The organism is Enterococcus sp. DIV1758, assembly GCF_051711985.1.
Taxonomy (GTDB): Bacteria; Bacillota; Bacilli; order Lactobacillales; family Enterococcaceae; genus Enterococcus; species Enterococcus faecalis.
This window is the reverse complement of sequence record NZ_JBIOOA010000001.1, coordinates 897,501-1,128,186: the sequence shown is the minus strand read 5'-3', so window position 1 is coordinate 1,128,186 and position 230,686 is coordinate 897,501. Positions and strand designations below refer to the sequence as shown.

214 protein-coding genes, 11 tRNA genes, 2 other RNA genes, 4 pseudogenes, 2 riboswitches and 1 other annotated feature (1 of these 234 running past the window's edge) are annotated in these 230,686 nt (G+C 37.1%); of the genes and pseudogenes, 49 read left to right on the top strand and 182 right to left on the bottom strand.

The window, feature by feature from the left end; all coding sequences use genetic code 11:
* Nucleotides 1-346 precede the first annotated feature (346 nt).
* The 8 genes from rbfA to IGJ52_RS05590 form a co-directional block, all read right to left on the bottom strand.
* Nucleotides 347-697 carry a 30S ribosome-binding factor RbfA gene (gene rbfA, locus IGJ52_RS05625; protein ID WP_002360497.1) on the bottom strand — a complete coding sequence of 117 codons (351 nt, stop codon included), beginning with the start codon at nucleotides 695-697 and terminating at the stop codon, nucleotides 347-349.
* A gap of 24 nt (nucleotides 698-721) precedes the next feature.
* A complete protein-coding gene (gene infB, locus IGJ52_RS05620) occupies nucleotides 722-3,118 on the bottom strand; it encodes a translation initiation factor IF-2 (RefSeq protein WP_192444717.1) in 2,397 nt (798 codons plus the stop codon).
* Nucleotides 3,119-3,130: 12 nt separating this feature from the next.
* Nucleotides 3,131-3,436 (bottom strand): YlxQ-related RNA-binding protein, encoded by a 306-nt coding sequence (locus tag IGJ52_RS05615; protein WP_002357860.1) that lies wholly within the window; start codon nucleotides 3,434-3,436, stop codon nucleotides 3,131-3,133.
* Nucleotides 3,426-3,725 carry an RNase P modulator RnpM gene (gene rnpM / locus IGJ52_RS05610; protein WP_002363794.1) on the bottom strand — a complete coding sequence of 100 codons (300 nt, stop codon included), beginning with the start codon at nucleotides 3,723-3,725 and terminating at the stop codon, nucleotides 3,426-3,428. The genes IGJ52_RS05615 and rnpM overlap by 11 nt, the downstream gene beginning before the upstream one ends.
* Before the next feature lie 20 nt (nucleotides 3,726-3,745).
* Nucleotides 3,746-4,945, bottom strand: a complete 1,200-nt coding sequence (nusA, locus tag IGJ52_RS05605) for a transcription termination factor NusA (protein WP_002360499.1) — start codon at nucleotides 4,943-4,945, stop codon at nucleotides 3,746-3,748.
* Nucleotides 4,946-5,088: 143 nt separating this feature from the next.
* The gene (rimP, locus tag IGJ52_RS05600; RefSeq protein WP_002357863.1) at nucleotides 5,089-5,562 is read right to left on the bottom strand and encodes a ribosome maturation factor RimP; all 474 of its coding nucleotides are present in this window, start codon (nucleotides 5,560-5,562) and stop codon (nucleotides 5,089-5,091) included.
* Nucleotides 5,563-5,767: 205 nt separating this feature from the next.
* Entirely contained in the window at nucleotides 5,768-7,654 is a 1,887-nt protein-coding gene (locus tag IGJ52_RS05595; RefSeq protein ID WP_438791961.1) for an Ig-like domain-containing protein, read from the bottom strand.
* 141 nt (nucleotides 7,655-7,795) lie between these two features.
* Nucleotides 7,796-10,216 (bottom strand): cation-translocating P-type ATPase, encoded by a 2,421-nt coding sequence (locus tag IGJ52_RS05590; protein WP_002419826.1) that lies wholly within the window; start codon nucleotides 10,214-10,216, stop codon nucleotides 7,796-7,798.
* A 218-nt stretch (nucleotides 10,217-10,434) separates the two neighbouring features.
* On the opposite strand from IGJ52_RS05590, the gene rnhC reads away from it, so the two are divergent.
* Nucleotides 10,435-11,352 (top strand): ribonuclease HIII, encoded by a 918-nt coding sequence (rnhC, locus tag IGJ52_RS05585; protein ID WP_010816463.1) that lies wholly within the window; start codon nucleotides 10,435-10,437, stop codon nucleotides 11,350-11,352.
* Nucleotides 11,353-11,418: 66 nt separating this feature from the next.
* Here the strand turns inward: rnhC and IGJ52_RS05580 are convergent, their stop codons facing one another.
* Nucleotides 11,419-12,591 carry a class I SAM-dependent rRNA methyltransferase gene (locus IGJ52_RS05580; RefSeq protein ID WP_438791960.1) on the bottom strand — a complete coding sequence of 391 codons (1,173 nt, stop codon included), beginning with the start codon at nucleotides 12,589-12,591 and terminating at the stop codon, nucleotides 11,419-11,421.
* Between the two features lie 257 nt (nucleotides 12,592-12,848).
* On the opposite strand from IGJ52_RS05580, the gene IGJ52_RS05575 reads away from it, so the two are divergent.
* From IGJ52_RS05575 to IGJ52_RS05565, 3 genes are all read left to right on the top strand, one after another.
* A complete protein-coding gene (locus tag IGJ52_RS05575) occupies nucleotides 12,849-14,957 on the top strand; it encodes an LTA synthase family protein (protein ID WP_438791959.1) in 2,109 nt (702 codons plus the stop codon).
* Nucleotides 14,958-15,062: 105 nt separating this feature from the next.
* Nucleotides 15,063-15,764 (top strand): hypothetical protein, encoded by a 702-nt coding sequence (locus IGJ52_RS05570; protein WP_002357870.1) that lies wholly within the window; start codon nucleotides 15,063-15,065, stop codon nucleotides 15,762-15,764.
* Between the two features lie 14 nt (nucleotides 15,765-15,778).
* Entirely contained in the window at nucleotides 15,779-16,330 is a 552-nt protein-coding gene (locus tag IGJ52_RS05565) for a hypothetical protein (RefSeq protein ID WP_219259527.1), read from the top strand.
* Between the two features lie 38 nt (nucleotides 16,331-16,368).
* Here the strand turns inward: IGJ52_RS05565 and IGJ52_RS05560 are convergent, their stop codons facing one another.
* Nucleotides 16,369-17,826, bottom strand: a complete 1,458-nt coding sequence (locus IGJ52_RS05560) for a sensor histidine kinase (protein WP_219259528.1) — start codon at nucleotides 17,824-17,826, stop codon at nucleotides 16,369-16,371.
* Entirely contained in the window at nucleotides 17,826-18,545 is a 720-nt protein-coding gene (locus tag IGJ52_RS05555) for a response regulator transcription factor (protein WP_002381953.1), read from the bottom strand. Before IGJ52_RS05555 ends, IGJ52_RS05560 begins: the two co-directional genes overlap by 1 nt.
* 213 nt (nucleotides 18,546-18,758) lie before the next feature.
* Here IGJ52_RS05555 and IGJ52_RS05550 point away from each other — a divergent pair, with 213 nt between their 5' ends.
* The gene (locus tag IGJ52_RS05550) at nucleotides 18,759-19,538 is read left to right on the top strand and encodes a Cof-type HAD-IIB family hydrolase (protein WP_010816462.1); all 780 of its coding nucleotides are present in this window, start codon (nucleotides 18,759-18,761) and stop codon (nucleotides 19,536-19,538) included.
* 17 nt (nucleotides 19,539-19,555) lie between these two features.
* Here the strand turns inward: IGJ52_RS05550 and IGJ52_RS05545 are convergent, their stop codons facing one another.
* A complete protein-coding gene (locus tag IGJ52_RS05545) occupies nucleotides 19,556-19,762 on the bottom strand; it encodes a hypothetical protein (RefSeq protein ID WP_002357875.1) in 207 nt (68 codons plus the stop codon).
* A 231-nt stretch (nucleotides 19,763-19,993) separates the two neighbouring features.
* Here IGJ52_RS05545 and IGJ52_RS05540 point away from each other — a divergent pair, with 231 nt between their 5' ends.
* Entirely contained in the window at nucleotides 19,994-20,770 is a 777-nt protein-coding gene (locus IGJ52_RS05540) for a threonine/serine exporter family protein (RefSeq protein ID WP_025189195.1), read from the top strand.
* Between the two features lie 11 nt (nucleotides 20,771-20,781).
* Nucleotides 20,782-21,243 (top strand): threonine/serine exporter family protein, encoded by a 462-nt coding sequence (locus IGJ52_RS05535; protein WP_002357877.1) that lies wholly within the window; start codon nucleotides 20,782-20,784, stop codon nucleotides 21,241-21,243.
* A gap of 74 nt (nucleotides 21,244-21,317) precedes the next feature.
* On the opposite strand, the pseudogene IGJ52_RS05530 reads toward IGJ52_RS05535, so the two are convergent.
* The 5 genes and pseudogenes from IGJ52_RS05530 to IGJ52_RS05510 all read right to left on the bottom strand — a co-directional run bounded on the left by IGJ52_RS05530 (nucleotide 21,318) and on the right by IGJ52_RS05510 (nucleotide 27,156).
* Nucleotides 21,318-22,720, bottom strand: a pseudogene (locus tag IGJ52_RS05530) (IS3 family transposase).
* 70 nt (nucleotides 22,721-22,790) lie between these two features.
* Nucleotides 22,791-23,558 carry an ABC transporter ATP-binding protein gene (locus tag IGJ52_RS05525; protein WP_002357878.1) on the bottom strand — a complete coding sequence of 256 codons (768 nt, stop codon included), beginning with the start codon at nucleotides 23,556-23,558 and terminating at the stop codon, nucleotides 22,791-22,793.
* Nucleotides 23,555-24,442: an ABC transporter permease gene (locus IGJ52_RS05520; RefSeq protein ID WP_002357879.1), complete on the bottom strand. Its 888-nt coding sequence runs from the start codon at nucleotides 24,440-24,442 to the stop codon at nucleotides 23,555-23,557. Before IGJ52_RS05520 ends, IGJ52_RS05525 begins: the two co-directional genes overlap by 4 nt.
* A 24-nt stretch (nucleotides 24,443-24,466) precedes the next feature.
* Entirely contained in the window at nucleotides 24,467-25,456 is a 990-nt protein-coding gene (gene trpX / locus IGJ52_RS05515) for a tryptophan ABC transporter substrate-binding protein (protein WP_010827334.1), read from the bottom strand.
* A 1,040-nt stretch (nucleotides 25,457-26,496) separates the two neighbouring features.
* Nucleotides 26,497-27,156, bottom strand: a complete 660-nt coding sequence (locus IGJ52_RS05510) for a hypothetical protein (protein ID WP_002419831.1) — start codon at nucleotides 27,154-27,156, stop codon at nucleotides 26,497-26,499.
* A gap of 219 nt (nucleotides 27,157-27,375) precedes the next feature.
* Here IGJ52_RS05510 and efbA point away from each other — a divergent pair, with 219 nt between their 5' ends.
* The 3 genes from efbA (at nucleotide 27,376) to IGJ52_RS05495 (ending at nucleotide 29,922) form a co-directional block, all read left to right on the top strand.
* The gene (gene efbA / locus IGJ52_RS05505) at nucleotides 27,376-29,088 is read left to right on the top strand and encodes a fibronectin-binding protein EfbA (protein WP_002416118.1); all 1,713 of its coding nucleotides are present in this window, start codon (nucleotides 27,376-27,378) and stop codon (nucleotides 29,086-29,088) included.
* A gap of 155 nt (nucleotides 29,089-29,243) precedes the next feature.
* On the top strand, nucleotides 29,244-29,507 hold the full coding sequence (locus IGJ52_RS05500; RefSeq protein WP_002381957.1) for a hypothetical protein: 264 nt from the start codon (nucleotides 29,244-29,246) through the stop codon (nucleotides 29,505-29,507).
* Between the two features lie 73 nt (nucleotides 29,508-29,580).
* On the top strand, nucleotides 29,581-29,922 hold the full coding sequence (locus tag IGJ52_RS05495; protein ID WP_002391631.1) for an iron-sulfur cluster biosynthesis family protein: 342 nt from the start codon (nucleotides 29,581-29,583) through the stop codon (nucleotides 29,920-29,922).
* Between the two features lie 38 nt (nucleotides 29,923-29,960).
* On the opposite strand, the gene IGJ52_RS05490 is transcribed toward IGJ52_RS05495, so the two are convergent.
* The 3 genes from IGJ52_RS05490 to IGJ52_RS05480 all read right to left on the bottom strand — a co-directional run bounded on the left by IGJ52_RS05490 (nucleotide 29,961) and on the right by IGJ52_RS05480 (nucleotide 33,400).
* Complete coding sequence (locus IGJ52_RS05490) at nucleotides 29,961-30,419, bottom strand: DUF441 domain-containing protein (RefSeq protein WP_002357887.1); 459 nt, start codon at nucleotides 30,417-30,419, stop codon at nucleotides 29,961-29,963.
* 473 nt (nucleotides 30,420-30,892) lie between these two features.
* Nucleotides 30,893-31,942, bottom strand: coding sequence for an oxidoreductase (locus IGJ52_RS05485; RefSeq protein ID WP_002382206.1), 1,050 nt, complete (start codon nucleotides 31,940-31,942; stop codon nucleotides 30,893-30,895).
* A 24-nt stretch (nucleotides 31,943-31,966) separates the two neighbouring features.
* Nucleotides 31,967-33,400, bottom strand: a complete 1,434-nt coding sequence (locus IGJ52_RS05480) for a glycoside hydrolase family 1 protein (protein ID WP_002375063.1) — start codon at nucleotides 33,398-33,400, stop codon at nucleotides 31,967-31,969.
* 242 nt (nucleotides 33,401-33,642) lie between these two features.
* Between IGJ52_RS05480 and IGJ52_RS05475 the strand changes: the two genes are divergently transcribed.
* Both IGJ52_RS05475 and IGJ52_RS05470 read left to right on the top strand, forming a co-directional pair.
* Nucleotides 33,643-34,356, top strand: coding sequence for a GntR family transcriptional regulator (locus tag IGJ52_RS05475; RefSeq protein ID WP_002366529.1), 714 nt, complete (start codon nucleotides 33,643-33,645; stop codon nucleotides 34,354-34,356).
* Between the two features lie 270 nt (nucleotides 34,357-34,626).
* Entirely contained in the window at nucleotides 34,627-35,157 is a 531-nt protein-coding gene (locus IGJ52_RS05470; RefSeq protein WP_002384665.1) for a DUF5067 domain-containing protein, read from the top strand.
* A gap of 32 nt (nucleotides 35,158-35,189) precedes the next feature.
* Here the strand turns inward: IGJ52_RS05470 and IGJ52_RS05465 are convergent, their stop codons facing one another.
* The 23 genes from IGJ52_RS05465 to IGJ52_RS05355 all read right to left on the bottom strand — a co-directional run bounded on the left by IGJ52_RS05465 (nucleotide 35,190) and on the right by IGJ52_RS05355 (nucleotide 62,892).
* Nucleotides 35,190-36,155, bottom strand: coding sequence for a LacI family DNA-binding transcriptional regulator (locus IGJ52_RS05465; protein ID WP_438791958.1), 966 nt, complete (start codon nucleotides 36,153-36,155; stop codon nucleotides 35,190-35,192).
* Nucleotides 36,156-36,170: 15 nt separating this feature from the next.
* Entirely contained in the window at nucleotides 36,171-39,446 is a 3,276-nt protein-coding gene (locus tag IGJ52_RS05460) for a GH36-type glycosyl hydrolase domain-containing protein (RefSeq protein WP_438791957.1), read from the bottom strand.
* 17 nt (nucleotides 39,447-39,463) lie between these two features.
* A complete protein-coding gene (locus IGJ52_RS05455) occupies nucleotides 39,464-41,614 on the bottom strand; it encodes a glycoside hydrolase family 3 N-terminal domain-containing protein (RefSeq protein ID WP_010715114.1) in 2,151 nt (716 codons plus the stop codon).
* Nucleotides 41,615-41,618: 4 nt separating this feature from the next.
* Nucleotides 41,619-42,383, bottom strand: a complete 765-nt coding sequence (locus IGJ52_RS05450; RefSeq protein WP_173958659.1) for an endonuclease/exonuclease/phosphatase family protein — start codon at nucleotides 42,381-42,383, stop codon at nucleotides 41,619-41,621.
* Complete coding sequence (locus IGJ52_RS05445; protein ID WP_438791956.1) at nucleotides 42,364-43,281, bottom strand: acetylxylan esterase; 918 nt, start codon at nucleotides 43,279-43,281, stop codon at nucleotides 42,364-42,366. The genes IGJ52_RS05450 and IGJ52_RS05445 overlap by 20 nt, the downstream gene beginning before the upstream one ends.
* Nucleotides 43,274-43,867: a DUF624 domain-containing protein gene (locus IGJ52_RS05440; RefSeq protein WP_002371283.1), complete on the bottom strand. Its 594-nt coding sequence runs from the start codon at nucleotides 43,865-43,867 to the stop codon at nucleotides 43,274-43,276. The genes IGJ52_RS05445 and IGJ52_RS05440 overlap by 8 nt, the downstream gene beginning before the upstream one ends.
* Before the next feature lie 56 nt (nucleotides 43,868-43,923).
* Nucleotides 43,924-45,522, bottom strand: a complete 1,599-nt coding sequence (locus IGJ52_RS05435; RefSeq protein ID WP_002357899.1) for an ABC transporter substrate-binding protein — start codon at nucleotides 45,520-45,522, stop codon at nucleotides 43,924-43,926.
* A gap of 17 nt (nucleotides 45,523-45,539) precedes the next feature.
* A complete protein-coding gene (locus IGJ52_RS05430; protein ID WP_002357901.1) occupies nucleotides 45,540-46,421 on the bottom strand; it encodes a carbohydrate ABC transporter permease in 882 nt (293 codons plus the stop codon).
* Between the two features lie 14 nt (nucleotides 46,422-46,435).
* Nucleotides 46,436-47,347, bottom strand: a complete 912-nt coding sequence (locus IGJ52_RS05425; protein ID WP_002382199.1) for an ABC transporter permease — start codon at nucleotides 47,345-47,347, stop codon at nucleotides 46,436-46,438.
* Nucleotides 47,348-47,638: 291 nt separating this feature from the next.
* Complete coding sequence (locus IGJ52_RS05420; protein ID WP_002382198.1) at nucleotides 47,639-48,529, bottom strand: metallophosphoesterase; 891 nt, start codon at nucleotides 48,527-48,529, stop codon at nucleotides 47,639-47,641.
* A 257-nt stretch (nucleotides 48,530-48,786) separates the two neighbouring features.
* Nucleotides 48,787-49,461 carry an AP2 domain-containing protein gene (locus IGJ52_RS05415; RefSeq protein WP_002419159.1) on the bottom strand — a complete coding sequence of 225 codons (675 nt, stop codon included), beginning with the start codon at nucleotides 49,459-49,461 and terminating at the stop codon, nucleotides 48,787-48,789.
* A complete protein-coding gene (locus tag IGJ52_RS05410) occupies nucleotides 49,412-50,902 on the bottom strand; it encodes a helix-turn-helix domain-containing protein (RefSeq protein ID WP_002419160.1) in 1,491 nt (496 codons plus the stop codon). Before IGJ52_RS05410 ends, IGJ52_RS05415 begins: the two co-directional genes overlap by 50 nt.
* Nucleotides 50,903-51,313: 411 nt before the next feature.
* Entirely contained in the window at nucleotides 51,314-52,570 is a 1,257-nt protein-coding gene (locus tag IGJ52_RS05405; protein WP_002360528.1) for an NADPH-dependent oxidoreductase, read from the bottom strand.
* Nucleotides 52,571-52,588: 18 nt separating this feature from the next.
* Nucleotides 52,589-53,197, bottom strand: coding sequence for an NADPH-dependent FMN reductase (locus IGJ52_RS05400; protein WP_002357907.1), 609 nt, complete (start codon nucleotides 53,195-53,197; stop codon nucleotides 52,589-52,591).
* A 26-nt stretch (nucleotides 53,198-53,223) separates the two neighbouring features.
* Nucleotides 53,224-54,159, bottom strand: a complete 936-nt coding sequence (locus IGJ52_RS05395) for an FAD:protein FMN transferase (protein ID WP_033591563.1) — start codon at nucleotides 54,157-54,159, stop codon at nucleotides 53,224-53,226.
* 219 nt (nucleotides 54,160-54,378) lie between these two features.
* On the bottom strand, nucleotides 54,379-55,269 hold the full coding sequence (locus tag IGJ52_RS05390; RefSeq protein ID WP_002382193.1) for a helix-turn-helix domain-containing protein: 891 nt from the start codon (nucleotides 55,267-55,269) through the stop codon (nucleotides 54,379-54,381).
* A 184-nt stretch (nucleotides 55,270-55,453) separates the two neighbouring features.
* Nucleotides 55,454-56,782: an amidohydrolase gene (locus IGJ52_RS05385; RefSeq protein WP_192444707.1), complete on the bottom strand. Its 1,329-nt coding sequence runs from the start codon at nucleotides 56,780-56,782 to the stop codon at nucleotides 55,454-55,456.
* The gene (locus IGJ52_RS05380) at nucleotides 56,766-58,550 is read right to left on the bottom strand and encodes an adenine deaminase (RefSeq protein ID WP_438791955.1); all 1,785 of its coding nucleotides are present in this window, start codon (nucleotides 58,548-58,550) and stop codon (nucleotides 56,766-56,768) included. Before IGJ52_RS05380 ends, IGJ52_RS05385 begins: the two co-directional genes overlap by 17 nt.
* Nucleotides 58,526-59,590, bottom strand: coding sequence for an ABC transporter substrate-binding protein (locus tag IGJ52_RS05375; RefSeq protein WP_002357914.1), 1,065 nt, complete (start codon nucleotides 59,588-59,590; stop codon nucleotides 58,526-58,528). Before IGJ52_RS05375 ends, IGJ52_RS05380 begins: the two co-directional genes overlap by 25 nt.
* 26 nt (nucleotides 59,591-59,616) lie before the next feature.
* Entirely contained in the window at nucleotides 59,617-60,657 is a 1,041-nt protein-coding gene (locus tag IGJ52_RS05370) for an ABC transporter ATP-binding protein (RefSeq protein ID WP_002382190.1), read from the bottom strand.
* Nucleotides 60,658-60,695: 38 nt separating this feature from the next.
* Nucleotides 60,696-61,475: an ABC transporter permease gene (locus tag IGJ52_RS05365; RefSeq protein WP_002357916.1), complete on the bottom strand. Its 780-nt coding sequence runs from the start codon at nucleotides 61,473-61,475 to the stop codon at nucleotides 60,696-60,698.
* Nucleotides 61,468-62,304 carry an ABC transporter permease gene (locus IGJ52_RS05360; RefSeq protein ID WP_002382189.1) on the bottom strand — a complete coding sequence of 279 codons (837 nt, stop codon included), beginning with the start codon at nucleotides 62,302-62,304 and terminating at the stop codon, nucleotides 61,468-61,470. The genes IGJ52_RS05365 and IGJ52_RS05360 overlap by 8 nt, the downstream gene beginning before the upstream one ends.
* Before the next feature lie 207 nt (nucleotides 62,305-62,511).
* Nucleotides 62,512-62,892: a hypothetical protein gene (locus IGJ52_RS05355; RefSeq protein ID WP_002382188.1), complete on the bottom strand. Its 381-nt coding sequence runs from the start codon at nucleotides 62,890-62,892 to the stop codon at nucleotides 62,512-62,514.
* A gap of 230 nt (nucleotides 62,893-63,122) precedes the next feature.
* Here IGJ52_RS05355 and IGJ52_RS05350 point away from each other — a divergent pair, with 230 nt between their 5' ends.
* A complete protein-coding gene (locus tag IGJ52_RS05350) occupies nucleotides 63,123-63,884 on the top strand; it encodes a WxL domain-containing protein (RefSeq protein ID WP_025187497.1) in 762 nt (253 codons plus the stop codon).
* Nucleotides 63,885-63,997: 113 nt separating this feature from the next.
* Here the strand turns inward: IGJ52_RS05350 and IGJ52_RS05345 are convergent, their stop codons facing one another.
* The 3 genes from IGJ52_RS05345 to alsS form a co-directional block, all read right to left on the bottom strand.
* Nucleotides 63,998-65,080, bottom strand: a complete 1,083-nt coding sequence (locus IGJ52_RS05345; RefSeq protein WP_438791954.1) for a PA2928 family protein — start codon at nucleotides 65,078-65,080, stop codon at nucleotides 63,998-64,000.
* Nucleotides 65,081-65,237: 157 nt separating this feature from the next.
* Nucleotides 65,238-65,942 carry an acetolactate decarboxylase gene (gene budA / locus IGJ52_RS05340; RefSeq protein ID WP_438791953.1) on the bottom strand — a complete coding sequence of 235 codons (705 nt, stop codon included), beginning with the start codon at nucleotides 65,940-65,942 and terminating at the stop codon, nucleotides 65,238-65,240.
* 11 nt (nucleotides 65,943-65,953) lie between these two features.
* Nucleotides 65,954-67,606: an acetolactate synthase AlsS gene (gene alsS / locus IGJ52_RS05335; RefSeq protein ID WP_002357923.1), complete on the bottom strand. Its 1,653-nt coding sequence runs from the start codon at nucleotides 67,604-67,606 to the stop codon at nucleotides 65,954-65,956.
* A gap of 277 nt (nucleotides 67,607-67,883) precedes the next feature.
* Here alsS and IGJ52_RS05330 point away from each other — a divergent pair, with 277 nt between their 5' ends.
* Entirely contained in the window at nucleotides 67,884-68,792 is a 909-nt protein-coding gene (locus IGJ52_RS05330) for an LCP family glycopolymer transferase (protein WP_002396082.1), read from the top strand.
* Between the two features lie 72 nt (nucleotides 68,793-68,864).
* On the opposite strand, the gene IGJ52_RS05325 is transcribed toward IGJ52_RS05330, so the two are convergent.
* The 10 genes and pseudogenes from IGJ52_RS05325 to IGJ52_RS05280 form a co-directional block, all read right to left on the bottom strand.
* On the bottom strand, nucleotides 68,865-69,566 hold the full coding sequence (locus IGJ52_RS05325; protein ID WP_016614178.1) for a hypothetical protein: 702 nt from the start codon (nucleotides 69,564-69,566) through the stop codon (nucleotides 68,865-68,867).
* A 3-nt stretch (nucleotides 69,567-69,569) separates the two neighbouring features.
* On the bottom strand, nucleotides 69,570-70,403 hold the full coding sequence (locus tag IGJ52_RS05320; protein ID WP_010816444.1) for an ABC transporter ATP-binding protein: 834 nt from the start codon (nucleotides 70,401-70,403) through the stop codon (nucleotides 69,570-69,572).
* 351 nt (nucleotides 70,404-70,754) lie between these two features.
* A pseudogene (locus IGJ52_RS05315) lies at nucleotides 70,755-72,218 on the bottom strand (helix-turn-helix domain-containing protein).
* 187 nt (nucleotides 72,219-72,405) lie between these two features.
* Nucleotides 72,406-74,517: a MucBP domain-containing protein gene (locus IGJ52_RS05310; protein WP_438791952.1), complete on the bottom strand. Its 2,112-nt coding sequence runs from the start codon at nucleotides 74,515-74,517 to the stop codon at nucleotides 72,406-72,408.
* Nucleotides 74,510-74,854 carry an LPXTG cell wall anchor domain-containing protein gene (locus IGJ52_RS05305; protein WP_002366500.1) on the bottom strand — a complete coding sequence of 115 codons (345 nt, stop codon included), beginning with the start codon at nucleotides 74,852-74,854 and terminating at the stop codon, nucleotides 74,510-74,512. Before IGJ52_RS05305 ends, IGJ52_RS05310 begins: the two co-directional genes overlap by 8 nt.
* A gap of 16 nt (nucleotides 74,855-74,870) precedes the next feature.
* The gene (locus IGJ52_RS05300) at nucleotides 74,871-75,899 is read right to left on the bottom strand and encodes a DUF916 and DUF3324 domain-containing protein (protein WP_002419171.1); all 1,029 of its coding nucleotides are present in this window, start codon (nucleotides 75,897-75,899) and stop codon (nucleotides 74,871-74,873) included.
* Nucleotides 75,886-76,551, bottom strand: coding sequence for a WxL domain-containing protein (locus IGJ52_RS05295; protein ID WP_002419172.1), 666 nt, complete (start codon nucleotides 76,549-76,551; stop codon nucleotides 75,886-75,888). Before IGJ52_RS05295 ends, IGJ52_RS05300 begins: the two co-directional genes overlap by 14 nt.
* 184 nt (nucleotides 76,552-76,735) lie before the next feature.
* Nucleotides 76,736-78,079: an NADH peroxidase gene (locus IGJ52_RS05290; protein ID WP_002357926.1), complete on the bottom strand. Its 1,344-nt coding sequence runs from the start codon at nucleotides 78,077-78,079 to the stop codon at nucleotides 76,736-76,738.
* Between the two features lie 184 nt (nucleotides 78,080-78,263).
* On the bottom strand, nucleotides 78,264-78,956 hold the full coding sequence (locus IGJ52_RS05285; RefSeq protein ID WP_113792476.1) for a response regulator: 693 nt from the start codon (nucleotides 78,954-78,956) through the stop codon (nucleotides 78,264-78,266).
* The gene (locus IGJ52_RS05280) at nucleotides 78,937-80,487 is read right to left on the bottom strand and encodes a Spo0B domain-containing protein (RefSeq protein WP_252654639.1); all 1,551 of its coding nucleotides are present in this window, start codon (nucleotides 80,485-80,487) and stop codon (nucleotides 78,937-78,939) included. Before IGJ52_RS05280 ends, IGJ52_RS05285 begins: the two co-directional genes overlap by 20 nt.
* Nucleotides 80,488-80,634: 147 nt before the next feature.
* Between IGJ52_RS05280 and IGJ52_RS05275 the strand changes: the two genes are divergently transcribed.
* Both IGJ52_RS05275 and IGJ52_RS05270 read left to right on the top strand, forming a co-directional pair.
* On the top strand, nucleotides 80,635-81,960 hold the full coding sequence (locus IGJ52_RS05275) for a 2-hydroxycarboxylate transporter family protein (protein WP_002419175.1): 1,326 nt from the start codon (nucleotides 80,635-80,637) through the stop codon (nucleotides 81,958-81,960).
* A gap of 31 nt (nucleotides 81,961-81,991) precedes the next feature.
* The gene (locus IGJ52_RS05270) at nucleotides 81,992-83,161 is read left to right on the top strand and encodes an NAD(P)-dependent malic enzyme (protein ID WP_002382174.1); all 1,170 of its coding nucleotides are present in this window, start codon (nucleotides 81,992-81,994) and stop codon (nucleotides 83,159-83,161) included.
* Nucleotides 83,162-83,234: 73 nt separating this feature from the next.
* Here IGJ52_RS05270 and IGJ52_RS05265 read toward each other — a convergent pair whose 3' ends face one another.
* The 4 genes from IGJ52_RS05265 to ireB all read right to left on the bottom strand — a co-directional run bounded on the left by IGJ52_RS05265 (nucleotide 83,235) and on the right by ireB (nucleotide 85,614).
* Entirely contained in the window at nucleotides 83,235-84,083 is an 849-nt protein-coding gene (locus tag IGJ52_RS05265; protein ID WP_002382173.1) for a helix-turn-helix domain-containing protein, read from the bottom strand.
* A 499-nt stretch (nucleotides 84,084-84,582) separates the two neighbouring features.
* The gene (locus IGJ52_RS05260) at nucleotides 84,583-84,888 is read right to left on the bottom strand and encodes a DUF1292 domain-containing protein (RefSeq protein WP_002357933.1); all 306 of its coding nucleotides are present in this window, start codon (nucleotides 84,886-84,888) and stop codon (nucleotides 84,583-84,585) included.
* Between the two features lie 37 nt (nucleotides 84,889-84,925).
* Nucleotides 84,926-85,348, bottom strand: a complete 423-nt coding sequence (gene ruvX / locus IGJ52_RS05255) for a Holliday junction resolvase RuvX (RefSeq protein WP_002357936.1) — start codon at nucleotides 85,346-85,348, stop codon at nucleotides 84,926-84,928.
* Nucleotides 85,345-85,614 (bottom strand): regulatory phosphoprotein IreB, encoded by a 270-nt coding sequence (gene ireB, locus IGJ52_RS05250; RefSeq protein WP_002357937.1) that lies wholly within the window; start codon nucleotides 85,612-85,614, stop codon nucleotides 85,345-85,347. Before ireB ends, ruvX begins: the two co-directional genes overlap by 4 nt.
* A 435-nt stretch (nucleotides 85,615-86,049) precedes the next feature.
* On the opposite strand from ireB, the gene IGJ52_RS05245 reads away from it, so the two are divergent.
* Nucleotides 86,050-86,802: a threonine/serine exporter family protein gene (locus IGJ52_RS05245; RefSeq protein WP_002357938.1), complete on the top strand. Its 753-nt coding sequence runs from the start codon at nucleotides 86,050-86,052 to the stop codon at nucleotides 86,800-86,802.
* 5 nt (nucleotides 86,803-86,807) lie between these two features.
* The gene (locus IGJ52_RS05240) at nucleotides 86,808-87,308 is read left to right on the top strand and encodes a threonine/serine exporter family protein (protein WP_002382172.1); all 501 of its coding nucleotides are present in this window, start codon (nucleotides 86,808-86,810) and stop codon (nucleotides 87,306-87,308) included.
* 52 nt (nucleotides 87,309-87,360) lie between these two features.
* Here the strand turns inward: IGJ52_RS05240 and IGJ52_RS05235 are convergent, their stop codons facing one another.
* From IGJ52_RS05235 to IGJ52_RS05155, 17 genes are all read right to left on the bottom strand, one after another.
* Nucleotides 87,361-88,227 (bottom strand): TIGR03943 family putative permease subunit, encoded by an 867-nt coding sequence (locus IGJ52_RS05235; RefSeq protein ID WP_002382171.1) that lies wholly within the window; start codon nucleotides 88,225-88,227, stop codon nucleotides 87,361-87,363.
* Between the two features lie 18 nt (nucleotides 88,228-88,245).
* Entirely contained in the window at nucleotides 88,246-89,160 is a 915-nt protein-coding gene (locus IGJ52_RS05230) for a permease (protein WP_002357942.1), read from the bottom strand.
* Nucleotides 89,161-89,370: 210 nt separating this feature from the next.
* Nucleotides 89,371-90,177: an MBL fold metallo-hydrolase gene (locus IGJ52_RS05225; protein WP_002357943.1), complete on the bottom strand. Its 807-nt coding sequence runs from the start codon at nucleotides 90,175-90,177 to the stop codon at nucleotides 89,371-89,373.
* A 56-nt stretch (nucleotides 90,178-90,233) separates the two neighbouring features.
* Entirely contained in the window at nucleotides 90,234-91,088 is an 855-nt protein-coding gene (locus IGJ52_RS05220) for a two-component system regulatory protein YycI (RefSeq protein ID WP_002365516.1), read from the bottom strand.
* Entirely contained in the window at nucleotides 91,088-92,398 is a 1,311-nt protein-coding gene (locus IGJ52_RS05215; protein ID WP_002385989.1) for a YycH family regulatory protein, read from the bottom strand. The genes IGJ52_RS05220 and IGJ52_RS05215 overlap by 1 nt, the downstream gene beginning before the upstream one ends.
* The gene (walK, locus tag IGJ52_RS05210) at nucleotides 92,395-94,224 is read right to left on the bottom strand and encodes a cell wall metabolism sensor histidine kinase WalK (protein ID WP_194177410.1); all 1,830 of its coding nucleotides are present in this window, start codon (nucleotides 94,222-94,224) and stop codon (nucleotides 92,395-92,397) included. The genes IGJ52_RS05215 and walK overlap by 4 nt, the downstream gene beginning before the upstream one ends.
* Nucleotides 94,225-94,230: 6 nt before the next feature.
* Nucleotides 94,231-94,935: a response regulator YycF gene (yycF, locus tag IGJ52_RS05205; protein ID WP_002357947.1), complete on the bottom strand. Its 705-nt coding sequence runs from the start codon at nucleotides 94,933-94,935 to the stop codon at nucleotides 94,231-94,233.
* A gap of 173 nt (nucleotides 94,936-95,108) precedes the next feature.
* A complete protein-coding gene (locus IGJ52_RS05200; RefSeq protein ID WP_002382168.1) occupies nucleotides 95,109-95,810 on the bottom strand; it encodes an MIP/aquaporin family protein in 702 nt (233 codons plus the stop codon).
* A 117-nt stretch (nucleotides 95,811-95,927) separates the two neighbouring features.
* Nucleotides 95,928-96,788, bottom strand: a complete 861-nt coding sequence (locus tag IGJ52_RS05195) for a DegV family protein (protein WP_002357950.1) — start codon at nucleotides 96,786-96,788, stop codon at nucleotides 95,928-95,930.
* Nucleotides 96,781-97,350, bottom strand: coding sequence for a DUF1836 domain-containing protein (locus IGJ52_RS05190; protein WP_002361647.1), 570 nt, complete (start codon nucleotides 97,348-97,350; stop codon nucleotides 96,781-96,783). Before IGJ52_RS05190 ends, IGJ52_RS05195 begins: the two co-directional genes overlap by 8 nt.
* A gap of 126 nt (nucleotides 97,351-97,476) precedes the next feature.
* Complete coding sequence (locus IGJ52_RS05185) at nucleotides 97,477-98,130, bottom strand: TIGR01906 family membrane protein (RefSeq protein ID WP_002382167.1); 654 nt, start codon at nucleotides 98,128-98,130, stop codon at nucleotides 97,477-97,479.
* A complete protein-coding gene (locus tag IGJ52_RS05180; RefSeq protein WP_002366490.1) occupies nucleotides 98,118-98,888 on the bottom strand; it encodes a TIGR01457 family HAD-type hydrolase in 771 nt (256 codons plus the stop codon). Before IGJ52_RS05180 ends, IGJ52_RS05185 begins: the two co-directional genes overlap by 13 nt.
* A gap of 5 nt (nucleotides 98,889-98,893) precedes the next feature.
* The gene (locus IGJ52_RS05175; protein ID WP_002357954.1) at nucleotides 98,894-99,523 is read right to left on the bottom strand and encodes a YutD family protein; all 630 of its coding nucleotides are present in this window, start codon (nucleotides 99,521-99,523) and stop codon (nucleotides 98,894-98,896) included.
* Nucleotides 99,524-99,557: 34 nt separating this feature from the next.
* The gene (locus IGJ52_RS05170; RefSeq protein WP_002382165.1) at nucleotides 99,558-100,940 is read right to left on the bottom strand and encodes a bifunctional metallophosphatase/5'-nucleotidase; all 1,383 of its coding nucleotides are present in this window, start codon (nucleotides 100,938-100,940) and stop codon (nucleotides 99,558-99,560) included.
* A gap of 124 nt (nucleotides 100,941-101,064) precedes the next feature.
* The gene (locus IGJ52_RS05165; RefSeq protein WP_002357956.1) at nucleotides 101,065-102,753 is read right to left on the bottom strand and encodes a ribonuclease J; all 1,689 of its coding nucleotides are present in this window, start codon (nucleotides 102,751-102,753) and stop codon (nucleotides 101,065-101,067) included.
* Between the two features lie 30 nt (nucleotides 102,754-102,783).
* Nucleotides 102,784-103,656: a 4-hydroxy-tetrahydrodipicolinate synthase gene (gene dapA / locus IGJ52_RS05160; RefSeq protein ID WP_002361644.1), complete on the bottom strand. Its 873-nt coding sequence runs from the start codon at nucleotides 103,654-103,656 to the stop codon at nucleotides 102,784-102,786.
* A gap of 33 nt (nucleotides 103,657-103,689) precedes the next feature.
* Nucleotides 103,690-104,757, bottom strand: coding sequence for an aspartate-semialdehyde dehydrogenase (locus IGJ52_RS05155; protein WP_002382160.1), 1,068 nt, complete (start codon nucleotides 104,755-104,757; stop codon nucleotides 103,690-103,692).
* A gap of 206 nt (nucleotides 104,758-104,963) precedes the next feature.
* Between IGJ52_RS05155 and IGJ52_RS05150 the strand changes: the two genes are divergently transcribed.
* Together IGJ52_RS05150 and nfsA are read left to right on the top strand one after the other, a co-directional pair.
* The gene (locus IGJ52_RS05150; protein ID WP_002357960.1) at nucleotides 104,964-105,422 is read left to right on the top strand and encodes an S-ribosylhomocysteine lyase; all 459 of its coding nucleotides are present in this window, start codon (nucleotides 104,964-104,966) and stop codon (nucleotides 105,420-105,422) included.
* Nucleotides 105,423-105,505: 83 nt separating this feature from the next.
* A complete protein-coding gene (nfsA, locus tag IGJ52_RS05145; protein WP_002382158.1) occupies nucleotides 105,506-106,240 on the top strand; it encodes an oxygen-insensitive NADPH nitroreductase in 735 nt (244 codons plus the stop codon).
* A 57-nt stretch (nucleotides 106,241-106,297) separates the two neighbouring features.
* On the opposite strand, the gene IGJ52_RS05140 is transcribed toward nfsA, so the two are convergent.
* From IGJ52_RS05140 to IGJ52_RS05080, 13 genes are all read right to left on the bottom strand, one after another.
* A complete protein-coding gene (locus IGJ52_RS05140) occupies nucleotides 106,298-106,546 on the bottom strand; it encodes a YtxH domain-containing protein (RefSeq protein WP_002357962.1) in 249 nt (82 codons plus the stop codon).
* Between the two features lie 90 nt (nucleotides 106,547-106,636).
* Complete coding sequence (gene scrK / locus IGJ52_RS05135) at nucleotides 106,637-107,515, bottom strand: fructokinase ScrK (RefSeq protein ID WP_002361643.1); 879 nt, start codon at nucleotides 107,513-107,515, stop codon at nucleotides 106,637-106,639.
* A gap of 226 nt (nucleotides 107,516-107,741) precedes the next feature.
* Nucleotides 107,742-107,954: a hypothetical protein gene (locus IGJ52_RS05130; protein ID WP_241708969.1), complete on the bottom strand. Its 213-nt coding sequence runs from the start codon at nucleotides 107,952-107,954 to the stop codon at nucleotides 107,742-107,744.
* Complete coding sequence (locus IGJ52_RS05125; protein WP_002382154.1) at nucleotides 107,947-109,008, bottom strand: DUF916 and DUF3324 domain-containing protein; 1,062 nt, start codon at nucleotides 109,006-109,008, stop codon at nucleotides 107,947-107,949. The genes IGJ52_RS05130 and IGJ52_RS05125 overlap by 8 nt, the downstream gene beginning before the upstream one ends.
* 140 nt (nucleotides 109,009-109,148) lie before the next feature.
* Nucleotides 109,149-109,559 (bottom strand): glycerol-3-phosphate cytidylyltransferase, encoded by a 411-nt coding sequence (gene tagD, locus IGJ52_RS05120; protein WP_002382153.1) that lies wholly within the window; start codon nucleotides 109,557-109,559, stop codon nucleotides 109,149-109,151.
* Nucleotides 109,560-109,611: 52 nt separating this feature from the next.
* Nucleotides 109,612-110,205, bottom strand: coding sequence for a hypothetical protein (locus IGJ52_RS05115; protein WP_010827308.1), 594 nt, complete (start codon nucleotides 110,203-110,205; stop codon nucleotides 109,612-109,614).
* Nucleotides 110,206-110,952 (bottom strand): WecB/TagA/CpsF family glycosyltransferase, encoded by a 747-nt coding sequence (locus tag IGJ52_RS05110; protein WP_002382151.1) that lies wholly within the window; start codon nucleotides 110,950-110,952, stop codon nucleotides 110,206-110,208.
* A complete protein-coding gene (gene tagB, locus IGJ52_RS05105; protein ID WP_438791951.1) occupies nucleotides 110,942-112,054 on the bottom strand; it encodes a teichoic acid biosynthesis protein TagB in 1,113 nt (370 codons plus the stop codon). Before tagB ends, IGJ52_RS05110 begins: the two co-directional genes overlap by 11 nt.
* Nucleotides 112,055-112,370: 316 nt before the next feature.
* On the bottom strand, nucleotides 112,371-112,640 hold the full coding sequence (locus tag IGJ52_RS05100) for a type B 50S ribosomal protein L31 (RefSeq protein WP_002357967.1): 270 nt from the start codon (nucleotides 112,638-112,640) through the stop codon (nucleotides 112,371-112,373).
* Nucleotides 112,641-112,739: 99 nt separating this feature from the next.
* The gene (gene rho / locus IGJ52_RS05095; RefSeq protein WP_002394198.1) at nucleotides 112,740-114,032 is read right to left on the bottom strand and encodes a transcription termination factor Rho; all 1,293 of its coding nucleotides are present in this window, start codon (nucleotides 114,030-114,032) and stop codon (nucleotides 112,740-112,742) included.
* On the bottom strand, nucleotides 114,029-115,321 hold the full coding sequence (locus tag IGJ52_RS05090; RefSeq protein WP_002357969.1) for a UDP-N-acetylglucosamine 1-carboxyvinyltransferase: 1,293 nt from the start codon (nucleotides 115,319-115,321) through the stop codon (nucleotides 114,029-114,031). Before IGJ52_RS05090 ends, rho begins: the two co-directional genes overlap by 4 nt.
* 173 nt (nucleotides 115,322-115,494) lie before the next feature.
* Nucleotides 115,495-116,364, bottom strand: coding sequence for a class II fructose-bisphosphate aldolase (locus IGJ52_RS05085; RefSeq protein WP_002357972.1), 870 nt, complete (start codon nucleotides 116,362-116,364; stop codon nucleotides 115,495-115,497).
* 202 nt (nucleotides 116,365-116,566) lie between these two features.
* Entirely contained in the window at nucleotides 116,567-117,523 is a 957-nt protein-coding gene (locus IGJ52_RS05080) for a YitT family protein (RefSeq protein WP_002381974.1), read from the bottom strand.
* Nucleotides 117,524-117,755: 232 nt separating this feature from the next.
* Between IGJ52_RS05080 and IGJ52_RS05075 the strand changes: the two genes are divergently transcribed.
* Entirely contained in the window at nucleotides 117,756-118,250 is a 495-nt protein-coding gene (locus IGJ52_RS05075) for a YajQ family cyclic di-GMP-binding protein (RefSeq protein ID WP_002357974.1), read from the top strand.
* Nucleotides 118,251-118,266: 16 nt separating this feature from the next.
* Here IGJ52_RS05075 and IGJ52_RS05070 read toward each other — a convergent pair whose 3' ends face one another.
* The 16 genes from IGJ52_RS05070 to IGJ52_RS04995 form a co-directional block, all read right to left on the bottom strand.
* Nucleotides 118,267-118,950, bottom strand: a complete 684-nt coding sequence (locus IGJ52_RS05070) for an HD domain-containing protein (protein ID WP_010819922.1) — start codon at nucleotides 118,948-118,950, stop codon at nucleotides 118,267-118,269.
* A 21-nt stretch (nucleotides 118,951-118,971) separates the two neighbouring features.
* On the bottom strand, nucleotides 118,972-119,937 hold the full coding sequence (locus IGJ52_RS05065) for an asparaginase (protein WP_002382144.1): 966 nt from the start codon (nucleotides 119,935-119,937) through the stop codon (nucleotides 118,972-118,974).
* On the bottom strand, nucleotides 119,934-122,396 hold the full coding sequence (locus IGJ52_RS05060; protein ID WP_025191250.1) for an ATP-dependent DNA helicase: 2,463 nt from the start codon (nucleotides 122,394-122,396) through the stop codon (nucleotides 119,934-119,936). The genes IGJ52_RS05065 and IGJ52_RS05060 overlap by 4 nt, the downstream gene beginning before the upstream one ends.
* A 36-nt stretch (nucleotides 122,397-122,432) precedes the next feature.
* On the bottom strand, nucleotides 122,433-122,951 hold the full coding sequence (locus IGJ52_RS05055; RefSeq protein WP_002361637.1) for a GrdB-related putative oxidoreductase: 519 nt from the start codon (nucleotides 122,949-122,951) through the stop codon (nucleotides 122,433-122,435).
* Nucleotides 122,952-122,968: 17 nt separating this feature from the next.
* Nucleotides 122,969-124,324, bottom strand: coding sequence for a PTS cellobiose transporter subunit IIC (gene celB, locus IGJ52_RS05050; protein ID WP_002384702.1), 1,356 nt, complete (start codon nucleotides 124,322-124,324; stop codon nucleotides 122,969-122,971).
* An 18-nt stretch (nucleotides 124,325-124,342) separates the two neighbouring features.
* Nucleotides 124,343-124,672, bottom strand: coding sequence for a PTS sugar transporter subunit IIB (locus IGJ52_RS05045; protein WP_002357981.1), 330 nt, complete (start codon nucleotides 124,670-124,672; stop codon nucleotides 124,343-124,345).
* Between the two features lie 19 nt (nucleotides 124,673-124,691).
* Nucleotides 124,692-125,645 (bottom strand): N(4)-(beta-N-acetylglucosaminyl)-L-asparaginase, encoded by a 954-nt coding sequence (locus tag IGJ52_RS05040; RefSeq protein WP_002380170.1) that lies wholly within the window; start codon nucleotides 125,643-125,645, stop codon nucleotides 124,692-124,694.
* A 169-nt stretch (nucleotides 125,646-125,814) separates the two neighbouring features.
* Entirely contained in the window at nucleotides 125,815-127,113 is a 1,299-nt protein-coding gene (locus IGJ52_RS05035; RefSeq protein ID WP_002390091.1) for a Sapep family Mn(2+)-dependent dipeptidase, read from the bottom strand.
* Nucleotides 127,110-127,874: a GntR family transcriptional regulator, LSA1692 subfamily gene (locus IGJ52_RS05030; protein WP_002357984.1), complete on the bottom strand. Its 765-nt coding sequence runs from the start codon at nucleotides 127,872-127,874 to the stop codon at nucleotides 127,110-127,112. The genes IGJ52_RS05035 and IGJ52_RS05030 overlap by 4 nt, the downstream gene beginning before the upstream one ends.
* A gap of 173 nt (nucleotides 127,875-128,047) precedes the next feature.
* The gene (gene nth / locus IGJ52_RS05025; RefSeq protein ID WP_002384704.1) at nucleotides 128,048-128,695 is read right to left on the bottom strand and encodes an endonuclease III; all 648 of its coding nucleotides are present in this window, start codon (nucleotides 128,693-128,695) and stop codon (nucleotides 128,048-128,050) included.
* Nucleotides 128,696-128,709: 14 nt separating this feature from the next.
* Nucleotides 128,710-129,426, bottom strand: a complete 717-nt coding sequence (locus IGJ52_RS05020) for a DnaD domain protein (protein ID WP_002382137.1) — start codon at nucleotides 129,424-129,426, stop codon at nucleotides 128,710-128,712.
* A gap of 32 nt (nucleotides 129,427-129,458) precedes the next feature.
* Nucleotides 129,459-130,955, bottom strand: coding sequence for a carboxypeptidase M32 (locus IGJ52_RS05015; RefSeq protein ID WP_219259576.1), 1,497 nt, complete (start codon nucleotides 130,953-130,955; stop codon nucleotides 129,459-129,461).
* A gap of 17 nt (nucleotides 130,956-130,972) precedes the next feature.
* Nucleotides 130,973-132,136 carry a THUMP domain-containing class I SAM-dependent RNA methyltransferase gene (locus IGJ52_RS05010; protein ID WP_002357989.1) on the bottom strand — a complete coding sequence of 388 codons (1,164 nt, stop codon included), beginning with the start codon at nucleotides 132,134-132,136 and terminating at the stop codon, nucleotides 130,973-130,975.
* A 237-nt stretch (nucleotides 132,137-132,373) separates the two neighbouring features.
* Nucleotides 132,374-132,742, bottom strand: an RNA gene (gene rnpB, locus IGJ52_RS05005) — RNase P RNA component class B.
* A gap of 107 nt (nucleotides 132,743-132,849) precedes the next feature.
* Nucleotides 132,850-133,260 carry a cell division regulator GpsB gene (gene gpsB / locus IGJ52_RS05000; protein ID WP_002382134.1) on the bottom strand — a complete coding sequence of 137 codons (411 nt, stop codon included), beginning with the start codon at nucleotides 133,258-133,260 and terminating at the stop codon, nucleotides 132,850-132,852.
* Nucleotides 133,261-133,353: 93 nt separating this feature from the next.
* On the bottom strand, nucleotides 133,354-133,896 hold the full coding sequence (locus IGJ52_RS04995) for a DUF1273 domain-containing protein (RefSeq protein WP_002360568.1): 543 nt from the start codon (nucleotides 133,894-133,896) through the stop codon (nucleotides 133,354-133,356).
* Between the two features lie 62 nt (nucleotides 133,897-133,958).
* Here IGJ52_RS04995 and recU point away from each other — a divergent pair, with 62 nt between their 5' ends.
* Both recU and IGJ52_RS04985 read left to right on the top strand, forming a co-directional pair.
* Entirely contained in the window at nucleotides 133,959-134,576 is a 618-nt protein-coding gene (gene recU / locus IGJ52_RS04990) for a Holliday junction resolvase RecU (RefSeq protein WP_010816424.1), read from the top strand.
* A 41-nt stretch (nucleotides 134,577-134,617) separates the two neighbouring features.
* A complete protein-coding gene (locus tag IGJ52_RS04985; RefSeq protein WP_002360569.1) occupies nucleotides 134,618-136,954 on the top strand; it encodes a PBP1A family penicillin-binding protein in 2,337 nt (778 codons plus the stop codon).
* Between the two features lie 83 nt (nucleotides 136,955-137,037).
* On the opposite strand, the gene IGJ52_RS04980 is transcribed toward IGJ52_RS04985, so the two are convergent.
* From IGJ52_RS04980 to IGJ52_RS04970, 3 genes are all read right to left on the bottom strand, one after another.
* Nucleotides 137,038-138,648 carry a CTP synthase gene (locus IGJ52_RS04980; protein WP_002357995.1) on the bottom strand — a complete coding sequence of 537 codons (1,611 nt, stop codon included), beginning with the start codon at nucleotides 138,646-138,648 and terminating at the stop codon, nucleotides 137,038-137,040.
* A gap of 307 nt (nucleotides 138,649-138,955) precedes the next feature.
* The gene (gene rpoE / locus IGJ52_RS04975; protein WP_002357996.1) at nucleotides 138,956-139,573 is read right to left on the bottom strand and encodes a DNA-directed RNA polymerase subunit delta; all 618 of its coding nucleotides are present in this window, start codon (nucleotides 139,571-139,573) and stop codon (nucleotides 138,956-138,958) included.
* 76 nt (nucleotides 139,574-139,649) lie between these two features.
* Nucleotides 139,650-140,087 carry a DUF1934 domain-containing protein gene (locus IGJ52_RS04970; protein WP_002382132.1) on the bottom strand — a complete coding sequence of 146 codons (438 nt, stop codon included), beginning with the start codon at nucleotides 140,085-140,087 and terminating at the stop codon, nucleotides 139,650-139,652.
* A 331-nt stretch (nucleotides 140,088-140,418) separates the two neighbouring features.
* Between IGJ52_RS04970 and IGJ52_RS04965 the strand changes: the two genes are divergently transcribed.
* From IGJ52_RS04965 to yidA, 3 genes are read left to right on the top strand one after another with little or no spacing between them, the layout of a single operon-like run.
* Complete coding sequence (locus IGJ52_RS04965) at nucleotides 140,419-141,234, top strand: lipoate--protein ligase family protein (protein WP_438792179.1); 816 nt, start codon at nucleotides 140,419-140,421, stop codon at nucleotides 141,232-141,234.
* Nucleotides 141,231-142,601: a dNTPase gene (locus IGJ52_RS04960; RefSeq protein ID WP_002357999.1), complete on the top strand. Its 1,371-nt coding sequence runs from the start codon at nucleotides 141,231-141,233 to the stop codon at nucleotides 142,599-142,601. Before IGJ52_RS04965 ends, IGJ52_RS04960 begins: the two co-directional genes overlap by 4 nt.
* 18 nt (nucleotides 142,602-142,619) lie before the next feature.
* A complete protein-coding gene (gene yidA / locus IGJ52_RS04955) occupies nucleotides 142,620-143,432 on the top strand; it encodes a sugar-phosphatase (RefSeq protein ID WP_002377829.1) in 813 nt (270 codons plus the stop codon).
* A gap of 63 nt (nucleotides 143,433-143,495) precedes the next feature.
* Here the strand turns inward: yidA and IGJ52_RS04950 are convergent, their stop codons facing one another.
* Nucleotides 143,496-143,942 carry an NUDIX hydrolase gene (locus IGJ52_RS04950; RefSeq protein WP_002363716.1) on the bottom strand — a complete coding sequence of 149 codons (447 nt, stop codon included), beginning with the start codon at nucleotides 143,940-143,942 and terminating at the stop codon, nucleotides 143,496-143,498.
* 148 nt (nucleotides 143,943-144,090) lie between these two features.
* Between IGJ52_RS04950 and gloA the strand changes: the two genes are divergently transcribed.
* Nucleotides 144,091-144,465 carry a lactoylglutathione lyase gene (gloA, locus tag IGJ52_RS04945; protein ID WP_002358003.1) on the top strand — a complete coding sequence of 125 codons (375 nt, stop codon included), beginning with the start codon at nucleotides 144,091-144,093 and terminating at the stop codon, nucleotides 144,463-144,465.
* Nucleotides 144,466-144,607: 142 nt separating this feature from the next.
* Nucleotides 144,608-145,330 carry a gamma-glutamyl-gamma-aminobutyrate hydrolase family protein gene (locus IGJ52_RS04940; protein WP_002358005.1) on the top strand — a complete coding sequence of 241 codons (723 nt, stop codon included), beginning with the start codon at nucleotides 144,608-144,610 and terminating at the stop codon, nucleotides 145,328-145,330.
* Nucleotides 145,331-145,380: 50 nt separating this feature from the next.
* Here the strand turns inward: IGJ52_RS04940 and IGJ52_RS04935 are convergent, their stop codons facing one another.
* Together IGJ52_RS04935 and IGJ52_RS04930 are read right to left on the bottom strand one after the other, a co-directional pair.
* Nucleotides 145,381-146,253, bottom strand: coding sequence for an aldo/keto reductase (locus tag IGJ52_RS04935; protein WP_002393437.1), 873 nt, complete (start codon nucleotides 146,251-146,253; stop codon nucleotides 145,381-145,383).
* Nucleotides 146,254-146,281: 28 nt separating this feature from the next.
* Nucleotides 146,282-146,644, bottom strand: coding sequence for a hypothetical protein (locus tag IGJ52_RS04930; protein ID WP_002358008.1), 363 nt, complete (start codon nucleotides 146,642-146,644; stop codon nucleotides 146,282-146,284).
* A 169-nt stretch (nucleotides 146,645-146,813) separates the two neighbouring features.
* On the opposite strand from IGJ52_RS04930, the gene IGJ52_RS04925 reads away from it, so the two are divergent.
* Nucleotides 146,814-147,734 carry a mechanosensitive ion channel family protein gene (locus tag IGJ52_RS04925; RefSeq protein ID WP_002382128.1) on the top strand — a complete coding sequence of 307 codons (921 nt, stop codon included), beginning with the start codon at nucleotides 146,814-146,816 and terminating at the stop codon, nucleotides 147,732-147,734.
* 44 nt (nucleotides 147,735-147,778) lie between these two features.
* Here IGJ52_RS04925 and IGJ52_RS04920 read toward each other — a convergent pair whose 3' ends face one another.
* The 10 genes from IGJ52_RS04920 to ulaG form a co-directional block, all read right to left on the bottom strand.
* The gene (locus tag IGJ52_RS04920; RefSeq protein ID WP_002386002.1) at nucleotides 147,779-148,948 is read right to left on the bottom strand and encodes an N-acetyldiaminopimelate deacetylase; all 1,170 of its coding nucleotides are present in this window, start codon (nucleotides 148,946-148,948) and stop codon (nucleotides 147,779-147,781) included.
* A gap of 36 nt (nucleotides 148,949-148,984) precedes the next feature.
* Entirely contained in the window at nucleotides 148,985-149,686 is a 702-nt protein-coding gene (dapD, locus tag IGJ52_RS04915) for a 2,3,4,5-tetrahydropyridine-2,6-dicarboxylate N-acetyltransferase (protein ID WP_002358012.1), read from the bottom strand.
* A gap of 80 nt (nucleotides 149,687-149,766) precedes the next feature.
* Nucleotides 149,767-150,255: a cyclic-di-AMP-binding protein CbpB gene (gene cbpB, locus IGJ52_RS04910; protein ID WP_002382126.1), complete on the bottom strand. Its 489-nt coding sequence runs from the start codon at nucleotides 150,253-150,255 to the stop codon at nucleotides 149,767-149,769.
* A 257-nt stretch (nucleotides 150,256-150,512) separates the two neighbouring features.
* A complete protein-coding gene (locus IGJ52_RS04905; RefSeq protein ID WP_010816422.1) occupies nucleotides 150,513-151,223 on the bottom strand; it encodes an L-ribulose-5-phosphate 4-epimerase in 711 nt (236 codons plus the stop codon).
* Nucleotides 151,213-152,073, bottom strand: coding sequence for an L-ribulose-5-phosphate 3-epimerase (locus IGJ52_RS04900; protein ID WP_438791950.1), 861 nt, complete (start codon nucleotides 152,071-152,073; stop codon nucleotides 151,213-151,215). The genes IGJ52_RS04905 and IGJ52_RS04900 overlap by 11 nt, the downstream gene beginning before the upstream one ends.
* Before the next feature lie 4 nt (nucleotides 152,074-152,077).
* Nucleotides 152,078-152,716, bottom strand: a complete 639-nt coding sequence (locus tag IGJ52_RS04895) for a 3-keto-L-gulonate-6-phosphate decarboxylase UlaD (RefSeq protein ID WP_002381985.1) — start codon at nucleotides 152,714-152,716, stop codon at nucleotides 152,078-152,080.
* 13 nt (nucleotides 152,717-152,729) lie between these two features.
* Nucleotides 152,730-153,029 carry a PTS sugar transporter subunit IIB gene (locus IGJ52_RS04890; RefSeq protein WP_002358018.1) on the bottom strand — a complete coding sequence of 100 codons (300 nt, stop codon included), beginning with the start codon at nucleotides 153,027-153,029 and terminating at the stop codon, nucleotides 152,730-152,732.
* A 14-nt stretch (nucleotides 153,030-153,043) separates the two neighbouring features.
* A complete protein-coding gene (locus IGJ52_RS04885) occupies nucleotides 153,044-154,531 on the bottom strand; it encodes a PTS ascorbate transporter subunit IIC (protein WP_002366460.1) in 1,488 nt (495 codons plus the stop codon).
* Between the two features lie 12 nt (nucleotides 154,532-154,543).
* A complete protein-coding gene (locus tag IGJ52_RS04880; RefSeq protein WP_002358021.1) occupies nucleotides 154,544-155,002 on the bottom strand; it encodes a PTS sugar transporter subunit IIA in 459 nt (152 codons plus the stop codon).
* A gap of 17 nt (nucleotides 155,003-155,019) precedes the next feature.
* A complete protein-coding gene (ulaG, locus tag IGJ52_RS04875; RefSeq protein WP_010827300.1) occupies nucleotides 155,020-156,087 on the bottom strand; it encodes an L-ascorbate 6-phosphate lactonase in 1,068 nt (355 codons plus the stop codon).
* Nucleotides 156,088-156,280: 193 nt separating this feature from the next.
* Between ulaG and IGJ52_RS04870 the strand changes: the two genes are divergently transcribed.
* Nucleotides 156,281-157,045 carry a DeoR/GlpR family DNA-binding transcription regulator gene (locus IGJ52_RS04870; protein ID WP_002382117.1) on the top strand — a complete coding sequence of 255 codons (765 nt, stop codon included), beginning with the start codon at nucleotides 156,281-156,283 and terminating at the stop codon, nucleotides 157,043-157,045.
* Nucleotides 157,046-157,138: 93 nt separating this feature from the next.
* Here the strand turns inward: IGJ52_RS04870 and IGJ52_RS04865 are convergent, their stop codons facing one another.
* From IGJ52_RS04865 to racE, 3 genes are read right to left on the bottom strand one after another with little or no spacing between them, the layout of a single operon-like run.
* On the bottom strand, nucleotides 157,139-157,651 hold the full coding sequence (locus IGJ52_RS04865) for a metallophosphoesterase (RefSeq protein WP_002381991.1): 513 nt from the start codon (nucleotides 157,649-157,651) through the stop codon (nucleotides 157,139-157,141).
* Between the two features lie 12 nt (nucleotides 157,652-157,663).
* Nucleotides 157,664-159,019 (bottom strand): ribonuclease PH, encoded by a 1,356-nt coding sequence (rph, locus tag IGJ52_RS04860; protein ID WP_002369622.1) that lies wholly within the window; start codon nucleotides 159,017-159,019, stop codon nucleotides 157,664-157,666.
* Nucleotides 159,012-159,839, bottom strand: coding sequence for a glutamate racemase (racE, locus tag IGJ52_RS04855; RefSeq protein WP_002358027.1), 828 nt, complete (start codon nucleotides 159,837-159,839; stop codon nucleotides 159,012-159,014). Before racE ends, rph begins: the two co-directional genes overlap by 8 nt.
* 264 nt (nucleotides 159,840-160,103) lie before the next feature.
* Here racE and IGJ52_RS04850 point away from each other — a divergent pair, with 264 nt between their 5' ends.
* The 4 genes from IGJ52_RS04850 to IGJ52_RS04835 are packed head-to-tail and all read left to right on the top strand — an operon-like array spanning nucleotide 160,104 to nucleotide 163,133.
* A complete protein-coding gene (locus IGJ52_RS04850) occupies nucleotides 160,104-160,835 on the top strand; it encodes an amino acid ABC transporter ATP-binding protein (RefSeq protein ID WP_438791949.1) in 732 nt (243 codons plus the stop codon).
* 34 nt (nucleotides 160,836-160,869) lie between these two features.
* The gene (locus IGJ52_RS04845) at nucleotides 160,870-161,697 is read left to right on the top strand and encodes a transporter substrate-binding domain-containing protein (RefSeq protein WP_002360586.1); all 828 of its coding nucleotides are present in this window, start codon (nucleotides 160,870-160,872) and stop codon (nucleotides 161,695-161,697) included.
* Nucleotides 161,698-161,742: 45 nt separating this feature from the next.
* Complete coding sequence (locus IGJ52_RS04840; RefSeq protein WP_002366455.1) at nucleotides 161,743-162,456, top strand: amino acid ABC transporter permease; 714 nt, start codon at nucleotides 161,743-161,745, stop codon at nucleotides 162,454-162,456.
* Nucleotides 162,457-162,467: 11 nt separating this feature from the next.
* Nucleotides 162,468-163,133: an amino acid ABC transporter permease gene (locus IGJ52_RS04835; protein ID WP_002384721.1), complete on the top strand. Its 666-nt coding sequence runs from the start codon at nucleotides 162,468-162,470 to the stop codon at nucleotides 163,131-163,133.
* A gap of 197 nt (nucleotides 163,134-163,330) precedes the next feature.
* Here IGJ52_RS04835 and pheT read toward each other — a convergent pair whose 3' ends face one another.
* From pheT to IGJ52_RS04790, 9 genes are all read right to left on the bottom strand, one after another.
* Nucleotides 163,331-165,754, bottom strand: coding sequence for a phenylalanine--tRNA ligase subunit beta (gene pheT, locus IGJ52_RS04830; protein WP_016614195.1), 2,424 nt, complete (start codon nucleotides 165,752-165,754; stop codon nucleotides 163,331-163,333).
* A gap of 7 nt (nucleotides 165,755-165,761) precedes the next feature.
* A complete protein-coding gene (gene pheS, locus IGJ52_RS04825) occupies nucleotides 165,762-166,808 on the bottom strand; it encodes a phenylalanine--tRNA ligase subunit alpha (protein WP_438791948.1) in 1,047 nt (348 codons plus the stop codon).
* Nucleotides 166,809-166,864: 56 nt separating this feature from the next.
* Nucleotides 166,865-167,083 (bottom strand) — a binding site (T-box leader).
* A gap of 43 nt (nucleotides 167,084-167,126) precedes the next feature.
* The gene (locus IGJ52_RS04820) at nucleotides 167,127-167,471 is read right to left on the bottom strand and encodes a winged helix-turn-helix transcriptional regulator (RefSeq protein ID WP_002358035.1); all 345 of its coding nucleotides are present in this window, start codon (nucleotides 167,469-167,471) and stop codon (nucleotides 167,127-167,129) included.
* 69 nt (nucleotides 167,472-167,540) lie between these two features.
* Nucleotides 167,541-171,335 carry a helicase-exonuclease AddAB subunit AddA gene (addA, locus tag IGJ52_RS04815; RefSeq protein ID WP_438791947.1) on the bottom strand — a complete coding sequence of 1,265 codons (3,795 nt, stop codon included), beginning with the start codon at nucleotides 171,333-171,335 and terminating at the stop codon, nucleotides 167,541-167,543.
* Nucleotides 171,328-174,918, bottom strand: a complete 3,591-nt coding sequence (locus IGJ52_RS04810; RefSeq protein WP_016614198.1) for a PD-(D/E)XK nuclease family protein — start codon at nucleotides 174,916-174,918, stop codon at nucleotides 171,328-171,330. Before IGJ52_RS04810 ends, addA begins: the two co-directional genes overlap by 8 nt.
* Before the next feature lie 110 nt (nucleotides 174,919-175,028).
* Complete coding sequence (lepB, locus tag IGJ52_RS04805) at nucleotides 175,029-175,577, bottom strand: signal peptidase I (RefSeq protein WP_025191108.1); 549 nt, start codon at nucleotides 175,575-175,577, stop codon at nucleotides 175,029-175,031.
* 219 nt (nucleotides 175,578-175,796) lie between these two features.
* Nucleotides 175,797-176,516 carry a LutC/YkgG family protein gene (locus tag IGJ52_RS04800; RefSeq protein ID WP_002361597.1) on the bottom strand — a complete coding sequence of 240 codons (720 nt, stop codon included), beginning with the start codon at nucleotides 176,514-176,516 and terminating at the stop codon, nucleotides 175,797-175,799.
* Nucleotides 176,509-177,981: a LutB/LldF family L-lactate oxidation iron-sulfur protein gene (locus IGJ52_RS04795; RefSeq protein WP_438791946.1), complete on the bottom strand. Its 1,473-nt coding sequence runs from the start codon at nucleotides 177,979-177,981 to the stop codon at nucleotides 176,509-176,511. Before IGJ52_RS04795 ends, IGJ52_RS04800 begins: the two co-directional genes overlap by 8 nt.
* Nucleotides 177,982-177,993: 12 nt before the next feature.
* On the bottom strand, nucleotides 177,994-178,755 hold the full coding sequence (locus tag IGJ52_RS04790; protein ID WP_002360596.1) for a (Fe-S)-binding protein: 762 nt from the start codon (nucleotides 178,753-178,755) through the stop codon (nucleotides 177,994-177,996).
* A gap of 369 nt (nucleotides 178,756-179,124) precedes the next feature.
* Between IGJ52_RS04790 and IGJ52_RS04785 the strand changes: the two genes are divergently transcribed.
* The 4 genes from IGJ52_RS04785 (at nucleotide 179,125) to IGJ52_RS04770 (ending at nucleotide 181,811) form a co-directional block, all read left to right on the top strand.
* Entirely contained in the window at nucleotides 179,125-179,412 is a 288-nt protein-coding gene (locus tag IGJ52_RS04785) for a hypothetical protein (protein WP_002416112.1), read from the top strand.
* 180 nt (nucleotides 179,413-179,592) lie between these two features.
* Nucleotides 179,593-179,778 carry a hypothetical protein gene (locus IGJ52_RS04780; protein ID WP_002358046.1) on the top strand — a complete coding sequence of 62 codons (186 nt, stop codon included), beginning with the start codon at nucleotides 179,593-179,595 and terminating at the stop codon, nucleotides 179,776-179,778.
* A 170-nt stretch (nucleotides 179,779-179,948) separates the two neighbouring features.
* Nucleotides 179,949-181,301: an amino acid permease gene (locus IGJ52_RS04775; RefSeq protein ID WP_002419848.1), complete on the top strand. Its 1,353-nt coding sequence runs from the start codon at nucleotides 179,949-179,951 to the stop codon at nucleotides 181,299-181,301.
* 108 nt (nucleotides 181,302-181,409) lie between these two features.
* The gene (locus IGJ52_RS04770) at nucleotides 181,410-181,811 is read left to right on the top strand and encodes a YxeA family protein (protein WP_141439631.1); all 402 of its coding nucleotides are present in this window, start codon (nucleotides 181,410-181,412) and stop codon (nucleotides 181,809-181,811) included.
* On the opposite strand, the gene IGJ52_RS04765 is transcribed toward IGJ52_RS04770, so the two are convergent.
* The 3 genes from IGJ52_RS04765 to IGJ52_RS04755 all read right to left on the bottom strand — a co-directional run bounded on the left by IGJ52_RS04765 (nucleotide 181,808) and on the right by IGJ52_RS04755 (nucleotide 186,215).
* A complete protein-coding gene (locus IGJ52_RS04765) occupies nucleotides 181,808-182,542 on the bottom strand; it encodes a class I SAM-dependent methyltransferase (RefSeq protein WP_016614200.1) in 735 nt (244 codons plus the stop codon). The two genes, IGJ52_RS04770 and IGJ52_RS04765, sit on opposite strands and share 4 nt — an antisense overlap.
* 69 nt (nucleotides 182,543-182,611) lie before the next feature.
* Nucleotides 182,612-184,207 carry an ATP-binding cassette domain-containing protein gene (locus IGJ52_RS04760; protein WP_002382097.1) on the bottom strand — a complete coding sequence of 532 codons (1,596 nt, stop codon included), beginning with the start codon at nucleotides 184,205-184,207 and terminating at the stop codon, nucleotides 182,612-182,614.
* Nucleotides 184,208-184,331: 124 nt separating this feature from the next.
* Nucleotides 184,332-186,215 carry a collagen binding domain-containing protein gene (locus IGJ52_RS04755; protein ID WP_438791945.1) on the bottom strand — a complete coding sequence of 628 codons (1,884 nt, stop codon included), beginning with the start codon at nucleotides 186,213-186,215 and terminating at the stop codon, nucleotides 184,332-184,334.
* A 335-nt stretch (nucleotides 186,216-186,550) separates the two neighbouring features.
* On the opposite strand from IGJ52_RS04755, the gene IGJ52_RS04750 reads away from it, so the two are divergent.
* Complete coding sequence (locus IGJ52_RS04750) at nucleotides 186,551-186,856, top strand: DUF898 family protein (protein ID WP_002360604.1); 306 nt, start codon at nucleotides 186,551-186,553, stop codon at nucleotides 186,854-186,856.
* Nucleotides 186,857-186,995: 139 nt separating this feature from the next.
* Nucleotides 186,996-187,362: a transfer-messenger RNA gene (ssrA, locus tag IGJ52_RS04745) on the top strand.
* Between the two features lie 134 nt (nucleotides 187,363-187,496).
* Here the strand turns inward: ssrA and IGJ52_RS04740 are convergent.
* The 3 genes from IGJ52_RS04740 to IGJ52_RS04730 form a co-directional block, all read right to left on the bottom strand.
* Complete coding sequence (locus IGJ52_RS04740) at nucleotides 187,497-187,682, bottom strand: hypothetical protein (RefSeq protein ID WP_002382094.1); 186 nt, start codon at nucleotides 187,680-187,682, stop codon at nucleotides 187,497-187,499.
* Nucleotides 187,667-188,179 carry an enterococcin EntV gene (gene entV, locus IGJ52_RS04735; RefSeq protein WP_002382093.1) on the bottom strand — a complete coding sequence of 171 codons (513 nt, stop codon included), beginning with the start codon at nucleotides 188,177-188,179 and terminating at the stop codon, nucleotides 187,667-187,669. Before entV ends, IGJ52_RS04740 begins: the two co-directional genes overlap by 16 nt.
* A gap of 358 nt (nucleotides 188,180-188,537) precedes the next feature.
* A complete protein-coding gene (locus IGJ52_RS04730) occupies nucleotides 188,538-188,741 on the bottom strand; it encodes a DUF378 domain-containing protein (protein WP_002381996.1) in 204 nt (67 codons plus the stop codon).
* A 194-nt stretch (nucleotides 188,742-188,935) separates the two neighbouring features.
* Between IGJ52_RS04730 and IGJ52_RS04725 the strand changes: the two genes are divergently transcribed.
* Nucleotides 188,936-189,229 (top strand): hypothetical protein, encoded by a 294-nt coding sequence (locus IGJ52_RS04725; protein WP_438791944.1) that lies wholly within the window; start codon nucleotides 188,936-188,938, stop codon nucleotides 189,227-189,229.
* A 314-nt stretch (nucleotides 189,230-189,543) separates the two neighbouring features.
* Here the strand turns inward: IGJ52_RS04725 and srtC are convergent, their stop codons facing one another.
* The 4 genes from srtC to ebpA form a co-directional block, all read right to left on the bottom strand.
* Nucleotides 189,544-190,401, bottom strand: coding sequence for an Ebp pilus assembly class C sortase (gene srtC, locus IGJ52_RS04720; RefSeq protein ID WP_010816414.1), 858 nt, complete (start codon nucleotides 190,399-190,401; stop codon nucleotides 189,544-189,546).
* Between the two features lie 234 nt (nucleotides 190,402-190,635).
* Entirely contained in the window at nucleotides 190,636-192,519 is a 1,884-nt protein-coding gene (gene ebpC / locus IGJ52_RS04715) for an endocarditis and biofilm-associated pilus major subunit EbpC (protein WP_438791943.1), read from the bottom strand.
* Nucleotides 192,516-193,946: an endocarditis and biofilm-associated pilus minor subunit EbpB gene (gene ebpB / locus IGJ52_RS04710; RefSeq protein WP_033600802.1), complete on the bottom strand. Its 1,431-nt coding sequence runs from the start codon at nucleotides 193,944-193,946 to the stop codon at nucleotides 192,516-192,518. Before ebpB ends, ebpC begins: the two co-directional genes overlap by 4 nt.
* Nucleotides 193,947-193,949: 3 nt before the next feature.
* The gene (ebpA, locus tag IGJ52_RS04705) at nucleotides 193,950-197,414 is read right to left on the bottom strand and encodes an endocarditis and biofilm-associated pilus tip protein EbpA (protein ID WP_438792178.1); all 3,465 of its coding nucleotides are present in this window, start codon (nucleotides 197,412-197,414) and stop codon (nucleotides 193,950-193,952) included.
* A gap of 174 nt (nucleotides 197,415-197,588) precedes the next feature.
* Here ebpA and IGJ52_RS04700 point away from each other — a divergent pair, with 174 nt between their 5' ends.
* A complete protein-coding gene (locus IGJ52_RS04700) occupies nucleotides 197,589-199,010 on the top strand; it encodes a helix-turn-helix domain-containing protein (protein WP_002382000.1) in 1,422 nt (473 codons plus the stop codon).
* A gap of 185 nt (nucleotides 199,011-199,195) precedes the next feature.
* Here IGJ52_RS04700 and IGJ52_RS04695 read toward each other — a convergent pair whose 3' ends face one another.
* The 19 genes and pseudogenes from IGJ52_RS04695 to IGJ52_RS04605 form a co-directional block, all read right to left on the bottom strand.
* Nucleotides 199,196-199,591 carry a DUF805 domain-containing protein gene (locus IGJ52_RS04695; protein ID WP_002358131.1) on the bottom strand — a complete coding sequence of 132 codons (396 nt, stop codon included), beginning with the start codon at nucleotides 199,589-199,591 and terminating at the stop codon, nucleotides 199,196-199,198.
* 70 nt (nucleotides 199,592-199,661) lie between these two features.
* A complete protein-coding gene (locus IGJ52_RS04690) occupies nucleotides 199,662-200,375 on the bottom strand; it encodes a DsbA family oxidoreductase (RefSeq protein ID WP_438791942.1) in 714 nt (237 codons plus the stop codon).
* 139 nt (nucleotides 200,376-200,514) lie between these two features.
* Nucleotides 200,515-200,961, bottom strand: coding sequence for a GNAT family N-acetyltransferase (locus IGJ52_RS04685; RefSeq protein ID WP_002419838.1), 447 nt, complete (start codon nucleotides 200,959-200,961; stop codon nucleotides 200,515-200,517).
* 369 nt (nucleotides 200,962-201,330) lie between these two features.
* Nucleotides 201,331-201,573: a hypothetical protein gene (locus tag IGJ52_RS04680; protein WP_002358134.1), complete on the bottom strand. Its 243-nt coding sequence runs from the start codon at nucleotides 201,571-201,573 to the stop codon at nucleotides 201,331-201,333.
* Between the two features lie 70 nt (nucleotides 201,574-201,643).
* Nucleotides 201,644-202,075, bottom strand: coding sequence for a universal stress protein (locus IGJ52_RS04675; protein ID WP_010715095.1), 432 nt, complete (start codon nucleotides 202,073-202,075; stop codon nucleotides 201,644-201,646).
* A gap of 52 nt (nucleotides 202,076-202,127) precedes the next feature.
* Nucleotides 202,128-202,433, bottom strand: coding sequence for a hypothetical protein (locus IGJ52_RS04670; RefSeq protein WP_002375233.1), 306 nt, complete (start codon nucleotides 202,431-202,433; stop codon nucleotides 202,128-202,130).
* A gap of 17 nt (nucleotides 202,434-202,450) precedes the next feature.
* Nucleotides 202,451-202,648 (bottom strand): hypothetical protein, encoded by a 198-nt coding sequence (locus IGJ52_RS04665; RefSeq protein ID WP_002360617.1) that lies wholly within the window; start codon nucleotides 202,646-202,648, stop codon nucleotides 202,451-202,453.
* 71 nt (nucleotides 202,649-202,719) lie between these two features.
* The gene (locus tag IGJ52_RS04660; RefSeq protein WP_002382082.1) at nucleotides 202,720-203,109 is read right to left on the bottom strand and encodes a hypothetical protein; all 390 of its coding nucleotides are present in this window, start codon (nucleotides 203,107-203,109) and stop codon (nucleotides 202,720-202,722) included.
* Between the two features lie 4 nt (nucleotides 203,110-203,113).
* Nucleotides 203,114-204,436, bottom strand: coding sequence for a Y-family DNA polymerase (locus IGJ52_RS04655; RefSeq protein WP_002382081.1), 1,323 nt, complete (start codon nucleotides 204,434-204,436; stop codon nucleotides 203,114-203,116).
* 764 nt (nucleotides 204,437-205,200) lie between these two features.
* Nucleotides 205,201-206,355 (bottom strand): multidrug efflux MFS transporter EmeA, encoded by a 1,155-nt coding sequence (gene emeA, locus IGJ52_RS04650; protein WP_010715094.1) that lies wholly within the window; start codon nucleotides 206,353-206,355, stop codon nucleotides 205,201-205,203.
* A gap of 192 nt (nucleotides 206,356-206,547) precedes the next feature.
* Nucleotides 206,548-206,988, bottom strand: coding sequence for a GNAT family N-acetyltransferase (locus IGJ52_RS04645; protein ID WP_010715093.1), 441 nt, complete (start codon nucleotides 206,986-206,988; stop codon nucleotides 206,548-206,550).
* 48 nt (nucleotides 206,989-207,036) lie between these two features.
* The gene (locus tag IGJ52_RS04640; RefSeq protein WP_002382078.1) at nucleotides 207,037-207,549 is read right to left on the bottom strand and encodes a GNAT family N-acetyltransferase; all 513 of its coding nucleotides are present in this window, start codon (nucleotides 207,547-207,549) and stop codon (nucleotides 207,037-207,039) included.
* A gap of 56 nt (nucleotides 207,550-207,605) precedes the next feature.
* Entirely contained in the window at nucleotides 207,606-207,914 is a 309-nt protein-coding gene (locus tag IGJ52_RS04635) for a hypothetical protein (protein WP_002382077.1), read from the bottom strand.
* Between the two features lie 27 nt (nucleotides 207,915-207,941).
* Nucleotides 207,942-208,259, bottom strand: a pseudogene (locus IGJ52_RS04630) (hypothetical protein); the annotation flags it as partial.
* Nucleotides 208,260-208,419: 160 nt separating this feature from the next.
* Nucleotides 208,420-208,645 (bottom strand): annotated as a pseudogene (locus tag IGJ52_RS04625) (AAA family ATPase); the annotation flags it as partial.
* A 9-nt stretch (nucleotides 208,646-208,654) separates the two neighbouring features.
* Nucleotides 208,655-209,659, bottom strand: coding sequence for a LacI family DNA-binding transcriptional regulator (locus tag IGJ52_RS04620; RefSeq protein WP_002419835.1), 1,005 nt, complete (start codon nucleotides 209,657-209,659; stop codon nucleotides 208,655-208,657).
* A gap of 6 nt (nucleotides 209,660-209,665) precedes the next feature.
* The gene (galT, locus tag IGJ52_RS04615; protein WP_002419834.1) at nucleotides 209,666-211,156 is read right to left on the bottom strand and encodes a UDP-glucose--hexose-1-phosphate uridylyltransferase; all 1,491 of its coding nucleotides are present in this window, start codon (nucleotides 211,154-211,156) and stop codon (nucleotides 209,666-209,668) included.
* A gap of 14 nt (nucleotides 211,157-211,170) precedes the next feature.
* Nucleotides 211,171-212,160 (bottom strand): UDP-glucose 4-epimerase GalE, encoded by a 990-nt coding sequence (gene galE, locus IGJ52_RS04610; protein ID WP_438791941.1) that lies wholly within the window; start codon nucleotides 212,158-212,160, stop codon nucleotides 211,171-211,173.
* 15 nt (nucleotides 212,161-212,175) lie between these two features.
* Entirely contained in the window at nucleotides 212,176-213,339 is a 1,164-nt protein-coding gene (locus IGJ52_RS04605; RefSeq protein WP_438791940.1) for a galactokinase, read from the bottom strand.
* 198 nt (nucleotides 213,340-213,537) lie between these two features.
* Here IGJ52_RS04605 and galM point away from each other — a divergent pair, with 198 nt between their 5' ends.
* The 3 genes from galM (at nucleotide 213,538) to IGJ52_RS04590 (ending at nucleotide 215,632) form a co-directional block, all read left to right on the top strand.
* Nucleotides 213,538-214,596 carry a galactose-1-epimerase gene (gene galM / locus IGJ52_RS04600; protein WP_317852886.1) on the top strand — a complete coding sequence of 353 codons (1,059 nt, stop codon included), beginning with the start codon at nucleotides 213,538-213,540 and terminating at the stop codon, nucleotides 214,594-214,596.
* 130 nt (nucleotides 214,597-214,726) lie between these two features.
* Nucleotides 214,727-214,873 carry a hypothetical protein gene (locus IGJ52_RS04595; protein ID WP_002384758.1) on the top strand — a complete coding sequence of 49 codons (147 nt, stop codon included), beginning with the start codon at nucleotides 214,727-214,729 and terminating at the stop codon, nucleotides 214,871-214,873.
* 120 nt (nucleotides 214,874-214,993) lie between these two features.
* Nucleotides 214,994-215,632, top strand: coding sequence for a sugar O-acetyltransferase (locus tag IGJ52_RS04590; RefSeq protein ID WP_002379300.1), 639 nt, complete (start codon nucleotides 214,994-214,996; stop codon nucleotides 215,630-215,632).
* Between the two features lie 45 nt (nucleotides 215,633-215,677).
* Here IGJ52_RS04590 and IGJ52_RS04585 read toward each other — a convergent pair whose 3' ends face one another.
* The 5 genes from IGJ52_RS04585 to IGJ52_RS04565 all read right to left on the bottom strand — a co-directional run bounded on the left by IGJ52_RS04585 (nucleotide 215,678) and on the right by IGJ52_RS04565 (nucleotide 221,016).
* The gene (locus tag IGJ52_RS04585) at nucleotides 215,678-216,109 is read right to left on the bottom strand and encodes a VOC family protein (RefSeq protein WP_033600444.1); all 432 of its coding nucleotides are present in this window, start codon (nucleotides 216,107-216,109) and stop codon (nucleotides 215,678-215,680) included.
* Nucleotides 216,110-216,175: 66 nt separating this feature from the next.
* Nucleotides 216,176-216,655, bottom strand: coding sequence for a GAF domain-containing protein (locus IGJ52_RS04580; RefSeq protein ID WP_002360627.1), 480 nt, complete (start codon nucleotides 216,653-216,655; stop codon nucleotides 216,176-216,178).
* Nucleotides 216,656-216,889: 234 nt separating this feature from the next.
* Entirely contained in the window at nucleotides 216,890-218,107 is a 1,218-nt protein-coding gene (locus IGJ52_RS04575; protein ID WP_438791939.1) for an amidohydrolase, read from the bottom strand.
* Nucleotides 218,104-219,354: an amidohydrolase family protein gene (locus IGJ52_RS04570; RefSeq protein WP_002382064.1), complete on the bottom strand. Its 1,251-nt coding sequence runs from the start codon at nucleotides 219,352-219,354 to the stop codon at nucleotides 218,104-218,106. The genes IGJ52_RS04575 and IGJ52_RS04570 overlap by 4 nt, the downstream gene beginning before the upstream one ends.
* Entirely contained in the window at nucleotides 219,355-221,016 is a 1,662-nt protein-coding gene (locus tag IGJ52_RS04565; protein WP_002363656.1) for a peptide ABC transporter substrate-binding protein, read from the bottom strand. It lies immediately after the preceding gene.
* Between the two features lie 380 nt (nucleotides 221,017-221,396).
* Here IGJ52_RS04565 and IGJ52_RS04560 point away from each other — a divergent pair, with 380 nt between their 5' ends.
* A complete protein-coding gene (locus tag IGJ52_RS04560) occupies nucleotides 221,397-223,067 on the top strand; it encodes a PucR family transcriptional regulator (protein WP_002358159.1) in 1,671 nt (556 codons plus the stop codon).
* Nucleotides 223,068-223,121: 54 nt separating this feature from the next.
* Here IGJ52_RS04560 and IGJ52_RS04555 read toward each other — a convergent pair whose 3' ends face one another.
* The 3 genes from IGJ52_RS04555 to IGJ52_RS04545 all read right to left on the bottom strand — a co-directional run bounded on the left by IGJ52_RS04555 (nucleotide 223,122) and on the right by IGJ52_RS04545 (nucleotide 225,929).
* Nucleotides 223,122-223,547 (bottom strand): universal stress protein, encoded by a 426-nt coding sequence (locus tag IGJ52_RS04555; RefSeq protein WP_002358161.1) that lies wholly within the window; start codon nucleotides 223,545-223,547, stop codon nucleotides 223,122-223,124.
* Nucleotides 223,547-225,145: an Nramp family divalent metal transporter gene (locus IGJ52_RS04550; RefSeq protein WP_002382010.1), complete on the bottom strand. Its 1,599-nt coding sequence runs from the start codon at nucleotides 225,143-225,145 to the stop codon at nucleotides 223,547-223,549. The genes IGJ52_RS04555 and IGJ52_RS04550 overlap by 1 nt, the downstream gene beginning before the upstream one ends.
* 268 nt (nucleotides 225,146-225,413) lie before the next feature.
* A complete protein-coding gene (locus tag IGJ52_RS04545; protein WP_002397861.1) occupies nucleotides 225,414-225,929 on the bottom strand; it encodes an AAA family ATPase in 516 nt (171 codons plus the stop codon).
* Between the two features lie 313 nt (nucleotides 225,930-226,242).
* Nucleotides 226,243-226,410, top strand: a riboswitch (M-box (ykoK) riboswitch).
* Nucleotides 226,411-226,454: 44 nt separating this feature from the next.
* Between IGJ52_RS04545 and IGJ52_RS04540 the strand changes: the two genes are divergently transcribed.
* From IGJ52_RS04540 to IGJ52_RS04530, 3 genes are all read left to right on the top strand, one after another.
* The gene (locus IGJ52_RS04540; protein ID WP_002384764.1) at nucleotides 226,455-228,227 is read left to right on the top strand and encodes an ABC transporter permease subunit; all 1,773 of its coding nucleotides are present in this window, start codon (nucleotides 226,455-226,457) and stop codon (nucleotides 228,225-228,227) included.
* A gap of 88 nt (nucleotides 228,228-228,315) precedes the next feature.
* Nucleotides 228,316-229,095, top strand: coding sequence for an ABC transporter ATP-binding protein (locus IGJ52_RS04535; RefSeq protein ID WP_002360638.1), 780 nt, complete (start codon nucleotides 228,316-228,318; stop codon nucleotides 229,093-229,095).
* 62 nt (nucleotides 229,096-229,157) lie between these two features.
* A riboswitch (M-box (ykoK) riboswitch) is annotated at nucleotides 229,158-229,325 on the top strand.
* A 64-nt stretch (nucleotides 229,326-229,389) separates the two neighbouring features.
* Nucleotides 229,390-229,650 (top strand): hypothetical protein, encoded by a 261-nt coding sequence (locus IGJ52_RS04530; RefSeq protein ID WP_002382058.1) that lies wholly within the window; start codon nucleotides 229,390-229,392, stop codon nucleotides 229,648-229,650.
* A gap of 17 nt (nucleotides 229,651-229,667) precedes the next feature.
* Here the strand turns inward: IGJ52_RS04530 and IGJ52_RS04525 are convergent.
* The 11 genes from IGJ52_RS04525 to IGJ52_RS04475 all read right to left on the bottom strand — a co-directional run.
* Nucleotides 229,668-229,751 (bottom strand) — tRNA-Leu (locus tag IGJ52_RS04525).
* A 13-nt stretch (nucleotides 229,752-229,764) separates the two neighbouring features.
* Nucleotides 229,765-229,835: transfer RNA gene (locus IGJ52_RS04520), tRNA-Cys, on the bottom strand.
* Nucleotides 229,836-229,860: 25 nt separating this feature from the next.
* Nucleotides 229,861-229,932, bottom strand: a tRNA-Gln gene (locus tag IGJ52_RS04515).
* Nucleotides 229,933-229,946: 14 nt separating this feature from the next.
* Nucleotides 229,947-230,019: transfer RNA gene (locus IGJ52_RS04510), tRNA-His, on the bottom strand.
* A 36-nt stretch (nucleotides 230,020-230,055) separates the two neighbouring features.
* Nucleotides 230,056-230,129: transfer RNA gene (locus IGJ52_RS04505), tRNA-Trp, on the bottom strand.
* A 4-nt stretch (nucleotides 230,130-230,133) separates the two neighbouring features.
* Nucleotides 230,134-230,214: transfer RNA gene (locus IGJ52_RS04500), tRNA-Tyr, on the bottom strand.
* 5 nt (nucleotides 230,215-230,219) lie between these two features.
* Nucleotides 230,220-230,292 (bottom strand) — tRNA-Phe (locus IGJ52_RS04495).
* Between the two features lie 45 nt (nucleotides 230,293-230,337).
* Nucleotides 230,338-230,413 (bottom strand) — tRNA-Asp (locus tag IGJ52_RS04490).
* A gap of 10 nt (nucleotides 230,414-230,423) precedes the next feature.
* Nucleotides 230,424-230,496: transfer RNA gene (locus IGJ52_RS04485), tRNA-Val, on the bottom strand.
* Between the two features lie 27 nt (nucleotides 230,497-230,523).
* Nucleotides 230,524-230,595, bottom strand: a tRNA-Glu gene (locus tag IGJ52_RS04480).
* Nucleotides 230,596-230,612: 17 nt separating this feature from the next.
* Nucleotides 230,613-230,686 (bottom strand) — tRNA-Ser (locus IGJ52_RS04475); it runs 15 nt beyond the window's last position.

The following is a 230,686-nucleotide window of genomic DNA, read 5'->3' as shown; positions in this document are numbered from 1 at the left end:
TTTTGTTCCATGCTTAAAAGTATTCTGGAAAATTCAAGAGCGGTTTTTGTACCAATGGTTAATATGTCCGACGCCAAGCATAAGATTTGGGACAAGTATGAGGACGAATATAAATGACGGCCAAAATCCGATGAACTGAATAATATGTTCCCGCATACTATGTAGTACAAAGAAGAAAAGAAAAAAGTACAGGGAACTCTTGCCTGAACCCATTTCTTTTAAATAACGATCTCCATTTTTATAGAAAACAACAATTCTTTTCATCTTTGCACCTCCATGACTATTTTATCAAGAAATCATGAAAAGAAAAAGCACACCATTCGTCTGGTGTGCTTTTTCTTTTTAATTATTCACCTTGATTCAACTTACGAATCAACTCATCAATGTGATTTCCGTATTGGACAGATTCGTCTCTTTCAAAAATCAACTCTGGTGTTTTATACAAGGTTAACCGTTGTCCTAATTCTTTACGAATCAGTCCTTTGGCTTTGTCTAAGCCTTGTTGAGCTTTTTGTTGTTCGGAAGCTAAATCAGATAACAAGCTGTAATAAATCGTTGCTTGTTGTAAATCACCGGTCACACGAACATCTGTAATAGTGATGCCTTGGACGCGTGGATCTCTGATGCGTTTGTTCAAGATATCATTCACTTCACGCATGATTTCTTGACCTACACGACGGTCACGATAATTTGCCATAGTGTCTTCCTCCAATTACTAAAATTATTGTTTGATTTCTTCCATAATGAAGCCTTCAATCGCATCATCTACACGTAAATCATTGAAGTTTTCAATCATAGCGCCACATTCAAAACCAAGTTTGACTTCTTTCACGTCATCTTTAAAGCGTTTCAAGCTTGCTAATTTACCTTCATAAATAACAATACCATCACGAATGACACGCACGCCACTATCGCGGCGAATAAAGCCTTCTGTAACATAACAGCCAGCGATTGTGCCAACTTTAGATACTTTGTACAATTCACGAACCGTCATTTGACCCGTAATTTTTTCTTCAAATTCTGGATCTAATAACCCTTTCATCGCTGTTTCGATTTCTTCTAGGGCTTTATAGATAATACGGTGTAAACGAATATCAACTTCTTCTTGTTCTGCTTGTTGTTTCGCTTGTGGTGTTGGGCGAACGTTAAAGCCGATAATAATCGCATTACTTGCTGCGGCTAAAGTTACGTCGCTTTCATTGATGGCCCCAACTGCCGCGTGAACAATTTTCACACGAACGCCTTCTACATCAATTTTTTGTAAACTTGCTGAAACGGCTTCGGCAGATCCTTGTACGTCTGCTTTGACAATGATATTAACTTCTTTTAATTCGCCTTCTTTTAGACTTTCAAATAAGTTATCCAATGTCACACGGCTACTTGCTGAACGTTGTTCAAGTAACGCACGTTTAGCCCGTTCTTCCCCTGCTTGACGTGCTGTTTTTTCATCTTCAAAGACCACAAAACGATCACCCGCTTGAGGAACATCATTTAATCCGGTAATTTCCACAGGAGTTGCTGGTCCTGCTTCTTTATCACGGCGGCCCATGTCATTGGTCATCACACGAACACGTCCATAAGTATTACCAACAACGATTGGATCACCAACATGTAAAGTTCCTTGTTGAACGAGTAATGTCGCAACCGGGCCTTTACCTTTATCTAAGCGCGCTTCAATCACTGTTCCAATTGCTTTTTGCGTTGGATCAGCTTTTAAGTCTTCTACTTCAGCAATCAATAAAATATTTTCCAATAGCTCATCAATGTTTTGATTGAATTTCGCTGAAATATTGACGAAAATCGTATCTCCGCCCCACTCTTCAGGAATTAATTCATGTTCACTTAATTCTTGTTTCACATGATCAGGGTTCGCACCAGGCTTATCAATTTTGTTAACTGCTACAATAATTGGCACTTTTGCCGCTTTGGCATGGTTAATCGCCTCGATTGTTTGTGGCATTACTCCATCGTCCGCTGCAACAACTAAGATGGTAATATCAGTGATGCTGGCACCACGCGCGCGCATACTAGTAAAGGCCGCATGTCCTGGTGTATCTAAGAACGTAATTGGTTTGCCATCAATATCTAACTGATAGGCACCAATATGCTGCGTGATTCCGCCCGCTTCACCTGAAGTCACACGAGAATGGCGCAATGTATCTAATAATGTTGTTTTCCCGTGGTCTACGTGTCCCATGATTGTGACAACAGGGGGACGTGTAGTTAAGTTTTCTTCAACAACTGCTTCCGGTTCGAAGAATTTATCAATGTCCGCAATATCAACTTGGACTTTTTCTTGCGGTTCCATACCATAGTCCACAGCTAATAATTCAATTGTATCTTTATCTAAGGCTTGGTTTTGGTTAACCATGACACCCATCATAAATAATTTTTTGATGATTTCCGCTGGTTCGCGGTGGATTTTTTTCGCAATATCCGCCACGTTCATACCTTCTGTATATTCTAAAACATCTGGTAATTCACGGAATTTACGTGCTGGTACTGCTGGCTTCGCTGATTCTTGTTGATGTTTGCCTTTTTTCCCTTTTTTGTTGAAACGATTGCGGTTTTGGTTATTAAAGTTATTCCGGTTATTACGATTTTGACCGCCACCAAAATTGTTGTTACGGTTTTGGCCGCCACGGTTTTGGTTGTTCCCGCCATTGTTATTTTGGCTTGCCCGATTTTGATTCGTTGTAGAACCGTTATTGTTTTGGGTATTGCGGTTTTGATTGTTTGTATTTGTTTGATTGCTACGGTTTTGTGTGTTGCTTTGGCCGTGACGATTTTGGTTGTTGTTGTTTCTTTGTTGTCCATTCGTTGATTGATTGTTTGGACGATTTTGGTTATTTCTTTGTTCACCAGGTTTATTGTTCATTGGTTTCTTATTGGCTGGTTTATTTTGTGTTGTTTGTTGCTTTTGGTTGTTTGTTGCTTTTGATTGAGTATTTACGGTACTTCCTCCTCCGAATGCTTGACGAAGCTTTGTTTCTTGCTCGGAACTAATTGCGCCCATATGGTTTTTAACATCCATACCTAATTGATGCGCTTTATCGACAACGTCTTTGCTTGCTTTATTCATTTCTTTTGCTAGTTCATAAATTCTTTTTTTTCCCATGCAATCACCTTCCTAACCTTTTAGTAATTCCTTGATTTTGGTGGCAAATCCTGCATCAGTTACTCCGATAACCATTCGTGGTCGCCCAATCGCTTGGCTGAGCTCGAATTGACTGAACAGTTCGCTAACAGGAACATTATAATAAGAACTTTTGTCCTTGATTTTCTTTCTAGTATTCTCACTGGCATCTTGTGCAACAAACACAAATTTCGCTTTGTTTGCACGAATATCTTTAAGGGTTAATTCCTCACCTGTGACTAATTTACCGGCGCGCATTGCTAAACCTAAAAGGTTCAAAATTTTGGTTTTATTTTCCATCGCCAAACAACTCTTTGCGGGCTTTTTGATGTGTTACATAATCCAATAGTTCTTGATAAAATTCATCACTTAATTTTGTTTCTAAGACACGATCAAGAATTTTTTTATCCCAAGCTTTTTGGACTTCCGCAGGATCCAAATCAACGTAAGCGCCACGTCCAGGTAATTTACCAGTTGGATCTAAGGCCACTTCACCTTCTTTGGAGCGAGTAATTCTGACTAATTCTTTTTTCGGTTTCATTTCGCCTGAAACAACCGATTTACGCATTGGAATTTTTCTCTTTTTCATTTTTTCACCCTCCAAAAACGTTATTCTTGTTCAGGTAATTCTTCTGTAATTTCTGCTTCAACAACTGCTTCTTCAGTAGCCAAGTTTTCGTAATCATCTGCCGTCATATCTGAATGGATAATTGCTTCATCCATTTCTTCTGCCACTTCGGCAACTTCTTGATTGGCTTGTTGTTCATAAAATTCAGCCATATCAGATTCTGATTTGATATCAATTTTATGGCCCGTTAATTTAGCAGCTAAGCGCGCATTTTGACCACGTTTACCAATTGCTAATGACAATTGATAATCAGGTACAACGACTGTACATGCTTTGCTATTTTCTGGATCAAAAATAACATCTAATACTTGAGCTGGATTCAAGGCATTACTAATATAAATAGCTGGATCTTCGTTCCATTCCACAATATCCATATTTTCGCCTTTTAATTCATTCACAATCGCTTGGACACGTTGGCCTTTTGGACCGACACAGGTACCCACTGGATCAATATTAGGATCTGTTGAACGAACAGCTACTTTTGAACGATCGCCAGCTTCACGAGCGACACTTACGATTTCAACAATTCCATCATAAACTTCTGGAATTTCTTGTTCAAAAAGACGTTTTAATAAATCTGGGTGACTACGGCTTACAAAAACTTGTGGGCCTTTTGATGTGTTTTCAACACGTGATACGTAAACTTTAATCCGATCATGCGGTTGGTAAAATTCATTTGGCATTTGATCTTGTTTTGATAAGACTGCTTCGATTTTACCCAAGTTTACATAAATATAACGACGATCTTGACGTTCAACAATTCCTTGCATGATGTCATTTTCGTATTCGCTAAATTCATTATAAATAATTGTTCTTTCTGCTTCACGGACACGTTGTAAAATTACTTGCTTTGCTGTTTGGGCAGCAATGCGGCCAAAGTCTTTTGGCGTAACTTCAAAACGAATTTTGTCGCCGATTTCATATGCACCATTTAATGCAACGGCATCTTTTAATGAAACTTCCAATTGTGAATCAAATACTTCTTCTGTTACTTCTTTGACAGCATACACGTGAATATTGCCTTTTTTTGGTTCAAATTCAACTTCGACGTTGCTTGCTTGTCCATAATGTCTTTTATATGCAGAAACTAAAGCTGCTTGTAACGCTTCAATCACCGTATCTTTAGGAATCCCTTTTTCAGCTTCTAATACGTCTAATGCATTTAACATTTCTTTGCTCATTGTTTTTCTTTTCCTCCTATGGATTCGTTAAAGCTGAACGAGTGGTTCTTCTTCCAAGGGAAAAACTTCTCGTTAAAACTTGTCACAGGACCGGCTAAAAGTAAAACTTTTAGTGGACCTTTTTTTACATTCGAGTCTGTTGATTAAAATTGAATGGCTAAACGAGCTTTTGCGATATTTTTACGTTCAAAAGTCATTTCCTTCACTCTGGTTTTAATTTTTACACTTAATGTTAATTGTTCTGAATCAAGATGGACTAAGGTACCCTCAATCTGTTTTTCTCCATCAACTGCTTGATAAAGAGAAATATGAATGTACTTGCCTACCGCTTGTTCATAATCGCTTTCTTTCTTTAACGGACGTTCTGCTCCCGGAGAAGAAACTTCCAGAAAGTACGCTTGCGGAATTGGATCTGGATCCATTGCATCTAGTTTTTCACTTAATTTTTCGCTGACAAAGGCACATTCCTCAATATCAATGCCACCTTCTTTATCGATAAATACTCGTAAAAACCAATTTTTTCCTTCCTTAACAAACTCTACTTCCACAAGTTCAAAATTTTGTTCTTCTAAGATTGGTGTGACTAACTTTGTTACAGTTTCCACAGCACTACTCAAAATTTTCGCCTCCTTCGAGATTGATGTAACGAACCGTGTCCTGATGATTTTTCCATCAAAAAGAGTGAGCAGAAATCCGCTCACTCCCAACTAGTATCATTACGCTAAAGATAGTATAGCACAGAACCACTCCAAACTCAAATGAACAAGCTAAATCTCTCGAAATTTGCACATTTTGTCTCGATTACTGAAACTATCTAAGCGATTATTTTTTCGTTTTAAAATAGATAAATAATCCTTGAATCAAAAGAAGGCTACCTAAGAAAAGAAACGCGTTTTCTTTTGTTTCTCCTGTTTTTGGCAATTCTTTATTACGAATCACCTGTTTTTCAATGGTTATCGAAGTAGTTTCTGTGGTTGAATTCGTGGTAGTATCTGTTGTCCCACTCGTTGGTGGCGTGGTACTTTCTATAGGTTTTTCTGGCGTATAGTGATTAGTAAATACTTGACCTCCATCATACTGAATAGTCGCCACGAGATTTCCTAAAAGTACCTCGACGGTTACTTGAACTTGAAGATTATACGTATCGTAGGAAACACCTGTCTGTTGCGTGTTTACTTCCCGAATGGTGTATTGATAGTTTCCGGGAGTTTCAAAGGTTAATGGTGAAAATTGAATTTTCCCTAAAGTATCGTTACTAACCGTTTCTAGTACTGTGCCTTTCTCATCTAACAATTCAAATTGAAATTCAGCATCCTTCAGTGGTTTTCCTAAAAGAACTTTTTCAGCTAAAAATGAAGCAGCGACTGGTTGATATGAAATCTTATGATTCACAACAGTTTTCAGTGCAACTAAGTTTTTACCAAAGTCTTCAGGTGTTATTGGAATCTTGTTTTGCGAAAGTTGGTAACCAATAGGTGCTTTGGTTTCTACTAAAGTATAGTTATCTTTTAACAAGCCTTTAACAATCGCTGTTCCGTTTTGATCTGTTGTGATTTTGGCCACTGTTTGATTGGTTGAGTTACGAATGAGTTCAAATTCTGCACCTGCTAAACGCTGGCCCGCTTCATCTTCTTTATGAATTTCAACAACATATTGTTCACCATTGGCTTCTCCACCACCCGTTTGTGAGACACGACTCACTTCGACTTCTTCCACCACCGTTTGATTTTCTGTTAATTTTGCATAATTTGTGAAGGTTTCACCTTTTTCGGGAAGATGATCGATTTTGGTTTTATAGGTGATACGATATTCGTTAGTCCCAATATTGCCAAAATGTACCGAAAAATTACGGTCATCAGGACCATACTGGACAGCCAACTGACCAGTTATATCTTCCTCTGGCGTGAACTGCCAAATAGCATTTCCATCCAGTGTCCATTGTCCTCGTTCAATTTTCATAGTGTCTTTCATATAACTTAAACTTTCTGTTTTTAGCACATCTTCCACTTCTAAATCAGTATACGTTTGCCCTGTTGGATTAATCCGTAGTACATTGTAAATTTCGGTTGGATCGTCTTCAATAAACCACGAATACTTGCTAAATTTTTCGTTAACATCATCGCCTTCACCTTGGTAATCAAGATCGCCAGCAAATATTTTTTCCCCTTCAACCGTGACGTAAATAGGAATCTTGGATTCATTTTCAACATTTTCGAAATCAATCAAACTTGTAAAATATAAAGACCCACTAATATTGGCATGGTTTTCTACGTAATCTGTATACGTTAACGTGACCGTTTTATTTGCTACATCGGTCTGTGCAATTGCAACCACAGCACCTGTATCATCTACTACATTAAAGGTCATATTTTTCTCGAGACGTAGCTCTTCGGGTAAAGTAATCACACTCGTATCCCCACTATTAACGGTATTATCCGGTAAGTTGAACTCAATTCGGAGGTAGATGTCTGTATATTGATTAATGGTCCCAAGTGGGTTTCCCTCTTTGTCCGTTAGCTGAATCGCTGTCACAATGTTGCCCACTTGCTTACGCGGTACTATGTTTGGCGTAGCAGAAATTTGATTGGTTTCACTGGTACTAGTTGGTTCCGTTTGCGCATATCCTGTTTCAAGTTTCAGAAAAGGCGTTATCAGCGTCGACAAAAGAATGAAAAACATTCCCCAATAGACAAAACTTCTTTTTTTCATTTTTATTCAATCCTTCCTATCTAAAATAATTGGTTAGGTTTATACTATCAAGGATTAACTAGGTACAAGTGTTTTTATTTTTCCCAACAATAAAAAACAAAAAACACCGAACCAAAATAATTTTGGTTCGGTGTTTTGCTCCTAATGTCTTTTCTTATAAAACCATAATTGAACTTTTTCAGAAATGGTTGATAAATGTTGGAAAGTTGAGTCTGCTGCAAAGAAAAGAATGGCTAAAAGTAACAAGGCTGTTGGCGATACCGAAGTTAACGAGAACAAGTTTTTCATGGAAATACTTGTAAGAACCATTCCGATTAAACAGCCAATCATTACGCGCTTGCGGTAACGATTCATTGGTGAACTAATTTTATAAAGAACCATAAAGCCGACTGAAACTAGCAACAATGTTGCAGTCGTTGAAATGTCCGTTTTTTGAAGTGCAAGAATATCACCACAAATTAGTAAGGCACCGACTACCAACATATCCGTTAACCCACCAGGAATTGCTTTTGATAACACATTGAAAAGAAATTTTCCTTCAATGCGACGATGATTTGGTTCCAAAGCTAGAAATGTCGAAGGAATACCAATTGTAAATAAACTAATCAATGTGACTTGTGTCGGTTGTAAAGGATATGTCACGGCAAAAATCATAGCAAAGACAGACATTAGCAAGGAGAAAATATTTTTTACAAGGAATAAACTTGAAGAGCGTTCAATGTTATTAACTACTTGGCGGCCTTCAAAGACAACCTCCGGCATCGTTGAAAAATCAGAATCCAACAACACAACTTGCGAGGCTTGTGCTGTAGCTTGATTTCCTGAAGCCATGGCAATACTACAATCTGCTTCTTTCATGGCTAAAATATCATTGACTCCATCCCCTGTCATCGCCACTGTATGATCTAATTTTTTCAACAATAGTACAAATTGTTTCTTTTGTTCTGGCGTGACACGACCAAAAACGGTGTATTTTTCTAAAGCTTCTGTCTGGGCTTCCATTGTAGTTAATGTTCGCGCGTCCACATAATTTTCAGCACCAATAATGCCTGCCGCTTGTGCTACATTGGATACTGTTAAAGGATTATCGCCAGAAATGACCTTAATGGCCACATTTTGTTCAGCGAAATATTCAAAAGTTGCTTTGGCTTCTTTACGAATCGGATTCCAAAGAAGAATGTAGCCTAGAGGTTGAACCTCTGCTGCCAACGTTTCCTGAAATTCTCCTAAATACTTTCCAAACACCAATAAGCGATAGCCTTGACTTGTATAATGTTCCACTTCAGATTGATACATTTCATAATTGTCTCTCAAAATCATCTCTGGCGCCCCAAGAATATACGTCGCTTCCGGGAAAGTCACGCTACTAAATTTTTCGACAGACGAAAACGAGGTATAGCTAACGGCTTCCCTCTGATTATTAGTAACAAAAAATTCTTTCATAGCTTTCATCGTATCGTTGTCAGCTGACATTGTTCGACAAAAATCGCCAATTAATTTTTCGACATTGGTTAAGTCTGTACCATCATTTTCGATACTCACCACAGGAACCAACTCTTGGACTTCCATCGTGTTTTCAGTAATTGTTCCTGTTTTATCTACACATAACACATCGACACGTGCTAAGGATTCGATACTTTTCATGTTGTGCAATAAAACGCCGCGCTTCGCTAAGCGCATTGTGCTGGCAGCTAATGCAACGGTTGTTAAAAGGTACAACCCTTCTGGAATCATCCCAATCAAGGCAGCTTCCATGGAGACAATGCTGTCATGAAGCCCTTGATGGTTGATGAAATAACTTTGGAAAAATAGAACACAGCCGATTGGAATAATAATAATCCCTACCCATTTCACCAAACGGTTAATGGAACCGACCATCTCTGATTGTTCCCCTTTTTTAATTGATTTCGCTTCAAGCGTCAATTGATGAACATAGGCCTCAGCGCCAATTTTATCAATTCTTGCATAACAAGAACCTGACACAATAAAGCTACCTGACAAAAGTTGGCTATCTGCTACTTTGGTAATCTCATCAGATTCCCCAGTTAACAAGGATTCATTCACACGGACTTCACCAGATAAGACAATTGCATCCCCAGAAATCTGTTCACCCGATTTAAAGAGCACCACATCATCCAAAACCAGCTCATCTGGCGAAATTTCTTGTTCTTGGCCATCCCTCACAACGGTTACTTTTGTAGCGTTTAGAATATTTAAGCTATCTAATACTTTCTTCGACTTAATTTCTTGGTAAATTCCAATGACCGTATTAATGATTACTACTGGCAAAAAGGTCATATTTTTATAAGATTGTACCAGCATTAATAACACGCCTAGTACCACAAAAATTAAGTTGAAATACGTAAATACGTTATTAATAACAATCTGTTTCGTTGTGATAAACTCTGTATCGACGGCGGCATTGACTAAGCCTTTTCGCTTTCTTTCTTCAACTTGTGCGGCCGTCAAGCCTTGTTTATCTTCTGGATAATAGCGTTCCGCGTTAGCAGTCACTGCTATTGGTTCATTTTCTTGCATTTCTTTTTTTCTTCTCAAACACATCACCCCTTGTTCTAGTCGACTCTTTCATCGTCTCCTTCTCTCCCACAGTATAGCACTGAATAAAAATTTAGATAACAACTAGCGCCCAACTATAGAAAAAAATTATACATTTCCTAAACATTGTCATTTTCAGGAATAAGCTAACGCAAAACCTTTTCATTTACTTGTTTTTCCTTTACTATAGTAAAGAAGAAATATCAAGAAATGAGGAACAATTGATGGCACAGAATCACGTAATTAAAGTTAGTAAAAAAACATTAGCAGAGATGACCACTGTTTATCAACCCAATCGTTTAAATAAAACGGTCCCTTATACTGTCTTTGTGGCCAAGGTTGGCACCACTACTATCACCGCTTATCAATCAGGTAAAGTCATGTTTCAGGGACCTCAAGCTGAAAAAGAGGCCGCTCGTTGGGAAGGAACGAGCACCACACCAAAGAAAAAAGTGTCCCCCCAGACTACAACGCTGCCTGCTGATTTTGGCAACTGGTCTGTGATAGGTTCCGATGAAGTCGGTAATGGTAGCTATTTTGGTCCTGTAACTGTCTGTGCTGCCTATGTTGACAAAAGCATGATTAGCAAACTAAAAGCATTGGGTGTTCGTGATTCCAAAGAATTAACCGACCCACAAATTATTCAATTGTCACATGTCATTAAAGAACTGATTCCTTACAAGTTATTAATCGTTGAACCAAAAAAATACAATGAGATCCAACCAAACTACAATGCTGTACACATGAAAGTCGCTTTGCATAACCAAGCGATTTATCTGTTGCTGCAAGAATTGGCTCCCACAAAGCCAGAAGGGATTTTAATTGACCAATTCACCCCTGAAAATAACTATCGGAAATATGTTCGTAATGAAAAAAATCAAGTCACTGAAAAATTGTTCTTCGTCACTAAAGGAGAGCAGTATCATGTTGCCGTTGCTGCCGCCTCTATTATTAGCCGCGCTGCTTTTTTAGAAGAGTTAGACAAAGAATCTGCAGAATTGGGTTTCTCTGTGCCCTCTGGTGCTGGCAGCAAATCAGACCAAGTAGCCGCCCGTATTTTGAAAAAAGGCGGCCTAGACTTATTAGCGAATTACGCGAAGCTGCATTTTGCAAACACCCAAAAAGCCCAAAAGTTACTATAAAATAAACACCAAGCAAAAGTCCCAATGCCGATTAGCGGCGCTGGGACTTTTGCTTGGTGTAAAAAATTATTTTTCAATTTCGATAAACAGGACTTTTAAGTAATTACCTTCTGGAAAATTAGGATTCACTTGAAAGTCTGCCGGTAATTGATACGTGTCCGTAATCTTGTAACGGACATTTTTCTCTTGCAAGGCAGTAATCACCATTTTTTGATATTTGGCCAAGGATAAATTTGCCGCATTGGTTGAGGCAATAAGCGTTCCCTTATCCGTTAAAATATCAATAGAATCTTTCACTAGCTCCCCATAATTTTTAGCAACGGAAAAAACTTTCTTTTTGTTGCGAGCAAAACTTGGCGGATCCAAAATGATCATGTCATAACTCAAACCTTTACGTGAAGCATATTTAAAGTAGTCAAAAACATCCATGACAATAATCTTTTGCGCGGCAAGATTTAAATGATTGACTTCAAATTGCTCAGTCGTTTTCGGTAAGCTTCGTTTAGCTAAATCCACACTAGTGGTGGCCACGGCACCTCCCATAGCGGCAGCTACTGAAAAAGCACCTGTATAACTAAACATATTTAAGACTGTTTTACCTACTGCAAAACCATCTACTAATCGACCACGAACTTCTTTTTGATCTAAAAAGATGCCTGTCATTAATCCTTCGTTTAAATAGGTAGCAAATTGAACGCCATTTTCGGTGACAAGTAATGGCTCGGGTGCTTGTTCACCATATAAAAACTGTGATTCTGGTAAATTTTTTGTGGAAAAGCGAATCTTTTCGTAGGCACCAATAATGTCAGGGTAAACTGTGCGAAACGCCGTCAAAAGTTCGGCTTTTTTCTGATAAAGGGTTTCATTATACCATGAAAAAACGGCGTAATCTGCATAGCGATCGATGATCACTCCCCCAATGCCATCCCCTTCTCCATTAAATAATCGATAAGCGGTTGTCAGCGAATCCTTTTCAAAAGACGTCCGCTTCTCACGACTTATTTCAAAGAGTTGTTGAAAAAAAGATTGATTAATTGGTCCATGCCATGACAGCAACCAACCAATTCCTTTATTTTGTTCGCCTAAATATCCTTCAGCTAAACGCTGGCCTTTACTATCAATCAAAGTAAGCCAATCTGTTGGTAACGGTGCTGGCACTTGTTGCAAATCTTCTTTCTGAATTAAAGGATATCCTTTTTTAAATTTATGTTCTGCTTTTTTAGTTACTTGAAGTTTCATTCTGTACACCTACTTTTCAAAGTCCTATCTAGTATAGCAAAAAAAGGCCCATCTGTCTTTAAAGGATTCAAGCTTCACGTCATTTAACGAACTAAAAAGTTTAAGGAAATAGTAAGTTTTCTTTAACATCACCATTCCTCACTTCGGTAAGAATTGACATAAAATTTGTGAAAGAGTAAAATTAAAGCGATATTGTAAAATACGAAATTTACCTAATTTTACTTTTATAGAATCATCGTTTAGAAAGGACGTTTATTTTGAAAAAATTATTTAAAACAAATATTTTGAACACGCGACTGGGGTTATTCTCGCTAATCGCCATCTTACTGTGGCTAAAAAACCTCTTTGCGTACGCCGTTGATTTCCATTTACGTTTGGAAAATATTAACGAGTATTTCATACTCTTAATTAATCCAATTGCCACAACGGTCTTTTTATTAGCCATCGCTTTGTATGTTCGCCGTAAAAAAGCTTCTTATATTACAATGATGATTATTTACTTCTTGATGAGTTTACTGCTCTTCTCAAATGTCGTGTATTATCGAGAATTTACTGACTTCATCACAGTTAATACGATGCTTGGTGCTGGCAAAGTAGCTAGCGGTCTTGGCGAAAGTGCCTTACGTCTCTTTAGACCTTATGACGTCATTTATTTCTTAGACTTCATTATTATTGGCGTATTATTATTAACGAAAAAAATTAAAACAGATGCGCGTCCAGTCCGCGCACGTGTAGCAGTCTCTGTCACACTCCTTTCTGTTGTCTTTTTCTTATTCAATCTATTTATGGCTGAAACAGAACGTCCCCAATTATTAGGACGTCAATTCTCTCGTGACTATATCGTGAAATTCTTAGGCTTAAATGCCTTTACCGTGTACGATGGCATTACAACTTACCAAACAAACCAAGTCCGTGCCGAAGCTAGTGCTAACGATATGAAACAAGTTGAAGATTACGTGAAACAACAATATGCGGCACCCGATGATAGTAAGTTTGGTATTGCAAAAGGCAAAAATGTAATTTATATCCATTTAGAAAGTTTCCAACAATTTTTAGTTAATTACAAATTAAAAGATGAAAATGGCGTAGAACACGAAGTCACACCATTTATCAATAGTCTTTACAATAGTAAAAGTACCTTTAGCTTTGATAACTTCTTCCACCAAGTTGGTCAAGGAAAAACAAGTGATGCCGAAACGTTACTTGAAAATTCACTATTTGGTTTAGACCAAGGTTCACTCTTTACACAAGTTGGTGGGAAAAATACGTTTGAAGCAGCACCCGATATTTTAAAACAAACGCAAGGATACACTAGCGCTGCTTTCCACGGAAATGCCGGTAACTTCTGGAATCGAAATGAAACCTATAAACGTTTAGGCTATGACTATTTCTTTGATGCTAGTTATTATGATGTTAATTCAGATAACTCATTCCAATATGGGTTACACGATAAACCATTCTTTAATCAATCCGTTCAATATTTAGAGCATTTACAACAACCGTTCTATTCTAAATTTATTGCTGTATCCAATCATTATCCTTATTCTCAATTTACAAACGATGAAGCAGGATTCCCAATTGCAAAAACCTCTGACGAAACAATTAATGGTTACTTTGCAACAGCGAATTATTTAGATAAAGCGGTCGAAGAATTCTTTAACTACTTGAAATCTTCAGGTCTCTATGAAAACTCAGTCATTGTTCTTTATGGCGATCACTATGGGGTTTCTAATTCAAGAAACCAAAACTTAGCAGAGTTAGTAGGTAAAACCAAAGCAGATTGGAACGATTTTGACAACGCCAATATGCAACGTGTTCCTTATATGATTCACGTTCCTGGTCAAGAAAATGGCGGTGTGAACCATACGTATGGCGGCCAAGTTGATGCCTTACCAACCCTTCTACACTTGCTTGGTGTCGATACGAAAAACTACATTCAGTTAGGCCAAGATTTATTCTCTAAACAACACAATCAAATCGTTGCTTTCCGCAACGGTAATGTTGTAACACCTAAATATACTATTTTAGGTTCTAGCATTTACGATACTAAAACAGGCACTTTAATTACAGAGCCAACCGAAGAAGTTAAGAAAGAAGTCGCTGATTTAAAAGCCAAAGCGACGAAACAATTAGAAACGTCTGACCAAATTACTAACGGTGACTTGCTTCGTTTCTATACCAATAGCGGCTTAAAACCAGTTACCCCAGAAGACTATGATTACAAGAACCAATTGCAACAACTGGAAGCAATTGAAAAAGAAAAAGGTGAAAAATCAACGAGTGTTTACAGTAAAAACAATAATAAATCAACCGTTGATGAATATCACACTGACAGTTATCAAGGCTATCAAAAAACGGGTAAATAAATCTTCAAAAAGCTTGAGCAATTTGCTCAAGCTTTTTTGCTACTTTTTCATAATTAATTCATATTATTTCACTATACTAAAGATAGTTTAGAGAGGTGAAAGTTGATGAGAAGTGTCCGTTACGCTACAGCTAGTAGTTTTTATCATAAAAAAATCACGTTAATCACCGCACTCTTCTTCTTCCTGTTCTCTTTCTTATTGACTGGGCTGTTTAACTTAATTGATTTTGAAAAAGAGTTTTTACGAACGATGCCAGACTTTGTCGATATTGAAAAACAAACTAGTTACCATTACCAACTGATTCAATACTATTGGCACCTCTATCTAGGTAGTGTCATTTTCTTTGGTGTTACTTTTCTTCTGTTGATGTATGTGACATTACGCATAAAAAAGGAAGAAATACATACATGGTATCACATGCACTTTTCAAATATGTATGTCACCAAACAGCTCTTACTAGAGTTGTGTTTACCGGCTCTATTAGGAATTTTCAGTTTTTTACTTTTCACTTTAATGTTTCAAGAAACGTATAATACTGTTCTTTGGGCTGCCCGTGATGCTATTTTACAGTGGTCTCATTTGGAAACTCCAGCATTTTTAGCTAAAAGTACCGACCAGGATGTCACGATTACAAATATCCAGCATTTAGGGATTCAAACGATCCAAGCGTTTTCTTTTGATTTTAAAAGTATGCAGTCGCTTTATACAATCCGTAATTGCTTTGTTAACTGCTTAATCTTGCTTGGCATTCCTCTTGTTTGCGGGACTCCTTTCACATTGATTTATTTACGCACACATCAGAAATAAGGGAGGGATTTTCTATGGATGTCACACCATCATTCAAAAAAACAACCGAAAAAAAATCCTCATTCGACGCGTTAGCTTTGCGAGAAGTTTATGGAATCATTTATTCTGCTCCAGAACAAGAACTCGCATTGGCCGATTTTTTCCAAACAAACCAATTAACCATTACTAGGCTTTCTTCTAGTGAAACCTTTCTGCCCTACTTGCCATTAGAAGAAAATTTATTTATCGCTAGTACGATCAAAGAACGGGATCGAAAAGTAGTTCTAGCCGAAGCTTTCCAGGTGTTCCAATTAGAACCTGCCTTACTTGGTCGTTCCTTTACTTCTTTTACGACTTTTGAAAAAATTAAAATGCGCATAATACAACTTTTGCTTTCAAAAACAAGTACGTTAGTGATTGATGACATCTTTTCTTCATTAACGATTGGACAACGTCAAGAAATTTTACCTCAATTAAAAATAGCAGTTCAAAAAAGAAACAAGCGCTTGCTATTTCTGACAAAGGATCCACAAATTATTGATAGTCCCTATGTGCACCCCCTGTCTCTACATGCGTTATTAAACTAAAGAAAACGTCTGGCACTGATTGTGACCAGACGTTTTCTTTAGTTTTCAGTGATTTCAACATCAGGAAATGAAATAATAAATGTGGTGCCTTTACCAGGTTCGCTCTCAACATTGATTTTTCCTTTATGCAAGCGGACCAATTGTTGAACGATTGGTAAGCCTAATCCTGATTCTCCATATTTAGTATTTTTACGGGATGGATCTACTTTGTAATAACGATCCCAGATATTCAGAATTTGTTCTTCCGTCATGCCAATTCCTGTATCAGAAATACGGACAATGGTTTCTAAATAGCCTTTTTCTAAAGCAATATGAATTTCGCCATTTTCAGTAAATTGGATGGCATTTTGAACAATATTGACAACAACTTGCACGAAACGATCATAATCGGCATACACATCAATTGGTTCGGTGGTGTCTAAATACAATTGATTACCGGCGGCTTCAGCTTTGGCCGTTAGTTGAGTCACAATATTTTCTAAAGCTTCTGTTCCGTTGAACTTCTTCACAACAATTTGAATCTGGTTGGTCCGAATTTTTTCATAATCAAGATTTTCATTGACTAAGCGAATCAAGCGAGCGGTCTCATTTTGCATCAGTTTAATCGCATTCTCTTTTTGATTTTCAGGAATAGCATTATACTGCAATCCCTCTAACAAGCCATTAATAGTTGTTAAAGGCGTCCGCATTTCATGAGAGGCATCCGCCATAAATTGACGACGGCGCTCTTCTTGCCGATTGATTTCTTCTTGTGATTCTTTTAAAGACGCGGCCATTTTATTAAAATCTTCTGCTAGGTCATCAAATTCATCTTTGTCATGAACCGGTAATTGAATATCAAAATTTCCACTAGTAATTTCTTTGGTGGCTTTACGCATCCGATTTATTCGTTTCACTTGGAAAGTCGCAAATAGATAACTTAGTAACAAGGCAATCACACCAGAAAAAATAAAGCCTTTAATCAAGTTTTGTGTCACGGACTGAACACTTCGGTCAACGTTTTTGGCAGGTTGTGTAATAACTATTGCACCAAGCAGATTATTAGTATTTTTATCACGCACAGGCAGCATCACATAAGCTGAAGTATTCTTTTCCCCATAGATATCAATATTTTCTGTTGCATAAACACGATTACCTTTCATGATTTGATCCCAATTTTTATCGATTAAGGAAAAGTCTAATTTTTTTGTGCTATCAACTGGTGGGTACTGCACTATGCGGTCCTTGTTAATAAAGACAAATTGCACATCTTGCTTCTGGAGTACGCGCTCAGTCAACTGAAATGAATAGGATAAAACATCTCGATCTGAAACACCTGCAACATTAATAAAAAAGTCACGTGTTTCTAAAGCCGATTCTGCATAACCATACAGCTGTTCATAGTTATTTTCTTGCATTGTGCGCTTGGTCAATTGTGTGAAAGACGTTCCGACAATGAGAATAATCAGAGCAATCACACCTATAAAAGCAAGTAATTGTTGATACAAATACTTCATTAAGCAACACCTGAATCGTCGAATTTATACCCTACGCCCCAAACCGTTTGGATGACTTGAGGACCCACTTTTTCAATTTTTTGTCGTAATTTTTTGATATGGGCATCAACTGTCCGTTCATCGCCAAAGTATTGATAATCCCAAACCAATTCTAGTAGTTGTTCGCGTGAAAAGACTTGGCGTGGTTTTTTTGCTAAAGTGTATAGCAAATCGAATTCTTTAGGTGTTAAGCCTTCAATTAATTGATTATCTAAATATGTTTCTCGTGTTTTCGTATTCATTTTAAAATGATCCGTAATCACATCAAACGTTTCATCTGTATTCTCAGACGTATCATGCGCAGCCTCTGCCACCTCGGCACGACGATGTAGAGCTTTCATCCGTGCAATCAAAGTTAATGGACTAAATGGTTTTGTCACATAATCATCCGCACCCATTTCAAGGCCAATTACTTGGTCACTTTCAGAATCACGAGCAGTCAACATAATAATGGGAACATTGGCTGAAACTTTGCGAATTTCACGACAAACAGCCATCCCATCCATACTAGGTAAGTTTAAGTCTAACGTAATCATGTCCCATTTTTCTGGCGAAGCAAGAAAAGTCGCCAATCCTTCTTTGCCATCATCTTTAAAGGTAGCTTCCCACCCTTCATTTAAGAAAAACATTTGCATCATTTCTGAGACGGATTCATTGTCTTCAATCATTAATATATTCATTTCATTCACTCCTTATTCACTTTTCATAAAACTGCTCTATTGTAGTATACTCTAAAATTGAATTTGTACCAACCGATTCTATATTTCTTCAAAAATCCTTTACAGAACCATCAAAAATCACTTTTTTCCTGCTCTTTTAAAGAAAACGAAAGGAACCCATTGTCTTTTCAGAAAAGTTTGTTAAAATAACAAGCGTAGAGAGGATGTTAGGGTATGGATAAAATGAAAGCTATTACTTTTTTTGATTTAGATGGAACTTTGTTAGATGGAACCTCGCAAATAACTCCTGAGATTACCACAGCAGTGGCGGCCTTGAAAGACAATCAAATTTTACCTTTAATTGCGACAGGACGGACCTTGTGTGAGATTCAGCCAATTATGAAAGCCAGTGGCATTGATTCTGCGATTGTAATGAACGGGCAATTTATTCATTATGAAGGAAAAACGATTTATTCAGATGAATTTACAACAGAGGAATGTGTTTCACTGCATGAACATGTCAAACAGCGTGGTCATGAATTGGCTTTTTACAATGAGCGCCGTATTTTTTGTACAGGGCATACTGGCACAGTGAAACAAGCCTATGACTATATTCATTCAGCTGTTCCAGAAATTGATCCCACAGGTTATGAGAATGATGCCGTCAACATGATGTTGGTCTTAAGTCAACATGGCGATGATGATGAATATTACTATGAGCGATTTCCTGAATTAACCTTTTATCGCAATGGTCCTTTTTCAATAGATATTGTTCGTAAAGGGGTCTCTAAAGGCTCTGGTGTCAAAAATCTTTTTAACTCCTTGGGATTAAACGGCATTCCCACTTATGCCTTTGGTGATGGCATCAATGATTTGGCGCTGTTTGAGGCCTGTGATTATGGAATTGCCATGGGTAATGCGCGAGAAGAACTAAAAGAAAAAGCCACCTTTATTTCAACTAAAAATACTGAAAATGGCATTGTTAATGGCTTGAAAAAATTTGATTTACTATAAGAGAAAACTACCTTCTTCTATTGATGTACTTTAGAAGAAGGTAGTTCTTTTGTATGTTCATTTTTCTTTTTCTGCTGTGCACAGAGAGCTACTCCCACTACTTGAATCAGCAAAATCGCTCCCAACAAACAACTTAATACGATGTTTCCTGATAGGATTGTTCTTCTGATTAAAATAATTAATACGACACTGCTAATTCCGTAGAGTAACCATTGGTTGTCCATTTTTATTGACCCCTTTGTTTTTCTATGTTTAGGATAGGATGTTTCCTACTAAAATGCAAGGAAAGATCCTAGATTCTTACAACTAACCCATAATTTTTACTAATTCCTTATTTGTTTTCATTTATTCTTAAGATTCGTTTCATTTTTGTAAAAAATCACACTTTTTTTCTATCTCTGTTTTAAATTGCGTACAGTTCTTAAAAAAAATGATACACTAAAAGTGAACTCGAAATGAAAGGAGCCATTCCTTTGGTTAATAGCGAAAAAAGAAAACAATTAATTATTGATACATGCATTTTAGCTGGAAAAATTATGCTGGAAAGCGGATCTGAAGTATATAGAACCGAAGATACAATTACTCGGATTGCTACAAATGCTGGCGAGCCAGAGAGCGTTTGTTACACGACGGCTACAGGGATTTTCGTGGGCTTTCGTTCCAGTAATTATACGCAATTAGAAAACATCCCCCAGCGCTCGATTAATTTGGAAAAAGTTAGCCTTGTCAATCAATTATCAAGAGAATTTGCACAAAAAGAGATTACTCTACCAGAGCTTTATCAGCGCTTAACTCTATTAGAAACAGATACCCCCACTTTTTCAATTTCGTTACGCTTGTTAGCAGCCGGGATTGTTAGTTGTACGTTGATGTACATTTTTGGTGGCACTTGGCAAGATTTTATTGCAACTTTTTTTGTTGGCGTGATTGGGTATACCAGTTATCTTTTTACCCAAAAGTTATTCCAAGTTCCTTACCTCGATTCATTCGCAGCCGCTTTTGTCATTGGTTTGTTGGCCTATTTGGCTGTGCATTTTCACTTAGCGGTCAACATCGATAATATTATTATTGGTGCGGTGATGCCATTAGTTCCAGGTGTGGCGATTACGAACTCTTTTCGCGACATTTTAGCCGGCCACCTCATCAGCGGGACGGCGCGAGGGACAGAAGCTATTTTTATTGCTGGGTCTGTTGGCCTGGGAATTGCCTTGATTTTTAAATTATTTATGTAAGGAGTGTTCAAATGGAACTAATTTTTCATCTTCTCTTTAGTTTTTTAGCGACTGTGACGTTTGGTATTATTACGAACATTCCTCGTAAAGCACTGGTGGCTTGTGGTATTACTGGCATGACAGGCTGGATGATTTATTATGTCTTAACGCAAACTTTTGATGCTAGTCAAACCTTTGCAAACTTTTTAGGAACGGTCGGGTTAGGGATCGCTAGTATCTTTTTTTCTCGTTACAAAAAAATGCCGATGATTATTTTTTATATTCCTAGTTTGGTTCCTTTAGTGCCAGGAGGCCCTGCCTATCAAGCGGTTCGGAGCATTTTGTTAGGAAACATTGATGACGGGTTGCAGTTGATTTTAAAAGTTGTCTTTACTGCTGCAGCCATCGCAGCGGGCTTTATGGTGACATCGCTACTGGAACGAATTGTCAAACGTTTTTTCCCCAAGCGACTCTTCCGATTGGTCAAAAAATAAAAAAACAAGCTCATTTTCTGTAGCGACCCCAAAAAGTTAGACTTTTTATAGAGTGGATTTTTCCACTCTATTTTTTATGCAGTTTTTTGATTGAATTGTCGAAATTCTACTGGGCTTTTCCAGTTAAGTTTTTCTTTGATTCGGTGATGATTGTAATAATAAATGTAGTTCTCAATTGCTTCTCTCAATTCATTTTGACTTTGATAGATTTTTCCATAGTACACTTCTTGTTTTAGGATACTGAAGAAATTCTCCATAGGAGAATTATCTAAACAGGTTCCTTTTCGAGACATACTTTGAAAGATATTATTGTCCTTTAATGTTTGTATATAGACATTCATTTGATAAGCCCAGCCTTGATCAGAGTGAAAGGTGCGCCGATAGGGACAATCATTTGTTTGAGAAATTGCTTCTTTCAGACCTTCCATAACTGTTTTACCATTTGGTTGAGTAGAAAGGCTATAGCTTAGAATTTCACTATTATATATATCCATAAATGGATCTAAGTATAGTTTTTTCTGACGAAAGATGCCTGCGTTATCTGCTTCAAAGTACTTAAATTCAGTTGTATCAGTTGTAATTTTTTGATGAGGAACAGAGGTTTTAAATCGGCGACGAATCAAATTTTTAGCGATTTTACCAACGGTTCCTTTATAGGAATTATATTTTCTGGATTTCTTAGTAAAAGCTTTGACTTGTAACTTTAACTTTTGTATTAATCGCTGGACTTTCTTTTTATTCACTTGAAATCCACGTCGTTTCAATTCTTGGGTCATCCTTCTATAGCCATAATGTTGATGTTTTTTACGAATCGCTTGAATTTCTTCTTCAATGATTTGTGTTGAAGCTGTTCTGTCGAGGCGTTTTTGCCAGTAAATGTAAGTAGATTTTGGAAACCTTAGGGTTTCCAAAATATCTTTTAATCGAAAGTGTCTTCGGAGACTGTGAATGATTCGTGCGATTCGTTCATTTTTTGTTCGTCCTCTAAACGCAGTCTCCTCAATTCTTTTAAATAGGCATTCTCAATTTTTAACATTCTATTTTCTTTTTCTAGTTTCTCTACTTGAGATCGTTCACTTGGTAATGGTTGGCTTTCCTTTTGTTTCTTCTTAGGCATGGTAGGTGGACGTCCTTTCTGTTTAGAGAGTCCCTCTATACCAAACTTCTGATACGTTCTAAGCCAATTCGCAATCAATGATGGATTGTTCATTTTTAGAAGATTAGCTACTTCTTGATAGGACAACTCTGTTGTTAAATATAACTCTATCGCATCTAGCTTAAATTGAACAGAGTAATTCTTATTTTTTTGACTGCGAAGTAGGCCTTCTTCACCAAGTTCTTTATAGGCATTTATCCATTTGCTTATTTGAGAACTATCTTTAAACCCATACTTCTTTGCGAGAAACCTTAGACCTCCTTGACCAGATAAGTAGTCATGAACAAGTTTAAGTTTAAATTCAAAACTGTATTTTGCCATACAAAAAAAACCCCAAAAGTTAGATTTCTAGGTCTAACTTTTGGGGGTCGGCTCATTCTGAGCTTGTTTTTTATTCTACTTCTTCAAAGAACAGCAACAAATCTTGTAGCGTTAATTGTGCTTTTTCAGCAGCGTTTAAATCTTGAACAATTTTACCTTTTTGTAAAACAATTAAACGATTGCCATATCGTAAAGCATCTTCCATTCGATGGGTAATCATCAAACAAGTTAAGTTCCCTTCTTCAATCCGTTGTTCCGTTAAGTGCATCAACTGCTTGGATGTTTTGGGATCTAAGGCAGCAGTATGCTCATCTAAAAGTAATAATTCTGGTTTTGTGATAGTGGCCATTAATAAACTTAAGGCTTGGCGCTGACCGCCAGAAAGGTTACCTGTCGGTGTATCCAGATGATTTTCCAAGCCATTGCCAACTTCTTGACAGATTTTTGTAAACAAGGCGCGTTGCTCATTTATCTTCCGTAATGTTAAGGGACGTTTTTGTCCGCGTTTCATGGCAAGCAATAAATTTTCTGCCACAGTCATTCTTGGTGCTGTCCCCATTTTAGGATCTTGAAAAACACGCGCTAGAGATTTGGCCCGTTTGACTTCAGAAAGATTGGTGCGATTGACTCCTTCAATTAAAAATTGTCCTTCTGTTAGTGTCAAAGTTCCTGCTAAACTATTGAATAGCGTACTCTTGCCTGCGCCATTTCCACCTAAAACAGTAATGAAGTCCCCAGGATAAATGGCTAAGTTCACATGATCCAAAATCACTTTTTTTTCATTCATCCCATTATCAATGATTTTTGTCGCATTTTTTAATTCAACAACTGGTTTCATTTCGTTTCCCCCTTATCAGAAAAGCCGTGTAGTCGTAATGCTTTTTTCAATTGTGGGATCATTAAACAGATTGCTAAAATCACTGCTGAGAAGATTTTCAAATACGTCGTATCAAAGCCTAATTTAATCACTAATAAAATCAATAGTTGATAAATAATACTCCCTACAACAATCGCCATCAACCGTTCACCAAACGTTAATTCTCCAAACAGTACTTCACCAATAATGAGTGAAGCCAAGCCAATCACAATGACGCCGGTTCCTTTACTTACATCCGCATATCCATCATTTTGGGCAATCAAAGCGCCAGATAAGCCAATCAAGCCATTCGATAAAACCAATCCTAAAATTTTCATGCGATCCGTTTGAATGCCAATCGAGCGAGCCATTTCTTCATTGTCACCTGTCGCAATATAGGCTTGTCCTAAACTAGTATTAAAGAAAAATAACAGTAAAATCATTACCACAGCCAAAACACTAATCCCTAAAAAAATAGTATCATAATAATCTGGTAAGGCCATTTTTTGAAAAACATCTTGAATCTTCGGTTGGTTTAATAAAGACTTATTTGGCGATTTCATCACAAATAAAATCACGGAATTTAAACCAGACATCACTAAAATTCCTGCTAAAATAATTGGAATTTTTCCTTTTGTAAATAGTAAACCAGTCACTAAACCGGCAAGCATTCCTGCTCCGACCCCTAAAAGAGTCGCTACAAATGGTGAAACCCCTGTTGTAATGGCAGTTACACAAACCGCCCCCCCTAACGGAAATGAACCTTCTGTGGTCATATCTGGAAAATTTAAAATACGATAAGTCATAAAAATACCTAGTCCTAACAAGGCCCATAACATTCCTTGTCCAATTGCTGAAACAATCATCGCTTCTCCTACTTTCTTTGATAATTAGTTAATCAATTTCGATTTTTTTGCTAGCTCTGCGGGAATCGTAATTCCTAACTTTTGCGCTTGTTTTTCATTGATAATTGCGTCGCCTGTATTAAAGGTATAAATGGGTGTAGTTGCTGGTTGACTTTTTCCAGACAGAACCTCTGCTGCCATTTTGCCGGCTTGTACCCCCAACGCATGTTGATTAATCCCAACAGTTGCTAAACCGCCTTGTTCTACCATTGTATCCACCGAAGGAATAATCGGCGTCTTGGTTCGATTTGCTTCTCCGACTACCGTTTGCATGGCGTTAGCAATCGTATTATCAGTTGGTATATAAATCACATCTGTTTCCTTAGTCATTACTTGAACCGTTTGTGCAATTTCATTACTTGATGGCACAGCATATGTTTTCACTGTCAATCCTTTGTCTTCAGCTGCTTTCTGCGCTTCAGCTACTTGGTATCGAGAGTTTTCTTCTGAGGAAGCATAGAGAATACCTATTTTTTTGGCAGCTGGTACCAATTCTTTTAGTAAATCCATCTGGGCTGACAAAGGTGATTGATCACTAACACCCGTGATGTTACCGCCTGGCTTTTGATTGTCTTTCACCAATCCAGCACTAACAGGGTCCGTAATGGCGCCTAAAATGATTGGGATTTCTTGGGTAGTGTTGGCTAACGCTTGCGCAGCTGGCGTGGCGATACCAATTAAAACGTCTGCCTTTTTTTGTACTAATTGTTGACTCATGATTGCTAACTTACTCTGGTCGGCTTGACCATTTTGAAAAATAATTTCTAAGTTTTTGCCTTTGTCATAGCCATTTTCCTTTAACCCTTCTTCGACACCTTTATAAATTTCGTCCAATGCGGGGTGACTGACAAACTGCAAAACCCCTACAGTAACGGTTTCTTTCTTTGAATTCGTCACTTTTTGATTCACAAAAAAAGCACCAATTAAATAAATAGCTAATAAAGACACGACAAACGTTAAACGTTTATTTTTCATTTTGCATTCTCCTAACTGCCCTTTTGTTTGGCAACTTTTTCTTTTTAATAATAAAACCATTATCTATAGGGCGTTTCTTCCGTTGAAAGTGAAACTGAGATTCGTAATCCTCTACTTAGTCAAAATCCTAGGAACACTTTTTTACAAATGTCAGGATTTAGCTGCGACGAGGATTGCAACTTTGGTGAGAATCGCAGGAGCACTTTTTTTACGATTGTGACAACGTTCTCTTCCCTCACCTTGTACTACTCATCACTCTTGAAGGCCAAACTGCGGCGAGTATACGCAGCCTGCATCTACTCTGTCACTTCGTGCCAATCGTAGTGCTTGTCAGGATTTAACTGCGACGAGGATCGCAACTTTGGTGAGAATCGCAGGAGCACTTTTTTTACGATTGTGACAACGTTCTCTTCGTTCACCTTGTGCTACTCATCATCTACTCTGTCACTTCGTGCCAATCGTAGTGATTCGTAGCAAAAAAACAACGACTTATCCTAAGTGTTTAGGAGTGGTCGTTGTTTTTATGCAAAACAAAAACCACATAGATGGGTCCTCTATGTGGTCGTTTTTTCTTCTTGAATATAACCAGCATAGATACACTTTTTAGAATAAGTCTTCTAAAGTTGTATCTATGAAAGAATCATACATACAACTATCTACGCCAGTTTTGCCATGATTGGTGCATTTCTTTTACGTTAGATAATTGTGTCATGTATTTCCCCTCCTAGTTATGTTGTTAAAGGTAGTCTACACTATATTGATTTTGTTCGTCAAGAAAAAGTTTTTATTTTCTTGCATTTCTTTTACTTCTAAAAAACGAGCCACTCTTATGAGAGGCTCGTTTTTCTTTATTTCAGCATATTTACCACTTAATTGTTTCGGTTTCTTTCAATTTTCACGGGAACTTTAACTGCTTGTTTTTGCGATTGAATCAGCCATAAACTTACTAAAATCGTCATTGAAATTACTAATGCCATCGAAAATCCCCTCTTTCTAATTCCTTAAAACTTTCTACAATCTAAGTTTAACATAGCTAGCTATTATTCACCAGTTTCTGGTACTGTATCAGTGCTTTCTGTCGTCGTTTCAGTAGATTGAGCAACGCCAGTCGTGCTGGTCGTCGTCTGTGTTTCAGCGTTCTTTGCTGCTTCTTTTTCAGCTTCTTGGGCTGCCTTTTGTTGGTCTTTCAAAACGCCAGCCATTGGTAATCGATTTAATTCTGGTATTAATTGTGTTTTTAAATCCATAGATTTTTCGACAACCGTCCGTGTCTTTTCTTTGCCGTTTTCAAAGAAAACAAGCGTAATCTCATCGCCGCTAACATTGTATTGCTCTTGTGCTTTGCCAGCATTATAAATTAACGGATAGATATACAGCGAACGATGAAATTCATTCATTTTATCTGAATTAAACAGCTTCACCATTTGATCGTATTGCTTGCCAGATGGTTTAGCAAACATGACTGACATGGCTCCTGTTTCTTGGATTTTCTTATCTGCTGTTTTGTAATCTAAGACACTGACTTTCTCTGATTTGATGGGTCCTGCGACTAACGATTCAACTTGAGCAGCTCGAATATTTTTCTGCATCGTTGGAATAAAAATGATTGAGCCAATTATTAATACTAATGCTACAATAGCGGTAATCATTAACAGTTTTCTTTGTCTTAATTCATAAAATGCCTCTTTTAGTTCTTCCATAAAATTATTCAACTTCTAATCGCTCCTCGCTTTTAGTTCTTATCTATTATACTAATCATTTTCTTTCTTGCCTACCCTTGCGCTTTAATTACTAAAAAAACCAACAAACTTCCCCAGCTTTCTAAGGAAAACCCAACTCCTTTTTAACAAGCTTCTTTCTTAAATTCAAAAACTCCGCTATAATAAAGCTATTAGTCGGAAAGAAACGAGGGATTTATTATGTCATTTGATGGCGTATTTACTCATAGCATGGTTCATGAGTTGACAGAAACACTCGTAAGTGGCCGGATTTCAAAAATCCATCAGCCTTATGAAAACGAAGTCGTTTTAGTCATTCGTGCGAAAGGTAAAAACCATAAATTATTATTATCAGCACATCCTAGTTATGCGCGCATACAACTATCTACAATTACCTATAGCAATCCAGAAACACCTCCTAATTTTGTGATGATGTTACGAAAATTTCTGGACGGTGCCATTTTAGAAACGATTCAACAAATAGAAAATGATCGCGTGATTCACTTCACCTTTTCAAAAAGAGATGAACTAGGTGACTTACAAAATATTGTTTTGATTGTTGAATTAATGGGACGTCACAGTACAATCGTTTTAGTTAACCAATCTTCTGGAAAAATCTTAGATGCGATAAAACACATTGGAATGAGCCAAAATAGTTATCGTTCGTTGCTTCCTGGAGCAACTTATATTGAACCGCCAAAACCAATGGGACTTAATCCGCTCACGGCTTCAAAAGAAGAAGTCTTTGCGCTTCTTTCTACAGCTCCTGAATTAAACGGACGCTATTTACAACAGCATTTCCAAGGTCTAGGCAAAGATACAGCAGACGAATTAAGTGCCCGTTTACTTGCACAACCAAATGAAAAAATGGCCATCTGGACGGAATTTTGGTCCTCAGTCACTGAAGCTGTTGTACCGACATTAACCGTCACTGAAAAAAAGGAATATTTTACGCCCATTCCTTATCAATCATTAGCTGGTGAACAAACAACGTATCCGACACTCAGTGAATTACTAGATGCCTTTTATTCTGGTAAAGCAGAGAAAGACCGTGTCAAACAACAAGGCGGCGAACTAATTCGCAAAATTGAAAATGAACTAAAAAGAAATCAAAAGAAACTTAAAAAATTACAGCAAACCTTAGCCGATACAGAAAACGCTGAAAATTACCGTCGCGACGGAGAACTATTAACAACTTTCATGGCACAAGTCCCAAAAGGAGCCACCGAGGTGGAATTACCAAATTATTATGAAGAAAATGCACCGTTGCGTATCTCGCTAAATCCTGCACTTTCACCTAATCAAAATGCACAAAAATATTTTCAAAAATATCAAAAATTGAAAAATGCTGTCCGAGTTGTTAAGACACAAATTCAGCAAACACAACAAGAAATTTCTTATTTAGAGTCAGTTGTGGCACAACTTGAAATTGCGACACCAATGGACATTGAAGTGATTCGTGAAGAACTGATTGAACAAGGCTATTTAAAACGTAAAAAAAATAAAAAACAAAAACAGCCGAAAAAAAGCCAACCCGATCTTTTTTATGCCACAGATGGCACACCTATTCTCGTTGGAAAAAACAATTTGCAAAATGATCAATTAACTTTACGAACCGCTAAAAAAACTGATTATTGGCTCCATGCCAAAGATATTCCTGGATCTCATGTAATTATTCGTGACGCACATCCTAGCGAAGAAACCCTTACTGAAGCCGCACTTCTAGCAGCTTATTTTTCAAAATATCGACTTTCTTCACAAGTGCCTGTTGACTATGTCCAAGTAAAACATGTGCATAAACCCAATGGAGCAAAACCAGGTTATGTGATTTATGAAAACCAACGAACGTTATATGTGACGCCAACAGAAGAATCGATCAAAAAAATCCAGCAAAATAAGGATTCTACTTCCTAATTATATTAAACTAAAAAACAACGTACTGCCGATTGATCGTACGTTGTTTTTTTGCATTGGCAAAAACATTTATCAAGTGATAAATAACACAAGTAAGCTCAATTAGTTTACAAACTAGCTATTTCTCTCTATACTGACTGTTGGAGGTGAAATTCATGGTCTTTTTACACATTATTTTTGGGATGTTTGCCTTTATTGGCGCTTTAGGTTTAGGTGTCGCCTTCCGCGATAGCTTTACAGAACTTTCAACACCAAAGAAAGCAGCGATTATTTTATCTTACGTAGGTGCGATTGGTTCAACAGTCCTAGGGTTCACATCAGCAACAAAAAATCCATTTGTTTTAGCTGCAACAGTTGTCTTAGTTGTCGCCTTTTCTATTGCTCTTTTCAAAAAAAGCAGTAAAGAAACAAGCAAATAACAAAACCTTTGAAGAGCGGCATAGCGACAAGCTACCCTCTTCCTTTTACATACTATTTAAAGGAGTGAGGCAAATGTCTCTGACTATTTCTGAAGAAGTAAAACAACGTTTAGCCCCTTTCTTAACTGAAACGAACACCTTCTTGTTGGTAGCAAATGACGGCTCTAATCCTTATTCTTCCGCAGAAGGTTGTTGTATGATTGGCGATCGTTTCATTATCGTTCCTGTTGATCAAGCAGAAGCGCCTTATACCGAAACAATTGCTAATGATTCTTTTCACGTCTATACTTCGACGTATGACCAAATGTTTTTAACAGGGCATTTACAGCTAGTGATTCATCCGAATGCGGGAACCATTACTTTAAAAAATGAAAGTGGCATATTAGATAGTAACGTGGACATTTATCAACACTAAAAAAGCAAACAAAACGTTTACGCGTTTTGTTTGCTTTTTTAGTGTTGAAAGGCTTGAAAGGTAGTAATGATTACGTACATCATGCCCGATGCAATAATCGGACCAGCTGCAATTCCTTTTAAAAAAACGACGCCAAGAATCGTTCCAAAAACTAAGGCCACCGTAATCTCTGGCGATTGATTAATTAAACCTACTCCTTTTGAGGATAAAACAGCCACCAGAATTCCACAAAGTATCCCCAGCCATCCCATCGGTGTTTTGAATGATTGGATTAAATCCTTTAAGCCAATTTGTCCTGTAGCAATCGGGACTAAAATGGTAATTGAAATAATTGTGACGCCTAAATTAATGCCTTTATCTGACAACCACGACATGATTTTCGCACTATTTGGTAAAGCTTTTAAAGCAAGCACAACAACTGACGCAATTAATAAACTTTGATTTTTTGCAACAAACGCAATCAAGGCAATCAGTAGTAAAAAAAGCCAACTTTCCACTGGTTGTCCTCCTTTCTGATTTGGTTCTTTCGTTAACCAAACTTTCTTGTCTTTCCTATTTTAGCAAAGAACCTCTTTAATTACCATTCAGCTTCAGTAATTATTGTCTTTTTCACACGAATCTTGCTTAGAAAAAACGAGTTAAAAATTAATTTTTTCTCATAACAAGCCTTTTTCTCTTTGAAAAATTATTTTATGAAGTATACTAATATTAACTATAAAGTAGTTTACTTGCATTTATACTGGATATTCGATATCCTATTTAAGGCTCTTCAATTGAGCGAGCATCACAAAAGACATTTTAGTAGCAATTCTTGGGGAAGTAGTGCTACTAAGATGTCTTTCCTTTTTTTATTTTCACTAACAATATACGTTTCTTATATTAAAATTCACAACTCTTTATAAATAAAAGCGCCTGCCCCACAGTTGTCTGGACTGTAGGGCAGGCACTTTTCAAGTCATTTAAATACGCTTTAGTTTTCTTTCAAACGATAAACACTTGGACTTGGGTTAAGGAAACCTGCTTCTAAAATTTCGATGTTAGTTAATGCTTGCTCTTTAGTTACTAGTTGCGGTGCACCATTTCTCAACGTTTCATAGACGGCATCATAATAACGACCGTAATCACCTACAGGCGTTTTAATTTGTTTTTTAATCCAGTCGCCATTGCCATTACGGTAGGTCACTTCTCCATAATACATTGGTGAATCTTCTCCAAAGCCTGGTGCATCCGGCATGATTCCGGCTTTTAAATCATTTTCTTGTTGATCTTCGCCATATTTGATGAACGAGCCATTGCTACCATGAACAATAAAACGTGGATACGGACTAGCGACAGAATGATTCGTTTTAACTTTTACTTTTAATTTTGAACCATAATGTAAATCGACGTCAAAATAATTATCGACTGCCTCACTCACTTCATTATTACGAATATCATAAGTGACTTGATCTGGACGCCCGAAAAGAGCAATCATGCGATCCATTAAATGAATGCCTAGTCCGTAAAACGAACCATTTTCTTTAGGTCCTTGTTCCGTGATACTTCCTGGTCGATAATAATCAATATGTGTTTCCACTTCATTGATTTCTCCTAAAAAGCCTTGCTCTACTACTTGCTTCATCGCTAGGTAATCGCCGTCGAAACGTCGATTTTGATAAGGCATCACTACTACCCCTTTTTCTTGACCTAAAGCAAATAATTCCTCTGCATGTTCTAACGTATCACAAAATGGTTTTTCCACAATCACTGATTTACCAGCTAAAATGGCTTGTTTGGCTAAATCATAATGTGTATGCGCAGGCGTACAGATTGTGATCAATTCAATTTCTGGATCCGTCAATAATTCATTAAGGTCAGTGGTAAAATTTACGCCTTTTTCTTTAAAGGGCGCTGCTGCTTTTTCATTAACATGTAAATCGAAAATCGTTTTCACTTCTAGTGTTTCTCGAATCATTACGTAAGGTAAATGGTAACGGTTGGCACTTTTACCAAATCCAATAAACCCCATTTTTACTGTCATATTTTCCACACTCTTTTCTTATAATTAGATAAGTCCATTTGTTTCAATGACTTTTTGATACCAATAATAACTGTCCTTCGGGATTCTTTCTAAGGAACCTTTTTGTGTTTCATCTTGATCCACATAGACAAAACCATAACGCTTTTGATAGCCGTTAAGCCACGACAGTAAATCGGTGTAACTCCATGTACAATAACCAATAACTGAAACGCCATCCGTAATCGCCTCTTGAATCGCTTGGATATGGCTTCGCAAATAATCAATGCGATACGTATCGTGAATTTGTTTATCTTCTGTTAAGGTATCATATTCGCCTAACCCATTTTCAGTAATTAAAATAGGGACTTGATAGCGACTAGCTAATCGTCGTAAGGCAATTCTCAAACCTTGCGGGTCAATGGCCCAATCCCAGTTCGTTCGTTCAACATATGGATTATTTACTTTTTTAAATAAACCCGGTACCCCAGATTCCGTTTCAGAACCCTTTTCACCCGTTGTATTCATCTTCCCTATTCCAACGCCATCTAATGGATTAGCAGCAACCGTATCCGTCCGATAATAATTAATACCTAGAAAATCAGGTTTGGCTGAACGTAGTAACGCTAAATCGCCCTCTTTTATCGTTGGGGCCACACCTTGCTCCTGTAAGTAATTTAATGCGGCAATTGGGTATTCTCCCCAAAGATAGACATCTAACCAAAAATGCGACAGCAAATCTTCTGCATTTTCTGCCGCTAAAACATTGGCAGGGTGCGCATCAACGGCATAAACAGGCGTATAAGCAAAGCTAGGCCCAATTTTGCCAGGCATTTCTAATTCATGAAACGCATTAATCACTGCTGCATTGGCTAAATTAGCAATATGATTGGCTTCATACATCCGTTTATTGTCTGTTACGCCGGGAGGATGCACGGCTAATTGATAACCTAACGAAGTAAACACATTTTGTTCGTTTAAACTAATCCAATAGCGAACTTTGCCACGGAAAGCATCAAATAAAATTTTCGCATAGGCCACAAAATCAGCAATAATTTTTCTTGATTCCCAGCCACCATATTCTTTTTGCAAAACAGCTGGCAAATCCCAATGATATAAAGTTACCATTGGTTCAATTCCTGCCGCTAATAACTCATCAATTAAATCTGAATAAAATTTCAGTCCCGCTTGATTTACTTGACCACGCCCTTCAGGTAAAATTCGTGTCCATGCAATCGAGAAACGATATGCTTTTAAACCTTGTTGTTTCATTAAAGCCACATCTTCTTTGAAACGATGATAATGATCGACGGCTAAATCGCCAGTTGTCTCTTTGAACGTTTTTCCTGGTAGCCGAACAAATTCATCCCAAACAGATGCGCCTTTGCCATCTTCATTCCAAGCACCTTCTACTTGATAAGCGGCCGAAGCAGAGCCCCATAAAAAATCTTGCGGAAATGCTTTTAGTTGGTGATGTTCCATTGTCATTCCTCCCTCTTTTCTGTGCTGCCCTTTTATTGTAAAAGGTTTTCACAAAAAGTACCAATCAGATCAATAAGTTCTTCTGTTTACTTTTAAAACTATATAGTTTTAAAAAGGATAAGTCAACTACTTTTATTTAAGTACTTGATTATTAAATGGTTACGTTAAAAATAAATATATAGTTTTAACATGTTAAATTCATGGTATAATGAAAGAAATACTGGTGATAAAGGAGGACTCTGATGCGGACAAATACACGTTATAAAGAAATTTATGCAGCTATAAAACAGGATATTGAAGCAGGTGTTTATCCCATTAATCAAAAGTTACCCCAAGGTCGTCTTCTTGCAGAAAAATATCAGGTCAGCGAACTAACCATTACAAAAGCCTTACATTTGCTTGTGCAAGAAGGTTATGTTGTCAGACGACGTGGCTCGGGCAGCTTTGTTCAAGACTTTCAAAATCGAACCATTACTAAATTTTCTCCGTTAACCGGCACTTACTCAACCTACGATGGAAAAGTTGAATCCGTGGTTTTAGGCTTTGCAACAGAAGTACCTGAGCCTTGGGTGACTGAAAAATTAAGTATTACAGAAGAAGAGTTAGTCTACAAAATTATTCGTTTACGGATTATCGAAGATGTGCCCTCAATTATTGAATATACTTGGATGCCCGTTGCCCTAATTCCGAACTTGACAATGAAAGAATTGAAAGTCTCCATTTATCAATATATTTCGGAACAATTGCATCAAAAAATTCAAAGTGCGCGGGTCAGCATTTCTGGGATTCGTCCTTCTGCGTTGGAAAAAAAATATTTAAACTTAACCGATAATGATTTCCTGATGCGTGCAGAACAAATTGCTTACCTAGGCAACGGGCATATTTTTGAATACTCAATTGCGAATCATATTCCTAGTGAATTCACTTTTGAAACTGTCTTAATTGCAGAAAAATAGGAAACTTTTATGTTGCCATTTCTCATTTCTAACAAAACGATCTCTTTACTTTGAGCCAATACTTTTTGTTAGAAATGTTTTTCTGCTAGTTAAAAATATTTTTCAAATTATATTTCCAAACATGAATTTTGATAAAAGTATTGCTATTTACTAGAAGTACGATTAAAATATTGCTTGTAGCACTCTTTTTAATACAGATACAAGCAATTTATTTTTTACATAGTCAATCAACCAAAGCGAGGACTTTATATGAGGAAACCCTACATTTTAATGAGCTTACTCGTTCTAAGTACCTTATTAAGTGCTTGTTCAACTGTAAGTGGCAGCCCAGCAAGTCAAAGTGCGCCCGCACCTGATGAAGTGTTGGCGACAAGTATTGGGACGTATGAAAATCGAACATTGTTGGTTCCAGATGGGCGTTTAGCCTTAACTGCCTTGCATAAAGGAAAAGATTATCAAGGCAAACCAATGTTTTATGTCCTGTTTGAATTAACCAATACAACCGAAAAAACACAAAATATTCAGCTAATGATTCAAAGTTTTATGGAAGTTAGTCAAACTGTCCACGGAAAAGCCCAAAATTTACAATATGCAGTCTTAACCGATTCACCTTTCCAAGACAAATTAGATCGTTTAGCAGATGAAATCAATCCTGGTGAAACAATCCAAGGCGCTTACCCGTATGAATTTATTAATGAGAACAAGCCGGTCCATTTTAAATTTAGAGATCGCCTTCTCAGTCTGGATGAACCCATTGCATCAGAAGAAATTACCATTACAGAAAAAAGTTTGGTCCGCTAGCTTACCTAGCATTGGACCAAACTTTTTATTTATTATTCAGATGGAAAAGATTCTTCTTCTATAAAACGTGTGTAAATGTGTTCGCTCTCAGCAGCTTCTCCCCGCATTAAATGAATAATTTTCTCTGCAGCCACCATGCCCCATCGATGTTTAGAATAGGCAATTGTTGCTAATCGCGGTTGCACAAACGCACCTAGTTCAGAATTATCAAAACCAATCATCCGAATATCTTTCCCCATTTGGTAATTTGTTTCTGCAACATATTTATAGACACCTATCGCCATTTCATCATTAAAAGCAAAAACATCGACTGGTTCTGTCTGTGGTTGACTCAAAATTTTTTTAGCAGCAGCATAGCCAGAAGGTTCGGTAAAATCGCCTTGGATAATTTCATAAGGTATCCCAAAACGAGTTAATTCTCGTGTACTAACAGCCAATCTTTCTTGGCTATCATAACCTTTTTCTGGTCCAGAAAGCAGAAGAACCTTTTTTGAACCCACATTGACAAATTGCTCAATTGCCTGCGTGGCACCGCCACGATTATCCAAGAGAACTTGCCGGATATTCCTATGCTCAGTGGTTCGATCAAGGACAACGATCGAATGGCCACGTTCAGCAAACTTTTCAATTTCTTTTGTTGGAAATGTCCAATCTAAAATAATTGCCCCATCCACCATTTTTTCAGGAATGAAAAGATGTGACTTTTTACCGCTGCAGACAATCATCTCATAATCAAACAGTGCTAAGCCTTTCTTAATTCCCTCCAACAATTCACCATAAAAACTACCGCCATAATCGGCCAAATAGACACCAATAATATTAGTTTGACGACGTTTTAATGTGCGAGCGGCCATGTTAGGAACATAGTTTAGCTCTTCAGCAATTGCTTGGATGCGCGTTCGTGTTTCTTCAGTTACCTTTGAACTACCATTCAATGCGTAAGAAACGGTCGAGATTGATACGCCTGCTTTTTTTGCAATATCTTTAATTCCTACCATGGACTACTCTCCTTTCTAATGGTAAATTTCAATAACACTTGCTTCATTTAATAATGAAAGCACCTCGTCTTTTTGAACTTCCATTCCCCCTTCTCGATAAGGGTTTTCTTCAAACTTAAACGGAACTTCTTGACCATCGATAACTATTTTCGCTGACTGATTTGGATAAAATTTATATGTGACAGGTTTATCAAACAATTGGTAAGTTAGTGTTAAACCAGACAATTTTTCTGGTAACATGGGATCAAAAACCACGCTTTGTGCCTTTTGCCGAATCCCTAAAACAGCTGTAATTAATTGATTTAAATAAATTCCCGGCCCGCTTGAATAAATTCGCCAGCCACCTTTTACCCCAATACTTCCATCTTTTAGTTTACCAAAATTTTCTTGTGATTCATACCTTGTTTTAAAATCGCCATCGGAACTACTAAAATAGGCATTGGCTTGACGTAACTCTGCATTGTGAACCACTTCTTTTAATTGAACTGGATTGATTTGCATTAATGCTTGCCAGGTTTTGTCTCGCTGACCAATTTTCGCCATCGCTTCTGTATAGCGAATGTGCGCATGAACATACTGTAAGCCAATTTCGCGACCAAAATTAGCCGCCTGTTCTGCTCGTTTAAAATTAGTGCTCACACCGCCTCGATAGTTCGCTGGTTTGTTCATTAAGCGCACGCCATCAGGAAACGTTAATTCTTTTTCAATAATTTCTAAATGATGACTTACTTGTTCCGGTGTTAATAATTCGGCTAACATACTACGAGTCATTGGCAATAATCGATATTGAATCCCTGTTTTTTGGTCATTTGGGTGAATCATTTGTTCAAAAGTTTCTGGCGTTTCCATATAAATAAACCCTGGAATCGTTTCATCCGCCAACATATATTTTTGAAAATCGTTCTTTATTCCTGCGACTAAAATTGCTAAGTGCTGACTATAAGTAGCATCGATTTCCGTAATTAAAGCCGCAAATTTTTTCAACACTTGATACGTTAAGGCAACGGTCCAACTACTAGCCATTTGCTCTTTAAGACGATTATCGTAAGGTTGTAACGTGTCATCCCAATCGCCGTCACCATAACAGGATAGAAAAGTTTCTGGTAAAAAATGTTGTTCAATATAATTTATTTCTTTTTTCAAATGTTCAAATAAAGATGCTGTTTCTTTTGTTTTGTGATTATCTTTGCGACTTGTATAAGGGATTTCCGTAGCTAAGATTGAATAATCTGCGGTTTGTTCCAAATAATCAGTCACTACTTTCAATGGCCAGACGATAATATCGCCATGGCTTTCACTGGCTTTTTGTTCTTCGTATCGGTCAAACATAAACCATTGCGGCCAGTTGCCATCGTCCTCAAATTGATTTTCAAATAGATGCTGAATAATGGAGGCCACGATCTTAGGCTGTTGCGTCGCAAAGAAAAATTCTGTCGGTCCTTGCGACACATCTCGTGTGCCCCAAGCTGCTCCACCATACTGTTCTAAGCCATGTGGCGACAAATAATGAACGAGCATATTATGAGTATACCAACGAGTTAATTGATTCATTTGCTGCACACTTGAGTCTGTGTGTGTTAACTCAAAATGATGTAACAAGCCATTAATGAATGCCAAATATTGACTTTCTGCTTTTTCAAAATCTAATGGTGTATTGACTAATACTTGGTCCTCTATACTGCCCGTAATAAGTAGTGAAAATTTTTGGGTCTTTTCGATTGCCAAGACTAATAAGTCTGCTTCAGCTCCACCAAATAATGTGCTATCGGTTACTTGAAATGATTTATCAACTGTCAATGCATAGGTTAGTTCTGGGTAATAATTTTCTGTAGCAGAATGATTTCCCGTCACTCGAAGTGTTTTGCCAGCTTGTTCTAATTGATAGGTTGGGACTTCTTCCGGTCCTAATAACAAATGGTTAGAAACAGCCCACATATATGCATCCTTTTGACTGGTCACTTCCAATTGAATCACTCTTGAATCAGGCGAAGTGAAAGTGCGTACACAAATTGTATCCTTTGGCAACTTATAATACCACGTAGCAGAGTTCAACCCCATTTCAAAAGCAGAAGGCATTGTTAGTAAGCGCCATAAGCCATTCTCTAAAATGTAGATTCGTTGACCAGAGCGTTTCATAACGTTTAAAGCGTTTCGGCTATTACTCATTAATTTGTTCATGGTCGTATTTCCTAAAACTACTTGTGAATTGAAAATGCCATACATATACACTGTCGTACTAAGCAAAGGTTCGTCAACCGTTAAGCCTTTACCACTTAATAAAATGTGGCCATGCGCTCTTTCCATGGCAATTTCTTTTTCTTGAAGAACAACGTGATGGTAATTTTCCGTGAAAAAGGAATACGTCTGACCTGCTACTTTTTCAATTTGTGTCTGAATGGGATAAAGTGCGGCCAACTCTTCTTCTGTTAATGGATTTCCTGTGATAGGTTCTCCTAAAAGTTTCGTAGGATAGTCCTGTGTTTCTTCTAATGAATCGAATGTCACAGTTTCATAAATAGCTTGTAAGTCTTCTTTCGATAAAAAAGGTTCAGCTAATGCTTGCGGATGTGTTTCTGTTACCGCACCATAAAAAACAAATTCCTTACTTTCATTCGTTAATTGGACGGCTTCCGTTTGTAAAGCGGTGTAAGCAAATTCATATTGATAGACTTCATTTGCTAAATATCTTTTCCTCAATGCTTCTGGTGTGTTCGTTTGTTTAAATGAACGTCCGAAAAATTGATAGCCGTCCGTTGAGTAGCCTACTAATTTTTGAAAACTCCCTTGAATAAGAGCTGGAAACTTCTCATTTTGCGGTTGATTTTGTCTTGATAAAACAACAAGCTCTTCGCCCTCTTGCCAAATGTGATGATCAAGATACTGCGACACATACGCTTCATTTGACTGAACGGCTCCTTTTGTCGCTAAGCCAATATCTTGACCATAAACAATATCTACTAAGCCAGTTCCAGTGACATTAACCCGCCAGAACCATTGATTGCTTGGCCCCAAACGAAAGTCAACTTGGTAACGAACCGCTTCAAATTCACCCCGCCATGTCAATTGGTTATCTGAAAGATAAAAATCACTTTGACTGTTGGAACCAATCATTGGTCGATAATTAATTGTGTCACCTGTAATTATCCGCAAATAGAGTTGATTCATACTGCCGTCTAAAGGATTGCCTTCTAATTGATTAATCATCATGCCACAGCTGTTCAATTCTTTTAAATCACCTGTCTCTAGAAATGTAGCGACTGTGTCTGCTTGCTTAAGCTTCTTTATCTGCATAACTTATCCTTCCCATCTTATTCATTTAACGTGACTGTTGCGGTTTGTACATCGCGACTATTTCCACCAATCATTACGATAAATTCACCTGCATCACTGGTTACCTGATTATCTGAATGAACATAGCGCACCATATCCTCTGAAAGAAGAAACTGAACTTCTTTTTCTTCCTTTGGTTCCAGCCAAACTTTTTGAAAATCTTTTAACTCTTTAATTGGGCGAACCACTTGTCCCACCAAATCACGTACATAAAATTGCACGGTTTCCTCTCCAGCGATTGGACTGTCATTTCTTACTAAAACAGAGACCGTGATTGGTTGTTCTTTGGTAAATGTTAATGCACTTAGTTGAATTGGTTGATAAGAGAAATGACTATAACTTAAGCCAAATCCAAAGGGATATTTAGCGTAATTAGAGACATCTAAATATTTAGAAACATATTTTTCTTCTGGTGCTGACTCATAAGGACGCCCCGTATTGTCGACATTGTAAAAAATTGGCACTTGACCAACCGTTTCTGGAAACGACATACTTAAACGACCACTTGGATTGTACTGTCCCCACAAAATTTCTGCTAGCGCATTGCCCCCTTCTGTTCCAGGTTGCCAAGCTTGCACAATTCCTTTTGCAACATCTATCCCTTGTAAATCTAAGGGCCGGCCACTGTAGACCGTGACAACAACATTGGGATTTTTCTCAATAATTTGTGCCACTACTGCTAATTGTTTTTCGGGTAGACGAATATCACTGCGACTGGCAGCTTCCCCACTCATCCAATCTGTTTCGCCTAGTGCCACTACTACTTTATCTGCTTGACTAGCTAACGTTAAAGCCTCTTCAATGGCCGCCGCGGTCGGTTCAAAGTAATCAAAGGGTTCTTGGGCAACTAGGAGATTTGTGGTTAATTTTTTGGCCCCAGCCATGAGGGAAATGGCTTCTTCTTTCTTTCCTTGCCATGACCAAGCCCCTAAAATATCTTGTGATTGGGCCCCTGGGCCGACAAGCGCGATTTTTTCTTGCGGTGTAAAAGGCAAAATATTTTCATTTTTTAAAAGAACCATTGATTTTTGAGCAATCTTTTTAGCTATTTCTCGATGTTCTTTGCTTAAAATCACTTCTGCTTCCGCTTGTTCATCCGCACCACGATAGGGATTTTCAAATAAGCCTAGCTCATTTTTTAGTTTTAAAATTCGCATAACCGCTTCATCAATAAGTGTTTCAGCAATCCGGCCTTCTTCAAGTAATTCTTTTAAATAATCTGGATAACACGTGGTCATCATTTCAATATCTACACCAGCTTTGATAGCCAATTCTGCTGCCTGTTTTTCATCTTTGGCAACACCATGAGGAATTAATTCTTTAATCGCTCCCCAGTCTGAAATCACAACTCCTTCAAAGCCAAATTCATTTCGTAATACGTCTCTAAACAGCCATTGGTTGCCTGTAGCAGGAATCCCATCCACTGTATTGAAGGACGTCATGACAAGTTTTGCACCCGCATCTAATCCAGCTTTATAGCCAGGTAAATACATTTCTCTTAGCTGCCGTTCAGACATATCTACCGTATTATAATCCCGACCAGCTAAGGCACCACCATATGCCGCAAAGTGCTTCACGCACGCGGCTACTCGCCAATTGTCCTCTTTTAAATTTTCTCCTTGGTAACCTCTAACCATTGCAGCAGCTAAGCGACTGTTGAGTAATGGATCTTCACCTGTTGACTCCATGACACGTCCCCAACGTGGATCGCGCACTAAATCAACCATTGGTGAAAAGGTTACATGTAATCCTGAAACAGCAGCTTCTTTTGCTGAAATCTCCGCCATTTTTTCAACCGCTGCTTCATCCCAAGTGCTTCCTAAAGCCAAAGGAATCGGAAAGATGGTTCTGAAACCATGAATAATATCCGCCATTAAAAGTGTTGGAATATTTAATCGATGATTTTGCATATATTCTTTTTGAACACGTTTTGCTTCATTTGCACCAGAAACACCCAATGTTGTCCCCGCCGTATCAATCGTTTCTTGACTTAGTCCTAGCTCTGACATAGGGCCGGTCTTTTCTTCTGCTTTATCTGAATAAAACGCTGCTGCTAATTGTAATAATTGATTAATTTTCTCATCAATTGTCATTTCTTCGACTAATTGAATCAGTTGATTTTCTTTCATACTCTCACCTTTCTTCAATACGTACTTCTGCTTCTAAAGGAAAATGGTCGGAAGGAAAACGTCCATCGATGCTATCTGTTAAACTTGCAGTTTTCTGTACTTGCCAACCTTTTACATAAATATAATCAATTTCTTCTAATTCCGCCCAAGGTTTTGTATAAGTAAAATTTTGAAATGTTCCTCTTGGTCCATAATGAGTAGCTAAATTTTTGCTATCTTGAAATTTTTTTTGAACAAGTTGATGAACCTCTTCCCCCGACTCTGCATTAAAATCGCCCATTAATAAAGTTGGATACTGTGCAATTTTGTCATGTAACTCCTCTAAGATAACGGTCATTCCTGCTAAACGAGCATGAGCTGAAATATGATCCAAATGAACATTGATGACTAAAAAAGGCGTATTTTGAGTCGTTTCCTTAAATAGTCCCCACAAAGCAATTCTTGGACAGCCAGCTTCAGGATGGATACTTGGCTGCTGAGGTGTTTCAGATAACCAAAAATACCCTGTATCAATAGCCTGAACTTTTTGTTCGTTATAGAGAATCGCTAGTCCTTCTCCTTGACCATCCCCTTCTCTTTCCGCAGAAAGACAGGTGAATGTTGTATACGCCTTTAAATCCCTGACTTGATTCGGTCGTACTTCTTGAATACAACAAAGGCTCCAATCATGAAAATTGATTAACTGACAAACAGCCTCTTTACGAAAAGACCATTGCCAATCTTGGTCATACTCTGTATCTACCCGGACATTATACGTAGCTATTTTCATTTTTAACCTCCTGCAATAGTTGTTGAATTTGACGCATTTCACGACGAATCTGGGTTGTTTCACCGCCACCATGGCCTTTTTTCCAATATACTCTGACTGCTTTTCTTGCCTTTATCTGATGATAAGAAGGGAAAAAATCTTTCATTGGACATATCGGATCGTGACTCCCAACAGAAGCAAAGACTGGATTTTTAATTTGCGAAACAAAGTGACGACTATCAAAATAAGGAAGAACCGCGGCAATTTTTTCATGCGCTTGAGGATGCTCTTGTAAGTAATGATGAATAATTTGATACGAACCCGTTCCTTCTGCTACTCGATTTTCTAAACAAGAATGACTTGGAACATCTGCAAAAGTAGCTAAAATCGGGAAGTCGACTAAACTGTTCACCATTAACACTACGCCACCCCCTTGGGAACCACCACGAAGAATGATTTGGTCCTGATTAATTTCAGTAAAGGTCCGCACCACCTCTACGCTACGTAAATGGTCGGCAAACAAGCGGCGTTGGTACCAATCTTCTTTGTCTAGAAATCCTCGTCCCATTGGTGCTTCATGCCAAATTGTTTGATATGGCACGCGATCTTTGGTTAATCCCCCTTGACCTCGATTATCAATGACAAAACAAGCACAACCAATTTGTGTCCAATGAGCAAATTGCCAAGGTTCTTGAATATGATTCATATAGCCTAAACAGTCAATCACTATTGGCTGTTTCCCCGCCGTTTTAGGAAGTAACAAATAGCCAAAGATGCGCTCACCTAGGAAACTTAAAAAGTCGACCTGTTCCACTTGAACATTTTCCAATGGATAGTCAATGACCCGCCGATGGATATTTAGCGGTATTTTTTGAAGTTCTTCCTTGGTCTTTTGCCAAAACTCAAAATACTCATTCATGTTCCACACCTAACACTTTCTGAAAAAACGCTACTTGAAGAAAAGCCGTTGTCCCGAATCCTAACGCAATATATAAAAACAAATTAAGCTTATAGAAAAAAACAAACGTTAAAAGAGGTAAAATAAACAAAATAATCGCATTGGCACTATTACTTAAGACCACATAAACCGTCTCACCTAGTGTCTTTTTAACGGACCAATTAAAAACGGAAAAGAGAAAAAGAAAACTCGTCAAAAATAATGCAACAAAACTTAATAGAAAAATAGCTAAGAAACCTAAACTGGTGGCTATTTTAAATAAACTTGTTACGGCAATACCGCCTAGTAAAAAAGCAACGAACAAGACACCTGTTAAAATAAAACCTCGCATGATATTATTTTTTAACGCTGTCCAAAACGTTCGTAAAACAGGAATATCTTTTTCACGATACAAACGATAAATCGTTCGATACAACGCAATTAAGCCGACACCGCTAAAGATGCCTGTTATACAGGTAATTAAAAAGAGAAAATTAATAATGATCAAGTTGGCAATAAAAGAAAAAATCCGATAATACCAACCTTCATATGCAAATAGCTTATTCATATTAAAAGAGAAAAGCGGATTTCTCGTTGCTTTATCCGCTTTTCTCTCCTCCTCTCTTACTTAAGTTTGTCTCTGTTTTCTGCCATTTTCTCAGATTTTATTTTTTCAATTGCATCCCATTTATTTGATTTTAAGAATGCTTTGTAGTCTTCTAAAGATTTGTCAAAGGCTTTATCATCTTTCGCACGAATCATTGAAATAACGGTTGTATTTAGTTTGGTTTCAATCGCTTCATTCGCCCGAGCTTCCGGCGTTCCTGCATCTGGATTAATATTTTCAATTACGAAATGTGGGACTAATTTTCCTTTGCCCCATTCTTGCATTTGCGTTAAAGCACTTTCCATTGGCACTTTTAGTTTATTGACACGGTCGTTGTTAAAGTATAGGAAACGACTAATGCCATATTTTTTGTTATAGGCATCATTGTCTGTTTGTTCTAATTTTTTCACTTCTGGTAAATAATCAATTTTCCCTTGATCATTGTACGCATAAGTAACTCCTTCAACGCCATATTTTGTTAAAATTTGTCCTGGTTCATCAATTAAATATGTGAATAGTTGAGTGACTTTCGCTGGATCTTTCGCATCTTTCGTAATGTAATTACTTAACCAACCTGAAATGCCGGTTTGATTTAATGTTGGTTTTCGGCCAGAAGTACTACTTGGTCCATCAATGGCTATATAACGTGTGCCAGATTTTTTCATAAATTCTGTAAAGTTCCCACCTTGACCACTGGTTCCAGCAACGAGCATGGTTGCATAATTTCCTTGTTTCACTTTTTCATCAAACGTCGCCCCATCATCTGTGAAGCTATCATCACTAATATTGCCTGCTCGGTAAACATCATTAAATGTTTTTAACCATTCTAAGTATTCTTTATCTAAATTTCGATCATAGTATTTCCCATTTTTATCCTCTAAAGGAACACCTAAGAAGTCTTGTAATTTGTCTAAAAATGGCCCTGCACCATCGCCCACTGTGGTGAAGCCCATTGGGGTCATCTCAGGATATTTTTCTTTAATCTGTTGCATGACTTTTTCAAAATTTTCTGGTGTTGAAACGTCTGGCTTGCCTAATGCATTATAGACATCTTCACGAATAACAAAATTATCATTTACTGGGATATTTCCACTTTCATAATCCGCTTTTGTATTAGAGTAATTAGGGTAACCATATGTTTTTCCATCCTCTAAGGCATACCATTTAAACGTATCTTGGTTAACAACTTTCATTAAATAGGGGTCATATTTTTTAGCTAAATCGTTTAAAGAATAGGCCCAAGAATCTGCTTTCAATGCTGCTTGTCCAGTTTTTTCAGTTAATGTCACGATATCAGGCATATCTCCACTTGAAATCATGGCATTTAATTTTGAATCATCGCCGGAAATAAATTCAATATCCACATTTAAATCTTTTTTAATCTGCGCAGTGGTCACATCTTTTCCAAAAGGCAATGCCGTCCAATCTGAGTTAATATACCATTTAATCTTGGTCGGTTCTTTCTTCTTATCTAACTTCCAAGCAGGCGTCTTTTCATCTAATTCATACCGATCCTTAATTGAGACATCTGAGCTAGCTTTCTTTTCCCCTCCGCTACAGGCCGCTAAACTAACGACCGCCGTTGCCACCAATAAACCGCCTAAAACTTTTTTCATATTGTTCCCTACTTTCTTTATTCTTTTACTGCACCGGCCATCATACCGCCGATAAAGTGTTTTTGTAGTAATGGATAAATGATTAAAATTGGTATCGTTGTAATGACAATTGTTGCCAGCTGAACACCACGTGTCGTTGCCTGCACCACCATATCTGTACTGCCGCTCTCTGTCATGGTACTCAAGTTTGATTGAACAATAATTTCATAAATTTTCATCTGCAATGGATACAGATATTCTTTGGTAATGTATAATTTCGTGGTCATAAAGTCATTCCATTGACCAACCCCATTAAATAAAATAATGGTGGCTAATGCCGGTTTTGTTAAAGGTAAAAAGATTTTATAAAAAATTTGAAATTCACTGGCGCCGTCTATTTTGGCGGATTCTTCTAAAGATGGTGGAATTTCTCGGAAAAAGTTCATTAAGATAACTACATCATAATAGCTAAATAAAGCTGGAATGATATATACCCAGAAGGTATCTAAGAGTCCTAATGACTTAATCAAAAGATACGTGGGAATCATGCCCCCACCAAAGTACATTGTAATAACACCCATCGTTGTATAAATGTTACGTCCGACTAGTCTAGATTTACTAAGTCCATAGGCAACAATCGCACAGAACAGTGTATGCGTCGACGCACCGATGACTGTTTTTAAAACAGAAATCAAAAACGCTCGCGGAATGCTACTATCCGAAAAAACTTTCCGATAATTTTCTAGCGTAAATCCTTTCGGCCATAAAACCAAGCCTTTACCAGCTAAACCCGAACTTGACGAAACTGAGGAAACTAAAATATTCCAAATTGGTACGATAATTAATAAAGAAAACAACACAAGAATTAACGTATTGAAAAAGTAAAACCATTTGTTTTCTTTTGATTTTCTTTTAATCACAGCTGTTGCCTCCTTTATAAAATAACCGACCGACCATTGTTCATTTTTCTAGTAATGCGATCTGTAATGACTAATAAAACAATTGAAATAACAGAAATCCCTAAACCAACTGCCGTCGCATAAGAAAAGTCCCCTTGCGTTAGCCCCATACGATAAACAAATGAATTAATTACTTCTGATTTGTTTTGGTTTTGAGCATTCATTAAAACCAACGTTTGATCTAAGTTCGATCCCAATAAACCGCTAACATTTAGAATTAAGTTCAACGAAATAATCGGCGCTAATAAGGGCAAAGTAATCGTTCGGATTTGTGTTAATTTTGAAGCACCATCAATTCTCGCCGCTTCATAAAACGTTGGATCAATGCGAGACATGCCAGCAAGATAGAGAATCGTGCCCCAACCTACTTCTTTCCACAAATCAGAAAGAACAGCAATCCACCAATACTTATCAGGATCTAACAAATGATTGACGCCCTGATTCATTAAGCCTAACGACATCATGACTTGGTTGATAAAGCCATTTGTTGAAAGCCACGAAATCAACATCCCGCCTAAAACGATCCAAGAAAAAAAGTGCGGAATATAAGAAATCGTCTGAATCACTTTTTTTAAATGTCCATCTCTCATTTCAAAAATCATTACTGCTAAGATAATCGGAATAGCGAATCCTAAAAAAAGTTTCATTAAACTAATCGCTAAGGTATTACGAACTGCTTCCCAAAAAAAACTATCTTCCATAATGATTCGAAAATTTTCAAGTCCAACCCATGGTGCAGAAGAAACCGTGTCAACAATCGTATAATTTTTAAAAGCAATGATAATTCCATAAATTGGAATGTAGTTAAAGACAATCATGAATGCTACACCCGGAAGTACCATCCAATGCAATTGCCGCTGATCATAAAACTTTTTTAGTTTTTTCATAAGCAGGGTTCCTTTCTTTTTAGTGAAACGTTTCTACAAACAGATTATACATTCACTCCAAACGATTGTAAACCCTTACATTGTTGTTTTATTTAAAAATAACAGCATTAAAAAGCGCTATAGACCATTTATAAAGAAATTATTTTCCCTGCTTCTTTTTCCATAAAAATACTCTTTTCTAGATATTTTAAAACATTTTATAGAAACGTTTCACCAAAATATGAACATCTTTTTCTTAAAAATAATTCTGTTAAATAACAGAAAAAAGTCTGGTCAATCCGACCAGACTTTTTAAATATAGATAGTAAAATGTGTAATTTCAGGGATCACTCCAAAACGGGCATGAATGGCGGTCGTTCCTAAGCCTGTATTAACATATAGTTGCGTTTCTTGGTCCAACTGATACAATCCTCTGGTATACTTTTCTGCTAAAACATTTGTGATTGGATAAAAAGGAATCCAAATTTGTCCGCCATGGCTATGTCCTGCTAAAACTAACTGTGTACCCGTACCAATAAATGCATCCGCGACATCTGGTTCATGGGTCATTAATAACGCATAGTCATACGTTTCTCGATAGGATAATGTTTCTGAAACGGAAGGATTTCCTAATAACGAGTCATCTAAACCACCAATAAAAAGACGGCGTCCATCTGCTAGGGTTACTGTTTCTCCTTGGTTTTTCATAACGGTAAAGCCACTGGCCTCCATGACTTCATCATACACCCCAGAAGCACCGCCACCATAATCATGATTTCCCCAAACTGCATATTTTCCAATTGTCGCTTGCAACTGTTTTAATTTTTCAATCATCGGTTCTTTTTGTTGCGGATTTTTGGCATAATTGTCAAATAAATCACCTGTAAAAACGATAATATCTGGTTTTTCACGATTGACTTTTTTTATGACTTTATCTAACCGCTTCGTCTCATAAAATTCTGAAACTTGTATATCCGAAAGTTGCACAACATTCAATGGTTCTCGTTGATTTTTCTTTCCCAAAGTCACCTGATTAACGTGAACTAAATTCGGCTCAATCTTCCACGCATAGATTGGGAGTGCGATAATTAAGAAAAAAAATAAGAGCATTATACTTAAACCAATTTTTTTAACCACATCACTCGCTCCTTTCTTTTCTTTGATTTCCGAAGACTTAGTATAGAGAAAAATCTTCTTAACCACAATCTAAAACAAAGGAAATTAAGGCTTTGTTAAACAACCTAAAGAATTTCCACAATCTCTTATCCTTTTCTTAGCTTTTTTATAAAAAAAGCTAGATAATTTCATCTGTCGATGAAATTATCTAGCTAGAACATTCTTCTCTTAATGATGATGTTTTCGAAACGTTTGATAACCAATTAAGCAAAATAAAATCCCCAATAAAATCATTCCAGTTACTGAAAATAAGCCTGCTAACATCTTTCGCATCCTCTCTGTTGCTAAACTTCCTTATTTGTAGTCACTATTTCTTGTTGTAAAATTGGTTGAAATAGACGACGTTCTGCTAATTTTCTTGCTAAAATTGCTTCACTTTTTTTCGTAAAGATACCTAAGTTATGACGCTTGCCTTTCAAAGAGATATAAGCCAGCCATTTCCCAGAAGCGGTCTGGCTCACTCCTTTGTGTCCGCTGCTATTATTTTTGGGGCGTTTACTTTGCAACTTCCCTGGAATTACACCAGCAACTCTTTGTCGGTAATCCTTCTTTTTACGATGACCGCAGCTTTTGGTATGGCCATTCAACAAATTTTCACAGCGAACCCAGCAAGCTTGTCCGCACGAACACAGACAATACGCTTTCATTGTCTGTTGAATACTTTCGATCCGTACCACGACTAATTCATGATAGTTTTTTTTTAACATTGTTTGATAGCGATGGTGCGCACATTTGGTTCGATACCCACGAATTAGTTGTCTTCTTGAAGCTTCTGCATAGCTCCCACAAGAACAGCGACAGGCCCAAACAATTAGCCCTTCTTTTCTTTTTGTCGTTGGTGCTACTACTGTCAACTCACCAAACTTTTGACCAGTTAAATCTTTATAGTTACCTGCTTGTCTCAATTGACTATCCTTCGTATTCTTGTTCTCGCCACATCTCGATTGGTTCTCTCCCATAGTGCTCATTTTTCTGAGTCTCTCCCTTTCTTAGTTCTCTGACCACCTCAGCAAATACTTGCCAATCTTTTGTTTCCGGCAAATGACGCCATGTCAATTGACGACACCGTACTTTCGAACTATAAAAATCGGACAAATACAAATCGGTTTCTAAGGTTAATTTGTGATCAATCATCACATCCATATAATTGAAAGAAGCAATAATTTTTGCAATAAAGCGGTTATAATCCTCCCCACCAGAAAAATCAACAAATACATGAATCGTTTTTTCAATTGCGCAAAAAGACCGATCATTTAACAAACAAAACATAAAATCATAATATAGATGCACGCGTTCATACATTAAAAATCGTTTTTGATGCAGCGACTCTGTCTTTTGTATAAAACCATCTAAGGCGCGATGAATTTGAGGAAACCGCTCTTCAAAGAAACCGCTCTGCTTGGCGGGAATAAATGCAGCCACTGAAAAGTATAGGCGGTCCCAGCGATAACAAATCAACTTTAATTTTTCTTTTGTTTCCACCGTAATTCGCTTTTCAAAGAAAGGAATAACACTATTCATATGATCAATAAATTCGTCTAACATGGTTAACTTATCTGGAAAAACAATCGGACTATCAATGTATTCATTTAAACTTAAAAAAAGAAAAATATATGAAGTCTCTTTGCCAAAATCCTCTTTAAAAAGAGGGGTTTCGCTTGTATAGATTTTTTCAAACGCATGCTGTAAACAGCTAGGCACATGAACTTCCGTAAAAGAGTCCACTACATGATCAGAAAACACACGAAAACGTTGGATCGTTAAAAGAATAAATAGTTGTGCGCTTTGATTAAGACTAAACGTTCTTTGATACATCAGTTGTAAATCGTTTATAAATCGCTTAATGCCAGGACTATTTTCCAGCAAAATGTTAGGCAGCCTTTCTTGATTACTTCCATAAAAATAATACAAGCATTGAAAACAAAAACTTCGGATATTTTTCTCTTCTCCAACCAAGCCTGTTGACTTTAATTTAATACGCCAATTAGCTAAAATCAGATTTAGTTTATACGAGAAGGCATAAATTTTGCTTTTGCTCATAAAATGAATTTGAGAAAATTCTTGAATCGTGTGCTTTTGATAGAGGCCCACATCAAGAAGCAACTTGGCCATTAGTGATTGATCAAAATAATATTTTCTTAAAGCTTGATAATCAATTTGCGATAATTTTTGCGCACTAATCAGTCCTTTAGCTGGAAAAAGAATTTGACTCCTTGAAGAAATCTGTGTACATTCATAATTTATTTGACGGCACAACGATTCTAACTTTTGAGTGGATAAATCAAAATATCCATAAAATTCTTCTTTTAATAATGGACCTTCACTATTCATAAAAGTTTGATAAATAAGTAATTTATCTCGGAATTCTTGGTCTAATAATTCATCTAACAAAGTAGTCACATTTTCAACTCCAAACTATCACGCCTTAAGTATCTATTTTTTTAACAAGACGTGAGTGTCAATCTTGCTTATTTTTTCCACAAATTTAAAAATGATTCTTTCAATATTTAGGAATCTTCATAGAAAAGTATTATTTTAACCAAAAAAAGCCCCCTTGCGTCACCAAGGAGGCTTTTTTTGTTATTTTTTTACTTTAAATTTAAAGAAAAGCTGATTTGTTTGACTAATTTTCTGTTTCTTTTCTAGCCTATTCGTCAAAAATGATTGAAACTTTTGGTTCGTCTTCTATACTATCTTCCTATAAAGTTCTTACTCTTTTAAGTATCAGCTTCTGTCAATAAAAGTCCTCATTTGGCATTGCTAATCTGAATACAGTATGACTACTTGTTGCCGCTATTTTTTACTGTTATTTTACTCTTTAATTGAAGCGCTAGAAACGCTGTCAACTGTTGGCTTTTCGGTCGCTGACTCTTCTTCATGGACTGATGCACTTGATACACTATCTGCCGTTTCTGGCGCTTCTTTTTTGGAGGCACCACTGACTGCATCGACGTTTTTTCCACCGACTAATTCTTGCCCAGTTTGTTTTAAATACCAATCAACAATTGGTTTAAAGTCTAAAATATACTCATTAATTCCCGCGTAATTTCCATTATCATCATACATCGCTTGATAGTTATGCACTACATAGGTATCTGGTCCGTGCATTGGAACATGAACGCGAATAGCATCTGTTTTTCCTGACCGTAATTGCTGAATCACCCATTCTACATTTTTCAATGCTTTTGGTGGATGGCAATTCGCTAATGGATTACCAACTTGTCCTGGTTGCCGTTTAGCAAACATTTCTTCAGCAGCCATTTTTTTATTGTAATATAAAAATTGATTGTTACTGTCTGCGTAAGTCAATTCCATTGGCATTGATTTTAAGAAATAATTTAGCTGATCAACGGTTAAAATGCCTCGATCTAATTTTACGTATGTGTCGCCTTCAACAGCCTGAACCGCTTCTGCTGCTTGTTCTACCCAATCATCTGCTGCCATATCAACCCCTTCGATCGTTGTTTCAATGGTTCCTTTTGCATGTAAATCTTCAGGTAAGTCTTTTGGCTTAGCCCCTTCTAATTTTGAAATCACATCAATGAATTCCACGAATTTTTGTAATGTGCTTTCTAAAAATTGACGTGTTCCCTCCGCAATTAAGTTGCCGTTTTCATCAAATGCTTCTTTAGCTTTCCCTAATAAAAACTCGTTTCCAGGCATCACGATCGCATTGACACCAGGTGCATCAAGAATTTGACGGAGATGTAATTGCGCACGTGAGGTTCCTTGATCATAATAAGAGCAACCAACAATCATTACTGGTTTATTTTCCAGCGGATGAATTTTGAAAGATAACCATTCTAACACACTTTTCAAACCGGCAGGAATGGTATGGTTATGTTCGGGAGTCGCAATAATTACGCCGTCTGCTTGTAAAATTTTGCGATTCATATTCTGAATCAAGACACTGTTCGTTTGATCCTTACTTTGATTAAACATTGGAATATCTTTAATTTCTAAAATTTCCAAGTCGAACATTTTATAAAACTCTTTGCCAATATATTGCAGCAGTAACCGATTATAAGAAGAATCAGCGTTTGATCCGACGATCCCAATTAATTTCATTTTATTCACTCCATTTCGTTAAATCGTTTCCCATGAGAAATTTTCTGCTTCTTTTTTGTTTTGCGCATGCGCATGTTTCAGCTGTTCTGTAATTTCAATAAATACACAAAAATCTGCAAACAAACCAGCTAGTTTATCTATTTGTTCTGAATCTTTTAACGCATTGTTTTCATCAAAAGCTTGTAAGGAATGCGCTAATAGAAATTCAGAGCTTGGCATAATTCGTGCTTTCAATTCAGGAGCATCTAAAATTTGACGCAGATGCGCTTGTGCTCTAGAGGAACCTAACGTGCCATAGGATGCACCAGTAATCATAACTGGTTTATCAACAAACGGAAAAATCCCGTAAGATAACCAACTTAGGGCATTCATCAAAGAAGCCGGCACCGCATGGTCATATTCAGGCGTACTGATAATGACGCCATCTGCTGCTTCAATTTTTTCAGCAACCGTTTTAACTATTTCTGGCAAAACTTTGTCTTCTGGCTTGTTAAACATAGGAAAGTCAACAATTTCAACTAGTTCAATGTCAGCCTCCTGCGCAAAATAGTGTTGCATAAATTGCAAAAGTTGACGATTGGTTGATTGCTCTGAGTTCGTTCCTACTAAGCCGATAATTTTTTTCATAATGAGCTGTCCTTTCCTTTTCGGTTCTATGAATGGATAATGTGAAGAGTATCTGCTAACCCACTGCTATATAAAATTTGCTGGTCTTGTGTAATGATGACTCCTTCAATCCCATCTAGTTGATTGAGGATTTCAAGCGCTTCTGGAATTGGATAACCAAATAAACGCGTTGTCCAAATCTCACCATCCACTGAAGCATCCGAGATAATTGTGATGCTGGCCATTTCAGTTTCCAATGGGTAACCGGTTGTCGGATCCAACAAATGGTGATAGACTCGCCCAGCTTCGGTTAAACTTCTTTCATAAATGCCCGACGTCACAACCGATTGATTAGCCACTTCGACAAGTAAGCTGATTGTTTCTCTGGATTCTTGCGGATTGCGAATACCAATTCGCCATTTTTTGTTTTGATGCGTAGAGGGCCCCAACGTCACAATATTGCCGCCCAGATTAATCAAAGCAGACGTAACATGGACTTCTTTCAAATAGGCAATTAGTAAATCAGCGATATAGCCTTTTGCCAAAGCCCCCAGATCTAATTTCATTCCTTCTTCTTCCAAAAAAACCGTTTGTTTTAAGGGATTTAAGTGAATCTTTTCTGGATTAATTTTTTTCAAACAGGCTTTAATTTCCTCTTCTGACGGGACACGGGCATCTTTAAAACCGATTCGCCACGTTTGAACTAACGGGCCAATGGTAATATTCAAATGACTAGCTGGATCACAACTATGTTTTTTCCCTAATGCAATTAATTGATACAACTCTGGATGAACGCTGACTGGTTTTTGTCCAGCTTGTTGATTGACAGCCATCAGTTCCGAAGTTGAATCATTTGCACTAAAACGTTGTTCATAAGTGATCAATCGTTGATGCACTTCTTCTAGAATTTTTTCAGGTTCTTCATGGTCTACAAATACATCTATTACTGTGCCCATCAAATAAATAGTTTGACTTTGTTGCACCTCAAGACTTCCTCTCCATGAAAGATTGTGTTTTATTTCACATTTATTCACAAATAAATCATACGCCTTTATTTGATGCCAGTCAAGTCGTTTATATATTTTTTTATATAAAATAACGACCTTAAAATTTTCATTTAAGGTCGTAACGTGTCTTGAACTCTTTTAAAAAACGCTTTTTTTATTATATTTTGAAAATAAATATATAATTTTCTATATAAACTAATTATTCTTAGATAAAATTGTTTCTTTCAATGTTTGAATTGCTTCCAACAAGATGCGATTTTTATTGATTTTTGCATACGCGCGGGCATCTTGTAGTAGTTCTAAAATTTGCTCTTGCGGCTTTTCTTCAGCTAAGGCATTTTTCGCAAGCTGGAAAGCTGCTCTTGCCAAGTAATACGTGACGTGATTATCAGAACAGATGGAAATCGCATACTCTAACAAAGCATCACTTGTTTCTAAATCGCCTTTTTCTGCATAAAAAACACCACAGTGAAAGACAACATTTAATACTCGCCAAGTATCTTCCATTGATTGAATAGTATAAAGATAAATTTCCTTGAAGACCTTATTGAAATAAAATTCTGCTTTCTCAATTTCGCCTTCTTTGGCATAGGCCATGCCAATTCCAGTAAAAGCTAACAAACGGTAAATATCGCTCGTGTATTTTTGCTCTTCAAACAGAAGTTTTTCAAAGGTAAATAAGCAATCCATCAACGAAGCATTTTGAAAAATCATGACAAAGCCTTGTAAATAATAATATTCTAATAACAGTTGGGAATCTTTGATTTCATCAAAAGGAATATTTTTTAAAATTGTTTGCAATTGGTCATGTTCGCTGGTAATCAAGAAGAATTCTGCTTCTTCCATTTTTTCAAGAATTTCAGGTTGTTTAATCCCTACGCGCGGGAAGAGTTCCCCCAAAGGTAGCTCTAAACGATTACATAGTTGGATCAATATTTTTAAAGTTGGGACTTGACCATTCTTTTCAAAGCGACTAACCGTAACTTGCGTACAAATCCCTTTAGCCAATTCACTTTGCGACAAACCACGTGCTTTGCGTTTTTCTATAAACCGTTGTATATTCATTGCTTTTCCTCTCATTCTCATCTTCTCAAACTTACTATAATACAACTTACCTTAAAAATATATATAGAAAAAGAAAAATGTTTATAACAAAAAAGAACACAGACAACTCTTTCATTAAAAGTTTGTCTGCGCTCTATTAGAACCTGAATCACTAAACGTCAATTCAGCGTTATTTAATCAATCCGATACGTCCTACTTGCTCTGTTTAGAGAGCAGCTCTTTTTTTAGCTTCTTTCACAAACGTATTCATGGCCTGATATAATTTTTCCTTGATTTCTTTGAGATTAGCTTGTTGTAATTCTTTATTGGCAACTAACTGTTGACCGTTCACCCAAACGGCTTCAACATTGCTAGCATTTGCTGAATAAACCAACGCTGAATAGGCATCAAAAATCGGAAACATATTAACTGATTGCGTTTCAATTAATGTTATATCCGCTTTTTTGCCCACTTCCAATGAACCGACTTGCTCCGCCAAACCTAACGTTTTAGCGCCCCCCATCGTTGCCAGATAAACAATTTCTTTTGCAGGAAACAAGGAGCGATCTTGGTGTGCTGTCTTATGAAAATTCGCAACCATGCGCATTTGGGTGAATAAATCTAATGTATTCCCACTACTAGGTCCATCCGTGCCTAAACCGACAATAATCCCTTGATCAAGCATTTGCTTAATCGGCGCTACGCCTTTGGCTGATTTAGTATTCGCACCGATACAATGAGCGACACGCGCTTTTCCATTAGTAGCAGCTAAACTCGCAAGATCTTCATCTGTTGCCAAAATACAATGCGCTAAAATAAACGGCTCGCCCAAATAACCCAGTTCTTCTAAGAAAGCAATTGGTGTTTTTTGATAGGCTTTTTCAAACTCAGCCATTTCATAAGTCATTTCAGCAACGTGCATGGTCACAGGAACTTGGTATCGCCGACTAAGTTCAATAATTTTTGCTAACACTTCTGGTGAGTTGGTATTCGGTGCATGCGGCGCAAGCATAGGCGTAATCAACGGATGTCCTTGCCACTTGCGAATAAAGGTTTCCGCGTAAAAAAGACCGCCTGAAGGTTCCGGACTATCACAAGTGGGCATGTCAATAATCGTTTCTCCGAGCAAAGCGCGAACACTCATTTTTTCGCAACTTTTAGCAATTTCATCTTCAAAATAATACATATCACAAAAGCTCGTAATACCACTCAGTAACATTTCAGCAATTGCATAATCACTACTGCATCCTACTAATTCTTTTGTCATGAATTGTTCTAATGGAAAAAGAAAACGCCGGAGTCGATCTGGCACATCGTCCCCTAACGAACGAAATGGAATCATGCCTACATGGGTATGGGTGTTAATCATCCCAGGCATTAAAATTCCATTTTGACCATCGATTACTTGATTTGCAGCAATTTGCTTTTCATCAAGTGTGGTCATTGGTGCTAATTCAACAATTGTGTCTTCTTCAATCACTAAATAGCCGGCTTTGATTTCTGAAAATTGCTCATCCATTGTTAGTATATGCACATTTTTAATGAGTGTTTTCATGCAAAAGAACTCCATCCTCTGGAAAAACTAATGGATAGAAACGTTGTGACTTCGTATCCATCATCCCAAAATCTGTCACTTTAATGGCTGGCGAGACAGGCAATGATAGTGTGGAAAAGGACATGATTTCATTCATATTTTGATAGCCTAACGCTTGCATAGCTTGTCGGACTTTTTGCAATGCAGCGCCTAATTGTTCAATCGGTGCTTGCGATAAAATCCCACCAATTGGTAAAGGACAAGTTGCCATCACTTGCTGATCCGAAGCAACCAAATAGCCGCCTTGCATCGCTAATAATTCATTCTGCGCTAACAGAATATCCTCAATCGTATTACCCATCACCATTAAATTATGATGATCATGGGCCCAGGTTGTCGCAATGGCTCCTTTCTCGGAAAGGGGTTGATCCATTAAAGAAAAAGAAATATTGCCATTTTTTCCGTAACGTTCCATCACAATTAATAAGGCACAGTTGGCTTTTTGCCATTGCAACAACCCATTTTCAACAGGAATTTCTTTTGTAATTCGCTCTGTAAATGTGCCAATCTCTTGTTTTTGAATCACATTACAACGAACTGTTTCTTTTGTTGTAGCCACCTTTAAAAGTAAATCTTCTTCTGTTAACTTTTTACATTGGATGGTTTGTTGGTAAGCGGCTGGAAACTCTTCGATTTTTTCTGGATAATGGAAGGGCTCGCCTTTTTCAAAAACGACCTTTCCAGATTTATAAACCGTATTAATATCAAAACTTTCTAAGTCATTTAATAACAAAAAGTCAGCTTTTTTACCAGGTGCAATTTCGCCGCGATCATGGAGACCCATTCGTTTGGCCGGCGTATAAGTTACCATATAAATGGCTTTTTCGATAGGCAACCCTGCTTGAACGACTTTTTTGACATTTTCATTTAGATGACCTTTTAGCAAATCATCAGCCATCACGTCATCCGTGATAATACTTGCATAATTGTAGAAGTCATTGTCTACTATCACCTGAATGTTTTCAGGAGTGATTGATTTATTTTGAAATTGAATAAAGACGCCCGCTTCAATTTTTTCTTTTAACGTTTTAGGAAATTGATGGGTATGATCTGAAGTGATACCACTATATAGAAAATCTGCTAACTCTTGATCTTCGATTTTAGGACAGTGGCCTTCTAAAGGCATGGTTGGTCGTTGTTTTTGACACAAATCGATAATTTGACGAATTAAAGAATCTGGCTCATAGGAAATCCCTTTAAAATTCATGGCTTCCCCTAAACAAATCACTTTTGGCTCTTTGAGTAATTCTGCTACTTCTGCTAAGCCGATAATCCCACCAGTTGTTTCTAATTCGGGAGTAGTCGAAGGAACCGAGGAAGGAATTGCGTGAAAGATATCTAGTTCTGTTTCAGCGGCCATAAAAGCTTTTAAGCCTTCTAAGCCAAATACGTTAGCCATTTCATGGGCATCGGCAATCACCGTTGTCACACCGTAACGCACTACTGCTTTGGAAAAAATAGTAGGTGTCGTCATGGAACTTTCAATATGCATGTGTGCATCAATTAAGCCGGGAATCATCCATTGATTCTCGGCATTAATTGTTTTTTTGGGCTGCAAATTGACGTTCTCTTCTTCATAAATGTAATAAAATTTATCATTTTTAATCGCAACATTTCGTTGAACGAATGTTTGAGTGACTGTTTGATACAGCCACACATTTTTTAGTAATACATCGACGTTCATTTTGTCCCTCTTTTCTAAAACTATTGATTCATCGTCCGATTCCATTGATCAATCCAATCCGCTAGTTGACTATTAATAAAATTAAAATCGACTGTTTTGGCACGTTCGGCAATGGCACCATATGTTTTATTTTTCGCTTCTTTTTCGCTTAGCGTTACTTGTTGATTTGTAGGTCCTTCATTTAACGAAATCGCTTTGGCCTTTTGTGATTCTTCACTAATCCGTGCGTTAACAAATTTAAAGGCGGTTTCTTTGTTTTGTGCTTTTTTAGGAATATTGACTGTATTATAGTTGGCATACGTGCCGCTTTCTGGGACGACATACGTCACGTTTTCTGCTGCGCCTTGAATAATATCAACCGCAAAATCAGCAACCACAGCTGCTTCAATTTCACCAGATTGGAACATATTAGCTAAGTCTGACGATTTTGAATACGTTTTAACAACGTTTGGTTTTAATTCTTTCATCGCTTCAAAAGCGGCCTTCCCGTTATCTTTTGTAATATCTTGACCAGCATGTTCACTAGCAACGTATAACATTAAAGGACCTGCTGTCGTGGCAACGTCTGGAACAGAAATTTTACCTTTCAAGTCAGCTGACCATAAGTCATCCCAGTTCTTAATTTCTTTGCCTAATTTTTCTTTGTTGTAAACAATCCCGATACTGTTTACAGCAATTGGTACGCCAGCACCACTTTCAAAAACCTCTTTTGCTCCCGGCGTTAACTGACTTAAATTAGGTACTTCTTTTTCTGTAATTTTTTCAAATAACCCTTCTTTTCCACCTTGTGCTGCATTTGCTTGTGCTAATTCAATGACATCAATTCCCGCATTGGGATTATTTTTTAATTTCGTAAAGCGGTCTGCGCTATTGCCTACTTCTAAGGTAACTTTCGCTTCATTCTCTTTTTCAAACGGAGCGATAATGTCTTTTTTGACAATATCTTCACTTAATCCGAAAGTTGAAACGACTAAAGCATTACTTCCACCTTTGCTCTCGCTTTTCGTAGTTGCTTCGCTGTTTCCACAAGCAGTCATTAATAACGTTGCAGCGACTAATGTCCCTAAAATTACGCGTTTTTTCATTTTTTAATCTTCCTCCAAAATGGTTTTTATTTTTCTAAAATAACTAATTTCTCAGCTGGAAAAGCCAAGTGAATGGTTTCGTTTGTTTCATATAACTGTTCACTTGTTCCATTAACCAGCAATGTACCTAACGCTGTTTCCACTTCATATTGATAGCTTTTCCCTAAAAATGTTCGGACAGCGACAGTACCTGCGACAGTATTAGTAGCAGCTTCTGAAACAATCTCGATGTCCTCTGGACGAATCGTTGCCACTGTCGTTGTAACATTTGGTTCAGGATTAGTCGTTTTCACTATTTGATCTGTTTGTGTCCGATAATGACCAGCTTCCATTTTTTCAACAGAGAAAAAGTTTTCAAAACCGATAAATTCTGCAACAAACTTAGTACGAGGCAAACGATAAATCGTTTCTGGTGAATCATATTGTTCAATCACGCCATTATTCATAATGGCCACTTTATCTGAAATAGAAAAGCACTCTTCTTGGTCATGTGTGACGAAAACAGTCGTAATGCCTAATTGTTGTTGAATCCGTTTGATTTCAATCCGCATTGCCACACGTAATTTTGCATCTAAATTACTCAACGGTTCATCTAGTAGTAATAGTTTAGGTTCGATAATCAGAGCCCGTGCTAGCGCAACCCGCTGTCTTTGACCACCAGATAATTGTTTTGGATAACGGTCTCCCAAGCTTTCTAAACCACATACTTTTAGCATTTCCGCGACTTTTTGGTCCATGGTTTGTTTGCTTTCTTTGCGTAATTTCAGCCCAAAAGCCACATTTTCTGCAATCGTTAAATGGGGAAATAACGCATAGCTTTGAAAAACCATCCCGAAGTTTCTTTTATGGACAGGAACCTTTGTTAGTTCTTCTTGGTCAACGAAAAACTGTCCGTCGTTTGGCTTAATTAATCCAGCAATCACTCTTAGCGTAGTCGTTTTACCACAACCACTCGGTCCTAATAAAGAAACTAACTCTCCTTTTTCCATTGAAATATTTAAATCTTTTAAAATATCTTGTTTTCCGTCATAGCTGACGCGAATATCTTTTAAATCTACAAAAGTCAAAATTTTCTCCTCTTTCTATCTCGTGCTTCTTCCATGTTTTAGGCAATGGAAGCCAGTCCCAACGTTTTTTCAATTAAAAACATTAAGCCCATTGTTAGTAGCATCAACAATACAGAAATTGCTGAAACAGTTGGATCATAATTGTATTCCATATAACTTAATAAAGAAGTAGGCAGCATCGTCACACCGGGACCTGATAAAAACATCGATACAGGAACATTGTTAAACGAATTGACAAATGCTAACATAAAGGCTGCAAAAATTCCCGAAGACACATTGGGTAAAACAATTTGAATGAAAGCTCGCAATCTTGTACAACCTAATGTCCAAGCTACTTCTTCCATTGAATAATCTAGTTGTTCCATACTTGACCCAACCACTCGAATAATATAAGGCAAACTAATTAAAAAATGCCCCATTAATAATCCTTGAAAGACAGGCAAACCTAATTTAATAACAATATATTGAAATAACGTATACCCGACCACAATTCCTGGAATCACAGTTGGGGATAAGAAAAAGCTTTTAATAAAGTTGCGCCCGCGAACGGAATAACGAGCCAGCGCATAGGAAGCCGGGATCCCTACTATTAATGCTAAAACAGTCGCTAATACCCCAATCAACAAGCTTAACTTAAAACTGTCCATAAACGTTTCCGATTGTAAGGCTTTGGCGTACCAATCTAAAGTAAATCCTTTAATCGGAAATTGAATCGCTGCGGCTGTTCCAAAAGAAGTCACCACAATCAAACATAATGGTAAAAATAAAAACAGAAAAACTAGAATTGCAATAACAGATAGTCCTTTTTGCTTACGCATGATTTGCTTCTCTCCGATCTACTTTCTTAGCGACCATGTCTAGGCCTTTCATCACAATTAATGTTGTTAAAATCATAATAAATGCAAGAACACTCGCCGATTGCCAATCACCTAAAGTATTAGCCTTTTGATATAAGAAGGTCGACATCATCATTTTTTGGTTACCACCTAACAGCTGTGGCGTCGTATAAGCCGTTAAAGTTCCTGTAAACACTAATATACTTCCTACGATGGTGCCTGGAATTGATAAAGGTAAAACAATTTTCCGAAAAGCCGTCATTGGATTGGCGCCTAGCGTCTCAGCCGCTTCTAGCATTTCTCCTTCAATGTTTTCCATAACCCCAACTAAGGTCATAATCATTGTCGGTAAAAATAAATACACTGAACCGATAATAATTGCAAATTCTGTATACAATAAATTCAGCGGTTGCTCAATTAAGCCTGTTTTTAATAACAACGTATTCACTACACCGTTTTTTCCTAAAATGTTAATCCAAGCAAAACTTCGAATAACTGAGTTGGTTAATAGTGGAAACAAGGTCATAGCCATTAAAAAGCCACGCCATTTTTTGGAAACTCCAGCAATAAAGTATGCCGTTGGAATGCCCAACACGATTGAAATCCCCGTCACAATTAACGAAACTCTTATCGTTCGCCAGAAAATTGAAACATTATAGTCATCTTTAAAAAAAGTAACATACTGATTTAGTGTCAAGCCATGATCAGTAAAAATGGTTGGCAAAATGCTAGTAATTAATGGAATCATTAAGAAAAATAATAATAGTACTAGTCCCGGTGCCACAATTAAATAAGGAACTTTCTTGTTCATTCGTACACTCCTCGTTCGTTTTTTCACTTCATCAGTATACGCAAGGAAAACGTATATTTCAACACATTTTCATCTTTTTGTTCGTTTTTAAACCCGAACGTTCGTATATTTTTTCGGAAAAGGTTATTAAAAAATAAAACACGAACATTAAACAAAAAAACACAAACAAAACTGTTTGTGTTTTTTGTCAACTTTTTTATTTATCACTTAATTTTCTTGGAACGTTTGATCCTTTTCCATCATTTTCACTATAATACCATCTTGATACACCTGATAATATCCGAACAATTCATTCTCTTTCGAGACACTATTCTTTTCAGATCTAATTTGAACAACATAACTTCCTTTATTTGACTGCTTAAACGTATAATGAAACGCCGAGTCATTCGTTGGTATCCCTAAACCATTTTGTAAAAATTCAATCGCTTCCTGTTTAGTATAAGATTCTGCTTCTAATTGCGTTCCTAAATGCGGATTTTTTTGATCGACAAATTGTCTTACTTTGTCATTATTAGCAGACTTTTCTATAACGACTTCCTGTTGTGAATCCCTACTTCCTGAACAGCCAGATAATACAAATAAAATCATCAACAACCCTAAACACTTACTCAAAGTTTTCTCCTCCTCTCCCTTTTCATTAGTGATACCTGATGATTTCTTTTATATTTTAGCATGCTTGATATAACGAATGGTGCTCAAAAAAGACAGAATCAACAAGTAAAAATTGTCGACTCACCTTTCTCAACTAATATTAAAAACTATTTGTCTCAATATTTTCGAATTCCCTGTAAATTACTGATAAATAAAAACAGCTCTTTTTGCGTATACTTATATTATCAGCACCTAAAGGAGGAACTTTCTTGAATAAAAAAAATCTACTCACTTATCAATCAATGACAGTCTTGTTTCTAGTATTCAGTCTCTTTACTTTTGACCCATCGGTTTCTTTTGCCACTCGTTCTGGAAAAACGCCTGTTTCAGTTGAGCTAGAACTTGGAGGGCTGCCTGGCGATGAATCGGTTGACGATACCGTTGATCCTGATTTAGAAAATCCTAACACTAGTTTTGACTTGCTCTTCATTCCGAAAGAATTTACTTTTGAAACCCAAGCGATTTCTGGTGATTTAACAGCAGTTCCTATACGACCTTCTGAAGGTAATACTCATACAATGAGACACTTCGGGATGGGGGATGTTCGCGGAGCCTTAACTGGTTGGCATGTCACTGCTGAAATCCCACACATGCGAAACGAAGCTCATTCTTTACTAGGCATCATTACGTTTCAATTAACAGGCGGCTATGCCCGCTATGACAAAACGTTAAGGCGTTTCTTTATGACAAATACAATGTATGGACTGGATTTTTCAGAAGATCCTGCTGCACCCGACTTCCCGACCAACCCAATTATTATCGGTAACGGTGCGACTTTAATGAGTAACGCTGGTGACAGAAAAGGACAAGGCATGTGGAGTGGCCGCATGACCGATATTTCTCTTGCAATTCAAACCCCTGTTTCACAATTATTTCCTGGCGCATATACAGGTTCGATTATCTGGAATTTAATCTCTGGACCTGCATAAAATAAAGAAACGCTTAGAAAACTAGCGAAATCACTACTCTTCTAAGCGTTTCTTTATATCATAAGGACTATTTGCTCCTTCTATTCGTCTAAACATACTTTCCCGCTTTTCGTTTAACGAATCACTTGGCCCCAGCGGTAATCAAACTGATACTCTTGGTTGCCATTATTCAAATTAATTTTGTATAAATAACGCGGGACTTTAATGAACAACGCATCCTCTACTTGAAAAGCTTCAATAGGTACATTTTCTTTAGTTAAAAGCAACGGTGTTTGCCACTCGTATGTTTTTTTCTGCCAATTGTATAAGCCAACTATCGCTTGAATACTTTGTCTTTTCTTGTATGACAGAACATAATAATTTGCTTCATCTTTCTTGCCTAGTAAAACTGGTGCTATTAGTTGCTCTTCTAGTTTTCCTTGCACTGTTGTTCGCTCTTCCGATGACAGCTCTTGACCAATTTGACTCTCATTTGAATCTACCGTCCATTTAGGCGCTTCTTGTGTTTGAAAGACTTCTTTGAAAGTTGGGTCTTGTTTTAACTGCCAATTTTTCAAATCTAATTGATAATATCGATTGTTTAATCCATAAATATAGAGATAGCGATTATCCATAAAACGATAATCAACGAAATCAGAGCTTAAATAGTCTTTTAATTCAGGGAATTTCTTCACTAAATACGCTTCGGAAAACTGTTTTTTCCCTGTTTTTGTATCGAGTAAGTAAATGGCCTCGTTATCAGCATTATTCAAAACCACATATTGATCCGTTTGACCAATTAAATAATCACGCCAGCCTAAACGTTTACTCCACATTCGTTCGCCCGTCTGACTATTAACAGAAATCACTTGGAACAATGAGTTACTGGTGCTAATGCCATTCGTTCGTCCATTTGGGATAATCATTCGCTCAATTGAAGTTAAGCCTTTCGTTTTTTCAGAATAAAACGTCGCACTTTTCTCTTCAATCGTTACTGAACGAAACATTCCGAAAAAGATTAAACCAGCAAAATGTACCACTGCAAGATAAACCAACAAAATTAACGCATAGGGAACCAGTCTCCTTGTACTCCGCCTTCTTATTAAGGAAATAACCAAAATACCACTAATTACTATAAAAATAATTGCTACAATGATGACAAAAATATCATGATAGAGCCAACCAGATAATTGCCAACTTCTATAAAGTTTGTCCATTACGCCATCCTTTCCAATTGTTATTTGCTTATTATAAAAAGGATACTATTTTTTTTTGAAAAATAACAACAAAAAGCGACGAACAGCAATAAGCCCATTCAAGTTGACTAACTAGGTCAACTTGAATGGGCGTGGAGAAATGTGCCTTGTTATTCAGTTATTCCGCTTCTTCAATTGCAGACAAAGCTTTTGCAATATCAATTTCTTTATTCCGATAATCAGCATCATGAACTGGAAAATGCTGCCGCAATTCTGCTGCTTCCATCCAAGAAACAGTCCCTTGTTTAATGCCAAAATCAAGAATGTGCCCACCAAATTGGTGATCCTCACTGATAAAGTGCAAATGAAATCCTGCAGCAGAAGCACCATGAAATAATTTAGGTGTAAAGAACCCTACAACTGTTCCCTGAATATTCTCCGCTGTAAATTCAGGTTGATTGCGTGCTGCTTCTACAAATGGTGGATATGGTTTTTCTTGTTTAGGTGCCACACGGACATGCATCTTCGCAAAAAGACCGCTAATTTTAATTGCCGCAAAAAAATTAGGACTAATTTTTTCTAAAATTTGTGCTTTAATATTTTCATCGGTTTCCGTTGATACAGGGAATGCGCCATCTTCTTGAAAACGAGTAACTGCGGCATATGGCGTTAATTCTTCGCCTTCTAAAATAGTAATTTCGCCAGTTTGATTCGCATGATACAATATACCGTCCAATAAAATAATTTCGCCATTTGAGCCTTCTAATGTCCCAATTCCAAAATCACCTTGCGTGAGTAACGTACCAATTTCTGCCGTTCCTGCCATCAAACTTTCCATTAAACCGCCTAGCGTACCATGTTGATAAACATATTGTTCTCTCATTTTTCCATCTCCTAATAAAGTTGATCTGGTAACAATGTTTTACCTAATTCTTGATTATCTGAATAATCCACAGGAACATCAATAATCACTGGGCCTTCTGTTTGCATTCCTTCTTCTAAAGCTGCGGCAAATTCTGCTTGTGAATGAACTCGAACCCCTTTGGCTCCAAAAGCTTCAGCATACTTCACAAAATCAACTGGACCAAAATCTACGCCAGAGGATCGATTATATTTCATTTCTTCTTGGAATTTAACCATATCATAACTACCATCATTCCAAATAATATGCACGATATTTTGCTTTAAACGAACCGCTGTTTCTAATTCTTGCGCCGAAAATAGGAAACCGCCGTCCCCAGAAACAGAGATAATTTGTGTATTCGGACGAACCAGCGCAGCCGAGATTGCCCAAGGCAAAGCGACACCTAATGTTTGCATACCGTTACTAAATAATAAATGACGCGGTTCATAACTTCTAAAGTGGCGAGCCATCCAAATGTAGTGACTCCCTACGTCAACAGTAACTGTCATTTCATTCGTGGTTTTTTCTTGAAGCGTTTGAACAATTTCTAATGGATGTAATCGATTTTCAATTGTACTTGTTTTTACTTCTTTAATCGTTAATTTTTCTTGAAGCGTTTCTAAATAATCTTGCGCATCTTCTGTTAATATTGGTTCACTAAATGCTTCTGATAATTTCAAAATATTTTTAGACATATCACCAATTAGCTCTTCTTCCGGTTGCATATATTGATCAATTTCCATTTGAACTTCATCAATAACAATAACGCGCGCATCTTTTTCTGCGTTCCAATTACGTGCTTCATATTCAATGGGGTCATAACCAATCGCAATCACTAAATCACTTCTTTTTAACAAACGGTCCCCAGGTTGGTTTCGAAATAAACCAACACGCCCAAAGAAATGTTCTTCTAATTCTTTTGAAATAATTCCTGCTCCTTGGAACGTTTCCACGACTGGCAAACCAGTTATAGCAACCAATTCACGAATGGCTGCGGTAACTTTTCGTGCAGAGGCCCGCATTCCTAAAAGTAAAACAGGTAATTTCGCTTGCTTGATTCGTTCAGCTAAAGCTGCGATTGTTTCTGCTGATGCATGGCCCAGTTTCGGCGCCGACAAAGGCTTAATTGCTTCGCCTGTCACCGGACTATCTGTGACATCTTGTGGGATCGATAAGAATGTTGCGCCTTTTTTCGCTGTTTTGGCGATACGGTAAGCATTGGCAATATTTTCAGATAATGTTTCTGGATCTTGAATTTCTGTACTGAATTTTGTTATTGGACTAAATAATGCAGCATTATTCATGCTTTGGTGAGTTAATTTTGACAAATCGGACCGTTTCACCTGTCCAGCCAATGCTAAAACAGGGTCCCCTTCTGCAGTCGCAGTTACTAACCCAGTTGCTAAATTGCTGGCACCAGGTCCACTAGTTGCAATAACTAAGCCAGGCTCTCCCGTCAAACGACCAATCCCTTGTGCCATAAAGGCAGCGTTTTGTTCATGTCGAGCTAAAATTAATTCTGGACCTTTGTCAACTAATGCATCAAAAACCCCATCAATTTTTGCACCGGGAATCCCAAAAATATAGGGCACTTCGTGATTGATTAAACTTTCTACTATGATATCTGATCCTTTTTTACTCACTGTTATACCTCCAATTAAAATCTGTACTAATTACAAATACAAAAATACCACTAAAATTCTAATTAATCAACAATGAAACACCTTGAAAACGTGTAATATACTAATTCGCATATTTTAATAGAATTGAGATATTTCAAAAGATTAAGCAAAAATAATGCAAAATACCTTAAAGTTTTATAGTCTTTCAACAATTATTATATACTTCTTCACTAAAAATTAGTAAGATTAACCTATAAGAAAAAAATCACAACCTGTGATAAATTATTGGAGGAAAAATATGTCAAAAGGGAAGAAAATTTTTGCCATTATCTTTGGAATTATCTTGGTTCTATTTCTTGCAGTTGTTGGAATGGGAGCAAAACTTTATTGGGATGTTTCTAAATCAATGGATAAAACCTATGAAACAGTAGAACGATCTAAAAAAAGTCAGGTCAATTTAAACAATAAGGAGCCTTTTTCTGTTTTATTATTAGGGATTGATACAGGCGATGATGGGCGTGTCGAGCAAGGTCGTTCGGATACAACAATTGTTGCAACAGTTAATCCTCGTGACAAGCAAACAACCTTAGTCAGTCTTGCTCGCGATACCTATGTTGATATTCCAGGTCAAGGAAAACAAGATAAATTGAATCACGCCTATGCTTTTGGTGGCGCATCTTTAGCAATGGACACAGTTGAAAACTATTTAAATATACCTATTAATCATTATGTTTCAATTAATATGGCTGGTTTAAAAGAATTAGTCAACGCGGTTGGCGGAATCGAAGTGAACAATAATCTGACTTTTTCTCAAGACGGATATGATTTTACGATTGGTAAAATTTCATTAGATGGTGAACAAGCACTCTCCTATTCAAGAATGCGTTACGAAGATCCTAATGGTGACTACGGCCGCCAAGAACGTCAAAGAAAAGTGATTGAAGGCATCGTCCAAAAAGTCTTAAGTCTTAACAGCGTAAGCAACTATCAAGAAATTTTAACAGCTGTTTCTGATAATATGAAGACAGATTTAAGTTTTGATGACATGAAAAAAATTGCCTTAGATTATCGCAGTGCCTTTGGTAAAGTGAAACAAGACCAACTTCAAGGTACTGGTTTTATGCAAGATGGTGTTTCCTACCAACGTGTGGATGAACAAGAATTAACTCGTGTCCAACAAGAGTTGAAAAATCAATTGAATAACTAAGTAAAAGCATGTATCAGACAATAAAATACGTCTGATACATGCTTTTAAAATCTTAAATCGAACTATCCTTACTCAAAAATCAATTCGTAGTATTTTCCAATGATTTATTCCGTATAACACTAGTATGCTTACTAAACAATAAAATAATTCATTCATCGTTCCTGAACCCATTCCTAAAAATGTTAAAATGTAAAAAGGAGACTGCAAAAGAATGCCCAATCCGATGGTTGATGCTCCAATATTTATTAAAATAGGAACAATCATCACAAAAACTAAATTAAAGATCGTTAAAGTCACTCCCTGTATATGAAAGAATAAATACATTGTTATACCTAAAACTAAGTAGAATAACGGCAACAATATATAAGAAGCTAATAGGACAGTCAACACTTTCCATGAAACAGCTACTGAAAGAACCATGCTTAAAAGAGCACAAACACCGATTAATAAAAATCCTGCTGACAAGCCCAAACATAGTCCACAAATCAATAGCGAGAACAAATAAAGATGCCGACCTTGCCTCGTTTTAAAATAATAATCACTAATTCGTGAGCCTTGATCGTCAACAACAAAGGACACTACTAAAATCGGTAATAGCAAGCTGTTAATAAAATTCATCGCACTGATATAATCATTTACATCAAACATATTGCCAAAAAAATAATTTAAAAATGGTGGAACTAACCCTAAAATGGCAAACATAATGAGGTAGTTTCCAGAAAACCAAAAAATTCTGCGCTGAATATCTTGTTTTAACACAGCTTTTACTTTCATCTCTTACTCCCCTTCTACTAATGAAAAATAAACATCTTCTAAATTTAGTGCATGTTTTTTCATTTCTAATGGAATGATGTCGTTTAAAACCAACTCTTTCAAGAACAACGGATAATCTGCTTCCGAAATTAACCAAAGAGGATGTCTTTGTTCTACGCCATCAAAAAGAGCACTAATTTCACTCACTTTGTCTTCGTTTTCTTCATCAAAGGTAAATTGATAGACTGATACTTCTTTTCCTAAAGTGACTGTTTGAATAATTGCTCCATTTTTAATAAAATACGCTCGATCGCACAACTTATCTAGATCCCCTAAAATATGACTGGAAATGACAATCCCTATATGTAACTCTTTTGCTAAGTGCTTTAGTGTCTGAATGGTCGCTTGTACGCCATCTGGATCTAAACCGTTCATTGGTTCATCTAAAATAAGCAGCTCATTTTTGTTAATTAAAGCTAACGCCATTCCTAAGCGCTGCTTCATACCTAAAGAAAAATCTTTGACTTTCTTTTTCCCGTAATTTTTCATATCAAATAGTGATTCTACATAATCAACTGAATAACTCTCTTTTGAAAGAGCACGAAAATAATTAAGATTTTCTCTTGCTGTTCTATTTGGAAAATATTTAGGTCCATCAATTAAAACACCAATCCGTTCTTGTCCAACGACTTTACCTTGAAAATTAACCATTAACCCACCCATGATTTTCATTGTAGTCGTTTTACCTGCACCATTTGGACCAATTAAACCGACAATTTCACCTGGTTCTACAGTAATTGAAATATTTGTTAGAATTTCTTTTTTATTAATGTTTTTTGAAATATTTTCTAATTGCATTAGCAACACTCCTTAACTACAATTTTTTTCAGCCTTTAGTTCGTAATAGCAAAACAAGCCAATCCCTATTAATTTAACACTAATTACTACCATGCCAAATGCAACCATTACTACCCGCTCCTTTCTATACTTTCAATTACTAGCATAGCAAGAAAAATAATCATTTTTTAGTGTAAAAAAATCCGCTATTTGGAAAAAAAATAAAAGAAACAGCGCCGGCAATTATCCTTCAGCGCTGTTTCTAAACTGACTAAAATTTTCTGTTAGCCAATGTTGCTTTTGTAAGTAAACAAAATTAATAGTAGTCGATATGTTATTAATTTAAAATGTAAAGCTCGCAAAAAAGTAGCTTTATTTATCATTGCAGTGGGTTATTTTATAAAGAATTTTCTCTAAATTCCGCCAGTTGCGTTCTGTTGGTATATTTTTCATCAGTAGTAAAGTCGTTCCTTTTGTATCAAAATAATAGTTAGAAATCACTAAATCGACTTCAGATGCATCTACTTCATAATCATAAAAAGCCAAGGGATAAGCTTTACCAAAATAATTTTTTATTTTATTCATCAACCATAATCGATGAGTATGATGTAAATCGTCTGCAATTAAAATCTTAATGGGCGTCAATTTCTTTAACAATAAATCATAATAATCTAAAACATAGTAATAGTTTAAGAAAAGTTGTTCCCAATTTTTTAAAATTTCTTTGACCTCTTTTGTTGCCTGCTCTTGCAAATCTCGATGAAAGTTCTCCATCAGTTGGGCTATTTCCGTATTTTGTCTTTTAATTTCATTAATATAAGACTGATTGAAAAATAAATCAGTATTACCGAAAAAGAATTGACTTCGCTCGTGGAATGCCACAAAGTTAAAAATTAATTCAGAATCTGACAAATCCAATTGAAATTGATAGTCTTTTTGCGTGAGGTTATTTAATAGCAATACAGCTTGGTAAGACGTAGTATGATGCAATTTATGTGCTAATGTATGACTAACTTCATAGCGAGGATTACCATCAATCACTCCAAACGAGTAGATAATTCGATATATAAAATAGATCTCTTCTTCAGGCAGCGATAAGTTACACTTCTTCAGCCACATTTTTACTAAAGGAAAAGCTTTATCAGAATCAGCTACCTGTTTAATTTCATCTAAAAGTTCCACTCTTTTTTGTGGTGCACGTTCTAATACAATTGCTAGCCAATAAGAAAAAATTCGTTTCGGCAAACGTAACAATTCAATATCGTATACCTCTTCAAATTGTTCAATATATTGTTCAATCAACTTTTCAGAAATCGTAAATGGCCAGTCACCTGTACGTGAAGATTGCCAATAAAAATAATAATAAAAAGAACGACTCATGCTTTCTTGATTCTCTAGTTCTAAAGAGAACGTATGAAAGGTCATTTGATATCTTTTAAAATATTTTACTAATAATTTGGCATACCGAAAAACAGTCGAAACACTTGTAAATTGCGCATCTGCATAGTCTTATAAATTTCTGTCTGGGTATTTGTACATATAATCAATCAAATTGAAATTATAAGATTGACGATAGTAATGCAAGTAAACATTATAGATAGGAAAATTAGCATCTTTATACATATAAAATCGTTGATTATTTTCATTTTTCAGTACAATTTTCCCATTAAATTATTTAAAAATGTCTGATAATTCTTCTACATACAATAGAATAGATTTTGAAGAAACATTCAGTAAGTCTTTTAAATCTGCAATGGTTCGCCACTTGTTTTTTTCTAAGAGATAGTTAAATAGACGAATTTTCTTTTGAGAAGATTTCGTTAAAAATGTATGCACTTTATCAACCTCCTGTATTTCTAAATTTTTATAAATAACTTAGTCATATTAATTATACGACTTTCTTTTTGCAAGAGGTAAATTTTTGCCCCCAAAAAAACAGGTGCTAAAGAAGTTCCTTAGCACCTGTGCTTGATTTCAATTGATTCAATTATTAAGTTATGTTTAATGGAAATTTTATCTAGGTTTAAATAGGGGCATCTTCTAAGTTCCAAACTAATTGACCTTGATAGCTACCCGCGACATCGCTTGGAACTAAAGTTAATTCAAATGTATTTGCTAAATTCAACATTTGACTTCCACTGCCACTAGCAATAGTTTGTTCGACGTCATTAATCGGTGTCCGTTTGCCCTCTTTAATAAAGCTTAAACCTTTTGACAATGTTTGATTATTTTGATTTTTCATCATTTGTTGCATTTTAACTTTGACTTTCCATTGACTTTTATCTAACTGGCTTTCATCAGTGATAGCCAGTTCTGCTTCTTGTGGCAACTTGACATAGCTATCTTTTACAGGGATTTCTTGTTGTCCAAAAGAAAGAACGTCAGGTAATTTTAATTGCGGCCCCTTTTCCAGACTGACTATCTTTTTTTCATTATTTGAAACTTGTCCAGTTTCATTCATTGCGTAAAATTCAACTTCTTGGTCAAGCCAATTATCTGGTATCTTCATTTTCACTTGATCGTCAACAGTCTCTGGTGCTGTTGGATACTCTTTTACTAATTGTTCCTCTCCACCGAAACGTGCCATTACGCGAATCGTTTTTCCTGCTTCGTGTTTTAAAGAATACGCCACCTCAGCTTCTTTAGTAAAGCGAGAAACCGGTATTGCCTCTCCTGAATTTTTCAATTGAAATTCCAAATTTTTACGATACCGATGAACGATTGTTTGTTCTTCTTGTTTAAACGTTCCTTGATCTTGTTCCACTGGATTTTTAACTGGATAATATCCAGGGATTTCAGGATACTCAGATGATACATCAAATGCTTGTGTTAAAATACCTGGCTGACTCATTGGCTCTTTCAATGGTTGATTATTTTCGTCGACAAAAAGAAGATTCACTTTGCTGTTATAATTCACTTTCAACATGCCTTCGGTCGCTTGATTAAACACTTTATCTCTATTGGTGGCCTTTGTTTGGATTGTATAAGGTAATGTCAGATTTCCTTCTGTATCAATGAAACGATTATCTACTGCTGGGGCAACTTCACGCCATTTCACGGCGACTGTATAAAGTAAAGTCGTGGCAGTTAACCGGCTATCTTGTGGTTGTAAGGCAGTCAATACTAATTCTTCGCCTTGCATCTCTTGTGAGAACAAAGCCGTTACATCTTCACCATTAAAGTTTTGAATGTTGATATTACCTGGCTCGTATTGCTGTAATTGCAAGAGATTTGTTAAGTTAAAACGTACTTCTAAATTACTTAATTTACGATCCTCTTCAACATTCGGCATGATTTGTTGGGCCTTTAATTCACTAACAGGTTGCGGCTTCTCTAACGTTAAAGAATTTGCTAAGGCCCCGCCAAACTCAGGTTTTGCCACAAAGTCTGTACGATAAGGAATTTCTAATGGCTGATTGTTATTCCAATTTCGATAAATAAAGGTTAATTTTTCTTTTGGTCGAGTTAAAATTTGTAGCTGTTGCTTTTGACTATTGATGGCATCGGTTTCCGTTTCGTTATGATAAGTTACCCAATAACCACCACTTTCATCATTCCATGTTCTAGAAAAAATATTGGTTGGATTAGATGAATAGAGTGATTGAAGAGGAAATTGTACGCCAAAATAGTATTTTTTACTCAAGTCATAAGTATTTACTGCTGTTGTTACTTGTATCGGTTGATTTTCTTCGTCAAAAAATTCATATGTCACTTTCACATCTCCAAGGAGAGATAGTGTTAAGAAACGTTCTTTTTCAAAAAAGATTGTTCCCCCCGCTCGATTTGACAAATTTTTCAACAGTGAAACTTTAATGCTGACCTTTTTCCCTTGATACCATCCCACATTACGAATCATGGCACTCCCTGCAGGAGAATTTTCATCAACTGTTAATTGACTACTGTTCACATTGCCTTCAAGTGGAATGACTTCTGTTTCTGCCCCAGATTGCATGACAAAAGTATGGGAAGCTGGCGTATAGACACCTGGCAAGGCCTTAAAGTAACCATAATCAGACAATTTTGTGTGATTTGAAATTTTCTTGACTAACTCAGTTGCTTCACCAATTTGCGGTCCTAAAGCAAACCCAATCAACGTGATTATAAAAACGAATGAGGTTTTAGCAATCTTATTCATCTGCTTTCCATCCTTTCTTTCGTCTTCGAGCCACTACAAACAGGATGATGCTTATAAGAAGTAAACCGATAGTTAGTAATTCCAATTGCTGTTTTTCTCCCGTATTGGGTAAAAGTTGATTGATTAATCCTTTATCAGAGTTAATCGTTTCTCGATTGGGTTGTTTGGCTTCATTAACTGGGGTTATTTTTTCAAAAGGCACTACCTGATCCTTATAATTTTTCTGATAAAAAGTAATACCTACTTCTGAATCTACTTGCTGCGCATGTACACTATTAGCACTTGCTAAAAAAAAGAGTGCTAGCATGAACACAAGATACCCACTTCTTTTTTTCATTTTAAAGCCTCCCTATTTATGATTTATTTTGGCGTAGTTTTAAAATATAAATAAATAACGCCAAAATAATTAAGATACAGCTTCCTATCACAAGATACAGAAGAATATTCGAAGCAGGTCGGGTGACTTTGACTGCCTCCTCATTCAATTTTTCATCTTCACCTTTAATTTCAAACGCTTTTTTCAATGTCCACTTTTTACTGTTTTGATCTTCCAACTGAATCGTCAACTCATATAAACCTTTTTTTAAGGCTTCATCATTCCAACTAATTGGAAGTTCAAATTGACTACGTGGTGCCACAGAAATTTGTTTTGATAACTCACGAATTTTCTCGCTTTTTCCTTTTTTAGTAACAAAGGCGTTCATTTTCAATTGGCTCATTAAAACTGGTTCTAGATTTTCAATTGTCGCGAACAATGTTAAATAACCATTTTCTAAACCTGGTTTCACCTTTGTTAACTGAAATGCTGGTTCCATTTTTTTATTTTCAACAACAAGTTTTGCTCCGATTGTGTAAGCAAATTTATTCGTTAAACTAAATCCTTTTATTTCCTTCTCTTTTCCATCTGTTAATTCATAACAATAAAATCCACCTAAAATCGTTCCTTCAAAACCATTTTTAGGGACATTTAATTGAAATGAAACTTCTTTTGTTTCTTTTCCTTGTAATTCGACTGTTTGTGACGGCGAAATCAATTCTTCAAATGTAGGACTACCTAATAATTTTTTTCCATGTTGCGAATAGTCTAAAGCGCCATTTTTATTGGTCAGCCCATTATTTGCATCGACACGCACTTTAATCGGTTGATCACTTACATTTTTCAAGCGTAATTTAAACTCTTGTGTGCTTCCAGGGGAGACTTTCAAATCGTAATAACTGACGGAAGATTGCTGGTTTTCTGGTAAAATAGCTTCTGCTTCAAAATTAATCTGATTTTCCTCAGCAGAAGCCGGTGCAGACCACAAAACCAACCAGCTAACTAAACTAAGAAAAAAGATGGGAATAAAAGTTCCCCATCTTTTTAAAGTCTTACGCTGGCGCATCAGATAAACCCCATGTAATCGTTGCTGTGTAGGCTTGTGCTTCAACACCTGCACGTGGTACAAAAAGTTTTACATTTTCATTTTTACCTTTTTCCCCTTGGAATAAGGCAGCCCAGGCGCCTGCACCTTTGCCTTTTTCAGCTGACATTACTGGTTGTAGTGAATCATTTAGTGTTAAACTATTTGATGCAATTGTTGGTGCTTCTGATTGGTTACTTTCTGTAGTTACTTGACCATTTGCCAAGGTTAATTGTGCACCTTTTAAGACGTTTTGATTTGTTACACCTTTAAATTCTGATATGGATGCGGATAGTGCCCAGCCTTCTGCACCTCCACGAGTATCATTAACTTGGACAAATGGTTTTTCATTTTGTGCAAAGTAAGTGGCATCCCCTTGTTGGATTTCTTGTTCACCAAAGCTAATACTTGAAGCGTATGGGATTGATAACGCGCCTTCTGCGCCCGTAGCTGGATTTTCATCTGTATCGCCTGTTGGATCAACGACAGGTTTGACATCTTTCCCAGAACCTGCTTTTAAAGTTACATCAGCTTGCGTGTCTTGTAAGTTTGCTTCATTTGCATAAACTGCTTGTCCCGCAATACTTATTGCTAGTGCACTTAATGCAACACTTGCTATAATTTGTTTTTTCATTCTAAAATTCCTCCTAAAATTTCTTGGTCACTTGCGACCTGCTTTTATTTTTACATCATTTTGAAATTTTAGTAAGAGTAAAAAAATTCTTTGTTTTAGAAAAAAAGTAAAAGTGCGTTGTTATTTTTTTGAAAATATACAAAAAGAACGATACTATTTTCAGCATCGTTCTTGTCTGGTTTTATTAACGTTCTTGTTTTACCGCTTCTAAAGCCGCTGTATTAATAATATTCCAAGGTTTGTCAAACGCTGGTTGGAAGAAGAAATCCGCATAGGCTAAGTCTTCAATCGTCATTTTGGCTTGAATCGCTAATGAAATAGCATTAATGTTTGCAGTTAAATCTGCTTTTGACATTAATTGAGCGCCTAAAATTTGTGTTGTTTCAGGATCATACACTAATTTAAACCAAGCTTTTTGTTTGTCTGGATTAAAGTCCATCAAGTAGTCTTCTACTACTGTCACCGCTTTTGTTTCTTTTCCTAATTTTTGAGCCATGACTTCGTTAATCCCTGTTGAAGCAAATTTATAATCAAAGACGGCCAAGCCAGAAGATCCTTGAACACCAGGGAAAGGTTTAACTGGTTCCTCTAGGTTTTTCACAGCAAAGCGACCTTGTTTACGAGCATTCGTTGCTAAGGCAATATTTACTTCTGTGTCTGCAGGATTGTATTTAATTAACGTAGCATCCCCTACTGCAAATACATCTGGCTCACTTGTCCGCATGTATTCATCCGTCTTGATTAGGCCATTCGGATGTAATTCTAAGGTACCTTTTAACCAAGCAGTGTTTGGACGGACGCCAACCGCTACAACGACCAAATCAGCATCGTACGCATTTTTATCTGTAACGACTTTTTGCACACGACCGTCGCCTTCGTAACGTTCAACTGTTTCACCAGTTGCAATGGTAATATTATTAGCTTCCATCTCTTCTGTTAAAACATCTGTAAATTCTTTATCTAGATATACCCCTAATGGACGATCTAAAATGTCAATAACAGTAACCTTTTTACCGGCTTTTGCAAATGCTTCGGCAGCTTCAATCCCAATATAACCACTACCAATCACAACCACATTATTGACTTCTGGATCTACTGTTTTTTGTTTTAATTTAATGGCCCATTGACGACCACGCATCAAGTAAATATTATCCAAATCTTTACCTGGAATATCTAATTCAAATGGGACAGCTCCGGGACTGATGATTAATTTATCATAATTTTCAACACGTTCTTCACCTGACACTAAATCTTTCACTGTCACTTGATGTTCTTTTGGTTGAATCGCTGTAATTTCAGTATTAGAAAAGACATTCACACCACGACTCTCCATTTTTTCGCCAGTCATATAGCGAACAGAATTAACATCTTTCACTTTTCCTTCTAGGTACAACTGCATGCCACAAGACAAGAATGAGATAAAATCACCTTTCTCATACCATTGAATTTCTGCATCAGGATGAAGATTTAGTAATTCCTCTACCGCTTCATAACCTCCATGTGATGATCCTAAAACAATAACTTTCATCGCTCGTTCCTCCCATATAATATTATTTCTTACATAATAAAGAATATCATATATTCTCAAAAAATAACAAGTAATATCCTCTTTTCCATTCTCAATTAAGTTCTTTAAATGAGAATAAAAAGGAGTATCCGCTGTATTTCGCCTCTTTTCAATTACTTTTTTATTTACTAAAAAATAAAAAATACTAAATTCTCCGATACGATTGATAGGGACGCCCCACTTTTAAATAGCTATTTTTACTTTCTAAAAGGTTATTTTTTTCTAGAAACAACACATATTTGCGAACAGAAACATGTGAAAGCTGACTCGCTTCTGATAATTCTTGAATCGTAAAATAGTCGGTAAATTCGTCTATTTTTTTTAACAATAGTTGTAATGTTGCTTGTGTTAGTCCTTTTTCTAAGGATAGGTTTTGAAGATCTTGTTCATTTTTACGTGCGTTTGTCTGTGAAGAATGAAACAATTGGTCCACTTTTGTTTGCGAAAGCTCCTCCGTTTCCAGCGTGAATTGAGCAGCTTTTTTCTGATAGTTTTCGATACTTTGTTGAAATCGTTCAAAAGAGAAGGGTTTAACTAAATAGTCTAAAACGCCTAAATGTAAGCTTCGTTTAACATTTTCCAACTCGTTGGCAGCCGTAATCAGGATAACTTCTGTGTCAATTTTTTCATCTCTAATTGTTGCCAGATAGGTCAAGCCATTGCCATCTTTTAAATGAACATCTAATAAAACAAGTGCTGGTTGTTTTTCTTTCGTTAGTTGTAGACCTTCAGCAATTGTTGCAACCGTAAAAATAGTAGGTTGGTGAATAAATTTTTCAAGATATTTTTGATGTATATATGCAACCATAGGATCGTCTTCAATAATCAATAGGTTCATTTTCCTCTGCTCCTTCGTAATGAACATTTATGCGAATGACAAGCCAATTGTTTTGTTGGTTTTCCCAAGTCAATGTCGCTTCCGCATTCTCTAATAATCTTGCCAAATAAGAAGTGAAAAACTCTTGTTCAAAGCGTTCCAGTTGTTCTTTTGGATAAGCAAACGAATAAGTCGTCGTCAAACTTCCTGGCTGATAATCAATGGTTTCAATGATCTCTTCTGGTAACGGTTGTTCCATCAGGAAACGATGAATATAACGGTAGATAGCAATCAAATTTTGTGTATCTTCATCTCGTTTATTTGGTGGAATTTCTGGATAAATTTCAATAGCTAATTGTGTTTTAATTTCTGCAAACTTGATTCTTTCCCCACTTAAAAAACCTGCTAAAATAGGATTCCTGACCAAAATAGCTAAGCGCTGTGCAAATTCCTTTTCTGGTTTCAATAAATCGGCCAGATAATGTTTTAGCGCCTCATAATCTTCTAAATCGACTAAGCCATAAATAACATGCATCTTATTCATAAATTCATGTGATTGACTTTGTAATGCCGAAGCATATGTCGTTGTGCTGACAAGCTGTTCTGCGACAATAAACGTTTCCGTCGCATTTTTCAGAAAGATAACATGCCCAATTGTTTTTTTACGGACATTAATCGGGGCGATTGAGACGAAATAATCCTGGCCATTTTGACGATAGAATTGCTCTGTTTTTGAATGTACGACTAATTTTTCAGGAGATAAAACCAATGCTGAAAGTTTCTTTCCTAGTAAATTTTCTTCACTATTTGTTATATTATGATACATTTTAGTCGCCTCAATATTTGCTAATAAAATATTTTGATCGGTATCAATCACAAGGATTGCGTCTTTCGTTTCCTCAAGCATGGCGTTTCGCTCTTCTAATAGACGAGCAATTTCTCTTGGCTCTAAATCGTGAAGTTGTTTTTTTAAATAATAAGAAACCACGATGGCTAATATAAAGCCAAAACCAACACTTAAAAGGACACTCACTGTGTAATCATTTTTTGTTCGTTCAATCAATTGTGAAAGCGAGGTCATTTTAATGCCCATTGCCACAACCCCAATTTGTTTTCCTTGATCATAGACTGGGACAAAACCTCGTAATGATTCTCCTAAACTCCCTTGACTAACAGACAAATGTTCCTCCCCTTTTAATGCTCGCACTTCATCGCCACCTTCAAAATGCTTACCTATTTTTTGGCGATCAGGATGTGTTAAACGAATCCCCTGCATATTCATAATCACGATAAAATCCAACTGATGGATTTCACCTAAACGAACCGTATACGCTTCCAATTCATCTGAATAGTGATCATTCTTTAAGGCTTCAATAACATTCGGTTCAATAGCCAACTGTTCCCCGACGGCTAAAAGTGCTTGCTCTTGGTTTTTACGAACTTCTTTAATTGTTTGGACCGTCGTTACTCCGTAAAAGAAAGTAATCATAATAATTAATGTTGCAATAAAAATCACTGATAAGAAGCACCATAATTTCCCGCCACGCTTCATTCCATCCCTCTTTTCTCTTCAAATAAAGTATAGCATAGGAAGATTTGGTTAAAAAACTTTTCTTTAGTTAAATTAATTAAATAATCTACTCTACAGAAAACGTTTACATTATGATGAATATAGATTAAAGTTATAGGAGGAAATAGCATGGAAAAGAAATTGCACGCAACAGCTGCTAACGAAACAGATTGGCGCAACAAATTAACCAAAACGAGGATTGGTTCGGTTACGTTACCTGTTTATCTTGTAACAGCTAGCATTATTCTTGTTACGGCTCTATTAGAACAACTACCAGTCAATATGTTAGGTGGTTTTGCCATAATTTTAACAATGGGTTGGTTACTTGGAACAATTGGTGGAAATATTCCTATTTTGAAACATTTTGGCGGTCCCGCAATTTTATCTTTATTAGTACCATCTATTATGGTCTTTTTCAATTTACTCAACCAAAATGTCTTAGACTCAACAGATATTTTAATGAAACAAGCAAACTTTCTCTATTTCTATATTGCATGTTTGGTCTGTGGAAGTATCCTTGGAATGAACCGCAAAATTTTAGTCCAAGGTTTAATGCGCATGATTGTCCCGATGGCATTAGGAATGATTTTAGCAATGGGTGTTGGGACCCTTGTTGGAACGCTGTTAGGTCTCGGTTGGAAACATAGCCTTTTCTATATCGTCACTCCTGTTTTAGCTGGTGGAATTGGTGAAGGCATTCTTCCTTTATCCCTTGGTTATAGTGCCATTACTGGATTGCCAAGTGAACAATTAGTGGGGCAATTAATTCCCGCAACCATTATTGGTAATTTTTTTGCTATTATGTGTTCTGGTTTACTTAGTCGTTTAGGAGAAAAACGCCCTGAACTTTCTGGACAAGGTCAGTTGATTAAAATTACCAATTCAGATGATTTAAGTGATGCTTTAGAAGAAGACAAAGCACCAATTGATGTAAAATTAATGGGCGCTGGTGTTTTAATTGCGTGTACCTTATTTATTACAGGCGGTTTATTGCAACACTTAACAGGCTTTCCTGGTCCTGTTTTGATGATTGTTGTCGCAGCCTTTTTAAAATACTTAAATGTAGTACCGAAAGAAACCCAACGCGGATCAAAACAGCTTTATAAATTTATCTCTGGCAATTTTACGTTCCCGTTAATGGTCGGCTTAGGTATGTTATATATTCCTTTAAAAGATGTCGTAGGAATGCTTAGCTGGCAATATTTTGTTGTGGTAATTAGTGTCGTTTTCACTGTTATTGCTACAGGATTTTTCGTTTCACGCTTCATGAATATGAATCCCGTCGAGGCTGCCATTGTCTCCGCTTGTCAGAGTGGTATGGGTGGGACTGGCGATGTGGCTATTTTAAGTACAGCCAATCGAATGAACTTAATGCCGTTTGCACAAGTTGCGACACGTTTAGGCGGTGCCATTACAGTAATAACAATGACTGCTATTTTTAGAATGCTTTTTTAACCATAAGTGAATTATTTAGGAGGAAAATGATATGTCAACAAAAGATGTAAAAGAATTAGCGATTGAGCAAGCAAAAAAATTTGGGGGAAAATTAGAAGTCTGTCCTAAAGTTCCGATTGAAACAAAAGCAGATTTAGGAATTGCCTACACACCAGGTGTTGCAGCTGTTTCTTCTGCCATACATGAAAAAAAAGAACGCGCCTACGAATTAACAACAAAGAAAAACACCGTCGCCGTTATCAGTGATGGTTCAGCAGTTTTAGGTTTAGGTAACATTGGTCCTGAAGCAGCGATGCCTGTCATGGAAGGAAAAGCTGCATTGTTTAAACGCTTTGCTGGTGTGGATTCGATTCCCCTTGTTTTAGATACACAAGATACTGAAGAAATCATCCAAACAGTGAAATTTTTGGCTCCAACCTTTGGGGGGATTAACTTGGAAGATATCAGCGCTCCTCGTTGTTTTGAAATTGAACAGCGTTTAATCGATGAACTAGATATTCCCGTTTTCCATGATGATCAACACGGGACAGCGATTGTTGTTTTAGCGGCTTTGTACAACAGCTTAAAATTAATCAACAAGAAAATAGAGGACATTCATGTGGTAATCAACGGCGGTGGCTCCGCTGGTCTTTCAATTACAAGAAAATTTTTAGCTGCTGGCGTAAAACATATTATCATTGTTGACCGTACAGGGATTCTGAGCGAAACAGATACAGCTCTGCCACCACACCATGCAGAAATTGCGAAGCTAACCAATCGGGAACATCGTACTGGTGATTTAGCTACTGCTCTTGAAGGCGCTGATGTCTTTGTTGGTGTTTCAGCACCAGGTGTTTTAAAACCCCAGTGGATTCAACAGATGAATGAGCAGCCAGTTATTTTTGCAATGGCTAACCCAGTTCCTGAAATTTTTCCTGATGAAGCTTTAGCGGCAGGCGCTTATATTGTCGGAACTGGTCGTAGTGACTTTCCGAATCAAATTAATAATGTGTTGGCCTTCCCTGGTATCTTCCGCGGTGCCTTAGATGCTCGGGCGAAAAAGATTACGATTGAAATGCAAATTGCCGCTGCCAAAGGTATTGCAAAATTGATTCCCGATAATGAACTCACGCCGACCAATATTATTCCCGATCCATTCCAAGAAGGAGTCGCAAAAGTCGTCGCCGAAAGCGTCCGTAACGCTGTCAAAGAAACAAATTAAAAAGAGAAAAAAGGAACAACCTAACTCCTCTGAAGTTAAGTTGTTCCTTTTTAAAATCTGAAACGCTAATCTATTATTTAAAACTGATATTAAACTCTTGCATATCTTTTTCAATATAAGCAAGTAATTTTTTATTTTCAAAGAAACGTGTAAAGTAGTACGCAATACGATAATCTTCAACAGCATCTAGTCCTAGCATTTGTTTATTAAACGCTTTTTCGTATAATAAGCAATCTAAAGAGTAAATAGAACTGTGCGTCCGATTAATTTCGATTCCTTTATCACTTAATTCAATACTCTTTGCATAGTCTTTAATTAATGAATAGAATTTTGCGGTATTATAATAAATACGGCATTGCTCTAATGGATAATCTAATTTGAATTCGCTTAGCAATTGTAAAGATTTATCGTAATAAACTTTTGCTTTTTCAATATCATCTTCTAATTCATATAAAATACCAATCGCATTCATGCTCAAAATATTATAAATATTAATATCACGACTAATTTCAGAACCACGATGTAAATAGAACAATGCTTCGCTATTATTTTTCTTACCTAATAAACTCGTAATTCCTTTATAATAGAAAAATTTTGTTTCTAAAATTCTGTTTGAACTTTCGATATCATCTGGATAGTCTTTCAACAAATCATAGGCTTCATCGTGCTTAAAGTAAAAGCATAATTCTTCTACTTTATTTAATAAGCTTTCGAGTTTTTTCTCACTAGAACCTTCGATACATTCTTCCACTTGTAAGTCTAAACGTAGACATACAGATGAGAAAATGTCTAAACTGTCACACACATTTTTGTTTTCAATGTTACTAATTGTTGCTTGTGTACAAATTCCTTTTGCCAATTCAGCTTGCGATAATTTTTTCTTTTTACGCGCTGTTTTGATTTTTTCTCCCGCTACTCTCACAGTCAAAACTCCAATCTTTCTATTTTTTTGTATTAAACATACCATCATTTTACAGAAAATGTTATAATGAAGCTATCATAATAAAGGAGGTGAAATATATGTTTGATTTACTTGCTTTATTAACTGGAATTTCAGTTCGTGGCAATGCACCACACCAATAATTACGTGTTTGTTTAACTGAATTTCTGACGGCTCTACCTATGCCAGTAGGTGGAGCCATTTTTTTATTTAATATTATAAAATTAACAGTATTTCTGAAACCTCACACTTAGTATAACACAAATTATAAATTATGCTAGATAGTTACCAAATTAACGTCATTACAAGGATGTTACGTTTTTACAACATCTTGTAAAACTAGATGTTACTGTCCTTCTTTATCCACCACACTCAATGATAGCGATAGTATCTTATGATAGAAACAACATGTACATTATAACAATTATTATTAAGAAAGCTACTTCTCAATAGGAGAAGTAGCGCTTCTCTCGTTACAGTTTTACTCTTCTTCTTCAGCCATGAATGTATTGAAAACTTCTTCAATCATATCCCATTCAGCGTCTGTTTCGATTTGCTGTAAATCGCCTTCTGTACCTTCTGCGTTTTCCACATATGAGTAAGCTTGCAATTCAACATCTTCATCCTCAGGAATTCCTGCTGGATATAATAAAACATAATTTTTACCGAATTCTTCTTGACCGTCAACAGTTAGTAAGATCTCGTATAATGTTTCATTTCCTTGTTCGTCTACTAAAGTAATGTGTTCATGTCCTTCGTGATCATGATCGTGGTTGTGTTCTGTCATTCTTCTTCTCTCCCTTGATGTATTCAAAGCTCGATAATTATCGGCTATGTGCATCTAAATAATTTTGTAGAATCATTACTGCCGCTAGTTTATCAATCACTTTTTTTCTTTTGGCTCTGGAAGCATCTGCTTGCTCCACCAAGAAACGCTCTGCTTGGACAGTTGTTAATCGTTCATCTTGATAGTCAACAGGTAATTGAAATAATTCTTGAATCTTATCACCATATGCCATAGATGCTTCAGCTCTAGGACCGATGGAATTATTCATGTTTTTCGGTAAACCTACGACAAATTTCGTGACTTCGTATTCTTTCACCAATTCACCTAATCGCTCAAAGCCGAAGTTCTCTTCCTCTTCATTGATGCGAATAATTTCGATGCCTTGCGCTGTCCAACCTAATAAATCACTAACAGCCACACCGACTGTCCGTGAACCTACATCTAGCCCCATGATCCTCATTTGATATCGATTCCGTGGTTCGCTAAGTAATATTTGGTTAATTCTTCCATGATTTCATCACGTTCATGACGACGAATTAAGTTTCGAGCATCTTGATAACGAGGAATGTAAGCCGGGTCCCCAGAAAGTAAATACCCTACTATTTGGTTAATAGGATTGTATCCCTTTTCTTCTAATGCCCGATATACGGTTTCTAACGTTTCACTGATTGCTTTTTTTCGATTATCATCAAAATCAAAGCGTACTGTTTCGTCTGTAAAACCCATTTTACTACACCTCACTTCTACTTTTATACAATTTCATTTTACTAGAAAAGAACCGAAACTACAAACAAAATTTCTTCTCCTTCTCTCTTTTTTGTTATTTCTTAGTCTTTTATTAATAAAGGCTTCGTAAAAAAATGACAGCCATCGATAATTTTAAAATTATAAAAACAAATACACAACTTTATAAAACAAGAATAAAGCTCTGCTAAATCGCCAGAATATCACCTTTCCCTTCAATTCATTTTGTGAAAAAATCGACGTTTTTCTTTTGAAAACTTTTAAATATCTATGATTAAATAATATCAGCCTTTTAATGTTACAATTCGCTAACAATCTGTTTACGATGTAAATTTTCGATTGCAGCTGTTATTTATTTCCTCTTTTTGGTTCGTTTGTAGTACACTAGAAGAAAATACATAAAGTGAGGCTTGCTCAATGACTCCTGCTCATTTGGATTTACTTTTAGAAACCTGTTTGTTAGCTGGTAAAATTATGATAGAAAGCGATGCAGAAATGTACCGTGTTGAAGATACAATGAGCCGAATTGCGCTTGCTTCTGGCAACTATCGAATGGTTAGCTATGTGACACAAACTGGGTTATTTGTTGGCATAGATGGAACCTCCACGATTCGTATGGTTCAAGTAATGAAACGTGGCATTGATTTAGAAAAAATCTCTCGTGTGAATCAGCTGTCTCGTGCTTATGTGGCTGGTGATTTTTCTTTAGAGGAGTTACTGAATAAACTAAAAGTGATTGATAGTGAACACCGACATTTTCCAATTAGCGCACGCATTGTTAGTGCGGCCGTTGTCAGCGCTACGATTATGATTCTTTTTGGTGGCGTCTGGTCCGATTTATTCTTGACTTTTCTGATTGGTGGTTGCGGCTATAGTCTTTATTATTTTAGTTTAAAGTTTCTCAAGATTAAATTTTTATCTGAATTTTTAGCTTCGCTGTTCATTGGTGCAGCCGCTATCCTTTCAGTCAAATTGGGACTCGGACAATCACAAGATTTAATCATCATTGGTTGTGTCATGCCTTTAGTGCCTGGTGTGCAAATTACCAATGCTCTTCGCGATTTGCTAGCCGGACACTACTTATCGGGTGTTTCTCGTGGGACTGAAGCATTAATGACTTCAGGAATGATTGGTTTTGGCATTGCTTTTGTCTTTCAACTTTTCTATTAAAAGGAGTGACTTACTTGCTAGGAATCGTTTTGGTACAATTTATCTTTAGTTTTTTAGCTTCTGCGGCGTTTGCGATTATTATTAATGTTCCTCGACGATCACTGGTGGCTTGTGGTCTAACTGGTAGCGTGAGCTGGATGCTTTATTGGGTAATCGTTGAAGTTTTTAGTGGAAATGCGGCATTAGGTTCCCTCATCGGTGCTGTCGGTGTTGCGGCAGTAAGCTACCTATTCTCAAAAATATTGAAAATGCCTGTCACGATTTTTAATATTCCTGGTATTGTTCCATTGGTACCTGGTGGCTTAGCTTATCAAGCTGTTCGGAATATCGTAATTGGCAATTATGAAAAAGGCGCCTATTTTACCGTGCAAGCTGTAATGATTGCTGGGGCAATTGCGTTAGGCTTAGTCGCTTCTGAGGTTTTCAATCAGAATATCCGCAGCTTTCGGGAAAAAAGAGAATCTTTGGGTTTTATTCGTCGTAAGCGCAACAAAATTAAAAAATAGATAGCAAAAAAGTTGGTTGCTTCCATTTTGATAAGGAAGCAACCAACTTTTTTTAAAAGGAACGATAGACATATTGATTTTTTGGTGCTTGATCTGCTTTGACTTTCTCCACTTGCACAGTTGGTATTTGTCGTTTAAACGGTGGATAATAGGACAACTCAACCGTGCCGGTAATCGTTACCCAATCATTGTTTTGAAATTGCGTATGTTCAGGAAAATGAACCAACAAGCCAAAAACGCCAGAATCAGCGACACAATGAATAATCCCAAAACGGAAGACAAATTGGTCAACACTTTCTTCTCGTTTTGAATTATAGACAAAGCCTTTATAAGAAATCCTTTTCCCTGCAAATTGACTTGGATAATTATAGATTAGTTCCATAATTTCCAAATAGTTTTCATCCGTAATTGAAATCACAGATTGGCCATCATATTGTTTCATGGCTTTTGCCATCTGCTTGTCATAATCCGTCTTATTGAAATACATACTTGTATCAGGTTTCAAATATTGCGTTTGCATATCAGGATCCCCTACTGATTCTTTACTTACCGGAAAGTTAAAGCCTTTTGCTTCAACAATTGTTGTATCTAAACTAACTGTCGGAAATAATAAGCCAACAATCAACGGTAAAGAAAGTAGTAAATAGGCAAGCCCTCTTTGGCTGGGTTTTTCCAAATTATGCTGATGGCCATGATGTTCATGTCCCCCATGATGGTGCATGTCTTCATGTTTTTTTTGCATTGATGGATCTGCTTGGTTCCACAAAATCAATTGAACAATCGCCATAATAAAAGCTAAAACCATTGATAAAACAGCTAAGTAATTATAATGAATATTGATATATTGGTTCAGCTCACCTGAAATTTGAAGATACATCATCAACCCCATATATCCAATTAAAATAATAAATCGTATCATCGATTGTAGGCCTCCTTTCTAAACTACTGCCGCATAAATAGTTACGACAAGCGCCACTATCAAAACAAATTGTACAATGAATGACATTTTAAAATAACGTTTCATCATCAATAAATTTTTAATATCTACCATTGGACCAAAAACTAAGAAGGCGACAATTGGTCCTGTGCCAAACAAACTCAAAAGAGAAGAACCAATAAATGCATCTGCTTCTGAACAAAGTGATAAAGTAGCAGCGATGACTAGCATGACTAGAATCGCTAAAATTTTTGAATGGCCCAGTTGCATAAGTGCACCAGTTGGAATATAGGTTTGCATGATTGCTGCCAACAAGGAACCAAAAATTAAATAACGACCCGTATCAAAAAATTCATCAATACTATGGGTTAACGCTGACCAGCCGTTTTTCCAAAATGAACGAGCTTCATCAACGTGTTCATGCGTATGAGCAACCTGCTCTTCTTTAATCTGCGCCAACTCTTTTTCTGTTAAAATTGATTCTTTTCGAAAATAAGCTAACCAAATGCCGATAACCCACGCGACAATCATACTGCCTAAAACTCGCCAAATCACAAATTTTGTTGCGCCACTAAAAGCTACGTATGTTGAGAATAGCACAATTGGATTAATGATTGGTGCCGTTAACATAAAAGCAAAAGCGGTATGTGTTGGTACATCTTTTTTAACAAATTGATGCACAATTGGTACGATCCCGCATTCACAAGAAGGGAAGAAAAACCCTAGGAAACTCCCTACACAAATTGATAAAAATTTATTTTTAGGTAACACTTTTTTTACTCGTTCTGGTGTTAAAAAAACATGTAAAGCGCCTGAAATCAAACAACCTAACATGACAAAAGGCAATGCTTCGATAATAATCGAAAGAAAAATAGTGCTCATCTGTAAAACAGAGTTTGGTAAAAATTGAAACATCATAGACCTCCCACTAGTAAAAATCTAGTTTACTATACTCCTAACACCAGACAAACACAAGTATTTGTCAAAAAATTAACTAAGAGTTTAAAAGTATTATCACCGATGTCTCTGTCAAACCAACTAGATAAAAGAACAAAAAATGAGCATGGGACAAAAATCACTTTGGATTTTTGCTCCACGCTCAAAAACTGATAAACCACCATTATTCTAAATTTGAAATAACTCTGAGGCTGAATCGGGGTCTGTATCATATACCTTAAATGCTTCACCGACGCCTAAATCCTTTTGCTTCAAAGTAGACTCCATTGCCATTCGCGCATGAAGTTTCGTATTATTTTCTTTGCTAAGATGACCTAAATAAATGCGTTTTGTTTTATCACCTAACACATCCGCCATTACAAGAGCACCATCATCATTGGATAAATGGCCTTTATCTCCTAAAATCCGCTGTTTAAGACTCCATGGATAAGGTCCTGCTCGCAAAATTTCAATTTCATGATTGCTTTCGACTAAATAAGCATCTGCATTTTCAATCGTACCACGAATATGATCGCTACAATAACCTGTATCCGTTAGAACAACAAAGGAACGATTATTGCGATGAAAACGATAAAATTGAGGCGCAATCGCATCATGTGAGACACCAAAACTTTCAATGTCCATATCTCCCAAGGTCAAAACTTTGCCCATTTCAAAAATATGTTTTTGAGCGACATCGACTTTGCCAATCATGGGATCCATCGCTTGCCACGTTTTTTCATTAGCATAGACATCTAACTTATATTTTCGCGCTAACACGCCAACGCCGTGAATGTGATCCCGATGTTCATGTGTAACTAAAATCGCATCTAAATCTTCTGGTTTGCGATTGACTTCTGCTAACAGTGAAGTGATTTTTTTGCCACTTAAACCCGCATCTACTAATACTTTCTTTTGGTTGGTTTCAATAAAAAGGGAATTGCCTGTACTGCCACTGGCAAGAACACTGATATTAAAAGCAAACTCTGAATCCATTTAAAACTCTTCCCTTCTACATTACAACATTAACGTGTTTCATTATACAACGGACCTTAATGTTTTTCCACCTTTGGCACAGTATTATTTGTGATGATGGTATTACTTACGGCATTCACCTGTTCAATTTCAACTGAATCTTCACCAGTAGAAATTCCTACAAACCAGACTGGAACGTATACATTTTTCTCACGAATTTTATAAATTCTTGAATAGGCCAATTTAATGAATGTTATTTTGGAATTACTAGGAATCCGGTTATTCATATAGAGCGTGTCTATCGCATCACGATTGGAATATAAATCCGTTTTGTCTCGTAACTCTTCAATATTTTCAATGTGCGTTTGCGAATATTTACTAATTTTCCATAATTCACCTGACGTATCTGCTAAAATACTTAATTTTGCCGTGTCGTCTCTAAAGGGAATTCCTTTATATGATTGTGCAGCCACAATTTCTGCCGTCGGCTCTTTTAAATGAGAAAATTCTGGTAAGTATTGATATTCGTCTCCGAATAATAAAGCATTTTTTTCATTTAAAAAGGTACTTAAATCTTTATCAATTTTCTTAGGATCAATAAAATAGTTTTTACTAGGCACACTCGTTAAAGTATTATCCGCAATTTGCAGCCCATTTCTCAAAAAGTTTTTATTCTTTTCACGTTGGATTTTTAAAGCAGCAGAAAAATTGGTTTGTTCGCCACTTAAATAATAGCCTTCCAATCGTTCTGAAGAAAGTGTCCCTTTATACGAGATGTTATCTTTTTCCAACCGACTTTCAATCGATTCTGTTTGGCTGGAAGAAGAGACGTTGCTCTCCTCTTGTTGACCTTCCCGATAAATTCCAAATAAAAAAATATTTAATCCTAAAAATGCTAAGAAGAAAATCCACTCAATTCGTTTAAAATCCATTAGCCCACCTCCAAGCTTGGTAATTGTTTTACCAAGTCCGTTGCAGTGTACCAATTGTTGTTATAAAGGACATACCATTCCGGACTTAAATCAACGACTTGTTTGACTTCTTCAATTGTCTGCCACGTATAACCGATAACAGCCGATTGGATTTTTTCCTTTTTAGCACCAGCCGTTTCTAAACGCTTAATCAATTTTTCCGTGCTTTCCAGCGTCACTTCTTCTTCTGAAGGGATCGGCACTTGGATCGTATTCACACTTGTGTTAATGGTTACGCTTGGCGCAGCACCATCGTTGTTCGTGATGCGAATATCCACTTGGCCTTTTAAATCATTACTGAACACTGGGAAACCTTCCACAAAAGTCCGATAATTGACACTATCTTTCGTTCGATCAAAGTAACGTAAATTCCCCATATTGGTTCCTAAACGTTTTACATAAGAAAAGCTTTGATTATAGATTGAATCCCGTTTATTCTCTTCTGGCAAGGTCCCTTTAAAATCGATTTTTCCCAATTTTTCTTCTGCAAACAATCGTTCTTCTTTACTCGTGTAGGTTAAGTCTTGACTGTCTTCATTGGTTTGAATATCTTCCGTTTCATTGAAAAAAGCATTCCTAAAACGAGTAACTGGTTGCGAAGCTAAGATATAACTGTACTTTTTCAACTTCATATCATTGGTTAAATAACATTGCCCTTGTTTGGTTAGCGTATTTTCGGAAACGTCTTGATATTGCAATCCCTCTTTATTGATAATTCCCATTAAGCGCGCCTTATTGACAGTCATGGGCGCTTCATAGACATTGGCTTGGTCATAATCTAAAAAGCGTATCTTATTTTCGTTAAAATCCAATTGAATTTTCGTGAAATACTGGTCCGTCAACTCATTAAAGTTAGTAAAATTAATGGATAGATTATAAATCGAAGCATAGTCCGAGATTAAAAAGGGACCTTGATAAAGAAGTTCAATGCCTTGTTCCATTTGGTTGTAGCGCTTAAGTTGCTCTGCATTTTTTGTCACAACTTGTGTCAATTTACCAAACGTAGCCATTTTAATATCATTTTGAACATTACTAATTAATGTTTCACGATTACTTTGCATCGCTTTTCCATCAGTTATTCGAATCAATTGCAAAGGTAAATAGACATCGCCAATGGCTTTTTCATTGACAGCTGTTGTGACTTGGCTTCCCGACTTCATTTCTGGTATTTTTTTGGCAGAATTCAGCCAGATATTGACTGAAAAATATATACTTAAAATGACCATTAAAATCAAGCCAATTCTTGTAATCCATTCTGATAATTTCATCATTCCCACCAATCCTCTTCATAAGGTTCATATGGTAGTGAAATATAGAAAGTCGATCCTTCACCTTCTGTACTTTCCACCCAAATACTCCCGTTATGGGCCCGAATTACTTCTTTAGAAATTGCTAAACCTAAACCAGTCCCACCTTGTGCTCGCGCACGGGCTTTATCCACACGATAAAAACGCTCGAAGACTTTCCCGAGATCTTTTTTAGGGATGCCCAAACCTTGGTCCGAGATACTAAAGACGACATTATTATGTGTTTCAACTAGTCGGCAGGTAATGACGCCACCATCTGGCGAATACTTAATCGCATTGTTCAAAATGTTGTCTAAAACCTGAATTACTTTGTCTGTATCTAACTCTACCCATAAATCGCGTTTAGTAAATTCACGGCGAATTTTGTAATTTTTTTGCTCATTTTCAATCATCATATCAAAGCGATCCAAGACAAAATTAATCAATTCGTTAAAATTCACATACTCTAATTGAAGATGTGTATTCCCAGAGTCCATCCGAGATAAATTTAACAAATCATTAATCATACGAATCATCCGGTCGGTTTCTTCTAACGTGACTTTTAAGAAATTCGGCGCAATCTCAGGGTTTTCCCAAGCTCCTTCACTTAAAGCTTCTATATAACTACGCATACTTGTCAAAGGCGTTCGCAACTCATGAGAAACATTGGAAACAAATTCCCGTCTTTCCCGTTCGTTTTTTTCCTGTTCTGTGACGTCATGAAGTACGCAAACTAAGCCAGTAATAAATCCTGATTCCCGACGAATCATCGTAAAGTCTACCCGGATAATCATTTGGTCTTCTTCACGATTAGACGTTGAGCGATCAATCAGCAGTTCATCTGGCTCTTCTAACAGCTTCCGTAATGTGTAGTCTTCTTCAATATCTAACAACTCTAATAACGAGGTCCCAATCACATTTTCATTTTTTACATTTAATAATGAAAGGGCCATTTCATTAATCGTAATCACCTTTCCGCGGCGATCCGTCGCAATGACGCCATCTGTCATATGCGTTAAGACACTATCTAAACGATTTCTTTCTGCTTCCATTGTTTCTTGTGCTTCTTCAATCCGTTCTGATAATTGATTAAATGTTTCTGCTAATTGGCCTAATTCATCTTTTCCATGGACTTCTACTTTTCCAGCGTAATCACCACGAGCGATTCGAAGGGCTTGCTCGCGCATTTCCCCAATCGGCTTCGTGATTGATCGTGCAATCAGTAAGGTCACAATAATCGAGATTGCTGCGGCAATAATAGAAGCAGTGAAAAAGATACTTGCTGTGTTGGTAATTTCTTGGTATTTATTTTCTAAATTACTTTTCACATAAAGGACACCAATCACTGTTTCTCCAGTAGGCGATTGAATCGGCTGGACATTCACATACACGCGTTTATCATTATCTAAAGCTTGATATTTTTTACTCGTAAAGTCATTTAAATCACGATAATCATTCTTTTTCCCAATAATATTTTGTTGATTTAAATCATTGGTTGCCCGAATAATCCCTTTATCATCGACAATTCTCGCTTCAGAAATATCTGCATTTGAAAAATCCGATAACGCTTTTTTTAAATTTGCATCAACATCACTACGTTCGAGATCTTTGTTGCTCATCTGCGTACTTAACGTATTTGACAATTGGACAACCTGAGAATCCATATTTTTCTTAAAATCGGAAATCGTAGTGGCTTCCAATTCACGAATGAAATAGCCACCAATGATTTGAATCGCAATCAGTAACAGCAGAATAAATGATAAAGCAATCTTAAAATTAACAGATTGAAAAAAGTGAACTTTTTTCTTCATACCTGATTACTCCTGTTCAGGATTTCTTAGATAATAACCAACCCCACGACGAGTAACTAAATACGTTGGATGACTTGGACTATCTTCAATTTTTTCTCTTAAACGACGTACGGTTACGTCCACTGTCCGCACATCACCAAAATAATCATAACCCCAAACGGTTTGTAATAAATGTTCACGAGTCATGACTTGTCCGATATGTTTTGCTAAGTAATAAAGTAACTCAAATTCACGGTGGGTTAATTCAATTTTTTCACCCCGTTTTGAGACCATGTATGCATCAGGATGAATGGTTAAATCACCAATCGTTAATTCAGATTGCGTTGTCACCTCGGCTTCTTTCGCATTGGTTGCACCTCGCCGTAAATTGGCTTTTACACGAGCAACTAATTCACGATTTGAAAATGGTTTCGTTACATAGTCATCAGCGCCTAATTCTAATCCTAAAACCTTATCAATTTCAGAATCTTTGGCAGTCACCATAATGATTGGCATGTCATGTGTTTTGCGCACTTCTCGCGCGACTTCTAAGCCATCCATTTTAGGGAGCATTAAGTCTAAAATAATTAAGTCTGGTTCCACTTCTTCCACTTTTTCAAGTGCTTCTTCTCCATCATAAGCAGTAAATACTTCATATCCTTCTTTAACCAAATTATATTTAACGATCTCTGAAATTGGCTTCTCGTCATCAACTACTAAAATTTTCTTCACAAAGAGACACCTCTTTTTCCTTCTAATCTTATTTGATACTTTCCTATTATACCTTATTTTGATGATGTTTTCATCTTTAGCTAAAAATGCGCCTTCAGGTTCTCCTAGTATAACAAAAAAAGAATCTCTGACAACAATTGACGCTTGTTATCAAAGATTCTTCTTCCGCTAATCTATTCTTCCGTATCTAAGACGAATTTAGCTACAAGAGCGGCTAATAATCCACCAATTAATGGCGCAACGATAAAAATCCACAACTCAGATAATGCTGAACCACCCGCAAAAACGGCTGGCGCGATGCTACGAGCTGGGTTGACAGAAGTTCCAGTCAAAGGAATACCGACTAAGTGAATCATTGTTAGTGTTAACCCAATTACGATTCCTGCTAATGAAGCATTGCCTTTCTTAGCACTTGTAACTGTCATGACAACTAAAACAAAAATAAATGTTAAAATAATTTCGACTGTCAATGCACCAGCAACGCTCAATTCCCCTACGCCATTTTGACCTAAGTTCTCAATACTTTTACCAGCACCTTTTAGAATGCTTAATAATGCAAATGAGGCAATCAAGCCACCAACAATTTGTCCCACTACATAGTAGATTAGTTCCATTGTTGTTATTCGTTTATTAAGCCACATTCCTAAAGAAACAGCTGGATTTAGATGTGCACCTGAAATTGTGCCAATACTATAGGCAGCAGCAACGATTGTTAAGCCAAATGCTAAGGCAATCCCCGTTGTTCCAATCCCTTCCATACCATTTCCTAGAACGGCTGTTCCTGTCCCAAAAAAGACAAGAATAAATGTTCCTAAACATTCTGCTATTGCTTTTTTCACAAAAAATTCCCCCTTTGTAGATGAATTGTAACACATTCGTGAAATTTTCAATATAATTTTCGTTGTTTTTTCAGTAAAATGATATTTCTATGAAAAAGAGAAATCTTAAATGAAAAATCCCCTCAAAAAAATTTGAGAGGATTTTTCATTTAATTAATCATTTAATAACTGTATGCCAACACCTAAAAGTCCTGGTCCTGTATGAACAACTAATGCCGGACTAATCGTTCCAAAGTAAATTTCTTCTGCTTGTGGAAAAGCCGCTTTCAAGCGTTCCATCATTGCTTTTGCTTCTTCCTCTGCCGCACCGTGAGCAACTGCCAAACGAAAACGGGGCGCTTCACCTATAAAGTTCGTCACCAACTCAAACGTTTTATCAAGACTTTTTTTACGGCCACGAGACTTAGCCACCGTATAATAAATGCCTTCTTCATTACAAGAAATAATAGGGTTTAATTTTAGCGCATTCCCTAAAATAGAAGTGACTAAACCAATTCGTCCACCTTTTTGTAGATATTCTAAAGTGGCTACATTAAAAAATACTTTTGCGTTGGCTACTTCTTCTGTTAATTTTTGTTGTAATTCTTGCCAGCCTAATCCTGTTTCAATTAATTCTGCTGCTCGAATCGCTTGAATGCCAGCCCCGATACCAATGTTCTTTGTATCTAAAACAAATACATCTAGTCCTTCGGTTTGTTCTCCAAGCAAGCGAACCACATTATACGTTCCACTTAAACCACTAGAAATGGTCACCGCTAAGACTTTTTCGTAACCCGCTTCTTTAATTTTGTCAAAAATAGCTTGGATTGTTGCGCCATCTGGTAATGAAGTACTAGGGATTTCTTTCTCTAAACGTTGATACACTTCTTCTGGTGTAATATCTACCTTATCTGTATAGGTTTTTTCAGGATAAATAATCTGTAAGGGCAAGACATACATGCCGTATTGTTTGACTAATGCCTCTGGAACATCTGTCCCAGAATCAACCAGTAGTGCGATCTTTTCTTTATTCATGTGTCATCTCATCCATTTCTTTTAAGTATTCTTGTTCCAATTCAATCACTTTTTCACTAAACATTTTAGTAGCAAAAGACATTGTCGCTGCTTTTACAGCCAAATATTCAATCCCCATAGGTTCTTGTGATTTGGCCTGAACTTCTTTTTCTTGCGCTTGAGCAGCAATCACATAAATCGCTCGTTCCTGTTCTTGACAAAATAAATTGTACGCTTCACGAATACCAACCGTAGCTCCTTGGAATAAAATGCCTTGCTTAATTTCTGGCAATGTTAACACTTGTTTCAACAACGTAATCGCAATTAAAAACGCTAAATGCTTTTGATTGTAGCGCTTTTTCACTGGGGCCGGGATTAACCCGTGTTTGACATAATTATTAACCATTGAGGACGTTAACAAAGTATGTTTTTCCAGTGTAATCAATGGGGATAAGTATTTTTCTATCAGAGTAATCACTTGATCCATATATAATTCAATATCTGGTAACTCATGCCATCTTGGCAAATGAACATTTTCCAATTGTTGGCCCCAATCTTGTAGTGATTTTTCTATCTCGTCCATAAAAACCCTCCTAACCATTTCTAAAAAAGAATATCATACTTTTGACAATTATTCAATCTAGTTTTTAAAACTAGATTGAATAAAAAAGAAAAGCGAGCAATTTTGGAATTGTTCACTTTTCTCTCTTTATTTTTTTAAAGAACGTTTTCCGATTAAAATACCTATCAAAAACAGGCCTTCTAATAAAACAAAAAACAAGATAAAACAATGCATAAAGTAGGCTTCAGGTAAGGCATTGATAATCGGATCAGTCAGCGGATTAAATAACCAAGCATCGTTGTTAAAAAATAATCCATGAAACGCAATAAAAAATTGATCAAAGCCAATCAGCATGAAAAAGCCAAAAAGCACAGGCAAAAACATTCCCCACTGAAATGGCCGTATCAATGTCCATAAACGCTGATTTTTCACCAAATATTTTAAATAAAGGACACTAGGCAACAACGTAACTAGTAATACGCCATAGCACAATAAAAACAATTTTTTCACTTCATAAAAATGAAAAGCCGCGCTATCAGACATTGGAAAGTCAGGAAATACTAATGTTTTTTCAAAAGGATTGTTTAAGTACATCATTAAATGATCGTAATTTTTAATCAAGGTCACACGATCAACCTCTACGTCTTTTAAAATATTTAAGTGTTGGATATCAAAAAGATACAATGGACGAAAATTAATCGTGATCGTGATACTTAAAGCCACAATCGTTAAAAACAAACAAATGAGTCCAAGTGTTTCCCTTAAACGCAATTTCGACCTCATCATACTCAAAAAGTCCATTCATCTAAGGAATCAACAACATAGGTTGGTGGCGTTGGCAAAGTTGGAACAGCTGACTTAGGGGTAAAACCTGATGTAACTAACAAGCTATCAATACCATTTTGAATCCCTGATTGAATATCGGTTTCATAATTATCTCCAACCATAATCACTTGCTCTTTTTCCACGCCTAAATGCGCAATGGCTCGTTCCATGATAATCGCTTTTGGTTTGCCAATATAAACTGGTTTTGTTTGAGTAGCTGTCTCCACAAACGTCACAACTGAACCTGCACCAGGTAATAAGCCTCTTTCTGTCGGAATGTTCTTATCTGGATTGGTCCCAATAAACAACGCCCCTTTTTGAATGGCTAAGGTAGCTAAAACCACTTTTTCGTAAGATAATTCTGTATCAAGTCCCACGACAACATAATCAGGATTTGTTTCATCCCATTCAAAACCTGCTTCTAAAATTAAGTCAATTAAACCAGCCTCGCCGATGACAAAGACTTTCTTGCCCCGATTGGCTTCTTTCATGTAATCAATCGTCGCTAAAGTCGCTGTATAAACAAGGGATGCTGGGACATGAATATCAAATTCATTTGCTAAACGTTGTGCCACTGTTTCAGGAGATTTAGTGGTATTATTCGTTACAAATAAAAAAGGCAAATCTTTTTCCTGTAACTGCTCGACAAAACGTTTTCCGGCTGGAATTGGTTCTTTTCCTAAATAAATCGTTCCATCTAAATCAATTAAATATCCTTGATAGTCTTTTTTCACTCTGTTTACTCCTCACGTTGACGAATCGTAAAGCCTTTGCCAGATTTTTTGGGACTAGGCTGTTTGGGTGTAGTCGTTTTTTTATTTTCTTCTTTTCGCGTACGAATCACTGGCTTGCTATTTTTATTAGCGGGCGCACTCTTTTCCTCGACAAACGCGTTAGAACGATTATTTTTTTTATGGCGACGACGACGATGCGTTGTTTTTTCTTTACGTTCCCCTGTTCGTTCAATTACAAAATAGGCACAGCCAAAATTACAATATTCATACAAATAGTCTTCTAGTGTATCAATGCGTTGATCCGGCGCTGCCCGACGATTAGAAGTATCAAAAAAGCCACGCAAGCGTAACTGTTCATAGCCCCAGTCTCCTACGATATAATCATAACGCGCTAATACTTCACTAAACCGTTCACCTAAGCGTTCAGGATCAAAGGCATCACGATGATTTTTAACAATTCGGTACTCTCTTTCACCAATTTGAATATCTGTTTCATTCACAATGGTGACAATTTCCCCTTTTTTCTTTTCTTTTACAGGTTCTTCTTTTATTTCTTCAAGAACTGCTGTTAGTTCTTCTGTAAAGGTTGCAGCAGTTTCTGTTTCTTTTTTTTCGGTTGTCTTTTTGTCTGTCATTTTTTCACCACCTAGTTTTTATTATACCTTGTTTTTATTTGATTGGATAGTGGGCATGCAGATAGTTCGCCACGACAGTTCTTAAAACGTCTGGAAATAAAAATTCGACTTCTCCAACTAACTCAATCGTTGGGAAAAACGGAACAAATTGAAAGTGATCCACTGTTGTCAACGTATACTTCTGCTCTGGCTGAATAGGTTTCCCTTGCCAAAAAACGGTCTGGCTATTTCGCTCAAAACGAATCCCATCATAACATAATTCGCCAAAAATTTTTCCGCGGAAGCCCATCCCGCGAATCGGAAATTTCCGCAGAAATTGACGACTTTTTTCCATTTCACGAATCAAACGGCTCATGTCTGACCCTTTCAAGGTAACCTTGATTAAGTGCATTGGATGAGGCAAAGCCTCATGTAATTGGTCTGCATTGATTATTCCTTCTGGTAAATCTGCTAAAAATAACCCGTTGTTTAACACAGCCGCTTCGGTCTGTCCCGCTTCTTTTAACGCCTTCAAGGCAACAGTTATAAAGGCATACGGTTGCCGTAAGTCCGTTGACAAGGTTTCAGGGATTTGTGCAATTTGCTGCGCTTGCAATAGTCGATGACCTTCCGTTAAGTAACCCGCAATTTCCTTGGCATCAGTTGCTTGCTCTTCTAAACTTGCTGTTTCAATGGTTTTCGCATAACTTGTAACTTGCTTCGTGTCGGCATCCACAAACAGATGCACTTCACCCATATACTGTCCATATTTGCCAGCAGCTGCTAGTTGTACATGATTAATTTTTTCACCATCTTTAAATAAATGATGTGTATGGGAACCTAAGATCACTTGAATTTCAGGATAATTCGCCGCAATCATAAAATCAGTATCTATCCCCAAGTGACTAAGCAAAATGAGAACATCACATTGAGGCGCAACTTCTGTAATCAGTTGAGGAAGGACTGTTTCCACTTGTTTGATTGTCCAGCCATTAGGATTATACGTTAAAGGAAATGGTGCGGTTAAGCCAATAAACCCTAACTTTGTGCCTTCTTTAGTTGTCATAATTTTATATGCTTGACAAAAATCTGGTAACGTTTGGGTTTTTGGGTCTTCTAAATTAGCTAAGACCACTTCAAATGTTGCCTGATCATATAAATGCTCTAATTGTTTCTTTGAATTGCCGATTCCTTCATTATTTCCAATTGTAACCAGGTCATACGCTAATGTATTCATTATAGCTACATTTGCTCGACCATCTGTTGCTTCGGTCAAAGGATGACACCGATCTGAAAAGTCACCTAAATCAATGGTTACGACTGTTTTGCCCTCTTTTTGGTACAGCGAACGTTTGGCTTTAACCAGACGCCGTATTTTGGGCCAATTTTCAAAGTGAGAATGAAGATCATTGGTATGGAACAACACAATCTCTTCCACTAAAATCGCCTCCTTTATTCAGCGCTCTGATTAATAGTACCATATTTATAGAAGAAAGTTACAAAAAAGAACAGATGACTTTAGAAGAATTTCTCCTAAAATCACCTGCTTTTATCAGGACGAACTATGCGTTATTTTTGGGACGCTTGCGTTGCGTCGCTTCCATGATAACTGGTAAGATCACAGGACGACGTTTGGTTTGTTCAAATAAATAACGGCTTAAATTTTCGCGGATTTCTTGTTTCAGTTTGCTCCATTCAAAATCGTCACTTTCTAAATGCTTTTCAACAATTTCTGTAACAATATTGCTACTTTCTTTCATTAGGTCTTTACTTGTTTTAACGTAAACAAAACCTCTAGAAGTAATTTTAGCTGGTGAAACAATTCGTTTTTCTCGGCGATTAATTGTCACGACAGCCACAAAAATACCATCTTCGGAAAGAATACGACGATCCCGTAAAACGATATTACCAATATCGCCGACACCAATCCCGTCAATCATAATATTTTCGGCCGTTGTGCTGCCAGCTACCGACATTCTACCTTTTGTATACTCTAGAATGTCCCCACGACCTGTAATAAAGATATCTTTATAAGGCATGCCAATTTCGTGTGCTAAGTCCGCATGCGCAGCTAACTGGCGGTATTCACCTTGGACAGGAATGAAATATTTGGGTTTCATTAAGTTCAACATCAATTGCAAGTCATTCGGATTAGCGTGACCAGACACACGTAAATTGTCGGAAATTTGCTTCACCGTAGCACCGGCCCGATAGACAATATCCTCTGTTTTAGCAACCGTTGTTTCCATGGCCGTTGTCGGCGTTGTCGTAATATAAACTAAATCGCCTTCTTCAATTCGAACGACACCATGTGTATTATTAGCCATTTTTTGAAGTGACTTAATCGGTTCTCCCATTCGGCCTGTTTCTAAAATTAATAACTGTTCGGGTGCATATTTTTTCATTTCTTTTGGTTTCACTAATAGATCTTCGCTTGGCAATTGTAATTTTTCCAATTTCATCGCCGTCCGAATAATCCGTTCAAAATCTTGGCCTGTCAAAACGACTTTACGACCAGAACGATCCGCTGCATTCAATACTTGTTGGACCCGTTGCAAATTACTTGCCACACATGCCACGATGATTCGTCCTTCCCAATAGCGAATCGTGTCGAACACTTCATCAGCGATTTGGGCTTCGGATGCAACTTGGGCTGGGTTTTCAGCATTTGATGAATCACTAAGTAGCGCCAAGACGCCTTCTTTCCCAATTTCAGCTAAGCGGCCGTAATCGGTTTGATACATCTCAATCGCACTTTGATCAAATTTAAAATCACCAGTATAAACAATGTTGCCTTCTTTTGTTTTGATACTAACGCCAATCGAATCTGGAATGGTGTGCGTTGTTTTAAAGAAGCTCACCGTTGCTTGACCAAAATCAATTTCTGTATGCGGGTCAATCACATGGAAATCTTTAAATTTCTTCGTTTCCGCATGACTGTTGACACTTAGTTTTGCTAGTTCAATCGTTAATTCTGTCCCAAAAACAGGCACTTGAATTTTTGAAAGCAAATACGGTAAGGCCCCAATTGCATCTGCATGGCCATGTGTTAAAAAGACCCCTGCAATTCGTTCACTATTTTCTTCTAAATACGTAAAATCCGGAATGACGACGTCAATTCCTAAAAGTTCGTTCTCTGGATATTGTAATCCACAATCCAGTACAAAAATTTCATCTTCCACTTCAGCAACGTACATATTTTTTCCATTTTCACGAACGCCGCCTAATGGAACGATTTTTATTGTACTCACTCTTTTCACCTCTCTATGATTACACGTTCTTTAAATCTCTAACGTGCGAATAATTCTTTGCTCTTCTTCTGGTGTACAAGCAACTAGAGGTAACCGTAAATTTCCAACAGGAATACCTAAATGATTTAAGGCCGCTTTCACGGGTGCCGGCGAAGGCACTGAAAACAACGCGTTCATTTTTGGTAATAACTGTCGTTGAATTTTAGCCGCTTCCGGCAAGTTCCCCTGCTCCAGCGCTTGATACATCTCATACATTGATGAACCGAAGACATGACTGGCTACCGAAATAACCCCTTGTCCGCCAAGTGCCTTGGTGGCAAAAGCCAACCCGTCTTCTCCAGTATACACTAGAAAGTCTTTTGGCGCTCTTTCAATCAACTCAGTAATTGCATCTAACCCTGCACATTCTTTAATCGCCACAATTTTTTCCAATTGTGCTAAGCGCAAAGTAGTTTCCACTTCTAGACATGCAGCCGTTCTACCAGGAACATTATACAAAATAATTGGCAGTTCACTTGCTTCTGCGATGGTTTTAAAATGTTGATACATACCTTCTTGATTTGGTTTATTATAATAAGGAACAACCGCCAAAACAGCATCGATACCAGCGATTGTCGCTAACTCTTTCACAAAAGCGACAGAGTCACGTGTATCATTCGTACCTACACCACAAATAATCGGAATACGTCCATCGATCAGTTCAATAATTCGCTGGAATAATTGTAATTCTTCTTCATGAGTCAACGTGGGTGATTCACCAGTTGTTCCTGCTAAAATAACGCCTTCTGTATGATTGGCCAATAAATAGTCTACCAATTGCGGTAGTTTATCAAAATCTATTTCTCCCGATTCTTGAAACGGCGTAACCATTGCCGTAATAATTGTTGCATTCGTTAAATCCATCCTATTCCCTCCCGAGTATACAATACAAACCTTCTAGTCGTTTTCAGGTACACGAAGCAAATTCATTTCGTGTAACGTTTCAGCAATTTGGACCGAGTTCCAAGCAGCTCCTTTTAATAGGTTGTCTGACACAATCCATAAATGGAAACCGTTCTTCACGTCAACGTCTTGACGAATACGGCCGACAAATGTTTCTTTCTGGTTGACGCTATTTAGCGCTTGTGGATATAGTTGTTCACTTGGCTCATCTTGCAAAATTACACCTGGAGCTTGCGCCATTAATTCTTGGATGGCTGAAACCGATGCATCTGCTTGTTTCACTTCTATATAAACAGATTCAGAATGTCCTGAAATTACCGGAATACGGACACAGGTGGCAACGACTTTTAGCTTGTTGTCTCCCATGATTTTTTTTGTTTCATTCATCATTTTCCATTCTTCGTAGGTATACCCTGCTTCTGAAAAAACATCGATTTGAGGTAACGCATTAAAAGCAATTGGATAATGTTTTTTGTCACTGCTAGCTGGCAAAATTTCAGCTGACCATTCGCTGACAGGTTTTCCCTCTAAAAAATCTTCGGCTTGTTCTTTTAGCTCATTAATTGCACGGATACCTGCGCCACTCACAGCTTGATACGTTGAAACGATGATTCGTTCTAAGCCAAACGCTTGCCGAATCGGTTCCAAGGCCACCATCATTTGAATCGTAGAACAATTGGGATTTGCGATAATTCCCTGATGATTTTTCAAGGCTTCCGGATTCACTTCTGGAACAACTAAAGGAACATCTTTTGCCATTCTAAAATGGCTAGTGTTGTCAACAACGACAGCTCCGCGCTTAACTGCTTCTGGTGCAAACTTTTCGGAAATACCCCCACCAGCACTAAATAATGCTAAATCGATTCCTTCAAATGATTCCGGGACTAATTCTTCCACGATAAGAGGTTGTCCTTTAAACTGAATCTCTTGTCCAGCAGAACGCTTAGACGCCAATAACCTCACACTGGCAATTGGCAAACTTGTTTCTGCTAACAATTCAATCATTCTTGTCCCGACAGCACCTGTTGCTCCTACCACGGCAACATGATATTCTTTTCCCATATTTTCATACTCCCCTCTTACCTTCTTGTAAAAGCTACTTGTCCTATTTTACCATAGTATTGAAAAAACCTACATAGTCAAAAAAATGATTTTTTTATTTTCCCATGATATTTTAAAACTATTACCCATCAAAGGACTATCCATTGACTTTTGACTTAAATTTGTTATAGTTAAAACGAATTTAATTATAAAGGGAGCGAAATTTCATGGCACGCGTAGAAAGTTTTGAATTAGATCACAACACAGTAAAAGCACCATATGTTCGCCTTGCTGGCACAGAACAAAATGGTGATGCGTTAGTCGAAAAATATGACTTACGTTTCTTACAACCAAACAAAGATGCCCTACCAACAGGCGCATTACACACGTTGGAACATTTATTAGCAGTTAACATGCGTGATGAATTAAAAGGAATCATTGACATTTCGCCAATGGGTTGCCGCACTGGTTTTTATATGATTATGTGGGATCAACATTCACCACAAGAAATCCGTGATGCATTAGTCAACGTTTTAAACAAAGTAATCAATACAGAAGTTGTTCCAGCAGTCTCTGCAAAAGAGTGTGGAAACTACAAAGATCATTCTTTATTTGCAGCGAAAGAATATGCAAAAATTGTCTTAGACCAAGGAATTAGTTTAGATCCATTTGAACGTATTCTGTAATCTTTAGCAATTAACGACAGAGAAACCCACTATTAAGCTGTGGGTTTTTCTGTTCTCTTTCTTAATTTAAACGGAGGTTTTTTATGAATCAAACAATCGAACAATTACTAAGTCACCGTTCCGTTCGTCATTTTAAAAAGCAAGCGTTAACGGACAAGCAGAAACAACAGTTAATTACTGCAGCTCAAGCAGGGTCAAGCTCCAATTTTTTACAAGCTTATACAATTATAGAAATCAAAGATCTTGAGCTACGCAGAGAATTGGGACGTTTAGCGAATTGTGAAGACTATGTCGTTAACACTGGTGTGTTCTATGTTTTTGTTGCTGATTTGTATCGTCATGCAACGATTTTGTCAAAAGAGGGGCAATCGTTAGAACCCCTAAAGACACCAGAATCATTATTAGTAGCTGCCGTTGATACAACGATTGCTGCGCAAAACATGGCCATTGCGGCTGAATCTATGGATTTAGGGATTTGTTATATTGGCGGCATTCGAAATGACTTAGACACAGTGGCCAAACGCTTATCTTTGCCTGAGTTAACTGTACCACTTTTTGGATTAACGATTGGTGTACCAGAAACGTTAAATGGTGTAAAACCACGGATGCCTTTTGAAAATATTTTAAGCGAAAATCACTACCAATCAGACAAATTGACAGATATGCACGCGTACGATGAATTATTAAAAGATTACTATGCCAGCCGCTCAAGTAACGCCCAAACAGCGGATTGGTCACAGAAGTCTTTATCCTATTTTTCTTATAATCGTCGCCCAGAAGTAAAAACATTTTTACAGAAGCAAGGATTTGATGTCTAAACAAAAGAGCGTGGGCCTACGTTATTTCAACGTAAGCCCACGCTCTTTTGTTAATTTTTATTTATCTTTACTAAATTTGTCTTTTAAGTCTTCAAAGCCTTCTTTAACTTTATCAGTTAATTTTTCAGCGCCTTCTTTAAGGTCGTCGCCGGCATCACGTGCTTTGTCTTTTACGTCAGCAAAGGTTGATTGAGCTTTTCCTTCAAGTTCTTTGCCTTTATCATCCGTAACTTTGCCTTGCGCTTCTTTTGCAGTACCTTCTACTTTATCTTTTGCATCGTCAAAACGTCCTTTTAAATCTGCCATGCTAATCCCTCCTAAATAATTAATTACATAATAAGAGTATCATTCTTAGCCATTTCCTTCAAATATAATGCATGAACTACGAATAAATGGTTATTTTTGAGCCATTAAAGCTTTTTTTGCCAAGGCAAAGCAACCAATTGTTCCTGGATTATCTTCTAAAAGAGGCGTCACCAAGTATTTTTCTAAAGGCGGTGTTTCCACATATCCATTGACTAATTCAGCAAATTTTTCACGAACTTTCGGCATCAAATGACGTTGTTTCATGACGCCGCCGCCTAAAATGATCACTTCTGGCGCTAATAATAAAGTCGTATTGTACGCTGCTTGCGCTAAATAATAAGCTTCTAGTTCCCAAGTTTTATGATCCTCTTCCAATAAATGTCCTTTTTTACCAGAACGACCTTCAACTGCTGGTCCTGCTGCAATCCCTTCTAAACAATCTCCATGATAAGGACAATTTCCTGCATACGTATCTTCAGGATGACGACGGACTAACGCATGCCCCATTTCTGGGTGGCTAAAGCCTTCAATAAACTCACCGTTTTGAATCGCTCCAGCGCCAACACCAGTTCCAATTGTATAATATACACAACTAGATGTATGTTGCCCATTTCCAGCAACATACTCACCATATGCCGCAGCATTCACATCCGTTGTCCAAGCCATTGGCACATCAAAATGTTGTTTCATAGTTCCTAACAAGTCAAAGTTACGCCAAGCTAATTTTGGTGTAGAAGTGATATAACCATACGTAGGAGAATCAACGTGAATATCAATCGGACCAAACGAACCAATCCCAATCGCTTTTAAAGGATATTGTTGGAAAAATTCTATTACTTTTTTCATTGTTTCTTCTGGGGTTGTTGTGGGAAAACTGACACGTTCTACGATGGTCAAATCATCTGTCCCAACGCCACATACAAATTTTGTGCCACCGGCTTCGATACTTCCTAAAAGTTTTTCTGTCATTGCAATATGCTCCTTCGTTTCCATTTTATAAGTAAGCGGATACATTACTTTTGATTAAATAACTAACATACACGTTTAGTTTACCACTTTTTTGTCGTTTCGACAGAACAATTTAACAATTTCAGTCAGGTTGCCCAATGAAATCTGGCAAGTTGCTAAAGAGCATTTTCCTAAAACAAAAAAACGAGCATTCACGGTTATCTAACAATGAATGCTCGTTTTTTGTTTATTGATTCTTTAGCGAAAAATATAACAATAGTCCGATTGCAATCCAGCCACCACTAAGTAAAAGCATTAACCAACTTAAAAGCGTTTCTTTTAGAATACTTCTGGTTTCTTTTGCATGCTGAATAAAACTCATACTAGTCAGCAAAGAAAAGAGGAAAAACATAAAACAAATGACCGCTAAACCGCCAGACAACCAAAACCAACTAGCCATTATTCTCACTCTCCTTTTCGCTTGTTTTTTGATAATTATTGCGCCAAATGACACTACAAATTGCCCCGATTGTGATTACTAACAATGTGTAGAAAGTCGGTAACCACCATGTGGGTAGGACCCATTTGACCGTAGCTTCTTGATTCAATTTTTTTGCTTCACGAGTGTTAATCGTAAATTCTTGTTGAAAAGGCCAAGACTGTTGTTCATCTTGTTGTAAAATAGCACGTCCTGTAAATATATAAGTCCCAGCATCTAGCGGTTGTTTACCCAAATCAAGATGAAAATTCATGGAACTATTTGGGGCAAAACGAACATTTTTTAGTGTCCGTTGTGCAATTTTTTTAGAGGATCCTTTTTTTATCACTTGACCTTCTAAACGAACTTCTGGAAAAATAGCAGCATACGGATTTTGAATGACCGCCTTTAGTGATTTGGCCCCTAAAGCAATTGTAGGTGTTACTTTCGTTAATTTCAGTTGGTTCACTTCTGTTAAAGGAGCATTCTCAGCACTCCTCATGGCAATCGCAACATTAAACCCGTAGCGACTAGTTAAGCCCGTTGTTTGGGTCTCTTCCTCTTTTTCATCTTTGAGATGCGCGTAAACCCCGCCTAAAACAACTCCTTTGATAGGCTGATCAAGTCCCTTCACCTTCATCTTTGCTGATACTGTTTGATGAGGCGGCACACTCACTTCCTCATTTTCTAAAGTAACTAAGTCTGTCAGCGGAACCTTTAACGATGAATCAAGTGGTTTATCAAAATCATTGTACACAATCAACCCATTATCATTTGTTGATGCATTTGCTAGAGTCAATACGATGGACAATTTTTCGTCTGTCTTATTTTTTATGTCTAAGACAATAGTGGAAGATTGCTTTGGTGCCAGAATTAAATCATAATAACTAGATGTTCCTGACACTTGATTTTCTGGTAAAACAGGCGTTACTGTAAATTTAGTCTTCATTTCTTCTGTAGCTTCTACTTTTGGAACAATAATAAAAAATGTAAAAAACAGAAATAGACAGAAAACACCGACTTTTTTTCTACTCATTTCTTCAAGATCTCCTTTATAAAGCTGAATGTACTTACTAGTCTAACAAATCAGCGAAACAATGATGATCAATCTTTGACCTTTGGGAAGGATAATCTTGAAAAAAAGTCTCCTTGAAAAATACCAAGGAGACTTTTTTATCATTCATTATAATATAATTCTTTTTTTATCTGTGTGGTTGATACTTCTGGCGTTCGTGGCAAATAAAGAACCTTTGCAGTTGTTTCAACTTCTAGAAAATCAAAAGCCCCTTGCCAATCGTCGCCCATGACTAACGTATCAATTTTAAATTCAGCAATATCGGAAACTTTTTGCTTCCAACTAGTTTCAGGAATAACTAAATCAACATAACGAATTGCCTCTAATAATTGTTTACGTTTTTCATATGAAAAATAACTTTGTTTCTTTTTTTCTAAATTAAAAGCATCTGTTGAAAGTCCAACAATCAGGTAATCCCCTTGTTGTTTCGCTTTTTTCAACAAATTAATATGACCATAGTGCAGGAGGTCAAATGTGCCGTAAGTAAGTATTTTTTTCATAAAAACCTCCATTTGTACTTTGATATTTCTTCGTTAATTATCAATTTTTGTGAATAGAAAAATGCTACTTTTGATTGACTTTGATGGTTTTTCGATCAAATTTTTTATTTTCTGTAGCAGTATAGATTAGTAATAACTTACTCAGAGATTTTATAGAGAAAGACGTTGTTGTAACTTTTTTTAATTGTTTTAACTGCTTTTGCAATTTCAACGGATTTTTATCTTTTAATAATTTAATTTTCGTTAAACGAAAAATGTGTTCCTGATGCTCAAATGAACGTTCAGAATCTGAATGACTAAAACGAAGATATTCTGCAAGCACCTCTTGATTTACAGCAACTTTTCCTTTTGGTAAAAACCATTCTTTGCCATTTTGATCTATTAGATGCCGCTCGCTTTGATTTGAAATAACAATTTCTTTATCGTCTTCAAAAAGATACGAAAAAAGCATTGCTTTTTTTATAATTATGTACTCATTTACTTCGTATGAAGACAATCTTCTTAATTCTTCTATCAAACTATTCCATTGATTATTTTGAACAAATTCACTTAGTTTGTGAATAGGTGGTACTCGTAAAATGAACTTCTCATCTTTCCCTATTTTTACGATATAAAAAGTTGTGTCTACGTCATTTTCCCAAATAAACAAAATAATCATTTACTGCCCCCTAGACTTGTTGTTCCGATACTTAATAGTCAAATAAATATATTTAGGAATTTGCATTAACCGATCGTATCTCTTCATTGTCAAACAACGATATAACCATTCCAAATTGTGATTTATATAAAATTCTGGCGCTCTTTTTACTGATCCAGCTAATACGTCAAAAGTACCGCCTACGTCTAAAAATACATTAGCTGTCAGGTGATCAATTGTTTGTTCCAAAAAAATCTCTTGTTTCGGTGAACCTAATGCTACAAAGACAAACCTTGGTTCAGCTTTATTAATTTGTTCCACAATTTCTTGCTGTTTTTTCTTTGTATAGCCATGTAAAATACCGCTAATAACAATCCCTGGATATTGTTGTTGAATATTTTTAGCTGCTGCTTCAACTACTTCTTGCTTTGCACCATACAAGAAGATTCGTTCCTTATGTTGATTTGCATACTCTAAAAAATTATCCATGACATCAATTCCTGTAACTCTTTCACGAATAGACCCACCCGTTAGCTTCGATGCCTTGACCACACCTATCCCATCTGCAATCCGATGAGTTGCTCTTTTCAAATATAACTTAACTTCTGGATATTCAAATGCTAACAATGAAATCTGCGGATTAACGCTAGTTACAATCATTTTCTCTTTAGCTTTGAGATAACTTTCTAAGTCATCCATAATTTCTTGATGTGTTAATACGTCAACTGGTAATCCCCCAATATATTCAGTGCGTACCTTACTTTTCACAAAATCCCCCCAAGATTCTCTCTACCAACTCTACTATTTTATTAATGCTCTCTTTTGACTGATATTGATTCCATTCTTCGTTAATTCTAGCAATATTATCTTTATAACTATTTATTGAAAAATTTGACAATGCCACAATCAACTGTTTTTCATTTTCAACTAACGGTCCTGGTAAATATTCAAAAAAATCAGGCTCAATTCCAGGATTTAATGCATATTTTTCTAAATCTGGACAAAAAAATAAAATGTTCGGTTGCTCTTTAACATGCATGTATTCAAAGACCACACTCAAATAATCAGTAATCAAGTAGTCTATTTCACTAAAGCTTTCAAAAATATGCTTTTCCCAAATAGAAACATTTCTCGGTAGTTCAATGGCATCTAACTGGATTGATGGATGTAATTTCATATAAAAATGAAACTTTGGCATAGCAGAAAAAGCCTTTATTGCTTGATTTATCACAAGCATCATTTCGTTCAATTCCTCTCGATAAGTTGGTGCATATAAAATTTTGTTATTCTGATTTGTTTCTCCTATCTCTAATTTTTCAAGATAAGCAAGACGTGGCGAACCAAAATGACAAAATTGAGCATTCTCGAGACGATAATTGTTTCTAAAAATAGCTTCCATTTTTAGTGAATTAACGACAAAATAATTCATTTTATCATAAACTTTTTGAAACCTGATTTGATCCTTGCGACTTCTTTGATTCGTATGATACGCGCCCCAGCCAAACTGTTTTAAAGCCCCATTTGCATGCCATAACTGGATAACTACTTGCTCGTTTTTTAAAATTGCCAATTCTGGAAAATAATTATCTACAAAAATTAGTGGCGCTGACTTCAAGTATGAAATCGCCGTTGTAATCAGCAAAGTCTTCTTATCAAAAAGTATCGTCTTTATGCCTTTTTGATTTAAGGATGCTGCATATGATTGACAATTTTTTGTATAAAGTACTATTATCATTCCGTGATAGTGTTGTTCTAATTGTTCAATTAAATGTCCATCATTTCTTGGGAAACTCATTATGTACACAATTTTTACTTTTTTATGTTTGTATGGTCTCCGTCTTAATACTGTTAAGTACAATTGTTTTAGCACTTTTATATCCTTTCACAACCAATAGTTTTCTTATAAAAAAGATATGATCAAAGTCTTTAAAAAGAAAAAGCTTACATATAAACTCATTAAAACAAATTATACCTTAAAGATTCTAAAAAGACAATTGCACTTTACAATATGTATACTATCCAAATAATTTAAATTATACGGTATACGGGCTAGCTGTACTTTTAATTAAATAAAATAATATTTAATTAATTCTCTGAGTTGAAAAATGCATATCCAACAAAAAAAAGAGGTTTCCCACCACAGTGGAAAACCTCTATAAACCTTGTCATAACAATGTTTTGAAAGACTATGCGTCTGGATTTGCGTTTTCGTCTTTGAGACCGTATTTTTTGTTGAAACGGTCCACACGTCCGTCGGCTTGTGTGAATTTTTGACGACCAGTGTAGAATGGGTGTGAGTCTGAAGTAACCTCAACACGTAATAATGGATAAGTGTTGCCATCTTCCCATTCAACAGTTTCTGAAGATCCTTTAGTTGAACCTGAAAGGAATTTGAAACCTGTTGTTGAATCCATGAATACTACTGGTTGGTAATTTGGATGGATATCTTGTTTCATACGTTTTTTCGCTCCTTTGCCCTGATCCATTTGCTGTATCAGAGTTATTTTGTCGGTATACAACAATGCTATCTTACCATGTTTTCAGTTGGTATGCAATTATCTTTTTGGATTTCTTTTAATTTGTTTGCCAAACGAAACATCATGGAAAACTTCAAATAATTGTTGATTATTTTGGGTCCGTTTTAACATTTTTCTGAATTGATCCGTATATTCCAGCGAGTCTCCTGACATATTATTTCTCAATTTCCACGTTTCTTCTAGTTGTTCTGGTGTCATTAGCAATTCTTCTTTTCGCGTACTTGATTTTTTAATATCAATTGCTGGGAAAATACGGCGCTCTGCTAATTCACGAGATAAATGGAGCTCCATGTTGCCTGTGCCTTTGAATTCTTCATAGATGACATCATCCATTCGGCTACCTGTATCCACCAATGCCGTGGCTAAAATAGTCAGACTGCCCCCTTCTTCGATATTTCTGGCAGCACCAAAAAATCGTTTAGGTTTGAAAAACGCAGCTGGATCTATTCCGCCACTTAAGGTTCGACCACTAGGCGGGACCACTAAATTATAGGCCCTTGCTAAACGAGTGATGCTGTCCATTAAAATAACTACGTCCCGTTTGTCTTCAACTAAGCGCATTGCTCGATCCAGAACCAATTCAGCAACTCGCGTATGATTTTGTGGTTGTTGATCAAAAGTTGAAGAAACCACATCGCCTTTAACGCTTCGCTCTAAATCAGTCACTTCTTCAGGACGCTCGTCAATTAACAACAGAATCAATTCCACATCAGGATGATTTTCTGTAATCCCATTAGCAATTTCCTTTAAAACACTTGTTTTCCCGGCTTTTGGCGGCGCTACAATTAAACCACGTTGCCCAAAACCAATTGGTGCAAATACATCAATCATTCGTGTTGATAATCTGCCAGCCGTTGTTTCTAACGTTAATTGTTTTTCAGGATACAACGGTGTTAGCGCTGGAAAATGTGGCCGCTCTTTCGCTTCTTCAGGATCTTTCCCATTGACACTTTCAACATGCATGAGTCCATAGTAACGTTCTGATTCCTTTGGCGGACGCGCCTTGCCAGCTACTTTGTCCCCATTTCTCAATCCGAAACGACGAATTTGAGAAGAAGAAATATAAATGTCTTCTGCACTTGGTCCATAATTAATTGGCCGCAAAAAGCCATAACCATCCTGAGAAACAATATCTAAAATTCCTTCCATGAAGAAAAACCCTTGCTTCTCAGCTTGTGCACGAATCACAGCTAAAGACAATTCTTTTTTGTTCATTTGGCTATAATAAGGAATTTTAAACTCTTTCGCGTACGCATAAATATCTTTTAACGTACTATTTTCCAATTCAGCCATTGTTAAATAGTCGCTCATTGATCCACCTCAAACGGACCTTCTTGTTCTTCGGTTTCTAGCATTTGAATATCAGCGCCCAAAGCAGTTAACTTTTCGATAATGTGGTCGTACCCACGTAAAATATATTCTACATTATAAATTGTGGTCGTACCTTCAGCCATCAAGCCGGCAGTGACTAAGCAAGCGCCTGCCCGTAAATCAGAGGCGACTACTTCTGCACCGTGCAATTGATTTGGACCATTTAAAATAATCATATTGCCTTCAACCGAAGCATCAGCCCCCATCCGCACTAACTCAGGGATATGCTTATTTCGTTGAGCATAAATCGTATCAATAATTTCACCAGTTCCTTGCGCTTTTAAAAGTAATGGCGTTAACGGTTGTTGCAAGTCTGTGGCAAAACCAGGATATGGATAGGTTTTCACCGTTGTCATTTTCAGATCATGTGACGGATGAACTTCAATCATGTCTTCTTCAATTGTCATCTTAACGCCCATTTCTTGCAATTTCGCAATGAAGCTTTCTAAATGCTCATAAATAACATTTCGAACTTTGATTCCTTCACCCATAGCTGCTGCCATAGCTAAATAAGTCCCAGCTTCAATTCGATCTGGAATAATCGAGTGACGACAACCATGTAATTCTTCGACACCTTCAATCCGAATAACGTCCGTTCCAGCTCCTCGAACTTTTGCACCCATGTTATTTAATAACGTAGCAATATCAATAATTTCTGGCTCACGCGCAGCATTTTCAATAATCGTTTTGCCTTTGGCTTTAACTGCGGCTAACATGACATTGATTGTAGCACCAATAGATACCATATCCATAAAAATTCGTGTTCCTTGTAAACCAGCTTCGTCTGTTCTCAAGTACATCGCCCCATGTTCGTTGGTTACATGAGCGCCTAATGCTTCAAATCCTTTGATATGTAAATCAATTGGACGAGGTCCTAAGTAACAACCGCCAGGTAAGCCGACAACGCCTTCCCCAAATCGACCAAGAAGTGAGCCCATAAAATAATAGGACGCACGTAAGCTATTGATTTTTCCTTTTGGCATTGGCACAGAAACAACTTCTGTTGGGTCAATAATTAATGTATTATTTTCAAAAGTAATTTTAGCACCCATAATTTCTAAAATTTCAATTAATGAGTGAACATCCTGAATGTCAGGAACGCCATCTAAAGTCACGGGCGAATCTGCTAAAATAGCAGCTGGAATTAAAGCGACCACACTATTTTTGGCGCCGCTAATGGTTACTTCGCCCTTTAATGGACGATTCCCATTGATTACGATTTTTTTCATTTATATTCTCACCTATCTGTAATATACGTTTTCTAAATAAACTACCCAATCATTCTATCATAATCAAGCTTAAGAAAAAAGAAAACTTCTCAGGTATTTTAATAGAATGAAAAAATAACAAAAAATAAAAAAGACAGCCACGTGCTGTGGCTGTCTTTAACGTAACTAGTTGATTAAGCTTTGTTAGCTGAACCGAACCAATCAATGTGTTCTTCTGCATCTTTGATGATTGCAGCTTTACCTGGTGCTAATAATTTACGAGGGTCAAATCCTTTACCTTCTAAATCTTTACCAGCTTCAATATATTCGCGCGTTGCTTTAGCGAATGATAATTGGAATTCTGTATTTACGTTAACTTTTGAGATACCCATTGAAATTGCTTTTTCAATTTGTTCTTGAGGAATACCAGAACCTCCGTGTAATACTAGAGGTACATCAGAACCGACAGCTTCAGCAATTGCTTGTAAGTGATCAAATGCTAAACCTTTCCAGTTTTCTGGATATTGACCATGGATGTTACCGATACCACATGCTAAGTAGTCAATACCTGTAGCAACCATTTGTTTACATTCTTCGATATCAGCTAATTCGCCAGTACCGATGATTCCGTCTTCTTCACCACCGATTGAACCAACTTCACATTCGACAGAAATACCTTTAGCGTGAGCTTTTTCAACTACATCTTTCGCTAATTTTAAGTTTTCTTCGAATGGTAAGTGAGAACCATCAAACATGATTGAAGTATAGCCAACTTCGATACATTCTAAAGCAGCTTCGTAGTCACCGTGGTCTAAGTGAATTGCTACTGGAACTGTGATATTCATTGAGTCTACTAAATTAGTAATCATGTCTTTAGCTACTTTGTAGCCGCCCATGTATTTAGCAGCGCCCATTGATGTTTGGATTAGAACTGGTGCTTTTTTAGCTTCTGCTGCTTCTAAAATCGCTTGTGTCCATTCTAAGTTATTTGTGTTATAGCCACCTACTGCATAGCCGCCTTTACGTGCTGCTTTTAAGAATTCTGCTCCTGATACTACTGGCATAAAAAATTCCTCCTAAGTTTTTAAAAACTTTATTTGTTAGGTGTTCCCTAACCAACGGTTCTATTTTAGCAGAATTCCTGACACTTTTCTAGTAAAATTCCCTTTTTCAGAAAATTTTTGTCTATTCTTTCACATAACCTTCATTTTTATAAAAAAACCTCCAGTTTTCCCGTTATCACTTTGGGATCTGAAGGCCGACTTGCTATTTTAATTTTTTCTTTGGTGGATAACGTTTCACCTTGTAAGATTGAAGCTCAGGAAATGTTCCTGTACTATGAAAAATCCGTTGTTCATCTTCATTGGCAAAACGCCCTAAAACCGATTGTGTTGGTAAAATATTTACAAAGGCATTCTCATCGATACTGTAAACTGCTTGTTCTAAATCATAGAGTTCGTAGCGAGTAATGACCATCATAATCATCCGACCTTCTGCACCTGAATAGCCGCCGATTGAAGGCAACAAGGTCATGCCACGAGCGATTTGTTGAGAAACTTCTAAGGCAACGGCTTCTGGTCTCGTGGTGACAATCATTGCTGTGACTTTTTGGTGACTGGTATGAATCATGTCGACCACCTGACTCAAACAATAAATAGAAATAATAGTATACAACGCACTTTCCCAGTTAAATACAAAACCAGCCAACAGCACAATAATACCATTTAATAAGAACATAAAATTACCAACTGTTTTCCCTGTTGTTTTTGAAAGAATCAGTGAAATAATGTCCATGCCGCCAGTGTTAAAGCCCATTTTCAATGAAAGCCCTGCACCAACGCCGACTAAGACACCACCCATAATTGCGTTCATCAAAGGATTCGTTGTGACTGTTACGATTGGCACAAACATAGTGACAACGGAAATGCCAATAACATTGATGAAACTAAGAATCGTTGATTGTTTCCCTAATTTTACAAACCCTAGAATGAAGACGGGAATGTTTAAAAATAAAATGAAGATCCCTGTATTAATATGGATTCCTAAATTTGTATATAATAATGTAGCAATGATTTGCGCAATTCCGTTCATCCCTGCCGAAAAAACTTTTGCCGGAATCAAAAAGAAATTCAAACCGACCGCAGAAGTCAAAGCGGTTATCGCCATCACTGCTATTTTTTTTATCGATTCATTTCTTTGGTAAGTACTAACCAATCGACTCATTTTTCTTCGCTCCTTCGCTATTCTTCTGACTTAGAATAACAGGTTCTATCCTAAAAGAAAAGGGGCTAAAAGCGAACATTGAAAATTTTTTTTGCAACGTTTCCATGAAAGAATGCGGGAAGATATCCCTAAAAATTGATCTTCTTATTTCTCTATTCAAAATGATTCTAACCTAACCTTTTTTACTATTTCATGATATGATGAAGCAAAGAATATTTTAGGAGGTTTTTACATGGCTGCAAAAGAAGCAAGTTTTGATGTAGTTTCAGAGGTCAATATGGAGGAAGTCAAAAACGCAATTCAAATTGCCTTGAAAGAATTGAAAAATCGTTTTGACTTTAAAGGGTCAATTGCTGATATTAAATTGGAAAACGATAAACTAGTAGTCGTAGCTGAAGATGATTATAAAGTCGAGCAAGTGAAGGATATTTTATTTGGAAAATTAGTCAAACGCAATGTTCCGATTAAAAATATTCATTTCTCAGAAAGTGAAAAAGCCTTAGGCGGTACTGCTCGCCAATATGGTGATTTAATCAGTGGTATTGATAAAGAAAATGCAAAAAAAATCAACACAGCTATCAAAAACTCTGGGATTAAAGTTAAGTCACAAATCCAAGAAGACAAAATTCGGGTAACTGGAAAAAGTCGGGATGATTTACAAAAAGTCATGGCTCTTTTACGAGAATTAGATTTGCCAATGGCTCTTGAGTTTAATAATTATCGCTAAAAAAATCCTTCAACTGTTAATGAACAGTTGAAGGATTTTTTTGTTTTGGTACCAGCCATTCTTGATTATTCAATAAAACGATTGGTCGACGTTGGATTTTTTCTGAAAAAGCGGTAATTGCTTTAAAAACCTTTGGCATAAAATAAAACGCATTTAATTCTTCTAAATCCAGTTCTTCTTCTGCCGTAAACGAGACACAAACCTCTTGTTCTGAAAGCATAATTTCAATTTTCTTTAAAAATTGAAGTTGCCGCATTCCCGGCACGAAATAACCAGCCTTTGCAACACGAGAGGTTGTAATATCTAATTTATCACTAATGATTAGCGCTAGCGTCATTAACTCTTCCGAATCAAAGCCATTACTATGATTTTCTATAGAAGATAAAATTTCTTCTTGATAAGGCAAACAAATCTTTTGCTTACGAAAATATGCTTCTGCAAATTGTTTCCCACGAAGTGCATGTCCTGCTTTTCCTTGTAGCGCACCCACATCATGGAGCAGTGCCGCAATTTTTGCCGCTTCTAAATACTCCTCTGAAACAGCAAGTTGTTTCAAAATCATTTCCGTCATGGCTACGACATTGTTTACATGAAACCAATTATGGTATGCCCACCCAGCTTCTTCATCTTCCATTTGACCAATTGCATCATAAATTTGTCGAATTTCAGTATCTTGATGAATGCGTTCAAACAGCTTCATTTATTTTCTCCTTAAAATTAGTTACTGTTCCAAAAATTCTTTTAACTCTGTAGGATTTTTTTCGCTGTTTAAACCAACAATTAAACGAATCCGCGCTTTCGGTCCGTTTAAACCACGGGCAAAAACGACCCCCATTTTTTTCAAGCCAACGCCACCACCAGCATAATCATAGATATCTTCAGCAATGCCATTGGAACAACGAGAAACTAAAACGACTGGAATCCCGTTGTCTAGCATCTTTTGTAATGCTGGGAGAGTTTCTGGCGGTAAATTACCCGCGCCTAGCGCTTCAATTACTAACCCATCCGTTTCTGGGGTGTTTAATAATTCAAACATCCGTTCACCCATCCCCGCATAGGCCTTCACTACGTGGACATTTCCTTTCACAGAAGAAACATCGCAGACTTCTTGCGGTAAGACCTCTTTCGCAAAAAAAGCACGTTCTTTCGCAATGGTTCCAATTGGTCCAAAAGTTGGCGTCCGAAACGTTGCTACGTTCGTTGTATGTGTTTTTGTCACATAACGCGCCGTATGAATTTCATCATTCATCACGACTAAAACACCTTTATCGTACGATTCGTCTGAACAAGCAGTCCAAATAGCACTGATGAAATTATACAAGCCATCACTACCGATTTCGTTACTTGACCGCATTGCTCCTGTTAAAACAATGGGGATTTTTTTCTCTAAGGTTATATCTAAAAAATAAGCTGTTTCTTCTAATGTATCTGTTCCATGCGTAATAACCACGCCATCAATTGGTTCAGAATAAGCTTTTTGAATCCGTTCTTTTAATTGAAACATCCGTTCTAAGGTCATGTGTGGTGAGGGAATATTAAAAATATCTTCGACAACTAAATGAACCTTGCCAGAAAATAATGCTTCTTGTTCCATCAACGGATTTTTTTCATTCGGGGCAACACTTCCTCCTGCTACTTTCGACATGGAAATGGTTCCACCTGTATGAAGGACTAAAATGGTCTTCATTTGTTTCCTCCTTTGTTTTCTTTATTTTTTAACCAAAATTGTTTCACTTGTTGAATAAGTTGTTCATTGGTGTTTGCCTTTCGATGCGCCAACCAATGCGGCGGAAAGAAACGCTGGACACTTGGTAATTCAAATCGTTCGTCTAATAACAACACAAAGCCTTTATCTCGCGCATCTCGAATGACACGTCCAGCCGCTTGCAAGACTTTATTCATGCCAGGAATTTGATACGCAAATTGAAACCCTTGCCCTCGCTCTTCTTGATAAAAAGTGCGAATCAGTTCTTGCTCCGGATTCATTTGTGGTAGCCCGACACTAACAATTATCGTACCAATCAATCGGGTACCTTTCAAGTCAATTCCTTCTGAAAATATACCACCTAAAACACAAAAACCGATGAAAGTTTCTTGAGGATTCTCTTTAAATTCAGCTAAAAATGCTTCTCGCTCTTTTTCGTTTAAGTCCGTTCCCTGAATTTGAGTTTTTACTTGCGGGTAGCGTTGGCTAAATACTTGATAGACATCATCCATATAGGCATAAGAAGGGAAGAAAATTAAATAATTACCTGTTTTTGTTTCACTTAACTTCCCTAAAAGTTCACTAATCTGTGGATAACTTTTTTCACGGTTTTTATAGGTTGTTTGAAGATGACTACCAATCATCAACAATTGATTTTCTTCTGGAAAAGGATACGGAATCCGATAACGTAGGCTTTCTTCACCTCCACCAAGCACTTCTTGATAATAATTCAGAGGTGTTAAACTTGCTGAAAATAAGATACTCGCTTTCCCTTTATCTAATCGTTGTGACAATAAATAAGCCGGATCGACACAAAATTGTTTCACAACGCAGTCATAGTTTCGCAAAGAAATAGACGTATAAAAGCCGTTGTCGTAATACTCGCTGATTCGAAGATAACTTAAACAATCAAAATAAAAACTGAGAATCGACGCCAATTCCTCAATGTGTTGATTTTCTGGCAACCATTCTGCAATTACTTCTGTTAATCGATGTATCTGTTTAACTAATGAATCAATTGGCGCGCGTTGGGCAAAAAAATCCGTGTCTTTTTCTTCGCAGATTGCTTCAATATCATCAAACGTAGTTAAGACTTTTTGACAAGCTCTTTTTAATTGAACAGATTCTTTTTGCAATCTTTTTTGAATTTGCAAAACCGCATTCCTAGAAATAGCGGCCGAATACATCTCCCGTGAACGATTAACCAAATTATGGGTTTCATCCACTAAAAAAATATTCTCTTCTGCACTTTGGGGTTCTTCAAAGAAGCGCCGCAAATAAACCGTTGGGTCAAATAGATAATTGTAATCGCCAATAATTAAATCACACCAAAGACTTGCATCTAGCGACAACTCGAATGGACACAATTGGTGCTTTTGTGCATACCGTTCAATAACCTCTCTCGTTAAATGATTTTCATGTTGTAATAAATCCCACAGTCCCTCATTTAAACGATCATAATAGCCGTCAGCAAACGGGCAATGTTCTGGCGTACAATTTCGTTCAGTTAAAAAACAAATTTTATCTTTTGCTGTCAACGTAATACTCTTAGTTTGCGCTTGTTTTTCGGACAGCGCTTTGACGGCATCTTCAGCCACTTGCCGCGTGATGGTCTTAGCTGTTAAATAAAAAATCCGTTCACCTTCTTCTTCACCAATTGCTTTCATTGCTGGAAAAAGAGTGGACATTGTCTTGCCTGTTCCAGTTGGTGCTTCCACGAAGAGCCGCTGTTTACTAAGAATTGTTTTATAGACGGCTACCGCCAATTCTCGTTGCCCTTTGCGATACTCCCCGTAAGGAAAACTAAGATTTTTTAATGATTTATTTCTCAAAATACGCCACTCTTCTTTAAAAATTACCCACTGTTCATAGCGCTTCATCAAATCAGTAAAAAACTCCGCTAATGCAGCTTCTGTAAAATGGCGTTCTTGTCGTGTGATTTGTTTTGTGGTGGTCTGATAATAAGTGAGTTGAAGCGTTATTTCAGAAAGTTGTTCTTGTTGGCAATACATGTGACCATAACACATCACTTGATACCAAAACAATTCGACCTTTTCTGGCGGCAATTCTTCAAACGCTGGCTCGGATGTTTTAATTTCATCAATGACCACTTGCCCAGTTTCTTTCACAAAAATGCCGTCTGCACGACCTTCTACACAATAATTATGGCCATTTAAAGGCACCTCAATTTTTAAAGATACTTCCTTTTGATAAAGGCTCCCCGCTTCCTTTTGCAACATTCGATGAAGGCGACTACCTTCTTGTGGTGTATGTTCACTCACATGGCGAGAATCGATACTTCCCCGCCTTAAAATAAATTCGACCACTTGACGAACCGCAATTTTTCTCGTTGATTTCACGTAATCCCACCTATCTGCCTCCCTATTATAGAACATACATTCGCTAAACAAAAGCAAAAAATCCAAAACGAACACAATCATGCGTTCATTCTGGATTTCTCTTTAGATTATCAACAATTAAAAACAACTCGTTTCTTCTAACTGTTTGGTTTCTTTTCCATTTGCTTTTGCCACGACCAATTGCGCCATTTGTTTAAACGAATTATTTAAACCAATGCCACCCTTTTTGGGCATCTTCACAATTGGCACTTGCTGATAATAGTGACTGACTGCTGGATTTTCTTCTGCCATCGCTGCAATTGCAGGAATGCCCGCAGCATTAAACTTACAAGCTAGACGAGCAGCCATTTCTCCAAAATTAGGATAATGCATGGCTGGTCCGCAAAGAACCGCATCGGCATGAAACTTTTTTGCAAAGCCAATAAATTTCTTTGCTACCTCTTCCTCGTTTTCCAAATAATATTGGTCACCACAATAAAGTGTCGCAACAATTTCCGCTCCTTGCTTCTGTAAAAATGGTAGCAATGTTACCCCTGGACCTAAGGGAGCTTTTTTACCACTTGGTTTCAGCTGAGCTTGTTCATCACTGCCAAATCCTGCTAAACTGTGGTTTAAGACTAAAAGGATTTTTTTCACGCCTATTTCCTCCTTATTTATAAATCATCAAAGTCAAAGGAATCAAAATCAATTTCTTCACTCTCTTCTTCTTGTGCTTTCCATTCTTCACGTAAATATTGGTCATCCATAACTCGAATAAAAGGATAGTAAATGAACATTCCTAGTACCAATAAGAGAGCTTGCAGAATTGATCCTTGCCAACCGCTGACTAAAAATCCTGAGATAATTGGTGGGGTCGTCCACGGCAATTGAATACCATTCGTCAATGGAACTAAGCCCCAATCCATAGCAAAATAGGCAATAATAATATTAATTGCGGGTACTAAGACAAATGGAATTAAAAGGATTGGATTTAAAACAATTGGCAACCCAAAAATGATTGGTTCGTTAATCCCAAAAACACCAGGAATTAGTGAAAGTTGCGAAAGCTTTTTAATTCGTTGACTTTTACAGAATAAGACCATCACAATGATTAATGAGAGTGTGGAACCGGCGCCACCAAATGTTGCAAACATATCTTGAAATTGTCCAGTGATGATGTTGGGAATTTCATGGCCGTCTTTGAATGCTTGTAAATTTTCAACAGACAATGCCCGCAAAACAGGATTAAAGACTGCGCCAACCACGCTACCTCCGTTAATGCCAAAGAACCAAAAGAAGTGTAAAAATAAATAAGCAATGCTCATTGCACCTAAGGTATTACCAAGACTCAATAAGGGCGTTTGTAGAAATTCAAAAATAACATCTTGTAAATTACCATAAGGAGTTAAAGCAGCCAGCCAATTGACTAAAAACATGAGAGTAACAACTAAAAAGCTCGGGATCAGGGCCTCAAAAGACTTAACCACTGTTGGTGGCACTCCTTCTGGCATTTTTATTGTCCACCCTTTACGAACAATGGCCACAAATAAACGAGTCGCAATTAATGCGACAATCATTCCTAAAAACAAGCCACTGGAACCCATCCATTTTAAAGGTAAACTAGTAACTTCATAAACCTTTGAACTATTTTCCGGTGTAAATAATGTTTGATAAGGCGTTACAATAAAAAATGAAACCAATGCGATAATTCCTGCTTGCATTGCATCCACATTGAATTGTTTCCCTAAACTATAGGCAATACCGACAACGGCCAGAATGGTCATTACATCAAAACTAGCACTAGCTGGAACAGACATCATTGTCGCCCAGTCTTTACCAAGCAAATGAGACATCCAAGTATCCCATTGTGGCAAAGGAAAATTAGCAATTAATAAGAAGACCGAACCAACAATCAACAAGGGCGTTGATAAAAGGAAGCCATCACGAATCGCTACTAAATACTTATTTTCTCCTATCACTTTTGCCAAAGGGGTCAATACGCGCTCTAACCAATCCAAAAATTTTTGCACGGTCGTCACTCCTATCTATTATTTTTTATTTTGCTTAATTAACCGCAGCGCTTCTTTCAATGCTTTTTCGCCATCCATCATGCCATAAATTTCTGGCGCAATTGCAGCGACAGGAATCCCTTGAGGAGCAAATTGTTCTTTTGTTTTTTCTAATAAAAAACGGACTTGTGGTCCTAATAAAATAGCAACAGGCTTCTCTGCTTCAACCACTTCTTGTGCTCTTGCAATAGGAAAAGCAGTAATCATTAAAGGCATTTGATGTTTTTCCACCACTTCCATCATTTTATTCACCATAATACTTGTAGACATCCCTGCATCACAAAAAAGATAAATTTGTTTTTTACTCATGTTCCTTCACTCTCCTCATTTATTCAATTGGTGCTTTGATTCTTTTTTCATAGGCCGCTAACCATTCTTGTGAAATCGGCTGAATCTCTGTGGTATGATTCTTGCCTGGATTTGCAATATAGATTTCTGGTTGCTGCATATCAGTACCAACCGTAAAAGTAAATTCCACATTCGTAGCTACGCCCCAGTCTCCCTGTTTGTTCATGGCCACTAGTGAAAAAGCTCCTGCTTTCCCATAACGTTGGGTCAATTTTTCGTGAAAAGCATAGACCGCTTGATCACATGCTTGTTGTGGCGAGCACCCTTCCCCCATTAAACGGACGATTTCATAAGAAAGACAGCCTTTCATTAAATCTTCACCTAATCCTGTAGCCGCAGCACCACCAATTTCGCTATCAACATAAAAACCAGAACCTGACAGTGGTGAATCGCCGACACGTCCTGCTTTTTTCATAAAGAGTCCCGAACTGGAAGTGCCAGCTGCCATTGATCCTGTTTGGTCTAACGTAATAGCGCCGACAGTATCATGCCCATCATAGGGGTTCAACTGATTTTCCTGAATTTCTTTTAAACGCTTTTGCCACCATTGATTAGCGCGTTCTGTCAACATATTCTTTCTTTCAAAACCGTGCAACATTGAATATTTCGTTGCACCTGCGCCAACACGAAAACTATTAAACTTCTCTTTACTTAATGCTTTAGCCACTGAAATCGGATTTTTAACATCTGTAATTCCTGCCACAGCACCAATTGCAAATGTGTCTCCATCCATATAGGCAGCATCCATTTCTAAAATCCCTTCCTCATTAGGTAAACCGCCGTAGCCCACTGACTTATAAAAAGGATAGTCTTCTACTTCTTTAATTAATTGTTCCACGGCCGTGCCTGCAGCACCTCCTTGTTGTAATTCTTCTGTAGCTTTTAGTAACCCATCATGTGCCATCCGCCATGTCGCAATTGCACCCCAAGTCATTTTCCATCCGCCCTTTCGTTAACGCTTACATTTCTCCACCATTATAAACTAGTATATACTGTTTTGTATATACTGAAAACGAAATTTTATACAGAAAAATAAAAGATACACGTATGCGACCTCTACGAAACACATTGGCTTCTTCTCATACGTGTATCTTCTATTGGTTTTACGCTTCTGTTAATGCAATCATCGCTTGCATATAGATTTCCAGATTAAGCAGTAAATCTTTTTCATCCATATATTCATCTTGGTTATGCGCAATGCCTTTTTGACCAGGAAATGATGGACCAAAAGCAACGATATTCGGCATAAAGCGAGCATACGTAGCACCGGTAGTTGTAACTGGCGTCCCATCTAAGCCAGTAATTTGTTCATAAACCTTGGTTAATTTTTGAACATTGCGCTCATCTTTTGGAAACAGCGTACTAGGGAGGCGGCGGATGACGGTCACTTCACTTTCTGGAAATAGTGCCTTTGTTAGCTGCGTGGTTACTTCGTTTTCTGTAATAGAAACAGGATAACGCACAGCCAATGATAACACCAATTGCTGTCCTCGTTTTTCCAACGCATAGGGCGTTAAAATCAATTGCCCGCTATCCTGATCCTTAAAGTCCAGAGCTACTCCTTCGCCATAGTGCTTTTCATGAAAACTAGCCGTTAACCAGTCGAAATACTGTAATAAATTTCCTTTGACTAACTGTTCCTCGCTAATTTTCTGTGCCAATAAAGTAATCGCGTTCTTGCCTAGTTCTGGCGCATTGGAAGGAGCACGTTTTCCCGTGATTGCCGTTGTTTTTCCCGCAATCACCACACTTAATTGATCAGGCACATGGTCTTTTGCTTGATCACCCATAATCTGACCAATTTGTTCACTTGAATCATCTGGGATGGTCGTTGTGATTTCATAATTAACAATCCCTCGCTCCCCATAAACTACTGGATATTTACAATCTGGAGTAAATCCAAAAACGGGTGCGTTTTCCTTCTCTAAATATAAGGGGATATCTCCACTCCCACTTTCTTCATCCGTGCCAAACATTAAGCGAATGGTTTTCTTTGGTTGGTAACCAAGTTCTTTCAGTAATTTCATTCCATACAGGCAAGCCAAGATAGGACCTTTATTATCTAGAATTCCTCTACCATACAAACGTTGATTTTTTTTCGTTAATTGAAAGGGCGGCACTGACCAACCAGAACCTTCTGGTACTACGTCTAAATGACCAATAATTCCCAGATATTCTTCCGCTGTTCCCCATTGCGCATAGCCAACTGCGTCATTGACAATCTCAGTTTGAAAGCCATAACGCTCTGCAAGTTTCAGCGTTTCTTCCAAGGCTCTTTTCGGTCCTTCGCCAAAAGGTGCCTCTTTTTTAGGCGACCCTTTCACACTTCGAATCGCCATAATTTTGTTTAAGTCTTCATAAAATAAATCTTTTTGAGCGGCTATTTCTTCTTTTATCTTCATTCGTTCCAAGAACCTCCTAGCTCCACTTGGTTGTTTTCAGACGGGCTATAGCGGGTCAGTGTGTTTTTAAACGTGTACCGATCTGCTCGATATAAAGAGACATCATATAAAATGGGGGTTGCATCAAGCGCATAGGTGATAGAGTGGACTTGTAAAAGTGGTTGGCCCACAGGAACATTCAATAATTCTGAAATTTCCGCTTCAACTAAAATTGCTTCAATTTCTTGATGCGAATAAGCAATCTCGACGTTTTTCTCGATTAAGCAGAAAAGAGAGCCCTCGAAGTCTTGCTTCGTATGGCCTTGTACGTATGCCTGTGGCAAATAAATTTTTTCAACTGTCATTGGCTCGCCGTCTAACATTCGGCGGCGAATCAGTTCATAAATTGCCTCATTTTTGCCTACTTGGAGCGCCTCCCGAATTTTCTCAGCGGGATGTACTACTTCTTCAAAGGAAATGACTTCTGTCTGGCTTTTTTTCCCGTAAGCTTTGGCTGCCTCAGTAAAACCTTGTAAGCCAGCGCGGCCACTTTGAATTTTCGCTTGTGACATCACATAACTACCTTTACCATGTCGTTTTACCAAAATATTTTTGCGAATCAAATCATCAATCGCTTTACGAATGGTCAAGCGACTGCAGTTGTATTCTTTAGCTAAATCATACTCTGAAGGTAATTTTTGTGCACTTACATACAGACCATCTCGAATTTTCTTTTCAATTTCTGCAGAAATTTGCTTAAATTTGGGTGCATTTTCTGTCATTTCATCGCCTATCTTTCTTCAAAAAAATAAATTTCCTAGTATATACCACACTGTCTATACTAAATCAATTTTTAAGAAACCGCAATCATTTGTTGCGTTTCTTAAAAATCAAAAAAGAAAGCGAGCCACAAGTCGGTTGGACTTGTGGCTCGCTTTTTTAGGAAAAAAATATGTTATTTCCCTTTCATCCGTTCTTTGCCTTCTTGACACATATAGAGTAGCGGACAGGCTTCACATTTAGGCGCTCTTGCTAGGCAGTGATAACGCCCAAAGAAAATCATGGTATGGTGCGTTTTCACCCAGAGTTCTTTCGGAACTTTACGCATTAAGGTTTGCTCAACTTCAGTAACATTCGCATTTAGCTTACAAATTCTAAGGCGCTTGGACACTCGTTCCACATGTGTATCTACTGCAAAAGCCGGTTCGCCGAAAGCATCTCCCATTACTACATTGGCTGTTTTTCTCCCCACGCCAGGTAAACTGACCAGTTCATCTCTGGTTTGCGGAACTTCTCCATTGAAACGTTCTAAAAGTTGTTGTGCGCACGCTTTAATATTTTTTGCTTTATTGCGATATAAGCCAATGGTTTTTATTTTAGCAATAATCTCCTCCACCGGCGCAGCTGCTAAAGCTTCTGGTGTTGGAAAAGCTGCGAATAAACCAGGAGTCGCTTTATTTACCGATACATCGGTTGCTTGCGCACTTAAAATCACAGCAATTAATAATTCAAAAGGATTCTTATGTTTTAATTCACATTCTGCATTTGGAAACATCTCATACATAATTTCAATAGCTTCCATTGTTTTCTCTTGTGATAGCATGGCCCACCTCCTTTTTATTCACTGTCTTCTGGATTTAACCAATTGTGTAATGTAACCTTTGGTAACGATTCTTGTGCCTGACCTTGTTGTTCAATCTCATTTTGAATCATAGAATCTTTTCGTTTTTTCTGATCAGCAGCCACTTGTTCTTTGGTGGTAATATTTTTACGCTCCCACGCAAGTAAAATACGATCAATATATTTCAAACTATACGCCTGATTTAAAACGGCTTCTCGCAACGCTAACCGGATTAATTCAGGGGAATAATGGTCTGTGTTCAACCACTGACCAATCATTTCTAATTCAATTGGTGAAAGTGGACGTCCGAATTCTTTTTCAAAGCCTTGGTAAAGCTGTTTAATTTCATCTTCGTGGTTTGCGACAACTTGTTTTTCTTTGCTCGTTTGTAAAAATAATTGAATCTTTTGAAAAACAGGCAGTAAATCATACGTATCCATCATTTGACCTTTTTGGTTTTGTTGTGTTTCAATTCGAATAAAACCGCGAGAAACCAATTGATTTAATAACTTATAAATCGTATCTGGCGTTTTACCCATCGTCTCTGCAATCGCCATTAAGTCTGGAAATAAATCGCCTGCATTTTGCGAACGAAAAAGTTGCAGTAAAAAGAGAAATTCATCATCTTTCAAACCAATTTTTTGGTAATGATCAAATAGTAAGTTTGAGATCGTTGTTTCACCAGCTTCTAAATATTCACGAATTGATAACATTGTTGTTGTCCACTTCCCCTTGCTTGTTTCACTTATTGCACATGATAAACATCAAAATAAATAGCTTTCATATAATCAATTAAATAACTAGGATTCAATTCTTCCCCCGTTGCATCATAAATTAATTGATTTGGTTTACGTGAAGCGCCGTACTGATGAATATGTTGTGTTAACCATTTACGGATATCAGAATAATCCTCCGAAGCTAAAATTTCATCAACAGATAATTCTTGTTTCATTGCGTGAAATAGTTGCGCGGCGTACATATAACCCAAGGCATAAGATGGGAAATAACCAAAGCTACCTCCAGACCAATGAACATCTTGAAGGACACCTTCTAAATCATTTCCAGGTGAGACGCCTAAGTACTCTTGGTATTTTTCGTTCCACACTTTTGGCAAATCAGCGACTTCCAAAGAACCATTAAATAACATTTTTTCAATTTCATAACGAATAATGATATGCAAAGGATAGGTGAGACTATCGGAATCAATCCGAATCAAACTTGCTTTCGTTTCTTTTAAAGAAGCATAAAAATCTTCAAAAGTAATATCATCAAAAGTGCCTTCTGCGCATTCTTGGAAAAACGGGTATTGTTTTTGCCAAAAAGCCCGGTTGCTACCAATGATAATTTCATTAAAGAGCGATTGTGATTCGTGAATCCCCATAGAGGCACCTTCGCTTAGTGGCGTAAAGTCAAATTTAGGATCAAAATTTTGTTCGTACATCCCATGACCCGCTTCATGAATCACACCAAATGTTGCCATTGAGAAATTATTTTCTTCCCAGCGCGTAGTAATCCGCGCATCATTTCGATTTAGAGCTGTCATAAATGGATGAACTGTATCATCTAATCGGCCTTTTGAAAAATCATAGCCTAATTGTTCAACCACACCAATCACAAAACGGCGTTGTTGTTCTTTGGTCATTTTTCTAGATAAAAAGTCAGTTCTAGGCGGCGTACCTTTTTCCGTTAAAACGGTCCGAATTTCTTGAATCCCTTGTTTTACTTGGTCGAATACTTGGTCTAGCTTCTCAACCGTCATCCCCGGTTCAAATTGATTTAATAACACATCGTACGGTGTTTTTTCTTCTTTTTGCCAATAAGGAATGAACTCCTTTTGGAACGCAACGACCTTCGTTAAGGTTTCTTCTAACAAGCCGAAATCTTGTGCAGCGCGTGCTTTTAGCCAATCTGTATGTGCTTGGTTTAATACTTTAACATATTCTTGCATACGTTCAGCTGGAACATTTTTATTCAAAGCATATTCTTCTTTTACTTTTTCAAAAACCAGTTTCCCTAATTCAGATAATTCTTCAGGGCGTGTCTCAAAATAGGCCAATGCTTCTTGAATAACTGGGCCAATACTTCGTTCAAAATATAATCCGGTTAAATACCCTTCTACTTCTCCTCGAAAAGGACTACTTTTTTCTGGCATCCCAGTTGATGAATCCCAGTCTAATAATGTCAAGGCATTTTTTAGTAATTGAATTTCTTTCACTTCTTGTAAAAATACAGCTTCCTTCATTTTTTACACCAGCTTTCTTAGTCTTCCCGTGGTTTTCTTGGTGGACGTGTTCCCCAGTATTGGAATAAATCTGTTCGTAAGGCTCCGTTGTAAAGCTTCCGTTTTTTAGTAGCTTTGGCACCATAATATTCTTCAAAAGCAAGATCACTCGTCAGTATATACTTGCTCCAAGTAGTTAACGGACGGAAAACATGGCCCATTTCTTTATACAAACGGCGAACACTTTCCTCTTCTCCTAAACGCTCACCATAAGGCGGGTTAGCTACCATTACACCATATTCCTTCTCGGTTGTAAAATCTTTTAAGGCCAATTGTTTAAAGGTAATTGAATCACCTAAACCAACTTCCTCAGCATTCGCTCGTGCGACTTCAATCATTCGCCCATCAACATCTGAACCACAGATATCTAATTCAACATCGTAGTCTGCCTTTGCCTCGGCTTCGTTACGTACTTTTTCAAAAATTGCTGGATCAACCCAATCCCATGTTTCACAAGTAAAACTACGATTAAAGCCAGGGGCAATGTTATGGCCAATTAATGCTGCTTCAATACAAATCGTTCCAGAACCACAAACTGGATCATAAAAAGGACGATCTTTGCGCCAATTGGTCAACATCACTAAAGCAGCTGCCATGTTTTCCTTAAGAGGTGCGCCCCCCTTTTCAATGCGATAGCCTCGTTTAAATAAACTTGGTCCAGTCGTGTCCAACGTCAACGTCACTTTATCTTTTAGAAGAGCCACTTCTAATTTAAACAAAGCTCCTGTTTCGGTTAAAGGCACCGTCGCTGGACGATGGTAAACTTCTCTTAAACGGTTAACAATGGCTTTTTTGGTGATGGCTTGGCAATCAGGAACACTATACAATTTTGACTTAATTGATTTACCTGCAACTGGAAATTCTGCATCTAAAGGCAAATAATCTTCCCAAGGAAGTGCTTTAACTTTTTCAAATAATTCATCAAAACTATAGGCGTTAAATTCGCCAACGACGATTTTAATCCGATCTGCTGTCCGTAGCCATAAATTGGCAGTAGCAATTGTTTCAACAGTGCCTTCAAAGACGGCCCGGCCATTTTCTACTTCACAGGGAATCCCTAAATCACGCAATTCTTTTCCAACTAATGCTTCTAAGCCACTAGCAGCTGTTGCAACAAGTTTGAATGTTTTTTCTTTCGTCATAAAAACTCCTTCTTGACTCTTTTTTATTGTCTGAAGCTAACAGTCCTGCCGACTACTGCTCCGCTTGTTTTTTGTAATTGTCCGCTTTCTCTGAACTAAACGGTCCTGTCCCGGCCTCTTTAGAACAGACAGCTTACTACTTTTATCTCAGTTTCTTTATTTTAACATTTTTTTATTCTTTTCGTAAAAAAAGCCTTCACAACTACGTTGGAAGGTCTTCCTGAATTACTTGTAATTTTCTATAAGCCATGTTCTGTATCACCAATTCTTCAGGAAAAATTGGTGACGGTCATCATCTATCTGCAGAGTAAACTCTGCCTCTTCTACTCGTTCATTTCCTTTAGAAGAGCGCCCCTACCATTGTTTGGGTTGCTCGCTCGAGGGGTTTACCGCGTTCCACCGATGGAGTTTCCCACATCGCTTCGTCACTGTGGCACTTTCAAGGATACTTTGACATAGTCGAAACCTTAGTCATTTTTCCTGCCGTTACTCTAAAAGAGTACCTTAGCTTATGATTTCGCTAAGCACGAACACTACAAGCATCTCAGCTTGTGCGAGCATGGACTTTCCTCAGCTTGCAAAAGCAAACCGCGATCACCCGAAAATTACAAATCTGTTTAGACGAACAGCAAAAATTTACACACTACAACAAGTGTCCGCTATTCTAACAAATGCTTTCTGTTCCTCGTGAAAACTTGACTTAAATTGTCTTGTTAAAATTGACGTGTTTGTGCATTATCAACATCATGATTCGCTGGTTCTGTAGTCATTGACGGTGCAGAAGGCGTTACAGGTGTTGAAGGTGTTTCATCTAACTTTTTACCAAAAACTTCACGCTCTAAGTTTGATAAACGTTTTAAAATATCAAAGTTGGTCACTGCTGCACTTTTTGGTACTTCTTGAGCAACACGAGGCGTTGGTTGGGCTTTTGATAATTGGTCTAATTTTGCCATTAAGCGGCTGTTTTCTTCTTGCAAGCTTAATAATTCTTTATTATAAGCTTCGTAGTCTTTAATGACATTGTCTAAAAATTCGTCTACTTCAATTGGGTCATACCCGTTCATCATTTTCGTTTTAAATTCTTTTTGTAAAATGTCTTTAGGACTATATACTAAATTTGCCATGTTTACACCTCATTTGTTTATTTACGATAGAAAATTTCATAGTTCCACAAATACTATTGTAACGAAAAATAGCTAGAAAATCAAACAGATTCTCTAATCAATCACCGAGTTTTGTAAATCATCCATTGTAATTAAGCGAATATCATAGGGTTCTCGTTCCGAAAAATGTTGTGCATCCTTTAAAAAATACTCCGTTTTGCCAGGGTACTCTTTGTCATAAATAAGTAAGCTGCCCCCAGAATGTTCCAAAAGAAATTTTGTATGCATTTTTAATTGTGCTGGCGATTGATAGGGCTGGTGACTTACTGAGTTGATATAATCAGCCAAACTTTCCGCTTTCGTTAACAGTTCTCGATTTTGTTCATTCCAATTATTGCCAAAGTCTTTAAATGGATAAAGCAAACCTAGCTGGACTTCTGGATATTCCGTTTTTAATTCCCCAACTACTTCAGCTGTCCAAAGTTCAACACCTAAATTGCCAGAAATCAAAATCCATTCTACTCCCGCTTCAATATAACTGGCTAACTCTTTTTTTAAGACATTTTTAATAACTGTGATTTTCGGGTCTTTTCCTTGAAATATCCCCAATTCAAAGCTGCGATAACCGGTGACATAGAGGGTTTTTATCATTTCCATAAGTCATCCCTTTTCTTTCAGGTCTTTTTTTTGGTATAATACAGGCTAGGAGTGTGATAAACGTGACGTTCCATTATCCTAACGGAATACCTTATAATCATCATGAAGCACAATCACCAAAAAAACAAGTAAAAAAGAAACGCCCCGTTGAATTTGGTAATCGCGGGATGGATTTCGAAGAAGCGATCAATCAAAGCAATCAATATTATCTATTGAATAAGCAAGCAGTCGTTCATAAGAAACCCACTCCTGTTCAAATTGTTAAAGTAGATTATCCCAAACGAAGTGCGGCTGTTATTAAGGAGGCCTACTTTAGACAAGCTTCAACGACTGATTATAACGGTGTATATCAAGGCCGTTACATAGATTTTGAAGCGAAAGAAACGAAAAATACCACGTCCTTTCCCTTTAAAAATTTTCATCAACATCAAATTGATCATATGGAACAATGTATAGCACAACAAGGGATTTGTTTTGTGCTATTATGGTTTTCAAGCTTAAAACGCTGCTTCTTTTTTAGTGGTGAAAATCTAATAACGCATTGGAAAAACCAAACAGTTACTGGAAAAAAATCTATGCCGCTTGCACTCATCGAGAAAGAAGGAATTGAATTATCTTTTGGAATCGCACCGCGAATCCCTTATCTCGACGCAGTGGAACAATATATTCAGACACACTAGATTCATAAAGTTTTGAAAGTATAACAAAGGAGTTGCTATTTATGCCAACCGCAAATTCAGGCTCGCGAGCTGCTAGACATGCATCCAACACCTCATCGAAGTCGAGTTACAAGAAAAAGACACAACCGCCGAAAAAGAAAAAACGGCTTGTTTTAAAAATCTTTCTTGGCTTACTTATCGCTGGGATGGTCGCTTTTTTAGCAGGCGTTGGTCTTTTTTGGTTCTATGCACGACAAGCCCCAAAATTAGAAGATGACAAACTGAATGCGACAGTTTCATCGAAGCTTTACGATATTAATAATGAAATTTTTGAGGATTTAGGCGCAGAAAAGCGTGAATTAATTCAACCAAATGATGTGCCTCAATTATTAAAAGATGCCATTGTTTCTGTCGAGGACCGTCGTTTCTATAAACACATTGGTGTGGATCCGATTCGGATTATCGGTTCTGCCCTTTCAAATGTCAAAAATGGTGGATTACAAGGCGGAAGTACCTTAACCCAACAATTAATTAAATTGTCCTACTTCTCTACAAAAGAATCTGACCAAACCTTGAAACGGAAAGCACAAGAAGCATGGATGGCTGTTCGTTTAGAACGTGAAAAATCAAAAGAAGAAATTTTAACTTACTACATTAACAAAGTCTACATGGCGAATGGTTTCTATGGAATGGAAACAGCGGCTGAAAATTATTATGGTAAACATTTATCTGAACTTGATTTACCACAAACGGCCCTACTGGCAGGAATGCCACAAGCGCCAAACTCATATGATCCCTATACAAAACCAGATACTGCTAAAGAACGCCGGGATGTCGTACTCTACACAATGTACGACAATAAAAAAATCTCGAAAGCAGAGTACGAAAAAGCCAAAGCTACCCCAATCGATGAAGGCTTAGTTCCATTAAAAGCCAGTGATGACAATCGAAAAGTCGTAGATAATTACGTCAAAGAAGTAATCAATGAAGTGAAAGCAAAAACTGGTAAAAATGTTTACACAGACGGACTAGATATCTACACAAACTTAGATATGAATGCCCAAAAACAACTTTACGATATTGTCAACAGTGATCAATACGTTGCGTTTCCAGATGATAAAATGCAAGTGGCTTCAACCGTTATTGATGTTGCCTCTGGACAAGTCCGAGCACAGATCGGTGGTCGTCACATTCCTGATGATGTACAATTAGGAAACAATTTAGCTGTTAACACCCAACGTGATGTTGGTTCAACCGTGAAACCAATCATGGATTATGGTCCCGCAATTGAGAATTTAAATTATTCGACAGGTCGCCTCATGGTGGATAAGCCAACGAAATATCCTGGTACCGACATTGATGTCTTCAACTCTGATTTAACATATCAAGGCGTCATTACTATGCGCCGTGCGATTATGGGTTCTCGTAACACGACCGCGGTCCAGACGTTTGATGAAGTTGGTAAAGAAAACATCATGCCTTTCATTAAAGGACTAGGAATTGACTATAAAAACTTAGAAGCGTCGAATGCCATTTCAAGTAACACAAGCGACGTAGATGGCGATAAATACGGGATTTCCTCATTGAAATTAGCAGCAGCATATGCGGCTTTCGCCAATAACGGGATTTACAACAAACCGTATTACGTAAACAAAGTCGTTTTCAATGATGGAACTAGCGTTGATTATCAACCTGATGGCAAACGTGCGATGAAAGACTCTACCGCCTATATGATGACGGATATGTTAAAAGATGTTTTAAACGGCGGAACAGGATTTAACGGTGCCATTCCAGGCTTAATCCAAGCGGCCAAAACAGGGACTTCTAACTATACTGATGAAGATTTAGCGCGAATGGGCACAACAGAAAAAGGAATTGCCCCGGATAGTACCTTTGTTGGTTATACAACACACTATGCCGTTTCTGTTTGGACTGGATACAATGATCGAAATACACCAATCTATCAAGAATACTATGGAATTGCCTCGGATGTTTATCGTGAAATAATGAGTTACTTGTCTCAAAATGTTTCAAACGATGACTGGGTGCAGCCAGACAGTGTTGTGCGGGTAGGTAATGAATTATACGTGAAAGATGCCTATGAGGTACCAAATGTACAAGTTTTACCAAGTACTACCTCTTCAGCACCACAGCCGGAATCTAGCAGTACGGTGGAATCCTCTTCCACAAAAGAAGCGGAAAGTTCATCAAGTTCTAGTTCAGAAAGTGCGCCTTCTTCCTCTGAAGCGCCACCATCAACCGAACAACCGGCAAGCTCTTCCTCAGCAGAGCAACCGGCAACATCGGAACAACCACCTGAACCATCAAGTTCTAGTTCACAAGAACCACCGCAACCACCTGAAAGTAGTTCTAAACCAGACGAAAATAAAGCAGCATAAAAAGTACGGGGCTCATCATGAGCCCCGTACTTTTTTAGATTAAAAATGGACGAAGTGAACTGAATCACTTCGTCCATTTTTACTTATTTACTTTCTTTATTTGCCAAAGCTGCACCAACGAATCCTTTGATTAAGCGTTGTGGGCGATTTGGACGAGAAATTAATTCTGGGTGGAATTGACAAGCCACAAAGAATTGTTTTTCAGGAATTTCAACAATTTCAACTAAACGATTATCTGGTGAAACTCCAGAGAAGACTAAGCCATTTTCTTCAAATAATTGACGGTATTTGTTGTTAAATTCATAACGATGACGGTGACGTTCTTGTACAACATCTTCATTTCCGTATGCTGCCGCAGTTTTCGTTCCTTTTTTCAATTTACATGGATATAAACCTAAACGTAGTGTACCACCTAAATTCTCGATGTTTTCTTGATCTGCCATTAAATCAATAATGTTATTTGTCACGTCAGGATTAGTTTCTGCAGAACCAGCATCTTCTAAGCCCACAACGTTACGACCAAATTCTACACAGGCCATTTGCATACCTAAGCAAATGCCAAGGAATGGTACGTCATTTTCGCGAGCAAAACGAATCGCTTCAATTTTTCCTTCAATTCCACGATCACCAAAACCACCAGGAACCAAAATACCATCTGCTGAACCAATTCTTTCAGCGACATTTTCAGCAGTTAATTCTTGTGAATCAACCCAATCAATTTCGATATCTGAATCAAAATCAAACCCAGCATGTTTTAATGCTTCTACAACAGAAATATAGGCATCTGGTAATTCAACATATTTACCAACCAGCGCAATTTTTGTTTTCTTTTTCAAGTTAAGAACTTTTTCTTCTAATGCACGCCACTCAGTCATGTCTGCAGCCGGTGCGTCCAATTTTAAATGATCACAAACAATTTGATCCATGTTTTGTGCTTGAAGTGCTAATGGAATGGAGTACAATGTTTCAACATCACGAGATTCAATTACCGCTTCTGGATTAACATCACAGAATTGTGCTAATTTGTTTTTAGTGTTTTGAGAAACAGGTAATTCTGTACGGACCACTAAAATATTTGGTTGAATCCCTAAACTTCTTAATTCTTTGACACTATGTTGTGTTGGTTTAGTTTTCATTTCACCAGCCGCTTTTAAGTAAGGAATCAAGGTTGTATGGATGTACATTACGTTGTCACTACCCATATCAGCTTTCATTTGACGCAATGCTTCTAGGAAAGGTAATGATTCGATGTCGCCGACAGTACCACCTACTTCTGTGATAATCACATCGGCATCCGTCATTTTCGCTGCACGCATGATTTTTTCTTTGATTTCATTGGTAATGTGTGGAATAACTTGCACTGTTGCACCTAAGTATTCCCCTTTACGTTCTTTACGTAAGACTTCTGAATAAATTTTTCCAGTGGTTACGTTTGAGTATTTATTTAAGTTAATATCAATAAAACGTTCATAGTGACCTAAGTCCAAGTCTGTTTCGGCACCATCATCTGTGACAAAAACCTCTCCATGTTGGTAAGGACTCATTGTCCCCGGATCCACATTAATATATGGATCGAATTTTTGAATCGTTACTTTTAATCCACGATTTTTTAATAATCGTCCTAAAGATGCTGCGACAATCCCTTTTCCGATAGAAGAAACCACGCCACCTGTAACAAAGATGTATTTTGTCATAATAGTTAAAAACCCTTTCTTTGATAATATTTTGTAGAGAGAAGTAAAACAACTTTGAAACTCTTACGTTTCTCCAAATAAAAAAGAAACAAAAATAGAAAAGCTCCCTATCCATTACGAATAGGGAGCTTGTAAGTTCGTTCAAACTTCTGACCTTCTTAAAGGTGCCCAAGTAGTATAATACAAGCAAACGGACATCAGGTCAAGTACTTCTATTCAAGAAAATAATTTTTTCTATTTTCTCATTTTTCTTAAGCATTCAACTAAAAAGCTTGACTCCTTCTTAGGAATCAAGCTTTTTGGTTTCTTACTCTTCAGAATATTCGTCATCAAAATCGTCTTCATCTTCAACATCATCGTCATCAATGATTGTTAAATCTTCTTCGATTTGTGGAATGTCTTCTTCATCATCGTCTGAATCTGCACCAATCTCTTGTAAGTCAGAGTTGTATGCTTTGATTTCTTCATCTTCATCTTCTTCATCATCGTACAAGATGTCTTCTTCATCATCATTTGTTAATTCAGCATCTTCTGGATCGTCATCGTTATAGTCAATTACATCTTCATCGTTTGGATTAGTGATGAAGGCATTTACTTTTTTACGTTTTCTACGACGTGGTGCATCTTCTTCGTCTTCTTCCAAGCCATGTGTAACTTCTTCATCGATTGAATCGATTGGATACCATGAACGTAAGCCCCAACGATTGTCTCCCAATGAGATAAAGCTACCGTCGATGTTTAAATCTGTATAAAATTGTGCTAATTGGTCACGAATTTCACTATCAGACTTGCCAAGATAATTTTGGATTTGGTTAACTAAATCAGAAAAATCCATTACATCTGCATGTTGTTCTAAAATAGCGTGTGCTACTTCAATCATGGATAATTCTTTTTTGTTTAACCCTTCAAATACATTAATTTCCAAGAGGTACACGTCCTTTCACAGTCTACTCCTTATCATACAAAAACATTGAAAAAAAATCAATTCTATTCTGCAATATTTATGCAGTAAATTCTAATTCTAAATGATATTCTCCGATTCGCTCTGTTTGAGAGTATAAATCATAATCAACTAAAATCTTACCAGACATTGGTTGGTCTTTTAAACTAACACGCAAATTATGGGTAAACGTACTAATCTGCAGCAAGCCATAAGGGGTTCGATAACTTGTATCTAATTTTTCCTGATAGCCAAATCTTAAACGCATCCGTAATTCGCCGGCACGAATCAGCTGAACATGCCCGTCTGGTTCAATTTTAATGGTTACGGGGGTTGGTTCTGTATCCTCTAATAATTCTTCTTTGTAACGAATGTATAATGTATCACCCATTTTTACTAATTGACCTTCTAAGTCAAAGAAAAAATCTTTTTGTTCGTTGCCTTGTTGGACAATCGTTTTTAGTTGAATCGATACAGGAACGCCTGTTGATAAATCCATAATGGTCACTCCTTTTCCAAAATATAACTTTCTTATTGTTGACTTTTTCAATGTATTTGTCAACTAAAGTCAATTTTTCCTTGCTTATGTACCTTTTCTTATTGTATAAACTCTTTTCACGGGTTGCAAGCATTTGTTTCATCTATTTAATAAGAAAACCGTTTACTATTTTAGAGAATTCCTTCAGAATTCGTTTATATAACATGCTTTTTTGCGTTTTTTGTATATAATATAAGAGAGAGTAAGAAAATAAACGTATTAAATGACGTAATTATAAATAGACAGGACGTTTTTTATGAGCACAACTTTTCCCCTTCACACTGAATCCTTTATGCTCCTTGATTCAGGTTGTTTAACAAACAGTGACTATTTTTTACCTTTTGCCTTGACCGATGTTTTAACCACTTTTTCAGGAATGCAGCACCAACCAATCATTCATTTCTGGCAATTGGATCAAGCAATGATTCTTGGCATGAAAGATACCCGTGTACCACATCTAAAAGAAGGCATCGCTTCTCTTCAAGAAAACGATTATTCTGTAGTCGTTCGCAATGCCGGCGGTTTAGGGGTGATTGCCGATTCGGGTATTTTAAATGTTTCACTTATTTTACCAAATAATTCTAAACACAAATTAAGTATCGATGCGGCTTATGAATTAATGTGGGCTTGGCTCCGTCAGAGTTTTCCAGAGAAAGAGATTGACGCCTTTGAAATTACTACATCCTATTGTCCTGGTACTTATGATTTAAGTATTGGCGGTCAAAAGTTTGCTGGGATTGCCCAACGACGCGTCAAAGACGGTATTGCTGTCATGATTTACATCAGCGTTAACGGCAATCAATTTGCTCGTGGAGAAGTGGTTCGAGACTTTTACCTTGCTGGCTTACAAGAACAATTTGGTGAAAATGGCTATCCACCCGTTGATCCAGCAGTGATGGCAAATTTAGAAACGCTGATTGAGACTCCATTAACAATAGACGTCGTAAAAACCCGTTTAATCGAAGCATTACCTCAACAATTTGAAAAATCTATTGATCCAAACTTAACCGAACCAATTATAACCTCAGAATGGTTCCAAACAAATTTAACTGTCCAGCTGGAAAAAATGGCGCAACGAAACGCCTTAATTAAAGGAGAGATCGTATGACGATTCCGTATAAAGAACAACGATTACCAATCGAAAAAGTTTTTCGTGATCCCGTCCATAATTATATTCATGTCCAACATCAAGTGATTTTAGACCTTATTAATTCTGCTGAAGTGCAACGATTACGTCGCATTAAGCAACTAGGTACTTCTTCTTTTACGTTTCACGGTGCCGAACATAGTCGTTTTTCCCATTCTTTGGGTGTTTACGAAATTACACGTCGGATTTGTGAGATTTTCCAACGTAACTACTCTGTGGAACGATTAGGTGAAAACGGCTGGAATGACGACGAGCGCCTGATTACACTTTGCGCAGCTTTATTACATGATGTCGGTCATGGTCCTTATTCACATACATTCGAGCATATTTTTGATACAAACCATGAAGCAATCACGGTCCAAATCATCACCTCACCAGAAACGGAAGTCTATCAAATTTTAAATCGTGTTTCGGCAGATTTTCCTGAAAAAGTCGCCAGCGTTATTACTAAACAATACCCAAATCCTCAAGTGGTGCAAATGATTTCTAGTCAAATTGATGCCGATCGCATGGACTATCTGTTACGTGATGCTTACTTTACAGGGACGGAATACGGAACCTTCGATTTAACTAGAATCTTACGTGTGATTCGACCATACAAAGGAGGCATTGCCTTTGCTATGAATGGGATGCATGCGGTGGAAGACTATATCGTTAGTCGTTACCAAATGTATGTCCAAGTCTATTTCCACCCTGTTTCTCGAGGGATGGAAGTGATTCTTGATCATTTATTGCATCGGGCGAAAGAATTATTTGAAAACCCTGAATTTGACTATGATTTACAAGCCTCTCTGCTTGTACCATTCTTTAAAGGGGACTTCACCTTACAAGAATATTTAAAATTAGATGATGGCGTCCTCTCTACGTACTTTACACAATGGATGGATGTGCCTGATTCAATTCTAGGTGATTTAGCCAAACGTTTCCTTATGCGTAAGCCTCTGAAGTCAGCCACCTTTACGAACGAAAAAGAGAGCGCAGCAACGATTGCTTATTTAAGGGAATTGATTGAAAAAGTTGGTTTCAACCCTAAATATTATACTGCCATTAATTCAAGCTATGATTTACCTTACGATTTTTATCGTCCAAATAAAGACCGTCATCGTACACAAATTGAATTGATGCAAAAAGATGGCTCATTAGTGGAATTGGCAACGGTCAGTCCCCTAGTTGCAGCACTTGCTGGTCAAAGTCAAGGAGATGAACGTTTCTATTTCCCTAAAGAAATGCTTGACCAAGGAAATAAAAAACATTACGATTTATTTGATGAGACGTATCGTGAGTTTTCAAGTTACATCCATAATGGTGCGTTAGTTTTAAAAAAATAGGTTTTCTAGGAGGATTCTATGTCAATTAAGTTAGTTGCTATTGATATCGACGGAACATTGCTAAATTCACAACACAAGATTACCCCACGGGTCAAAGAAGCACTCCAAAAAGCAAATGAGCAAGGCGTTCGTATTGTTTTATGTACAGGCCGTCCTTTGCCAGGCGTGAAAGAACAATTGGATGAATTAGCCTTATATGGTGAAAATGATTTCGTGATTACCTACAACGGTTCGCTTGTCCAAGCAACCAAAGATAATACGATTATTTCACGCTATACCTTGAGTTATGAGGATTTTTTAGAAATTGAAATGTATTCTCGTAAAGTCGGCGCTCACTTGCATACAATTGATGATTCCGCTATTTACACTGCCAATCGCAATATTGGTAAATATACGATTCACGAAGCATCTTTAGTGAACATGCCTTTGAAATATCGTACGGTGGATGAAATGACACCAGAGATGAACATTATTAAAATGATGATGATTGATGAGCCGGAAGTTTTAGATCCTGCCATTGCAAAATTACCATTACATTTTACCGAAAAATATACGACTGTTAAAAGTACGCCTTTTTACTATGAAATCATGAATAAAAATGCTAGCAAAGGCAATGCTCTAGCAAAATTGGCAGACCATTTAGGCTTAAATAAAGACGAAGTGATGGCCATTGGTGACAATGAAAATGACTTATCCATGATTGATTACGCTGGGATTGGTGTTGCGATGGGCAATGCGACAGAAAATGTTAAAACAATTGCCGATGTGCATACCACTAGTAATGACGAAGATGGTGTCGCTCAAATTATTGAAAAAATGGTTTTAATTTAAACATTCTTTTCAATAACAATAACCCTCAATCTAATCAACATAGATTGAGGGTTATTCGTTATTTTATGATGCTGCCGCTAGCCATTTTTCAACGGCCCAGCGGTGGCTTCCTCTTTTTAATAAACGGACTGCTTCTTCTGGTGCAACCCAGTGTAAAGTATTGGTCCTTTCTAAGGGTTCGCTAAGTTGCCGCCAAGTATTCGCTACATAAAAATATCCAGGATTATAATAGGCCGTTTGGCGATGATTCGAATAAAAATATTCATCGGCTTCCCCTAAATAACGGCCAATTTCTACACTAATTCCTAATTCTTCTAGCACTTCTCGATGGATTGCTTCTTCTTTCGTTTCGGTGCCTTCAATTTCGCCTCCTGGTAAAAAATAAGCTCCATTTGGCGCTTGTACCAGAACCATTGTGTTATTTTCTGGCTTTGAAACAATAATGTATGCAGCATATCTTGTTTGATAGGTCAATGTCTCTTCTCTTTTTCCAAACGTTGGCGTTTTCATTGGCGCACCTCTTCTCTTTTCATCTATTTTACCTGAGAAATTCCTTTAGAACAAGTCAGAAACCAAGCGTTTTTCTCTACATTTCACGTTTATCTATGCTACTATTAACGTTGGAAATATAATTAAGTTTGAAAGGGAGTTTTTAACTATGAAAATGGCTCATACATGTGTGCGTGTAAAAGATTTAGAGGCATCATTAGATTTCTATCAAAAAGCCTTCAATTTTGAAGAAAGTCGCCGTCGTGATTTTCCAGAAAATAAATTTACTTTGGTTTATTTAACTTTACCAGGAGACGACTACGAACTAGAACTAACTTATAATTATGATCATGAAGCATACGATTTAGGAAACGGTTATGGTCATATCGCCATCAGTACAGATGATTTAGAAGGATTACACGAAAAACATCAAGCGGCTGGCTTAACTGTCACTGACTTAAAAGGCTTACCTGGAACTGCACCATCTTATTACTTTGTTGTCGACCCAGATGGGTATAAAATCGAAGTCATTCGTGAACGTTAAAAAGTTTCACTTGTTCACTTACTGAGTTTTTTGTGTTTGAGAGCTGTCCGAGACAAAACTTGTCTCGACTTCTTCTCAAACACTTTTTTCAAAAAAAGTGCTACAATAGAACGTATGAATTTATTGAGGATGTGATGTTATTATGACAAAAAAAATTATTGGAATCGCTGGCAATCAACTTTTGCAGGCAGCTGAAGTGTTTCACGGTAACCAAGTGACTTACACCCCACAAGGTTTTGTTAGCGCTGTTCAAGCCGCAGGTGGCGTTCCTCTCGTTTTGCCAATTGGCCCCAAAGAATTAGCCGCTACGTATATACAACAAATTGATAAACTACTTTTAGCAGGCGGTCAAGATGTTGCCCCTGAATTTTACGGACAAGAACCCCATATAAAATTAGAAGAAACGAATCGTGATCGTGACGAGTTTGAGTTAGCCCTAATTGAAGAAGCCTTAAAACAAAACAAACCTATTTTTGCGGTTTGCCGTGGAATGCAATTAGTCAATGTTGCTTTAGGTGGCACATTATATCAAGATTTATCGATGTATCCTCAATGGTCAGTTAAACACGGACAACAACCCACTCAACCAATCTTTGCGACGCATCGTATTGATGTTGAACCAGACAGTCAATTATCAAACATATATGGTACAACTGGTCAAGTCAACTCGTACCATCACCAAGCACTACATACTTTAGGAAAAGATTTACGCGTTACTGCTTGGTCCTCTGATGGCCTTGCAGAAGCAGTGGAATCAACAAATGAACAGCAGCCTTTATTAGCTGTTCAATGGCATCCTGAACTAATGTACGCACGTGATGCCAAATCCCAAGCACTCTTTAACTACTTTGTTCAAAAATTATAGTAAAAACGGAGGGACGTCTTTTGCCCCTCCGTTTTTGCTTGCTATCATACTTAAAAATCAAAATTATCTGGATCTGCACCAAAACGATGATCCTTATTTAACTGATTAATTGCGGTTATTTCTTCTGGTGTTAATTCAAAATCAAAGACAGCAAAATTTTCCTGAATTCTTTTTTCGTGAACAGATTTGGGAATCACGATAATATCATTTTGTAAGTGCCAACGAATAATCACTTGGGCCGCTGATTTACCATATTTTTCACCAATTTTCACTAGTACTGGCTCAGACAATAAATTACCTTGTCCTAGAGGAGACCAAGCCTCCACGGCAATCTTATTTTCGGCTAAATATTTTCGTAGCGGTTCTTGTGTTAACGTAGGATGTAATTCAATTTGATCCACCATTGGCACAACATTTGCTTCTGTTAATAAATCTTCCAAATGATGTTGATGAAAATTGGAAACGCCAATTGCTTTGGCACGACCACTTGCGTAAATTTCTTCTAATGCTTTCCATGATTCTTTATATTTACCAGCAACAGGCCAGTGAATTAAATATAAATCAACATAGTCTAACCCTAATTTTTCTAAGCTTTTATCAAACGCTTTAATCGCATTTTCATAGCCTTGATCTTCATTCCATAATTTCGTCGTCACGAAAATTTCTTCGCGGGGAATACCCGATTGACGAATGCCTTCGCCCACCCCTACTTCGTTTTTATAAACGGCTGCCGTATCAATCAAGCGATAACCCGCTTCTAAAGCCCATTTTACTGAATTTGTTGCTTCTGAGCCATCTTCTACACGCCAAACGCCTAAACCTAGGCGTGGCATTTCATTGCCATTTGCTAATTTTTTTGTTTTATCCAAAGTCATGTGTTTCTTCAGTCCCTTCATTTTCATTACTTTTAGTATACTACGCATTCTTCTTTCACGAAACAATCACGACTTGTCAGGTCATTTTCTTTATTTTTAATAAATAACGACGCCAATAAGTCAGCACTCCGATTAGTGCCACAACTACAATTGTTCGACCGCTAACACTTCCAATCCACAGTTTAACTGCAAGTAACCAGATACAAAAGAGATAAACACAGGACCAATTAAAGGAAACTTTCAATGTACATGATTCCGCAATTTCGATTATCTGACTACTAAAAAAACGACTTCCTAATCGTAAAGCGACTGGATTATGGAAGATGAATGTTCGTCGCTTGTCAGCCGTCAAGCGAGTGGCACATCGTTCATCAATAAAAATTGTTACAGGTAATTTAGAAAGTAAATCATTTTTTGCCCATTCAATTGAAACTTTCACGCAGCACTCACAACCTTTAACAAAATTATAAAATATATTATTTATTTACAAAATTATAACATTCCTAAAAATACATGTTAAGTCTTTAAAAAAACTTTCTATTTTATTCCCCTTTCGCCGAGAGATTTAGTATACTAAAAGAAGAAATTTTAGAGAAAGTTGGATTTTTATGTTGATACTTGGTTTAGCCAGTACTGAAACAGTCGATTCTTCTGCTCCCGATTTAGCAGAAGCGACCGTAAAAAAAGTGAGCGCGCTACAACGCTTTTGGAACAATATTAATTGGGATGCCATTGTCGCTACCTTAATTGAAAAAAGTTTATCAATTTTATTTTTGATTTTTCTATTTTTTATCATTCAGCGAATCGGGAAATATTTAATTGATCGCACCTATGCAAATTATAGTAAAAAGCAACATTTTAGTGAAAGCCGTTTAAAAACGTTACACACTTTAATTATTAATGCATTTCAATATACGCTGTTCTTTTTCTTCATCTATTCTCTTTTGACCATTGTCGGTGTGCCTGTTGGCTCATTATTAGCCGGAGCGGGAATTGCCGGTGTTGCCATTGGTTTAGGGGCTCAAGGATTCATGAATGACTTAATTACCGGATTTTTCATTATTTTAGAACAACAAATGGATGTAGGCGATTATATTCGCTTATTGGCGTTAAATATTGAAGGAACTGTTACTTCTGTCGGATTACGAACCACTCAAATTAAAGCGGTTGATGGAACTGTTCATTTTATTCCAAACCGAAACATCACCACAATCAGTAACCTGTCTCGTGCCAATATGCAAGTATTAATTGATGTCCGCATCAATCCTGAAGAAGGTTATGAAAAAATTTGTGAAGTGATTACAGAAGTCAATGAAACGTTAAAAGAAAAGTATATCGAAAGTATTCAAACTGGGCCAGATATTTTTGGCATGGTCGATTTAGGCAATGGCAACTTTGCGGTGCGAACGACCATGTATGTACTAAACGGCAAACAATTTGCGGTCAAAGAAGAATTTCTAGCTCAATATATCAAAGCATTAACAGAGGCCGGCTTTACGATTCCCAATACGCCTATTATTGCAAAATAAAAAACAGCCACCAGATATTTATTAGTTATCTGGTGGCTGTTTTTCTAATTGTCCAATGATTTTAAAAAGCCACTAACTGCCTCCACTCCAAACAATAACGCCTCTTCGTTCGGTTCAAACTTGGCAGAATGAAGGCTATAGGGACTTGCCACGCCTAACCAAAACATCGTGCCTGGGACTTTAGACAATAGATAGCCAAAATCTTCACCTGTCATTGCAACCGGCGCTTGTTGAAATTGAACTGTTGCTTGTTTGCTCATGTATTCAATAAAATTCGTGGTACATGCGGGCTCATTCACTACAGGTAAATATCCTTTCTGATCAAGATGAACAGTTACTTCACATTGAAAAGATTGCGCAATGCCTTCACTAATTTCGCGAATTCTTCGCTGCGTTTGTTCATTAGTTTCTGCTGTCAATGTGCGAATTGTACCAGATAAAGTTGCTTCTTCGGCAATCACATTGCAGGCAGTCCCTGCATGAAAAGTCCCAAAGGTAACGACTGCTCCGACCACAGGATCAACATTTCGACTAACGATCGTTTGTGCTTGCTGAATTAAATTTGTGGCCGCCAAGACCATATCATTTGCTTGATGTGGAAAAGCCGCATGTCCACCTTTTCCTTTTAAGGTAATGTTCACTTCACAAGTGGCAGCAAACAACGTCCCTACTCTGGTACTGATAGTTCCGACTGGCAAATCAGGATTAACATGAAGCGCATAAAATTCATCAGGTAACCACTCACCAAACGCATGATCTTCATACATCAGCATCCCCCCTGCTTCATTTTCTTCAGCAGGTTGAAATAAAAATAAAAAGTTATTGTCTGGTTGCTGTTGACTTAATTCTTTCAAAACCCCTAAACCGATTGTCATGTGAAAATCGTGCCCACAGGCATGCATAAACCCTGGTCGTTTTGATTGAAAAGCAGAAACCACTTCCTCTTGAATAGGTAAACCATCAATATCAGCACGCCAGCCGATGGTTTTCTGAGGATTTTTGCCTTCTATGAAGACTAAAATCCCAGTTTGCCATGTTCGAACTTGCAGATAAGGTTGCTTCATTTTATCAATTTCATTAAGTAAAAAGGCTTGTGTTTCCTTTTCTTCTAAACCGATTTCAGGTATTTGATGTAGTTGCCGTCTAATCGCAATTAATTCTTCTTGCTCCACAAAAGCCACTCCTTCATTTTTGGGGTAATCGAAAGCCGCCATGAAGAAGTTTCTTCATCGCGACTGACTAATTTATTTTTAGAGTTTACGTAATTCTTCTAAAATCTCTGTTTTACTCTTGGTTTTATCATCAATTTGTTTAATTACTTTTGCTGGCACGCCTGCGACAACGGTATGCGCTGGAACGTCTTCCACAACTACTGCCCCAGCAGCCACAACGGCACCTTCACCAACACGAACCCCTTCTAGTACGACCGCATTCGCTCCAATGACAACCTCGTTTTCAATAACCACAGGTGCGGCACTTGGTGGTTCAATGACACCAGCTAAAACCGTTCCTGCGCCAATATGACAATGCTTCCCTACAGTTGCACGACCGCCTAAAACAGCGCCCATATCAATCATAGTCCCTGCACCAACGACGGCGCCAATATTTAGAATAGCCCCCATCATAATCACCGCTTGATCGCCAATTTCAACTTTTTCGCGAATCAAAGCACCTGGTTCAATCCGAGCATTAATGTCTTTCAGATCAAGAAAAGGAATTGCTGAGTTACGTGCATCGTTTTCTACAACATAATCCTCAATTTTTTCTTTGTTTGCTTCTAAAAAAGGTTTTACGTCAGCCCAATCGCCAAACAATGTCCCAGTTTTACAATTATTAAAGACCTTAATTGTTTCCGGAAAAGTGACTTCTTTTAATTGCCCTTTCAGTGTTACTTTAACAGGCGTTTGCTTTTTGGCATCGCCAATATACTGAATAATCTCATATGCGTCCAATCACAGCACTCCTTTACTTCGTGTTATCATACAGAATAACGCATTTATGAGAAAAAAGTAAAGAGTTTCTTGCATTTTATTTAAATTACTTTCATTTCTTCTTCTGATTTAGGCAGAACAAGATGATGTTTTTCTAACTCATGTGCCATATGGTTGACCGCTTTTAAAATTTCTTTGCGTGTAATGATGCCCTTAAAGCGTTGATTATCATCAACCACTGGTAAAAAAGAAGCATCTACTAATAAATGTAACACTTCTTCTAAATCCCACGATTCACCAATTACAGGAACATTGACTTCCATTACATCGGCCACAGTAAATTCATTCAATTTTTCAAAATCCACTGAAGTCAAATCAAACATTTTATCTACAACGTCTGTCAAGCCGATTAAGCCAACAAAGCGATCTCCCTTATCTAACACAGGAATCTTGGAATAGCGAACTTTCGATAAGACTAATGCCGCGTGACTTAACGGATTTAAACACATTACATTGGCGACATTTTCGGCAGGTACTAAAAACGTTTCTTGTTTTTCTAATAATAATTCTTTTACAGCAGTCCCTATCATGATTGGGTTGCCTCCATTTCTAATTCTTTAACACGTAACTTATTGTACCTAATTCTGCGGAAAAAGTCTTGGAATTCGCAAATTCTTCATAACTTAACAAACGAAAATTAACGTTTTGTTCTATTCTCCCCCAAAATAAGAGAACGCTTTCTTAAAAAAATAAAAACTTAGTTGTCCCATCACAGACAACTAAGTTTTTATAAAGGACCAATTAATCAGTCAATTATCCTTCTTTTTCACACGATTCATCACAGCCATCACTGACCATAATAAGCGGAAATCCCATGTTTTCTAAGATAGTGTTTATCCAATAAAAAATGATCAATTGGTTCAACATCTGGGTTAATTGTTTCCGTCAAACGTGCCATTGAACAGATTTCATCTAAAATCAAACTGTTTTCAACTGCTTTTTCCGGAGTCATTCCCCAAGTAAATGGGCCATGTCCATAAACTAACACTCCTGGAACTGCTAAAGGATCTAGTTCTTGTTCATGAAATGTTTCAACAATGACTTTGCCAGTCTCTTCTTCATAGTTTTCTTTAATTTCACTTTCAGAGAGCGCTCTTGTGCAAGGTACAGCGCCATAAAAAGCATCCGCATGGGTGGTACCGTAAGGAGGTAAGGCTCGCCCTGCTTGAGCCCACGTAACACTATTCAGGGAGTGCGTGTGCGCAATCGCTCCAATTTCTGGCATTTTTTGATAAAGATAAAGATGCGTGGGTAAATCAGAAGACGGCTTTAAAGCATTGGTTTCCAATAGTTGTCCGTTTAAATCAGTCACTACCATCTGTTCCTTGGTCATTTCTTGATACTTGACGCCGCTTGGTTTAATTACGATAATCCCTAGTGACCGATTGATTTCACTAACATTGCCCCACGTTAATTTGACTAAGCCCAGTTTTGGCAAAGCCAGATTCGCTTCATAAACACGTTGTTTCATTGCTTGGATGATCGCTTTATTGTTCATCATAACCCACCTCTGCTAATTTGGGATAGAGATACTGCTGCGCGGCTTGAATTTTTTCTTGAAAATTCAAATCCGTTTCATTCCACATTTCAATTAAAAAAGGACCACTATAGTTTAACCGCTTGAGTGTTTTCAATAAGCCTGTAAAATCAACACAGCCTTCTCCAAAAGTAACTTCCCGAAACTTGCCTTCAAATGTGTCTGTTACAGCGAAGGTATCTTTTAAGTGAATAGCAGCGATTTCAGCAATTCCCTTTTCAAGCTCAACCGCCGGATTATTTTCCGGCCAAGCAGACAAATTACCTAAATCAGGATAAACATGCAAAAAAGGAGACGGAATTTGTTCCTTAATTTCTAGAAATTTTTGTATGCTATTCATAAAAGGGTCATCCATAATCTCAACAGCCAGAATGACACCGTATTGTGCAGCTTCCTCAACGCCCTTTTTCAGACCTTGAAGAAAAAATTCCCTTGTTTCGGCAGTTTTTTCTTCGTAAAAGACGTCATAGCCAGCTATTTGAATCACCCGTATGTTTAATTGATGAGCCAAACGAATCGCTTGAGATAAAATTTCCCGTCCTTTTTCACGTGTTTCTTTATTTAAAGAGCCTAAAGGGAACCGCCGATGACCACTTAAACACAAAGAATGGATAAAAAAATCTTCTTTCACCATTAATTGAGAAAGTTCTTGTAACTGGCTTGGTGTCCAAGCCAATCGTGCTAAACGTTCATCGGATTCATCAATTGACATTTCTAAAAAATCAAACCCTAACTTTTTGGCCCATGTTAATCGTTCTGCCCAAGTTAAATTTTGCGGGAGTGCTTTTTCATACAGTCCAATTCGTGCCATTTTATCACTTCCAAATCTGATCGATTTTTTTTTGAAAATCTTTGGCTGCTTGTTCAGGATTTTTTGATTCAGTAATCCCACGGCCCGCAATAAATGTTGCAACTGCCATTGTTTGAAATAATTCAAGCGTTTCGACAGTTAAACCACCTGTGACGGACACTTCAAAGCCTAAGTCAATTAGTTCTTGAACTTTATTCAAATCTTTCTCTCCCCAACTGCCGCCAGCTAAAAGAGCATCTCTACTTTGATGATAAATCACCTGATTAATCCCTAATTCTCGCCATTGTCGAGCTTGTTGCATTGTCCAATTCCCATATAGTTCTACTTGTAATTCTCGGACTTCTTTTTGAGCTGCAGCCATCGTTGGCAAGGTGGCGCAACAAATGACCGTCATGAAATCAGCGCCTGCTTGTGCGACATTACGAGCAACTGTACCGCCCGCATCAGCACATTTTGTATCAGCAACAATTGTTTTATTAGGAAACATGCGTTTTAAACAACGAATTGCTTTTTGGCCTTCTTGTAAACACAAAATAGTGCCAACTTCGATAATATCGACAATTTCTCCGACTTTCATACAATCTGCTAAAGCGTCTTCTAAGCTATTATGATCTAAAGCGATTTGTAAGTTTGGTCTTTTCATCTTTCTCCTCCTTTTATTCAGATTTTTGATAACGATCTGAAGCCATATATTTTTCTTGAATTTCTTTTGCAGACATTACATTTTTAATGCCAATTACTGTGACTCCACGTTTTTCTGCTTGCTGAAACATTTGTAAAAAATTGACTGGAGTAAAAACAACGTCGTATTGGCTAGCAGAGCTTTTTCCTTCTGAAATGGCGCAATGATGAATTTTTGTAATCGGTACACCTAATTCTTTCATTGCTTTTTCAACACTCCGCATCATCATTAGACTCGTTCCAGAACCATTGGCACAGGAAACAAGTATTCTCATTTCAAATTCCTCCTTTAATTCTCTTGAAATTTTTTAGCATATTGTTCATAATCATTGACAATCATAAAGTAACCTTCTGGATTTTTCCGATACTGAAGTTGCGGAATTATTAGTAACCCAATCACCACCACTGCTACGCCAACATAGCCTAGAACTTTCATAATAATTGTAAATAACGGCCAAGCTGTCGCCCAATCGAACATGCCCAAATAACCGCCATATTGAGATAATCCAATCCATGTAGCAAATAAAGCTGAGCCACCTACTTGGATTAAACCTGAAAGGAAGGGGAATAAACAAGCAGCTTTTACTCCGCCACGATTATTTGCATAAACAGCTATGACAGCGTTATCAAAAAACAATGGGATAAACCCCGCAATAACGATTGTCGGAGACTTTAATAGAATCAGTAAGCCAATCATTAAAAACTGGCCTAATGCGCCAAAGAGAAACCCAATTGTTACTGCATTGGGCGAGCCAAACCCGAAAGTCGCTGCTACGTCAATCCCAGGAACAGCGCCTGGTAAAATGGTATTTGAAATCCCTTGGAATGACTGCGTCAACTCGTCGACAAAGGTTCTAACGCCTAATTGTAAGATAGCTAAATAGACAGCAAAATTTAATGAAGTGGTCATGATATAAAAGAAGAAACTCTGCCCTTCTTGCATAAATTTAGCTTGAATTAAATAATCTTGTCCCAAAACAAGCAAGATAATGCCAAAGAAAAAGAGCATCAAAATGGACGTAGCAACCATATTTTCATTAAAAATGGATAGAAATCCTGGTAATTCGATATCTTCCAATTTTTTATCGACCTTCTCTGAACGATGTTTCTTTTGATCACGTTTTTTCAACCATTCTGCTAATTTTGCAAAAATAAATATGCCAAACATTTGTTGATGGGCTACCGCAAAACCAGCACCTTCTGTTAATTCCTGCGTAATCCCTACCGTTAAATTTGAAGCAACTGCCCAATAACACCCAAGAATTAAGCCCATAAAAATTAGTACTTCGATTCTACCTAAGTTAGGAAAACAAAAGAGTAAAATCCAGAAAGCGGTAGCTGCTTGTTGAATCTGAACATTCCCTGTTGTAAAAACGGCTCTCAATTTTGTATATTTTTGAAAACGAACCAACAAAATATTCATAATAAATGCGATCAATAACAAAATCATCACATCACCAAAGGTTCGTCCAAAGGTTTTCATCAATCCTGCATCGACTGCATTTTGCCCGAAATATGGATCGGTAACCATCGCCTGTAAATTAAATCGCTCTTTCAAGCCTACTAGAATAGGGCGAAAATTATTAACCAAACCACCAGAACCAACACTCAAAATAAAATAACCAACTGTTGCTTTCAGAAAACCTGCTAAGCATTCATAAAAGGGCCTCCGTAACAAGAGATAACCTAATAACACGATGAAACCAATCAAATATGCTGGCTGTGTTAAAACGTTCGTAGCAAAATAAGTCCAACTATTTAACAAGAACTCCCCCATTGATTTTTCCCCCTATAATTGATATTTCTCCATAACTTCTTTAAAATCCATTGGCGTGTTTGTTTCTAACAAGTCAGCAATCACGCCATCCGTCATCAATAAATCCATCAATTGCTGGATATTTTCAAGATGTTCGGCGGGATTTTGGGCTGCCAATGTAAAAAATAATGTTGCTGTTTTTGCTTCTTGATCGCCAGCAAAAGTGACTGCTTGCTTAAATTTTGTAAAAGAAATGGCCGTTCCAAAAACGCCTGCGCTTTCCTCTGATGAATGTGGCATGGCTACTTCAGGAGCAATGATGATATAAGGTCCAAACGTTTCGACACACTGGATAATCTCATCGACGTAACTCTGATCGATGATGTGTTTTTGGAGTAAAATCAAACAACTTTCCTGAATCGCCTCTTGCCAACTAACCGGTTCTTTATCAGGGTAATGAATAAGCTCTTGCTCCCAAAAATAAGTTAACATTGTACATCCAGCCTTTCTTACAAGAATGAAGGAAATGGTGTATCATTTTCTTTAACAAAAACATCATCAAAGCCACGATCAAAGTTAAATTCTAAGTTGTCTTTGTCATCTGGATAAACAAATTTGCCACCCACTTGCCAAATATATGGTTTAAATTGATAATGTAAACGATCTTTTTTAAATTTCCAAATTTCCATGATTTCTTTTGGATCCGCCATAAAATTAGACCAAATATCATAATGAACGGGAATGACTACTTTCGCATTTAAAGATTCTGCCATTCTCAACATATCAACAGAAGTAATTTTATCCGTGATACCGCGAGGATTTTCGCCATATGCTCCTAAGCAAACATCAATTGCATATTGATTACCATGTTTCGCAAACAAGTTAGAATAATGAGAGTCTCCGGCGTGATATACCGTACCACCTGAGGTTTCAAATAGATAATTGACAGCTAGTTCATTCATGTCCTGAGGCATTTTACCTTTAAATGTATTTTCAGAATCATCAGAAGTAATTAGCGCGGTTCGATCAAAAGCTTCCAAGGCCACTACATTCACATCATTCACTTTTATTTCTTGACCAGGCTCTATAACCCGTGTTTTTTCTGCCGGAACACCCCAACGCTGCCATGTTTTCACTACTTCTTTTGGACCAATAAATAGAGCCTTAGGACAATTTTGCTGAACAGCAGCAGCTGTGTGAATATCCAAATGGTCTGAATGAATATGTGTGACAACTAAAGCATCTACCTCTTTTATTTCAAAAGGATCAATCACAAAAGGTTGTGTTCTTAAATTAGGTTGCATTTTTTGGCAACCACTCATGCGCATCATTTGATGGCCATTTTTCATTAAGCCGTTCCCGTGCGTTTGTTTTCCTGTTCCACACCATAAATCACATAAAATATTCGTGTTCTCATGCGTTTTCAGCCAAATGCCTGTACAACCAAGCCACCAGAGGGCAACCGTTCCTTGAAGCACATTTGTCTGATTAATTTCTTCGTTTAAATAAGTGCCCCATTCTGGAAATGTCGCCTTCAACCAACTTTCTTTTGTAATTTCATGAATCGATTTGCTCATGCTACCACTCCTCTTCTCAAATGATTGTGTTATGCTTTATAAGAAAATCATAGCCGCAAAAAATCACAATGAAAACCCTTTTATATGATTGTTTGCACTTTTAATGATTCTTTTACGTGTTTTGTTTTCCTATGAGTTATACTATTTCATGGGGGACCGTGTCCAAAAAAATAACTAAAGGAGGTTGTATTACTTGAAAAGTTCATTAGAAACCATTGAAAAAAGGCAACAAAACATTCTCGCGCTGCTGCAAAAAAACAAACAAATGACTACCTATAAATTAGCAGATGCTTTAAATGTTTCCTTAAGCACAATTCGTCGTGATTTAAATGTCTTAGAAACTAAGAATGACATCATTCGAAAATATGGGTATTGTATTTACAACGACCAAAATCAGAAAGACTTTGATCAATCAGGACCGGAGTTATTAAAACAAGCCATTGCTCGTGTTGCTTGTAGCTATCTAAGTGATTATGATACCGTTTTCATTAATTCAAGTTCCACTGCTTTGAATATTCTCCATTATTTAAAGGCCGACCATCTGACCATCGTAACGAATAATTTAAAAATTGCCACCAAGCCTCATGTTTCTCAATACAATTATATTTTGACCGGAGGCGAATTACGTTTTCCCAAAGAAGTTCTGGTAGGAGATATTGCCATTAACACAATCACCGCAACGCATGCCGATGTTTGCGTAATTGGCTGTAGCGGGGTCAGTTTAGAACATGGCGTCACTACAAAAATTTTCAATGAAGCAAAAATTAATGAGCTTATGATAAAACAAACAACAAAAGTAAAAATTCTGGTCGCGGACCATCGAAAAATCGGCTTGACTTCTAAATTTAAAATTGCTGATATTACCGCTTTTGATTGTTTGATTACAGACAAACATTGCTCATCAACTTTAATTACAGAACTTCGTAAGACCGGCTTAAAGGTTATCCAAGTCGACTAAAAAAAGAGCGTAGGACAAAAATCCAAAAGAGATTTTTGTCCTACGCTCAAAATTTGATAAATAAAAAAGGAGCACTTATTTCTTAACATTCACTTACTTCGTAAACGTTGCCTTTAATCGTTCCAACGGTTGGTGCTCTTTGTTATAGTACTGAACGAGATATTGTTCAGGTGTACTTTCAATTATGGCATATGTTTTCTCTTGAACTGGTCCACGAGGTAAACGAATACTTCCCGGATTAACAAAGAGAATGTTATTGTGTCGCTCTGCACCGAGTACATGAGTGTGACCAAATAAGGCAATTGTCGCTCCTGCTTCTTCCGCTTGTAAAGCAAGTGTCGTGAGCCCCATTCTAACATTGGCCAAATGACCATGTGTCATATAAATAACTTGATCCCCCACTTTTTTAGTCACAGTTTTGGGAAATTCATCATAAAAATCACAATTTCCTTGAACTACAATTAATTTCTGCCAAAGCTCATCTGTCGGTTCTAATTCAGAATCACCACAGTGAAAGAGTGCATCGACTTGTCCTTCATAATGATTCACTAAGTCAACTAAACAGTCACGGTCGCCATGATTATCGCTTACTACCAAGATTTTCATACGTTTCAACTCCTATTTTTTTAGCCATTCTTCCCATTGTTCTTTTAATTTTGCCACTGCTTGTCCACGATGACTAACTTTATTTTTCTCTTCTCCAGACAATTCAGCTGCCGTCTTACCAAGCTCTGGGACATAGAAAAGTGAATCGTACCCAAAGCCTCCTTCACCACGAGGAATCGTGCCGACTTCTCCGGGCCATTCAGCTTCGACCACCAGACTTTCTTTCTTTGGTTCAGCAAAAACCAATGTACAATGGAAACGCGCTTGTCTTTTTTCTTTTGGCACGCCCGTTAACTCATGCAATAGTTTCGCATTATTTGAAGCATCGTTAGTTGGTTCACCAGCAAAACGAGCAGAATAGATTCCTGGCATTCCCCCTAACGCATCAACAATTAATCCTGAATCATCTGCTAATACTGGTTTCTGTAAAATTTCTGCAATTGTTTCAGCTTTTAGACGAGCATTTTCTTCAAATGTTCGACCAGTTTCTTCTACATCTGGCAAATTCGGATAATCTAATAACGTCTTAACCGTATATCCTTTTTCACCAAAAATTGAACTAAACTCTTTCGCTTTACCAGGATTTCTAGTTGCAATGACAATCACTTTCTCTTCTGAATCTTGCGAAGGGACTTCTTCAGAGGCTAAAGCATAAAGCGCTTCTTTCTGATACGCAATTAATTCCTCAATCCCTGTTTTTCCATAAAAGAGCATGGCATTTAACTCATCTCCTGAGAAGGTAGCTTCTTCACCCGTTCCTTGAATTTCCACAAATTCACCAGACTCGGTCATCACGATGTTCATATCCACTGCAGCATTCGAGTCCTCTGCGTAATCTAAGTCCAGCACACAATAACCATCGGGTAAAATACCCACGCTGACAGCAGCTAAATGCTCTTTAATTGGGTCTTCCGCTAGCGCACCAGTCATCAATAAATGATTGACTGCTAAGCGTAGAGCAACAAAAGCGCCTGTAATACTAGCAGTACGGGTTCCACCATCTGCTTGAATCACATCACAATCGACAACAATGCTCCGTTCCCCTAACTTTTCTAAGTCAACAACAGCTCGCAATGACCGCCCAATCAAACGTTGAATCTCCATTGTTCGCCCTGTTAATTTTCCTTTCGCACTTTCCCGAATATTTCTTGTGTTCGTCGCGCGAGGGAGCATGCTATATTCAGCTGCTACCCAACCTGTTCCCCCGCCTCGTAAAAATGGGGGAACCTTTTCTTCGACAGTGGCTGAGCAAATTACTTTGGTATCACCAAACGAAATAACCACCGAACCTTCTGGATGTTTAAAAACATTGGTTTCAATAGTGATCTTTCGCAATTCTTTTGGTGCACGACTATCATGTCTAATCATTTTCGTTTCCTCCTAAGTGAATCTGTTGTGCTTTTAAGTTCTCTATACCAAGCCAACTGCTTGCAATCTCTTCAAACATTTTTGCAGAACCAGTTGTATAAAATTCATGGGGCTGTGTAGGCGCTTCAGGCGTATGGGCAATGTCAAAATAATCGAGAAGCATGCTAACTTCGCCAACTGTTTCGGCTCCTGAGTCAATTAATGTCACATGACTCCCCATCACATTTTGAATCACCGGACGTAACAACGGGTAATGGGTACAACCTAAAATCAACGTATCAAGTCCTTTTAATTGTAGTGCTTGAAGTGTTTCTGCCACAATTTTTTTTGCTACGGAAGAACGATATTGATTACTTTCAACAATGGGGACAAATTTAGGGCAAGCTAAACTAGTCACCTCAATTGCTGGCGCCTTACTTTTAATGGCGATTTCATAGGAAGCACTTTTGATTGTCCCTAACGTACCTATGACACCAATTTTGTTATTTTTTGTGACTTTAACGGCTGCTCGTGCGCCAGGTAAAATAACACCGACAACTGGAATTGGCAAGGCAGCTTTAATTTCTTCTAATGCGACAGCCGTCGCGGTATTACATGCGATTACTAGCATTTTTATTCGTTTTTTCAATAAAAAATCGGCCATTTCCCAAGTAAACTGAACGACTTGTTCGGCTGGTCGTGGGCCATATGGGCAACGGGCTGTATCTCCTAAATAAATTAATCGTTCATTTGGTAATTGTTTTAGCGCTTCCTTTAAAACAGTTAATCCACCAACGCCAGAATCAATTAATCCAATGGCTTCTTGATTGCTCATTCTCATCCTACCTTTGCCTTTTATTCACTGCCTTTATTTTCTACTTTTTAAGGACTATTGTCAATTTTTCCTGTTTTGCTCTCATTTATTTCTTTTTTTGAAGGAAATCTTTTTCGATTAAAAAACTAGTAATTCATTTTTTTGTATGTTATAATTCCTAACATTGAGAATACAATTAGAAATACATTTGGTTAATTTAATTTAAATAACACGTTTCTCACCGAATCCTCTGTTATCTTTTCTACCAAATGATTGCAAAGGAGACTGCCTATGATTTCTTTAGAACATGTAAATAAGTATTTTGGGGAGCATCACGTTTTAAAAGATATTACTTTAAATGTAGAACAAGGAGAAAAAATTGTCATTATCGGACCCTCTGGCTCTGGCAAAAGTACATTAATTCGGTGTATGAACCAATTGGAAAAAGTCAATGATGGTTCCGTCGTAATTGATAACATTGACATCACCAAACCGAAGGCACCCATTCAAAAGGTTAGCCAGAAAGTTGCCATGGTCTTTCAAAATTTTAACTTATATGCTCACAAAACGATTATTGATAATTTAACGTTAGCACCGATTAAAGTGATGGGCGTTCCCAAAGAAGAAGCGGTTCGTACTGGCATGGAGTATTTAGAACGGGTCGGCTTAGCTGATAAAGCTTCTGCTTATCCTTCGCAGCTTTCTGGCGGGCAGCAACAACGGGTCGCTATTGCTCGTGCCTTAAATATGCATCCTGAGATTATCCTTTTTGATGAACCGACTTCGGCACTTGATCCAGAAATGATTCAAGAAGTTTTAGATGTAATGGTCGATCTTTCCAAACAAAATATTACCATGGTTTGTGTCACACATGAGATGGGCTTTGCTCGTCAAGTGGCTGACCGTGTAATCTTTATGGATCAAGGAGAGATTATTGAACAAGGAACACCTGAACATTTCTTTACAAGCACTGAAAACCCTCGTGCAAAAGAATTTCTAAGCAAAATTATTCATAACGGGTAATGAATAAAAAAACAAAAAATTGGAGGAATGAACAATGAAAAAACAAAATAAATGGCTAGCTGGACTCTCCTTACTTGTATTAGCAGGCATCATTGTTGGCTGTGGTAGCGGCAACAATGACTCAACTTCCAAAAGTGCTTCATCAAACAAAACGGTCACAGTAGAACAATTAAAAAAAGCGGGGAAAATTAAAGTAGGTGTCAAAGAAGACATTCCTAATTTTGGCTATATGAATCCTGATACAAATAAAAATGAAGGAATGGAACCAGATATTGCACGCTTGATTGCGAAAGAAATTACCGGCAGCGAAGAGAATGTGGAATTTGTGGGCGTGACAGCGAAAACGCGCGGTCCCCTTTTAGACAATGGTGAACTAGATATGGTAATTGCTACATTTACAATTACTGATGAACGTAAAAAGACTTATAATTTTACAACTCCCTATTATACAGATGAGATTGGTTTCCTTGTGCGCAAAGAGGATAACTTCTCCAGTATGAAAGATTTAGACGGAAAAACAATCGGCGTTGCACAATCTGCTACGACAAAAGAAAACTTAGAGAAAAAAGCGCAAGAGGAAGGAATCAAATTTACTTATCAAGAATTAGGTTCCTATCCAGAATTAAAAACAGCGTTAACTTCTAAACGAATTGATGCATTTTCAGTGGATAAATCAATCCTATCTGGCTATGTGGATGGCAAGACAGAAATTTTAAAAGATGGTTTTTCGCCACAAGAATATGGAATTACCACAAAGAAAGCAAATACTGAATTAAATGATTATCTAAATGGTTTAATTGAAAAATGGGAAAAAGACGGCACACTAGAAAAAATTTATCAAGACTGGGGCTTAAAAAATTAATCATTCCTAAGACTTGAAGAATCAAAAATTTTAGGAGGGATTTTTATGTTTTTGTTAGCCAATATTTCCTGGCTTGAAGAAGGGCCATTTGCCTTATATCGTTGGGAGGCTTTATTTCAAGATTGGCGAATTTTTGGTCAGGCTTTTCTCTATACTATTCTGCTCTCTTTAGGAGCGATCTTAGTTGCCTTTGCTTTAGGTATTTTCTTTGGCAGTTTATCAGCGACCAAAAGTAAACTTTTACACGCAATTAGTCGTGTCTATGTAGAATTTTTTCAAAACACACCTTTGTTGATTCAATTTATCGTAGTCTATTATGGCTTTCCTCTGCTAAGCCCGCTGCTTTCATTTTCTATTACTACGATTGCCATTCTGTGTGTAGGCTTCTATCATGGCGCCTACATTTCTGAAGTGGTTCGCTCAGGAATCGGAGCTGTTCCAAGAGGGCAATTTGAAGCGGCTTACTCCCAAGGATTAACGTATGGTCAAACGATGCGGTATGTGATTTTACCACAAGCATGGCGGATTATGTTACCCCCTTTAACCAATCAAGTCGTGAACCTAATTAAAAATACGTCAACAGTTGCCATTATTTCTGGCGCTGACGTAATGTTTGCTGCCAATAGTTGGTCGTCTGTCAACTTGAACTACATTCCCGCCTTTGCGCTCGCTGGTTTCTTATATTTCATTCTTTGCTTCCCATTAGCGAATTTGGCTAGAAAAATGGAAGAAAAAAATAAGAAAGCATATAGTAGATAGGAGGAAAACAGATGCCTTTTTCAGAAGAAATGCGTCAATTACTGACAGCAAATAATTTTCAATTTCTATTTAACGGCTTAAAATTGACGCTCTATATTTCCTTCGTCTCAATTATTTTGAGTACGATTTTTGGCACCATTCTAGCCGTTTTGCGAAATCAAACCAATGGACCACTGAAGTTACTTGCCAGTATTTATGTAGAAGTAGTGCGTAATATTCCAAACTTATTGTGGATTTATGTTATTTTTTTGATTTTCAAAATCAAATCCACACCTGCTGGAATTGTGAGTTTTACTGTGTTTACCACCGCTGCTTTAGCGGAAATTATTCGTGGTGGTTTAAATGGTGTTGATAAAGGACAAATTGAAGCGGCACGTTCTCAAGGGTTTTCAAATTGGCAAATTCTTTATCATATTGTTTTGCCTCAAGCCATTCGCAATGTTTTACCAGCGATCGTTTCTCAGTTTGTTACTGTCATCAAGGATACAAGTTTCTTGTATTCCGTAATTGCTTTACAAGAACTCTTTGGCAAATCTTATATCTTAATGGGGCGCTACGCACAAACAGGACAAGTATTCACTATTTACGGAATCGTCGCCCTAATTTATTTCATTATTAACTTTAGTATCTCACAATTTTCACGTTGGCTATCACGAAATTGGGCGAAAAGTTATTAATGTAGTTAAAAACAGGAGGCTGAGACAAAAGTGTTTAGCTCCAAGAAATAAGAAGGAATTTCCGAAAATTGTTCTTTAATTTTTGGAGAATTTCGGCTTATTTCCGAAGGAGCTGCTTTTGTTCAGCTGATTATCTTAAGATTTAGAAAGTGGGGCATAAGTCATTTCGACTTATGCCCCACTTTCCTGTTTTTATTTTATCTTACTTCTACTTGATGTTTTTCAATTAGCGCTTTTTCAACTTTTTCCATTGAACGGTTAATTTCTTCATCCACTAATGTCGCTTCTGCATTAACGAAAGTTAAACTATACGCCATTGATTTTTTGCCAGCGCCTAGTTTTTCACCTTGATATACATCAAATAAATGAATCTCTTTCAAATATTTACCTGCGTTATCTGAAATAGTTTTAACTAGTTCTTGATTGGTAACTGTTTCATCGACTAATAAAGCAATGTCTCGAGAAACTGCTGGGAATTTAGAAACTGCTTCATAAGTAACCCCGCCTGCTTCTGTGGCTACTAATTGTTGCAAGTTTAATTCAGCAACATATGTTTCTGGAATATCGTACGCTTTCGCTGTCGTTGGGTGAACTTGTCCGACAAAACCAACCACTTCACCTTCTAAATAAATCCATGCTGTCCGGCCTGGATGCATTTCTGGAATCGCCGTTGTCGCTTGATAACTGATTTTTTCTGTTAATCCTAAAACAGCTACAATACTTTCCACTAAGCCTTTTACTGTATAAAAATCAACGGCTGTTGCTTTTGTTTGCCAATCTTTAACCATTGTATTACCAGTTAAAGCAAGTGCTAAGTGATTTTCTTCTGTAGGTAAATTTTTTGTTGGATCTTCTGTTTGGTAGAAAACGCGTCCTACTTCGTAGAAGGCGATATTATTATTTTTACGTGCCACATTGTATGCGACATCATCTAATAAACCAGAAATTAAGTTCATACGTAACACAGAACGCTCTTCACTCATTGGCCATTGCAAACGTGTTGTTTGACTTTCTTTCATCATAAATTGACGGGATTTTTCTTCTGTTGTCAACGCATAGCTGATGGCTTCACTCGTACCATGACCTTCCAGTAAGCTCTTTAATTGGCGCGTAACATGTTGTGCTTTGGTTAGACTTCCAGCAACTGTTTCTCCACTTGGCAATGTTGAAGGTAAATGATCATATCCATAAATGCGCGCCACTTCTTCAATAATATCTGCTTCAATCGCAATATCCCAACGTCTTGGTGGAATCGTAATTTCATAGGCGCCTTGATTTACTTCATAAGCAAAACCGAGTGCTTCAAAAATTTCATTCACCGTTGCTTCATCTAATGCAGTGCCTAAATATTGGTTGATTCGTTCTAAAGTCACAGCTACCTGTGCTTCTTTAACGGCCACTTCAGAACCAACTGCAGTGCCTGAGACCACTGTTCCGTTGGCCAACTCTGCAATCATCGCGGCTGCCACATCACAAGCTAGCCCAACTGTCGCTTGGTTGATGCCTTTTTCAAATCTACTTGAAGATTCACTCCGTAAATTGAATTGTTTAGACGTTTTGCGAATAGACAATGGATTGAACAATGCCGCTTCTAAAGCCACAGTTGTTGTTTCTTGACTGATTTCAGAATTAGCCCCACCCATTACACCGGCTAAGCCGACAGGCGTTTTTCCATTCGTAATGACGATATTTTCTTCTGTTAATTGACGTGTTTCACCATCTAATGTAATTAGTTCTTCTGCTGCTGTTGCTCGACGAACCAAGATTTCTTTACTATCTAATTTTTGGTAATCAAATGCATGCAATGGTTGACCAAATAATAATAAAATATAATTTGTCACGTCCACCACATTGTTAATCGGACGGATTCCTTCATTCATCAATCGATTTTGCAACCACTGAGGACTTTCTGCAATCGTCACATCTTTAATAACACGAATTTGATACGCTGGCGCATCTTGTGAATCTTCAACAGTTACTGTTACGTAATTTTCCACGTTATCTGAAGCATCTTCTTTGAGTTCGGGATCATTAAACTGAGGCGTTTGACGATAAATTGCGCCAACTTCATAGGCTACCCCTCTCATACTTAGTGCATCTGCACGGTTTGGTGTAATTGATAATTCAATAATCGCATCATCCATGTCTAAATAAGGGAAAACAGGTGTCCCATTCACTGCTTCTTGAGGTAAATAATAAATTCCTTCAGCGTAGGCTTTTGGTACGACATTATCTGAATATCCTAGCTCTTCTAACGAACAAATCATTCCGTTAGAAACTTCGCCACGCATTTTACCTTTTTTAATTTTTTGATTTCCTGCAATTCTTGAACCAGGTAACGCTACGATGACTTTAATTCCTGCTTTTACATTTGGTGCTCCACAAACAATTTGTGACAATTCTTCTTCACCGATGTCTACTTGGCAAATTGATAAGTGGTCAGAGTTTGGGTGAGGAACACATTCTTTTACTTCACCGACAACAATTTTCTTTAAGCCTTCTTCAGGTACAGCAACGCCCTCAACTTCGATACCTGTCACAGACATTTTGTCCGCTAATTCTTGCGGAGTAACGTTTGAAAGATTAACATATTCATTTAACCATTTATAAGAAACTAACATTTTTCAACTACTCCTTTACCTTGAATTGATTTAAGAAACGTAAATCATTTTGATAAAAATTACGGATATCATTTACACCATAACGTAACATAGCAACGCGATCTGGTCCTAAGCCAAAGGCAAAGCCTGAGTACTCTGTTGGATCAATCCCTGACATTTGTAACACATCTGGATGAACCATCCCCGCACCTAAAATTTCAATCCAACCTGTATGTTTGCAGACGTTACAACCTGCGCCGCCACATTTAAAACAGCTAACATCTACTTCGACTGAAGGTTCTGTAAAAGGGAAATAGCTAGGACGTAAACGAATTTTACGATCTTCACCAAACATTTTTTTCATCATGACTTCTAACGTCCCTTTTAAATCACCCATTGTGACATTTTTATCGACAACAAGGCCTTCAATCTGATGGAATTGGTGACTATGTGTCGCATCATCTGTATCACGACGGAATACTTTCCCAGGAGAAATCATTCGTAATGCACCTTTTGAAAAATCGTGTTTTTCCATTGTTCGAGCTTGAACTGGTGAAGTATGCGTACGAATTAACATCTCATCTGAAATATAAAACGTATCTTGCATGTCGCGTGCCGGATGATCTTTTGGTAGATTCATGCGTTCGAAATTATAGTGATCCGATTCTACTTCGTATCCTTCCACTACTTGATAACCCATGCCTAAGAAAATATCTTCAATCTCTTCCATAACTTGTGTCAAAATATGACGTGTACCTTGAAGCATTTGTTTTCCAGGTAAAGTTACATCTAAACTTTCTTCTTTTAGTGCCGCATTTAACGCTTCGTTTTCTAAAACAACTTTGCGCGCTTCAATTGCTTCGGTTAATAAATCACGAATTTCATTTGCAAAGCCCCCCACCACTGGTCGTTCTTCTGGTGAAAGGTTTTTCATGCCTCTTAGTACTTCGGTGATTGGCCCTTTTTTCCCTAATGTTTCTACGCGAATTTGGTTTAATTCTTTTAAAGTAGCAACTTGTGCGATTTCTTTGAGCGTATTGTCTCTAAGAGCTTCTAATTGCGCTTGTAATGTCATTATGCGTTCCCCTCTATCTTTTATTTAAACTAAAAAAAACGATAACCCATTCCTTTCAAAGGAACGAGCTATCGTGTTACCATCCTAATTCATAACAAATTGTTGTCATGCACTCATTTCATTTAACGGCAATTACCGGTTTGCTTTCTTCTTGAAAACAAACAAACTCAGGAAGTGAATTTCGCTTGGTGACTGTGTAAATCAGCTTCCAGTCTCTGGCTGACTCTCCCTAAAACACGTCAATTCAAACTACTTGTTTCCATCACTGTTTTTTTAGTTATTTAATTACGTTTAGTTTACAAGAAGTTTTGCTTGCGGTCAACTGCATTCTTCGTCTTTTACCCATTTTTCTGCCCAATGTTGAATTTGTTCCATTGCTAATTGCAAGTCTTCGCCTTTTTCGGTTAGGAAATATTCTAAGCGATTTCCTTCACCGCAACGAACAGCTTTGGTGATAATTCCTTCAGCTTCTAGTTCCTTCAATCGCTCTACTAAGACACGATCACTTAACATTGGAATTTTTTCTTTTAATTCGCCAAAACGTTGAGGACCTCGTTCTAATAAAACATCAATAATTAAACCATTCCATTTTTTACCAAGTATTGAAAATGATTTTTCAAATTTGGGACAAAGTACAAACGATTCTGTTTTTACTTTTTCCATCTTCCTCACCTCTTCAATGAGTATAGCACATTCCTTACAAAATGTAAGTGTTTCTGCTTCTAATTTTTTCTACTTTATAAAATCTACAACATTTCCTGTCTGCATGTCAATAATTACTCCTCCATTTAATAAAATTAAATAGACGTACGACACCTCTTTATGCGTTGCCTCTTGTAGCGCTCTACGATAAAGATTCATCTGTCCGCGATACCGTTCGACAATTTCAGAAATTGCTTGGGGAGAGGTGCCTTTTACATGATCGGTTTTATAGTCATACAAAATGCATTGATTGTCTAATTCGATATAGCCATCAATAATCCCATGAATTAATAAATCATCTTGTGTCGTTTCTGGATAATTTTGAATGAGCTCTTCTGCTTCAATCAGCATAGAAAAAGGTTGTTCCCTTCTAACGGTTTGATGGTGTTGAATCAATTGTTTTCCTAAGGCGGTGTCAAAGAAGGCTACGATTTGTTCCAGATTCATTTTTTCAGCAATTGCTGGTAAAATCAATTTATTTTCCACTAAACGTTCTTGAACAGCTCGCACTTCTTCATAAGAAGGTTGTGTACTTAAATCAATTAGTTGTAATAAATAATGAGTTGCTGTCCCAATTTCAGCTGCTGAGGGCGCTTGAACCGTATCTAAAAATTTAGGCTTACTTAAATCTCCTTCAATCATTCGATTGACAATCAACGGTTGCGCTTGAATAGTATTGTCTTCCCGAACCTCAATTTTACCAATTTCTTTGTTATCGGGGTCATCAAATACTCGCTTGATTTCAGAAACAGACTGATAACTGGTGGTCCGAGTAGCCACTTCAAACGGATAGTTGAAACTTAACCGTGCAAGGCCACGATTGATTTTGTCAGCAGATAATTGCGCTTTTTCGGCTAAATCCTCTGCTTGTCTTTCTGGCAATTGTAATTGCTGAATGGCTGCTCGTAGTTGTTCTTCGTTGAACCACTGAATATGAAAGTTAGCTGGGTGCTTTTTAACTTGCGGAACGTTACTTACTACTACTTCTTGCTGATATTCAGCGGCTTTTTGATGGCGTACCAATGTCATCCCAACCCAATTCATTAAACTACTTTTACTTTGCAAGCGATTTTCAGCTGGTAGCACTAGTGTTTCTACATCGCCAACTTTCAGCCACTCTTTCCACATCGCCGCTTGGTCTTTATAGGAGCCCACCAGAAAAAGTTTCTGTTCTGCACGTGTCAACGCCACATATAACTTCCGCATTTCTTCGGATAGTAATTTTCTCAATCGTACTTGTTTAATCGCCAAAAATGGTAAAGTATCGTACATAACTCGTTCTTCAGGTTGTAAATAACGAATGCCTACCCCTAAATTTTCTTCAAAGATATAGCGTTCATTCAAATCACTGACATTAAATTCTTTGGTCATATCTAAAACGAATACCACCGGAAATTCTAACCCTTTACTAGCGTGAATCGTCATGACGCGTACGGCATTCTCTTCACTTAAAACGACTGGTTCTGCTAAATCTTTGTCTTTTTCTTGCATTTTTTCGATGAAGCGAACAAATTGAAATAATCCGCGGAAGGTTGTTTTTTCATACGCCGCGGCCCGATCCACCAACGCATATAAATTGGCTTGGCGTTGTTTGCCAACAGGCAACCCGCCAACGTAATCAAGGTAGGCCGTTTCCCGATAAATCGTCCACAGCAAGGTGTTAATCTGGTTGCGTCGAGCCTGTTCCCGCCATTTTTCTAATGATTCAGCAAAACGTATAGTTTTTTCCTGAACAACTGCTTCCTCCATGGTTGGTTCCATCTTTTGATTAAACGTTAAAAATGCTTCGTAGTAACTGGTTTCCTTATTAGCCAAACGAATAAGCACTAATTCGTTTTCTTTTAATCCAACAATTGGTGAACGTAACACAGCTGCCAAAGGAATGTCTTGATAGGGATTATCAATCAATTGAAGCAAGGCAATCATTGTACGAATTTCCGTTGCTTGGAAATAATTTTGAGCATCATTGACTTGAACTGGAATTTCTAATGATTTAAAAACATCTAAAATAGTTAAATTATTTTTCTTTGTAGGCGTTAATAAGACAATATCTTGATAAGTAATCGGTCGATCCGTTTTCAGCTTTTTATCATAAATTAAGAAATTTTGGTCAATTAATTCACGAATTTTCAAAGCAGTAACGTAAAGTTCCCCTTCTGTCTTATCTTCAATCAACAACTCAGGGGATTGTAATTCTGGAAATTCAACTGATTCTGTTGCTTTTTTTTCATAAATTAGCAATTCGGTTGAATAATCAGCCGCCTCCGAAAATTGATCAAAACCATGAACCAAAGCGGCTGACTCATCGTAAGCAATTTGGCCCACTCGCTCATCCATTAATTGACTAAATACTAAATTCGTAAAGTCTAAAACGTCTTTGCGGGAACGAAAATTTTCAGCTAGAATAATTCGTTTGCCCTCTTTGCCTTGCCCATACTGATTGTATTTTTCAATAAACAATGTAGGATCTGCCAAGCGGAAAGAATAAATAGACTGTTTCACATCTCCTACCATAAAAAGGTTTCCTTCTGTGCTAAGCGGACGGCGCAACCAATACAAAATAGATTCTTGTAATTGATTGATATCTTGGTATTCATCGACTAACACTTCATCAAATTTTTCGCGATAGTAAAGAGAGGCTTCTGATGCTTGCCAGCCATCTGCCTGATTTTTCGCTAAAATAGCTAACGTATAATGTTCTAAATCGTTAAAATCCACTAAATTTTTAAGCCGTTTTTCTGCGCCATAGGCCTCCATAAATTGTTTCCCCACGTGAGCCATTTCTTGAACAATGGGCGTGGCCTCTTTCAAGACTTGTTTCATGGCATCTGGAGAAAGTGTAAACAGTTGCTTTTTCAAATCATTTAACGCTTTTTTATTTTGTTCTCGTAACTGTTTGGCTTGTTCCGCGGTTGGTTTCAACTCTTCGGCACGAACTGTTGGATAGCGGTCAAAGCTTAACAATTCAGTCAAATTATAGGCGCTTTCTAAATCATTTCTCTCTAAAAATTGTAAAAATTGTTTTGTTTGTTCCTTTTCATTTTGAGCTAAATACCAAATCTTTTGAAGTTTCTCTTCGCCCTCTGTTAAGGTCACCATTTCTTCGTAACGCTGAAGAGTTCGTTGTAACGTCTCAACGGCTAGCGGTTTTAAATACGTCTGAAATAACGTTGATTCGCCTAGCTGATTCCCTACTTCGTAGGCTTGTGTTAAGCCATTAATCCACGCCTCTGGATCAGGATTGGCTTTGGCAAATTCATAAAAAGAAAAAATTAAGTTAGTGAGTCCATCATCACTACGGTCATTGGAAAAATTCGCTGTTAATTGGTAAAATTCTTCTTGATTTTCCGCATAAAATTGTTCACGTAATGCATCCCAAACATCTTCTTTTAATAACAATGTTTCTGTTTCATCTGTTAACATCCGAAAAACCGGATCTATGTCAATTAAATAATAAAAACGACGAATAACAGTTAAACAAAAGGCATGTAACGTGCTAATATTGGCTGTTGGCAAAAGAGCAATTTGACGAGAAAAATGCCGTCTTCTTTCTGGATCTTGTTCTTCATTCATTGCCTTTTGTAAAGCCACTTGGATCCGTTCTTTCATCTCACGGGCGGCGGCTTCAGTGTACGTCACAATCAAGAGACGATCGATATCGACGCCGCTTTTGACTTTTTCAATGACACGGCGGACTAAAACGGTGGTTTTTCCTGAGCCAGCCGAAGCAGAAACTAAGATATTTTCATCGCCATCAAACACCGCTTGCCATTGACTGTCGGTGAATTGCTCATTGGCTGGACGTAGTGGAATTGTTTTACTCATCTTCGGTTGCTCCTTCCTCATCTTTGTTTAACAAGCGCGCCATAATTTCCTCTTTGGATAAATTCTCAATACGATGATAATTATTTTCTTTTAACATCACATCAAAATCACAGACACTTCGAAACGGACAATAGCGACAAGCAATCCGTTCCTTGCCTTGATAAGCGGGATTAAGTTGAACTTCGCCGCCAATAATTTGGTTCCCCGCTTCAATAAATTTATTTCGGTTATGGGAAAGCAACGCGCCTAATTCTGGTTCTGTCACAAATTTATCTTCTTGGCGACGACCAGGTTTAATTTGTTCTTTGGCGGATTCTTCAATTGGAAACAGCAACGAACTTTGTTTGGCTTGCAGACTCGTATCTAAATGATCCAATAAATCTGGGTCTTTCATCAAAAGACCATCAAACTGATATTTTTTAAGCATTTGTTGTTCAATGTCGTCTTTGCCTTCATAAGATAACGTAGGATTGTGTACATGCAGATAAAGTGAGCCAGCAGGTTTAGCTTCTTGACCAACTAATTGCACAGCATCCATTAAAGCCACATCCAAGTACGTCAGCATTTGCATGGCTAAGCCGTAATACGCTTCTGTCATATTAAATTTACGGTGACTCGATTTATAATCAATCACACCTAAATAGGTTGATTCGGGGGTAACCAATTGATCAATCCGGTCGATTTTTCCCCGAACATGAATCTTCCCTTGATTTTTTAATGGTAATTCCAAACCAGAAATTCCTTTTTTAGCGGCAATTTGGCCAAATAACACTTCCGTTTGAACAGTCGTCATGCCACTTCGTTGGCTTTGGCGTTTCAGCGCCCAACTGACTTTTTTAATTGTTTGACTCAATTGATAGCGAATATAGTTCATGCGACTAGAGGTCGTTAATACAGAAAAACGCGCATCCCCTAAGATGCTATTTAGTACTTCCTCCGCCAATAAATTGACTTCCTGATCGGTTAGCTCAGATAAGTTCCGTTGATTCATAATCAATAATTTAAAGAACTGATCCAATGCTTCATGGAAAAATTCCCCTGTAGCTGCTGGCGAAAGCCCAAAGACATCTCTTTCTTTCAACCGTAAGCCATAGCGAGAAAAGTATTGATATTGACACCGATAAAAACTCTCCATCCGAGAAACGGATGTATAAATATCTTTACCATATAAAGGTTCTGCTAAGACCTCATCAATCTTTTCAGGAATATTTTGATGCGTTAAACTTTCGAAAACTTGCTTGGCTAGCGGCGCAATTGATTGGTTCATTAGCGCTTTTTCCATATTTAACCAGAAAGGCAACAATCCTTCTTGTGTTTCTTTCCGTTGTCTTTTCAAACGCGTTAATTCACCGATTAACGTCCGATACGTACTAATATGGGCTAAACTGGTCGTTTCATCATCGAAAATGGTTGTTTCATTTTTTTCAAAAACGGGCAAGTTTAAATCTTTTTGGATATTTTTAAAATAAGGAGACGGTTTGACTTCTTGAGCGGTGTCTTTAACACTTGGATAGGTTAAATATAACCGTTCTCGCGCTGAAGAAAAGACGAGATACGCAACAAACGGTTCTTGCGCAATTTTGCGTCCGGTTGTCCCACGTAAATATTGGTTTTCCGTTAACGTATCATTGATTGTCTGCCGTTCTTCATCAGACAATAGTGTTTTATTTTCAATCTTTTGTGGAAAAATTTCTTCCGTCATCCCAATAGCAAAAGTAACCTTGGCAGCGCCAGGTCGAGTTAAATCCATTGCGCGAACTTGTACTTGGTCAATCGCTGTCGGCACTTTACTATAGTGCAAACCTTCCAAGCCACTAACAAATATTTCTTGAAACGTTGTAAAATCAAACGAACTTTCTCCGTAAACAGTGACGTATTCATCTAGTAACGACATCAATGCATCCCAAGTCTGTTCATGGTTACGAGCTGTTTCTAATTGACCGGCTTCGATAGCTTGTAAGCGCCACATTTTTAATTGTGTTGCCACACCACTTTGCAGTAAAAAGTGATAGAAGACGGTCGCTGCTTCCAAACCAGTTTTGGCACTTATCATTGCTTGAAAGTAACTAGGTAACAGCCGTTGAAGCGATTGACGAATCGCATTTGACTCTTCTTCCATCGTAGCGACATCTTCTTGCTCTTCCGCTTCAAAATCATACCGAATAAATTCCCAATCTTTTTCTTGCGACCAATAATAACCTTCATAGCCGTATGCCAGGACCACATTTTCGGTAATATCAACTTTTCTACGCCAAGCATTCCGTTGGTTTAACCAATCAGTCAAGCTTTCTTCAGAAGTAGCGAGTTGATTCATTGGCATAAATAATTCCGTTCTCAAAAAACGGAGCACATCGCGATAACGATAATTGTACGAATGAATAGCAAATAAAGATTCAATCCATTCGACTAAAGGGTGCCGATCCATAGCCATATCTCGGTCGACATAAACAGGAATCTCGTGTTCCGCAAAAATCGGTTCTAATAAATTTTCATAACAATCTAAATCACGAGTCAACACCTGAATTTCTTTGTACCGATACCCTTCTTCCACTACTAAACGGCGAATTTCGGTTGCAACATGTGTTAATTCTTCTTTAACGTTTTCTGCACGCCACAGAAATAAGCCATCGCCCCTCCAGTCAGATGTGCTTAATGGAGGCAGGTGTTCTTGTGATTGAATCCAATAATCGTTTAATCCTTGCAAGTCTGGATTTGTAATTAATACCTCTTTCTTTTCCACATAATCTGAAAGAATCGGGATTTGCTTCTGCCTTGCCAGTTGATAAAGCTGATGATAGGTTTGTCCCGCTTCATAAAATAACGACCGCGGATCAGGTAAGTCATGCGGATATTGTTTGTCCAATAAAAGGGCTACTTTCACAGAACCTGCTTGCGCCATTAGTACTTCAATCAACTTTAATTCTCTGGCGGTAAACTGCTGATAGCCTGAAATAACGAATTGAACATTCGACAAATCAACCGTTTGTAAATACTCGCTTAAATGTTGAATAATCTCCGCTGATTCATAGCCATACTGACTCATTTGTAATTGGAATCGCGTAAAAATTAACGTTAAATCTTGAAACTTAAGTTGTAAATCTTGTCCTTTAGGGTTCTCCGTTTGTTTTTCTAAAAATGGATAAAGCTCCGCAATTTCAATATTGCCTTCGCGCATTTCTTGATAAAGCTGAAATAGTTGCTGAATAAAGCCAGGCTTGTTAATTTCACCTCTAAAAATTTGTAACTCTTCTTCTGCTTCTACTAAAATTTTGCGAAAAATCATCGCAGCACCTGCGTCAGATAAAACATCTGCCGAGTAAAAAGGTGTATGTTGTAAATAGTACCAAGCCAAACGATAAAAACTAAAAACCTGCAGACGGGTACTGGTTATTGAATCAGACGTAGTTGTCTGTAATTGACGTAACTTTTGCAAGACTTGAATTTCTTGCTCAAACTTAATATGGTTCGGGACTAAATAGAATACTTCATGCTGTGCGTCTTCCTCTAGCCATTGTTTTGTCGCCTGTATAAGTGGCGCTTCTAAATCTGCCACAGCGGTTCCTCTAATAAACTGCACACTCATGGTTTCACATCCTTTTCCTTTGCACTGCCTTTATTTTACCACAAAAGAAGGACGGAAACATGTGTTTGTTTTTACACATTTCCGTCCTTCTCTTTTACTCATTGTCTCTTTTATTGTTTTGACACTTCTGGTATTGGACCAAACCGTGAGAATGGCCACATCACAAATTTCACTTCACCCAAAATATCTTTTTTATGAATAAAACCAATGACACGACCGTCTTTTGAATTCCGTCGATTATCACCTAAAACAAAGTAGCTATCTGCTGGTACTTTTTCTTTTAATGAAAAATCGCCTGTCAAAGGTTGACCATCTGTTAAGGCTTTTTTAAATTCATCTAAATAGGGTTCGTCAACTTCTTTTCCATTGATGTACAACGTATCATTCTTGTACGCAATTGTATCTCCAGGTAACCCAATCACACGTTTAATATAATTTTTATCTGGTTCATCTGGCGCTGGGAAAGTAATAATATCGAAACGATTAATTTCTGTGTTTTTTAACGTAATTACCCGTTCACCATCTGCTAACGTTGGATCCATTGAATGACCTCTCACTACGACAGGCGTAAATACAAATTGTCTCAGTAAAAATAGACCCAAAGCTAAACAGGCAAAAAAGACTACTGTTTTAATTAATTCTTTTGATTTCAAACTCATTCCTCCAAAAACCTTATTATACTTATGTCTCATATTCTACCACAAAGTAAATCAATCCTATAGTGCTTAACACTCAATTAATTTTTATGTACGTTTTTTACAAAATGATCAGAAAAAAAACGTATTTCTTTCAAATTTGATTCTTACTTTTTTGATTCTGCTCATAAAAAAAGCATAATCAATTCTAAAAAGGGCTGAATTGATTATGCTTCTAGCATTTTAGCGATCCATCACAACCACGTAACAAACTTCTAAAGGACCATGCAACCCGACAACCAGTTGCATTTCAATATCTCCTGAATTAGAAGGCCCTGAAATAAAGTGAATCGCTGAGCCGATTTTTTCGCCTTTTTCTATTTTTTCTGTATAAAAAGCTGCTGGCTGAGTCGAACGTGGAACGAGTTTGCTAAACGGTATAATTGAAATGTAATGCTTCGGTAAAAAGTGTAAAGCTCTGCCTTGCCCCGCATTGGACTCCACCACAATCGTTCCTGATTCAGCTAGTAAAAACTCAGCAAAGGCAATCGCGATATTTGCCTGAGCAGCTGTTTGAATATTCGCTTCTCGTTGCTCACTTCCAGGTTGCCATTGCTTAACAGAAACAGCCTCTAATGACTTAGCTAAATCAGCTAATCCATAAGCTTCAAAACGTGCATCTGTTGGCAATAAAAGATTGCCTCCACCGAACTCAGCAACAATTTGCTGAATCGTCGTCAGTAAATTTTCTTGTGTAGTTTCCACTAAGTTCGTGTGAATCGTTTCCACACGTTCTTTCACAATCGTTAATAGCTCTGCTGGTGTTTTATCTGCCAACTGTTCTTCTGGTAAATGATTAACTGGCTCAAATGGATGAGCCGAAACAGGCTGTTTTTCTACGCCTAATTTTTCTCGTAGATTTTGTAAAAAAGGTTCTCGATTTTGAATCGCTTCATTAGTCATTTTTTTCACCTTCTTGATGTTTTTTGAACCAACTTCTGAAGTTTTCTGAAGATTTTGGTGGTCTTGGCAAATCACGAACATCGGTCCAACCTTTTACTAACCCTGGTCCTTTATCAAGGTAGCCCCCATGATTGTACATGTTTTCAACAGTAATTTCTTTTTGTTTACTTAAAATGCCCGCTGCAGCATGATCGACTTTCATGGCTGCTTTAAACATTGCTGGTGAACCAGTGGCTTTGCCTACCATACGCATTTGGAAATCTTCAAATCCATGTTTCATTTTCAGATCATCGGTCATCACTTTACGATGTTCAATTAATAATTCGTGCAATGGAATTTTCACAGGACACGTTTCCGTACATGCCCCACAAAGACTAGACGCATAAGGCAATTCCCCAAACTGTTTATATCCACCCAAAATTGGAGAAAGCACAGCACCAATTGGGCCTGGATAAATAGAGCCATAACCGTGCCCACCAATATGGCGATAGACCGGACAAACGTTCAGACAAGACCCACAACGAATACACTGTAAGACTGGCTGAAAGGCTGTTCCTAACGCTTTTGAACGCCCGTTATCCAAAATGACCACGTGAAATTCTTCTGGACCATCGGATTCATCCGCATTTTTTTGCCCGGCAAACGTCACATACGTTGTTAAATTTTGACCAACGGCACTTCTGGCTAAAAGGTTATCTAAAACCTCTGCTTCACGCATTGTTGGTACGATTCTTTCCATCCCCATTAACACGATTTGTGTCTTAGGAATACTGATGGTCAAATCAGCATTTCCTTCATTTGTATTTAAGTTAATTAAGCCGCTATCCGCAATAGCGAAATTACAACCTGTAATGCCAATCTCCGCTTCCAAAAAGAATTTGCGCATCATTTCTCGTGCACAGCGTGCCAAATTTACCGGGTCATTATCTCCTTGATACCCTAATTTTTTCGCAAAAACCTGACGAATCTGTTCGCGATTTTTATGAATACTTGGGAAAACAATATGTGACGGCTCATCCCAGTCATCCATTTGTAAAATGAATTCCGCCAAATCTGTTTCCATCACACTAACATCGTCTAATCCCAATAACATTGGATCTATATCGACTTCGGTCGTCACCATTGATTTAGATTTCACAATTTTTTTCGCCTTTTTTTCTAGAACCACTTGTTTCACATATTCATTGGCCTCTTCGGCGGTTTGAGCAAAAAAGACTTTGCCACCTCGTTTGGTAACGTTATCACTGAACTCTTCTAAATAGTCAGGCAGATACTTAATTGTATGTTGGCGAATTTGTTCTCCCAGTTCACGCCATTGTGGCCAATTGCCTAAAGCTTCCCGCGCACCTTCTCGTTTCTCCCATTGGGCATCTTGTGCTTTGGCGACAGCCTTTTGCATAAACACATCTTTTTTACTTTCTTCAATTCGTTCACTTAACGGCTTATTGCTCGTTGATAATCCCACAGTTCTTCCCCCTTACCCTACCGATATGATTTGTGGTTGGTCCATGCGTGCTTCATCCACTTCGTGATTAAGGACTTCTGCAATGTGCATAATCTTAATCTTTTTCCCATCACGATTGAATTTACCCCCGATATTCATCAGGCAACCCATATCCGCACTAATTAAAATTTCTGCGCCCGTATCAATCACATCGTTCATTTTTTCCGTCACCATTTGTTCAGAAATAGCTGGCATTTTCACTGAAAACGTTCCGCCAAATCCGCAACAATTTTCAAGATGTCCTAAAGGAATCATTTCTAATCCTTTCACATGATCCAACAAAACAAAGGGGGATTCTCGTTCATTTAAAATTCGCGTCATATGACAAGAACGATGATAAGTGGCTTTCCCATATAACGTTGCGCCAACATCTTTGACCCCTAAGACACGATAAAGAAACTGACTAAACTCATAAGTTCGCTCAGCTAAACGTTGTGCTTTTGGTCCATAAATAGGATCATCTGCTAAAAATTTGTGGTATTCTTTCATCATGCCGACACAAGACCCCGCAGGTCCCACCACATAATCGGCACCGTCAAAACTATCAATTTGATTCTTAAGCGTTGTCGTGCTCTCTGTCACATAGCCACTATTGTACGTTGGCTGACCACAACACGTTTGGCTTGTTGGTAAAACCGTTTCACAGCCATAACGTTCCAAAACCTCTACCATTGCTTGCCCTACATTTGGAAAAAGTAGATCCACCACGCATGTCGAAAATATACTCACTTTCACGCAAAATAACCTCCTCGTTTTCTACGAAAAGGCTCCATGAAATTAATTGGGCGGCTGTCATTAAAAGTCACTTGGCTGTCGTCTCTAACTACTTCACAGTGCCTTTTCAACAAATACGTTATTTGTAACAAAAATCGTTTTTTAAAATGATTCTTATACAATAATTATTTTACCAGTATCTGGTTTTAACAGCAAACGATTCCAGAAATTTTGTGCATTTTCACACAAAAAAGGAGGCTTTTTTATAAAAGTTTCTTTTAACCCCTTTGAAATTCGTTTTTTCTGAAGAAAAGAGTGACGAAATTTTGAAATTTTGGTAAACTAAGAAAAAACGAGAAACGAGGGCCATGCATGTTCATTTCATTTAACATGTTTATTCTATTAATTGTTGCAACGATCCTAATGATTTTTCTGATTATCTATTTGACAGTCACTGGAAATGATAAAAATAATAAAAAGAAACAAAAGAAAGAAGTAAAAAGAACTACGCCAACTTTAAACAAAAAAACAGCTGTTCCCCCATCTCAAAAGCCAAATGTTGTGACTGATGTTGCAAAAAAGAGCGAGCCGGAAAAGCAAGCCGTGCAACGTACACAGCAACCAACCACTAGAGAAGACGAGACTTCTCAATTTACACGAAGCCAACGTCATAAATGAAAATGGGACATAAGTCGAGATGACTTATGTCCCATTTTCTAATTCTTAAGATAATCAGCTGAACAAAAAATCCGCTAGTTATTTCACTTTTTCTTTTAATTAATGATAGTTTATTCTTCTTTTCAGGTGTATACTAAATGATTGAAAAGAGACTTTAACTAATTAGGAAGAGGTGATTTTTTGTCTGCAAAGCGGTTTATTCAATTATTCATTTGTTATGCTATTTCAATGATTGTCGCAATACTTTTAACGGACTTATTTAATTTCTCGAGTCCTATAGCTTATTTAGTAGTGGCTAGTATCATCGGCTATGTAGTCATTACTGTTCCATTAACAATTATGACTCTGTTAAAAAATAAAAATTAATAAAAAAATTGAGCGATTTTAATCACTTAAATTGCTCGATTTTTTTATTTTCATAATATTTTTCACTTATTTTTTTATTTTCATTGACAGAATAGTTGTAATTGTCAGAAAATTGTATATAATAAAGAAAGTTATTTTCATATTATTTTTTTCAATTAAAGGAGAATCCTATGAGTGAAACACAACAAACAACCTTAAAAAAACAATTAAGCTCGCGCCACATTACGATGTTAGCTTTAGGGGGAGCGATTGGCGCAGGTCTTTTTAAAGGAAGTGGCGAAGCAATTGGTATTGCTGGTCCTTCTGTTTTAATCGCCTTTCTAATTGGCGGTGCTGTTCTCTTCATCGTCATGAGTGGTTTAGGAAAACTTGTTTTAGATGGCGGAGACACACATCATGGTTTGTCTGGCTTAGTTCGACCATTTTTAGGTACACATTCTGCTGATTTTATTGATTGGGTTTATTATTCCATGTGGACAATTAATATTATCGCAGAAGCGGTTGCCGCAGCTTCCTTTTTACAACTTTGGTTTCCTAATATTCCTGCTTGGTTTTTTGTTTTTATTTTAGCTATTTTAACGACGCTCATTAATCTTTACTCGGTTCGTTTATTTGCAGAAACAGAATATTGGTTGGCGTTTGCTAAAATTAGTGTCATCATTTTGTTAATTATTTTTGGTGTTTATCTGGTGGGACAACAAATGCTAGGCAGTGGTGTCTTCCCTACTTTACAAAGCATCACCGATCATGGTGGCTTCGCCCCACATGGCATGAAAGGTATTGTTAATTCTTTATTAGTAGTTATTTATTCTTATGGCGGTTCAGAATTAATCGCGATTACTGTCAGTGAAGCAGATGATCCTAAAAAAGCCATTCCTAAAGCGATTCGTGGTGTGATGGGACGGATTATTTCCTTCTATATCATTCCATTATTCTTACTTTTGATTATTTTCCCTTGGAATACATTAGCAGGCACAACGGTGAGTCCATTTGTTATGGTTTTTGAAAAAATGAATATTCCTTTTGCTGCTGACATCGTAAATTTTGTGATTATTTTAGCCTTGTTTTCTTCTATTAATTCTGGGGTATACGCCTCTTCTCGCCTTTTATATTTTCGCTTAAAAGATAAAAAAGGACCTATGAGTAAACTTGCGGTTTTAAACAAGCACCAAGTACCTCAACGTTCAGTTTTCTTCTGCGCTAGTGTTTTATATCTGGGCGTTATTCTTTCTTACTTTGTTGGCGATGAATTATTTGGTTACTTAGCCGGTTCTCTCTCTTACACTGTCTTGCTAATTTGGATTTTAATTAGCGCTGCGGCGTTTGTTCTGTCTTTAAAACGAGGGTCTCTCTTTGAAAAAAGTATTAATCTCCTTGCTTTAATCATTTTAGGTCTCATCTTTATTGGCATCTTATTTACGAATTCGTTAGGCGTCACTCTTTTAACAGGCCTATTGTACTTTGTTATTTTCTTTAGTTATCGTAAGAAAAATGATTCCTTTCTACTCTCTGATGAAAGCTAAATAGACAAAAAAACGAACAGTTTTGTAAGACAACTGTTCGTTTTTTCGATGTTCCATCTCCTTCTTCTTTTGCTATGCTATTTTTGTAAATTGTTAGGAGGAGAAAAAATGAAAAAAATCGGCGCTATTTTACTTATTGGCTTATTCATTGTTGGTGGTTATACAGGCTATCGTTATTATGCAAATACATATAAGGGTGAAAAAGCCTATGCACAAGTTCCTCTAGAAATTCCTGAACGAAAACAAACAGTAGATGACAATCAAAAAAGCATAGATGGCCAATATTCTTTACACTATCGACTAACTTTTGTTAAAAGTAATGGAAAAACGCAAGTCATGGATTACGAACGGACAGACAAAAATCCTCAACCTTTGGAACCGAATGCTTACATAGAAGCAACCATTAGTAAAAAAAGAATCATCCAATCTCCTGTCAAAATTGATAAAAAAGAGATTCCAGAAAAAGCTTTCGCACAATTAAATAACCGAAAAACAACCAGCGATAATTAGTAATCGCTGATTGTTTTTTTACATGGAATAACAATTAATTCATAAATAATGGTACGCTGATTTTGCTTAATTTCATGAGAACCAAAAATTTCTTGTACGCGTTGTTCTAAAATTGGAACTGACCATTGTTCTTCAAAATAGCTGCGGAAAAAGTCTTTTGAAATAGCTTCTGATGCTTCAAAGAAAAATTTTTTTGTGAAAAAAGGTCGCTGTTCTTTTTTTAGAAATGCTTTGTATTGTGCCATCCAATTTAACTGCGGGTTGCTCTCTTGCTCAAAAGGAGAAAACAACGAATCTTGCTCTTCCACTAGCCGAAATATAAGACACCATTCCTCACTTAATTGGCACAATGCATTAACTTTTTCCGGCGTATCCAAAGCAGGATTCATGGCTGAAAAAACGACTTGAAATTTTTTCCCAGTCTCAATCAGTCTTTCTTGGCTTTGGTGAAGAAAAACAACGTTGCTTTGTGCTTTTGCTTCCGCAATCTCCAACATTCTCTGAGAAATATCGGCTAGCGTATACTCCGTGACTTGCTCTTGAAAAAAAGGTAAGTATCGTCCTGTCCCACCTGCGATATCCAGAAATGTCTGACACGGAAAAAGACCTTCTTGGACCAAGAAATCACGTAATTCTCGGGCAATTGGAAATGGCGATTCTTGTTGAATTTCTTCATATTCTTCTGCAAATTCATCCCAAAATTCCGCTAATTCTTGCTCATTATTATTCATCAACAGTTGCCCCTTTCTCTCAATTCTTATAAAAAGTGTAGCAAAAGATGTGCCAAACAGCTAACAAGTTCACTCATTTAAATCAATAATTTCATCTACAAATCGCAGGGTTTTAGGTCGATGAGTAACCAAAATAGTCAACTTATTGTGGGTAAATTTTTGTACTTCTTGTAACACTTTTTCTTCGGTCTTTTCGTCCAATGCGGAAGTCGCCTCATCTAAAATAAGAATCTCTGCTTGTGTAAATGCTAAGCGTGTAAAAGCAATCCGTTGTTTCTCGCCACCAGAAAAATTCATTCCTTTTTCACTCACAATAGTATTTAAACCTTCCGGCAACCGTTCATAAAGTTCCCCCAACTGAAAACGATACATGGCTTCAATTACTTGTTCATCAGAAATTTCTTGATTAAATACAATATTTTCTTTCAACGTTCCTTGAAATATTGGCACATCTTGCGATAAATAAAAAACTTTTTCATAATAATCTTCCAAATTGAATTGTGTTAGAGGAAATTGATTCACATAAACTTTCCCCTCTGTCGGCTTCAATAATCCTAAAATCAATTTAATCAGGGTAGATTTGCCTGTCCCACTTTTTCCAATCAAGCCATAAGTTTTATTCATTGAAAATTGTCGATTTTGTTGGGACATAATCGTTTGACTATCTACGCTAAAACACACATCTTTTAATGAAATTGTTTGAATTTCAGGTAACGCTTTGCCTGAAACCGCTAAGTCAGGATCATCTTCTTTTTTATAAAAATCTTCCAAGCGCTGATAGGCTACTTTATCCAAATTATATTGAACAAATAAAACATTAAATATGGCTATCGGCGTATAAATTCGATCAATATACATCACTATCGCTACAAGTCCACCTAAACTTAACGTCACGACGTTAGTAAAACTAAGTACGACAATACTTACTTTGATAAGTGCGACTAACAAGGCAAAAAAGCCAAAGAAAAATTCATGGATCATAGTCATTTTTGTTATATTTTGACTATTTTCCTCTGCCATTAACGCGTAATTTTCAATCTCTTTTTTATATTTTCGATTAATTCTAAAAGTTACTAGTTCGGTCATCCCTCGTATCAAAGTAGCATTCATTGCTTCTTCAGAAATAAGTGTTTTTTCTTTCATTTTTTGTAGCGTTTTCAAAAGTATTTTGGTTAAAATAAATACAATCACATAACCAATTAGAATTGCTGGCAGTAATTTTTTATCAATCAACGCTATAAAAAATAAATTAAATAACGTCTCTGGAATTAGCTCTCGAAATAAGCGTCCATAAAAATTCAAGTGGATATTTCTCCCAGCTGCTGCACCAACTTCTACTTTTTGTAGTAAAGCTCCCGCTCCCAGTTTTAGATATTCTTCATAGGAAATCTTGCTCATTTTTATTAAACTTAATTTCTTCAAATAGAAATAGATGCCATTAGTTAAGTAAGCTTTCGGTTTCTGTTCACAGTAAGACAATAGCGGAATTAAAATAATTGTCGTTCCATACGCTACTAACAACCCTAGTTGGAAACTTTTTTGATAATGATCTAACAACTGTTGAAAAAAATAAATTGCTAAAGCACTACATAATGAAACAATCACACCAATCAAAATGTACCAAGTGAAGCTTTTCTGAAAGTGCGACCATATTTTTTTAGTCATTTACTCCCTCCTTTTCGAACAGTACATACCTTACTGTAGCATAGTTTTTGATTGGCGCCTATCAGCAATTTATCTCCAGATAATAGAAAAGCCCCCCAGCGAAAGCTGGATGGCTTTTCTATTGTTAATTCTTTCTGATTTGTAGATAACTTACACCTAAAACGGCAAATGTACTTGCCAGTGTTCCTGCTATTAGCATAAACGGTGTTTTTGTTGTGCCTGTTTTGGGAAGTTCTCGTTTCCCGTTTTCTTCATTTAATTTTTGAATTGGTTCACTAAGCAGTTGGGGAGCCAACTGTGGGCTTCCTTCATTTTTCAATGTGTTTAATGGAGCGTTTAGTATTTGTGGTTGATTTTTTGATGTAATAGTTTTATTTGTCTCCACAGTTGTTTCTGTGGATGGCTGTTTTTTCTCAGTTGTAGTAATTTCTTTTGTTGGCGAGACATGAACTTCTGGTTGGCTGCTTTCTGCGGTTTCTGTTGTGCCATTATCTTCAGTTGTTACGCTTGGTTTTTCAGGTATGATTGGTGCAATCGTGCCTAGTGTTTCACTTTCATCTGGATTTTCTTCTTCCGTTGGCGACACATGAACTTCTGGTTGACTGCTTTCTGCAGTTTCTGTTGCGCCATTCTCTTCAGTTGTCACACTTGGTTTTTCAGGTATGATTGGCTCAATCGTGCCTAGTGCTTCACTTTCATCTGGATTTTCTTCTTCTGTTGGTGAGACATGAACTTCTGGTTGGCTGCTTTCTGCAGTTTCTGTCGTGCCATTCTCTTCAGTTGTCACACTTGGTTTTTCAGGTATGATTGGTGCAATTGTACCTAACGTTTCACTTTCATCTGGATTTTCTTCTTCTGTTGGTGAGACATGAACTTCTGGTTGGCTGCTTTCTGCGGTTTCTGTTGCGCCATTCTCTTCAGTTGTTTCTGTTGCCTGTTCCGAAGTAGGTATCTTTGGTTCCCATTCTTCTATTGTCTCTAAAGGAATGTCTAGACTTTCTTCTGTTGGCATTTCCACATTTTGATTGCCGCTTGCCTCACCGTCTACAAAAACATTTTTAACCTGTGATGTATTTTTTTCATTCGTTGCTTCTTGATTGTTTAGTCGATAATTGATGTCATAACTATTTTCAAATGTCGCTTGATGTTGCCCCGCTTTCGTGATTGTCGAAGTGTAACGGACGATAAAGGAAGTAAAGCGTGCTTTATCTCGATAAAAACGTAAATTAAAGTCATTATCCGTCACGAAGTCAATTTTGCCATAACCTTGTTGCTCAAACTCGGCAAGTGAAATATATTTAGTTTCTTTGTCATTCACAATATCAAATGTAAAACTCTCTTTGTTTAATTGTTGACCACTTCCTTGTCGATCCGCAATTGAAATATCTTCTGTGACATCGGATTTATTGAGGTTCACATTTAAAAACCAACGTACTTGATTTGACTCTCCAGCCAAATCGCCTACTTTATAAAAAAACGGATAGTCTCGCTCAATTTGGCCATTCTCTGTGCTAGTCATTCCTTCAATTGTCAAACGTTGAGTCGCCGTTGCAGTTCCGAAATCCGTTTCTATCACGTTCGGTTGCGAACTATTGGTGATAAGCGTTTTAATCCCGAAAGAAAAATGCCCGTTCACATTATGTAAAGATTCAACTTTTTCGTTAAATATTGCTACAACATGATCTTTATAGATGAAAACTTCCCCTAAACCATTTAAATTGATTTTTCGTGGTGAACCATCGTTCTCGGTCATTCCAACTAGTGCGTCTGGTAAAGTTAAAGTAATTGTATCTCCGGGTTTTATTTTCTGATTTTCTTTGTCACTAAAAGATACTTTAATGGAGGTCATCTCTCCTTGATATAAAGTAGTGTGATCTAATTCTACTTTGTCAACGATTGGACTTTTGCTCAATTCGGCGCCAAACGAAATTGGACCTATCAATAACGCCCCCGTAATTGGTAGAATCATTACCAACAGTAACACTAAAAATTTTACACTTTTTGTCATAAAAAATTATTCACCCTTCTTTTCTCTTATTTTTTCCACTTAGTGGTCTTTTTCAGAAGTTGACAATAGCAAAAAGATATGTCTCGTACAATATTAATGCTCATTTAAGTAGCCTTTTTTTTAAATTTCTAATTCACTTCCTAAGGAAAACGTTTTATTATGGTAGTTACATTAGATAACATTTGGTTACAAAATATCTAGTGCTTCCAATATTGAGTTGTATAAATAACATATTTCGGATCAATAATGAATAAAAATACTTAATTCATCCACATTTTGTTTCCAAGGACATTTATTCTTGTTATAATAAAATTTATAAGATAAGGAGGAAAAGAATGAAAAATTCATATTTTGATGGTGGTTTAGCAACATATATCGGGACTTCAATTTTAGCAACCTTGATTACTGTCTTTACATTAGGCATTTGCGCACCTTGGGGAATTTGTATGATGTACAACTGGAAAATCAAGCATACCGTTATTGATGGTAAACGTCTTTATTTTGACGGTACAGCTATGCAATTATTCGGACATTGGATTAAATGGCTTTTATTAACTATAATTACTTTAGGCATTTATGGTTTTTGGTTGAATATCCGTTTGCAACAATGGATTACAAAACATACCCACACACTTTCATAAAAAGGAGGAAGGATGAACTGAGTTGCGGTCCATCCTTCCTCTTTTTATGAATATCTGACAGAGTGTTATCCTACTCTTTGAAAAAACAAGGAATTTATGCTATACTTTGATAAGTATCAAGGGATACTTATGTTATTTCGGGGGCGTTACGGATTCGACAGGCATAGTTGAGCTTGAATTGCGTTTCGTAGGTTACGGCTACGTTAAAACGTTACAGTTAAATATAACTGCTAAAAACGAAAACAATTCTTTCGCTTTAGCTGCCTAAAAACCAGCTAGCGAAGATCCTCCCGGCATCGCCCATGTGCTCGGGTCAGGGTCCTAATCGAAGTGGGATACGCTAAATTTTTCCGTCTGTAAAATTTAGAAGAGCTTACCAGACTAGCAATACAGAATGCCTGTCACTCGGCACGCTGTAAAGCGAACCTTTAAATGAGTGTCTATGAACGTAGAGATTTAAGTGGCAATATGTTTGGACGCGGGTTCGACTCCCGCCGTCTCCATTTTTAGAAAAGTAGAGAAAAACAAAAAAGAGCTAAAACCTTATAAAATAAAGGTTTTAGCTCTTTTTTTCTATAAGCAAAAGAAGGCTCGTTACCTCCCCTTACACTTCCTATCACATTATCTTTCTAAAACCACTTCATTTTCTTTTTCTATTGGTGATTTTGGGTATTGCATAGAACATGGCTAAAAATATTATTGTTATCAAAAGAGTTTTTAAGATTTCAATTTTTCCTGAATCTATCCAAGTATACACAAAAGCGATGATAAAAGTAATTACTATTTCCGTAACATGATCTTTTAAATTCATTAGCTTAGCCCACATTGAACTGCCCATAAAGTTAGTTGTCCAGCTACAATAATAGCATTCGTCTTTAAACCATTGGCTTTAGCGAAGCGTAATACAGTCACTGCTAATTCTTTCCAGGCTTTCTTTTGTGCAGCTTTTACAATTGCACTGATACTAATCATTGCAAAAAACTCATCTTTGATTTTGTTAGCAACGCAACTTCCTAATGCATTCCAATTAAAACGTGCTTGAACTACTGTTGAAGCATCAGAAATATTTACATTTAACTCTTCCTCAACTGAAGAAATCTCTTGCTGAGCAAAATTATTTTTGACATAGTTTTTAAAGTTATCTTCCGTCACTCCATTCGCATACATTTCTTCCAGTCCTTTTGCTACAGCCTCAACTTCTGAATCCTCTAGCTGGTCAGATGCATAAACACTTGTTCCAGCGCTGATAAAAATACCTAATGTCATTAGTAATGCCATCGCCAAACAAAAAAATTTAGCCTTTTTTGTCACCTGTAATTCCATAAATAAATCCCTACTTTCTTTTCCTTGTTATAATCATAACAAGGAAAAAGATAATTTATCATCAAAATCCCTATTTGATGCTTATATTTTCCTATATATCCTAGAGCTGATTTTTCTCACTAGTGATCACATCAATTTGAACTAATGATTCAAAAAAAGACACAGGTTATTTGAGGTACGTTCGAGGTAATGCTAGGTTCTATTTTGAAAACAACGCTGCTCTCTTGAAATATTTTTTGAGCTTGTCTAAACCTTCTGAAACGAATATAGAAAATAAAAAAAGAGTCCCCTTTCTCAAGGAAACTCTCAATTGCTAAGTCAAAATAACTTCACGTTATCTAAATCTTTTAAATCAATCCTATGGTTCGCGGAACAAAGGAGCTAAAAACTTAATAGAATAAATCGCACAAATTCCGACAATAATATAGATAATTTTTGCTAATGGTGTGGTTGCACCACCACTAATTGTTGCAACTAAATCAAAATTAAATGCACCAACTAATAACCAGTTTAAACCTCCGACAATCAATAAAATTAAAGCAATAATATCCAGATATTTCATTTTTAACACTCCTTCCAAATTTGATAAGCCAAGAGTAACACGTTTATTCTTTATTTACGAAAATAATGATTCAGGAAAAAATCTTTTTTCAATTATTTTCTCGAATCATTTTTTCATTATTAATAATTTTATGATATAACTAAAGAGTAGACAAAAACAGATTCATTATCTCTGATAAGAAATGATGGTTTATTATGCGTGCTAAGTTATTTTTAATTTTGCGGAATCGAGTGTTATCACGTGTTGTCTTTGTCATTCTATTTTTACATGTGTTTTTTACCACAAATGATTTCACGGTGTTGCTGCTCCTCTTACTATTGAATTATTTACTCACGCTTGAAGATAGCGCGAAAAAAAACAGAAAAATCCAAACTTGGCAGGAATTTAAACAGGCGATTGATTGGCCCTTTGTCGCTTTTTATTCAGGGCTTGCTCTTTTAGTTATTTCGTTAATACTTCTGTTTCTCTGGTTCAATTATGCACGATAAGGAGGATTAAAAATTGAAAAGCTATTTTTTTACTCTTTTTTTTTAGTATGTTTAGCCTTTTCGTCATACTACTTTGGTTTTCTGGATATGATAGTAAGGGATTTCTATTGGCCCTTACAGATTTTCTAGGTTTTTCTATTATTCACCAAACGCCTGTGCTGGATACTTATTATTCCCAGCAGCCTTTAACAACCAGAATGTTGATTTCTTCTGGACTTCATTTTTGTACTTATTTTTGCTTAGGTTTGGTCATTGATTTACTACGTAAAGGGTTTAAAAAAATAAAAACATAGTCACTTTTATTATACGAATCGTTAATTTCCATGCTTTCTGGTCGTCTTTTTCCGTCGCTTGTACCAGATAATGAAGCCGCTAATAATTAACGCACAGGCAATTAAAAGTAATGTCCATAATAGTAAATTTTGTTGTTGTGCCACTTTTTTCATTCCTGCTGCTGCTTTTTCTGGTTGATATGGGATACGATGTCCTCGAACTAATAACCGATGACTGTTTATCATATACGGTGTGCAAGTTAATAAAGTGACGAGATCTTGGCCAGACTCAATGTGTAAATCTTTTGTATCAGTTGGTTCAACGGTTTTTATTTGATCCACTTGATAAGCGAGCGTCTTCCCATTGACTTCGATATAAAATTCATCGCCTTTTTTTAATTCTGGCAAATCTGTAAATAATTTGGCTTGAGGGAGACCACGATGGCCTGAAATGACCGCATGTGTATTCGCACCACCTGTAGGATAGGAGGTTCCTTCTAACAAGGAGCTTCCTTTTTCCAATAGCAATGCATTTGTTTTATCAAAAATTGGTAAACGGACATTTATTTTTGGAATGGTTAAAACACCAATCGTATGACTTTCAAAATAGGATTTGTCTGGTTTTTTCGTTGTTTTTTGCGTTTCAGAAAAAGGATCTAATCCAGGATTGCTGCCTTTTTTCGCTAATTCTTGGTTTTTCTTTTCCATTTTTTCTTGAAGTTCAACCATTTCTTTGGTGTTTTCTTGGCTTGCTTTTGCTTGATAATGAGCGATAATTTGTTGATCCAGATAGTTATTTAATGCATCGCTAACAAAAGGATACGCAAATGCACCTATTCCAATAATCAGTAAAAGAATCATAAAACCATCAATGATACGACGTTTCTTTTTTGACTTCATTGCTTCCTCCTTAAAAATAAAGCATGAAAGCCTGGGACAGTGATTGGCCCAGGCTTAAAAACTGATAAACGGCGGAAACAGAATCAACACTACGCGTTGCTCCGATCTCAACAACTTCTAAGGTGTTTTCTCGTCAAAGACTCGTCGCAGTTTTGTCCTTGAGAGTTCTCGGAGCTAAACACTTCTGTTCCGACCTCTTTGTTTTTCTAAAAATTTCTTCGGTGATGCTAGAAATTAAGCATTTTCTTTTCTACGTCTAGCAAAGTAGACTCCTGCAATAAGTAGCAAGACTGCGCCACTTCCTAAGTAAACGTAGATTCCTTTGCCACCTGTTGAAGGTAAGGTACCTTTGTGTTTGTTTGGTACTTTTTCTGGTGAAACTAGGTTTTCTGTTGTGCCATATGATTGTTCATTGACCACAAATTCAATCCGATTTGTTAACAAGACATAATCATCAGGAGCTACAGTTTCTTCTAAATAATAGGTACCGTATTTAAGCCCTGTGATATTCACTAATCCATCAGCCGTTGTTGTAAAAGTAGTTGCTTCGGCTTTTGTTTTCACCCAAGTTGCTGCTTTCGTTGTTTCATCGATTTTCAAATAATTTGCTGTGTCACTGTTTTGATCACGAACGACAAAGGAAGCTCCCGCCAAGGCTTGTGTCGCTGTCACATCGCCATCGACTTTAATGAAACGTTTCCCACCTGTCACAACTTCAACAGTTGGTGGTGTTTGGTCGTCGGTATGACCGTTATCAACATTCGCCTCATTTTTAAAGCCTTTCGTAGGATCTGCTTTTTCATTTAAATGCATAAAGTAAACGAATTTTAGTGTGCCGCCTGGTGTTAACGTAGGAATATATTCTGGATTAACGGCGACAGTGAAGCCATTTGCTTGTTCAGTCACTTGATAATTTTCAGGAGCAATCACTGTATCCCCATCATATAACGCATAGGCATACTCTCCAGAAGTCACGTTATCAAAAGTTAAGGCTGCATCATGTTTATCAACTAAATTGAATTTGACGTATTTATTAGCGTCGCCTTCTTTGTCTGCAATCCCCAATGGAATATTTACAGAAATTTGATATTTAATTTTTTCGCCAATTGCCACATCTTTACCATCTAAGTTTGGTGTTGTTTTATCAACTTTAGAGGTATCATTTTTGACTGTTTTTTCAACAGGTATTTGATTGTTTGCTTCAATTGTAAATGGTGTTTTTGTTTGATTTTCAATTAATTCTGCATTATTTGGCGCTTTTACTTCTTCTAAAATATACGAACCAACCTCAAGATTTTTAACTGTTAATTCTCCCGTTCCATTCTCTGCTTCTGTGAAATCATTTTCGCCAATTTCATAACTTTTCCCAGTAATAAAGCGTTTTGCTTGTTCTTTATCCGTTGTCCATGTATATAATCCATCTTTGACTCCTTGGATATATTTTACTGTGCCTGGTGAGCCTTCGCTTTTGGAAATAACAAATTCTGCGCCATTTAATCCTTCATTTTCAGCAGTTCCTACTTTTTTCACATGTAAACTACCATCATTGGCTACCACATTTTTAGGATAAATATGAACAACCGCTAATTCTTCTGTTCCATATTTATAGGAACCATCTGCTTGCTTGATCATTTCGTAAACTGGGAACGCCACCACCATATTCGTAGCAGCAACTACACCCTCTTTTGGTTCTTCTTTAATGGTATACACTGCATCTTTACCATTTTGTTTTTTAGGTAACTGAACAGTGACATTCCCATTTGCATCGGTGGTTCCTTGAGCAACAGGTTTCCCAGGAGTTAAACTTTGGACAGCTTGTTTAGCTGCATCGACGCTTGCGCCTGCCGCTCGTTGCTCGTAAAATTCGCTCGTCACGTTATAAATACTAAACGTCACATCTGCCAGTCCTTGATATTTATCAAACTCGCTCATTTCTTTCCCGCTATTTTGAATAAGCGGATCTGGTAAATCCGTCATTTTCTTTTTGTGAATCACGAGCTGTGCGCTCTCCCCATTTTCTTCTGCAAATGCAGTTGTTGTCCCTAATACACTCGTGAAAAGTGGCAAAATTAGTAACAAGGTACTAACGGTGTACCAAACTTTTTTTAATTGCTTCATTTTCTCTCTCCTCTTTTTTGTTTTTGATAAAATAGCCAAATGGCTACCAGCCCAATGATTAGCAGGCCTGCAATCGTCAACCAAATAGAACGTTCTTCATTTGTTTTTGGTAAGAAGCCTGACTCTTTTACTTTTTTATTGATTACATGTAACGGTGCTGTTCGTTGTCCGTTCGTTGCATAAGAATTTTTTTCCACCGTAAAAGGAATTTCTGTTTGATTCAGAAGATAACCTTTTGGTGCAGAGATTTCTTCCAAGAAGTACTGGCCATCTTTTAAGCCTTTAACTGAAAATTCGCCGGCTTGATTAGATGTGATCTTTTTAGCTAATGCTTTTTCTTTCTGCCAACGATACCCGTTTGCTGTTTCATTGAGGTATTCCCCCGCTTGATTTTTGACGATAAAAACAGCCTCTGGCAAGGTGATTTTCGCATTTTCACTATCAACTTTGACAAAAGACTTGCCTCCTGTACGAACTGTGGCTCTTTTAGTCAAGGTATGTTTGTCCGTGACTAATTGTCCTTCGTTGTTAATCGCAGTGTCAGGTTCAGCGGTCTTTTCTAAACGCATTTGATACGACACAGTCATTGTTTGATTTGCAAAGTTTTGTAAGTCTTTAATTGAAAAATCAAGCGTAAATCCATGCTTTTGCGTCGTCAGTGTGTAACCTGTAGTAACTGTTTTTCCAGCCACTTTTACCTCAATTGATTCTGGTAAAAGTGTCAACGTTGTATCCGCCTTATCTGACAAACGGAATTCCTGATATCCTAAAATATTCGCTGGAATCTGAGTCGTTAACTGATAGTTAATGTGCTCTCCTTGATTAAAGCCTTGCTGCTTATCGAGTACCGTTTTTTCAAGTGGTGGTAAGTCATAGGCATTTTCTTCATTTTTTGGATATAAATGAATATGCGTTAACGATTGCCCTTGTGGATCTTGAACAGGCAAAATCACTACTAGGTTGCTAGCTTTTTCCTTTACCACTTCCGGTGCTTCCACTTCAACAAATAAATAGGCTTTATCTCGTTGCTGCGAATCTTTGCTAGCTAATGAAAAAGAAACCACTCCATCTTCTCCATTTATTGTCTGTGTTTTATCTTCTGCAATCGGTTTTCTATTTGTTGCACCGGTTTCTGCTAATTGACGCTGTGCCTCTTGGACCGTTTTTCCTTCAGAACGAAGCTGATAAAACGGATCCGTCACATCATAGACTTGATAAGTGACGTCATTTAAGCCCCGATAATTTTGAAGCAGCGTTCCCTCTTCCCCTGTGTTTTGCTGCTGTTCTGGTAATTGACCATCAGGGAACAATAATTTGTGCAACGTAACTTGAACGCTTGCTTGCGATGCCTCTGCTAATGCTTGCTGTGAAAACCCGAAAAGAGCGAGTAGCATGACGCAAATACTTAACCAACGTGCGTTTTTCATTGATTACACACTCCCTTCTGGTCGTCTAATAAAGAGATAAACACCCGCTATCACGAATGTACTAATCGCTATCAAGTAAAACCACAAGCGTCCTATGCCACCAGTTTCAGGTAAAGGAACCTTTACTTGGTTCGTAACATCTAAAGTAATTTGATTATTCTTCTCTCCAGAAATTAAAACATCTGCTACTTTTTCCCCATCTATCGTGACTGAACCATCTTCACGAATTATTAATTCGATTGGTTCTTTTAACCCCTGATATCCTTCTGGCGTAAAGGTTTCTGTTAGGACATATTTCCCTGGTTTTAAGTTTTCAAAAACAAAAGTATCCGTTTCTTTGCCATCTTTTGGTAATTCAATATCCGTATCTGGTCCTGTTAAACGGAATTTCGCTCCTTTAAGTGGCGTCTGATTATCGGCTTTTTTATGAACCGTTAAGTCAAAAGGTTTCAAATGATTTTGATGTGTCAGTGTCCATTCTGGCGCATTTTCTTCAATATTTTTGCCTGCATAGTGAATTTTCCCATATTTATCAACAGTAAATTCATAATTTCCAGCAAGAGTGTCGTAGCCTAATGGTCCTGCTTGTTCCACCATTCGATACTCACCAGGTTCACTAATTTTAAAATAGCTCAATCCTGCAGTATCTGTTTTTTGAGTTGCCACAGTTTGATAACTTCCTTGAGCATTTTTTCTTTGCAACGCAAAAGTCGCCTCTGCTAAGTTCACTTGTTTGCCATTTTGCATGGTGTATTTTCTAATTCTGATTGGCAAAGAAGAAAATTTATTTTCAATTTCCAATGGAATAACTTGATTTGTGGTGGTCACTTCTTGTCCATCGATGCTTACTTTGCCTTGCTCACTCACCTCAATTTGCCAAGTCGTTTTCTTGCCTAACTCATGTCCTGCAGGTGCTTTTACTTCAGTTAATGTATAGCGTTCCCCTTTTTGTAGGCGCACATCTTTTGGCAAGGAATAGCTACCATCTTTATTGTCCACTAATGTTGTCTGAACATTTTTACCACTCAATTCAAAGACGGCTCCCACTAAGTTTTTCTCACCTGAGGAAGAATTTTTGATTACTTTTAAATCTAATGGCTTGAACTGCTTCGTGTTTTTCCAAGTAGTATCGTCGATTTTTTCTTGACTGTAACCAGGAACTGCTAATTCACGGGTTGTTTGATAATTGAAAGCTTGTCCTTGATTATTGTATTGGGGAAGCCCAAGAACTTCTTGATAGCTTTCATCCGCGGTTTTGGAAAGTTGGGTTACATTTTTGCGCTCCCAACTATTGCTGGTATCATTTTCTGGTTTTGATAATTTAATATATCCAGTTTGCCAGTTGGCTGTGTCAGTTACTTGCTTTCTACTAATTTCATAAATCACATTATCTGGCCGACTTGTTGGGTCTTGATCATACTCTTCCCAGATTTTTTTCACGTTTAACTTCACGCCAGGTGCTTTTCCAGAAGGAACCCCAAAATCAACTTTTTCAGGGGCCGTGGCTAATGGCTGAAACGTTGTCCGACCATTCATTTGATACCAAAAATCAGGTTTGAAGTTTTCTGACTCTGTTTGAATACGTACTTGATAATGAATTTGAATTTCTTGCCCTTTACCCAAATAAATCTCATTACTATTAATTGTAGCGCCTGTTAGCGACACTTCTGGTAATGTTTGAACCTGAACAGGACCCACACTTTTCATTGATAATGTATTTGGCTCGTATTTAAAAGGTTCAGCAATTGGATCAGCTACTTTTCCGTTTACAACCGTTCCTGAAATCTGAACGGCTTTTTTCGCTAAATAATCAGAAATGTCTGGTGCATAATCCGCGGATTCATAATAAAGGTCTCCATTTTCATCGGCTGACACCATCTCGCGCATTTTATCTTCAACTTGTTGTTTAGATAAATTAGCTCGTGGATCGCTTTGCAATTGAATGCCCAATCCATGTATTTCAATCCCACGTTGTTTTAAGGCCATTGCCTCACCTATCGTGGCGATAAACGTACTGTTAATTCGTTTATTGATATTGTTTTGATCTGGCGCATTATAGCTACCAGAGATATAAGAAGTGCTACCTGGTTGGTCTTGTCGATTCGTAAATTGTGTCCCGTAAAAGCGACCATCCGCCTCTGTTTGAACTCGACTCACTTTATAAGAGAAGGTTGGGACGCCATCCGTTAAAAGTACAATAACTTTCTTATGTCCATTTGGCGTTGCTAACATATCACCAGCATCTCTTAATGCTTTTTGAGTGAAAGTTCCTCCTCTAGTGCTACTTGGCGTAATATTTTTAATTGGATTTTTGACTGTATCAAACGGTCCCATTTGAATGGCGTTGTTATTATAACCGTCACTTGAGTAGCCAACATAGCCCATGTTGATGTTATTGGTAATACCGCTATCTGCCAATGTATCAACAAAACGGTTCACTCCTTTTTGTACTTCACCAATCCGATTGTTTTCATTCATACTACCGGACCAGTCAACGACTAAGACCAAATCCAATGGCGTGATTTCTTTCTGAACATTCCCACGCACATTAAGATATACATCAAAAAGCCCTGGTGTTGTTGTTTCTCTAGCATATTTTCGGATGGCATAATCGGCTTGGTCTCCTGTACCGCCATACTCAATATAAGAATTTGTGCGATTAGTAGGGTCCCCATTCCAACTCGTTTGGCCGTCCCATTGTGTACCACCGTCTTTATTCCCTTGATGGTTTAACACATTTTGATTGCCTGTGGGCTGCCAATTAGCTGTCGGATAAGTACCAGAATTATCCGTCGTGTATTGTGGTGCAATTAAAGGTAGTGCCAGATTCGCTCTCAAAGTGGCTGGCGCCATTCTTGCTTCTGCAAATGGATTGGTTACCTCTTCTGTTGCGGTCGGCTGTTCTGTTTTTTCTGGAGCCGAATCATTCTTGTTAGTTTCTTTCGTATTTTCTGGTACAGTTATTTTTTCTGGTTCAGTTGATTCTTTAGCAGAATCCTCTACTGTTATTTTTTCAGAAGTAACTGAAACATCATATTCGTTGTTTTCATACAATAACTTAGGTGGCTGAGCTGTTTGAAGCGAACTTTGCTCAACAGCTAACGAAAGCTGTACCGGCTTTTTTACTTGTGCGTCCAAAGTCAGATAAAGCGTACCATTAGTCACTTGGTAAGAATATCCGTCTTTTTCAATTACAGCAGTATCCATGAACTGTGCATTTTTCAATTGAATTTCTCGTTGTAATGGCTGCTCTGTTTGGTTGAGAAGATTTAACTCGATATTAATATTCGTTTTATCATTCTCATCTGTTATCATTTGAGCGGATGTAATTTCAACTTCTTTGGCTGTTTCTGCATAGCCAATGAGCGGTATGAAATAGGATGAGACAAGTAAAAAGACTACGCCGAAAACCCCAAATTTCTTTAGTAATTTAATGTCTGTTCTCTCCTTTCTTTTATGAATTAACAGTTAAATTAGAATTGCCTAGCACGTAAAATTTCATTATTCTAATCTGATAATTATTATACAGAGAAGGAGCTCATTAAATCACACCAGCTTTCATACCAAGCGGTTTCATTTCTGAAATTGCGTTATTGTTTCGATGATTGTTTCATTAAAGTAAAGGACTTGGGAGGAAACAATATGATTAGGTTTTTAGAAAAAAATTATCGGAAAATGGAAGAAATCATTCGTGTCTTATCCATTTCTGATAAATGGATGACTAAAAAAGAACTTGCAAAATATATTGGTAGTTCTGAGTCTACTTTTATTCGTTATATTGAGGAGATTAAACAGCGTTGGGGCGAAAGTTTAACCATTAAAACATCGCATAAATTAGGCTATCGTTTAGAAAACTTTAATGTGTCCTTATATTTAAACGTGCTGACGGATATGGCAAAAACGTCAACGACCACCCAATTGCTCCATGAGTTTATCCAAAATCCTGGCAAAACCATCGAATATTATTGCGATACCATCAATATTAGTCGCTCTTCTTTTGCTCGAAAATTGAAGCAGTGTAATCAGGTCTTGGAAACTTACTCTCTTCGCGTTATCGTTGATCAAGGCTATCAATTAACTAGCCAAACAGAAGAATTGCCTTTACGTATTTTTACAACCTTTTTCTTTTTAATGTATTATGGTCATTATGAATTGCCTTATCAATTAGATAAGCAGGAAATCAAACAATTAATGCGTCGTAATCAATGCCAATTAAATATTATTAGTATGGATAACAGTTATGAACACGATTTCTTTATTATGTATTTTATTGTTGATTTATTAAGAGAGCATCAAGGATTTCAACAACGTTTCCAGAAAAAAACAGATAAAAAGAGTCCAATCAAAATGGAAGATTATCTTTTACTCAGTCGTCATTTCACTGGACTCAGCCGTGAGACCTATCGAGAAGTTCTCCGGTATTTTCAAAGAGGCGCTTTTCAGCAATACTACTCCGAAGACCAAGAAGTCATCAGTCAAAGAATACGTGAAAATTTAAAATTTAATGCTTTTTCACAGATTGAACAATTAACAGAAGAAGTCGTCGACTTCGCTGTTCACTTGTTAACCTGTCTTTATTTGTTTTCTCAATTAGTGCCTTTTGACACCTCCGAATTGACACAAAGGGCCACCTTTTTCACTCGACAAATTCATTTTACTCAGCTTCACTTATATGCACGATTAAAAGCAGAATTGCATTTCTTTTCCGCTCTTTTAGAAACAAATCTATTAAACTATTCATCTTCTTATATTTTTTGGTTGCTTAATACTTTTCCAGAAATTAACCAGAGTTTCGACTCAAAAAAGATTTTGATTATTAGCGACATGGGCCTGAATCATAGTCAATATATTGGAAACTATGTCCACGATATTTTAGCTTTGCATCGGATTCGTTCAAATACGTTAGCAATTACGGAAGAACAATTAGGTGACCATCGACTCGAAGAATTTGACTTGATTATTACCAATCAACCAATTATTGAAACCAGTGTTCCAAGTATTTTAATTAATGATGCTATCTTATTTTCTAACAAAAGAGAATTGCTCGATTTATTAAACTTTTAACGTCTTAATGGTTTTCCCTATCTACCAAAAAGATAGCCCTTTTATCAAGAACCGCGTAATGTGAGGTGCCATCATACAGAAGATATTTTTATTTTTCTGAAATAAAAAAGAAAATAGGACATAAGTCGAAATGACTTATGTCCTATTTTCACTCTTAAGATAATCAGCTAAACGAAACCAGCAAATTAAATTTCTGATTGATTCACTGGCCATCTTGTGTGACTTTTACTTGGCAAAATTAATGTAATGAAGATCACTAAAGTACCGATAAAAGGAAGTAAATAGAATAAAATCCACCAGTTACTGTGGTCGCGATCATGCAATCTTCTTGCTCGAACAGTAAAGTTTGCCAACCAAATTAAAGCAGTCAGCAAGAAAAAGATAATGGTCACAGTATTCCATTCTTTAATGATTGTTCCATCATTGGGTGTTACTTCAATATATCTGTAAACGCCCGTAATTGCTGAATAAATCCCTAACACCAAATAATTAATTAATTGTGGCCACCAATATTGTGCTCGTGTTGCTGACGCATTCATTGTTGTAATATTATTCCAGTATTCTCTATACGCGTTAAACATATTATCACCCCCGCATTAACTATTACAGAAGTCTTTCGTTTTGTCAAAGAATAACGTTATTTTATGCCGCTTAATGACACGTCCATGTGCCTTCCTTAAACTCACACGAAGCGGACTCTTCAGAAGAAGGAGTTAATGAAACTAACGGTTGCTGTTGTTTTTCTTCTGCGAGAATTTTTTGAATAGTTTGGCTGATTTGCTGTTTCGGTACTGCACCATTAATTAAATATTTTTGATTAATGATTAGTGCGGGAACTCCTTGTAAACCATAAGCAGAAGCTAGCGCGAAATCTTCTTGAACCGCCGTCCAAACAGCCTCGGAAGCAACAGCTTCTTTCCATAAAGCAAAATCAATCGTTGTCTCTTTTACTAGCTCCTCAATTACTTCTGGCTCTTCAATATTTAAACTTCTCATAAATAAACCTTCTTGTAACTTATCAAACAGTAACCAATAAGTGTCTTGGTTGCCAATGTATCCAGCTGCTTTTACTGCTAATAATGCATTCTTTGATGTTGGAAAATCAAATCGTTGCTTCCTCATCCCTTCAATATTAAAACGATGCTTTGAATCGTTTTGATTGGCATGCACCCAATGCGTCAAAACTTCTTCTTTTACTGCTGCTCGTGAGCCAAACATTGTTTCAAAATCGTTTGTGGACCACCCCAACGCAAACGACCGATGGATCAATTCAATTTCAGGAAATTCTTGTTGAATCTCATGCATGCGGTCAGACATTGGAAAACAAAAACTACAAATAACATCATGGAAAAATTCTATTTTCATCCTTACCCTCCAGTAACTCTTTTTTCAAAACAGATTGAACTAAATTTACCATTTTACTTACTAAAAGTAAACAAATGGAGCCAATTAAAAGAAAAAGGTGAAACAAAATGCGTTATGGCTTTTGTCTCACCTGTTCTATCTACTTATTCTGATGTGTCCATTCCATTACCCGCTCACCATTCGTATCTAATTCACCATTAAATACAAAACCAAGTTGTTGATACAACCGAATTGCTGAGCTGTTCGTATCATAAACACTCAAGTATAGCTTGTTTGTTTGGTATTTTTCTATTAGCATTAACATTAAAAGTCGACAGGCTGCTTTCCCATAACCTTGTCCTTGGAACCGTTGATCAATTAAAAAGCGGTCTAGCCAAACGCGCCCATCTTGCCAACGTCCATACATGGCATAGCCGATTAATTTATTGCCGTCATAAATACCTGCCGATTCCCATTCTGGAAATTGGTCTGATTCTTTTAGATTTTCTGCCATTGATTCAATGAAGGTTTGTTGTTCAGCGAAAACTTGTAAGTTTTCCACTGCTTTACGATTATTGCTTGTTACTTTTTCAAAATGTATTTTCATTGTTTTCACCTAATTAGTTGTTATTTTCTGCATACTTGTCTTCTTTCTTGCTTCTTATTTTAACATACTTATTTCCCTTTGCTTTCTCTAACTCTCTGTGATTATACGTTTCTCTTTTTTATGGGAAATCTTCCCTATAACTGGAGACTCTTTTCAAGAGATTTCTTTTTACACCACCTGTTTCAAATGATATAAATGATATATAGAGTGTTTTAACTATGTGCAACATGATTAAAAGTTAACTGTTGGGGAGCAGTTAACTTTTTCTTTTTAACCACAAAAGAGAGGATCCGCTGTGAGAAATAACTGCAGTGGATGCTCCCTTTTGTATATTATTTAATTACTAGCCGATAGTTGAAAGCTTTCCCGTTACTCAGTAGTATCGATTTTGTCTTCTTGACTATCTAAAGAACGGTCAACTTTTTCGTCGTAACTTTCCATAGAATTTTCATTTTTATGTTTCTGCTTATCGACCGTTTTATCGACTTTTTCTTTCTGTCGATCAATTGTTTTTTCCATCTCTTCGCCAGCCGAGGTACAACCACTCAGTAAAAGGAAACTTGTGAATAAAAACGCTGACAAGATAACTGTTTTTCCGATTTTTGTTTTCATAAACTCACCTCTCGTTTAATTTAAAAAAACGCCCCGATAAAACATTGTTCCCTTGATTATTTACTCACAATTAGCGAACAACTAAGACATTGCACAAAGCATGGTTAACCACATAATCTGTAGTAGAACCAATCAAGGTTCGTTGAATAGCACCTCTTCCCGTGGCACCTATCACAATTAAATCTATGGCATAATTTTCAGAAATCGTGTTGGCAAGATAACGTTTTGGGCTCCCAAGCTCAACAATTTTTTTGACTGTTTTTACACCAATTTCACTCGCTTGTTTTGCCTTTTCAGTGAGCATCTCTTCTGACTTGTGTTTTTCTAAATCATACAATTCTTCAAAAGAAAATGGACTCGTCGTAAATTCAGCATCATTAATAATTGTAGCTAAATAAAGAGTGGCTTGTTCCTCTTTGGCAATCCTGACAGCTTCATGAAAAGCTTTTTCAGATTGATCTGAGCCATCAAGAGCAACCAAAATATGTTGATATACTGACATTTTATCCGCCTCCTTAACCAAATTAAGAATCAAAACTAACACAACAGCTGTGTTACATTTTAGTGGCTATCTGTTGTAATTTTTCCACGGTTAATGCTTGATAATTTGTTTCTTCAAGTAGTCCCGTTTGAATTTCAACAGAAACATCTTCCGTACATGTTTCTAAAAACATTGTGGCATAATCAAACTGTTGCTCTAAGAATGTTTCATACTCCCGTCGACAACGTAAAAATTCTTTCGCGGTATCTGAAACATGTAAACACATGCGGCGCTTATTCGCTTTCTTGGTTATCACAAAATAGGTTCCTTCTAAAATCGTGGTAATCTCTTCAATAATATACGCTGCATCTTTTACCATTCCGTCAATCCAGTCCTTTATTTGTTTTCAGTATCGTTGCTTTTTTCTTTGTCGTCACTTAACAGCTCTTTAATTTTTTCACGATTGTCGTATAACTTTTTTCCTACGCCCACTAAGGCACCACCAGCCAATAACTTTGTTAAAAAGCCGCCATTTGCATTTGTTTTTTTGCCATGGTGTCCTTTTAAATGATGTCCCATCCTAGCCACCTCCATAATTTTTATTTCTATTACCTATGAACATTATCTCATATGTTTTCACAAAACGCACGTATAACAATAGTTTTTTAATCAAGGCTCGACCACTTGGTAAACTCATGACTTTTAATATGACGAATATCTTCAAATAAAATATGTGTATTTCCAACTTTTGCATACTCCATTGAACTCATCCCTTCAAAAACACCAACAATTGGCGGTTGAACACGGCCATAATCATCCAATGTATTCAATTGGATTTCTAAAACCTGGTTATTTTTTAAAGACTGCTCTAAGTATTCTTCAATTTCTTCTGTTGTCTGTTGCGGTAAGCGTTCAAACGCTCTCTTAGAATATTCGTCAGAAGCTTCGATTCCTTCTTGTAACTCCCCCAATGCAAAAGCGGTCGCCCATTTCAGTTCAAAGGGCCGATCATGGTACTCATTATAAGGTGTAAATTCTTTTTTTGTTCGTTTCATGATGTTATCCTCCTAAACCGACATTTCCTCCAGCATGTCCACCGACTAATCCTGAACGATGAATTGCCGTCGCGCCTTCCAACAAAGAAGAGGCGTGGATTAAAGCTTGAAAGCCAAATTTTTGTCGGATTTTATCAATCAGATAGTTTAACTCCATTTCACTAATTTGCTCTTCTGGTTCCGAAAATAAATCTAATTGTAAAGATTCATTCCAAACTAATTTTCCATATGAAAGCCCTAATTGCCGGACATCGGTTCCCGCTAGATAATGTTCTCTAAAAAGGGCTAATACATAGGTAATCAAAACTTTTGTATTGTTTGTTGCAGGAATCGTTTGTTGTTTTCGCCAACCAGTTCGTCCTTCACGGTCAATTTGTCCTTTGGAATAACCAACGTAGACTGTGATACATTCCGTTTGACAATGCGCTTTTCTTAAACGAGCAGCCACTTGTTCTGTCAGTTCCTTTAAGACTAGTTCAATCTGATCTCTTCGCGCATAATCTCTCGGTAAAATCTGACTATTTCCAAATGATTTTTCAGCTTTATGTTGCGCTTTTTTCCCTAAAAAGGTACGATCAATCCCCCATGAATGAGCATACAATTGAAGCCCCATCACGCCAAATGTTTCTTGTAAAAGATGCGGATTCGCTTGCGCTAACTCATATACAGAATCAATTCCTAAACGATTCAGTCGTTTAGCCATTCTGCGACCAATCCCACAAAAATCTGTCAAAGAAGGCAACTGCCAGACAGTATCTGGTACACGATCATACCGCCATTCTGCAATAAAATCTGGCGAATGTTTGGCGCCATTGTCCAACGCCAATTTAGCCAGTAACGGATTGTCCCCTATCCCAACGGTCACATAAATACCCACATGATTATAAACGACTCTTTGGATAATCCGAGCCATCTTATAGGCGGTTTCACAATGAAAATAACTTAAAGAAGCCGTTACATCAAGAAATGATTCATCTACACTAAACACAGAGTGATCTTCATCTGCGACAAACTTTTTATATAAATTATTGATTTCTTGATTTTTTTTCATGTACAAATTCATTCGTGGCGGAACCACATATAAATCAGGATGAGCGGGCACTTGATTTTTACGCGTAACATTTGAAACACCTAAAACTTTTTTTGCCATTGGCGATGCTGATAAAACTAATCCCCCCGCATTTTCGGCATTACTCATCACTACCAACATCGTTTTCAACGGATCTAACCCACGTTCTGCGCATTCTACACTAGCGTAAAAACTTTTGCAATCAATACAAAGAATATCGCGACTAGGTTCTTTTTCATAATCAAATTTCACAAACATCACCTCACTTGCAAAATCATTATACGAACAAACGTTCGATTAATCAAGCGAACACTGTTTATTTTTTTGTTTTTTTCAAGAACGGTTGGCGATCAAAAAAATAGTCCAACAACAAACAGAACCCTGTTGTTAGACAATTTACATATATTGAAAAAGAACTCTCAAATAAAATAATAGTGTATTCAGATTAATACATAGAGGATAAACTTGAATAAATACTATGTAAAACATGATTATTTTAATAGATTGGTGTAGTTTAATATCAAAATCAATATTATAGGTGATAATACACATAGAGAAATAAAAATAATCAAAAAATAGAACCATTTTTTAGAAACTAGCATACCTAATCCTATCGTTCCTAGTGTGTACAGTACTATCAAAATAAGATAGATTTTTGTTCCATTTCCTGAAAAATCCGTCTTGCTCACACTAGTTATCATTCGAAGAATAGCATATATAATCCCCAAAGAGCAAAGCATCCAAATAAAGCTACTAATATATTTAAGGAGATTCATAACCAGACCTACTTTCTATTAAATTACTAAGCTTAGCCTTTCCAAGTTTGTGTGTGCGTTGCTCTAACATCAAAGTAATCAGGAAAAGCATAACACACAATTCTAGAAACCGCTATCAAAACTACTAATAACATATCTATATCATACTTTTTTATAGCATATTCTACCTATAAAAAATAAATAACGGCATCAAAAGTTAGAATATTCATCTAACTTTTTGACGCCGTAACACCCTATTATCACTTTTTACATCTTATTTCGATTTAAAAATAATGATAAAAAGCCCGTTCCTAACAGAATTACTGCTGAAACATAATAAGGGAAAAAGTGATTGATATCAAATAAAGCTCCTGCTGCCATTGGTCCTAAAATATTACCAAAACTTGTAAATGTCGAATTTAGTCCGTTGATGGTTCCTTGTTGATCTCCAGCATGTTTGGATAAATAAGTAGTTACTGCTGGTCTAAACAAGTCAAACGATAAAAAGACAATAAACGTTGAAAATACAACAACTAAATTATTTTTTGTAAAGGCAATCACGGCAATAAAAATGGCACTTGCAAAAAAGGTTAATTGGATTAAACCCATTTCACCTATTTTTTGGACGATTGCATCAAAGAAAAACAACTGACAAATCAACGCTAAAATACCACTAACCGTAATCACGATTGCTATTTCACTTGTGGTAAAGCCAAAATTAATGGTCGCCATAATACTATAAATAGATTCGAACGCTTGCAGGCCAAAAGAGGAAATTAAGATAATCACAAATAATGAGGTAAACATTGGATTTCTTAAAATATCCATAAATGAACCTTTTTTCGCTTCAACAGCGGCTAAAATTCGTTTCTCTGGCTCCTTCAAAACAGTTAATGTCAAAATAAAACCAATAAACGCTAAAAATGCGGCGGCAAAAAACGGGGCGCGAATGCCTAAATAAGCAATAAAACCACCAACTCCTGGTCCGATAATAAAACCACCACTAATTGCGGCTGACACAAGCCCCATCGCTTTCGGACGTTCAGAAATCGTGGTCATATCTGCCACAAAAGCTGTCACTGACGGCATTAATAAAGCGGCGGCAATCCCACCTAAACCACGAGAAATATAAAAACCGCTTTTCGCTTGGGCTAAGCCAAATAATAACTCAGAAATTGAAAACACCAACATACCCGTCGCAATCATTTTTTTCCGACCAATTTTATCCGAAAGGACACCTGCGATTGGCGATGTGATTAATTGGGCAATCGCAAAAATAGAAATCATCATTCCCATTGTAGTACCAGAAAAATGCATTTCTTCTTTTAATTGGGGAATTACGGGAATGACTAGGCCTACGCCTAGAAAAACAAGAAACAAGTTAGAAATTGCTAAGTACATCATACTATTTTTTTTCGTCATAATTTGCCTCCTCCATAAAAAAACAGCCATCAAAAATGGCTATTTCTGTTTCTTTGTATGTACTTTCTTTGACAGTGTTTCGGCTAAAACACTCGTTGAGTCATTGAGATACATTTTACACTAACTCGCTGAAAATTTCACTAGTTTTTACTTATTTTTTTAAAGGAAATTGTTATTTTTTAAAGACATAACTTAAGTATCCAAGTATTTAATGAATCGCTTTTGTTTTTTATCAGAAACATAGCCAATGTGTTCATAAAATTGATGTGCTGCTGTACGCTGTTCCCCTGAATTTAAGCGAATCGCAGACAAGTTATACTTTTTAGCTTCCGTTTCTAGTTTCGTCATTAATTGTTTGCCAATTCCACGGCCTTCTGCTTCTTTTGCCACTGCTAACCCCAGAACGTTCAATAACGTTTGGGAATAAATTGTTTCATACAGTTGCGCATGCACATAGCCTAAAATCTTGCCTGTCTTCGTTTCTTCATAAACATATAAAAACTCTCTGTCACTGGCTAGTAGTAATTTCTCAATCTGTTTACAGGTCACGTCAACGGGAACTTCATAGCCCAATTGTTCTTTATTAATGATAGTTAACACCGCTGCATCTGTTGGCTTCATTTTTCTAATCAAGGGTAACAACCTCCTAAATGATATTTATAGAGTATTACTTTGGCTACTCTATAGTTTTTTCGATAAATAAAGAACTAACTCATCATCATTAACACACCGATCGTTTGGTTTCAGCTGCTTATTTTGAAACCAAACTCCTGAACCATCTGGCACATATCCTTGTTTGATATATAATCTTTGCGCTGCACCATAACCAGGATGCAGGCCTACTCCCAAGGAAACAGTATCTGCATAACTTTTGGCAACATTTTCTGCACGACTTAATAATAACCGCCCCACTCCTTGTTTTTGAAATGGTAAGAATACATTGAAATCAGCTATTTCAGGATATAAATTTTTAAAAGGTCCTTCCTTAGCTAATGGCAGTAACGTCACATAACCTAACAGCGTTGCCTTTTTCTCCGCTACAAAAACCGTTCGTTGCTTGACTAATTGTTCTTCTAAATAGTTCATTAAAATCTCTTGGCGACTTGGCCAACCTTGTTGGACAAATTGAGTATCCAGCGCTAAGATATCTTTCTCTTGCATTTCTCTAATAACCACTAGCTCAGACATCAGCATTTCCTCCCAAAAAACGTTTTCATTTTATACAACGAAGCGAATAATTCTTCGCTCCCTTATTCATTTTCAAAACCATCGAGTTGATGATATTTGGGCAAAACAGCAACACATGTTTTTTCTGAATTAACAGCAATAACGAACCCTTGCCATAAGGACCACGTCACCGCTTCACCTAATTTCTCTTTCACTCGTTGAATCATTTCAGCTTGCGTTAAGTCTCGTGCAGGAAAATGTTGAACTTTATCGTTACTGATTAAAAAAATAAATGATTCTGAAAAAGCTGTCATGACTTCAGGTGGTAAATTTTTTAATCGTTCTTGGTAATCCATTGAAACCACTCCTTCTTTTTTATCATACCACAACATCCATTTCTCTAAAAAGCGCAGCACTTACTACTGAATATCTGCTAAAATTTGCCTGATAATCTGCTTTTCAGACAGTTGTTCAGATAACCGCTGTTCTCCCGCAAGCTCTAAATAATCTTCTGGTAGCCACCAACGTTTCATTTCCACGACACCAAATTCTTGATTCTTGTTTCTCTGGCTATGTCTTTTCAGCGTTTCTTCAAAAGAAATATCAAAATAATAAACCTGAACATTTCCTTCAAAGAGAGGAAGTATTTCCTGAAAAAAGGAATGATAAATGGCTTTTTGAAAAATCCCTTCAACAATCATATACTGGCATTCTTGATACCCAAAAGCCAGAGGTCGGGACAGGAGTTTTTAGCTTCAAGAAATAAGAAGGAATTTCCGAAAGATGCTTTTCGTCTTTCGAGGAATTTCAGCTTATTTCCGAAGAAGCTGCTCCTCTCCCGCCGTTTATCTTAAGATTCAAGTCTAAGAAGGTAAGTCGTTTCGACTTACGTCCAAAAGACTGTTTCATCTTTAACACGAAGCATTTCTCTGCGCACCACATCTTGAGAAATCAATAACGATTGTTCTTTAAGACACTGATGAAGCGCGTTAGCTATCGTTGTTTTACCACTACCAGAATTACCACGTAAAATAATTAATTTCGGTTGCATCTGTTTCCCTCCATTTTCTTGATTGTTGAAAACCAGCACAAAAGAGCAAAAAACTTGGAAAAAACTCTCCAAGTTTTGCTGTTATTTTGATGAATGTTTCGTTGAATCTCGCTGAATGAATTCCGTTCCGACAATAATTTTTCTAGGAACTGGTGGGGTATTCAAGCATAACTCTTTCATTGTCTCAACGGCTAGCTCACCCATCCATTCAGTATGAACTTTAACTGTTGTTAATGTTGGTGAAACATATTTTGCGACACTAATATCATTAAAACCAATGATAGAAATATCTTCTGGCACACGAATGGCTGCTTCTTGTAACGCCCGCATCGCACCAATTGCCAACGTATCACTTGCAGCGAAAAAAGCGGTTGGACGAGTGTCCGCTTTTTCAATAAAGTCTTTCATCGCTTGATAGCCTTCTTCAACAGAAAAAGCTGCTTCGACAACCCATTCTTGATGATAAAGGTCCAGATCTTTTAAGGTTTCTTTAAAAGCGACAAAACGTGGATCAACCAATGCCACGTGGGACTCTTTCGTATATTCTTGCCCAGAAAGCATACCGATTTTCTGATGCCCTTGCGCCAAAAATTCTTGCACAATTGTTTTAACACTTCCAGTAAAATCAACAACAATGGAGTTTTGGCCAAAAGCCATTGCATCAAAGTCTACAAATAGAAGAGGTGCGCCTAAGGCGGCTAAGGCCGCCACTTGCTTTTCATCAAATTTTCCTAGGGCAATTGTCCCATCAAATCTTTTTTGAGACAGGTTTGTCAGAGATTCTTTGACTAAAAGAAAACCCAATTCCTCTGCCCGCTTTTCAACACCTAAACGAATCGATAAATAGTAAATATCATCCAGTTCTTCTGGATCACTGAACCATTGGACAAACCGAATTTTCTTTTTGCCTGCTTGTTTTTTTCTGGCTCGCTTTTTATAATTTAACGTTTCTGCTGTTTCAAATATTTTCTTCTTCGTTTCATCACTAACTGATAATGTTTCATCATAGTTCAAAACTCTCGAAACTGTCGCTGAAGAAACACCGACTTGCTCTGCTATATCTTTAATGGTTACGATGTTCCTCACCTCAAACTAATCATTTTCTATACATTGAATAAATCGTTCAAAAGCACGACGACCTTCTTCGTCACGTTTAAAGACGCCGGCATCTGTTAAAATTTGAACAAAAATTGTCCCAATTCCTTGTTGGATCACTTCTTTGACATTGGCTTCAGTGATGGTTTGCTGACTGAGTTCATCCGCCCAAGCTCGATGACTTTCAGCAATTTGATTGGGTTGCTTTAATAAATACTTTTCGACTTCTCTTAATTCTTGTGCCAGCCTTGGTGGCAAAATAGCTAGTCCCATTACTTCAATTAAGCCAATATTTTCTTGCTTAATATGTTGTACTTCTGGATGTGGATGAAAAATGCCATCTGGAAATTCCTCCGAAACATTATTATCTCGTAAAACTAAATCCAATTCAAATAATGACCCTTTGCGTCGAGCAATTGGCGTAATCGTATGATGCGGTGTACCATCTTCTGAATAGGCCCGAACCGAGACACGTTCATCAGAATAATTGCGCCATTTGGTCAAAATTAATTCGGCTGCCTCAACTAGTTCCTCTTGATGATCACTTTGAAGACGAATCACAGACATCGGCCATTTTAAAATACCAGCAGTTATCTCAGGATATTTTTTCAAAGAAAATCTTGTTTCCATTGGTGCTAAATCCATTGGAAATGTATGACGTCCTGCTTGGTAATGATCATGAGATAAAATAGAACCACCAACAATTGGCAAATCTGCATTAGAGCCCACAAAATATTCAGGGAATAACTCCGTAATTTTAAGGAGCCGCTGGAACGTTTTTTTCTCGATTTTCATTTCTCGATGTTGTTGGTCCAAGAAAATCGCATGCTCATTATAGTAAGCATATGGCGAATATTGAAAGCCCCAAGCTTCGTCCTCTAAATTTAGTCGGATAATCCGATGGTTTGTCCGTGCTGGATAATTCACACGGCCATAATAGCCTTCATTCTCCATACATAACATACACGCTGGATATTTTTTTTGACTCATTTTCTTTTCAGCCAAAATTTTTCGAGCATCCTTTTCTGGCTTCGATAAGTTAATGGTAATTTCTAGTTTACCATAGGGTGAGTCCATTGGGAAAATAATATTTTTGGCGATTGCTTTCGTTTTAATGTAGTTATTTGTTTTACATAACTGATAAAAATAATCCGTTGCTTTTCGTGGAGACTCTTGATAATAATCCATAAACTTCCGATTAATGATGGTTGGGGTCGGCGTAATAAAATCCATTAACTCTGCTTCTAGTTGTTCTGCTTCCGTAATTGAGTCATCGATTTGGTGATTGGCTTGTGCAATGTTTAAAAGCTGTTCCACCACACGCAACGGTTCCTGCTCACAAGCAACCGCTTCTGGTTGTTCAAAAAAATCACAGCCAACTAGTTTGGCAATCCGATTCGTCAAATAATAGCGGTCTGTTTCCGTCCAATCGCCATTTTCTATGATTATCTCTACAAATGCAGCAATCCATTTACTACTTTCTTTCATCATCTGATGTTCTCCTATTCATTATAGCCTTGAGGATGTTTCACATGCCATTGCCAAGCGGTGGCGATAATGTCCTTGACCTCAGTTACTTCTGGTTGCCAGCCTAAAACTCGTTTGGCTTTTTCACTAGAAGCAATTAATGTACTAGGATCCCCTGCTCGGCGTGGGGCGATTGTCGCAGGAATTTCTTGGCCTGTCACTTCGCGAGCAGCATCTAACATTTCTTTAACAGAATAGCCGTTGTTGCTTCCCAAGTTAAAGACGTCACTTTCGCCGCCATTTTTCAAATATTCTAAAGCCAAAATATGTGCTGCAATCAAGTCTTCAATATAAACATAATCTCGAATGCACGTGCCATCTGGGGTATCATAATCATCCCCAAAAATACTTAGCTCTGCTCGTTGGCCTAATGCCACTTGTAAAATAATTGGTACAATATGCGTTTCTGGCGTGTGATCCTCACCAATTGAGTCATCTTTTTTTGTTCCTGCAACATTAAAATAACGCAAAGCAACATATTTCATTCCATAAGCGTTGTCGCACCATTTCATGATTTTTTCCATCATTAATTTACTTTCCCCATACGGATTTTTAGGATTCGTTGGGGTTTCTTCTGTAATAGGCATTGCTTTTGGTTCGCCATAAGTGGCCGCTGTGGAAGAAAAAACAATATGTTTCACTCCAAATTCTTGCATGACTTCCAAGGCAATTTGCGTGCCGTGAACATTGTTATTGAAATACATTAACGGTTTCTCCACGGATTCTCCTACTAAAGAATTGGCCGCAAAGTGCAACACCCCTTCAATTGATTCCTTTTCAAAGACACTACGTAAAAAAGCTTTATCACGAATATCGCCTTCATAGAAAGTCGCTTGTTCATGAACTGCTGAACGATGTCCCGTTAATAAATTATCAACAACCACAACGGCATACCCTTTTGAAATTAATTGATCGACGGCATGTGAGCCAATGTAGCCTGCGCCACCTAATACTAAAATAGACATTTAAAGCCTTCCTTTCTAAAATAACTTTCTGGCACCATCATCAATTGATGCAGGATAAAAATCAGCAGCATAGCCAATTTTATCTTGATAACTCTGGCCAACAGCTTCAATAAATGCATCTATATTTTGCTTTGGTACCAAAGCAATACTACAACCGCCAAACCCTGCACCAGTCATCCGTGCGCCCAAAACGCCTGGTTGTTCTTGCGCACAAGCCACTAAGGTATCCAACTCAATACCGGTTACTTCGTAATCTTCTTTTAACGAACGATGAGAGGCATTTAATAATAAGCCAAATTCTTCCAAATCCCCTTCAGTTAGTGCTTGTTTTGCCAATAAAGTTCGTTCATTTTCTGTGACGGCATGACGCGCTCGTTTAATCAACGTTGTATCTCCAATCAATGCTTGATATTGTTCAAATGTCTCGCTGTCTAATTCACCTAAAAATTCAATAGATAACTCTTTTTGAAGCAAACGAACGGCTTCTTCGCATTCTGCACGGCGTTCATTATATTTTGAATCTGCTAATTCACGACGTTTGTTGGTATTCATAATGACAATCGTATACTCACCTAATTTGGCGGGAACCATTTCATAGTGCATATTATTGGTATCTAGTAGAATAGCTTGATCTTTTTCTCCCATCCCTACGGCAAATTGGTCCATAATTCCTGAATTAACGCCAATAAATTCATTCTCCACTTTTTTACCGATTTGCACCAATTCAAGCATTGGACAGTGTAAAGCATATAAATCATTACAGATCGTTCCCATTAAAAGTTCAATAGAAGCGGAAGAAGACAAGCCAGCACCATTAGGAATCGTACCGTAGAAGAGCACATCTAAGCCAGAATCAATATTGTGTCCGCTTTCAATCAAGTAATTTAAAACGCCTTTAGGATAATTTGCCCAATCATCTGAATCTGAATAGGTTAAATCTTCTAATGAAAATTCGATGAGACCAACCTCTTTAAAATTATCAGAAAACATTCGAATTTTTTGGTCGTCTCTTTTTCTTGCCACACCAAATGTCCCTAAAGTAATAGCCGCTGGGAAAACATGACCGCCATTGTAATCTGTATGTTCACCAATCAAATTAATTCTTCCAGGGGCAAAATAACAGGCTGTCCCTTTCTCACCAAATATTTCTACAAATCGATTCATTAACAGTTCTTCCATCACTAATCGCTCCTTTCACTAGTAAACAAATTGTATAATATTTACTAAACTTTTGCAAATATTTACTTAACATTTTCTTAATTGTCATTTTGATTGAAAACGTGTACAATACAATTAAGTAAAGATTTATTTTCTTAGCGTTTCTTTTTGACTATTTAAATAATCTAAACAACAAAGTTAAATTTACTAAATATTTACTTGAAGGAAGGATTGATTATTTTGACTATTTCAACTGAATCATTTGGACAAGGAATGCTTCTTTACACACTGACGAATAAAAATGGTGTGACTTTAAAAGCAACAGATTTTGGTGCGCGAATTGTTGCGCTTGACGTTCCTCTTACAAAAAATGAATCCCGATCACTCGTGCTAGGCTTTCCCTCAGCAGATGAATATTTGTCTAAAGACTTATATTTTGGTGCAACAATTGGTCGAACAGCTGGCCGAATTGCCGATGGCTCCTTTGAACTAGCGGGTAAAACGTATCAAACGATGATTAATACTCCTACTCAAACAACACTTCACGGCGGCACACCTGGGTTTGAAAGTAAAAAATGGCACAGCAAAATCCAAGAGGCACAAGTGAATCCTTCTGTGAAATTTTGGCTAGAGAGTCCTGCTGGTGAAAATGGTTTTCCTGGAAATCTCACTGTTTCAGTCACGTATACATTGACTGAAGAAAATGAATGGCAAATTGAGTATCAGGCAACTACAGATGAACAAACACTTTTTAATCCAACCAATCATGTCTACTTTAATTTAACTGGAAATCCCGCAATCCCCATTGATGCGCATGAGTTGCAAATAAATGCCCAAAAGTATGTCCCGCTTGATGAAAGAGTTTTACCACTTGGAGAATTAGCTTCCGTCGACCAGACAGCTTTTGATTTACAAAAACCTAAAAAATTAGCTGAGGTTTTTTCAAGTAACGATGAACAAATCCAAAAGATGAACGGCTTCGATCACCCTTTCATCTTAACCAATCATGATTTAATTAACCCAGATGTTATCTTAAAAAGTCCTACTAAAGATATCACCTTAGAAATGTTCACTGATCAACCTTCAGTTGTTATTTTTTCAGCAAATTTTGCTGATAACGGTCCCGATATTCAAGGGCAAAAATTAGTCAATCACGGAGCGCTCACATTTGAAACCCAAGTCTGTCCTGGTGCTGAAAGATTTCCCTTGTTCGGTTCTATCACCCTCTCACCTGAACAGGAATTTCACTCAACGACCCGTTTCAAACTAATTTATTAAGTGAAATGATGCTCTTAACCAAGCTTATCTTCGAACTAAAAAAGATAAGAATGGTTAAGAGCACTTCTATTATTTGACATTTTTAATCGCTCCATTTACACTATTTTCAATTAGAAAGGTGGTGATGTCTATGTATGCAATCAAATTTTTTCATGGCTATTTAACTGCAGATGGTAAACGTACGCGAGATAAATCAGGTTGTTTAGTTTACCACTCTGAAAAAGAAGCACAAAAATTAGCAGATAAAATTGGCGGGAGAGTTAAAAAAATTGGATAACCTTAGGTAAAGGATAGATAAGCAAGGCTATTTTGCTATCTGTCCTTTTTTATTTTACATATTCCTCGACTTATTGTATTGATTTGATACAATAGAGAAAAAGCCTAAAGGAGCGCTTACATGAAACAAAATGACTTTGATTATATGCAAATGTTAAAAGGTGAATTATATTACGCCCCCACCATTTTACCCGAAAATAAATCAACAAAAGGCAAGGTGTTAGCTCAAAAAATCAATCAACTTCCTATCGATAATGTGAAAGAAATTGTGGCCCTAGAAAAAGAATTATTAGGAAAAACTGGCAATGAGTTATATATCACCCCACCCCTCCATGTAGATTACGGTCGCCATATTGAGGTAGGAGAAAATTTTTATGCAAATATGGATTGCATTTTTTTAGATGTAAACAAAATCATCTTCGGTGATAACGTCATGGTTGGCCCTCGTGCTAGTTTTTATACTGCCGGCCATCCAATTGATCCAACGATTCGAACTGCAGAATTAGAATTCGGTACGCCAATTATTGTTGAAGATAACGTGTGGATTGGCGGCAGTGCCACCATTTTACCTGGCGTTACAATTGGAAAAAATGCTATTGTCGCTGCTGGTGCTGTGGTTACAAAAGACGTTCCTGCCAACACGATTGTTGGGGGTAATCCAGCAAAAGTCATTCGCAAAATTGATGAAAACGATCAGCAATTTTGGACAGAAAAGCAACGGCAGTATCAAATCGCTAAGAAGCAATTCTTTCATGAATAAAAAATCCCCAATCCAATGAAAATAACGGATTGGGGATTTTTTATTTTAATCTTCTTCATAATAATTAAACATCCAATGGATGCCAAACTGATCTTTTAAGGAACCATACTTTTTGGACCAAAAAGTTTCAGACAATGGCATTGTAACAGTGCCACCTTCAGATAATCGTTTAAATAAGCGATCAATTTTTTCATCATCATCTGTGCTAACCACGAGCGAAAGGTTATTTCCTTCCGTAACTTCAAAACCAAACATATCAGGAACATCTGAAATCATTACATAGGTTCCTTCAATAATTATACTTGCGTTCATCACTAAATCCTTTATCTCGTCGTTTATAGGATGCTGAGGATCTTCAGGTGCTTCGCCAAAAGTCATTAAATTTTGACATTTTGTATCAAAAACATCTTCATAGAACGCAATTGCTTCTTTTGCTTCACCTTTAAAATTTATATACAGCTCTAACAAATGACTCATCTTCTTTCATGATCAAATTTTATACTTTATTTTCTCATGATTTGTCAGAAAGCAAAAATAGTCTGCTTAAAAATCTGATTTTTCTAGTAACAAGGTAACAAATTTTTCCAAATACAGTTGGTCAACCGCATCATAGCTATTTGTTACACCACTATCAATATCTAAAACACCGACCAATTGATGATTTTTTACCATCGGTACAACGATTTCAGACATCGCAGCTGAGTCACAAGAAATATAATTGGCGTGTGTCTTCACGTTATCAACAATCAATGTAGCTTGTTTTTCCGCGGACTCACCACAGACACCTTTGCCCATTTTAATTCTGGTACAAGAGACTTTCCCTTGAAAAGGACCCAAAACTAATTCTTCATCTTTATATAAATAATACCCAGCAAAAACGGTATCTGGTAATGTTTGTGCAAGTAACGCGGACGAGTTTGCTAAATTTGCAATAGCATCCGTTTCTATTTCTAACAAACCGCTCAATTGTTGTAAGCACAATTCGTAGGCTGCTTTTTTGTTTTCTCTCGTTTGTTCAGTCATGCTTGGTTCATCTCCTTCATTTTGTCTTATTATAAAGGAAGATACGCAAAAGTGCTATGTTAAAGTGAGTCAAACAAACTTGAAACGCTGATACACGTTGTGAGCAGAAGCACTTTATAAGGATTAAACTGTGACGAGTAACCGCTAGACTGACACTATGCGTTGCTCAGAGCTGAACCTTGTTTCCTCTGTTTGGCTTTTTAGCATTCTATTTCTACCTAATTTTAAAGCAAGTTAAACCCATTGTCCTTTCAACATAATCTTGCGTTTCTGCGGTTTTCTAGCAATCACTTCTGCTGTAGAAGCTGCTTCTGTAAAGATAAAGTTTGCTTCGTCGCCTTCTGTAAACCAAAGACGTTCTTCTTCAAATGAAAAAGGTGCTTCTTTGCCACAGCCATGGACGTAAGCTTGAGTAAGTTGCTCTTCTGTAATCTTTCCTGTCATTTCACAAAAATTACGTAATTTTTCAAATAAATCACCTGAAACATTAGAACTCCAAGAGTCAAAAAAGCCATCACTACCTAAATGAACCGATACACCAGCTTGGCGTAACACATCAATTGGTGGCAATAAATAACGAGGATCATAGGGAATTGTAGACATAATCGCCGTTTGATGCGTTGCCAAGCGTTGGTATAGTTTTTCTTTTTCTGCTGGTCGTACATCTAGCAGCGCAAAGGCGTGACTGATAGCGGTTCGCTGAGTAAATTTTCGTTCTTCTAAAATGTCTAAAAATTTATCAATTGTATAAACGCCAACTTCCCCCGTATCATGCAAGTGGATATCGATTCCTACTTGAAATTCTTCTGCCAGATCAAAAATGGTTTCTAAAGATTCTTCAATTGCATAATCAATGCCTGCAGGATCTAAACCGCCAACCATTGTTCCACCATTTTTTAGGGCTTCTCTCATGAGTAAAACCGTGTGGGGATTTTTTAATAATCCATGCTGTGGAAAGACAACAATATCATAATCAATCACATGCGCATATTTTTCTAAGGCTCTTTTGACGCCCCAGAAGTTTTCTAGTTCTACGTAAGGATCGATGTTGACATGTGTCCGAATATAAGAGGCTCCATACCCAATCAATTTTTCAATCATGACCGTTGCTCGTTGTTCTGTTGACGGCGCTAACAATTTAAGTTCACTGGCTTCGTCTGCTAAACGCTCTTTTAAATTCTTAACAGGTTGGCTAGCACGCCAGCCTAATGAAAGGTAGGTTTTATCTAAGTGATTATGGCTCTCTTGAAAAGCGGGAATAGCCAGTTGTCCGTTTAAATCAGTGCCTTGTTGTTTTTCAGTGACTTGATTTTGCGGAATAATCGCTTGGATTTTCCCTTCTTGAATCGCTAAAGTATAGCGTGCGGTTTTAGTATACGTTAATTCGTGGTGGTCTTTAGCAAAACCAGTTTCTAAACGAACATTATTCAAATAAACAATGGATGCTGTCATTCTCTTTCCCCCTTTTGAACGGCTTCAACCAGTTGTCCTTTTAGTATCAGTTGTTGGATTGGCTGTTGGCGTGCAATCACGTGAGCAGTGCTCTCAGCATTAAATAGTAGGAAATCTGCAGAATCGCCGACGTTAGGCCAAACTCGCTGCCCGTTAGGATCAAGAGGCGTTACAAAATTACTCGCTAAGCCCCATAAACGATTCAAGCGATACTCATCGCTAATTTTAAATCTTTGAGCGGCTGTATTTAATTTTTCTATTGTATTGCCACTGCCAAAAGGCGACCAATGATCCGTCAAACTGTCATGAGCCACGGAGATCTTAACACCTTGTTCAACCAAGGTTGGAATCGGCATGGTGGGCATTCCAATCGGTACAGTCGAAGTCAAATCAATCCCTGTTTCGATGAATTTTTGCGCAATGTCTCTAATTGCTGCTTCTTCTAAGCCCCCTAAGGCTAAAGCATGACTTAAAGTGACTTCGCCAAACATTTTTGCTTGTTCTGTATAATCAACAAATTTATTAAATTCATAAAGTCCCAAAGTATCACGGGCGTGTAAATGAACATCAATTTTTTTATTAAATGTGGTAGCTAATTCAAATATTTTTGCGATTGAATGATCCACATGACGATCCACAAGGGCTGGATCAACGCCACCGACATGAGTTGCCCCCATGCGTAAGGCTTCGCGCATCAAAGGTTCGACTTGTGAGCGGAGTAATCCATGTTGAGGAAAAGCCACAATTTCATGAGTAACGTATTGTTCATATCGACTAAATGCTTCTTTAGTAATTTCAATATGTTTCGTTCCAATAGATGGATCTACATTACAATGACTGCGAATATGATAATGGCCTTGTTGAATATACTGCTCAATAACTTGGCAAGCACGTTCTAAACTAGTTGGTAATTGTTCAGGTAACAGCCAAGTTTCTTCTTCAATACGTGTTAAAATTCCTTTCGTTAGTGGACGACAGGCCTTCCAAGGTCCCCCAAAATACGTTTTATCAATATGAATATGCATTTCTCTTAGAGCAGGTAAAACGAGTTGCTGATTCACATCGATAACTGTTTCGCTCTCTAAAGGCCTTAACTGCGGTGCGACCGCAGTACAGACCTCGTTTTCAATTCGAATATCATAGCTAGCTGTTTCTGTCGCAACAATTCGCTGATTCACAGTAGAGAATCCTGTTTCTAATTTACAGTTTTTTAAAAGCATGACAAACCCCTTCCTACCTTCATTCAATTAGTTAACATAGGCCCATTTTAAACTGTACGTAGGTCCAAATGAATGCCAATACAGATCCTTGATTTTTTGATTAGCTAATACAGAAATGCTTCGATTGTAGATTGGTGCTAAAACCGTTTCCTGATTCACCAAAATATCTTGTGCTTGAGCAAAGTCATTTAAACGAGCCTCTTGATCAGCCGCATGTGTTGTTCTAGTCTCTTGGATTAATTGATCATACGTATCACTCTTGAACGTTACGCCGCCCAAGGTACTATCCGAAGTAAAGATGCGCATAACTGTTAATGGATCACGATAATCGGTTCCCCAACCAGATAATTCTAAATCATAGTCTCTCGTTTGATCACGATCAACACGAATAGTAAAAGGTACTTGAGTAACATTCACTTCTAATCCGTCTAGATTTTCTTCCAATTGAAATTGGAAAAACTCAGCAGCTTTTTTGGCGCTGTCTGTATCATCTGTTAAAAATTCTAATTTGATTTTATCCAGCCCAATTTCTTTTTTCCCTTTTTCCCAGAATTCTTTTGCTTTCGCTGTATCGTAGGTTAAGTAGTTATTTTTCTTAGCAGCTAGTTTTGTGAAATCTGTTCCATCTGGCGCAATCGTTTGTCCCGGCGGAATTACTTGATCTGTGGCCGTTGATTGATCTTGCAAGACTTCTTTTACAAAACTTTCTTTATCAAAAGCTTGTGCCAACGCTTTACGAATATTGTTGTTCGCTAAAGCCGGATTTTCTTTTCCATCACGAACACTGTTCATTTTTAAAAAGTATGTGACGAATTGAGGAATTGAAAGAAAGGCTGGATTATCAACATAACCAGGAATAAATTCACCACTTAGCTTATTCACTACATCCAATTCATTCGAGTCAAACAAATTCACCGCTGTCGTTGGGCTCTTAATTACTGAAACTTTTGCTTCTGTTAATTTAACTTTTTCAGCATCCCAATACGTATCATTTTTTTCGTAGGTCCAGTCATCGGAAGAGGCATTATCCCATTCTTTCAATTTAAAAGGACCATTATAAATCAAATGTTCTGCATCAGTGGCATATTTATCCCCTTGTTCTTTGATATATTTTTCATTTTGTGGAAACAAAACAGGAAACGAAAGCAAAGATTTCAAATAAGGGGTGGGCCGCTCTAAAGTTATTTCTAACGTTTTATCATCTAGCGCCTTAACCCCAAGAGTATTCACATCTGCGCCTTCTAAAGCAATTTCCTTAGCATTTTTAATGACATCAAAAAATAACGCTTGATGAATCGACCCTGATTTAGGGGAAGCAACTTGTTGCCATGCATAAACAAAGTCGTTTGCTGTTACTGGATCATCATTCGACCATTTGGCATCTTCTCTAATCTTAAATGTATAAACGGTTTCATCTTCAGAAATCGCTGGTTCTTCGGCAGCGACCCCCAACTCTAATTCATCTTCTTTACCTAAAACATAGAGTCCCTCATAAACTTGATTCATGACTAAAGTCGAGGTCGTATCCCCCGCTGTGTGTGGTTCCATTGTCGAAATAGCCGCTTCAGAACTAATTGCAATTTTTTGTTCCGCTGCTTTATTACTATCAGCCGAGTTTCCCGTTCCCGCCTGACAAGCCGTTAAAGCTAAAAGCAAACCGACGCATCCTAACATTTTTAATTTCTTCATACCGATCCCTCCATTTTACAAACTATAACCTTCAAAGTTACCAGAATTTTCTGATAAAATATAGAAAAAGAAGCATATCTGATAAGAGTCTCAAAAAACTTACAGATTATAGAAATACTTGAGACATTTAAAGTAGCTGAAACAATAGTAAAAGCATTAAAAATTAAGTATACTATTGCTATATCTTTAAACGATGCGTTTCTATAGGTTGTAAGCGCTGATTGTTCTTATTTGGTCACTTGTGACTACCAATCACGTGATGACTTGGAACTTTTTTCTATTAGTATAAGGATACCTTATTTTCCCTAAAATAGTTTTGTAACATCTTACAATAAATACACTTAATTTTTAGATAATTCATACAAAAGGAGGCCTTGCTAATGATGACGGTCAATGATCTACTCCATGCAGAAGAACTACCTGGTTTAACCTTATTGACACACGAGACCAATTTAGATGCGCCAATTCTACAAGCAAATATTTTAGAAAATCCTGATGCTTTTGACTGGTTAACGCCAGGAGAAATTTTATTAACTACCGGATATATTTTCAAAGATCAGCCTTGCTTGCAAAAACGTCTTATTCAAGAACTAGCAAATATGAACTGCGCTGCCCTAGGCTTTAAAGTCCAACGCTATTTCAATGAAGTTCCACAAGAGATGATCCAATTAGCAAATGACGTCGGATTACCAATTCTCTCAATCCCTTATAATTACAACTTTTCTCAAATTATTTCATTGGTCAATCGCCGAGTCAATCAACCTGACGAAACGATTAGCCAACATTCTGTTCATATGCATAATAAATTTTATACAATTATCAAAGCTGGCGGAAAAAGTACCCAATTACTAGAAGTATTAAGTGCCGCGATTCAAGCGCCTGTAATGCTTTTAGACGAGCGTTTTCAGATTATGAATCATTTTGATTTACCTGATGCGCCAACAAGAATAACCAGTATTTTAAACAACGCGACTCTCAAAAAACAGTTTGAGACAGCTTTAAAAGCCCAGAACAATGAGCTCCTATTATTTTATAAAGAACCATTGACTGTTGAATTTTCCTTAGCGAACCATCAGTTATCTTTGCGAATTTTACCCATCAAAAAGAAAAATCTCAGCTTATCTTACTTAGTGATTTGGCAAACTACCAAAAAATTACAGACGATTGATTTATTATCTGTGGAGGTCTGTGCTCACTACCTTTTACCACAACTTCAATTAGAATCTTCGGAAAATTTAACAACGAGGCAAAAGATCGGGGCGCTGTTTCAAGACCTTATCCAAGAAAAAAATACCAATCCTCAAGCTTGGCAAGAATTTAGTAATTATCTGCAATTAAATGAAAAAGATACATTTAGTCTCTTGCTTGTAGCCATTGAACAATTGGAACAACTGTTTAATCCGACTATTCAAATGAATAGCATTGGCCATCAATTGAATCATATTTTAGAAGGATATCGACAAAAAATTACTGCCTTTCCTACACAAACTGGCTTTATTTTATTACTAGAAAATCCAGCACAAGAGGAAGCCACCTATCTTGCACAAACCACTCATCTTGCCAAGAATTTACTAGAGCAACTAATGAAACTGAATCCAAAATTATCATTTAAATTAGCGATTGGTCCAACTGTCAAAAAAATCACCAATCTGTGTGATTCTTATAAATTAGCACAAGAAACATTCCACTTAGCACAAGCAAGTCAAGAATTACAACAACGAACTATTTTGAATTATGACGACCTCTTTTTTTATCGTTTAATGATCGAAACCCTGACCAAACAAGCCAAACAAAAAATATATCAACGATTGATTGAACCATTAGAAAAAGAAGATCAAAAACATGAAAGTTCCCTACTAGAAACCATCAACACCTACTTTCAATCGAATAAAAATATTTCGTTGACTGCCACAAATATGTATGTACATCGTAATACAATTATTTACCGCTTAAAAAAAATAGAAGAGATTCTTCACTTAACTCTAGAATTTCCTGATAGTTCGCTACAACTAAGTTTGGCTGTGTATTTATATAAACAAAAATTACTATAAAAAAGCCACCACGAATAGTAAATCGTGGCGGCTTTTTTAACTGTTTCAATTTTGTTAGCGAATAATCATTACAGAAATTGGGGCATATCGAGCCATATAAGCTGCTTGGCTACCAAAAAAGCTTTTTAATTTGCTAGTTGACTTGGAGCCAATAATTAACAAATCTGGTTTATTCAAAGGAATAAGCTTATTAATAATTAATTCCCCTGGGTTTCCTTCATTGACAATTACACTTACTTTATCGATGCCATTCGCTAACGCTTCTTGTTGATATTTTTCCGTTTGTTTCTCTAATTTCGCCAACTGTTCTTGCCAATAATTTTTATCTAACGATTGGTAAACATTAATCTCCTTCTCTTCTAAAATCGAAACAATAACCAATTCAGCTTGTTCTTCTTTTGCTTTTTGGATAGCATAATGAAATGCTTTTAACGCATCTGGCGACTCTTCAACACCAACCATAATTTTTGAAAATTTCATTATTTAACCTCCTCTACTTGTTGCTCCATAGCTGCAAGCTGCTGTGCGTATCGTTTATCGCCTTTATATAATTCTACAACCGTCCAAACTAACAAGAGGATGACGAGTGCTATGATGACATAAGCAATATTATCGGCTAACGTAATTTGACTCGCTGTCGGATTATCACCGAAGAATCCTTCAATTTGATCAGGTAAGCCTTTCATATTAAGGTAAATTAAGCCAATGACAGAAACCCAGCCTAACAATTTAATTAACCACGAGTTTTTAAAATGTTCACCCATTTCAACACGGCTATCTGTAAACATCAGTAAAGGCAACATCGAAAATGGCAAAGCAAATGCTAGAAAAACTTGTGAATTGTTCATTAAATTATTAATCGCGATATGCTCTTCCACTGTACTTTTCCCGCTGGTCATTAAAACACAGATTAAGACAGGAATAACAGATAACAAACGTGTGACCATCCGACGTAACCAAATTGGCACGCGCATATGAATAAAGCCTTCCATAATGATTTGACCAGTTAACGTTCCTGTAATTGTTGAATTTTGTCCTGATGCCAATAAGGCTACCGCAAATAAAATCGATAAAATTCCAGAACCTGCAATATGCGCTAAAATAGAATTACTCATAACCGCTGGATTTGATAAAGCATCAAACAAACCAAAGAATGAAGGATCTTTGACACTGCCGGATTTAAAAACGGCCACACCCATAATCAATAATAAAGAGTTAACAAAAAATGCCATCGTTAATTGAATATTAGAATCCCAAGTTGAAAAGCGTAAAGCGCGTTGAATATCGGTTTTATCTTTACGATCAATTTTACGACTTTGTACAACAGAAGAATGCAAATACAAATTATGAGGCATCACTGTTGCACCAATAATCCCCAATGCACCTGTCAGTGGCGTTTGCCCATTCACCGCATGTGATGTAGAAAAAGCTTCTGCGCTAGGAACCAGCCCTTTAATTACATCTCCCCATACTGGATTTGACAATGCCACTTGATAAGCAAAAATCACAAAAATAACAACAATTAAAGCAACAACAATAGCTTCAATTTTTCTAAAACCAATTTTTGTCAATAACAACAAAAGTAAAACATCAAATACCGTAATGAAGACAGCCAGACCTAAAGGAATATGAAATAATAAATATAAGGCAATTGCGCCCCCGATAACTTCAGCGATATCTGTAGCCATAATTGCTAACTCTGTTAAAATCCATAATACAATACCTAACGTCTTACTAGTTCTAGCACGAATCGCTTGTGCTAAATCCATCTGTGAAACAATGCCTAATTTAGCCGCCATATATTGGAGCAACATTGCAATCAAACTGGAAATTAAAATAATCGACATCAATAAATATTGAAAATTTTGTCCCCCAGTAATTGAAGTAGACCAGTTTCCTGGATCCATATACCCCACTGCTACCAATGCTCCTGGACCTGAGTAAGCAAATAACGTTTTCCAAAAACTCATATTTTTAGGCACGTCAATGGTGCCATTAATTTCTTCAAGCGAAGGACCATTTGCATATTCAATCAAATGATGTCTTTGCTTTGGTTCATGTTCTTCTGAATTTTTCAATTCAATTCCTTCTTTCGTTTTGCAATAATTTTAAAAGGTCCTTCCCGTCAGAAGGCTAACCTCTAATATATTTTAGGTACACCTAAAATATACTGCTAAAAATAACAAAATGCAAGACTTGAAAGAAAATTTTGACAGTGTAAAAATAGATTGTCGTAAATGTGCGGTCTTAAAGTTTGAAGAAATCAGAGTAGCTGGTAGTTGATTATCTTAAGAAGTAGAAAATAAGGGACCTAAGTCATTTCGGCTTAGGTCCCTTATTTTATTTTTATTCGGTTATTCTATTAAGAATGGTTGCTACAATTTCTGTCGTGTCAGCTGAATGATTTCTAAAAATCTCGGTAAACTGAATCTGACGAAAACCTTCAAGTACTTCGGGCAACTTATTTTTCCCCCATTCAAAAGTTCCATCATTTCTTTTCAATAATCTTTGTAAAATTTCTTCTTTCTCGACCGCTAACAAAAAATGATAAACGTCAATGCCTGCTCGTCTCAAATATCCAATCAGCTCTTCTTCATATTCTTTTTTATAAAGGGTCATTGGAACAATAATCGGCCGTCCAGACTCTTTGGACATTCGTTTTAATAAATGAGCATTCCAGCAACGCCATTCCTGATACTCTTGAAAATCATTTTCTTTCATTTCTTCGGGAACTAGCTCCATCAATGCACTACCAATAATTTCTGGATCATAAATGATTGCATTGGGAAGTTTTTGTTGTAACTCATGTGCAATGGTCGTTTTTCCGGCTCCAAACGCACCGTTTAACCAAATAATCATCATAATTTCCTTTCTTCTGAACAAATTTCTTTGTTGTTTAATTTAGATGCTAGATTACTTTTAATTTTTTATCCATTCACGTATAGTTACTACTTACATCTTTAACAGTAAACGAAACAAACTAAAAATACAACATCCTATACTATTCACCTTGCGTTACATAACATACTCAACTGATAATTTCCCCCTAAAAAAACAGAATGTGGGCAATCTTTTTAAGAATCATTGAATAGAATAACAACAAACAGTAATTCAGGTATAACTAGCTAGAAATTGTTTTATTTTTAGTCACGAGTATGATAAGCATGTAAATCAAATAGAATCATATTAGGTGAGGTTACTCTGAAGAACACAGGTTATCGCTCGGAAATGTCGAGAGACAGTAACGAGTAAAGCAGGGATTGTCGAATTAAGGCTTTCCTAAGATAACTAGAATTTTTTTCTTACGTCTCAGAAAGCCAAAGCTCAATTATTGTGATTACCCTATAATCTTCTTCTTTTATTCGGCGACCTCTTTAATATGATTAATTGGAGGTTTTTAAATTGAAAGCTGTCACTGCATCATCTAAGAAAAATACCCTACTTGCTAAAAGTATCGGGAATCTTACCTTGCTCATCATTTTAGGCATTTTCATTTTTATCATCGTCTTCTCTTGGCTAAAAATGAATCGCCCTCTCCACACCCTTCCCTCAGAAGAATTCCTCGCAACACCAAGTAAAACAGATGATTTCTTATCTCCATCAAATCTTTTTTACTTTTCAATTCGAACCATGTTTCGAATGATTGTGGGGATGGCTTGGTCCTTCCTGTTTTCCTTTGTTTTTGGTATTTTAGCCGTAAAATATAAAACGGCACGAAGAGTCATTTTACCATTAGTTAATTTCCTTGAATCTGTTCCATTGCTAGGTTTTTTGACCTTTACAACTGCTTGGTTACTTGGTTTATTTCCAGGAAATGTGATGGGCGCAGAAGCGGTTGCTATTTTTGCCATCTTCACAGGTCAAGCTTGGAACATCATGTTGACTCTTTATCAAATAATGGAAGTTATTCCTTCAGATCTAGTCAATGTGACCGATCAGTTCAAGTACAATGCTTGGGAAAAATTTTGGCGTCTTGAATTTGTTTACTCAATTCCTGGCTTACTTTGGAACGTTATTATTTCTCAAACTGCGGCTTGGTTTGCCTTGGTGGCCAGCGAGCAAGCTTCTGTTGCCTTTCCTAAAGAAACCAACCTTTATTTACCAGGAATTGGTTCTTATATCCAAGTAGCATTAAATCGAGCCGACTTTAAATCCTGTTTATGGGCTGTTTTTGCCTTATTAATCAATGTGGTGATTTTAAACTTTTTAGTTTTTCAACCTTTAGTTCGAGCCACTTATTATTTTAAATATGAAACAGATGTCGAAAGTACGACGCCACCTAAATCCATCATTTATCATTTATTAAAAAAAGCAACTTTAACGAAATACTTTTCAAAAGCTTTTGTGAAATTCAGTCATTTTTGGATTTACGATTTACCAAAAGTTTGGTACTTTTTCAAGCTAGACTATCTCTATCGATTACTAGCAAAATTACGCCATTTCTTCAAAACATTATGGTATGTCAGCTTAACCATTATTGGGGTTTATTGTTCTATTAAGCTCTATCATTTCTTGCCCCATCAAGATTTCAGCATGATTCCTAGATTAACCCTTTATACTACACTACGGGTTACCTTGGCTATGGTCGTTGCTGGCATTATCTTTACTCCCTTAGCAATCTGGGTTGCGAATGATAATCGGCGCTTAAGTATCGTTCAACCGATTGGACAAATTTTAGGCTCCATTCCGTCAAATGTTTATACTCCATTCATTGTGTTGATTATTAGTATGGGCTTCAACAAATTAGAATGGTGGATTTTACCACTCATCATGGTTGGTTGCCAATGGTATTTTTTCTTTAATGTAATTGCTGGCTACTTAGCCATCCCTGATGATATTCGTGACGTAACCAAACTTTTTAAATTATCTAAATGGCAATGGTGGACAAAATTTTTGATCCCTTCTATTTTACCTTACCTCATTACAGCAATTATTAACGCTGCTGGTGCTGCTTGGAACGCTGATATCGCAGCAGAAAGCATTCAATGGGGCAAAAAATCAATAGATGTTACTGGCCTAGGACAATATATTGCGGCAAACGATGGCGTAAAAGATAAATCTGCCTTAGGAACCTTAGCGATGTGTTTCGTTGTTGGTTTATGTATTGCCTTTGTTTGGCAACCTTTATATCGAGCAGCAAAACAAAAATTTCACTATTAATAGCTGGACGACTCAACTCGACTAAATTTTTAAGATAAACTAGAGAGGAGAACGATAGGTGATTTCCCTTTACCTATCTAATAAGACGATGGAAAATAAAGAATTATTAAGCATAAAATCAGTATATAAAGAATTTGAAATTGAAGGACATTCAGAACATTTAAAAGTCCTTGAAAATATTGATTTAACAGTTAAAACGAATGAATTTTTAAGTATTATCGGACAATCAGGAACAGGAAAATCAACGTTGCTCAGAAGTATTGCTGGACTTCTTCGTACAACTAGAGGTGAAATTACTTTTGAAGATAAAATCATTAATGAGCCTGATGCCAATATCGGCATGGTTTTTCAACATTTTGCCCTTTTTCCTTGGTTGACAGTTGAAAAAAATATCAGCTTTGGCTTAGAAAACCGTAAAGAAATTTCCCGTGAACAAATAAATAAAAGAGTCAGTAATCTCATTGAAATGATTGGTTTAACTGGTTTTGAAAAAGCTTATCCCAGAGAGTTATCTGGTGGAATGAAACAGCGTGTAGGCTTTGCTCGTGCTTTAGCCATCGAACCTAGCTTATTGCTCTTAGACGAACCTTTTTCAGCTTTAGATATCATTACAGCCAGCCAATTATCTAACGATTTATTAGAAATTTGGCTAAACAATCAAATTGCGACTAAATCAATTGTAATGATCACGCATGACGTTCAACAAGCAGTCCAACTTTCTGATCGGGTTGTATTAATGGATGCAAATCCTGGTCGTATTGCCAAAATTTACTCAATCGATATCCCCAGAAATCAACGTTCGCCAAAAACAACCATTGATATTGTAGAACAAATAACAGAAGAAATGGTTCGTCGCATTCATTTATAAATAGAACTATTTTGACTTCTGCTTATGTCTTGACAAAGAGTTACTTAAAAGACTATTATTTCTTTGTAATAAGTTAGGTGAGGCTCCTATACAAACATAGGCTATTGCTCAGAAATGTCGAGAGACACCAATGAGTAGAACAAGACTGGTCGAGGAGAAGGCTTTTCTCAAAATAGCTAAGAGTGATCTTTACGTTGTATAGTGCTAAAGCTCAACGTTCATGTTGATGTATATTTTTAGTCTCTAGTCAATCAGTTAAGTACTTTTATTTAAAATTAAGAGAGGAGTGAAAGTATGACTACTATGTTAGCAATCATTGGAACTGTTGTAATCATCACAGTTCAAGTTATTGAATATAATATGACAGAAATTCATATTCCCACTGCAGGAACATTTAATGACGATGATGCAGAACCCCCACATTCTTCTGTAACCCTTGTATTTATTCGCACTATACTTATCACTCTCTCACTTAACTTTCCATCTCATTTTTTTGAGATGGTTTTTTTATGTATTCGAGAAAATAATAAACAAAAAAGACTGTTAAATCATTGATTTAACAGTCTTTAGTATACCGGCGGCCGGGGTCGAACCGGCACTCCCGTGAAGGAACTGGATTTTGAGTCCAGCGCGTCTGCCAATTCCGCCACGCCGGCAAAATATTTTGGAAGGCGGTAACCGGATTTGAACCGGTGATGAAGGTTTTGCAGACCTCTGCCTTACCACTTGGCTATACCGCCATATTCCATTTTTGTTACAAAAAAACTGGGGTAGCTGGATTCGAACCAACGCATGACGGAGTCAAAGTCCGTTGCCTTACCGCTTGGCTATACCCCAATAAAATTACAAAGGGCGACCGATGGGAATCGAACCCACGAATGCCAGAGCCACAATCTGGTGTGTTAACCACTTCACCACGATCGCCGTAATCTTAAAAAGTGTATCTATTAAATAATTAAATGGCAGGGGCAGCAGGAATTGAACCCACACCAACGGTTTTGGAGACCGTTGTTCTACCTTTAAACTATGCCCCTAAAATGGAGGAAAGTGGATTCGAACCACTGAACCCTAAGGAACGGATTTACAGTCCGTCGCGTTTAGCCACTTCGCTATTCCTCCATAAATGGCGTGAGACAGAGTCGAACTGCCGACACACGGAGCTTCAATCCGTTGCTCTACCAACTGAGCTACCACGCCTAAAACAAAAGCTTGTTCAAATAATTTTCAAGTAACAACATTAAATGGCGGTTCCGACGGGATTTGAACCCGCGATCTCCTGCGTGACAGGCAGGCATGTTAACCCCTACACCACGGAACCAACCGAGTAATGGAGGTTAACGGGATCGAACCGCTGACCCCCTGCTTGTAAGGCAGGTGCTCTCCCAGCTGAGCTAAACCTCCAAAAAGGAATGTTACTATTAAAATAAATGACCCGTACGGGACTCGAACCCGTGTTACCGCCGTGAAAGGGCGGTGTCTTAACCGCTTGACCAACGGGCCAGTTTGTAAATATGAAACGGAGAGTAAGGGATTCGAACCCTTGAGACAGTGTTTACCGCCTACATGATTTCCAATCATGCTCCTTCGGCCT

Excerpts from the sequence above, each read along its gene's own strand:
- rbfA (WP_002360497.1), bottom strand. The coding sequence starts at position 697 with ATGGCAAATTATCGTGACCGTCGTGTAGGTCAAGAAATCATGCGTGAA.
- infB (WP_192444717.1), bottom strand. The coding sequence starts at position 3,118 with ATGGGAAAAAAAAGAATTTATGAACTAGCAAAAGAAATGAATAAAGCA.
- IGJ52_RS05615 (WP_002357860.1), bottom strand. The coding sequence starts at position 3,436 with ATGGAAAATAAAACCAAAATTTTGAACCTTTTAGGTTTAGCAATGCGC.
- rnpM (WP_002363794.1), bottom strand. The coding sequence starts at position 3,725 with ATGAAAAAGAGAAAAATTCCAATGCGTAAATCGGTTGTTTCAGGCGAA.
- nusA (WP_002360499.1), bottom strand. The coding sequence starts at position 4,945 with ATGAGCAAAGAAATGTTAAATGCATTAGACGTATTAGAAGCTGAAAAA.
- IGJ52_RS05595 (WP_438791961.1), bottom strand. The coding sequence starts at position 7,654 with ATGAAAAAAAGAAGTTTTGTCTATTGGGGAATGTTTTTCATTCTTTTG.
- IGJ52_RS05590 (WP_002419826.1), bottom strand. The coding sequence starts at position 10,216 with ATGTGTTTGAGAAGAAAAAAAGAAATGCAAGAAAATGAACCAATAGCA.
- rnhC (WP_010816463.1), top strand. The coding sequence starts at position 10,435 with ATGGCACAGAATCACGTAATTAAAGTTAGTAAAAAAACATTAGCAGAG.
- IGJ52_RS05580 (WP_438791960.1), bottom strand. The coding sequence starts at position 12,591 with ATGAAACTTCAAGTAACTAAAAAAGCAGAACATAAATTTAAAAAAGGA.
- IGJ52_RS05570 (WP_002357870.1), top strand. The coding sequence starts at position 15,063 with ATGAGAAGTGTCCGTTACGCTACAGCTAGTAGTTTTTATCATAAAAAA.
- IGJ52_RS05565 (WP_219259527.1), top strand. The coding sequence starts at position 15,779 with ATGGATGTCACACCATCATTCAAAAAAACAACCGAAAAAAAATCCTCA.
- IGJ52_RS05560 (WP_219259528.1), bottom strand. The coding sequence starts at position 17,826 with ATGAAGTATTTGTATCAACAATTACTTGCTTTTATAGGTGTGATTGCT.
- IGJ52_RS05555 (WP_002381953.1), bottom strand. The coding sequence starts at position 18,545 with ATGAATATATTAATGATTGAAGACAATGAATCCGTCTCAGAAATGATG.
- IGJ52_RS05550 (WP_010816462.1), top strand. The coding sequence starts at position 18,759 with ATGGATAAAATGAAAGCTATTACTTTTTTTGATTTAGATGGAACTTTG.
- IGJ52_RS05545 (WP_002357875.1), bottom strand. The coding sequence starts at position 19,762 with ATGGACAACCAATGGTTACTCTACGGAATTAGCAGTGTCGTATTAATT.
- IGJ52_RS05540 (WP_025189195.1), top strand. The coding sequence starts at position 19,994 with ATGAAAGGAGCCATTCCTTTGGTTAATAGCGAAAAAAGAAAACAATTA.
- IGJ52_RS05535 (WP_002357877.1), top strand. The coding sequence starts at position 20,782 with ATGGAACTAATTTTTCATCTTCTCTTTAGTTTTTTAGCGACTGTGACG.
- IGJ52_RS05525 (WP_002357878.1), bottom strand. The coding sequence starts at position 23,558 with ATGAAACCAGTTGTTGAATTAAAAAATGCGACAAAAATCATTGATAAT.
- IGJ52_RS05520 (WP_002357879.1), bottom strand. The coding sequence starts at position 24,442 with ATGATTGTTTCAGCAATTGGACAAGGAATGTTATGGGCCTTGTTAGGA.
- trpX (WP_010827334.1), bottom strand. The coding sequence starts at position 25,456 with ATGAAAAATAAACGTTTAACGTTTGTCGTGTCTTTATTAGCTATTTAT.
- IGJ52_RS05510 (WP_002419831.1), bottom strand. The coding sequence starts at position 27,156 with ATGGAAGAACTAAAAGAGGCATTTTATGAATTAAGACAAAGAAAACTG.
- efbA (WP_002416118.1), top strand. The coding sequence starts at position 27,376 with ATGTCATTTGATGGCGTATTTACTCATAGCATGGTTCATGAGTTGACA.
- IGJ52_RS05500 (WP_002381957.1), top strand. The coding sequence starts at position 29,244 with ATGGTCTTTTTACACATTATTTTTGGGATGTTTGCCTTTATTGGCGCT.
- IGJ52_RS05495 (WP_002391631.1), top strand. The coding sequence starts at position 29,581 with ATGTCTCTGACTATTTCTGAAGAAGTAAAACAACGTTTAGCCCCTTTC.
- IGJ52_RS05485 (WP_002382206.1), bottom strand. The coding sequence starts at position 31,942 with ATGACAGTAAAAATGGGGTTTATTGGATTTGGTAAAAGTGCCAACCGT.
- IGJ52_RS05480 (WP_002375063.1), bottom strand. The coding sequence starts at position 33,400 with ATGGAACATCACCAACTAAAAGCATTTCCGCAAGATTTTTTATGGGGC.
- IGJ52_RS05475 (WP_002366529.1), top strand. The coding sequence starts at position 33,643 with ATGCGGACAAATACACGTTATAAAGAAATTTATGCAGCTATAAAACAG.
- IGJ52_RS05470 (WP_002384665.1), top strand. The coding sequence starts at position 34,627 with ATGAGCTTACTCGTTCTAAGTACCTTATTAAGTGCTTGTTCAACTGTA.
- IGJ52_RS05465 (WP_438791958.1), bottom strand. The coding sequence starts at position 36,155 with ATGGTAGGAATTAAAGATATTGCAAAAAAAGCAGGCGTATCAATCTCG.
- IGJ52_RS05460 (WP_438791957.1), bottom strand. The coding sequence starts at position 39,446 with ATGCAGATAAAGAAGCTTAAGCAAGCAGACACAGTCGCTACATTTCTA.
- IGJ52_RS05455 (WP_010715114.1), bottom strand. The coding sequence starts at position 41,614 with ATGAAAGAAAATCAACTGATTCAATTAGTCGAAGAAATGACAATTGAT.
- IGJ52_RS05450 (WP_173958659.1), bottom strand. The coding sequence starts at position 42,383 with ATGAAAATAGCTACGTATAATGTCCGGGTAGATACAGAGTATGACCAA.
- IGJ52_RS05445 (WP_438791956.1), bottom strand. The coding sequence starts at position 43,281 with ATGAATGAGTATTTTGAGTTTTGGCAAAAGACCAAGGAAGAACTTCAA.
- IGJ52_RS05440 (WP_002371283.1), bottom strand. The coding sequence starts at position 43,867 with ATGAATAAGCTATTTGCATATGAAGGTTGGTATTATCGGATTTTTTCT.
- IGJ52_RS05435 (WP_002357899.1), bottom strand. The coding sequence starts at position 45,522 with ATGAAAAAAGTTTTAGGCGGTTTATTGGTGGCAACGGCGGTCGTTAGT.
- IGJ52_RS05425 (WP_002382199.1), bottom strand. The coding sequence starts at position 47,347 with ATGAAAAAACTAAAAAAGTTTTATGATCAGCGGCAATTGCATTGGATG.
- IGJ52_RS05415 (WP_002419159.1), bottom strand. The coding sequence starts at position 49,461 with ATGGGAGAGAACCAATCGAGATGTGGCGAGAACAAGAATACGAAGGAT.
- IGJ52_RS05405 (WP_002360528.1), bottom strand. The coding sequence starts at position 52,570 with ATGAAATTAATTGGGATCGTCGGATCAAACGCTGATTCTTCTTATAAT.
- IGJ52_RS05400 (WP_002357907.1), bottom strand. The coding sequence starts at position 53,197 with ATGAAAAAAATTATCGGCTTAGTAGGAACGAACTCAGAGCAATCAACC.
- IGJ52_RS05390 (WP_002382193.1), bottom strand. The coding sequence starts at position 55,269 with ATGAGAATGAGAGGAAAAGCAATGAATATACAACGGTTTATAGAAAAA.
- IGJ52_RS05385 (WP_192444707.1), bottom strand. The coding sequence starts at position 56,782 with ATGAAAACACTCATTAAAAATGTGCATATACTAACAATGGATGAGCAA.
- IGJ52_RS05380 (WP_438791955.1), bottom strand. The coding sequence starts at position 58,550 with ATGGAATCGGACGATGAATCAATAGTTTTAGAAAAGAGGGACAAAATG.
- IGJ52_RS05375 (WP_002357914.1), bottom strand. The coding sequence starts at position 59,590 with ATGAAAAAACGCGTAATTTTAGGGACATTAGTCGCTGCAACGTTATTA.
- IGJ52_RS05365 (WP_002357916.1), bottom strand. The coding sequence starts at position 61,475 with ATGCGTAAGCAAAAAGGACTATCTGTTATTGCAATTCTAGTTTTTCTG.
- IGJ52_RS05360 (WP_002382189.1), bottom strand. The coding sequence starts at position 62,304 with ATGAACAAGAAAGTTCCTTATTTAATTGTGGCACCGGGACTAGTACTA.
- IGJ52_RS05355 (WP_002382188.1), bottom strand. The coding sequence starts at position 62,892 with ATGATTTTATTTGTATTATCTGGCTGTTCAGGAAGTAGGGATTCACAA.
- IGJ52_RS05345 (WP_438791954.1), bottom strand. The coding sequence starts at position 65,080 with ATGGACAAACTTTATAGAAGTTGGCAATTATCTGGTTGGCTCTATCAT.
- budA (WP_438791953.1), bottom strand. The coding sequence starts at position 65,942 with ATGAGAGAACAATATGTTTATCAACATGGTACGCTAGGCGGTTTAATG.
- IGJ52_RS05330 (WP_002396082.1), top strand. The coding sequence starts at position 67,884 with ATGTCAAAAGGGAAGAAAATTTTTGCCATTATCTTTGGAATTATCTTG.
- IGJ52_RS05325 (WP_016614178.1), bottom strand. The coding sequence starts at position 69,566 with ATGAAAGTAAAAGCTGTGTTAAAACAAGATATTCAGCGCAGAATTTTT.
- IGJ52_RS05320 (WP_010816444.1), bottom strand. The coding sequence starts at position 70,403 with ATGCAATTAGAAAATATTTCAAAAAACATTAATAAAAAAGAAATTCTA.
- IGJ52_RS05310 (WP_438791952.1), bottom strand. The coding sequence starts at position 74,517 with ATGAATAAGATTGCTAAAACCTCATTCGTTTTTATAATCACGTTGATT.
- IGJ52_RS05305 (WP_002366500.1), bottom strand. The coding sequence starts at position 74,854 with ATGAAAAAAAGAAGTGGGTATCTTGTGTTCATGCTAGCACTCTTTTTT.
- IGJ52_RS05300 (WP_002419171.1), bottom strand. The coding sequence starts at position 75,899 with ATGCGCCAGCGTAAGACTTTAAAAAGATGGGGAACTTTTATTCCCATC.
- IGJ52_RS05295 (WP_002419172.1), bottom strand. The coding sequence starts at position 76,551 with ATGAAAAAACAAATTATAGCAAGTGTTGCATTAAGTGCACTAGCAATA.
- IGJ52_RS05290 (WP_002357926.1), bottom strand. The coding sequence starts at position 78,079 with ATGAAAGTTATTGTTTTAGGATCATCACATGGAGGTTATGAAGCGGTA.
- IGJ52_RS05285 (WP_113792476.1), bottom strand. The coding sequence starts at position 78,956 with ATGAACCTATTGATTATTGAAGACGATCCTATGGTTGCATATATACAT.
- IGJ52_RS05280 (WP_252654639.1), bottom strand. The coding sequence starts at position 80,487 with ATGAAGCGTGGCGGGAAATTATGGTGCTTCTTATCAGTGATTTTTATT.
- IGJ52_RS05275 (WP_002419175.1), top strand. The coding sequence starts at position 80,635 with ATGGAAAAGAAATTGCACGCAACAGCTGCTAACGAAACAGATTGGCGC.
- IGJ52_RS05270 (WP_002382174.1), top strand. The coding sequence starts at position 81,992 with ATGTCAACAAAAGATGTAAAAGAATTAGCGATTGAGCAAGCAAAAAAA.
- IGJ52_RS05260 (WP_002357933.1), bottom strand. The coding sequence starts at position 84,888 with ATGACAGAACACAACCACGATCATGATCACGAAGGACATGAACACATT.
- ruvX (WP_002357936.1), bottom strand. The coding sequence starts at position 85,348 with ATGAGGATCATGGGGCTAGATGTAGGTTCACGGACAGTCGGTGTGGCT.
- ireB (WP_002357937.1), bottom strand. The coding sequence starts at position 85,614 with ATGGGTTTTACAGACGAAACAGTACGCTTTGATTTTGATGATAATCGA.
- IGJ52_RS05245 (WP_002357938.1), top strand. The coding sequence starts at position 86,050 with ATGACTCCTGCTCATTTGGATTTACTTTTAGAAACCTGTTTGTTAGCT.
- IGJ52_RS05235 (WP_002382171.1), bottom strand. The coding sequence starts at position 88,227 with ATGATACGATTTATTATTTTAATTGGATATATGGGGTTGATGATGTAT.
- IGJ52_RS05230 (WP_002357942.1), bottom strand. The coding sequence starts at position 89,160 with ATGTTTCAATTTTTACCAAACTCTGTTTTACAGATGAGCACTATTTTT.
- IGJ52_RS05225 (WP_002357943.1), bottom strand. The coding sequence starts at position 90,177 with ATGGATTCAGAGTTTGCTTTTAATATCAGTGTTCTTGCCAGTGGCAGT.
- IGJ52_RS05220 (WP_002365516.1), bottom strand. The coding sequence starts at position 91,088 with ATGGATTTTAAACGAATTGAGTGGATTTTCTTCTTAGCATTTTTAGGA.
- IGJ52_RS05215 (WP_002385989.1), bottom strand. The coding sequence starts at position 92,398 with ATGATGAAATTATCAGAATGGATTACAAGAATTGGCTTGATTTTAATG.
- walK (WP_194177410.1), bottom strand. The coding sequence starts at position 94,224 with ATGAAGAAAAAAGTTCACTTTTTTCAATCTGTTAATTTTAAGATTGCT.
- IGJ52_RS05200 (WP_002382168.1), bottom strand. The coding sequence starts at position 95,810 with ATGTGTTACAATTCATCTACAAAGGGGGAATTTTTTGTGAAAAAAGCA.
- IGJ52_RS05195 (WP_002357950.1), bottom strand. The coding sequence starts at position 96,788 with ATGAATAAAGAAAAGATCGCACTACTGGTTGATTCTGGGACAGATGTT.
- IGJ52_RS05190 (WP_002361647.1), bottom strand. The coding sequence starts at position 97,350 with ATGGACGAGATAGAAAAATCACTACAAGATTGGGGCCAACAATTGGAA.
- IGJ52_RS05185 (WP_002382167.1), bottom strand. The coding sequence starts at position 98,130 with ATGGACTTTTTGAGTATGATGAGGTCGAAATTGCGTTTAAGGGAAACA.
- IGJ52_RS05175 (WP_002357954.1), bottom strand. The coding sequence starts at position 99,523 with ATGACAGACAAAAAGACAACCGAAAAAAAAGAAACAGAAACTGCTGCA.
- dapA (WP_002361644.1), bottom strand. The coding sequence starts at position 103,656 with ATGGATTTAACGAATGCAACAATTATTACGGCAATGGTTACGCCGTTT.
- IGJ52_RS05155 (WP_002382160.1), bottom strand. The coding sequence starts at position 104,757 with ATGGGAAAAGAATATCATGTTGCCGTGGTAGGAGCAACAGGTGCTGTC.
- IGJ52_RS05150 (WP_002357960.1), top strand. The coding sequence starts at position 104,964 with ATGGCACGCGTAGAAAGTTTTGAATTAGATCACAACACAGTAAAAGCA.
- nfsA (WP_002382158.1), top strand. The coding sequence starts at position 105,506 with ATGAATCAAACAATCGAACAATTACTAAGTCACCGTTCCGTTCGTCAT.
- IGJ52_RS05140 (WP_002357962.1), bottom strand. The coding sequence starts at position 106,546 with ATGGCAGATTTAAAAGGACGTTTTGACGATGCAAAAGATAAAGTAGAA.
- scrK (WP_002361643.1), bottom strand. The coding sequence starts at position 107,515 with ATGACAGAAAAACTTTTAGGAAGTATCGAAGCCGGTGGCACAAAATTT.
- IGJ52_RS05130 (WP_241708969.1), bottom strand. The coding sequence starts at position 107,954 with ATGGCTAGTTGGTTTTGGTTGTCTGGCGGTTTAGCGGTCATTTGTTTT.
- IGJ52_RS05125 (WP_002382154.1), bottom strand. The coding sequence starts at position 109,008 with ATGAGTAGAAAAAAAGTCGGTGTTTTCTGTCTATTTCTGTTTTTTACA.
- tagD (WP_002382153.1), bottom strand. The coding sequence starts at position 109,559 with ATGGAGGTTTTTATGAAAAAAATACTTACTTACGGCACATTTGACCTC.
- IGJ52_RS05115 (WP_010827308.1), bottom strand. The coding sequence starts at position 110,205 with ATGATTATTTTGTTTATTTGGGAAAATGACGTAGACACAACTTTTTAT.
- IGJ52_RS05100 (WP_002357967.1), bottom strand. The coding sequence starts at position 112,640 with ATGAAACAAGATATCCATCCAAATTACCAACCAGTAGTATTCATGGAT.
- rho (WP_002394198.1), bottom strand. The coding sequence starts at position 114,032 with ATGAGCGACTATTTAACAATGGCTGAATTGGAAAATAGTACGTTAAAA.
- IGJ52_RS05090 (WP_002357969.1), bottom strand. The coding sequence starts at position 115,321 with ATGAAAAAAATCGTAATCAATGGGAATCGTCCATTAAAGGGCGAAGTA.
- IGJ52_RS05085 (WP_002357972.1), bottom strand. The coding sequence starts at position 116,364 with ATGCCAGTAGTATCAGGAGCAGAATTCTTAAAAGCAGCACGTAAAGGC.
- IGJ52_RS05080 (WP_002381974.1), bottom strand. The coding sequence starts at position 117,523 with ATGAGTCGATTGGTTAGTACTTACCAAAGAAATGAATCGATAAAAAAA.
- IGJ52_RS05075 (WP_002357974.1), top strand. The coding sequence starts at position 117,756 with ATGGCTGCAAAAGAAGCAAGTTTTGATGTAGTTTCAGAGGTCAATATG.
- IGJ52_RS05070 (WP_010819922.1), bottom strand. The coding sequence starts at position 118,950 with ATGAAGCTGTTTGAACGCATTCATCAAGATACTGAAATTCGACAAATT.
- IGJ52_RS05065 (WP_002382144.1), bottom strand. The coding sequence starts at position 119,937 with ATGAAGACCATTTTAGTCCTTCATACAGGTGGAACCATTTCCATGTCG.
- IGJ52_RS05060 (WP_025191250.1), bottom strand. The coding sequence starts at position 122,396 with ATGATTGTGTTCGTTTTGGATTTTTTGCTTTTGTTTAGCGAATGTATG.
- IGJ52_RS05045 (WP_002357981.1), bottom strand. The coding sequence starts at position 124,672 with ATGAGTAAAAAACAAATTTATCTTTTTTGTGATGCAGGGATGTCTACA.
- IGJ52_RS05040 (WP_002380170.1), bottom strand. The coding sequence starts at position 125,645 with ATGACTTGGGGTGCAATTGCGACATGGCGGATGGCACATGATGGGTTA.
- IGJ52_RS05035 (WP_002390091.1), bottom strand. The coding sequence starts at position 127,113 with ATGAAGATAAAAGAAGAAATAGCCGCTCAAAAAGATTTATTTTATGAA.
- IGJ52_RS05030 (WP_002357984.1), bottom strand. The coding sequence starts at position 127,874 with ATGACAGAAAATGCACCCAAATTTAAGCAAATTTCTGCAGAAATTGAA.
- nth (WP_002384704.1), bottom strand. The coding sequence starts at position 128,695 with ATGCTATCACAAGAGAAAACAATGGAAGCTATTGAAATTATGTATGAG.
- IGJ52_RS05020 (WP_002382137.1), bottom strand. The coding sequence starts at position 129,426 with ATGTTATCAATTCGTGAATATTTAGAAGCTGGTGAAACAACGATCTCA.
- IGJ52_RS05015 (WP_219259576.1), bottom strand. The coding sequence starts at position 130,955 with ATGAAGGAAGCTGTATTTTTACAAGAAGTGAAAGAAATTCAATTACTA.
- IGJ52_RS05010 (WP_002357989.1), bottom strand. The coding sequence starts at position 132,136 with ATGACGAAAGAAAAAACATTCAAACTTGTTGCAACAGCTGCTAGTGGC.
- gpsB (WP_002382134.1), bottom strand. The coding sequence starts at position 133,260 with ATGGCAAATTTAGTATATAGTCCTAAAGACATTTTACAAAAAGAATTT.
- IGJ52_RS04995 (WP_002360568.1), bottom strand. The coding sequence starts at position 133,896 with ATGGAAATGATAAAAACCCTCTATGTCACCGGTTATCGCAGCTTTGAA.
- IGJ52_RS04985 (WP_002360569.1), top strand. The coding sequence starts at position 134,618 with ATGCCAACCGCAAATTCAGGCTCGCGAGCTGCTAGACATGCATCCAAC.
- IGJ52_RS04980 (WP_002357995.1), bottom strand. The coding sequence starts at position 138,648 with ATGACAAAATACATCTTTGTTACAGGTGGCGTGGTTTCTTCTATCGGA.
- IGJ52_RS04970 (WP_002382132.1), bottom strand. The coding sequence starts at position 140,087 with ATGGATTTATCAACAGGCGTTCCTGTATCGATTCAACTAAAAACGATT.
- IGJ52_RS04965 (WP_438792179.1), top strand. The coding sequence starts at position 140,419 with ATGCTCCTTGATTCAGGTTGTTTAACAAACAGTGACTATTTTTTACCT.
- IGJ52_RS04960 (WP_002357999.1), top strand. The coding sequence starts at position 141,231 with ATGACGATTCCGTATAAAGAACAACGATTACCAATCGAAAAAGTTTTT.
- yidA (WP_002377829.1), top strand. The coding sequence starts at position 142,620 with ATGTCAATTAAGTTAGTTGCTATTGATATCGACGGAACATTGCTAAAT.
- IGJ52_RS04950 (WP_002363716.1), bottom strand. The coding sequence starts at position 143,942 with ATGAAAACGCCAACGTTTGGAAAAAGAGAAGAGACATTGACCTATCAA.
- gloA (WP_002358003.1), top strand. The coding sequence starts at position 144,091 with ATGAAAATGGCTCATACATGTGTGCGTGTAAAAGATTTAGAGGCATCA.
- IGJ52_RS04940 (WP_002358005.1), top strand. The coding sequence starts at position 144,608 with ATGACAAAAAAAATTATTGGAATCGCTGGCAATCAACTTTTGCAGGCA.
- IGJ52_RS04935 (WP_002393437.1), bottom strand. The coding sequence starts at position 146,253 with ATGCGTAGTATACTAAAAGTAATGAAAATGAAGGGACTGAAGAAACAC.
- IGJ52_RS04925 (WP_002382128.1), top strand. The coding sequence starts at position 146,814 with ATGTTGATACTTGGTTTAGCCAGTACTGAAACAGTCGATTCTTCTGCT.
- IGJ52_RS04920 (WP_002386002.1), bottom strand. The coding sequence starts at position 148,948 with ATGGCGGCTTTCGATTACCCCAAAAATGAAGGAGTGGCTTTTGTGGAG.
- cbpB (WP_002382126.1), bottom strand. The coding sequence starts at position 150,255 with ATGATAGGGACTGCTGTAAAAGAATTATTATTAGAAAAACAAGAAACG.
- IGJ52_RS04905 (WP_010816422.1), bottom strand. The coding sequence starts at position 151,223 with ATGAACAATAAAGCGATCATCCAAGCAATGAAACAACGTGTTTATGAA.
- IGJ52_RS04900 (WP_438791950.1), bottom strand. The coding sequence starts at position 152,073 with ATGGCACGAATTGGACTGTATGAAAAAGCACTCCCGCAAAATTTAACT.
- IGJ52_RS04895 (WP_002381985.1), bottom strand. The coding sequence starts at position 152,716 with ATGAAAAGACCAAACTTACAAATCGCTTTAGATCATAATAGCTTAGAA.
- IGJ52_RS04890 (WP_002358018.1), bottom strand. The coding sequence starts at position 153,029 with ATGAGAATACTTGTTTCCTGTGCCAATGGTTCTGGAACGAGTCTAATG.
- IGJ52_RS04885 (WP_002366460.1), bottom strand. The coding sequence starts at position 154,531 with ATGGGGGAGTTCTTGTTAAATAGTTGGACTTATTTTGCTACGAACGTT.
- IGJ52_RS04880 (WP_002358021.1), bottom strand. The coding sequence starts at position 155,002 with ATGTTAACTTATTTTTGGGAGCAAGAGCTTATTCATTACCCTGATAAA.
- ulaG (WP_010827300.1), bottom strand. The coding sequence starts at position 156,087 with ATGAGCAAATCGATTCATGAAATTACAAAAGAAAGTTGGTTGAAGGCG.
- IGJ52_RS04865 (WP_002381991.1), bottom strand. The coding sequence starts at position 157,651 with ATGAAAATCTTGGTAGTAAGCGATAATCATGGCGACCGTGACTGTTTA.
- rph (WP_002369622.1), bottom strand. The coding sequence starts at position 159,019 with ATGATTAGACATGATAGTCGTGCACCAAAAGAATTGCGAAAGATCACT.
- racE (WP_002358027.1), bottom strand. The coding sequence starts at position 159,839 with ATGAGAATGAGCAATCAAGAAGCCATTGGATTAATTGATTCTGGCGTT.
- IGJ52_RS04850 (WP_438791949.1), top strand. The coding sequence starts at position 160,104 with ATGATTTCTTTAGAACATGTAAATAAGTATTTTGGGGAGCATCACGTT.
- IGJ52_RS04845 (WP_002360586.1), top strand. The coding sequence starts at position 160,870 with ATGAAAAAACAAAATAAATGGCTAGCTGGACTCTCCTTACTTGTATTA.
- IGJ52_RS04840 (WP_002366455.1), top strand. The coding sequence starts at position 161,743 with ATGTTTTTGTTAGCCAATATTTCCTGGCTTGAAGAAGGGCCATTTGCC.
- IGJ52_RS04835 (WP_002384721.1), top strand. The coding sequence starts at position 162,468 with ATGCCTTTTTCAGAAGAAATGCGTCAATTACTGACAGCAAATAATTTT.
- pheT (WP_016614195.1), bottom strand. The coding sequence starts at position 165,754 with ATGTTAGTTTCTTATAAATGGTTAAATGAATATGTTAATCTTTCAAAC.
- pheS (WP_438791948.1), bottom strand. The coding sequence starts at position 166,808 with ATGACATTACAAGCGCAATTAGAAGCTCTTAGAGACAATACGCTCAAA.
- IGJ52_RS04820 (WP_002358035.1), bottom strand. The coding sequence starts at position 167,471 with ATGGAAAAAGTAAAAACAGAATCGTTTGTACTTTGTCCCAAATTTGAA.
- addA (WP_438791947.1), bottom strand. The coding sequence starts at position 171,335 with ATGAGTAAAACAATTCCACTACGTCCAGCCAATGAGCAATTCACCGAC.
- IGJ52_RS04810 (WP_016614198.1), bottom strand. The coding sequence starts at position 174,918 with ATGAGTGTGCAGTTTATTAGAGGAACCGCTGTGGCAGATTTAGAAGCG.
- lepB (WP_025191108.1), bottom strand. The coding sequence starts at position 175,577 with ATGAGTTTGAAATCAAAAGAATTAATTAAAACAGTAGTCTTTTTTGCC.
- IGJ52_RS04800 (WP_002361597.1), bottom strand. The coding sequence starts at position 176,516 with ATGACTAATGAAGCGATTCAAAATCGAGAACCTTTTTTACAAAATCTA.
- IGJ52_RS04785 (WP_002416112.1), top strand. The coding sequence starts at position 179,125 with ATGTTTATTCTATTAATTGTTGCAACGATCCTAATGATTTTTCTGATT.
- IGJ52_RS04775 (WP_002419848.1), top strand. The coding sequence starts at position 179,949 with ATGAGTGAAACACAACAAACAACCTTAAAAAAACAATTAAGCTCGCGC.
- IGJ52_RS04770 (WP_141439631.1), top strand. The coding sequence starts at position 181,410 with ATGAAAAAAATCGGCGCTATTTTACTTATTGGCTTATTCATTGTTGGT.
- IGJ52_RS04765 (WP_016614200.1), bottom strand. The coding sequence starts at position 182,542 with ATGAATAATAATGAGCAAGAATTAGCGGAATTTTGGGATGAATTTGCA.
- IGJ52_RS04760 (WP_002382097.1), bottom strand. The coding sequence starts at position 184,207 with ATGACTAAAAAAATATGGTCGCACTTTCAGAAAAGCTTCACTTGGTAC.
- IGJ52_RS04755 (WP_438791945.1), bottom strand. The coding sequence starts at position 186,215 with ATGACAAAAAGTGTAAAATTTTTAGTGTTACTGTTGGTAATGATTCTA.
- IGJ52_RS04750 (WP_002360604.1), top strand. The coding sequence starts at position 186,551 with ATGAAAAATTCATATTTTGATGGTGGTTTAGCAACATATATCGGGACT.
- IGJ52_RS04740 (WP_002382094.1), bottom strand. The coding sequence starts at position 187,682 with ATGTGGGCTAAGCTAATGAATTTAAAAGATCATGTTACGGAAATAGTA.
- entV (WP_002382093.1), bottom strand. The coding sequence starts at position 188,179 with ATGGAATTACAGGTGACAAAAAAGGCTAAATTTTTTTGTTTGGCGATG.
- IGJ52_RS04730 (WP_002381996.1), bottom strand. The coding sequence starts at position 188,741 with ATGAAATATCTGGATATTATTGCTTTAATTTTATTGATTGTCGGAGGT.
- IGJ52_RS04725 (WP_438791944.1), top strand. The coding sequence starts at position 188,936 with ATGCGTGCTAAGTTATTTTTAATTTTGCGGAATCGAGTGTTATCACGT.
- srtC (WP_010816414.1), bottom strand. The coding sequence starts at position 190,401 with ATGAAGTCAAAAAAGAAACGTCGTATCATTGATGGTTTTATGATTCTT.
- ebpC (WP_438791943.1), bottom strand. The coding sequence starts at position 192,519 with ATGAAGCAATTAAAAAAAGTTTGGTACACCGTTAGTACCTTGTTACTA.
- ebpB (WP_033600802.1), bottom strand. The coding sequence starts at position 193,946 with ATGAAAAACGCACGTTGGTTAAGTATTTGCGTCATGCTACTCGCTCTT.
- IGJ52_RS04700 (WP_002382000.1), top strand. The coding sequence starts at position 197,589 with ATGATTAGGTTTTTAGAAAAAAATTATCGGAAAATGGAAGAAATCATT.
- IGJ52_RS04695 (WP_002358131.1), bottom strand. The coding sequence starts at position 199,591 with ATGTTTAACGCGTATAGAGAATACTGGAATAATATTACAACAATGAAT.
- IGJ52_RS04690 (WP_438791942.1), bottom strand. The coding sequence starts at position 200,375 with ATGAAAATAGAATTTTTCCATGATGTTATTTGTAGTTTTTGTTTTCCA.
- IGJ52_RS04685 (WP_002419838.1), bottom strand. The coding sequence starts at position 200,961 with ATGAAAATACATTTTGAAAAAGTAACAAGCAATAATCGTAAAGCAGTG.
- IGJ52_RS04680 (WP_002358134.1), bottom strand. The coding sequence starts at position 201,573 with ATGAAAACAAAAATCGGAAAAACAGTTATCTTGTCAGCGTTTTTATTC.
- IGJ52_RS04675 (WP_010715095.1), bottom strand. The coding sequence starts at position 202,075 with ATGTCAGTATATCAACATATTTTGGTTGCTCTTGATGGCTCAGATCAA.
- IGJ52_RS04670 (WP_002375233.1), bottom strand. The coding sequence starts at position 202,433 with ATGGTAAAAGATGCAGCGTATATTATTGAAGAGATTACCACGATTTTA.
- IGJ52_RS04665 (WP_002360617.1), bottom strand. The coding sequence starts at position 202,648 with ATGGAGGTGGCTAGGATGGGACATCATTTAAAAGGACACCATGGCAAA.
- IGJ52_RS04660 (WP_002382082.1), bottom strand. The coding sequence starts at position 203,109 with ATGAAACGAACAAAAAAAGAATTTACACCTTATAATGAGTACCATGAT.
- IGJ52_RS04655 (WP_002382081.1), bottom strand. The coding sequence starts at position 204,436 with ATGTTTGTGAAATTTGATTATGAAAAAGAACCTAGTCGCGATATTCTT.
- emeA (WP_010715094.1), bottom strand. The coding sequence starts at position 206,355 with ATGACGAAAAAAAATAGTATGATGTACTTAGCAATTTCTAACTTGTTT.
- IGJ52_RS04640 (WP_002382078.1), bottom strand. The coding sequence starts at position 207,549 with ATGCTGATGTCTGAGCTAGTGGTTATTAGAGAAATGCAAGAGAAAGAT.
- IGJ52_RS04635 (WP_002382077.1), bottom strand. The coding sequence starts at position 207,914 with ATGTTGTGGTATGATAAAAAAGAAGGAGTGGTTTCAATGGATTACCAA.
- galT (WP_002419834.1), bottom strand. The coding sequence starts at position 211,156 with ATGAAAGAAAGTAGTAAATGGATTGCTGCATTTGTAGAGATAATCATA.
- galE (WP_438791941.1), bottom strand. The coding sequence starts at position 212,160 with ATGTCTATTTTAGTATTAGGTGGCGCAGGCTACATTGGCTCACATGCC.
- IGJ52_RS04605 (WP_438791940.1), bottom strand. The coding sequence starts at position 213,339 with ATGGAAGAACTGTTAATGAATCGATTTGTAGAAATATTTGGTGAGAAA.
- IGJ52_RS04595 (WP_002384758.1), top strand. The coding sequence starts at position 214,727 with ATGTATGCAATCAAATTTTTTCATGGCTATTTAACTGCAGATGGTAAA.
- IGJ52_RS04590 (WP_002379300.1), top strand. The coding sequence starts at position 214,994 with ATGAAACAAAATGACTTTGATTATATGCAAATGTTAAAAGGTGAATTA.
- IGJ52_RS04585 (WP_033600444.1), bottom strand. The coding sequence starts at position 216,109 with ATGAGTCATTTGTTAGAGCTGTATATAAATTTTAAAGGTGAAGCAAAA.
- IGJ52_RS04580 (WP_002360627.1), bottom strand. The coding sequence starts at position 216,655 with ATGACTGAACAAACGAGAGAAAACAAAAAAGCAGCCTACGAATTGTGC.
- IGJ52_RS04575 (WP_438791939.1), bottom strand. The coding sequence starts at position 218,107 with ATGACAGCATCCATTGTTTATTTGAATAATGTTCGTTTAGAAACTGGT.
- IGJ52_RS04565 (WP_002363656.1), bottom strand. The coding sequence starts at position 221,016 with ATGAAGAAATTAAAAATGTTAGGATGCGTCGGTTTGCTTTTAGCTTTA.
- IGJ52_RS04560 (WP_002358159.1), top strand. The coding sequence starts at position 221,397 with ATGATGACGGTCAATGATCTACTCCATGCAGAAGAACTACCTGGTTTA.
- IGJ52_RS04555 (WP_002358161.1), bottom strand. The coding sequence starts at position 223,547 with ATGAAATTTTCAAAAATTATGGTTGGTGTTGAAGAGTCGCCAGATGCG.
- IGJ52_RS04545 (WP_002397861.1), bottom strand. The coding sequence starts at position 225,929 with ATGATGATTATTTGGTTAAACGGTGCGTTTGGAGCCGGAAAAACGACC.
- IGJ52_RS04535 (WP_002360638.1), top strand. The coding sequence starts at position 228,316 with ATGGAAAATAAAGAATTATTAAGCATAAAATCAGTATATAAAGAATTT.
- IGJ52_RS04530 (WP_002382058.1), top strand. The coding sequence starts at position 229,390 with ATGACTACTATGTTAGCAATCATTGGAACTGTTGTAATCATCACAGTT.